This is a genomic window from Pseudomonas sp. GV105 (genome assembly GCF_003058185.1).
GTDB lineage: Bacteria > Pseudomonadota > Gammaproteobacteria > Pseudomonadales > Pseudomonadaceae > Aquipseudomonas > Aquipseudomonas veronii.
The window spans coordinates 55,715-263,767 of record NZ_QBUF01000010.1; the positions used below are offsets into that span (position 1 = coordinate 55,715).

184 protein-coding genes and 4 pseudogenes (1 of these 188 running past the window's edge) are annotated in these 208,053 nt (G+C 61.2%); 96 read left to right on the top strand and 92 right to left on the bottom strand.

Going from position 1 to position 208,053, the window contains the following annotated elements:
- The 4 genes in view from C8K66_RS20040 to coxB are tightly spaced (at most 58 nt apart) and all read right to left on the bottom strand, a layout consistent with a single transcriptional unit that may run on beyond the window.
- On the bottom strand, positions 1-508 hold the 5' portion of the coding sequence (locus tag C8K66_RS20040; protein WP_017849008.1) for a cytochrome c oxidase subunit 3. Its footprint begins 380 nt before the window's first position; the window shows 508 of its 888 coding nt (coding positions 1-508); its start codon is at positions 506-508; the stop codon falls past the left edge of the window.
- 35 nt (positions 509-543) lie between these two features.
- Positions 544-1,095, bottom strand: a complete 552-nt coding sequence (locus C8K66_RS20045; protein ID WP_026140285.1) for a cytochrome c oxidase assembly protein — start codon at positions 1,093-1,095, stop codon at positions 544-546.
- Between the two features lie 43 nt (positions 1,096-1,138).
- The gene (gene ctaD, locus C8K66_RS20050) at positions 1,139-2,728 is read right to left on the bottom strand and encodes a cytochrome c oxidase subunit I (RefSeq protein ID WP_017849006.1); all 1,590 of its coding nucleotides are present in this window, start codon (positions 2,726-2,728) and stop codon (positions 1,139-1,141) included.
- A 58-nt stretch (positions 2,729-2,786) separates the two neighbouring features.
- On the bottom strand, positions 2,787-3,914 hold the full coding sequence (coxB, locus tag C8K66_RS20055) for a cytochrome c oxidase subunit II (protein WP_057004943.1): 1,128 nt from the start codon (positions 3,912-3,914) through the stop codon (positions 2,787-2,789).
- 368 nt (positions 3,915-4,282) lie between these two features.
- On the opposite strand from coxB, the gene C8K66_RS20060 reads away from it, so the two are divergent.
- Positions 4,283-4,930, top strand: a complete 648-nt coding sequence (locus tag C8K66_RS20060; RefSeq protein ID WP_057004942.1) for a hypothetical protein — start codon at positions 4,283-4,285, stop codon at positions 4,928-4,930.
- Positions 4,931-4,999: 69 nt separating this feature from the next.
- Here the strand turns inward: C8K66_RS20060 and C8K66_RS20065 are convergent, their stop codons facing one another.
- The 6 genes from C8K66_RS20065 to C8K66_RS20090 all read right to left on the bottom strand — a co-directional run bounded on the left by C8K66_RS20065 (position 5,000) and on the right by C8K66_RS20090 (position 12,583).
- Entirely contained in the window at positions 5,000-6,547 is a 1,548-nt protein-coding gene (locus C8K66_RS20065; protein WP_057004941.1) for a SulP family inorganic anion transporter, read from the bottom strand.
- Positions 6,548-6,632: 85 nt separating this feature from the next.
- Complete coding sequence (locus tag C8K66_RS20070; protein ID WP_017849002.1) at positions 6,633-7,364, bottom strand: carbonic anhydrase; 732 nt, start codon at positions 7,362-7,364, stop codon at positions 6,633-6,635.
- A 227-nt stretch (positions 7,365-7,591) separates the two neighbouring features.
- A complete protein-coding gene (locus C8K66_RS20075; protein ID WP_017849001.1) occupies positions 7,592-8,650 on the bottom strand; it encodes a PA0069 family radical SAM protein in 1,059 nt (352 codons plus the stop codon).
- A 70-nt stretch (positions 8,651-8,720) separates the two neighbouring features.
- Positions 8,721-10,031, bottom strand: a complete 1,311-nt coding sequence (locus C8K66_RS20080; protein WP_046381545.1) for a cytochrome c — start codon at positions 10,029-10,031, stop codon at positions 8,721-8,723.
- Positions 10,032-10,043: 12 nt separating this feature from the next.
- Positions 10,044-11,828: a GMC family oxidoreductase gene (locus tag C8K66_RS20085; protein WP_026140283.1), complete on the bottom strand. Its 1,785-nt coding sequence runs from the start codon at positions 11,826-11,828 to the stop codon at positions 10,044-10,046.
- A 2-nt stretch (positions 11,829-11,830) separates the two neighbouring features.
- Positions 11,831-12,583 carry a gluconate 2-dehydrogenase subunit 3 family protein gene (locus tag C8K66_RS20090; protein WP_046381546.1) on the bottom strand — a complete coding sequence of 251 codons (753 nt, stop codon included), beginning with the start codon at positions 12,581-12,583 and terminating at the stop codon, positions 11,831-11,833.
- 281 nt (positions 12,584-12,864) lie between these two features.
- Here C8K66_RS20090 and C8K66_RS20095 point away from each other — a divergent pair, with 281 nt between their 5' ends.
- Positions 12,865-13,551 carry a tyrosine-protein phosphatase gene (locus C8K66_RS20095; RefSeq protein WP_046381547.1) on the top strand — a complete coding sequence of 229 codons (687 nt, stop codon included), beginning with the start codon at positions 12,865-12,867 and terminating at the stop codon, positions 13,549-13,551.
- 7 nt (positions 13,552-13,558) lie between these two features.
- Here C8K66_RS20095 and C8K66_RS20100 read toward each other — a convergent pair whose 3' ends face one another.
- Both C8K66_RS20100 and prlC read right to left on the bottom strand, forming a co-directional pair.
- Positions 13,559-13,831, bottom strand: coding sequence for a YheV family putative zinc ribbon protein (locus C8K66_RS20100; protein ID WP_046381548.1), 273 nt, complete (start codon positions 13,829-13,831; stop codon positions 13,559-13,561).
- On the bottom strand, positions 13,828-15,879 hold the full coding sequence (gene prlC, locus C8K66_RS20105) for an oligopeptidase A (RefSeq protein ID WP_108525752.1): 2,052 nt from the start codon (positions 15,877-15,879) through the stop codon (positions 13,828-13,830). The genes C8K66_RS20100 and prlC overlap by 4 nt, the downstream gene beginning before the upstream one ends.
- A 102-nt stretch (positions 15,880-15,981) precedes the next feature.
- Between prlC and C8K66_RS20110 the strand changes: the two genes are divergently transcribed.
- Together C8K66_RS20110 and C8K66_RS20115 are read left to right on the top strand one after the other, a co-directional pair.
- Positions 15,982-16,524 (top strand): gamma carbonic anhydrase family protein, encoded by a 543-nt coding sequence (locus C8K66_RS20110; protein ID WP_017848994.1) that lies wholly within the window; start codon positions 15,982-15,984, stop codon positions 16,522-16,524.
- On the top strand, positions 16,521-17,180 hold the full coding sequence (locus tag C8K66_RS20115; protein WP_079442550.1) for an HAD family hydrolase: 660 nt from the start codon (positions 16,521-16,523) through the stop codon (positions 17,178-17,180). Before C8K66_RS20110 ends, C8K66_RS20115 begins: the two co-directional genes overlap by 4 nt.
- Positions 17,181-17,266: 86 nt before the next feature.
- Here the strand turns inward: C8K66_RS20115 and C8K66_RS20120 are convergent, their stop codons facing one another.
- On the bottom strand, positions 17,267-18,310 hold the full coding sequence (locus C8K66_RS20120; protein ID WP_057004936.1) for an aminopeptidase: 1,044 nt from the start codon (positions 18,308-18,310) through the stop codon (positions 17,267-17,269).
- Positions 18,311-18,420: 110 nt separating this feature from the next.
- Here C8K66_RS20120 and C8K66_RS20125 point away from each other — a divergent pair, with 110 nt between their 5' ends.
- Positions 18,421-18,843 carry a hypothetical protein gene (locus C8K66_RS20125; RefSeq protein ID WP_108525754.1) on the top strand — a complete coding sequence of 141 codons (423 nt, stop codon included), beginning with the start codon at positions 18,421-18,423 and terminating at the stop codon, positions 18,841-18,843.
- Here C8K66_RS20125 and C8K66_RS20130 read toward each other — a convergent pair whose 3' ends face one another.
- Complete coding sequence (locus C8K66_RS20130; RefSeq protein ID WP_017848990.1) at positions 18,844-19,083, bottom strand: DUF1161 domain-containing protein; 240 nt, start codon at positions 19,081-19,083, stop codon at positions 18,844-18,846. It abuts the gene before it with no gap.
- Positions 19,084-19,225: 142 nt separating this feature from the next.
- Positions 19,226-19,657 (bottom strand): OsmC family protein, encoded by a 432-nt coding sequence (locus tag C8K66_RS20135; protein ID WP_017848989.1) that lies wholly within the window; start codon positions 19,655-19,657, stop codon positions 19,226-19,228.
- A 216-nt stretch (positions 19,658-19,873) separates the two neighbouring features.
- Here C8K66_RS20135 and C8K66_RS20140 point away from each other — a divergent pair, with 216 nt between their 5' ends.
- A complete protein-coding gene (locus C8K66_RS20140; RefSeq protein ID WP_017848988.1) occupies positions 19,874-20,875 on the top strand; it encodes an LLM class flavin-dependent oxidoreductase in 1,002 nt (333 codons plus the stop codon).
- A gap of 61 nt (positions 20,876-20,936) precedes the next feature.
- Here the strand turns inward: C8K66_RS20140 and C8K66_RS20145 are convergent, their stop codons facing one another.
- Complete coding sequence (locus C8K66_RS20145) at positions 20,937-21,161, bottom strand: DUF1161 domain-containing protein (protein WP_017848987.1); 225 nt, start codon at positions 21,159-21,161, stop codon at positions 20,937-20,939.
- A 115-nt stretch (positions 21,162-21,276) separates the two neighbouring features.
- Complete coding sequence (locus C8K66_RS20150) at positions 21,277-21,492, bottom strand: dodecin (protein ID WP_017848986.1); 216 nt, start codon at positions 21,490-21,492, stop codon at positions 21,277-21,279.
- A gap of 156 nt (positions 21,493-21,648) precedes the next feature.
- On the opposite strand from C8K66_RS20150, the gene C8K66_RS20155 reads away from it, so the two are divergent.
- On the top strand, positions 21,649-21,975 hold the full coding sequence (locus C8K66_RS20155; RefSeq protein ID WP_102618190.1) for a YqjD family protein: 327 nt from the start codon (positions 21,649-21,651) through the stop codon (positions 21,973-21,975).
- A gap of 8 nt (positions 21,976-21,983) precedes the next feature.
- On the opposite strand, the gene C8K66_RS20160 is transcribed toward C8K66_RS20155, so the two are convergent.
- A complete protein-coding gene (locus C8K66_RS20160) occupies positions 21,984-22,880 on the bottom strand; it encodes a LysR family transcriptional regulator (protein ID WP_108525756.1) in 897 nt (298 codons plus the stop codon).
- A gap of 111 nt (positions 22,881-22,991) precedes the next feature.
- On the opposite strand from C8K66_RS20160, the gene trpB reads away from it, so the two are divergent.
- From trpB to C8K66_RS20180, 4 genes are all read left to right on the top strand, one after another.
- The gene (gene trpB / locus C8K66_RS20165; protein ID WP_017848984.1) at positions 22,992-24,218 is read left to right on the top strand and encodes a tryptophan synthase subunit beta; all 1,227 of its coding nucleotides are present in this window, start codon (positions 22,992-22,994) and stop codon (positions 24,216-24,218) included.
- The gene (gene trpA / locus C8K66_RS20170; RefSeq protein ID WP_046381551.1) at positions 24,219-25,028 is read left to right on the top strand and encodes a tryptophan synthase subunit alpha; all 810 of its coding nucleotides are present in this window, start codon (positions 24,219-24,221) and stop codon (positions 25,026-25,028) included. It abuts the gene before it with no gap.
- 137 nt (positions 25,029-25,165) lie between these two features.
- Positions 25,166-25,606 carry an anti-virulence regulator CigR family protein gene (locus C8K66_RS20175; RefSeq protein ID WP_057004935.1) on the top strand — a complete coding sequence of 147 codons (441 nt, stop codon included), beginning with the start codon at positions 25,166-25,168 and terminating at the stop codon, positions 25,604-25,606.
- Positions 25,607-25,780: 174 nt separating this feature from the next.
- Positions 25,781-27,439 (top strand): BBE domain-containing protein, encoded by a 1,659-nt coding sequence (locus tag C8K66_RS20180; RefSeq protein ID WP_108525758.1) that lies wholly within the window; start codon positions 25,781-25,783, stop codon positions 27,437-27,439.
- A 41-nt stretch (positions 27,440-27,480) separates the two neighbouring features.
- Here C8K66_RS20180 and C8K66_RS20185 read toward each other — a convergent pair whose 3' ends face one another.
- From C8K66_RS20185 to C8K66_RS20210, 6 genes and pseudogenes are all read right to left on the bottom strand, one after another.
- Complete coding sequence (locus tag C8K66_RS20185) at positions 27,481-28,785, bottom strand: MFS transporter (protein ID WP_046484398.1); 1,305 nt, start codon at positions 28,783-28,785, stop codon at positions 27,481-27,483.
- Between the two features lie 175 nt (positions 28,786-28,960).
- On the bottom strand, positions 28,961-30,109 hold the full coding sequence (dgoD, locus tag C8K66_RS20190; protein WP_003170741.1) for a galactonate dehydratase: 1,149 nt from the start codon (positions 30,107-30,109) through the stop codon (positions 28,961-28,963).
- Positions 30,110-30,157: 48 nt separating this feature from the next.
- Complete coding sequence (locus C8K66_RS20195) at positions 30,158-30,778, bottom strand: 2-dehydro-3-deoxy-6-phosphogalactonate aldolase (RefSeq protein WP_057004933.1); 621 nt, start codon at positions 30,776-30,778, stop codon at positions 30,158-30,160.
- A 1-nt stretch (position 30,779) separates the two neighbouring features.
- Positions 30,780-31,739 (bottom strand): 2-dehydro-3-deoxygalactonokinase, encoded by a 960-nt coding sequence (locus C8K66_RS20200; RefSeq protein WP_046381555.1) that lies wholly within the window; start codon positions 31,737-31,739, stop codon positions 30,780-30,782.
- A 176-nt stretch (positions 31,740-31,915) separates the two neighbouring features.
- A pseudogene (locus C8K66_RS20205) lies at positions 31,916-31,993 on the bottom strand (4,5-dioxygenase); the annotation flags it as partial.
- Between the two features lie 3 nt (positions 31,994-31,996).
- Complete coding sequence (locus tag C8K66_RS20210; protein WP_108525760.1) at positions 31,997-32,947, bottom strand: LysR family transcriptional regulator; 951 nt, start codon at positions 32,945-32,947, stop codon at positions 31,997-31,999.
- Between the two features lie 103 nt (positions 32,948-33,050).
- Between C8K66_RS20210 and betC the strand changes: the two genes are divergently transcribed.
- From betC to C8K66_RS20225, 3 genes are all read left to right on the top strand, one after another.
- Positions 33,051-34,565, top strand: coding sequence for a choline-sulfatase (betC, locus tag C8K66_RS20215; RefSeq protein WP_108525762.1), 1,515 nt, complete (start codon positions 33,051-33,053; stop codon positions 34,563-34,565).
- 15 nt (positions 34,566-34,580) lie between these two features.
- On the top strand, positions 34,581-35,504 hold the full coding sequence (gene choX, locus C8K66_RS20220; RefSeq protein WP_046381557.1) for a choline ABC transporter substrate-binding protein: 924 nt from the start codon (positions 34,581-34,583) through the stop codon (positions 35,502-35,504).
- Positions 35,505-35,665: 161 nt separating this feature from the next.
- Complete coding sequence (locus tag C8K66_RS20225) at positions 35,666-37,234, top strand: SulP family inorganic anion transporter (RefSeq protein WP_057004929.1); 1,569 nt, start codon at positions 35,666-35,668, stop codon at positions 37,232-37,234.
- A 52-nt stretch (positions 37,235-37,286) separates the two neighbouring features.
- On the opposite strand, the gene aroE is transcribed toward C8K66_RS20225, so the two are convergent.
- Both aroE and hemF read right to left on the bottom strand, forming a co-directional pair.
- A complete protein-coding gene (aroE, locus tag C8K66_RS20230; RefSeq protein WP_017848973.1) occupies positions 37,287-38,105 on the bottom strand; it encodes a shikimate dehydrogenase in 819 nt (272 codons plus the stop codon).
- Positions 38,105-39,037: an oxygen-dependent coproporphyrinogen oxidase gene (hemF, locus tag C8K66_RS20235; RefSeq protein WP_017848972.1), complete on the bottom strand. Its 933-nt coding sequence runs from the start codon at positions 39,035-39,037 to the stop codon at positions 38,105-38,107. The genes aroE and hemF overlap by 1 nt, the downstream gene beginning before the upstream one ends.
- 160 nt (positions 39,038-39,197) lie before the next feature.
- On the opposite strand from hemF, the gene C8K66_RS20240 reads away from it, so the two are divergent.
- Positions 39,198-40,175, top strand: coding sequence for an NADPH:quinone reductase (locus C8K66_RS20240; protein ID WP_057004928.1), 978 nt, complete (start codon positions 39,198-39,200; stop codon positions 40,173-40,175).
- Between the two features lie 131 nt (positions 40,176-40,306).
- Here the strand turns inward: C8K66_RS20240 and C8K66_RS20245 are convergent, their stop codons facing one another.
- From C8K66_RS20245 to C8K66_RS20255, 3 genes are all read right to left on the bottom strand, one after another.
- On the bottom strand, positions 40,307-40,864 hold the full coding sequence (locus tag C8K66_RS20245; protein ID WP_017848970.1) for an L-threonylcarbamoyladenylate synthase: 558 nt from the start codon (positions 40,862-40,864) through the stop codon (positions 40,307-40,309).
- A gap of 54 nt (positions 40,865-40,918) precedes the next feature.
- Positions 40,919-42,013 (bottom strand): DNA-processing protein DprA, encoded by a 1,095-nt coding sequence (dprA, locus tag C8K66_RS20250; RefSeq protein ID WP_057004927.1) that lies wholly within the window; start codon positions 42,011-42,013, stop codon positions 40,919-40,921.
- A gap of 63 nt (positions 42,014-42,076) precedes the next feature.
- On the bottom strand, positions 42,077-42,853 hold the full coding sequence (locus C8K66_RS20255) for a hypothetical protein (RefSeq protein WP_057004926.1): 777 nt from the start codon (positions 42,851-42,853) through the stop codon (positions 42,077-42,079).
- Positions 42,854-42,988: 135 nt separating this feature from the next.
- On the opposite strand from C8K66_RS20255, the gene def reads away from it, so the two are divergent.
- The 5 genes from def (at position 42,989) to C8K66_RS20280 (ending at position 47,552) form a co-directional block, all read left to right on the top strand.
- Positions 42,989-43,495: a peptide deformylase gene (gene def, locus C8K66_RS20260; protein WP_017848967.1), complete on the top strand. Its 507-nt coding sequence runs from the start codon at positions 42,989-42,991 to the stop codon at positions 43,493-43,495.
- 69 nt (positions 43,496-43,564) lie between these two features.
- Positions 43,565-44,518: a methionyl-tRNA formyltransferase gene (fmt, locus tag C8K66_RS20265; RefSeq protein ID WP_108525764.1), complete on the top strand. Its 954-nt coding sequence runs from the start codon at positions 43,565-43,567 to the stop codon at positions 44,516-44,518.
- Entirely contained in the window at positions 44,515-45,825 is a 1,311-nt protein-coding gene (gene rsmB / locus C8K66_RS20270; RefSeq protein ID WP_046381562.1) for a 16S rRNA (cytosine(967)-C(5))-methyltransferase RsmB, read from the top strand. Before fmt ends, rsmB begins: the two co-directional genes overlap by 4 nt.
- A 22-nt stretch (positions 45,826-45,847) precedes the next feature.
- Positions 45,848-47,221 (top strand): Trk system potassium transporter TrkA, encoded by a 1,374-nt coding sequence (gene trkA, locus C8K66_RS20275; protein WP_046381563.1) that lies wholly within the window; start codon positions 45,848-45,850, stop codon positions 47,219-47,221.
- A gap of 19 nt (positions 47,222-47,240) precedes the next feature.
- Positions 47,241-47,552 carry a hypothetical protein gene (locus C8K66_RS20280; RefSeq protein ID WP_108525766.1) on the top strand — a complete coding sequence of 104 codons (312 nt, stop codon included), beginning with the start codon at positions 47,241-47,243 and terminating at the stop codon, positions 47,550-47,552.
- A gap of 123 nt (positions 47,553-47,675) precedes the next feature.
- On the opposite strand, the gene C8K66_RS20285 is transcribed toward C8K66_RS20280, so the two are convergent.
- Positions 47,676-48,563 (bottom strand): lysophospholipid acyltransferase, encoded by an 888-nt coding sequence (locus C8K66_RS20285; RefSeq protein ID WP_017848962.1) that lies wholly within the window; start codon positions 48,561-48,563, stop codon positions 47,676-47,678.
- 40 nt (positions 48,564-48,603) lie between these two features.
- Positions 48,604-49,161, bottom strand: a complete 558-nt coding sequence (locus C8K66_RS20290; protein ID WP_017848961.1) for a DNA-3-methyladenine glycosylase I — start codon at positions 49,159-49,161, stop codon at positions 48,604-48,606.
- An 81-nt stretch (positions 49,162-49,242) separates the two neighbouring features.
- Between C8K66_RS20290 and glyQ the strand changes: the two genes are divergently transcribed.
- The 4 genes from glyQ to C8K66_RS20310 all read left to right on the top strand — a co-directional run bounded on the left by glyQ (position 49,243) and on the right by C8K66_RS20310 (position 53,639).
- The gene (gene glyQ, locus C8K66_RS20295) at positions 49,243-50,196 is read left to right on the top strand and encodes a glycine--tRNA ligase subunit alpha (RefSeq protein ID WP_003213601.1); all 954 of its coding nucleotides are present in this window, start codon (positions 49,243-49,245) and stop codon (positions 50,194-50,196) included.
- On the top strand, positions 50,193-52,247 hold the full coding sequence (gene glyS, locus C8K66_RS20300) for a glycine--tRNA ligase subunit beta (protein ID WP_017848960.1): 2,055 nt from the start codon (positions 50,193-50,195) through the stop codon (positions 52,245-52,247). The genes glyQ and glyS overlap by 4 nt, the downstream gene beginning before the upstream one ends.
- Positions 52,247-52,786, top strand: coding sequence for a D-glycero-beta-D-manno-heptose 1,7-bisphosphate 7-phosphatase (gmhB, locus tag C8K66_RS20305; protein ID WP_169850580.1), 540 nt, complete (start codon positions 52,247-52,249; stop codon positions 52,784-52,786). The genes glyS and gmhB overlap by 1 nt, the downstream gene beginning before the upstream one ends.
- A gap of 82 nt (positions 52,787-52,868) precedes the next feature.
- Complete coding sequence (locus C8K66_RS20310; protein ID WP_046381565.1) at positions 52,869-53,639, top strand: 1-acyl-sn-glycerol-3-phosphate acyltransferase; 771 nt, start codon at positions 52,869-52,871, stop codon at positions 53,637-53,639.
- Between the two features lie 182 nt (positions 53,640-53,821).
- Here C8K66_RS20310 and C8K66_RS20315 read toward each other — a convergent pair whose 3' ends face one another.
- Positions 53,822-56,095: a CHASE2 domain-containing protein gene (locus C8K66_RS20315; RefSeq protein WP_108525768.1), complete on the bottom strand. Its 2,274-nt coding sequence runs from the start codon at positions 56,093-56,095 to the stop codon at positions 53,822-53,824.
- 437 nt (positions 56,096-56,532) lie between these two features.
- Between C8K66_RS20315 and C8K66_RS20320 the strand changes: the two genes are divergently transcribed.
- Positions 56,533-57,255 (top strand): response regulator transcription factor, encoded by a 723-nt coding sequence (locus tag C8K66_RS20320; RefSeq protein WP_017848955.1) that lies wholly within the window; start codon positions 56,533-56,535, stop codon positions 57,253-57,255.
- A 33-nt stretch (positions 57,256-57,288) separates the two neighbouring features.
- On the opposite strand, the gene C8K66_RS20325 is transcribed toward C8K66_RS20320, so the two are convergent.
- The 4 genes from C8K66_RS20325 to C8K66_RS20340 all read right to left on the bottom strand — a co-directional run bounded on the left by C8K66_RS20325 (position 57,289) and on the right by C8K66_RS20340 (position 60,503).
- On the bottom strand, positions 57,289-58,218 hold the full coding sequence (locus tag C8K66_RS20325) for a LysR family transcriptional regulator (protein WP_017848954.1): 930 nt from the start codon (positions 58,216-58,218) through the stop codon (positions 57,289-57,291).
- Between the two features lie 115 nt (positions 58,219-58,333).
- Positions 58,334-59,107, bottom strand: coding sequence for an SDR family oxidoreductase (locus C8K66_RS20330; RefSeq protein WP_108525771.1), 774 nt, complete (start codon positions 59,105-59,107; stop codon positions 58,334-58,336).
- 283 nt (positions 59,108-59,390) lie between these two features.
- The gene (locus C8K66_RS20335; protein WP_046381569.1) at positions 59,391-59,741 is read right to left on the bottom strand and encodes a hypothetical protein; all 351 of its coding nucleotides are present in this window, start codon (positions 59,739-59,741) and stop codon (positions 59,391-59,393) included.
- Positions 59,742-60,155: 414 nt separating this feature from the next.
- The gene (locus tag C8K66_RS20340) at positions 60,156-60,503 is read right to left on the bottom strand and encodes a hypothetical protein (protein WP_017848951.1); all 348 of its coding nucleotides are present in this window, start codon (positions 60,501-60,503) and stop codon (positions 60,156-60,158) included.
- A gap of 200 nt (positions 60,504-60,703) precedes the next feature.
- Here C8K66_RS20340 and C8K66_RS20345 point away from each other — a divergent pair, with 200 nt between their 5' ends.
- The gene (locus C8K66_RS20345; RefSeq protein ID WP_017848950.1) at positions 60,704-61,906 is read left to right on the top strand and encodes a cytochrome P450; all 1,203 of its coding nucleotides are present in this window, start codon (positions 60,704-60,706) and stop codon (positions 61,904-61,906) included.
- A gap of 85 nt (positions 61,907-61,991) precedes the next feature.
- Here C8K66_RS20345 and norR read toward each other — a convergent pair whose 3' ends face one another.
- Entirely contained in the window at positions 61,992-63,515 is a 1,524-nt protein-coding gene (gene norR / locus C8K66_RS20350) for a nitric oxide reductase transcriptional regulator NorR (protein WP_046381570.1), read from the bottom strand.
- 160 nt (positions 63,516-63,675) lie between these two features.
- On the opposite strand from norR, the gene norV reads away from it, so the two are divergent.
- Positions 63,676-65,118, top strand: a complete 1,443-nt coding sequence (gene norV / locus C8K66_RS20355; RefSeq protein ID WP_108525773.1) for an anaerobic nitric oxide reductase flavorubredoxin — start codon at positions 63,676-63,678, stop codon at positions 65,116-65,118.
- Positions 65,115-66,248: an NADH:flavorubredoxin reductase NorW gene (gene norW / locus C8K66_RS20360; RefSeq protein ID WP_108525775.1), complete on the top strand. Its 1,134-nt coding sequence runs from the start codon at positions 65,115-65,117 to the stop codon at positions 66,246-66,248. The genes norV and norW overlap by 4 nt, the downstream gene beginning before the upstream one ends.
- 139 nt (positions 66,249-66,387) lie before the next feature.
- On the opposite strand, the gene gyrB is transcribed toward norW, so the two are convergent.
- From gyrB to dnaA, 4 genes are read right to left on the bottom strand one after another with little or no spacing between them, the layout of a single operon-like run.
- Positions 66,388-68,805, bottom strand: coding sequence for a DNA topoisomerase (ATP-hydrolyzing) subunit B (gene gyrB / locus C8K66_RS20365; RefSeq protein WP_017848946.1), 2,418 nt, complete (start codon positions 68,803-68,805; stop codon positions 66,388-66,390).
- A gap of 4 nt (positions 68,806-68,809) precedes the next feature.
- On the bottom strand, positions 68,810-69,913 hold the full coding sequence (recF, locus tag C8K66_RS20370) for a DNA replication/repair protein RecF (RefSeq protein WP_010565854.1): 1,104 nt from the start codon (positions 69,911-69,913) through the stop codon (positions 68,810-68,812).
- Positions 69,914-69,933: 20 nt separating this feature from the next.
- Positions 69,934-71,037, bottom strand: a complete 1,104-nt coding sequence (gene dnaN, locus C8K66_RS20375) for a DNA polymerase III subunit beta (RefSeq protein ID WP_017848945.1) — start codon at positions 71,035-71,037, stop codon at positions 69,934-69,936.
- 38 nt (positions 71,038-71,075) lie between these two features.
- The gene (dnaA, locus tag C8K66_RS20380) at positions 71,076-72,593 is read right to left on the bottom strand and encodes a chromosomal replication initiator protein DnaA (RefSeq protein ID WP_026140277.1); all 1,518 of its coding nucleotides are present in this window, start codon (positions 72,591-72,593) and stop codon (positions 71,076-71,078) included.
- Between the two features lie 585 nt (positions 72,594-73,178).
- Here dnaA and rpmH point away from each other — a divergent pair.
- The 23 genes from rpmH to C8K66_RS20500 all read left to right on the top strand — a co-directional run bounded on the left by rpmH (position 73,179) and on the right by C8K66_RS20500 (position 96,037).
- Positions 73,179-73,313, top strand: coding sequence for a 50S ribosomal protein L34 (gene rpmH / locus C8K66_RS20385; RefSeq protein WP_003213577.1), 135 nt, complete (start codon positions 73,179-73,181; stop codon positions 73,311-73,313).
- A gap of 16 nt (positions 73,314-73,329) precedes the next feature.
- Positions 73,330-73,734, top strand: a complete 405-nt coding sequence (gene rnpA, locus C8K66_RS20390; RefSeq protein ID WP_010565857.1) for a ribonuclease P protein component — start codon at positions 73,330-73,332, stop codon at positions 73,732-73,734.
- Complete coding sequence (gene yidD, locus C8K66_RS20395) at positions 73,727-73,972, top strand: membrane protein insertion efficiency factor YidD (RefSeq protein WP_003213574.1); 246 nt, start codon at positions 73,727-73,729, stop codon at positions 73,970-73,972. Before rnpA ends, yidD begins: the two co-directional genes overlap by 8 nt.
- A gap of 2 nt (positions 73,973-73,974) precedes the next feature.
- The gene (gene yidC / locus C8K66_RS20400; RefSeq protein ID WP_046381578.1) at positions 73,975-75,657 is read left to right on the top strand and encodes a membrane protein insertase YidC; all 1,683 of its coding nucleotides are present in this window, start codon (positions 73,975-73,977) and stop codon (positions 75,655-75,657) included.
- A gap of 79 nt (positions 75,658-75,736) precedes the next feature.
- Positions 75,737-77,107: a tRNA uridine-5-carboxymethylaminomethyl(34) synthesis GTPase MnmE gene (gene mnmE, locus C8K66_RS20405; RefSeq protein WP_017848941.1), complete on the top strand. Its 1,371-nt coding sequence runs from the start codon at positions 75,737-75,739 to the stop codon at positions 77,105-77,107.
- A gap of 551 nt (positions 77,108-77,658) precedes the next feature.
- A complete protein-coding gene (gene mnmG, locus C8K66_RS20415) occupies positions 77,659-79,551 on the top strand; it encodes a tRNA uridine-5-carboxymethylaminomethyl(34) synthesis enzyme MnmG (protein WP_057004955.1) in 1,893 nt (630 codons plus the stop codon).
- Positions 79,548-80,192 (top strand): 16S rRNA (guanine(527)-N(7))-methyltransferase RsmG, encoded by a 645-nt coding sequence (gene rsmG, locus C8K66_RS20420; RefSeq protein ID WP_026140276.1) that lies wholly within the window; start codon positions 79,548-79,550, stop codon positions 80,190-80,192. Before mnmG ends, rsmG begins: the two co-directional genes overlap by 4 nt.
- An 18-nt stretch (positions 80,193-80,210) precedes the next feature.
- Positions 80,211-81,008, top strand: a complete 798-nt coding sequence (locus C8K66_RS20425; protein WP_016978715.1) for a ParA family protein — start codon at positions 80,211-80,213, stop codon at positions 81,006-81,008.
- A 9-nt stretch (positions 81,009-81,017) separates the two neighbouring features.
- Positions 81,018-81,890: a ParB/RepB/Spo0J family partition protein gene (locus C8K66_RS20430; RefSeq protein ID WP_017848938.1), complete on the top strand. Its 873-nt coding sequence runs from the start codon at positions 81,018-81,020 to the stop codon at positions 81,888-81,890.
- 148 nt (positions 81,891-82,038) lie between these two features.
- Complete coding sequence (locus C8K66_RS20435) at positions 82,039-82,446, top strand: F0F1 ATP synthase subunit I (RefSeq protein WP_026140275.1); 408 nt, start codon at positions 82,039-82,041, stop codon at positions 82,444-82,446.
- Between the two features lie 16 nt (positions 82,447-82,462).
- Complete coding sequence (gene atpB, locus C8K66_RS20440) at positions 82,463-83,332, top strand: F0F1 ATP synthase subunit A (protein WP_017848936.1); 870 nt, start codon at positions 82,463-82,465, stop codon at positions 83,330-83,332.
- A gap of 133 nt (positions 83,333-83,465) precedes the next feature.
- The gene (gene atpE / locus C8K66_RS20445) at positions 83,466-83,723 is read left to right on the top strand and encodes a F0F1 ATP synthase subunit C (protein ID WP_002555987.1); all 258 of its coding nucleotides are present in this window, start codon (positions 83,466-83,468) and stop codon (positions 83,721-83,723) included.
- Between the two features lie 57 nt (positions 83,724-83,780).
- Complete coding sequence (locus C8K66_RS20450) at positions 83,781-84,251, top strand: F0F1 ATP synthase subunit B (RefSeq protein ID WP_015886647.1); 471 nt, start codon at positions 83,781-83,783, stop codon at positions 84,249-84,251.
- Between the two features lie 12 nt (positions 84,252-84,263).
- Positions 84,264-84,800, top strand: a complete 537-nt coding sequence (locus C8K66_RS20455; RefSeq protein ID WP_017848934.1) for a F0F1 ATP synthase subunit delta — start codon at positions 84,264-84,266, stop codon at positions 84,798-84,800.
- A gap of 21 nt (positions 84,801-84,821) precedes the next feature.
- Positions 84,822-86,366, top strand: a complete 1,545-nt coding sequence (gene atpA / locus C8K66_RS20460) for a F0F1 ATP synthase subunit alpha (protein WP_017848933.1) — start codon at positions 84,822-84,824, stop codon at positions 86,364-86,366.
- Between the two features lie 50 nt (positions 86,367-86,416).
- Positions 86,417-87,277, top strand: a complete 861-nt coding sequence (atpG, locus tag C8K66_RS20465; RefSeq protein WP_017848932.1) for a F0F1 ATP synthase subunit gamma — start codon at positions 86,417-86,419, stop codon at positions 87,275-87,277.
- Between the two features lie 27 nt (positions 87,278-87,304).
- On the top strand, positions 87,305-88,684 hold the full coding sequence (gene atpD, locus C8K66_RS20470; RefSeq protein ID WP_010565871.1) for a F0F1 ATP synthase subunit beta: 1,380 nt from the start codon (positions 87,305-87,307) through the stop codon (positions 88,682-88,684).
- Positions 88,685-88,728: 44 nt separating this feature from the next.
- The gene (locus C8K66_RS20475; RefSeq protein ID WP_108525777.1) at positions 88,729-89,154 is read left to right on the top strand and encodes a F0F1 ATP synthase subunit epsilon; all 426 of its coding nucleotides are present in this window, start codon (positions 88,729-88,731) and stop codon (positions 89,152-89,154) included.
- Positions 89,155-89,269: 115 nt separating this feature from the next.
- Entirely contained in the window at positions 89,270-90,637 is a 1,368-nt protein-coding gene (gene glmU, locus C8K66_RS20480) for a bifunctional UDP-N-acetylglucosamine diphosphorylase/glucosamine-1-phosphate N-acetyltransferase GlmU (RefSeq protein WP_046381582.1), read from the top strand.
- Positions 90,638-90,867: 230 nt separating this feature from the next.
- The gene (locus tag C8K66_RS20485) at positions 90,868-91,635 is read left to right on the top strand and encodes a DeoR/GlpR family DNA-binding transcription regulator (RefSeq protein ID WP_026140274.1); all 768 of its coding nucleotides are present in this window, start codon (positions 90,868-90,870) and stop codon (positions 91,633-91,635) included.
- A gap of 10 nt (positions 91,636-91,645) precedes the next feature.
- Positions 91,646-93,478, top strand: a complete 1,833-nt coding sequence (glmS, locus tag C8K66_RS20490; RefSeq protein ID WP_057004918.1) for a glutamine--fructose-6-phosphate transaminase (isomerizing) — start codon at positions 91,646-91,648, stop codon at positions 93,476-93,478.
- A gap of 212 nt (positions 93,479-93,690) precedes the next feature.
- Positions 93,691-94,119 carry a hypothetical protein gene (locus C8K66_RS20495; protein ID WP_231589855.1) on the top strand — a complete coding sequence of 143 codons (429 nt, stop codon included), beginning with the start codon at positions 93,691-93,693 and terminating at the stop codon, positions 94,117-94,119.
- 55 nt (positions 94,120-94,174) lie between these two features.
- Complete coding sequence (locus tag C8K66_RS20500) at positions 94,175-96,037, top strand: DUF3857 and transglutaminase domain-containing protein (RefSeq protein ID WP_108525779.1); 1,863 nt, start codon at positions 94,175-94,177, stop codon at positions 96,035-96,037.
- 298 nt (positions 96,038-96,335) lie between these two features.
- Here the strand turns inward: C8K66_RS20500 and C8K66_RS20505 are convergent, their stop codons facing one another.
- Complete coding sequence (locus tag C8K66_RS20505) at positions 96,336-96,833, bottom strand: MarR family winged helix-turn-helix transcriptional regulator (protein WP_046381585.1); 498 nt, start codon at positions 96,831-96,833, stop codon at positions 96,336-96,338.
- 195 nt (positions 96,834-97,028) lie between these two features.
- Here C8K66_RS20505 and arsQ point away from each other — a divergent pair, with 195 nt between their 5' ends.
- The 3 genes from arsQ to C8K66_RS20520 all read left to right on the top strand — a co-directional run bounded on the left by arsQ (position 97,029) and on the right by C8K66_RS20520 (position 99,507).
- Complete coding sequence (gene arsQ, locus C8K66_RS20510; RefSeq protein WP_108525781.1) at positions 97,029-98,234, top strand: arsinothricin export permease ArsQ; 1,206 nt, start codon at positions 97,029-97,031, stop codon at positions 98,232-98,234.
- A gap of 91 nt (positions 98,235-98,325) precedes the next feature.
- Complete coding sequence (locus C8K66_RS20515) at positions 98,326-98,871, top strand: arsinothricin resistance N-acetyltransferase ArsN1 family B (protein ID WP_057005224.1); 546 nt, start codon at positions 98,326-98,328, stop codon at positions 98,869-98,871.
- A 270-nt stretch (positions 98,872-99,141) separates the two neighbouring features.
- The gene (locus C8K66_RS20520) at positions 99,142-99,507 is read left to right on the top strand and encodes a hypothetical protein (RefSeq protein ID WP_046381587.1); all 366 of its coding nucleotides are present in this window, start codon (positions 99,142-99,144) and stop codon (positions 99,505-99,507) included.
- 21 nt (positions 99,508-99,528) lie between these two features.
- Here the strand turns inward: C8K66_RS20520 and pbpC are convergent, their stop codons facing one another.
- The 8 genes from pbpC to C8K66_RS20560 all read right to left on the bottom strand — a co-directional run bounded on the left by pbpC (position 99,529) and on the right by C8K66_RS20560 (position 113,440).
- Entirely contained in the window at positions 99,529-101,826 is a 2,298-nt protein-coding gene (pbpC, locus tag C8K66_RS20525; RefSeq protein WP_108525783.1) for a penicillin-binding protein 1C, read from the bottom strand.
- Entirely contained in the window at positions 101,807-107,608 is a 5,802-nt protein-coding gene (locus tag C8K66_RS20530) for an MG2 domain-containing protein (RefSeq protein ID WP_108525837.1), read from the bottom strand. Before C8K66_RS20530 ends, pbpC begins: the two co-directional genes overlap by 20 nt.
- A 145-nt stretch (positions 107,609-107,753) precedes the next feature.
- A complete protein-coding gene (locus C8K66_RS20535; protein WP_108525785.1) occupies positions 107,754-108,686 on the bottom strand; it encodes a phosphatidate cytidylyltransferase in 933 nt (310 codons plus the stop codon).
- A 1-nt stretch (position 108,687) separates the two neighbouring features.
- Positions 108,688-109,308: a 1-acyl-sn-glycerol-3-phosphate acyltransferase gene (locus C8K66_RS20540; protein WP_017850066.1), complete on the bottom strand. Its 621-nt coding sequence runs from the start codon at positions 109,306-109,308 to the stop codon at positions 108,688-108,690.
- A gap of 9 nt (positions 109,309-109,317) precedes the next feature.
- Complete coding sequence (locus C8K66_RS20545) at positions 109,318-109,761, bottom strand: hypothetical protein (protein WP_017850065.1); 444 nt, start codon at positions 109,759-109,761, stop codon at positions 109,318-109,320.
- A complete protein-coding gene (locus tag C8K66_RS20550) occupies positions 109,751-111,049 on the bottom strand; it encodes a phosphatase PAP2/dual specificity phosphatase family protein (protein WP_108525787.1) in 1,299 nt (432 codons plus the stop codon). The genes C8K66_RS20545 and C8K66_RS20550 overlap by 11 nt, the downstream gene beginning before the upstream one ends.
- 2 nt (positions 111,050-111,051) lie before the next feature.
- Entirely contained in the window at positions 111,052-112,806 is a 1,755-nt protein-coding gene (locus C8K66_RS20555; RefSeq protein WP_108525789.1) for a bifunctional alpha/beta hydrolase/class I SAM-dependent methyltransferase, read from the bottom strand.
- Positions 112,807-112,816: 10 nt separating this feature from the next.
- Positions 112,817-113,440 (bottom strand): CDP-alcohol phosphatidyltransferase family protein, encoded by a 624-nt coding sequence (locus C8K66_RS20560; protein ID WP_046381592.1) that lies wholly within the window; start codon positions 113,438-113,440, stop codon positions 112,817-112,819.
- Positions 113,441-113,759: 319 nt separating this feature from the next.
- Here C8K66_RS20560 and hflK (C8K66_RS20565) point away from each other — a divergent pair, with 319 nt between their 5' ends.
- The 8 genes from hflK (C8K66_RS20565) (at position 113,760) to cfaB (ending at position 122,930) form a co-directional block, all read left to right on the top strand.
- On the top strand, positions 113,760-115,685 hold the full coding sequence (hflK, locus tag C8K66_RS20565; RefSeq protein ID WP_108525791.1) for a protease modulator HflK: 1,926 nt from the start codon (positions 113,760-113,762) through the stop codon (positions 115,683-115,685).
- A 12-nt stretch (positions 115,686-115,697) separates the two neighbouring features.
- Positions 115,698-116,687 carry a protease modulator HflC gene (gene hflC / locus C8K66_RS20570; protein WP_017850060.1) on the top strand — a complete coding sequence of 330 codons (990 nt, stop codon included), beginning with the start codon at positions 115,698-115,700 and terminating at the stop codon, positions 116,685-116,687.
- Positions 116,684-117,718 (top strand): protease modulator HflK, encoded by a 1,035-nt coding sequence (hflK, locus tag C8K66_RS20575; protein ID WP_046381594.1) that lies wholly within the window; start codon positions 116,684-116,686, stop codon positions 117,716-117,718. The genes hflC and hflK (C8K66_RS20575) overlap by 4 nt, the downstream gene beginning before the upstream one ends.
- Positions 117,715-119,601 (top strand): cation-translocating P-type ATPase, encoded by a 1,887-nt coding sequence (locus tag C8K66_RS20580; RefSeq protein WP_079444963.1) that lies wholly within the window; start codon positions 117,715-117,717, stop codon positions 119,599-119,601. Before hflK (C8K66_RS20575) ends, C8K66_RS20580 begins: the two co-directional genes overlap by 4 nt.
- Positions 119,602-119,716: 115 nt before the next feature.
- Positions 119,717-119,968, top strand: a complete 252-nt coding sequence (locus C8K66_RS20585) for a membrane protein (protein WP_046381596.1) — start codon at positions 119,717-119,719, stop codon at positions 119,966-119,968.
- Positions 119,969-120,033: 65 nt separating this feature from the next.
- Positions 120,034-120,879, top strand: coding sequence for a DUF692 domain-containing protein (locus tag C8K66_RS20590; protein WP_017850056.1), 846 nt, complete (start codon positions 120,034-120,036; stop codon positions 120,877-120,879).
- On the top strand, positions 120,870-121,658 hold the full coding sequence (locus C8K66_RS20595) for a DNA-binding domain-containing protein (protein ID WP_108525793.1): 789 nt from the start codon (positions 120,870-120,872) through the stop codon (positions 121,656-121,658). The genes C8K66_RS20590 and C8K66_RS20595 overlap by 10 nt, the downstream gene beginning before the upstream one ends.
- Before the next feature lie 87 nt (positions 121,659-121,745).
- Positions 121,746-122,930 (top strand): C17 cyclopropane fatty acid synthase CfaB, encoded by a 1,185-nt coding sequence (gene cfaB, locus C8K66_RS20600; protein ID WP_026140407.1) that lies wholly within the window; start codon positions 121,746-121,748, stop codon positions 122,928-122,930.
- Positions 122,931-123,430: 500 nt separating this feature from the next.
- Here cfaB and cls read toward each other — a convergent pair whose 3' ends face one another.
- The gene (gene cls / locus C8K66_RS20605) at positions 123,431-124,870 is read right to left on the bottom strand and encodes a cardiolipin synthase (RefSeq protein WP_017850053.1); all 1,440 of its coding nucleotides are present in this window, start codon (positions 124,868-124,870) and stop codon (positions 123,431-123,433) included.
- A gap of 130 nt (positions 124,871-125,000) precedes the next feature.
- Between cls and C8K66_RS20610 the strand changes: the two genes are divergently transcribed.
- Positions 125,001-125,522: a DUF3617 domain-containing protein gene (locus C8K66_RS20610; RefSeq protein ID WP_108525795.1), complete on the top strand. Its 522-nt coding sequence runs from the start codon at positions 125,001-125,003 to the stop codon at positions 125,520-125,522.
- On the opposite strand, the gene C8K66_RS20615 is transcribed toward C8K66_RS20610, so the two are convergent.
- The 6 genes from C8K66_RS20615 to folE2 are packed head-to-tail and all read right to left on the bottom strand — an operon-like array spanning position 125,519 to position 130,728.
- Positions 125,519-126,856, bottom strand: coding sequence for a dihydroorotase (locus tag C8K66_RS20615; protein WP_108525797.1), 1,338 nt, complete (start codon positions 126,854-126,856; stop codon positions 125,519-125,521). The two genes, C8K66_RS20610 and C8K66_RS20615, sit on opposite strands and share 4 nt — an antisense overlap.
- Before the next feature lie 3 nt (positions 126,857-126,859).
- Complete coding sequence (locus tag C8K66_RS20620; RefSeq protein WP_017850050.1) at positions 126,860-127,420, bottom strand: DapH/DapD/GlmU-related protein; 561 nt, start codon at positions 127,418-127,420, stop codon at positions 126,860-126,862.
- A complete protein-coding gene (locus tag C8K66_RS20625) occupies positions 127,417-128,295 on the bottom strand; it encodes a metal ABC transporter substrate-binding protein (protein WP_017850049.1) in 879 nt (292 codons plus the stop codon). Before C8K66_RS20625 ends, C8K66_RS20620 begins: the two co-directional genes overlap by 4 nt.
- Before the next feature lie 11 nt (positions 128,296-128,306).
- A complete protein-coding gene (locus tag C8K66_RS20630; RefSeq protein WP_017850048.1) occupies positions 128,307-129,173 on the bottom strand; it encodes a metal ABC transporter permease in 867 nt (288 codons plus the stop codon).
- Positions 129,173-129,841, bottom strand: coding sequence for a metal ABC transporter ATP-binding protein (locus C8K66_RS20635; RefSeq protein WP_017850047.1), 669 nt, complete (start codon positions 129,839-129,841; stop codon positions 129,173-129,175). The genes C8K66_RS20630 and C8K66_RS20635 overlap by 1 nt, the downstream gene beginning before the upstream one ends.
- Positions 129,838-130,728 carry a GTP cyclohydrolase FolE2 gene (folE2, locus tag C8K66_RS20640; RefSeq protein WP_017850046.1) on the bottom strand — a complete coding sequence of 297 codons (891 nt, stop codon included), beginning with the start codon at positions 130,726-130,728 and terminating at the stop codon, positions 129,838-129,840. Before folE2 ends, C8K66_RS20635 begins: the two co-directional genes overlap by 4 nt.
- Positions 130,729-130,857: 129 nt before the next feature.
- Between folE2 and C8K66_RS20645 the strand changes: the two genes are divergently transcribed.
- Positions 130,858-132,060 carry an N-acetylmuramoyl-L-alanine amidase gene (locus C8K66_RS20645; RefSeq protein WP_108525799.1) on the top strand — a complete coding sequence of 401 codons (1,203 nt, stop codon included), beginning with the start codon at positions 130,858-130,860 and terminating at the stop codon, positions 132,058-132,060.
- On the opposite strand, the gene C8K66_RS20650 is transcribed toward C8K66_RS20645, so the two are convergent.
- Positions 132,057-132,425 carry a glutamine synthetase gene (locus tag C8K66_RS20650; protein WP_108525801.1) on the bottom strand — a complete coding sequence of 123 codons (369 nt, stop codon included), beginning with the start codon at positions 132,423-132,425 and terminating at the stop codon, positions 132,057-132,059. The genes C8K66_RS20645 and C8K66_RS20650 overlap by 4 nt on opposite strands.
- A 139-nt stretch (positions 132,426-132,564) precedes the next feature.
- Here C8K66_RS20650 and zigA point away from each other — a divergent pair, with 139 nt between their 5' ends.
- From zigA to C8K66_RS20665, 3 genes are read left to right on the top strand one after another with little or no spacing between them, the layout of a single operon-like run.
- Positions 132,565-133,773: a zinc metallochaperone GTPase ZigA gene (zigA, locus tag C8K66_RS20655; protein WP_108525803.1), complete on the top strand. Its 1,209-nt coding sequence runs from the start codon at positions 132,565-132,567 to the stop codon at positions 133,771-133,773.
- The gene (locus C8K66_RS20660) at positions 133,773-134,417 is read left to right on the top strand and encodes a DUF1826 domain-containing protein (protein ID WP_057005203.1); all 645 of its coding nucleotides are present in this window, start codon (positions 133,773-133,775) and stop codon (positions 134,415-134,417) included. The genes zigA and C8K66_RS20660 overlap by 1 nt, the downstream gene beginning before the upstream one ends.
- Before the next feature lie 44 nt (positions 134,418-134,461).
- Complete coding sequence (locus C8K66_RS20665) at positions 134,462-135,424, top strand: CobW-like GTP-binding protein (RefSeq protein ID WP_108525805.1); 963 nt, start codon at positions 134,462-134,464, stop codon at positions 135,422-135,424.
- Here the strand turns inward: C8K66_RS20665 and C8K66_RS20670 are convergent.
- On the bottom strand, positions 135,418-135,810 hold the full coding sequence (locus C8K66_RS20670; RefSeq protein ID WP_017850040.1) for a DUF3301 domain-containing protein: 393 nt from the start codon (positions 135,808-135,810) through the stop codon (positions 135,418-135,420). The genes C8K66_RS20665 and C8K66_RS20670 overlap by 7 nt on opposite strands.
- Positions 135,811-135,929: 119 nt before the next feature.
- On the opposite strand from C8K66_RS20670, the gene pdxY reads away from it, so the two are divergent.
- A complete protein-coding gene (pdxY, locus tag C8K66_RS20675; protein WP_017850039.1) occupies positions 135,930-136,802 on the top strand; it encodes a pyridoxal kinase PdxY in 873 nt (290 codons plus the stop codon).
- A gap of 69 nt (positions 136,803-136,871) precedes the next feature.
- On the opposite strand, the gene C8K66_RS20680 is transcribed toward pdxY, so the two are convergent.
- The gene (locus tag C8K66_RS20680; protein WP_017850038.1) at positions 136,872-137,357 is read right to left on the bottom strand and encodes an acyl-CoA thioesterase; all 486 of its coding nucleotides are present in this window, start codon (positions 137,355-137,357) and stop codon (positions 136,872-136,874) included.
- A 288-nt stretch (positions 137,358-137,645) separates the two neighbouring features.
- On the opposite strand from C8K66_RS20680, the gene C8K66_RS20685 reads away from it, so the two are divergent.
- A complete protein-coding gene (locus C8K66_RS20685; protein ID WP_017850037.1) occupies positions 137,646-139,409 on the top strand; it encodes a cation:proton antiporter in 1,764 nt (587 codons plus the stop codon).
- Positions 139,410-139,444: 35 nt separating this feature from the next.
- On the opposite strand, the gene C8K66_RS20690 is transcribed toward C8K66_RS20685, so the two are convergent.
- From C8K66_RS20690 to uvrD, 3 genes are all read right to left on the bottom strand, one after another.
- The gene (locus tag C8K66_RS20690) at positions 139,445-139,852 is read right to left on the bottom strand and encodes an SMI1/KNR4 family protein (RefSeq protein ID WP_046381602.1); all 408 of its coding nucleotides are present in this window, start codon (positions 139,850-139,852) and stop codon (positions 139,445-139,447) included.
- 136 nt (positions 139,853-139,988) lie between these two features.
- On the bottom strand, positions 139,989-140,858 hold the full coding sequence (locus C8K66_RS20695; protein WP_017850035.1) for a Tim44 domain-containing protein: 870 nt from the start codon (positions 140,856-140,858) through the stop codon (positions 139,989-139,991).
- Between the two features lie 315 nt (positions 140,859-141,173).
- Entirely contained in the window at positions 141,174-143,357 is a 2,184-nt protein-coding gene (gene uvrD, locus C8K66_RS20700) for a DNA helicase II (RefSeq protein ID WP_057005204.1), read from the bottom strand.
- 279 nt (positions 143,358-143,636) lie between these two features.
- On the opposite strand from uvrD, the gene C8K66_RS20705 reads away from it, so the two are divergent.
- From C8K66_RS20705 to C8K66_RS31365, 3 genes are all read left to right on the top strand, one after another.
- Entirely contained in the window at positions 143,637-146,510 is a 2,874-nt protein-coding gene (locus C8K66_RS20705) for an EAL domain-containing protein (protein WP_017850033.1), read from the top strand.
- A gap of 162 nt (positions 146,511-146,672) precedes the next feature.
- Complete coding sequence (gene hexR / locus C8K66_RS20710) at positions 146,673-147,539, top strand: transcriptional regulator HexR (protein ID WP_017850032.1); 867 nt, start codon at positions 146,673-146,675, stop codon at positions 147,537-147,539.
- 221 nt (positions 147,540-147,760) lie between these two features.
- Positions 147,761-147,958, top strand: coding sequence for a PA3496 family putative envelope integrity protein (locus C8K66_RS31365; protein ID WP_079444958.1), 198 nt, complete (start codon positions 147,761-147,763; stop codon positions 147,956-147,958).
- Here C8K66_RS31365 and C8K66_RS20720 read toward each other — a convergent pair.
- The gene (locus C8K66_RS20720) at positions 147,888-148,862 is read right to left on the bottom strand and encodes a LysR family transcriptional regulator (RefSeq protein WP_017850031.1); all 975 of its coding nucleotides are present in this window, start codon (positions 148,860-148,862) and stop codon (positions 147,888-147,890) included. The genes C8K66_RS31365 and C8K66_RS20720 overlap by 71 nt on opposite strands.
- A 196-nt stretch (positions 148,863-149,058) precedes the next feature.
- Here C8K66_RS20720 and C8K66_RS20725 point away from each other — a divergent pair, with 196 nt between their 5' ends.
- Complete coding sequence (locus tag C8K66_RS20725; RefSeq protein ID WP_003213442.1) at positions 149,059-150,474, top strand: acetyl-CoA carboxylase biotin carboxylase subunit; 1,416 nt, start codon at positions 149,059-149,061, stop codon at positions 150,472-150,474.
- An 11-nt stretch (positions 150,475-150,485) separates the two neighbouring features.
- Positions 150,486-152,294 (top strand): sodium-extruding oxaloacetate decarboxylase subunit alpha, encoded by a 1,809-nt coding sequence (gene oadA, locus C8K66_RS20730; RefSeq protein WP_046381604.1) that lies wholly within the window; start codon positions 150,486-150,488, stop codon positions 152,292-152,294.
- Positions 152,295-152,385: 91 nt separating this feature from the next.
- Here oadA and C8K66_RS20735 read toward each other — a convergent pair whose 3' ends face one another.
- Positions 152,386-153,678 (bottom strand): autotransporter domain-containing protein, encoded by a 1,293-nt coding sequence (locus C8K66_RS20735; protein ID WP_108525807.1) that lies wholly within the window; start codon positions 153,676-153,678, stop codon positions 152,386-152,388.
- Between the two features lie 410 nt (positions 153,679-154,088).
- Here C8K66_RS20735 and C8K66_RS20740 point away from each other — a divergent pair.
- Together C8K66_RS20740 and C8K66_RS20745 are read left to right on the top strand one after the other, a co-directional pair.
- A pseudogene (locus tag C8K66_RS20740) lies at positions 154,089-154,301 on the top strand (type II toxin-antitoxin system HipA family toxin); the annotation flags it as partial.
- The gene (locus tag C8K66_RS20745; protein WP_017850027.1) at positions 154,298-154,579 is read left to right on the top strand and encodes a helix-turn-helix domain-containing protein; all 282 of its coding nucleotides are present in this window, start codon (positions 154,298-154,300) and stop codon (positions 154,577-154,579) included. The pseudogene C8K66_RS20740 and the gene C8K66_RS20745, both read left to right, overlap by 4 nt.
- 4 nt (positions 154,580-154,583) lie before the next feature.
- On the opposite strand, the gene C8K66_RS20750 is transcribed toward C8K66_RS20745, so the two are convergent.
- Positions 154,584-155,414 carry an amino acid ABC transporter permease gene (locus C8K66_RS20750; RefSeq protein ID WP_017850026.1) on the bottom strand — a complete coding sequence of 277 codons (831 nt, stop codon included), beginning with the start codon at positions 155,412-155,414 and terminating at the stop codon, positions 154,584-154,586.
- Positions 155,411-156,232 carry an ABC transporter substrate-binding protein gene (locus C8K66_RS20755; RefSeq protein WP_017850025.1) on the bottom strand — a complete coding sequence of 274 codons (822 nt, stop codon included), beginning with the start codon at positions 156,230-156,232 and terminating at the stop codon, positions 155,411-155,413. The genes C8K66_RS20750 and C8K66_RS20755 overlap by 4 nt, the downstream gene beginning before the upstream one ends.
- A 114-nt stretch (positions 156,233-156,346) precedes the next feature.
- Here C8K66_RS20755 and C8K66_RS20760 point away from each other — a divergent pair, with 114 nt between their 5' ends.
- On the top strand, positions 156,347-157,249 hold the full coding sequence (locus C8K66_RS20760; protein WP_026140405.1) for a homocysteine S-methyltransferase family protein: 903 nt from the start codon (positions 156,347-156,349) through the stop codon (positions 157,247-157,249).
- Positions 157,250-157,800: 551 nt separating this feature from the next.
- On the opposite strand, the gene C8K66_RS20765 is transcribed toward C8K66_RS20760, so the two are convergent.
- From C8K66_RS20765 to C8K66_RS20775, 3 genes are read right to left on the bottom strand one after another with little or no spacing between them, the layout of a single operon-like run.
- Entirely contained in the window at positions 157,801-158,472 is a 672-nt protein-coding gene (locus C8K66_RS20765; RefSeq protein WP_017850023.1) for a GNAT family N-acetyltransferase, read from the bottom strand.
- A 10-nt stretch (positions 158,473-158,482) separates the two neighbouring features.
- Positions 158,483-158,929, bottom strand: a complete 447-nt coding sequence (locus C8K66_RS20770) for a GNAT family N-acetyltransferase (protein ID WP_108525809.1) — start codon at positions 158,927-158,929, stop codon at positions 158,483-158,485.
- A complete protein-coding gene (locus C8K66_RS20775; RefSeq protein ID WP_108525811.1) occupies positions 158,926-159,564 on the bottom strand; it encodes an FMN-binding negative transcriptional regulator in 639 nt (212 codons plus the stop codon). The genes C8K66_RS20770 and C8K66_RS20775 overlap by 4 nt, the downstream gene beginning before the upstream one ends.
- A 102-nt stretch (positions 159,565-159,666) precedes the next feature.
- Between C8K66_RS20775 and C8K66_RS20780 the strand changes: the two genes are divergently transcribed.
- On the top strand, positions 159,667-161,217 hold the full coding sequence (locus tag C8K66_RS20780; RefSeq protein WP_108525813.1) for a PLP-dependent aminotransferase family protein: 1,551 nt from the start codon (positions 159,667-159,669) through the stop codon (positions 161,215-161,217).
- Here C8K66_RS20780 and C8K66_RS20785 read toward each other — a convergent pair.
- The 8 genes from C8K66_RS20785 to aspA all read right to left on the bottom strand — a co-directional run bounded on the left by C8K66_RS20785 (position 161,202) and on the right by aspA (position 178,221).
- Positions 161,202-165,770, bottom strand: coding sequence for a dermonecrotic toxin domain-containing protein (locus C8K66_RS20785; protein WP_108525815.1), 4,569 nt, complete (start codon positions 165,768-165,770; stop codon positions 161,202-161,204). The two genes, C8K66_RS20780 and C8K66_RS20785, sit on opposite strands and share 16 nt — an antisense overlap.
- Positions 165,771-165,881: 111 nt before the next feature.
- Entirely contained in the window at positions 165,882-166,973 is a 1,092-nt protein-coding gene (locus tag C8K66_RS20790) for a polyamine ABC transporter substrate-binding protein (protein ID WP_017850018.1), read from the bottom strand.
- Positions 166,970-168,004, bottom strand: a complete 1,035-nt coding sequence (locus tag C8K66_RS20795; protein ID WP_108525817.1) for a histone deacetylase family protein — start codon at positions 168,002-168,004, stop codon at positions 166,970-166,972. The genes C8K66_RS20790 and C8K66_RS20795 overlap by 4 nt, the downstream gene beginning before the upstream one ends.
- A 133-nt stretch (positions 168,005-168,137) precedes the next feature.
- Positions 168,138-169,130 carry an AraC family transcriptional regulator gene (locus C8K66_RS20800; protein WP_017850016.1) on the bottom strand — a complete coding sequence of 331 codons (993 nt, stop codon included), beginning with the start codon at positions 169,128-169,130 and terminating at the stop codon, positions 168,138-168,140.
- A 59-nt stretch (positions 169,131-169,189) separates the two neighbouring features.
- The gene (locus tag C8K66_RS20805; RefSeq protein ID WP_108525819.1) at positions 169,190-173,785 is read right to left on the bottom strand and encodes a hypothetical protein; all 4,596 of its coding nucleotides are present in this window, start codon (positions 173,783-173,785) and stop codon (positions 169,190-169,192) included.
- A 129-nt stretch (positions 173,786-173,914) separates the two neighbouring features.
- On the bottom strand, positions 173,915-174,892 hold the full coding sequence (locus tag C8K66_RS20810; RefSeq protein WP_108525821.1) for an asparaginase: 978 nt from the start codon (positions 174,890-174,892) through the stop codon (positions 173,915-173,917).
- A gap of 72 nt (positions 174,893-174,964) precedes the next feature.
- A complete protein-coding gene (locus C8K66_RS20815; RefSeq protein WP_046381614.1) occupies positions 174,965-176,416 on the bottom strand; it encodes a sodium:alanine symporter family protein in 1,452 nt (483 codons plus the stop codon).
- A gap of 380 nt (positions 176,417-176,796) precedes the next feature.
- Positions 176,797-178,221, bottom strand: a complete 1,425-nt coding sequence (aspA, locus tag C8K66_RS20820; protein ID WP_017850012.1) for an aspartate ammonia-lyase — start codon at positions 178,219-178,221, stop codon at positions 176,797-176,799.
- A gap of 182 nt (positions 178,222-178,403) precedes the next feature.
- Here aspA and C8K66_RS20825 point away from each other — a divergent pair, with 182 nt between their 5' ends.
- From C8K66_RS20825 to C8K66_RS20845, 5 genes are all read left to right on the top strand, one after another.
- Positions 178,404-179,312, top strand: coding sequence for a LysR substrate-binding domain-containing protein (locus C8K66_RS20825; RefSeq protein WP_017850011.1), 909 nt, complete (start codon positions 178,404-178,406; stop codon positions 179,310-179,312).
- A gap of 251 nt (positions 179,313-179,563) precedes the next feature.
- A complete protein-coding gene (gene purE, locus C8K66_RS20830) occupies positions 179,564-180,055 on the top strand; it encodes a 5-(carboxyamino)imidazole ribonucleotide mutase (RefSeq protein WP_017850010.1) in 492 nt (163 codons plus the stop codon).
- A gap of 11 nt (positions 180,056-180,066) precedes the next feature.
- Positions 180,067-181,152 (top strand): 5-(carboxyamino)imidazole ribonucleotide synthase, encoded by a 1,086-nt coding sequence (locus tag C8K66_RS20835; protein WP_108525823.1) that lies wholly within the window; start codon positions 180,067-180,069, stop codon positions 181,150-181,152.
- Between the two features lie 106 nt (positions 181,153-181,258).
- On the top strand, positions 181,259-181,504 hold the full coding sequence (locus C8K66_RS20840; protein WP_046381616.1) for a GlsB/YeaQ/YmgE family stress response membrane protein: 246 nt from the start codon (positions 181,259-181,261) through the stop codon (positions 181,502-181,504).
- Positions 181,505-181,582: 78 nt separating this feature from the next.
- On the top strand, positions 181,583-182,119 hold the full coding sequence (locus tag C8K66_RS20845) for a DUF3299 domain-containing protein (RefSeq protein WP_046381617.1): 537 nt from the start codon (positions 181,583-181,585) through the stop codon (positions 182,117-182,119).
- A gap of 58 nt (positions 182,120-182,177) precedes the next feature.
- Here C8K66_RS20845 and C8K66_RS20850 read toward each other — a convergent pair whose 3' ends face one another.
- Together C8K66_RS20850 and C8K66_RS20855 are read right to left on the bottom strand one after the other, a co-directional pair.
- Entirely contained in the window at positions 182,178-183,077 is a 900-nt protein-coding gene (locus C8K66_RS20850) for a D-hexose-6-phosphate mutarotase (RefSeq protein WP_108525825.1), read from the bottom strand.
- Between the two features lie 58 nt (positions 183,078-183,135).
- Positions 183,136-183,540 carry an acyl-CoA thioesterase gene (locus tag C8K66_RS20855; RefSeq protein WP_010566936.1) on the bottom strand — a complete coding sequence of 135 codons (405 nt, stop codon included), beginning with the start codon at positions 183,538-183,540 and terminating at the stop codon, positions 183,136-183,138.
- A gap of 468 nt (positions 183,541-184,008) precedes the next feature.
- Here C8K66_RS20855 and C8K66_RS20860 point away from each other — a divergent pair, with 468 nt between their 5' ends.
- The 8 genes from C8K66_RS20860 to C8K66_RS20895 all read left to right on the top strand — a co-directional run bounded on the left by C8K66_RS20860 (position 184,009) and on the right by C8K66_RS20895 (position 194,548).
- Complete coding sequence (locus C8K66_RS20860) at positions 184,009-185,298, top strand: MFS transporter (RefSeq protein WP_017850005.1); 1,290 nt, start codon at positions 184,009-184,011, stop codon at positions 185,296-185,298.
- 250 nt (positions 185,299-185,548) lie between these two features.
- Entirely contained in the window at positions 185,549-186,535 is a 987-nt protein-coding gene (locus C8K66_RS20865) for a phosphate ABC transporter substrate-binding protein PstS (protein WP_108525827.1), read from the top strand.
- A 484-nt stretch (positions 186,536-187,019) separates the two neighbouring features.
- A complete protein-coding gene (locus C8K66_RS20870; RefSeq protein ID WP_169850591.1) occupies positions 187,020-189,053 on the top strand; it encodes an ABC transporter permease subunit in 2,034 nt (677 codons plus the stop codon).
- 15 nt (positions 189,054-189,068) lie between these two features.
- Positions 189,069-190,739: a phosphate ABC transporter permease PstA gene (gene pstA, locus C8K66_RS20875; RefSeq protein WP_108525829.1), complete on the top strand. Its 1,671-nt coding sequence runs from the start codon at positions 189,069-189,071 to the stop codon at positions 190,737-190,739.
- Positions 190,740-190,930: 191 nt separating this feature from the next.
- The gene (gene pstB, locus C8K66_RS20880; protein WP_017850001.1) at positions 190,931-191,764 is read left to right on the top strand and encodes a phosphate ABC transporter ATP-binding protein PstB; all 834 of its coding nucleotides are present in this window, start codon (positions 190,931-190,933) and stop codon (positions 191,762-191,764) included.
- Between the two features lie 70 nt (positions 191,765-191,834).
- Positions 191,835-192,596 carry a phosphate signaling complex protein PhoU gene (gene phoU, locus C8K66_RS20885; RefSeq protein WP_017850000.1) on the top strand — a complete coding sequence of 254 codons (762 nt, stop codon included), beginning with the start codon at positions 191,835-191,837 and terminating at the stop codon, positions 192,594-192,596.
- Between the two features lie 167 nt (positions 192,597-192,763).
- The gene (locus C8K66_RS20890; RefSeq protein ID WP_046381620.1) at positions 192,764-193,669 is read left to right on the top strand and encodes a response regulator; all 906 of its coding nucleotides are present in this window, start codon (positions 192,764-192,766) and stop codon (positions 193,667-193,669) included.
- A gap of 207 nt (positions 193,670-193,876) precedes the next feature.
- The gene (locus C8K66_RS20895; RefSeq protein ID WP_017849998.1) at positions 193,877-194,548 is read left to right on the top strand and encodes a M23 family metallopeptidase; all 672 of its coding nucleotides are present in this window, start codon (positions 193,877-193,879) and stop codon (positions 194,546-194,548) included.
- A 3-nt stretch (positions 194,549-194,551) separates the two neighbouring features.
- On the opposite strand, the gene C8K66_RS20900 is transcribed toward C8K66_RS20895, so the two are convergent.
- The 3 genes from C8K66_RS20900 to phoB form a co-directional block, all read right to left on the bottom strand.
- Positions 194,552-195,892, bottom strand: coding sequence for a hemolysin family protein (locus C8K66_RS20900; protein ID WP_046381622.1), 1,341 nt, complete (start codon positions 195,890-195,892; stop codon positions 194,552-194,554).
- 204 nt (positions 195,893-196,096) lie between these two features.
- Entirely contained in the window at positions 196,097-197,419 is a 1,323-nt protein-coding gene (phoR, locus tag C8K66_RS20905; protein WP_017849996.1) for a phosphate regulon sensor histidine kinase PhoR, read from the bottom strand.
- Positions 197,420-197,478: 59 nt separating this feature from the next.
- Complete coding sequence (gene phoB / locus C8K66_RS20910) at positions 197,479-198,168, bottom strand: phosphate regulon transcriptional regulator PhoB (RefSeq protein WP_003176964.1); 690 nt, start codon at positions 198,166-198,168, stop codon at positions 197,479-197,481.
- A 154-nt stretch (positions 198,169-198,322) separates the two neighbouring features.
- Here phoB and C8K66_RS20915 point away from each other — a divergent pair, with 154 nt between their 5' ends.
- Positions 198,323-198,703, top strand: coding sequence for a hypothetical protein (locus C8K66_RS20915; RefSeq protein WP_046381623.1), 381 nt, complete (start codon positions 198,323-198,325; stop codon positions 198,701-198,703).
- A 30-nt stretch (positions 198,704-198,733) separates the two neighbouring features.
- Here the strand turns inward: C8K66_RS20915 and ubiA are convergent, their stop codons facing one another.
- Together ubiA and C8K66_RS20925 are read right to left on the bottom strand one after the other, a co-directional pair.
- Positions 198,734-199,624 carry a 4-hydroxybenzoate octaprenyltransferase gene (gene ubiA / locus C8K66_RS20920; RefSeq protein WP_046485965.1) on the bottom strand — a complete coding sequence of 297 codons (891 nt, stop codon included), beginning with the start codon at positions 199,622-199,624 and terminating at the stop codon, positions 198,734-198,736.
- The gene (locus C8K66_RS20925; protein ID WP_108525831.1) at positions 199,624-200,187 is read right to left on the bottom strand and encodes a chorismate lyase; all 564 of its coding nucleotides are present in this window, start codon (positions 200,185-200,187) and stop codon (positions 199,624-199,626) included. The genes ubiA and C8K66_RS20925 overlap by 1 nt, the downstream gene beginning before the upstream one ends.
- A gap of 197 nt (positions 200,188-200,384) precedes the next feature.
- Here C8K66_RS20925 and C8K66_RS20930 point away from each other — a divergent pair, with 197 nt between their 5' ends.
- The 3 genes from C8K66_RS20930 (at position 200,385) to C8K66_RS20940 (ending at position 202,204) form a co-directional block, all read left to right on the top strand.
- Positions 200,385-200,552 carry a rubredoxin gene (locus C8K66_RS20930; protein ID WP_079444948.1) on the top strand — a complete coding sequence of 56 codons (168 nt, stop codon included), beginning with the start codon at positions 200,385-200,387 and terminating at the stop codon, positions 200,550-200,552.
- 36 nt (positions 200,553-200,588) lie between these two features.
- Positions 200,589-201,737 carry an NAD(P)/FAD-dependent oxidoreductase gene (locus tag C8K66_RS20935; protein WP_017849991.1) on the top strand — a complete coding sequence of 383 codons (1,149 nt, stop codon included), beginning with the start codon at positions 200,589-200,591 and terminating at the stop codon, positions 201,735-201,737.
- Between the two features lie 191 nt (positions 201,738-201,928).
- Positions 201,929-202,204: an HU family DNA-binding protein gene (locus tag C8K66_RS20940; protein ID WP_003213368.1), complete on the top strand. Its 276-nt coding sequence runs from the start codon at positions 201,929-201,931 to the stop codon at positions 202,202-202,204.
- 481 nt (positions 202,205-202,685) lie between these two features.
- On the opposite strand, the gene C8K66_RS30905 is transcribed toward C8K66_RS20940, so the two are convergent.
- Positions 202,686-202,931, bottom strand: a complete 246-nt coding sequence (locus tag C8K66_RS30905; protein WP_158276052.1) for a hypothetical protein — start codon at positions 202,929-202,931, stop codon at positions 202,686-202,688.
- 242 nt (positions 202,932-203,173) lie between these two features.
- Between C8K66_RS30905 and C8K66_RS20945 the strand changes: the two genes are divergently transcribed.
- Positions 203,174-203,668: a type III secretion effector protein gene (locus tag C8K66_RS20945; protein WP_256591006.1), complete on the top strand. Its 495-nt coding sequence runs from the start codon at positions 203,174-203,176 to the stop codon at positions 203,666-203,668.
- Between the two features lie 18 nt (positions 203,669-203,686).
- On the opposite strand, the gene C8K66_RS31710 is transcribed toward C8K66_RS20945, so the two are convergent.
- The 6 genes and pseudogenes from C8K66_RS31710 to C8K66_RS20970 form a co-directional block, all read right to left on the bottom strand.
- Complete coding sequence (locus tag C8K66_RS31710) at positions 203,687-203,941, bottom strand: HNH endonuclease (protein WP_371928155.1); 255 nt, start codon at positions 203,939-203,941, stop codon at positions 203,687-203,689.
- A gap of 69 nt (positions 203,942-204,010) precedes the next feature.
- Positions 204,011-204,284: pseudogene (locus C8K66_RS31715) on the bottom strand (RHS repeat-associated core domain-containing protein); the annotation flags it as partial.
- 283 nt (positions 204,285-204,567) lie between these two features.
- Positions 204,568-205,014, bottom strand: a complete 447-nt coding sequence (locus tag C8K66_RS20955) for a hypothetical protein (RefSeq protein ID WP_057005220.1) — start codon at positions 205,012-205,014, stop codon at positions 204,568-204,570.
- A gap of 69 nt (positions 205,015-205,083) precedes the next feature.
- A pseudogene (locus C8K66_RS31720) lies at positions 205,084-205,842 on the bottom strand (RHS repeat domain-containing protein); the annotation flags it as partial.
- Between the two features lie 148 nt (positions 205,843-205,990).
- Positions 205,991-206,860, bottom strand: coding sequence for a tetratricopeptide repeat protein (locus tag C8K66_RS20965; RefSeq protein ID WP_108525835.1), 870 nt, complete (start codon positions 206,858-206,860; stop codon positions 205,991-205,993).
- 8 nt (positions 206,861-206,868) lie between these two features.
- Positions 206,869-208,053: RHS repeat-associated core domain-containing protein (locus C8K66_RS20970; RefSeq protein ID WP_146181399.1), on the bottom strand; the 1,185-nt coding region annotated here is incomplete at its 5' end.

A 208,053-nucleotide genomic window follows, 5' to 3' on the forward strand; every position in this document is an offset into this window, starting at 1 on the left:
CCAGCAGGATGGTGTTGACCAACGGCAGGCCCCACGGGCTGATGGTGCCTTCGGGCGCGGGAAACAGCGTGGGATCGGGGTTGTTGAGCAGCGGCCAGACAAACTCGAAATTCGGCCACAGCATATGCGCGATGCCTTTGGAGCCTTCGCCCGCCAACCACGGCGCCGACATATGCCGCACATAAAACAGCGCACCGAAGAACGCGATAAAGAACATCACTTCGGAAAAGATGAACCAGGTCATGCCCCAGCGGAACGAGCGGTCCATCTGCGCGCTGTACAACCCGGCACGGCTTTCCTTGATCACCGCGCCGAACCAGCCGAACAGCATGTAGGCCAGCAACAGGCCACCGACGAAAAAGATCCACGGCCCGTGGGATTCCGGGCGCGCAGCCTTCAGGTCGTTGAACCACACGCCCAGGCCATACACGGTGATCAGCAGGCCAACCGTGGCAATTATCGGCCATTTGCTTTGCGCTGGTACGTAGTACGTATCATGAGTCGACATGTATTCGCTCTCCTGATTGAGCGGGCAAACAGTAGCTAGCCGCCGCTATGGACAGCCACGGGCGGTTGGCGCGCGGTGATATCAAACAGCGTGTACGCCAGGGTCAAATGCTTCACATCCTTGGGCATGTCGCGATCGACAATGAAGCGCACCGGCATTTCGATGCGCTCACCGGGTTGCAGCACTTGCTGGGTGAAGCAAAAACACTCGGTCTTGTGGAAGTACATCGCCGCTTCAGCCGGGGAAATGCTCGGGATCGCCTGGGCGGTCATCGGCTTATCGCTGGGGTTGTAGGCCACAAAGAGCATCTCGTTGACCGCGCCGGGGTTGACCACGATCTCGTCGGCCTTGGAATGGAACTCCCAGACCATGTCGATGGCATTGGTGGACAGGAACTGCACCCGCACCTGCCGCGACGGATCGACGATCTGCTCGCCCTCATACTGCCCGGCCGTCTTGCCGTTGATGCCGAACGCCTTGCACATCACGTCGTAGATCGGCACCAGGGCAAAGCCGAAGGCGAACATCGCCAGCACCAGGATCAACAGGCGGGTGACCAGGCGCTTGAGTGGCACGGAGTCAGCCATGGCGATCACCCGACAGTGTGGGAGGGGATTTGTGGAAGCCGGTTCATTTGACCTCCGGTGGCGTGGTGAAGGTGTGGTACGGCGCGGGCGAGGGCACGCTCCACTCCAGGCCTTCAGCGCCGTCCCACGGCTTGGCCGGTGCTGGCGGGCCGCCGCGGATGCACTTGATCACGATAAACAGGAAGAAGATCTGCGTGGCACCGAACATGAACGCGCCGATGGACGAGACCATGTTGAAGTCGGCGAACTGCAGGTTGTAGTCCGGCACCCGACGCGGCATGCCGGCCAACCCGACGAAGTGCATCGGGAAGAACGCCATGTTCATGCCCACGAAAGACAGCCAGAAGTGCAGCTTGCCCAGGGTTTCGTCGTACATGTGACCGGTCCATTTCGGCAGCCAGTAGTAGGCCGAGGCGAAGATGCCGAAGATTGCGCCAGGCACCAGTACGTAATGGAAGTGCGCCACCACGAAGTAGGTGTCGTGGTACTGGAAGTCTGCCGGCGCGATGGCCAGCATCAAGCCGGAGAAACCGCCGATGGTGAACAGGATCACGAACGCCACCGCAAACAGCATCGGCGTCTCGAACGTCAGCGAGCCTTGCCACATGGTGCTGACCCAGTTGAACACCTTCACCCCCGTCGGGACGGCGATCAGCAGGGTGGCGTACATGAAGAACAACTCGCCCACCAGCGGAATGCCGACCACGAACATGTGGTGCGCCCACACGATGAACGACAGGAACGCGATACTCGCCGTGGCGTAGACCATCGAGGTGTAGCCAAACAGCGGTTTGCGCGAAAAGGTCGGGATGATCGAGCTGACGGCGCCGAAGGCCGGCAGGATCATGATGTACACCTCGGGATGGCCGAAGAACCAGAACACATGCTGGAACAACACCGGATCACCACCGCCGGCGGCACTGAAGAAGCTGGTGCCGAAGTGGATGTCCATCAGCATCATCGTCACGCAGCCGGCCAGCACCGGCATCACCGCGATCAGCAGGAAGGCGGTGATCAGCCAGGTCCACACGAACAGCGGCATTTTCATCAGGGTCATGCCCGGTGCGCGCAGGTTGAGAATGGTGGCGACCACGTTGATCGCGCCCATGATCGAACTGATGCCCATCAGGTGGATGGCGAAGATGAAGAACGTCACGCTTTCCGGGGCGTAGGTGGTGGAGAGCGGGGCGTAGAAGGTCCAGCCGAAATTCGGCCCGCCACCCGGGGTGAACAGGGTCGAGACCAGTAGCAGGAACGCCGCCGGCAGCAACCAGAAGCTGAAGTTGTTCATGCGCGGCAGGGCCATGTCCGGCGCGCCGATCATCAGCGGGATCATCCAGTTGGCCAGGCCGACGAACGCCGGCATCACCGCGCCGAACACCATGATCAAGCCGTGCATGGTGGTCATCTGATTGAAGAACGCCGGCTCGACGATCTGCAGGCCGGGCTGGAACAGCTCGGCGCGGATCACCATGGCGAACGAGCCGCCGAGCAGGAACATGGTGAAGGCGAACCACAGGTACATCGTGCCGATGTCTTTGTGGTTGGTGGTCAGCACCCAGCGCATCAAACCCTTGGCGGGGCCGTGGGCATGGTCACTGGCGTGGCCATGGTCATCGATCACAGCGCTCATGGCCGTTCTCCTGCAAACGAGTGGGCGGGGCGGTTCAGCGCATTCGCAATGAAGTGAGTCATTTGCTTTCCGCCTGTTTCAGAGCCAGCACGTCTTTGGGCGTGACCATGTCGCCTTTGTTGTTGCCCCAGGCGTTGCGCTCGTAGGTCACCACCGCGGCGATATCCACTTCCGAGAGTTGCTTGCCGAAGGCGGCCATGGCGGTGCCGGGCTTGCCGAAGTAGACGCGGTGCAGGTGGTCTTCCTTGCTTCCGGTGGCGATCGGCGAGCCTTTGAGTGCCGGGAACATCGGCGGCAGGCCCTGGCCTTCGGCCTGGTGACAGGCCACACAGGTGGTGTGGTAGACCTTGTCGCCACGGGCGACCAGTTCGTCCAGCGTCCACTCCTTGGAGGTCAGCTCCTTGAGCTGAGCGGCCTCGGCCTTGCGCTCGCCGAGCCAGGTGTCGTAGTCGGCCTTGGACTTGACCTCGACCACGATGGGCATGAAGCCGTGGTCCTTGCCGCACAGTTCGGCGCACTGGCCCCGGTAGATGCCGGGCTTCTCGATACGGGTCCAGGCCTCGTTGATGAAACCGGGGATGGCATCGCGCTTGACCGCAAAGGCCGGCACCCACCAGGAGTGGATCACGTCCGCGGCGGTCACCAGAAAACGCACCTTGGCGCCCACCGGCAGCACCAGCGGCTGGTCGACTTCCAGCAGGTAATGTTCGCCTTTGGTGGCCTTGTTGTGGATCTGCTCGGCGGGAGTAGCCAGGTTGCTGAAGAACTCCACATCCTGGCCGAGGTATTTGTAATGCCACTTCCACTGATAGCCGGTGATCTGGATATCGATGTCCGATTCCGTGCTGTCGTAGATGTTGATCAGAGTCTTGGTCGCCGGAATGGCCATCGCCACCAGGATCAGCAAGGGCACTACGGTCCAGAGGATTTCCACGGTGGTGCTTTCGTGGAACTTGGCGGCCACCTGGCCCGTAGACCGGCGGTGAAGGATCATCGACCAGAACATCGCGCCAAATACGACAATGCCGATCACTACACAGATCCAGAAAATGGTCATGTGCAGGTCGAACACGGCGTGACTGACTTCTGTCGCCCCTGGCGCCATATTCGTTGTCCAGGCGGCATGCGCCTGACCGAATACTGACCACAACAGGAGGCCCATCCAAACATGTGGATGTCGCGTCATTGCGGGTTCCCCTTATCGTTCTTGTTATCCCGCCGGTGTGCACCTGCGTCGAAGGGAGCGGCTTCCATACTGCTTACAACCGCTTAGCCTCACCTGCTTATGCAGTCTGGCGTCATCAGCTAATCGCGTACAAAACCGAGTATAGACAGCACCTGCCACCCCGCAATGTGCAGGGGCAAATGAGCTGAAACAGACGGACGGGGCCCATAAGACCGGGGGGCGGAATCGTTTATCCGACGAACGATGGCAATTCGATATAACAGCGGCGCATAACCATGAAATAATTATGACAAATGCGTCTTAGACGCTTGTATAAACGAACTACCTTGTCCTTTCCCTTTTCCTACGCCTGCTTCACTGGAGCTTTCATGAACACCGCCGCATTGCGCGAGCAGATTTCCCTTGCCCATCAACACGAAGCCAGCACCGGCCAACTGGCCCAGCAACTCGAGAAACAATTACCGCACCTGCATTCGGCCATTACCCTGGCGGAGGGTGATCGTAACCTCGTCATGACACGCTTTGTCACTGCCTACGTCGACCTCGTCCCAGACCTGCTGGACGCCGCCAACGACGTAGCCCGCGAGGCCGGTATCGAAAGCCAGGTCAAGCCGGTACTGAAGATTGCCGAGCAGTTTTTCCTGCAACCGCCAGCGATTCTGGCGGGCCATATCGGTCTCGACGGCCTGCTGGACGAGGCCTACCTGGCCCATCGCCTGGTCGAAGAGGTCAATGACCTGTATATCAAGCATTTCGGCCAACCGTTGATTCCAGCGGACACCACCGTGGCCAATCTGATTGCCCATCAACTGATCGGTGAAACCTTTGCCAACCAGTTGGACGAAGCCGTACACCATGCGGTAGATGAAATGCTCAGCGAAGACAGCTTTGCGCTGGAATCGGTCGAGGCCTACCGCGAGCAGCTCAAAAGCCTGGCAACGGAAGCAGCGTGGAAGCGCTGGCCGTGCCTGTCGCGCAAGTTGGGCATTGAGTTGGAACTGGATCAGCAGGCCTGAATCTTCGACCTGACGCTAAACACATGCGGGAGAGGGCAAGCCCCCTCCCGCATTTTTGATCCGGTTCCGTCAGTTGGTAAACGGTGCCGAACCGATCCCCGTCGTGGTCCGCACCCGACCTTCCAAGCGACGCTTCAACCCCCGCGCCTCGATCACCAGCTTCGCGCCCTTAGCCGCATTGGCCCGGCCCCACTCCTCCAGCAACTCCAGGCAAGAATGGTCGATGTAACTGAGGTTGTTCAGCGGTACATGCAGGGTGGTTCCCGCCGGCACCGTCGACAGCACGCGGGTTAATGCCGGCACTTTCAGAAAAGTCGCCGCGCCGCTCAAACGCAATTCCATTTCACCGTGGCCGGGCAAATCGATCAGGCTGATTTTCAGGCGCGAAGCCTTGAACGCCAGTTTCAGCAACGTCAGCCCGAAACCCACCAGCACGCCGGTCAGCAGGTCGGTAAAGACGATCGCCAGCGCCGTGGCCGCGTAGGTAAACATCGGCATCCGCCCGTAGCGGCCCAACGCGCGGAACGCCTTGACGTCCACCAACTTGATCCCGGTGTACACCAGCACGCCCGCCAGGCTCGCCACCGGAATGCTTTGCAGCACGCTCGACAGCAACAGCACGAACCCCAGCAGCCACACGCCATGGAACATCGCCGACAAGCGCGTGGTGGCGCCGGCCTGCACGTTGGCCGAGCTGCGCACGATCACACCCGTCATCGGCAAGGCGCCGACCAGGCCGCAGAGCATGTTGCCTACGCCTTGCGCGGACAATTCCTTATCGAAGTCAGAACGCTGACCACTGTGCATGCGGTCGACTGCGGCGGCCGAAAGCAGGGTTTCGGCACTGGCGATAAACGCCACGGCGAACGCGGCGATCAACAATTGGGGATCGGCCAGGTTCAGCAAGTCGCTGGGACGCAGCCAATCGATGGCGTCGGCGAGGTTTTCCGGCACCTCCACGCGCTTGACCTGCAACGCCAGTACCAGGCTGGCCAGCGTTGCCAGGCCCACACCCAACAAGGCGCCCGGCACAAACCGCAGCGGTTGCGGGCGGAACTTATCCCACAGGTACATCACCAACATGGTCGACAGCCCCAGCAAACCGGCCTGCCAGCCAAGGCCGCCGCCCAGGGTAGGCACCGCCGCTGCCAACGCGGCCGGGAAGCCCGCCAGGTTGTCCAGCCCTGATGGCTGGGGCGCACCGTCGAGCATCACATGGACCTGCGACAGCACAATCAGCACGCCGATCCCCGCCAGCATGCCGTAGACCACCGCCGGCGCCGTGACACGGAACCAGCAGCCCAGGCGCAAACGCCCGGCCAACAGCTGCAGCAAGCCGGCCAGCAGCAGGATCGGCCCGAGCATCGGCATGCCGTGCTGGCGCACCAGTTCGAACACCAACACCGCCAACCCCGCCGCCGGCCCGCTGACTTGCAACGGCGACCCCGCCATCCAGCCCACCACCAGGCCCCCGATGATCCCGGTGATCAGGCCCTTGGCCGGCGGCATGCCGGAAGCGATCGCGATCCCCATGCACAAGGGCAGGGCGACCAGAAACACTACCACGGAGGCCAGCAGCTCCCGAGGCAACACAGCTTTTAATTGAGCAGCACGCATGATGACTCTCCCGAGGCATTCGCCGGGCGCGGCAAAGCCTGGCTGCATCCATGGCAGCCACCGCTCTACCCGGCAGGGAAGTGTGTTAGAAGCGCGCTTTAGGCGTCGCGGAGGGGATTGGCTCGGTGCCGTTCAGCGGTCGAAACGCCGCCTTTTCCGCATCGTAGGCGCGGATTTCACTGGTCTCGATGTTGTAGATCCAGCCATGGATAAACAAATGACCATTGGCCATGCGCGAGGCCACGGACGGGTGGGTGCGCAAATGCTGCAACTGGGCGATGACGTTTTCTTCGGTCAGCATCTTCATGCTCTCGCCTTCATTGGCGCAGTCGCAGTTGTCGTGAACCATGGTCTTGGCGACTTCGGCGTGCCGCAGCCAGGCCTTGACCGTCGGCATCTTCTCCAGGCTCGCGGGGTTGAGCACCGCGCGCATCGCGCCGCAGTCGGAGTGCCCGCACACGATGATGTGCTGCACGCCCAGGGCAAGGACCGCGTATTCGATGGCCGTGGAAACGCCGCCGTTCATCTGCCCGTAGGGTGGCACCACGTTACCGACGTTACGGGTCACGAACAGGTCGCCGGGCGAGCTCTGGGTAATCAGCTCGGGCACGATGCGCGAGTCGGCGCAGGTGATGAACATCGCCCGAGGGTTCTGGGCCGTGGCGAGTTTCTTGAAGAGTTCTTCTTGCTGAGGGAAGACGTCGTGATGGAAATGCAAAAAGCCGTCAACGATGTGCTTTAGCGCTGCATCGGCGGACTCCGCCACTTGAGCGGCTGAAGCCGACGCAGCCAACGGCTGTTTATCCTTGTCACTCATGATTCATCCTCTTGATTAATGCAGGGGAGGGTTCAGGTCAATTCGACGCCGGGCCGATGGAATAGTTTTAGAACGCCGCAAAGCCGGGTGCCAACTCGTCAGTCACTCGCTGAACAAAGTAGCCGTCGAAACTTAACTCAAACTGAATCAACCGCTCTAGATCGCGGGTTTCAGTGATGTCAAAACGCGACCACCTCTACGATCACAGTGCGTATTTGCCCAATAGTCTACAACAACGCCATCTGCCTGCCCGGTGGGCAGAACGCCGTGCAATCCAGATTGAAGCCTTCCCGACGGTCGAGCCCAAGGCGCTTGATTGCCTTGCTGAAGCGCTGCGCCAGCAGGTCGGCAAACGGCCCCTCTCCGCGCATACGCACGCCGAAGCGACTGTCATACACGCCCCCACCCCGCACCTGGCGTACCAGGCTCATCACATGGGCCGCGCGCTGCGGGTAATGCGCCGCCAGCCACTCCTCGAACAGCGGCGCCACCTCCAGCGGCAGGCGCAGCATCATATACGCGGCACTTTGTGCACCGGCTGCATGGGCTTCGGTGAGCAGGCTCTCCAGCTCGCTGTCGTTGATCATCGGGATCATCGGCGAACACAGCACCCCCACCGGGATACCGGCCTCGCGCATCACCCGGATCGCCCGCAACCGCGCCTTGGGCGCCGCCGTGCGCGGCTCCAGGATGCGCTTGAGTTCGTCGTCGAGGCTGGTGAGGCTGATCATCACCGCCACCAGCCGCTGGCGCGCCAGTTCGGTGAGCAGGTCGAGATCGCGCAGGATCAGCGAGCCCTTGGTGATGATGGTCACCGGGTGCCGATAGCGCAGCAGCACTTCGAGGGTTTGCCGGGTGATCTTGTACTCGCGCTCGATCGGCTGGTACGGATCGGTGTTGGAACCCAGGTTGATCGGCGCACACACGTAGCCGGGCTTGGACAGCTGCTGTTCGAGCACGTCGGCGGCGTTGGTCTTGGCGATCAGCTTGGTTTCGAAATCCAGCCCCGGCGACAGGTCCCAATAGGCATGGCTGGGCCGCGCATAGCAGTAGATGCAGCCATGCTCACACCCGCGATAAGGATTGATCGAGCGATCGAACGGCAAGTCCGGCGAGTTGTTGCGCGTAATGATGGTCTTGGCCGTTTCGATACGCACTTCGGTGCCCTGGGTCGGCGGCACCTCCTGGTACCAGCCGTCGTCCTCGACCACGCTGACGGTGGGCGCGAAACGATTGTGCAGGTTGGTCGCCGTGCCCCGGCCACGGGGCGGCAGAGGTGCAGACATGAAAACGCCCCTATACTGTTTTTATATACAGTATAGGGGCGCAAGCTGGATGACCAGTGCCGTTTGGCGGTCAGTGCGGTTGCGTGACTTGCCCCAGGTCGTCGCCTGACGTCGTGTGCATGTCGTTCTTGCGCAGGTCGGCCACGTCACTGGCCTTCACCGCAGCACCTTTATTACCCCAGCTACCGCGCACAAAGCTGACGACATCCGCCACTTCCTGGTCCGACAGGCGCCAGGCAAACGCCGGCATGGTGAAGGTGGACGGCGCAGTGTGGGTGGCCGGCAAAGTGCCGCCGTTCAACACGATGTTGATCAGCGACGTGGCATCCGCCGTCTGCACCACCGGGTTGCCCGCCAGCGCCGGGAACACCCGCGTGTAGCCATGACCGTCGGTGCGATGGCAGGCGGCGCAGTTGTCGATATACACCGACGCGCCCGGCCGGCTGTCATCGCCTTTCCACAGCGCTTCGGCCACCTGCTTATCGTACTGGTGCGGCGGGTTTTGAGGGTCCATCGCCGGCAGGCTCTTGAGGTAGCGGGCGATCGCGGTCAGGTCGTCCTGGGACATGTACTGCATGCTGTGGACGACCACATCGCTCATGCCGCCGAACACCGCGCTGCGATCACTGCGGCCGGTCTTGAGGAATTGCACCAGTTGCTCTTCGCTCCAACTGCCGAGGCCGTCTTTGTGGTCGCCACGCAGGCTTTTCGCGATCCAACCTTCCAGCGGCGCACTGCCGGACAAAAAAGCGCTGCCGTCGGCCGCACTCAAGGCTTTTTCCTGCATGGTCAGCGCCCGCGGCGTATGGCACGCGCCACAGTGGCCGAGGCCCTCGACCAAGTAAGCGCCACGGCTGATCACCGGATCGGCGCCCGCCACTTCCGGGGTATCCGCCACGGGCGGGGCAAACATCCAGCGCCACGCCGCCAACGGCCAACGCATGCTCAAAGGCCAGGGAATGTCACTGGCCCGGTTTTCCTGGGCGACCGGTTCCACGCCCTTCATGAAGTACGCATACAGCGCCTGCATGTCGCTTTCACTGACGCGGGCGTAAGACGGATAGGGCATCGCTGGGTAAAGCGTACTGCCACTCTTGGCGACGCCATGGCGCACGGCCTTGTCGAAGTCCGCGAAGCTGTAGGCGCCCAGGCCGGTCTTGTCCGGGGTGATGTTGGTGGAATAGATCACGCCGATGGGGGTCTCCATCGGCAGGCCGCCGGCGAACGGCTTGCCGCCCTTGGCAGTGTGGCAGGCGACGCAGTCGCCGGCGCGGGCCAGGTATTCGCCTTGCTTGATCAGGTCGGCGTCGGCGGCGCTCACCGAGCAGTTGCCGAGCAACGCCAGGGACGCCGCGAAGGAGGCGATAACACGTGCTTTCATGGTCATCGTTCCTTATGCCTGAACCAGTGGGCCGGGATTTTTCAGGTACTGCTCGCGAATCGCTCGCGCCGACCAGTAGGTCAACGCCGCCACCAGGCCGGTAGGGTTGTAACCTAGACCTTGTGGGAAAGCGGACGCGCCGGGGACAAACACGTTGTGTACATCCCAGCACTGCAGGTAGCGGTTCAACGCACTGGTTTTCGGGTCGGTGCCCATGATCGCGCCGCCGTTGAGGTGGGTGGTCTGATAGGACGCGGTATTGAAATGCTCACCGACCTTCTTGCCCAGCACGGCAATGGCCTTGGGGTTCATCGCTTCGGCGATCTTGCCCATTTTCTCGACCATGAAGCGGTTCATCTTGATGTCGTTTTCCTGCCAGTCGAAGGTCATGCGCAGCAGCGGCAGGCCGTAGGCATCGTGGTACACCGGGTCCAGATCGAGGTAGTTACCGCGGTAGGATTGATGCGCGCCGTGGGCATCCATCGACACCTGATGGGTGTAGTAATCAGCGGTGGCACGCTTCCAGGCGCTGCCCCACGCCGGAGTACCGGGTGGGTTGGAGGTGCCGGCGATCGGCCGACTGCCGGCCTGGTTGACCCACATCGGCGAGCCCCCGACGAAGCCATGGGGCCCGTGGTCGAAGTTGTCGGCGTTGAAGTCATCGATGGCCACACCATTGCCGCCAGCACCGATAAAGTTGTTGGTGTGGGTGTCCTTGTCGAAGAAGGCCTTGATGGTCGCCATGTTCTGGTAGGCGAAGTTCTTGCCTACCACGCCTTCGCCGCTGATCGGGTCGTAGGGCTTGCCGATCCCCGACAGCAGCATCAAGCGCACGTTATGGAACTGGAACGCGCCGAGAATCACCAAATCGGCCGGCTGCTCGCATTCCCGCCCCTGGGCGTCGATATAGGTCACGCCGGTCGCCTTGCTCTTGGTGCTGTCGAGGTTGACCTTGAGTACGTGGGAATTCGGCCGCAGCTCGAAGTTCGGCACCTGGCGCAACGCTGGCAGGATGTTCACGTTCGGCGACGCCTTGGAGTACATGTAGCACACGTAGCCACTGCAAAAACCGCAGAAGTTGCACGGGCCCATCTGCGCGCCGTAGGGGTTGGTGTATGGCCCCGAGGTATTGGCTGATGGCAGGTTGTAGGGTTTGTAACCGACTGCCGTGGCTGCTTTCTGAAACAGCTGCGCCGACACCGTGTTCTTCTGCGCCTCCAACGGGAACGGGTTGGAACGATCCGGCGCATACGGGTTGCCGCCACGGCCTTCGCCGACCAACTGACCGTTGACGGTCCAGGCCTGGCCGGAGGTGCCGAAGACTTTTTCGGCGTAGTCGAAAAACGGCTCCAGCTCTTCATAGCTGACGCCGAAGTCCTGGATAGTCATGTCCTTGGGAATGAAATGTTTGCCGTAGCGCTCTTCGTAGTGGCTGCGCATGCGCAACTCGATAGGGTCGACGCGAAAATGCACACCCGACCAGTGCAGCCCCGCACCGCCGACGCCGTTGCCCGGCAAAAAGGCGCCGAGCTGACGGTTGGGCAGGGCGACGTCATTCACGCTATGGCGAATTGTCACCGTCTCCTTGGAGATGTCCTGGAAGAGTTTTTTACGCACGCTGTAGGTCAATTCGTCGATGACCTGGGGATAGTTGCCGTCCGGGTAAGTGTCCTGCATCGGGCCGCGCTCTAGCGCTACCACGTTGAGGCCCGCTTCCGTCAGTTCCTTGGCCATGATCGCGCCAGTCCAGCCGAAGCCGACGATCACCGCATCCACTTTTTTCATGATGGTCGCCACGTTTATGCCCTCTCGCCGCGAATGGAAACCGCCGGGAAGGGGTATTGCTCGTTGCGCTCCACCCAATCCATGAAGTCGGCGCGGGCGCCGGGGAAGCCGATCATGGTCCAGCCGACCAGGCCTTTATTGCCGCCGTGGATCGGATCGCAGAAGAAGCCTTCCTTGGTGTTTTGCAGCAGCAAATTGAAGAACATCTTCGGCGGCACCGCGTCGAAATGGGCACTCACCTCACTACCGCCAGCCTCCAGGCGGCGCAGCATGTCATCCTGGGTAGCGCTGTCTTGCGCAGCAAAAGCCTTGCCGTTGAACGCTTTCGACCAGGCATCCGTCGCGGCAATGCCCAGGCGATAGATGACCTTGGGTACCAACTTGCTCTGCCAGCCCATTTCCGGCGCGGCGTCGGCGTTGAACGGACCTTGCATGAACCACAGCGCGCCACTGGCGTAGGGCGTGTTCATCTGGCGGTCGATGTATTCCGCCGCACCGGCTTCCAGGGCGCCAGGGCCTTGGGCATCGGCGGGGATCAGGCGCGCCACGGCGGCGTTGATGAATGCCCATTCTTCGGCGCTGAAATAGCTCGGCTCATACGCCTTGTCGCTGACCGGCGGCGGAGCGGGGCTGGCTTGGGCCGGTGCGGGCGCGGCCATCAGCATCGAACCGCCAAGGCCGGTGCTGGCAACCGTGACCACCGGGATCAAGGTCAAGGATTTGCGCAAAAAGTCACGCCGGGGGTTGTCTTGATCTTGATCAGACATGGGTGTACCTCATCATGTGGTCACGGGTTTATCAGCCGCTTCTAGGAGCAGCTTGTGGTTTGGCAGCAGCAAGGTGGACCCCACCGATCCAAGCAGATAGAACGTAGCGGCAATCAATAGTTACAAATGATAGCAGGCTAAGTATAAAGAGAATCGATTCAGCGTCAAAACTGCACCATCGACGGTGATTCACATTTCTTTGACGCGCCCCTCACACCCCATTGACCGCGCCTGGCCGACTCTTGGCATCACCCGCCAACCCCCTATCGGTTACGTCGCCCATGTTCAATCATCAATGGCTACCGGCCCTCGGCCTTGCGTTCCTGGCACTGTTCACCAGCGCTCACACCTGGGCGGACGACAGCACATCCCTGCGTTCCCCCGAATGGGCGCAGCCGGTCGGCAATCAATACAACCTGCACCAGATGACGCCCACCCTCTACCGCAGCGCGCTGCCGGACAGCAATGCCGTGCCCCTGCTGGAAAAGCTCAAGGTCGGCACGGTGATCAACTTTCTGCCGGAGTCCGACGACAGCTGGCTAAAAAATTCTGATATCCGACAGATCCAGCTGATTTATCGCACAAATCATGTCGATGACGCTGACGTGCTGGCCGCACTGAGGGCGATCCGCGACTCCGAAGCCAACGGTGCAGTATTGATGCACTGCAAGCATGGCTCAGACCGCACCGGCCTGATGGCGGCGATGTATCGCGTGGTGGTTCAGGGGTGGAGCAAGGAAGAGGCGTTGAACGAAATGACCTTGGGCGGCTTCGGCAGCAGCAAGGGCTTCAAGGACGGCGTTCGCTACATGATGAAGGCCGATATCGACAAGTTGCGCACAGCCTTGGCCAATGGCGATTGCAGCACCAGCGCGTTTGCCCTGTGCTCGGTGAAAAGCTGGTTCAACACAGCCGGCAACAGCCATGTCGAACCTCAGAAAAGCACGCTGACGCTGACAACCCCCTGACAGGGTCTCAGTCTTTCTTCAGCTTGGGATTAGGAAAAAACTGCACCGACTGCACCGTCGGGTCCGGCGCTTTGAGCGCCGAGGTGTTGACCCGCGTGCCCAATTCCTTGGGCACTGACAAACCTTGATCATTCAAGGTGTCGGTATAGCCGCAGGCCACGCATTCGCGATGCGGCACGCTGTCCTCGGTCCACATCTTCAACTTGTCCGGCTCGCTGCACGCCGGGCAGACAGCCCCGGCGATGAATTGCTTTTTGGTAATCACTGGTACGTCACTCATGCTGCTGCGTCCTCACTCAGGCCGCTGTGGCGCAAGAGTGCGTCAATCGACGGCGCACGCCCGCGGAAATCGACAAACAACACCATCGGCGCCTGGGAACCGCCACGGGCCAGGATCGCCTCGCGGAAAGCACGTCCGGTTTCGGCATTGAGCACGCCGTCTTCTTCGAACTTGGAGAACGCATCGGCCGACAGCACTTCAGCCCACTTGTAGCTGTAGTAACCCGCGGCGTAACCACCGGCGAAGATATGCGCGAAGCTGTTGGGGAAGCGGTTATAGGCCGGCGGACGCATCACCGACACCTCGTCGCGCACGCTTTCGAGTACCTGCGCCACACTGCGGCCATCGCCATGGGTGGCATGCAATTCAAAGTCGAACAGCGAGAACTCCAACTGGCGCACCATCATCAGGCCGGACTGGAAGTTCTTCGCCGCGAGCATTTTTTCCAGCAGGTCCTGGGGCAGCGGCTCGCCGGTTTCATAATGGCCGGAGATCAGCGCCAGGCCTTCCGGCTCCCAGCACCAGTTCTCCATGAACTGGCTCGGCAATTCCACCGCATCCCAGGCCACGCCGTTGATGCCGGACACGCCGGCATGCTCGACACGGGTCAGCAGGTGATGCAGGCCGTGGCCGAATTCGTGGAACAGCGTCGTCACTTCGTCGTGGGTCAGCAGGGCAGGCTTGCCGCTGTCGGCCGGGGTGAAGTTGCACACCAGGTTGGCCACCGGGCTTTGCAGCACGCCGTCGATGGTGCGGCGACGGTCGCGGGCGCCGTCCATCCAGGCGCCGCCACGCTTGTTGGCGCGGGCGTACAGGTCGAAGAAGAAGCGGCCGACGTGCTGGCCGTTTTCCTTGATTTCGAACAGGCGCACGTCTGGGTGCCAGGTGTCGAAGCCCTTCTGCTCGGCGATCTCGATGCCATACAGACGCTGCACGATGGCGAACAGGCCACCAAGCACCTTGTCGATCGGGAAGTAGGCGCGCAAGGCTTCCTGGGACACGCTGTAGCGCTGCTCACGCAGTTTTTCACCGTAGAAACCGCTGTCCCAGCTTTGCAGGTCGGCGCAGCCTTGTTCGGCGGCGTAGGCTTTGAGCTGCTGCAGGTCCTGGGCGGCAAACGGCTTGCTGCGCTTGGCCAGGTCGCGCAGGAAGCTCAACACCTGGTCGCTGGAGTCGGCCATTTTCGTGGCCAGGCTCAATTCCGAGAAGGACGCATAGCCCAGCAGTTGGGCGAGTTCCTGACGCAGGTCGAGGATCTGTTCCATGACCGGGCCGTTATCGTTCTGACCGGCATTCGGGCCTTGGTCCGACGCTCGGGTGCAATAGGCTGCGTAGATTTCTTCGCGCAGGGCGCGGTCCTGGGCGTAGGTCATCACCGCGTAGTAGCTGGGGAATTCCAGGGTGATCAGCCAACCGTCGAGGCCTTTGGCCTGGGCCGCGGCGGCCATTTGCGCCTTGGCCGAGTCGGTCAGGCCGGCGAGGGTGGCTTCATCGGTGACGTGTTTGGTCCAGGCCTGGGTCGCGTCCAGCAACTGGTTGGAGAACTTGCTGCCCAGTTCGGAAAACTTGCTTTGCACTTCGGCGTAGCGTTTTTGCTGTTCGGGCGGCAGGTCGATACCCGACAGGCGGAAATCGCGCAGCGAGTGTTCCAGGATGGTTTTTTGCGCCACGTCGAAACCGCCGGCTTCCGGGCTGCTGGCCAGGGCTTCGAAGGCCTGGAACAGTTCGCGGTTCTGGCCCATCTCGGTGGAATAGGCGCTCAACGCCGGCAGACATGCCTCGTAGGCTTCGCGCAGTTCGGCACTGTTGCACACGGCATTGAGGTGGCTGACCGGGCTCCAGGCGGCACCCAGGCGATCATTCAGCTCATCCATGGCGAGGACCAGGCCGGCCCACGTCGGATTTTTCCCCTGGCTTTGCAGGATGCCTTCGATGGCAAGCCGGTTGTCGGCGAGGATCTGTTCGATGGCCGGCTGAACGTGCTCGGCACGGATCGCCGAGAACGGCGGCAGGTCGTAGGGCTGCAGAAGAGGGTTGTTCGCGCTCACGGTTGGCACCTTGGCTGAAGAAACATGTAAGAACAAAGATGGGGCCATCTTAATTACAATCAACGTCCACCGCAGCTATCAGCAGAAGAGAGAGAGGCTATCGTGACCCTTCGCACCTATCAGAACCACACGCCAACCCTGGGCGCCGGGGCTTTTGTCGATATTTCGGCGGTGGTGATCGGCGATGTCGAAATCGGCGACGACAGCTCGGTTTGGCCGCTGACGGTGATCCGCGGCGACATGCACCGCATCCGCATCGGCGCGCGCACCAGCGTGCAGGACGGTTGCGTGCTGCACATTACCCACGCCGGGCCGTTCAATCCCGATGGTTTTGCGCTGCTGATCGGCGACGACGTGACCATCGCCCACAAAGTCATGCTGCACGGCTGCACCGTCGGCAATCGCATCCTGATCGGCATGGGCAGCATCGTGATGGACGGCGCCGTGGTCGAAGACGACGTGATCATCGGCGCCGGCAGCCTGGTGCCGCCGGGCAAGAGACTTGAAAGCGGCTTCTTGTACGTCGGCAGCCCGGTTAAACAGATCCGCGAACTGACTGACAAGGAACGTGCGTTTTTCACCTACAGCGCAGCGAACTACGTGAAGCTCAAAGACCTGCACCTGGCCGAGGGATTCGATCAATGACTCTGCACCATCAAACCGTACTGTTCGATCTGGACGGCACCCTGACCGACCCGCGCGAGGGCATTACCCGTTCGATCCAGTACGCGCTGGGCAAACTCGGTATCGATGAGCCGGACATCACCCAACTGGAACATTTCATCGGCCCCCCGTTGCTGCAAGCCTTCATGCAGTTCTACGATTTCGACGAAGCCAAGGCCTGGGAAGCGGTGAATTTCTACCGTGAACGCTTCAAAGTCACCGGTTTGTATGAAAACCGCGTGTTCGACGGGGTGATGCCGCTGCTCGAAGCCCTCAACAGCCAGGGGCGCCAGCTGTACGTGGCCACCTCCAAGCCGTGGGAATTTGCCCGCGAGATCGCCCGTCATTTCGATTTTGCCAAGCACTTCAAGGTGATCTACGGCAGCGAACTGGACGGCACGCGCACCAACAAGGTCGAGCTGATCGCCCACTTGATGCGCGAAGAACGCCTGGACCCGGCCACCACCTTGATGATCGGCGACCGCAAGCATGACTTGATCGGGGCGCGCAGCAATGGGCTGGATTCGGCGGCGGTCGGGTATGGGTTCGGCAGTTTCGAAGAGCTGAGTGCCGAAGCGCCGACCTGGCATTTCGAGACGTTGGCGCAGATGCATCAGGCGTTTTTGCAGCGGCCTTGAGGGCGCTATCGGGAGCAAGCTCCCTCCCACATTTTGATCCGTGTACGCAGGCCAAATGTGGGAGGGGGCCTGCTCCCGATGAGGCCCTACCGGCCAACACCTTCCAACTGCCTCAACGCCGCCTTACGCTGTGCCACCGGCAGTTGGCCCATCCGCTCCACTGCCGCATAGAACTTCAGCCAATCCCCGCCTTCCTGCCGGAACAACGCCGCAAACGCCGGCACCCACTGGTCATACAGCCCAAACGGTAAAAGCCGCGCATTGTTCATCGGCAGGTTCATCCAGGCGTCATAACGCTTGTCGCCGCCCCACTGACTGTCCCGCACCCGCCGGTAGTCGCTGCGCAAACGCTCGAATTCAGCCGCCTTGGCCCGCCGCATCGCATCGGCCGCCAAGGGCTGGGCGTAGAGTGTTTCCAGACGTTTGCGAGTATCGAGGAGCAACTGGGTAAATTGGTCACGCTGCTGCAGCGCCGCGCTGCCGATCGGCGCCAGGCCACGGGCGGCGCGCCATTGGCGCGTGCCTTCCTGCTCGACGAAGGTGGCAAAGGACTCGTTGAACTCGGTGTCGTCCTTCACGTAAAAGCGTTGGTGCGCCAGCTCGTGAAAAATCAACGTGGCCAGCCGCTCGTCGCCCCAGCCCAGCATCGAACTCATGATCGGGTCATTGAACCAACCCAAGGTGGAATAGGCCTCGACGCCGCCAATCGACACGTCCATGCCTTGTTGCTTGAGCAACGCCGCCTCACCCCGCGCCGCGCCCTGGCTGTAATAACCGCGATAGGCGACACAGCCAGCGATGGGAAAGCAGTGATTTTGCGCCGACAAGGAAAATTCCTGCGTGGCAAAAACATTCCAGACCACATAAGGCCGGCCAATATCGGCGTACAGCCGGTAACTCTGATTGTCAGGCAGGTGCAACTGCTCGCTGGCGAACGTGCGCGCCTTTTGCGATTGCACCAAGTGCTCACGTAACTGTTGCGGCCGCGCCGGGTCGGCAATCACCTTGGCCACCGGCTCCCGAGCCTGCAGCAACTGCCACTGGCCGCTGGCCAATTGGCCGTAGTAATCGACGCTGGAACAACCGCTGAGCAGCACCCACCACAACCCTGGAAGAAAACGCCTGATCATGCCGCGACTGCTCCTGGGTAATTGGCTCGCCAGCCTATCGTGACTGCCCGGCGTTTTTCCATGGCGTAGCGCGTTTATACTCAAGGCTCTCCTTGTGTTGAGTGCCCGCCATGCGCCAGCTAGTGCTTTCCATCGCCGCCCTGTTGCTCAGCGCCTGTGCTTTACCACCCATCCCGCCGATGGACGCGCAACAGGCCTGGGTCGATTTCGCCACCCCGACACCCGGGGCCAAGCTGGTGATGGCCCAACGTCTGGATGGGAAAAACCTCAACGACGGGCGCTTCTTCCAGGTCCCGCCGGGCAGTCACGAGTTGATGGTGCGGTTTGATTTCGAAGTGCCGACCGGCGGCAGCTTTGGCGGGTTGTCGCAGACCCAGGACCGGACCTGTTTCATGACCTTGCAGTACGACCACTTCGAGGCAGGCCAGCGTTATCGCCTGGAGGGGCGCTCGTTGTCCTACACACCGAATATCCGGCTGTACAACGCCGCGCGTCAGTTATTGGCGCAGGAGCGCAGCGTGAACTGCATCTGATCAGTCATTGTTCTTCTGGTAGATGATTGCCTTGGTACCGTTCTCACACGTGCCTACGACCATGGCGACATCGTGCTTGTCGGCTTCTTCCTTGCTGACGATTTCCAGGGTGTAGGACGGAATCGCCTTGGCCTGGATCTTCACTTCGATCTCTTTCCTGAGTTCTTCGCAGTCTTTGGGCGCGGCCACAGCCGATGTGGCCAATACACCGCAGATGATCGCCAAGACAAAACGTTTCATGTGTGAAGCTCCCTGAATGCACGCGCACGAATGTGCGCCTATGGCTGCATAGGCTATAGGACCACATCGGGGAAACACGAGTTCTGATTTAACGCACAACTGAATGTGGGAGGGAGCAAGCCCCCTCTCACCTAAGGCTGTGTCAGTCGACGAGGGTGGCGTCCAGGCTGATTTTCGCGTTCAGCACCTTGGACACCGGGCACCCTTCCTTGGCCTTTTTGCTCAGCTCATCGAACTGCGCCTGGCTCGCGCCGGGAATCTTGGCGTTGAGGATCAGGTGTACAGCGGTGATCGCAAAACCACCGTCGACCTGGTCCAGGGTCACTTCGGCCTGGGTGTCGATGCTGTCAGCCTTGAGCCCGGCGTCGCCGAGAATCATGGAAAACGCCATGGAGAAACAGCCAGCGTGGGCCGCACCGATCAACTCTTCAGGGTTGGTGCCCTTGCCGCCCTCGAAACGGGCCTTGAAGCCGTAGGGCGCTTCGCGCAGCACGCCGGTTTCCGTGGAGATGGAACCCAGGCCTGTCTTCAGATCACCTTCCCAATGCGCGGATGCTTTTTTAACGATACTCATAGCAGTCTCCTCAAACGATGGTTTTGCGTCAGTAAGGGTTCTGAGGATAGATGCTTTGGCAAAGTTCACTTGTAAGAGAAACCTAGCAACAAAGTAGGAAATTTCGCACGACCTATTGAATCTCGGGTATATGCCCTCATTGCATAGAACATGCACATGAAGCGGCAGGTTTTGGTTCGTCTAAGAAACCTGCGCCCTTATTGGAGAAGCAGGCTTATGAAATCGCTGTCCGACGTGAAGTTCTCGACCCTCGACCTGGTGCCCGTGCGGGCCAACGGCAGCGCCGCGCAGTCGTTGCGCAATTCCCTGGACCTGGCCCAGCATGTGGAAAAGTTTGGCTACAACCGCTTCTGGGTGGCGGAACACCACAACATGGACGGCATCGCCAGCTCGGCCACCTCGGTATTGCTCGGTTACCTGGCCGGCGGCACTTCGACCATCCGCGTCGGCTCCGGCGGCGTGATGCTGCCCAACCATGCACCGCTGGTGATCGCCGAACAATTCGGCACCCTGGAAAGCCTGTACCCCGGCCGGATCGACCTGGGCCTGGGCCGTGCGCCCGGTTCCGACCAGATGACCGCCCGCGCCCTGCGCCGTGAGCGCTCCGGCAGCGCCGACGACTTCCCCGAAGACGTGGCCGAATTGATGGCCTACCTCGGCCCGCGCACGCCCGACCAGCGGGTGATCGCGGTTCCCGGCACCGGCACCAACGTCCCGGTGTGGCTGCTCGGGTCCAGCCTGTTCAGCGCACAGTTGGCGGGGGAGCGCGGCTTGCCCTACGCCTTTGCCTCGCATTTCGCACCGCGCTTGATGCATGAGGCGATTCGCGTGTACCGCAATCACTTCAAGCCTTCGGCCGTTCTGGACAAGCCTTACGTAATGCTCGGCCTTCCGTTGGTCGCGGCGGATACCGACGAACAGGCCGATTACCTGGCCACTTCCGTCTACCAACGCATCCTGGCGCTGATGCGCGGGCAGAGCCTGGTGCAGCGTCCGCCGGTGGAAAGCATGGACGGCCTGTGGCTGCCCCATGAAAAAGACGCGGTGGGCAGCTTCCTCGGCCTGGCGATGGTCGGCAGCCCGGCGAAGATCCGCGCCAAACTGGAAGTACTGGTCGAACAGACCGGCGCCGACGAGCTGATCTTTACCTGCGACCTGTACGAACACGCCGACCGGATTCATTCCTACGAACTGCTCGCGCAGTTGATGAAGGGCTAAATCTGGCAGGCGAAAAAAAACCGACGCGCGCGCGTCGGTTTTTTATGTCTGCAACGCGCGATTAACCGCGCTTGTAGACGATTTCCTTGGTGCCGCCTTCACAGGTGCCAACCACCTTGCCGTCAGCCGCAGCGCCTTTAGCCACCACTTCCAGCGAATAACCCGAAGCACCCTTGGCGTCGATTTTCGCGGCAATTTCGCTTTTCAGCTCTTCACACGGCTTGCCCGCCGCCAGCACGGTGCCCGCCATGCTCAACAAACCTACTGCTAACAAGAACTTCTTCATCCGTCACTTCCCTTGCGCTGATCGAAACGAGCGTGCCGACGCTGGTCGCATCGGCCCCCATTGGTTGTAGCGCAGGTTATGGCAATCGGCCAGCCGGCAAGTTCAACGGTTTCGATCAACTACTGGCAATTCGGAACCCCACCTTCAACGTAACCTGGAAGTGCGCAGCCTTGCCGTCCTTGATATGGCCACGGGTTTCGGTCACCTCGAACCACTCCAAATGCTTGATGCTCTTGCTGGCTTCAGCCAGGGCGTTGTTGATCGCCTCTTCGATGCTGGTGGTGGACGAACCCACCAATTCGACTTTCTTGTAAGTGTGATGATCAGACATGGCGTTTCTCCTGAGGGTCGTCAATAAAGCCTAGCAGTCAAAGCTCATACTGCTTCTGGCGACCGTTCCTACTCGAAAGTTCAGATTTACTGCACTTTCTGAAATGGCCGTAGTCGGTATCTACACACGCCACCTAATCACTTCAGGAGAGTCCACATGGCCAACACCTCTTTACGCAAAGCGTCGCTGGAAAGCATGGAAGCCGAGATTTCGAGCCTGCTCAAGTCTCTTGAGAGCCTCAAGGACGACGCATCCGATGAGTCGCGCAAGACTCTGAAGGCCCTGAAAAGCAATGCCGAGAACGCGCTCAAGCATTCTCGTCACCTGATCAGCGACGCCTACGAAGAAAGCAAAGTCAAAATCCGCGAAACCGGCGTGGCGACCCGGGACTACGCACAAGAACACCCATGGACTACCGCCGGCGTTGCCGTTGGCGCGCTGGGCCTGCTGGCGGCTTACCTTTTGTGCAAACGCGGTAACTGATCTGCCGGCTATACCGGCTGGCGCGACAGCTCAGCCTTGAGCCATTGCGCCAATTGCCGAGCGCGCCCGTCCGCGGCGCGCTTGGGTAGCCACAACGCCAGGTGCGCCGGGGTTTGCGTGAAACCCCACGGCGCCACCAGGCGACCGGCGCGCACGTCCTCCGCCACCAGCGTCTCCGGCGCGATCGCCACACCCAGCCCCGCAACCGCCGCTTCCAGCAAGTAATACAAATGCTCAAACCCCTGGCCGAGTTTTAACGCACCGGGTTCGATCCCGTGTTGCTGCGCCCAGCTGGGCCAGGCCTGCGGGCGAGACGTGGTGTGCAACAGCGCTTCGTCGCACAGCGCCGTGGCCGGGGCGTCGCGCAGACGTTCGTAACCGGCGAAACGCGGGCTCATGACCGGGCCGATGCGTTCGCTGGCCAGCTCGTACACCTGCATATCCGCCGGCCACGGCGGTTCGGCGAACAACAGCAGGGCATCCAGGCCGGGACGGCGCGGGTCCAGATCACCTTCACCCGCCGACAGGTGCAAGCGCAGATCGGGCAGGTCGGCATTCAAGCGGCCCAGGCGCGGAATGAACCAGCGCGCCAGCAAACTGCCCGAACAGCCGAGGACGAACGGTGCATCGGCGCTGCTTTGGGTAATTTGCGCGCACACCTCCCTTAACCGCTCGAACGCCTCGGCACTCGCATCGCGCAGACGCACGCCGGCATCTGTGAGTTTGAGGCCGCGCCCTTCCTTGACGAACAGGCTGACCCCCAAATGTTCTTCCAGCACTTTAAGCTGGCGGCTCACGGCGCCATGGGTGACGTGCAACTGCTCAGCCGCCTGGCTCACGCTGTTGAGGCGGGCCGTGGCTTCGAAGGCGCGCAGGGCGTTAAGGGGCGGGAGGTCTCGGCTCATCTGTGAGTTTTCCTGACAGGTTGTAGCGATCTTATCGGTTTTCAGCCCTGAGCGTCAGGGGTAGAGTGAGCGTCATTGCTTCCCACCCGAATTCTTTTCCTGGAGCGTCCCATGACTCAGTCCCAGACCGATCTACGCAACGGCCCTGACGCCAACGGCCTGTTCGGCGCATTCGGCGGCCGCTACGTCGCCGAAACCCTGATGCCGTTGATCCTCGACCTGGCCCGCGAGTACGAAGCGGCCAAGATTGATCCTGCGTTCAACGAGGAATTAGCCTACTTCCAGCGCGACTACGTCGGTCGACCAAGCCCGCTGTATTTCGCTGAGCGCCTGACGGAGTTCTGCGGCGGCGCCAAGATTTACCTCAAGCGCGAAGAGCTGAACCACACCGGCGCGCACAAGATCAACAACTGCATCGGCCAGATCCTGCTGGCGCGGCGCATGGGCAAGAAACGCATCATCGCCGAGACCGGCGCCGGCATGCACGGTGTGGCCACCGCCACCGTGGCCGCGCGTTTCGGCCTGCAATGCGTGATCTACATGGGCACCACTGACATCGAGCGCCAACAGGCCAACGTATTTCGCATGAAGCTGCTGGGCGCTGAAGTGATCCCGGTGGTCGCCGGCACCGGCACTCTGAAAGACGCGATGAACGAAGCCCTGCGCGACTGGGTGACCAACGTCGACGACACGTTCTACCTGATCGGCACCGTTGCCGGCCCGCACCCTTATCCTGCGATGGTGCGCGACTTCCAGTCCGTGATCGGCAAGGAAACCCGCACCCAGCTGCAAGCCCAGGAAGGCCGTCTGCCGGACAGCCTGGTGGCGTGCATCGGCGGAGGGTCCAACGCCATGGGCCTGTTCCACCCGTTCCTGGATGACAGCAGCGTCGAGATCATCGGCGTCGAAGCCGCAGGCTTTGGCATCGAAACCGGCAAGCACGCCGCCAGCCTCAACGGCGGCGTACCGGGCGTACTGCACGGCAACCGCACCTTCCTGCTGCAGGACGACGATGGCCAGATCATCGACGCCCACTCGATTTCCGCCGGCCTCGACTACCCCGGCATCGGCCCTGAGCACGCCTGGTTGCACGATATCGGCCGTGTCCAGTACACCTCGGTGACCGACCACGAAGCGCTCGACGCCTTTCACAAATGCTGCCGCCTGGAAGGGATTATTCCTGCACTGGAAAGCGCCCACGCCCTGGCCGAAGTGTTCAAACGCGCACCGACCCTGCCGAAGGAACACCTGATGGTGGTCAACCTGTCCGGCCGTGGCGACAAAGACATGCAGACCGTGATGCACCACATGGAACAGTCCCAGCAGGAGAAACACTAAATGAGCCGCCTGCAAACCCGCTTTGCGCAACTCAAGCAACAAAACCGCGCCGCCCTGGTGACCTTCGTCACCGCCGGCGACCCCGGTTACGACACCTCGCTGGCGATCCTCAAGGGCTTGCCCGCTGCCGGTGCCGACGTGATCGAGCTGGGCATGCCCTTCACCGACCCGATGGCCGACGGCCCGGCCATTCAACTGGCCAACATCCGCGCGCTGAGCGCCAAGCAAAACCTGGCGAAAACCCTGCAGATGGTGCGCGAGTTCCGCAAGGACAACAGCGACACCCCGCTGGTGCTGATGGGTTACTTCAACCCGATCCACAAATACGGCGTGCCGGCCTTTATTGCCGACGCCAAGCAAGCCGGGGTCGACGGCCTGATCGTGGTCGACCTGCCGCCCGAACATAACGGCGAGCTGTGCGACCCGGCCCAGGCGGCAGGCATCGACTTTATCCGCCTGACCACGCCGACCACCGACGACGTGCGCCTGCCGACCGTGCTCAACGGCAGCTCGGGCTTTGTGTACTACGTGTCGGTAGCCGGTGTGACTGGTGCCGGTGCCGCCACCCTGGAACACGTCGAAGAAGCCGTGGCCCGCCTGCGTCGCCATACCGACCTGCCGATCAGCATCGGTTTCGGTATCCGCACGCCGGAACAAGCGGCCGCCATCGCGCGCTTGGCCGATGGTGTGGTGGTGGGTTCGGCGCTGATCGATCACATCGCCAACGCCAGCAACGACCAGCAAGCCATCGACGGCGTGCTGAGCCTGTGCGCGGCGCTGTCGGAAGGTGTCCGTAACGCACGTAAGTAAGCGCCTCGTATGCGGTAGGTAAAGTTCCTGATACACAGGAATCAACCGGCAACACCGTGGCCTAAACAACAAGACCAAGGGATTTCGAACCGTGTTCGCAATCCCTTTTTTTGTATGTGTGCCCCGAGGAATTCCCGATGAAAATGCGCAAATCCGTGATTGCTGGTTGTGGCGTCCTGGTGCTTGCCGCCAGCGCCCTGGTGCAAGCCGCGCCGCCTGACCAGCGCGGTGACGACCGTGGCGGCCCACAAGACCAGCACGAGCAACGTGGCGACGACCATCGCGGCCCGCAGGACAACCATCGCGGCGGCCCGCCCCAGGACTTCGGCCCGGTGCGCCAGATCATCCACGACAACCACGGCCAATTCGGCCGTGGCGCGCCACCGCCGCCGAATGTGCGCCTGGTCCGTGGCCGGCCGCTGCCCCACGGCTACTACGGCGAACGCCTCGACAACCGCGCCCTGGCGCGCCTGCCGTACTACGAGGGTTACGAATGGCGCCGTTCGGGCCCGGACGTGGTGCTGATCGCAGTGGGCACCGGCATCGTCTATGAGATTCTGGAAGGCGTGTTGAACTGACGCCACGGTTCCGCGATTTCTTCCGCTAGGCTTAAGGGGCGAACCGTTCGTTCCCCCTTAACGCACTTCATGCCTATTGCCGTCTAACCACCTCAGCAAGCCCCGGTATTTCTTGCGCTCCCGGTCGTTAAGTTAGCCGCATCAGAAGTCATTCTTGGCTCTATGGAGTACATCATGGCATTTGATCTCATCACCGAATCGGACCGCCGTCACGCCACCTTGCAAAAAGGCTTCAACCTGCGCTGGCCGTTGGGCAACGTGCAGGGCCAATCCTCGCCCAACGGCGCCAACCTGATTTACCTCTGTTACAGCCCCCAGGACATCATCGACGCCGCGGCGCAGGCCCTGGCCGTTGCCAATGGCCGGATTACCGTGCGCAGCGGCGGCCACTGTTACGAAGGTTTCGTCGCCAACAAGATGCCCAACAACCCCAATGAGGTATTGGCGATTCTGGATATCGGGCAAATGAAGCAACTGGACTACGACGCCGACGGCCAACTGCACTCCCAGTTGATGCCGACCTTGCCCTATCGCTACCGCTTTCGCCTGGAGGCCGGCGGGCAGAACTGGGACGCCTACGTCGCACTGTACACGTTGGCCAACAAGACCCTGCCCGGGGGTTCGTGTTATTCGGTGGGCCTGGGCGGGCACATCTGCGGTGGCGGCTACGGCTTGCTCTCGCGCAAACACGGCCTGGTGTGCGACTGGCTGTCCGGTGTCGATATTCTGGTGCCCAACGCCCAGGGCAACGGCCTGACAGCGCGTCATGTCTGCCGGGAGAGCACCGACCCGGACGAACTGGACCTGTTTGCCGCGTGCTGCGGTGCCGGCGGCGGGCAGTTCGGGATCATCACCAGTTATTACTTCAAGGACCTGCCGGACGCCCCCAAGGAGGTGCTTTGGCTGGTACTGGAATGGGACTGGGCGATGCTGACCAAACCGGCGCTCGACCGATTGCTGGTGGCCTATCAAGCCTGGTTCGCCCGACATCAGGCCGACCCGGACACCTGGGGCCTGGCGACCAAGCTGGAAATGCGCCACCAGCACACCGGCAACGTCACGCTGGGCATTCACTACGTGGACAAAGACGGCGAGTTGAACGATCAGGCGCCCTTCAACGATTTTGTCACGACGATGCTGGACGCCATCGGCATTGCCGCCAGCGAATCGGTGACACCGTTTCACGTGATCCACCTGCCGCGAAGCAACCCCACCGGGCGTGTCATCAACTCCTTGAGCACGGCGCAGGCCGTCGTGCGCCGTCTCGACTGGCTGCCGTGCCAGCAAACCCTCAACGGCTCCGGCGACAACCAGCGCGGGCGCTATAAGTCGGCCTATCAGAAAGGCATTTTCACGCCGCAGGTGTTATCCGCGATCTGGACCACGCTGACCTGGCCCGACCCGGCGAACGTGTTGACCCAAAGTCTCATACAGATCCAGTCGTTCGGCGGGCGCATCAACCAGCCAGATCCGGCGGTGCGGCGCGAATCGTCTGCGGCCCAGCGCGGCTCTTTCCTCAAGTGGCAACCGCAGTGTTATTGGCGCGATGCCAGTGCCGCCACCGACCAGGCACATGCCGATTGGATTCAGGGGCTGTTTTTCAACGCCTTCGCCAACGATCAAGGCGTGCCGCTCAACGCGGAGTTCGAGGGCTGCTACATCAATTACCCCGACCTCGACATGACGCACCTCGGCGGCAACCCGGCGAACGCCAAGAACCCCCAGTGGTACACGGTTTTCTTCCCCGACCTGATCATCGAAAGCCGGCTGCGGCGTACCAAGCAGCGCTGGGACCCGCTGAATATATTCCACAACGAAATGTCGGTGCCGTAAGCCGCAAATAAAAACGGGCGACCCCAAGGTCGCCCGTTTTTTTACAACTCGATCCGTTCGACCTTGCCCACCAACAAGATGTAGGAAAGCGCCCCGAGCAACGCCAGCACTGCGATATAGGTGATTGCCGGTGCGAACGAATCGCCGCTGGCCAGGAAGCCAATCACGATCGGCGTGGCAATCGCCGCCAGGTTGCCGATGAAGTTGAACACGCCACCGGTCAAGCCGAGCAAGCGAGCGGGTGCCAAGGTCGACACCAGCGACCAGGTGATCGACGCCAGGCCATTGCCGAAGAACGCCACTGCCAGGAACGCAATCACCCAGGCCGTCGAATCCACGTAGTTGGCGCCAATGATCGCGGTGGAAATCAACAGCCCGCCGATGATCGGCAACTTGCGCGCAAAGCCCACTGATGCGCCGCGGCGAATCAACCAGTCGGAAAAAATCCCGGAGCACAGCACGCCGACAAACGCCGCGAGGAAGGGCAGGGAAGCGAGCAGGCCGGATTTGATGAAGTCCATCCCGCGATATTTCACCAGATAGGTCGGGAACCACGTCAGGAAGAACCACAGCGTGGAATTCAGGCAGAACTGCCCCAGGTAGATGCCCCAGAGTTTGCGCTTGCTCAGCACGATGCCCAGGTCGACCCAACTGAACGGTGCCTTGGCGGTTTGCGCCTGCATGTCCACCAGCCCGCCGCCGGCACGGATCAGTTCGATTTCAGCGGCGTTGGCGCCTTTGAAGTCCTTCGGCTCGCGGTACACCGCGTACCAGATCAGCGCCCAGAGGATGCCGACGCCGCCGGTGGTGACAAACACCATGTGCCAGCCGTAGTGGTGCTGTAACCAGGCCAGCACCGGGGTGAGAAACGCCAGCCCGACGAACTGGCCGGAGGTGTAGAAGCCAATCGCCGTGGCGCGCTCACGCTCGGGGAACCACGTGGTGACCACGCGGCTGTTGATCGGATAGGCCGGCGCTTCCAGGGCGCCCACCGCCATGCGCAGGACAAACAGCGCGATGAAGCTGGCCGCAAAGCCGAGCATTACAGTGGCGATGGACCACAGCAGCAGGGCCACGGTGTAGAGGATGCGCGGCGGCACCCGGTCGACCAGCCAGCCGCCGGGGATTTGCATGGCGGCGTAGGTCCAGCCGAACGCCGAGAAAATCAGCCCGACATGCACCGGATCGATGCCCAGGTCGCTGGTCAGGGCCGGGGCCGCGATCGACAGGTTGCTGCGGTCGAGGTAGTTGATCACCACGGTGATAAACAGCAGCACCATGATGAAGTAGCGCTTTCTGCTAGGCGTGACTAAAGAAGCCTGCCCGGTGAGGGATTCAGGGTGCATGGGGTTGTCTCTTCTTATGTTTATTGAGGACGGACTTACTGACCAAACCAGCTCAAATGTGGGAGGGGGCTTGCCCCCGATAGCGGTGAACCAGCCGCCGAAGATGTCGACTGACACTCAGCTATCGGGGGCAAGCCCCCTCCCACATTTTTTGCCACATTTTTTCAGGCAGACATCACCACTCGGCAAAACTGCCGTCGGCATGGCGCCAGATCGGGTTGCGCCAGCGATGGCCGATGGCCGCGCGTTCGATCACGTATTCCTCGTTGATCTCGATGCCCAGGCCCGGCCCGTTGGGGATCTTCACGAAGCCCTGGTCATAGTCGAACACGCCCGGGTCGCGCACGTAGTCGAGCAGGTCGTTGCTCTCGTTGTAGTGAATGCCCAGGCTTTGCTCCTGGATAAACGCGTTGTAGCAGACCGCGTCCAGCTGCAGGCAGGCGGCCAGCGCGATCGGACCCAGCGGGCAGTGCAGCGCCAGGGCCACGTCGTAGGCTTCGGCCATGTTGGCGATCTTGCGGGTTTCGGTGATACCGCCAGCGTGGGAAGCGTCCGGCTGGATGATGTCGACGTAGCCTTCGCTGAGCACGCGTTTGAAGTCCCAGCGCGAGAACAGGCGCTCGCCCAGGGCAATCGGGGTGCTGGTCAGCGGTGCGAGTTCTTTCAGCGCTTCGTAGTTTTCGCTGAGTACCGGCTCTTCGATGAACATCAGTTTGTACGGGTCCAGCTCTTTCATCAGCACCTTGGCCATGGGCTTGTGTACGCGGCCATGGAAGTCGACGCCAATGCCCACGTTGGGGCCGACGGCATCGCGCACGGCGGCGACGTTGGCCAGCGCCAGGTCGACTTTTTCGAAGCTGTCGACGAACTGCAATTCTTCCGTGCCGTTCATTTTCACCGCAGTGAAGCCACGGGCCACGGCCTCTTTGGCGGCGCGGGCGGTGTCGGCGGGGCGATCGCCGCCGATCCACGAATACACGCGAATCTTGTCACGCACCTGGCCGCCCAGCAGGTCGCTGACCGACACGCCCAGGGCCTTGCCCTTGATGTCCCACAGCGCCTGGTCGATGCCGGCCAGCGCGCTCATGTGCACGGCGCCGCCGCGATAGAAACCGCCGCGATAGAGCACAGTCCAGATGTCTTCGATATTGCGTGGGTCTTTGCCGATCAGGTAATCGGACAGTTCCTCGACCGCAGCCGCCACCGTGTGGGCGCGGCCTTCGACCACGGGTTCGCCCCAGCCGGTGACGCCCTGGTCGGTCTCCACTTTGAGGAAGCACCAGCGCGGTGGGACGATGAAGGTAGTCAGTTTGGTGATTTTCATCTTCTTATCTCTCTTGTCGATGCAGCGCCCAAGGCGCCAAGCTTGCGATCAGTTCAAGGCGTTCCAGGCCGCGACATACGCCTGGGCACTGCTCGCCACCTCGGCCACGGACATGCCCGGCTTGAACAATCCGGACCCCAGGCCGAAGCCCCTGGCGCCGGCGTCGAAATACACCTGCATGTTGGCCGGGCTCACGCCGCCGACCGGCAGCAACAGCGTGCCCGCCGGCAACACCGCCAGCCACGCCTTGATCACCGCCGGGCCCATTTGCTCGGCGGGGAACAGTTTCAATACGTCGGCGCCTTCGGCCAGCGCGGCGAACGCCTCGGTCGGGGTGGCCACACCTGGCGACAGGTACAGGCCGGCGGCTTTCGCGGCACGCAAGACCTTGGCGTCGCTGTGGGGCATCACGATCACCTGGCCACCGGCGGCCTTGACCTGCTCGACCTGCGCCGGCGTCAACACCGTGCCGGCGCCGATCAGGCAATCGGCGGGCAGGCTGTCACGCAGGGTGCGGATGCTGGTGTAAGGGTCCGGCGAATTGAGCGGGACTTCGATCACGCGAAAACCGGCGCGGTACAGCACCTGGCCAACCGCCTCGGCTTCGTCCGGGCGCACGCCGCGCAGGATCGCGATCAAACCGTTTTGCGTGAGTGCTTGCTTGAGCATGTCAGGCCTCCATTGCTGGTTGAATGAGCCCGGCGGCCAGGGCCAACTGCCAGAGACCGCGTTCGCTGGCCTCTTGCGCCAGGCTGACGTGGGCGAAGCCGCAGAGGCCGAGGGCACGCTGGTAACGTGTACAGAGCGGTGCGGCGCCGACCAGGATGATCGGCTTATGTTGGGCGGCACCGGGCAAGCCGGCGAGTTCATGGCCGATCAACAGACCGGAAAGGTAGTCGGGCTGCTGGTCCGGGGCGAGTTCGCCGGTCAAGCCCAGGGTGCGTGCGCTGAACAGCGTCGACAGCACGCCGCGCTGGCCGTCTGCCGACAGCGCCACGCGCACGCCGCGGTCGAAAGCCGCCGCCTGGAAGTGTTCGGCGGGTTGTTGGGTGCGCCCGAGCAGGCTGTGCTTGCTCAGCACCGCGAACAGCTCGCCGGTCATGAAGGTGTCGAAATGGGTGATACAGCCATCGACCACCTCGACCCATTTGGAATGGCTGCCGGGCAGGCCGATCAAGACCTCGGCGCCAAGGCCTTGCAGCACGCCGAGTACCTGGGTTTCTTCGCCGCGCATCACGTTGGGCAAGCCGACCTGCTCGATCACGCCGGGCACGATATGCACATCGACGCCGCGCACACTGCGCACGCGGTGCAACGCTTGGCCGAGGCTGGCGACGTCGACCGGGGTGTTGCGGTAGGCCGCTTCGCTCCAGCCCTGGGCGCTGCCGACCATGCCGCAGGCGATCACCGGCAAGCCCGGTTGCGCGTCGAGCCAATCGCCACAGGCCGCGTCGAACGCCAACTCGAAGCCATCGCTGCAGCAAACGCCGGCAATCTCCCGGGGCTGGCTGGGCAGGTGCATGATCCCCGACGCCAACGCACGTTGTTCCAGCACCACGCCTGCGGGGCCGAGTTTATAAGCACGAAGGGAACTGGTTCCCCAATCGAGCGCGATCAATTGCGCCGGCATCGCTTCACCTGAAATGAGTGGGTGCTGAAAAAAGCAGATGGGCGAATATAAACCTATGCTCGGCGATATCTCAATATATAAATATCAATCCCATATATTGGAATGAATCGAGATAAATCCTACAACCACTCCGCCTTTTACTGCGGGAACGGCCAGGCTTTATCTGATAAGAGAGGTTAAAAAACCGACAGATTCAGTTCGCGTATCGCACCCATCCAGATCGCGTACTCGGTGTGGTCCTTCAGGTCATCGCCCCCCTAGACCGCAATCGACGGCAGGGCCAGCCCGGTCAGCGACTGTGCACTGCGCGCCTGCTCCGCCACCAGCCAGTCGACGAACCGCTCGACCAACTGCCCCCGCCGTTTGCGCTGCGGCTGCACCACGTAGTAGCCGAAGCGTGAGATCACCGTGTCGCCGATCGGCCGGCACAGCCACTTCTGTTCCAGCAGGTTGTCCACCAAGTGGCGCCAGCCGATGGCCACGCCCTGGCCGGCAATCGCGGCCTGGATCAACAGAGTGTAGTTATCGAAGCGCAGTTGGCCGGGGGTCGGCGTGCTGGTAATGCCCAGTTCGCGGAACACGCCGCTCCAGTCGAACCACTGGCTGGTGTGTTCCTGGCGCAGGTGCAGCAAGGGGCAGTCGGGCAAGGTCTGCACGGTCAGCGGCGTGGCCTGGTCCTTGAGCCATTGCGGACTGCACACCGGGAACACTTCCTCATTGAACAGCCACAGGCTGTCGCCCTGCTTGAAACGGCCGTCGCCAAACAGCACCGCCACGTCGATATCGCTGCGCAACGTGGCGTGATTGCGCTCGCTGGTCACCAGGCTGACGTCGACCTGGGGGTTGGCCGCATGGAAGCGATGCAGGCGCGGCATCAGCCAGTAGGCGGCGAAGGCGAAGTCGGTGGCCACTTGCAGCACTTCGTGCTGGTCCTGTTGGGTGATCGCGCTCAGGCCCTGGTTGATGGTCTGCAAACCGCCCTGGACATGTTCGAACAGCAGCGCGCCGGCGTCGGTCAGCTCGATGCCACGGTAGATGCGATCAAACAGGCGGATCGCCAATTGCTCTTCGAGGCGCTTGATCTGCTGGCTGATGGCCGGTTGGGTGGTGCCCAGCTCCATCGCCGCAGCGGTAAAACTGCGGTGGCGCGCCGCCGCTTCGAACGCCCGGAGCAAATCGAGGGATACGTCGCCGAAGGCTTTATACATAAGCTGTACTTATCCTAGACATTGCCTTTCATGGGCTTTACCCCATTTTCCATGGGCTGCATGCTCATTCGCATAAACACCGCCTATGGAATGCCGAAGACCCATGAAGCGCAAGAACATTCTTTTCATCATGACCGATCAAATGGCCGCGCCGATGCTGCCGTTCTACGGACCTTCCCCGATCAAGTTGCCGAATCTCAGTCGCCTCGCCGCACAAGGCGTGGTGTTCGACGCCGCCTACTGCAACAGCCCGCTGTGCGCGCCGTCGCGCTTTACCCTGGTCAGCGGCCAGTTGCCGAGCAAGATCGGCGCCTACGACAACGCGGCAGATTTCCCCGCCGATGTGCCGACGTATGCCCACTACCTGCGTCGTCTCGGCTACCGCACCGCGCTGTCGGGCAAGATGCATTTCTGCGGGCCAGACCAGTTGCACGGTTACGAAGAGCGCCTGACCAGCGACATCTACCCCGCCGACTATGGCTGGGCGGTGAACTGGGATGAGCCGGACGTGCGCCCCACCTGGTACCACAACATGTCCTCGGTGCTGCAAGCCGGGCCGTGCGTGCGGACCAACCAACTGGATTTCGACGAAGAGGTGGTGTTCAAGGCCCAGCAGTACCTGTTCGACCACATTCGCGAGGGCGGCGACCAGCCGTTCTGCCTCACCGTGTCGATGACCCATCCCCACGACCCGTACACCATTCCCAAACCGTTCTGGGATCTGTACGACGACAGCGACATCCCGTTGCCCACAACCCCGGCCCAGGGCGATCTCGACCCGCACTCCCAGCGCCTGCTCAAGGTCTACGACCTGTGGGACAAGCCGCTGCCAGTGAACAAGATCCGCGATGCGCGCCGCGCCTACTTCGGTGCCTGCAGTTACATCGACAGCAATGTCGGCAAGCTGCTGCAGACCCTGGAAGACACCGGCCTGGCCGACGACACCCTGATCGTTTTCTCCGGCGACCATGGCGACATGCTCGGCGAGCGCGGCCTCTGGTACAAAATGCACTGGTTCGAAATGGCCGCCCGCGTGCCGCTGCTGATCAGCGCGCCGGGGCAGTTCGCGGCGGGCCGTGTGACCCAGGCGGTCTCCACCGCCGACCTGTTGCCGACCCTGGTGGAACTGGCCGGCGGCGAACTCGAACCGCACTTGCCCATGGACGGCCGCTCGCTGGTCCCGCACCTGCAAGGGCAGGGCGGGCACGACGAAGTGTTCGGCGAATACATGGCCGAAGGCACCCTCAGCCCGCTGATGATGATTCGCCGTGGCGCCTACAAATTCATCTACAGCGAAGACGACCCCTGCCTACTGTTCGACATACACAACGACCCGCGCGAGCAGGAAGAACTCAGCCAATCGCCGCAGCATCGGGCGCTGTTTGTCGCCTTTCTGCTTGAGGCGCGGGCCAAATGGGACATCCCGGCGATCCACCAGCAGGTGCTCGCCAGTCAACGCCGTCGCCGCCTGGTCTACCAAGCGCTGACCCAGGGCAAGCTGAAGAGCTGGGATCACCAGCCGCTGGTGGACGCCAGTCAGCAATACATGCGCAACCATATCGACCTCGACGACCTGGAGCGCAAGGCACGTTATCCACAACCCTGCCAAAACCAATAAAACAGAGGGAAGGCCATGCAAAAATTGACTGTGGTGCTGGGCGTAATGGGCATGGCGGCGTTGAGCAGCGCCACCGTGTACGCAGACGCCGGTTGTGAGACGGTGAGGATGGCCGATCCTGGCTGGAGTGATATTGCCGCCACCAATGCCGTCGCCGGTTTTCTGCTGACGGGCATGGGTTACAAGCCCAAGGTCGACACCCTTGCGGTGCCGATCACCTTCGGCGGGCTCAAGGACGGCCAGGTGGATGTGTTCCTGGGTAACTGGATGCCGGCGCAGCAAGGTTTCTACGACAAATTCGTGGCCAACGGCGATGTGGTGCAGTTGGCGAAAAACCTCGTCGGCACCGAATTCACCCTGGCTGTGCCGGACTATGTGTGGGACGCCGGGGTGCATGACTTTGCCGACCTCAACTCATTCGCCGACAAGTTCGACAAGAAGATCTACGGCATCGGCTCCGGCGCGCCAGCGAACCTCTCGCTGCAGGAGATCATCAAGAAGAACGACTTCGACCTGGGCCAATGGAAGCTGATCGAGTCCAGCGAACAGGCGATGCTCGCCGAAGTCTCACGGGCGGTGAAGAAACAGCGCTTCATCACCTTCCTCGGCTGGACCCCGCACCCGATGAATGTGCAGTTGAAAATGCATTACCTCAAGGGCGGCGAGAAGTACTTCGGCGACACCGGCAGCGTGTATACCCTGACGCGCAAGGGTTATGCACAAGCCTGCCCGAACGTAGGAAAACTGCTGACCAACCTGAGTTTCACCCAAGCGATGGAGAACAGCATCATGGCCGCGGTGGTCAACAACAAGGTCAGCAACGCGGATGCGGCGAAGGCGTGGATCAAGGCCAACCCGGCGGTACTGGAGCAGTGGCTCGACGGCGTGAAAACCGTGGACGGCCAGGATGCATTGGCGGCCGTAAAAGCCAAGCTCTAAAGCCCACCACTATCCAAATGTGGGAGGGAGCTTGCTCCCGATAGGTGAGTGTCAGTCGACATCTTCGGCGGCTGGTTCGCCGCTATCGGGGGCAAGCCCCCTCCCACAAAAAGCCGGTGTGTACTGATACCCTGAGCCAAACCTTTCAGCCCGAGTTTGCGATGCCCCGGCCCAACCGCCACACACTCTTCCCCTTCCTCAGTTGGCTGCCGCGCCAAACCCGCGCCAGCGTCGGCCGGGACGCGATCGTCGGCCTCAGCGGCGCGGTGCTGGCCTTGCCGCAGTCGATTGCCTACGCGCTCATCGCCGGTCTCCCACCGGAATACGGCCTGTACGCCGCGATCATCCCGGTGCTGATCGCGTGCCTCTGGGGTTCGTCCTGGCACCTGATCTGCGGCCCCACGGCGGCGATATCCATCGTGCTCTACGCCAGCGTCAGCCCCCTGGCCGTGCCGGGTTCACAGGACTACATCACCTTGATCCTGCTGCTGACCTTCCTCGCCGGGGTGTTCCAGTGGTTGCTCGGCCTGCTGCGCTTCGGCGCGCTGGTGAATTTCATCTCCCATTCGGTGGTGCTGGGGTTCACCCTCGGCGCCGCCGTGGTGATTGCCCTCGGCCAACTGCCCAACCTGTTGGGCCTGGATTTGCCGAGCCAGGCCACGGCGATCAACAGTCTGATGACACTGATCGAGCACGGCGGCGAGTGGGACCGCGCCTCACTCGCCCTGGGGCTCGGCACCTTGCTGGCGGGCGCGCTGCTCAAGTACCTGCTGCCGCGCTGGCCGACGCTGTTGATCACGCTGGCGCTGGGCAGCCTGGCCGCCTGGCTGTGGCCGGCGATATTCGGGCAGGTGGCGCTGGTCAGTGCGTTTATCGGCAAGCTGCCGCCATTCAGCCCGTTGCCGCTGGACCTGGACATGCTCTTGCGCCTGCTGCCCAGCGCCGTGGCGGTGGGTATGCTCGGGCTGGTGACCAGCCTGTCGATCGCGCGCTCGCTGGCGGCGCGCTCACAGCAATTGCTCGACGCCAACCAGGAAGTTCGAGCGCAGGGTTTGTCCAATATCGTCGGCGGATTTTTCTCCGGCTACCTGTCGGCCGGTTCCTTTACGCGCTCCGGCCTCAGCTACGAAGCAGGCGCCTGCTCGCCGCTGGCGGGGGTGTTTTCCGCCCTGTGGGTGGCATTGTTCGCACTGTTTGGTGCAGCGCTGATCGCACATATACCGATCCCGAGCATGGCCGCGAGCATCCTGCTGATCAGTTGGGGCCTGGTGGATCATCGGGGCATTCGTGCGTTGTTCCGGGTCAGTCGCGCCGAGTTTGTGGTGATGAGCCTGACCTGCATCGCCACGTTGCTGCTGGAGCTGCAAACCGCGATTTACGCCGGAGTGCTGGCCTCACTGTTTTTCTACCTCAAGCGCACCTCGCAGCCGCGGGTTCAGCAATGGCGCGACGGCGAGGAAGAGGTGTTGCGGGTCGGTGGCTCGATCTTTTTCGGCGCCAGCCATTACCTGCAGGTTCGCCTGCAAAGCCTGCAGAGTGAGCGGGTGGTAATCGAAGCGCAGCAGATCAACTTTATCGACTATTCCGGGGTGGAGATGCTGCACCAGGAAGCGCGTCGATTAAGGGCGATGGGCCGTAGCCTGACCTTGCGCCGGGCCAGGCCGCAGGTCGTCGAGGAGTTGAAAAAGCTAGAAGGCGCCGACAATTGCCCCATCCATTTCGAAGACTGAATGCGGTCAAACAGGTGGGAGGGGGCTTGCTCCTCCCACCTTTCGAGTTGCTTCAAGCCAATTGGCGGCGCAGTTCAGCCAACACCGGCGCCGAATCCGGACGCACGCCGCGCCACAGGAAGAACGCTTCCGCGGCCTGCTCCACCAGCATGCCCAGACCATCCATCGCCACCGCCGCGCCGTGTTCCGTGGCCCAGCGGCAGAATGCGGTCGGTTCCTTGGCATACATCATGTCGTAGCAAAACGTTTTGCCCGGCGCGATCAAGCTGCCTGCAATCGGCGGTACATCGCCTGACAGGCTGGCGGAGGTGGCATTGATGATCACGTCCACCGGCTCACACAGCCAGTCGAAACCACTGGCAGACACCGGGCCCAAATCGTCGAACAACTCGGCGAGCATTTCGGCTTTTTCCACGGTGCGGTTGGCGATGATCAGCGACGCCGGCCGCTCGGCCAGTAACGGCTCCAACGCCCCGCGCACTGCACCGCCAGCGCCGAGCAAGAGGATGCGTTGCCCTTGCAGGTGCAGCCCGGCATTCACCGTCAGGTCGCGCACCAGGCCGGCGCCGTCGGTGTTATCGCCCAGCAGGCTGCCATCGGCCAGCTTGCTCAGGGTGTTCACCGCCCCGGCGCGCTCGGCGCGTGCGGTGAGGGTATCGGCCAGGCGGTAGGCGTCTTCCTTGAACGGCACCGTGACGTTGGCGCCACGGCCTTGTTGAAAAAACTCACGGGCAAACCCGATGAAATCCTCGAGCGGCGCAAGCAGAGCGCTGTAGTCCAGTTGCTCGCCGGTCTGCTCGGCGAACATGCGGTGGATCAACGGCGACTTGCTGTGGCCGATGGGGTTGCCGAACACCACATAACGGTCCATCAGACCGCCGCCTTGGGCGCAGCCACGCCGAGCCAGTCGCGGTCTTGCAGGAAGTAGTCGGTGAGGCGCGCTTCTTCGCTGCCGGCCTCGGCTTTCCAGTCGTAGCTCCAGCGCACCTGGGGCGGCAGCGACATCAGGATCGACTCGGTACGCCCGCCCGACTGCAGGCCGAACAAGGTGCCACGGTCGTAGACCAGGTTGAATTCAACGTAGCGACCACGGCGGAATTCCTGGAATTCGCGCTGCTGTTCGGTATAGGCCTGGGCCTTGCGGCGCTGCACGATCGGCAGGTAGGCGTCGATGTACGCATCGCCGATGGCACGGATGAAGGCGAAGCAGGTGTCGAAGTCCCACTCGTTCAAGTCATCGAAGAACAGGCCGCCGATGCCGCGCGGTTCGTTGCGATGCTTGATGTAGAAGTAGGTGTCGCACCAGGCCTTGTAGCGCGCATAAACGTCGGCGCCGAACGGCGCACAGGCCTGTTCGGCCACGCGGTGCCAGTGGATGCAGTCTTCTTCGTTGGCGTAATAGGGCGTGAGGTCGAAGCCGCCGCCGAACCACCACACCGGCTCTTCACCTTCTTTTTCAGCGATGAAAAAGCGCACGTTGGCGTGGGAAGTCGGTACATGCGGGTTGTGCGGGTGAATCACCAGCGACACCCCCAGCGCTTCAAACCCACGCCCGGCCAGCTCGGGGCGATGCGCGCTGGCGGACGGCGGCAGGCCGCTGCCAAACACGTGGGAAAAGTTGACGCCGCCTTTTTCGATCACCGTACCGTTTTCAATCACACGGGTGCGACCGCCGCCGCCGGCTGGCCGGGTCCAGGCGTCTTCGATAAAGCGAGTGTCCGTCTCGAAGGTTTCCAGGGCGCTGCAAATACGGTCTTGCAGATCAAGCAGATAGGCTTTAACAGCCTCGGTGCGGGTAGTCATGGCATCACCTTGAATCGGGCAAAGCTACGCGAGGCCATTGGGCGTCGGCGGCAAATGGGCGCACAGGATACCACCGCACTCAACTCCGTCGCAGTTGACGAAGATCAAGCTTAGGAGTCCGATAGGGGGCTACCCAAATTCGAACCCAGGAGAAGTGCAGATGGCCAAACGTATCCAGTTCAGCGCCCATGGCGGCCCCGAGGTGCTTGAGTATGTGGACTACACGCCAGCAGAACCTGGCCCACAGCAGGTTCGGGTGCGCAACGCGGCCATCGGCCTGAACTTCATCGACACCTACTATCGCAGCGGCTTGTACGCGCCGCCGGCCTTGCCGTCGGGCCTGGGCGCCGAAGGTGCCGGTGTGGTCGACGCCGTGGGCAGCGAGGTCAGCCAATTCAAGGTCGGCGACCGCGTGGCCTACGGCAGTGGGCCGTTGGGTGCCTACAGCGAACTGCACGTGTTGCCCGCAGCCAACCTGGTTCACCTGCCGGACGACATCAGCTTCGAACAAGCCGCTGGCGCGATGCTCAAGGGCCTGACCGTGCAATACCTGCTGCGCCAGACCTATGAGTTGAAGGGCGGCGAAACCATCCTGTTCCACGCCGCAGCCGGTGGCGTGGGCTCCCTGGCCTGCCAGTGGGCCAAGGCCCTGGGCGTGAAGCTGATCGGCACGGTCAGTTCGCCGGAAAAAGCCGCTGTGGCCAAATCCCACGGCGCCTGGGCAACCATCGACTACAGCAAGGAAAACGTCGCACAGCGCGTGCTGGAATTGACCGACGGCAAGAAATGCCCGGTGGTGTACGACGGCGTCGGCAAGGACACCTGGCTGACCTCGCTGGACTGCGCAGCGCCCCGGGGGTTGGTGGTGAGTTTCGGTAACGCCTCGGGCGCGGTGGACGGGGTGAACCTGGGGATTCTGGCGGCCAAGGGCTCGCTGTACGTCACCCGGCCGACCCTGGCGACCTACGCCAGCAACCCCAAGGACTTGCAGGCCATGGCCGATGATCTGTTCTCGATGATCCAGAGTGGCAAGGTACGCATCGATATCAACCAGCGCTTCTCGCTGGCGGAAGCGGCCAAGGCGCAGACCGAGCTGTCGGCGCGGCGCACGACCGGGTCGACCATTCTGTTGCCGTAAGGCTTGGGGTTTCTGGCGTGGCTAAGGGTGCCATCGCGGGCAAGCCCGGCTCCTACATTTGACCGTGTTGTCATGACGGACACCGATCGAATGTGGGAGCCGGGCTTGCCCGCGATAGCCACGCCACGGTCTCAGGACGGCCGCACAACCTCACCCGTCACCAGATCGCGAATCAGGCTCGGGTTCTTGCGCCCACCGAGGGCGCCACCCAACACCAGATCGACCTGGCCACGGAAGTACTGCTCGACGCGAATCCGCGTGCGGGCGGCCGGGCGGCCCTGGGGGTTGGCCGAGGTGGAAATCAATGGCCCGACCAATGAGCACAAGTCGCGCACCAGCGGATGGTCGCTGACCCGCAGCGCCACGGTGTCATGCTCCCCCGTGACCCATTCCGGCAACAGGTCCTGATGAGGCACCAGCCAGGTGTTCGGCCCCGGCCAGGTGCTGGCCATGCGGTCGATCCAATCCTGCGGGAAGTCTTCGAAGAGAAAATCGAACTGGCGGATAGTATCCGCGACCAGGATCAGGCCCTTATCCACCGAGCGGTTCTTGATCGCCAGCAGCCGGTCCACCGCCGCTTCGTTCCACGGGTCACAGCCCAGGCCCCAGACCGCCTCGGTCGGATAGGCAATCACCGCGCCTGCGCGAATTTCTCGTGCGGCTTCCAGCACACGCCACCTGTTGACCATTACTCACTCTCCGGACTAAAGCTCTGCGCAGTTTACCGATCTTCCCTGCAAAACCTAGCAGCGCGCGAGCCAACGCCCGCTTTCGCAGATCACCTGGCCTTCCAGCTCCAACTCGGTGAGGCTCGCCAGCACCTGGGACAACGGCCGCCCGCTGGCAATCGCCAGGGCTTCGCTGGTGTGGGGCGCCGCATGCAGCAGTGCGACCAGCGGATGAGTCGCCGGCAGCGGCACCGGACACGGCAGCGCCTGCCAGCCGCGCAAGCCTTCAAGAATGTGCTCGATGGTTTCCACCAACACCGCGCCGTCGCGGATCAGCTGATGACAACCCTTGGCCGCGGGATGATGGATCGAGCCGGGAATCGCGTACACCTCGCGCCCTTGCTCGGCGGCGAGCCGCGCGGTGATCAGCGAACCGCTGGCGATGCCGGCTTCCACCACCAGCACGCCCAGCGACAGACCACTGATGATGCGGTTGCGCCGGGGGAAATTGCCGGCCTGGGGCGCGGCGTCCAGCGGAAACTCGGAAACCACCGCGCTGCCCTGGGCAATCATCGCGGCCGCGAGGCGTCGGTGGCGCTGTGGATAAAACTTTTCCAGGCCGGTGCCGAGTACGCCGATGGTCTGCCCGCCGACCTCCAGGGCCGCTTGATGCGCCGCGCCGTCAATGCCCAGGGCCAGGCCGCTGGTGATGACAAACCCAGCACTCGCCAGGCTGCGGGAAAAGGCGGCGGCGGTGTCCATGCCGGGGCGCGATGCGCGGCGGCTGCCGACCATGGCCAACTGGGGTTTTTCCAGGATCGCAGGGTCGCCGGCGACGAATAACAACGGCGGTGCGTCATCGATCTGGGCCAGCAGTGCGGGGTACTCAGGCTGGTCCCACATCAGCAAATGCTGGGCCGGACGCGCCAGCCAGGCCAATGCGACACTCGCGCCCTCGCGGACTTCATGGCTGCGCCGGGCCTCGGCGCTGACGGCGGGCAAGCCGAGCGAACGCCAAGCGCTGGCCGGCGCGCTGAGCGCTTTCGAGGCGCAGCCGAACGCGTCGATCAACCGGCGAAAACGCTTCGGGCCCAGTTCCGGCAGCCTGTGCAAGCGTAGCCGGGCTTCCAGTTCTGCCGGGGAAATTTCACTGCTGTTTATCGGATACATCTGATCATCCTTGACCGGAACAAGCTGTGGATAACTCTGTTGGTAACTTATTTAGCAGCCTATTTATTGCGTTTGACGGGCCGTCTCGAAACGGTCCATCACCGCCAGTGGCCGCGAGGCATTGAGGACCAGGCCGTAACTGAGTTTTTCGTAGGTGCGAAACACCAGCAGCATGCCGCCGTACTCATCGGCCAGCTTCACCGGAGCGCCGCTGAGAGCGTCGCGTACCGTGGCGCCGGTCTTGATCACATTCAGCCGTTGGCCGTCGACCAGGCCGTCGCGGCGGCCTTTATTCAGGGTCACGGCATCCAGCACGCCGATCTGCGTCACGCCCTTGGGCACGTCGATGATGCGCCCTTCGATAAACGGCGCGGCCTGCGGGCCTTCCAGGCTGGCCAGCGCAACCGGCGGTTCGGCACGCAGCAAGCGGTCGCCGGGGCGCACTTCCTGGGTAACCCGTTGTACGGCAAGGGTGGTCAGGTCGCCGGCCATCACCCAGTGCGCGGTGCCGATGTCGTCGGCGTGGATACCCAGTAACTCCTGGGTTTTGGGGTCGGTGTAGACCTTGCCTCGGCGGAAAATCCCATAGCTTGGCTGGGCCGGGTCCAGGACGCCGCGGGCATGCACGCGCTCGCCATTGGCCCCCAGCACGCGCCCGGCCTCTGCCGCGACAACGTAGGGCGCGTTATCGAGATCGAGGGGCGAATCGAGGATGCGATTGTGTAACAAAAATCGCTGGATGGCCTGTTGCGTCGGTTGATCCAGGCGCGGGCCGGGCGATGGAAGCAGGGCCTGGGCGAACGGCGCCCAGAGCAGCAAGACGAGTAGCGATTTCCTCATGGGGTGAATCTCCTTTATTATGTACGTTCGCGTGAAACGCCATAGCCTTCGCGGCTTCCGAGCGTTCCACACCGGCCGTGCGGGTCCATCCCTACGCCGATTTGCCTTTACCTCACATGTGCAGCAATTACGCTTATGGCTATTTTGAACATCCTCGAATTCCCCGACTCGCGCCTGCGCACGATCGCCAAACCGGTGGCCGTAGTGGACGATAAGGTTCGTCAGTTGGTCGATGACATGTTTGAAACAATGTATGAAGCCCCGGGCATCGGCCTCGCCGCGACCCAGGTCAACGTGCATCAGCGTGTCGTGGTGATGGACCTGTCCGAAGATCGCAGCGAGCCACGGGTGTTCATCAACCCCGAGTTCGAAGCGCTGACCGACGAAATGGGCGAATACCAGGAAGGCTGCCTGTCGGTGCCGGAGTTCTACGAGAACGTCGAGCGCCCGGTGCGCGTGAAGATCAGGGCCCTGGACCGCGACGGCAAGCCCTTCGAGCAGGTTGCCGAAGGCCTGCTGGCGGTGTGTATCCAGCACGAATGCGACCACCTCAACGGCAAGCTGTTTGTCGATTACCTGTCCACGCTCAAACGTGACCGGATCAAGAAGAAGCTGGAAAAAAAGCACCGCCAGCAAGCTTGATGCCCTTCTTCCAAAGGCTTGCTGCGGCAAGCCTTTTTCTTTTGTGACTGCTTTTAACCGAGAACGCCCATGACCGAGCCACTGCGCATTGTTTTTGCCGGCACACCCGAATTTGCCGCCGAACACCTCAAGGCCCTGCTCGCCAGCCCTTATGACATCGTCGCGGTGTACACCCAGCCGGATCGCCCGGCCGGTCGCGGGCAAAAACTGATGCCGAGCCCGGTCAAGCAACTGGCGCTGGAGCACCACATTCCCGTGCTGCAACCGCCGACCCTGCGCAACGCCGAGGCCCAGGCCGAGTTGGCCGCGCTGAAACCGGACCTGCTGGTGGTGGTGGCCTACGGCTTGATCCTGCCCCAAGTGGTCCTGGACATCCCGCGCCTGGGTTGCATCAACAGCCATGCCTCGCTGCTGCCACGCTGGCGCGGTGCGGCACCGATCCAACGCGCCGTGGAAGCGGGCGACAGCGAAAGCGGCGTGACCGTGATGCGTATGGAAGCGGGCCTGGATACCGGCCCGATGCTGTTGAAAGTCAGCACCCCGATCACCGCCGAAGACACCGGCGGCAGCCTGCACGATCGCTTGGCCGAGATGGGCCCGCCGGCCGTGATCCAGGCGATTGCCGGGCTCGCTGCCGGCACCCTCGAAGGCGAGGTGCAGGACGACAGCCTGGCGACCTACGCGCACAAACTGAACAAGGACGAAGCGCGCCTCGACTGGAGCCGCCCGGCCGTGGAACTGGAGCGCCTGGTGCGCGCGTTCAACCCGTGGCCGATCTGCCACAGCACCCTCAACGGCGAAGCCTTGAAGGTGTTGGCTGCCACCCTGGCCGACGGCAAGGGCGCCCCCGGTGAAATCATCGGTGCCAGCAAGGACGGCCTGCTGGTCGCCTGCGGTGAACAGACGCTGTGTCTGACGCGTCTGCAATTGCCCGGTGGCAAGGCGCTGAGTTTCAGCGATTTGTTCAACAGCCGTCGTGAGAAATTTGCCGTAGGCACGCTTCTCGGGGTGGCCGCCCAATGAACCCGCGTCTGGCCGCCGCCAAGGCCCTGGCCGCCGTGCTCAACGGCAAGGCTTCGCTGAACAGTTCGCTGCCGACCCAGTTGGATAAGGTCGAAGACCGTGATCGCGGTTTCACCCAGGACCTGGCCTTCGGCACCGCGCGCTGGCAGCCACGGCTGTCGGCGCTGGCAGCCAAGCTGCTGCAAAAGCCGTTCAAGGCGGCCGATGCCGATGTAGAAGCGCTGCTGCTGGTAGGCCTCTATCAATTGCTCTACACCCGCGTGCCGGCCCACGCCGCCATCGGTGAAACCGTCGGCTGCGCCGAAAAGCTGAAAAAACCCTGGGCCAAAGCCCTGCTCAACGCCGTGCTGCGCCGCGCCCAGCGCGAAAGCGAAGCGCTGCTGGCCGAGCTGGAACATGACCCGGTGGTGCGTACCGCTCACCCGCGCTGGCTGCAAAAATCCCTGAAAGCCTTCTGGCCCGAGCAATGGGAAGCCATCTGCGCGGCCAACAATGCACACCCGCCGATGATCCTGCGGGTCAACCGTCGCCATCACCGCCGCGATGCTTATCTGCAATTGCTGACCGATGCGGGCATCGCGGCCACGCCGTGCATGTACAGCACCGATGGCATCGTGCTCGAAGCCGCCACCGACGTGCGCAGCCTGCCGGGCTTCGCCGAGGGCTGGATCAGCGTGCAGGATGAAGCCGCGCAACTGGCGGCCGACCTGCTCGACCTGGCCCCAGGCCAGCGGGTGCTGGACGCCTGCTGCGCCCCCGGCGGTAAGACGTGTCACATCCTGGAGGTCGAAAAAGACCTGGCCGGCGTCGTCGCCGTCGACCTGGAAGCCAAGCGCCTGGTGCGCGTGCGGGAAAACCTCGCACGCCTGGGCCTGAGCGCCGAGCTGATCGCCGCCGATGGCCGCGACACCGCCACCTGGTGGGACGGCAAGCCGTTCCAGCGCATCCTGCTCGACGCGCCGTGCTCCGCCACCGGCGTGATCCGTCGCCACCCGGACATCAAGCTGACCCGCCAACCCGACGACATCGCCGCCCTGGCCGTGCTGCAAGGCGAACTGCTCGACGCGTTGTGGCCGACCCTGGAAGTCGGCGGCATCCTGCTCTACGCCACCTGTTCTACCTTGCCCACCGAGAACACCGAGGTCATCGAAGCCTTCCTCGCCCGTACCAGCGGCGCGCGCGAGCTGGACCTCGCCACCGCAGCCGGCATCAAGCAACCCCACGGGCGCCAATTGCTGGCACAGGAAGGCGGACACGATGGCTTCTACTACGCCAAACTGATCAAGATCGCCGCCGCACGCGGCTGAACGGTTCAAAGGGAGTGACCGGATGAAAATCATCATCCTCGGGGCAGGGCAGGTCGGTGGCACGCTGGCCGAGCATTTGGCCAGCGAATCCAACGACATCACCGTGGTCGACACCGATGCCGAGCGCCTGCGCAACCTGGGCGACCGCCTGGACATTCGTACCGTGCAGGGTCGTGCGTCGTTTCCTACGGTGCTGCGTCAGGCGGGTGCCGACGATGCCGATATGCTGGTGGCCGTGACCAACAGCGACGAGACCAATATGGTCGCGTGCCAGGTCGCCCACACGCTGTTCCACACCCCGACCAAGATCGCCCGGGTGCGTGAAGCCGCGTACCTGACCCGCGCCGGCCTGTTCGACAACGACGCGATCCCGGTGGACGTGCTGATCAGCCCGGAGCAGGTGGTCACCCACTACATCAAGCGCCTGATCGAGATTCCCGGCGCGTTGCAGGTGATCGACTTCGCCGACGGCAAAGCGCAACTGGTCGCCGTGAAGGCCTATTACGGCGGGCCGTTGGTCGGCCAGCAACTGCGCCAACTGCGCGAACACATGCCGAATGTGGAAACCCGCGTCGCGGCGATTTTCCGGCGTGACCGGCCGATCCTGCCCCAGGGCGACACGGTGATCGAGGCCGACGACGAAGTCTTCTTCATCGCCGCCAAAGCGAATATTCGTGCCGTGATGAGCGAAATGCGCCGTCTCGATGAGACGTATAAACGCATCGTCATCGCCGGTGGCGGGCAGATCGGCGAACGCTTGGCTGAGGCCATCGAAAGCCGCTACCAAGTGAAGATCATCGAGATGAGCCCGGCGCGCTGCCGGCATTTGTCCGACACCCTCGACAGCACTGTAGTCCTGCAAGGCAGCGCCTCGGACCGCGACCTGTTGATGGAAGAAAACATCGCCGACGCCGATATCTTCCTGGCCCTGACCAACGATGACGAAGCCAACATCATGTCATCGCTGCTGGCCAAGCGGCTGGGGGCGAAGAAGGTGATGACCATCATCAATAACCCGGCGTATGTCGACCTGATCCAGGGCGGCGATATCGACATCGCCATCAGCCCGCAGTTGGCGACTATCGGCACCTTGCTCACCCACGTGCGCCGTGGCGATATCGTCAGCGTCCACTCCCTGCGCCGCGGCGCGGCGGAAGCCATCGAGGCGATCGCCCATGGCGACTCGAAGTCGAGCAAGGTGATCGGCAAGGCCATCCGCGACATCGGCTTGCCGCCGGGTACCACCATCGGTGCGATCATTCGCGATGAAGAAGTGATCATTGCCCACGACGACACGGTAATTGCCACCGGTGACCATGTGATCCTGTTCCTGGTGGATAAAAAACATATCCGCGATGTGGAGAAGCTGTTCCACGTGGGGTTGAGCTTTTTCTGATCAAACGGAGTACACCGACATGCTCGAATCCCTGGAGAAAATGCTGGCCAAGGGTGTGGATAACGCCCTGCTGCGCTTTGGGCTGGGCAAGGGTTATCTGGACCTGAAGGACAACGCCAAGGCCGCCGAGCATCTGCACAAGTGTGTCGAGTTTGATCCGAAGTATTCGGCGGCGTGGAAGCTGTTGGGGAAGGCGCACGCCGGATTGGGCGATCGTCCTGCTGCGCGACAGGCCTGGGAGAAGGGGATTGCGGCGGCTCAGGCCCATGGCGACAAGCAGGCCGAAAAAGAAATGACGGTGTTCCTGAAAAAACTCGACCGCCAGGCTTGAGCGGAACTCAAATGTGGGAGGGGGCTTGCCCCCGATAGCGGTGGTTCAGTCCAATATGCATCGACTGATACACCGCTATCGGGGGCAAGCCCCCTCCCACATTGGTTTTGGGTTGCCTTTGAGTCAGTACCACCGCGCCTCACCCGGCGGGCGTTTCTTGAAGCGCTTCATGCTCCACATGTACTGGCTCGGGTAGGCGCCGACATAACGCTCCACCACCTTGCTCATCGCCGCGCAGGAGGTGGCGGTGTCGGTGCTGTACATGTCTTCCGGCGCTGCTTCCAGGATCACTTTGTAGCCTGAACCGTCCGGCAGGCGCAGGGCATGCAGGAATACGCCGACCGCCTTGTGGCCCGCGAGCATGTTCGGCACGAACTTGCTGGTCAGCGCCTGGGTGGCGAAGAACGGCACGAAGATCCCCGCCGATTCAGCCGGCTCCGGGTCGGCCGGAATGCCCACCTGGCCGCCCTTGCGCACTTCCTTGATGACACTGAGGATGCCTTCCTTGGTGGACGCCGCCACGCGGTTACCCAGTTGCACGCGTTGCTTGCGCAGCAGGTCATCCACCGCCTTGAGCTTCGGCGGGCGGTAGAAAATGATCGGTTTGCACTGGCTGCAATAGAAGTGGTTCAACACCTCCCAGTTGCCCAGGTGGCTGGTGATACCGACCACGCCTTTGCCCGAGGCCAGGGCTTCGTGGAGGACTTCCAGGCCTTCGACTTCGCGCACCAGGTCGATGGAGCGCTGGGCCGGCCAGATCCAGGCGCAGGCGCTTTCGGTCAGGGACTTGCCGATGTCCATCAGGCTGCGGCCCACCAGGCGCTCGCGCTCGGCCGGGTCCATGTCAGGGAAGCACTTTGAGAGGTTGATCCGCACCGTGTCGCGGGAGCGGTTGGGGGTTTTCCACATGATCCAGCCAATCGCCGAACCTACGGCTTGCACGGCGCGCCAGGGCAGCAGGGCAAACAACCGGAGAGCGCCTACCAGCAAGGCGCCTTTAAACTTTTCCACAGGTCACTCCTGATCGTGTGTGGTGCGCAAAGCGCGCATTCTAACCGGCGTTGGCCAAGTCCGCGTAACGGTCGCAGTCCTGAGTGTGGTCCATGACCATGCCCGAGGCCTGCATGAACGCGTAGCAAATGGTCGGCCCGACGAAGGTGAAACCGGCTTTTTTCAGCGCGCGGCTCATGGCCTCGGCTTCGGCGGTAATCGCCGGGACTTCGCTGCGGTCCTTGAAGTGATTGACCTTGGGCACGCCGCCGACAAACGACCACAGCAGCCCCACCGGGTCCTCCAGCGCCAACCAGGCCGCGGCGTTGCGGCGGGTGGCGTTGAGCTTCAGACGATTGCGCACGATGCCTGGGTCGAGCATCAACGCTTCGATCTCGGCATCGCTCAGCCGCGCCAGGCGCTGTGCATCAAAACCGAACAAGACCTTTCGATAATGCTCGCGTTTGCGTAAAACGGTGATCCAGGACAGGCCCGCCTGGAACCCTTCGAGCAAAAGTAACTCGAACAAACCCTGCGCGTCGCGCAGCGGCGTTCCCCACTCCTGATCGTGATAAGCCATGTACAGCGGATCTTCAGAACACCAAAAGCAGCGTGGCATAAGGCTCCAGGGGATGGTGGCGCGGCCGAATCGGGTATACTCCCGCTCTTTAAATCGCAGCCCAAGTAACAGGTGAATTTCGTGAGCCAGCCTACGCCAGCCGTGCGTACCTTCCAAGACTTGATCCTCGCCCTCCAGCAGTACTGGGCCGAGCAAGGTTGTGTGGTACTTCAGCCCTACGATATGGAAGTAGGCGCCGGCACTTTCCACACCGCTACATTCCTGCGGGCCATCGGCCCGGAAACCTGGAACGCCGCTTATGTGCAGCCCAGTCGGCGCCCGACTGACGGCCGCTACGGCGAAAACCCGAACCGTCTGCAGCATTACTACCAGTTCCAGGTGGTATTGAAGCCGAACCCGGACAACTTCCAGGAGCTGTACCTCGGCTCGCTGAAACATGTCGGCCTCGACCCGTTGGTCCACGACATCCGTTTCGTCGAAGACAACTGGGAATCGCCGACCCTGGGCGCCTGGGGCCTGGGCTGGGAAGTCTGGCTGAACGGCATGGAAGTCACGCAGTTCACCTACTTCCAGCAAGCGGGCGGCATCGAGTGCTACCCGGTGACCGGCGAGATCACCTACGGTCTCGAGCGCCTGGCCATGTACCTGCAAGGCGTGGATTCGGTCTACGACCTGGTGTGGGCAGACGGCCCGTTCGGCAAAGTGACCTACGGCGATGTGTTCCACCAGAACGAAGTGGAGCAGTCGACTTATAACTTCGAACACGCCAACGTCGAGAAGCTGTTCGAACTGTTCGACTTCTATGAAAGCGAAGCCAAGCGCCTGATCGAACTGGACCAGCCGCTGCCGTTGCCGAGCTATGAAATGGTGTTGAAGGCGTCCCATACCTTCAACCTGCTGGACGCCCGCCGCGCCATCTCGGTGACCGCGCGCCAGCAATATATTCTGCGTGTTCGCACCCTGGCGCGTTCCGTCGCCCAAGCCTACCTGCTGGCTCGCGCCAAGCTGGGCTTCCCGATGGCAACCCCGGACCTGCGTGATGAAGTGTTGGCTAAGCTGGAGGCTGCACAATGAGTGCTCAAGATTTTCTGGTTGAACTGGGCACCGAAGAGCTGCCACCCAAGGCACTGAACACCCTGGCCGATGCGTTCCTGGCCGGTATCGAAAAAGGCCTGCAAAGCGCCGGCCTGAAGTTCGAGGCGAAAAAAGTCTACGCCGCGCCGCGTCGCCTGGCGGTGTTGCTGACCGCGCTGGAAACCCAGCAGCCGGATCGCAGCATCAACCTCGACGGCCCGCCACGCCAGGCCGCCTTCGACGCCGAAGGCAACCCGACCCAAGCAGCGCTGGGCTTTGCCAAGAAGTGTGGCGTCGAGCTGAGCGAGATCGACCAGAGCGGCCCGAAACTGCGTTTCAGCCAGGTCATCAAAGGCAAGCCGACCGCCAGCCTGTTGCCGACCATCGTCGAAGACTCCCTGAACGACCTGCCGATCCCCAAGCGCATGCGCTGGGGTGCGCGCAAGGAAGAGTTCGTGCGTCCGACCCAGTGGCTGGTGATGCTGCTCGGTGACCAGGTCATCGATTGCACCATCCTTGCCCAGAAAGCCGGCCGCGATTCCCGTGGTCACCGCTTCCACCACCCGCAAAGCGTGCGTATCACCGCGCCGGCCAACTACCTCAACGACCTGCGCGCCGCCTATGTGCTGGCCGACGCCAACGAGCGTCGCGAGCTGATCAGCAAGCGCACCGAAGAGCTGGCCCGCCTGCAGGAAGGCACCGCCATCGTGCCGCCAAGCCTGTTGGACGAAGTGACCGCCCTGGTTGAATGGCCGGTGCCGCTGGTGTGCTCGTTCGAAGAACGCTTCCTCGATGTGCCGCAAGAAGCGCTGATCACCACGATGCAGGACAACCAGAAGTACTTCTGCCTGCTGGACGTGGACGGTAAGTTGCTGCCGCGCTTCATCACCGTGGCCAACATCGAAAGCAAGGACCCGCAGCAGATCATCGCCGGTAACGAAAAAGTCGTGCGCCCGCGCCTGACCGACGCCGAGTTCTTCTTCAAGCAAGACAAGAAGCAGAAGCTCGAAGACTTCAACCTGCGCCTGCAAAACGTGGTGTTCCAGGAAAAACTCGGCAGCGTCTACGACAAGGCTGTGCGCGTTTCCAAACTGGCCGCCTACATTGCCCCGCGCATTGGCGGTGACGCTGCCTGGGCTGCGCGCGCAGGCCTGCTGTCCAAGTGCGACCTGGCCACCGAGATGGTCGGCGAGTTCCCGGAAATGCAAGGCGTTGCCGGTTACTACTACGCCCTCAACGACGGCGAGCCGGACGATGTCGCCCTGGCCCTGAACGAGCAGTACATGCCGCGCGGTGCTGGCGCCGAATTGCCGACCACCCTGACCGGTGCGGCCGTGGCCATTGCCGACAAGCTGGATACCCTCGTCGGGATCTTCGGCATCGGCATGCTGCCTACCGGCAGTAAAGACCCGTATGCCCTGCGCCGGGCGGCCCTGGGCGTGCTGCGGATCCTGATCGACAAGAAGCTCGACCTCGACCTGACCCAGGCCGTGGTGTTCGCGGTCGGCCAGTTCGGCGGCAAGGTCAAGCAAACCGGCCTGGCCGAGCAAGTGCTGGAGTTCGTGTTCGACCGCCTGCGTGCGCGTTACGAAGACGAAGGCGTGGACGTTTCGGTGTACCTGTCGGTACGTGCGCTGCAACCGGGTTCGGCGCTGGACTTCGACCAACGCGTGCAAGCCGTGCAGGCCTTCCGCAAACTGCCGGAAGCCGACGCCCTGGCCGCCGTGAACAAGCGCGTGTCGAACCTGTTGAGCAAGGCCGACAACCTCGGCAATGCCGATGTCGACCCAGGCCTGTTCGCCGATGCCAAGGAGTTCTCGCTGAACTCGGCCATCGCCAAGGCGGAAAATGCGGTGAAACCGTTGATCGCCGAACGCAACTACGCCGAAGCACTGGCGCGCCTGGCTACCTTGCGCGAGCCGGTGGATGCGTTCTTCGAAGCGGTGATGATCAATGCCGAAGATGCCGGCGTGCGGAAAAACCGCTACGCCATGCTGGCGCGTCTGCGCGGTCTGTTCATCAACATCGCTGACATTTCCGTATTGGGCTGATCATGTTGAAACTGCTGATTCTCGATCGGGACGGGGTGATCAATTACGACTCCGACGCTTACATCAAGTCGGTGGAGGAATGGATCCCACTGCCCGGCGCGATCGAGGCCATCGCGCAGTTGAGCAAGGCCGGCTGGACGGTGGCCGTCGCCACCAACCAGTCCGGCATCGCCCGCGGCTACTACGACATCGCTACCCTGGACGCCATGCACGCGCGCTTGCGCACGTTGGTGGCGGAGCAGGGCGGTGAGGTGGGGCTGGTGGTGTACTGCCCCCACGGGCCGGATGAGGGCTGCGATTGCCGCAAACCCAAGCCTGGCATGTTGAAAACTATTTCAGAACATTACAACGTGCCCCTGGCTGGGCTATGGTTCGTCGGGGATAGCCTCGGTGACCTGGAGGCGGCCAAAGCCGTCGACTCTCAGCCAGTTTTGGTAAAGACCGGGAAAGGCGAAAAGACCCAGGCGAAAAACCTGCCGGTAGGCACCTTGATTTTTGACGATCTGGCGGCGGTTGCCGCAGAACTTATCAACAACTAGCCGCCCTCGACTGCCTGACCAAGGACTGTTCGGGAGTGCGCCTTCAACAGGCGGGCTGTGTCCCGCAACGGTAAATGCCGCCATGTCGATTTTGCAGGCCATCAGAACCTTCTTCTTTTACCTGCTGTTGGGCACCAGTTCGTTTCTCTGGTGCACCCTGAGCTTTTTTATCGCGCCTTTTCTGCCGTTCAAGGCGCGCTATCGCTTCATCAACGTCTATTGGTGCCGCTGCGCGCTGTGGCTGAGCAAGGTGTTCCTGAACATCCGCTTCGAGGTCAAGGGCGCGGAAAACGTCCCGGATCAGCCCTGCGTGATTCTTTCGAACCACCAGAGCACGTGGGAGACGTTCTTCCTCTCGGCGTACTTCTCGCCCCTGAGCCAAGTGCTCAAGCGCGAGCTGCTGTATGTGCCGTTCTTCGGCTGGGCGATGGCGATGCTGCGCCCGATCGCCATCGACCGCGACAACCCCAAGGCGGCGCTCAAGCATGTGGCCAAAAAGGGCGACGAGCTGCTCAAGGACGGCGTCTGGGTGCTGATCTTTCCGGAAGGTACGCGTGTGCCCTACGGCACCGTAGGCAAGTTCTCACGTGGCGGCACGGCATTGGCCGTCAACGCCCACCTGCCTGTGTTGCCGATTGCACATAATGCCGGCAAGTACTGGCCAAAAACCGGTTGGGCAAAACGTGCAGGCACCATCACCGTGGTGATCGGGGAACCGATGTACGCCGAAGGTGAAGGGCCGCGTGCAATTGCCGCACTGAATGACCGCGCCGCCGCCTGGAATGAAGCCCAGCAACGCGCCATGGGTTCGCTGCCGCCGGAGCCGGTGGCGGTGGACACGCCGGTGGCCTGATCATCTGTGGATAACCTGTGTACGGTTTGTTGGCAAAATGGCATTTTCTCTTCATAACAAGATGATTTTATTAGATATTTCCTGAACTCATAAAAATACTAAAAACGTGCATAAGTTTTTTTTGGATAAAAAAACCGGTCCTTGAGACCGGTTTTTTATACACAGCGCAAAAGCACGTGTTGTCAGTCTTCCAACTGGGGCAGCTGCAGGGTGAATGTGGTGCCTTTGCCCACCACGCTTTCGCAGCAGATACGGCCACCGTGCCGCTCCACAACGGCCTTGACCATGGTCAGGCCCAACCCAAGGCCTTCGCTGCCTTGGGCAGAATCGAAGCGGCGGTACTGGCTGAACAGTTCCGGCAAATCCTTTGCCGCAATGCCCGGGCCCTGGTCGCTGATGCGACACTCCAGCCAACCTTGCGCGCTGCCGTGGCTCAACCTCACGGTGGTGCCGGCCGGCGAGTATTTGATCGCGTTCTCCAGCACGTTGAACAACGCGCGGGTGAGCAGGGATTGATCGGCCGACACCATGCCTTCATCCGCTTCATCCAGGTCGTGGATCAACTGGATGCCCTTGAGCTGCGCAATCACCGCCACCTGATCGAACGCATCCATCACCAGCATGGCAAACAGGCTTGGCTGGAAGTGGTAGCCGTCAGCCTCGGCTTTCGCCAGTTGTACGAATGATTCGGTGAGGCTCAAGGCGCGTCGAACCTGCTGCTCGATCTGGGCAAACACCGGCGACTCCGCGTTATGCACATCCAGTAACGCGAGGATCGCCGAGTGCGGCGCGCGCAGGTCGTGGGACAGGAAGCGCAGCATGGTTTCGCGGTGTTGCTGGGCTTCGCGCTCCTTGCTCAAGTCGGTCAGGCTGAGCAGCCAGCCGAGGGCGACATCGCCTTCGGCGGGCAGCAAGGGTGCGATTTCCATGCGCAGGCTGCGTTGGTGGATGTCCCGGAACTCGACGATTTCCAGGGCGGACAAGGCAGGGCGCACGCCGTTATGCAGGGGTGGATAACCCAGGTCGGCGAGCTGTTCGAGCAGGTTTTGGTTGACCAGGTCATTGCCGAATACGTCGCGGGCAATGCGGTTGGCCAACAGGATGTTGCCACGCGGGTCGGTGATCAGGGTCGCCACCGGCAGGCATTCGAGGCCATCGGCCATGAAGCGTCGGGTGTCACGGGTGCGGCTGACGGCCTGCTCCAGGGCAAAGATGCGCCCTTGCAACACATCGCCTTTGTTCGCGGGCGCTCGGCGGCGTTCGGGCAGCACCTTGGGTTCGTTGTCCAGGCGCGCCAGTTCCCAGCCAAAGTAGGCAAGGATCACGCTCAGGCGGCGCCAGTTCCAGATCAGGTAGCTGAGCAACATACCGATCAGGCAGGCCGCGGGCGACCACCAATGGCCAAGGCGTAACAGCGCCCACGCGCCGAGCAACGCGCCGGCCATGCAACCCAAGGTCATCCACAGCGCGTAACGTGGGCGGTACAGCAAAAGGCCGAGCAACAACGCCACCCAGGCCGTGGCGATCAGTGCCGCGAGCCAGCCGGGGAGGTCGACAATGCTGCGCTCCTGCAGCAACCCGTTGAGCACATTGGCCTGGATTTCCACACCGGCGGTGGTATCCGGAGTGGAGGAGAGCGGCGTCACAAAACGGTCCCCCAGCCCATAGGCGCTGGCGCCCACCAGGATCAGGCGGTCGCGCAGCAATTCGGCCGGCACTTCGCCGTGCAATACGCTGGCGTAGGACACACTGGGAAACCCATGCGGCTCAGACGTGGACGGGACGCGAACTCTATATTCCCGATGCCAGCGCTGACTGTTGGGTTGTTCGCTGCGTCCCGGCATTTGCGCGGTTTGCCCGCTCAACGTATACGCCAGCCATGCCAACTGCGGCAGGGTGTTCCCAGGCGGGCCTTCACGCAGATACAGGCTGCGGACGGCACCGTCGCTGTCTGCTTCGACGTTGATATGGCCCAGCCCCTTGGCGCAATTGAGCAGCGGCAACAGCTGTTCGCCCGGCTGGCTCGCGCCGCCATCGCGTTCCAGGGGAAGCAAAACATTCCCAGCGTTGCACACGGCATTGGCCAGGCGCTGGTCATCGGTGGCGTTGCGCGGCTCACTGAAGATCACATCGAACAAGATACCCGCGGGTTGGGCAGCGCTCAGACGGTTGATGACGTCGGCATGCAGGCTGCGCGGCCATGGCCATTGGCCGAGCTTTTTCAGGCTCTGGTCATCGATGGTCACCAGCAAAATGCGCGGATCGACCGGCAGAGGGGTCAGGCGGCGCAGGCCGTCATACAGCGGATTATTGAAGGCCAGGCCCGCACTTGAGGACAAATATGCAGTAAAGGGCAGCAACACCAGGCCAATCCACAGCCACTCCCGAAACAGGCCATGGAACAACAACTGCGCCTGGGTGGGCTGGCGTTTTTCGGCCTTGCGCCACAGCATCACAGGGCGACCGCCAGGAACCCGCACCGCTGCTGAAAATGGACAGTTGAAGATGTCATAGACCCGGTTTCTCCCTCCAGGTGGTGCGCGGTGTGGTGCTGAACCCAGTGAAGCTCATTTTGATCGCCCCGGTTTTTTTCCTGAAAGCGTTCGTTGAAACATACCGTACATCGGGGCGCAGTATCAGCTACCCGCACGGCTATGCAATGCCAGCGGCACTGATCCTTTTCCTTACGCACGGGAGTCGGTATCTTTCCCCCTGAGCCGCATGGTTTTTCAAAGCGTTAACGGCCCTTTGATATCAGCGTACCGAGAGATCCAAAGGGTCGTTGAATCTGAGCACAATTCTTCAGATTCAATGACTGGCATCTGCGCAGCAAGGACGCCCGCTCTTCGACCGGCCGACAGCTGAAATATTTCCAAGTAGAAAGGACCCACCCATGCGTGTCGCAATACTGGATGACGAACCCGCTGAATTGCAGCGGGTGGAACAGACACTGCGACAGATCCCCAGCAACCTGGAACAGCCCTGGTCTGTGCATTGCTTCGAACGCGGTGAGGACCTGCTGCGCCAACTGCGCCGGGAAACCTTCGACCTGCTGATCCTCGACTGGCAGCTGCCCGACATCAGCGGCATCGCCTTGCTGCGCTGGACCCGTGAACACATGGAATCGCCCCCGGCGGTGATCATGCTCACCAGCCGCGATGCCGAGAGCGATATCGTCACCGCCCTGAACAGCGGCGCCGACGATTACGTCAGTAAACCCTTTCGCCCGAATGAACTCAAAGCCCGGGTCAACGCCGTCCTGCGCCGCCACGGTCTGCAAAAGTCGGCGACGTCTGAAGTGCAAAGTTTCAACGACCTGACCTTTGACGACGCCGAACTGACCGTCACCCGTGCGGGCAAACCGATCAACCTGACCGAACGCGAATACCGCCTGGCCAGCTGCCTGTTCGCCAACCTGGCGCGGCCGTTGTCTCGCGAGTATCTGTATGAGCGGTTCTGGAGCCATGAAGAAATGGTCTCGTCTCGGCCGCTGGACACACATATCTATCGGCTGCGGAACAAGCTGGGGTTAACCGCGGATCGGGGTTGGCAGTTGTTGACGATCTATGGATACGGCTACCGGTTGGAGAGTGTGGCGGCCGCTTCAGCGGGTTAAAAATGCCGATGTTCCACGTGGAGCATTTGGCTTTTATTGATGCAGAGGGACGTGGCGGCTATCCAAATACGGCCGCATCAATGCCTCGAACCACTCGTGGAACACATCCAGTCGCTGCGAACGCTGCCGGCGGTGCGGGTAGAGCAGGGATACCGGCATCGAAGCGGCACAGTAACTCGACATGACCTCCACCAGTTGTCGTGAGTCCAGCAGGTGTTGGACGTCGAAGCGCGGGATCTGGATCAACCCCAACCCTGCAAGGCAGCAAGCGATATAGCTTTCGGCATTGTTCACGATCACCCGGCTCGGCACGTCGAACCGCTGCACGCTGCCGTCGCCGGACAGGTATTCCCAAGGCAGTTCCTTGCCCGACTTCGGCGAGGCATAACCGATGGTCCAATGTCCATCGAGTAGCTGCGCAGGCTGCTGAGGCTCTCCATGCTCAAGCAGATAGGCCGGGCTCGCACAATTGATCAAGGCAATCTGACCCAGCGGCCGCACCACAAGACTGCTGTCATGCAGCGCGCCAACGCGCACCGCGCAGTCCACACCTTCCTGCACCAGATCGATGGCCCGGTCGGTCGAACCCAAAATCAATTGAAGCAGGGGATGACAACGCAACAGGCCGGGCAGCGCTGGCGCAATGACCCGGCGGGCAATGCGGCTGGGCACATCGATGATCAGCCGGCCGGAAACTTGCCGCTGGCTGGCCTGGAATAACTGGTCGATGTCTTCGACGTTGCACAACACCGGGCGCACACGGCTGAGCAATTGCTCCCCATCGGGTGTCAGCCGTACCTGCCGCGTCGTGCGATGCAGCAGGCGCACGCCCAGTTGAGCCTCTAACTGCTGGATGGCCGCAGACACCGACGCTCGTGGCATCTCCAGCGCGTTGGCAGCTTTGATGAAGCTGCCCATCTCGGCCACTTTGGCGAATACGCGGTACTGGTCGAATCTGTCCATGTATCTGCCCTGCCGATGGTCCCGACGTCAGCCTGCCCAGGGGCGCCTGCTTTGCGTCGATTGTACGGCGCCCCAGCAGCGGATGGCGACGAAGATCACACTGCGGATAATGGATTTACTTGGTGGTGTACCCGCCATTGATGAGAATGGTCTGGCCGGTGATCCACCAGCCGTCACTGACCAGATGGCGAATGAAAGGCACCACATCCTCGATGTCGGTCAGGCCTGTTTTGCTGAACGGCGAGAGCGCGGCGGCGGTCTTGTGATAGGCCACCGCGTCGGCGCCTTCGGCCGGGTAGAAGAACGGCGTATCCATCGGCCCCGGACCGACCGCTGTCACCGAAATACCGCGCGCGCCCAATTCCTTGGAGGCCGCTCGGGTGTAGTGTTCGACCGGCGCCTTGGTGCCGGCATAGGCGGCATAGAACGGCGTGAAGGCGCCCAGTAGCGACGTCACTATCGTGCAGATCTTGCCATGGTCGTTGAGGTGCTTGCCCGCCTCCTTGAGGAAGAAGAAAGCGGTCTTGGAATTGACCGCGCTCATCTCGTCGTATTCGGCTTCACTCACCTCGGCCATCGGCTTCTTGAGCACCTTGCCAACGGTGTTGATGGCGATGTCGGGTTTGCCGACCGCAGCGACGGTATCGGCGAACAACCTCTCGATGGCGCCGGCCGTCGTCAGATCCCCCTGCAGCGCGACGGCCTGTGCGCCGCTGGCCTGAACGGCGGCAACCGTGGCATCGGCATCAACCTTGGACGCGGCGCTGTTGTAATGGATCGCGACAGCCTTGGCACCCTGTGCGGCCAAATCACGGGCGATGAGACCGCCAAGGTTCTTCGCGCCACCCGCGATGAGAACGACTTTGCCTTTAATGGAATGGTCTGCCATGGGGAATCTCCTTCACGAATCGATGGAGAATCGAGATTAGGCCGCTTCAACGCGGCGATAAACCGTGGATGACTGGATGAATAATCCAGAAAAACACCCCAATCAGGCAGATTGGAGCGGGGAAGGTCACGTAATAAAAACCTGGATCGAATGCAAAAAAAGCCCGCGATTTGGCGGGCTCTTTTCGTGATGTTCAGCTAATCGGTGAGGATTAGCCGAACCATCTATGTGTGCAACTCCACGGAGGGCCTGGAATGCTTGGGAAGACGCAGACGGGAGCCTCTTACTCCTCAGATGCCACCAGTCGCACACCTTTACGGGTGACCTGTTGCCCGACTTCAAAACGCCCATTGGGTGAGCGCACCGTACTAATCTCGCCTTGCGCGTTTTTCACTTCATAAGCGGTTTCAGACTTGCCAATGCCTCCTTGCACCGCACTGCCGGCGAAAAATCCGCCAGCTGCGCCGACTAATGCTCCAATCGGGCCACCTACCGCGCCAACCATCATTCCGGTCAAAACGCCGACCCCCTTGCCGGCGGTTGTGTCGGGGACTACACGGATTATCTGGTCTGCCTGGCATAGCGGAGACAGCAGTGTACACAGGGTGAAACTGAGCGCGATGGTACGAGTCATGAGATTGTCCCTTTGGGGTTTGCGTTAAGTTCATTACCTAATACACAAACCGGGCCAACAATTTTATTGTTTAATATCAACTAGTTAAATAACAACACTGTCATTATGACCTAACTCGAAAAAGGTCATAATGACAAAGGAATAGTCAATATGACTTCCTATCGCCAGTTGAGGCAATTTGTTGAAGGGAGGGGTTGAACAGCGCTCAACGTTCTACAGAGCCGCTATGCGTCATGAGCGAAGATCGAGTTGTTGCACTTGAGATAGCGTTGAAACGGTGATGGCGATCGACAGAAATAATGGAATTGATATTGATCAACTATGCAGACAATCAATTGGCGCGATAATCGCAACGGCGCAATGACCTGGGCTCTAACGTTCAAACCCCACATTGAGGGCCCAGGTTATCTGGAATCAAAAAGGCAGCGGCAGGGGGAGGGCGACGGCATTCAGATGGCCCAGGAAGAGAAAGCCCGAAACCAATACCGCGTTGATCGACCAGGCCACCGTGAGGAAACGAGCGATCTGACCGTAGAGGGGGTCACTGACATTATCCGCATTGCGCCATACCGCATTGAGCATGCACGCGGTGTAGGCCACAAAACCCAGCAGCATTAGACCAAACAGGGAGGGTGCAACTTTGTTGAAGGCGACCAGAATCAGGCCAAACAGTACATTGCTGAGCACCACCCCGTAGAGCCAGAACACCACCCACAGCGCAGTGCTGCCCTGCGAGTTTACCCACTGCTGAAGCTTACTCATCACAACCCCCTGGCTAGCTAATAGCCGATTTTCCCTATAAGCCCGTACAGACTTCACCCAAGTGATGCCGACGTAGGGACGTCGTGCATGGTTTCAGTCTAGCGGGTATTTCCTACATGTCCCGACCGAGTACAAGTAGGCCGACAAACCTTGCTTCCTTGTTTCCGGATTCTCAGCGGGACGGGTTTATGGAGTAAACGATGGACAAGAAATCGCTACCGGATTGGGATCCCAGGTCTGAAGCCGTATTAAAGGATCAGACGACAGCCTATGACGACATGCGCCACCGTTGCCCGGTCGCACACAGTCAATATGGCTATACGTCGTTATTCAGGCATGCGGATGTGCTGCGCGTACTTAACGATCATGAAACCTTCAGTAATGCCGTCTCGCGTTTCCCCGCGGTCCCCAACGGAATGGATCCGCCCGAACATACGGCGTACCGGAACCTCATCGAGCGTTATTTCAGCCCGGAGCCTATGGATGCCTTTGCGCCGACGTGCCGTGATATAGCGGTTCGTCTGGTGCAGGCGTTACCGGATGAAGGCCGTGCAGAACTGATCGGCGAATTTGCCCAGATCTTTGCGTTGCAGATCCAGTGTGCCTGGCTGGGTTGGCCGGCGGATTTTCATGAACCGCTGCGCCTGTGGACGCTGAAGAATCACTCGGCCACGCTGTCCCGAGACGAGGCGGCCCTGAGTGCCGTGGCCCTTGAGTTTGACGGTTACATCAAGGATCTGCTGGACGTGCGCCGTACCGCTGGCGCTGCTGCATCGCATGACATCACGACCCTCTTGCTACGCGACCAGTCCTTGGGAAGGCCCCTGACGGACGACGAGATCGTCAGCATTCTACGTAACTGGACAGTCGGCGAACTCGGAACCATTTCCGCCTCGGTCGGCATTCTTGCGCACTATCTGGCGACCAACTTCGGGTGGCAGCAGCGATTGCGCGAACAACCCGCGCTGTTACCTGTCGCCATTGATGAAATACTGCGTATTCATGCACCACTGATCATGAACCGTCGGGTGACTACGAAAGAGGTCACGCTGGGCGGGCGCACGCTGGCGAAGGGTTCGCGTATTGCCCTCAACTGGGCGTCCGCCAATCGGGACGAAGCGGTCTTTGGAGATCCCGATGAATTGCGCCTCGATCGCGATCCCGAGCTGAACCTGCTCTATGGCGCCGGCATTCATGTCTGCCCCGGTGCGCCGCTTGCCAGACTGGAACTACGGATCGTGATGGAGGAACTGCTTGGACGCACCAGCCGGATTACGCTGGCGCCGGATAAAGAACCAGTGAACGCGTTTTTCCCTGCCGGCGGGTTTTCTTCTCTACACCTGCAGATTCAGAAACCGCCGTCTCAACCGCTGGGCGCCGGCCTTCCCCCCGAGATCCGATAGCGTTTTATGCTGGACAGCTTGGCGGCGAGGGCGACATGTGGGTCAGCATGACTGACCTGCATTGAGCCCTGATCGGCCGCGAGTGTTATTTCAAACCGAGCCGCTTCGCCAGTCGGTGCAGGTTGGCCACATCCATATCGAGCATTCGCGCACAGGCAGACCAGTTATCTGCGCAATTTTTCAGCGTGCTTTCAATCAGCTGACGCTGGAAGCTATCCGTCGCGTCCCGTAGGCATTGGCCAACGCTGCTGGAAGGAACATCCACAGCAACAGGCAGTATCGCCAGCTGTTCTGGGACTTGATTGAAATGCTGTGCTTCCAGCAGCAGCTCTTCACTTTGCTGGGTCGCACGAGCAAGGATTGTCGCTCGATAAACAGCATGTTCCAGTTCGCGAACGTTTCCTGGCCACGAATACTGCTTGAGCAACGACAGGCAACCGGCAGCCAACGCCACCCGTTGCAATCCCATGCGTACCCGGCTCTGCTCGCAGAAAAAACCCGCTAGCAATGTGATGTCCTGCCCACGCTCACGCAGTGGCGGCACATGCACAGGGAACACGCTTAACCGGTGGAACAGGTCGACCCGGAAGCGATTGTTCAGCACCTCCTGCTTCAGGTCACGATTGGTCGCGGCAAGCACCCTTACGTTGACCCGCAAGACGGTATCGTCACCGACCCGTTGCAGGTCGCCGTATTGCAATACCCGCAGCAGTTTTGCTTGCAGGCTCAGCGACAGTTCACCGATTTCGTCGAGGAACAGTGTGCCGTTATCGGCCATTTCGAACTTCCCGGTGCGATGATGGATCGCCCCGGTGAAGGCACCTTTGACATGGCCGAACAACTCACTCTCAGCCACTGACTCCGGCAGCGCAGCGCAGTTTAGATAGACCACAGGGTGACTGGCGCGTGATGAACCTTCATGTATCGCCTTGGCGACCAGTTCCTTGCCGACCCCGGTTTCTCCAGTGATCAAAACGTTCAGGTCGGAACCTGCCACCATTTCGATCTCTCTTTTCAACTGTTGCATGACCTCGCTGAGCCCGACCATTTCGGTGCCGGGTTTGCCCGCCGGGACATGACTGATGGAGAGAGGTGTAATGGTCTGACTCTCGAGTTGCTCGACCAGCAACGCATTGGTCAAGGCAGCAGAAGCGAGGGCGCCCACCAGTCGCAGCTCTTCGTCGCTGAAGTGATCAAACTGTGCCGGGTCCATGCCATCGATCGTCAGCGCGCCAATCAGTGTCTGGTCCGCGAACAACGGTAACCCGATGCAGGCATGTACTTTGAGGTCCTGCCGGCTCGGGATCAGGCCGTCATAGGGATCAGGCAAATGACTCTCTGCCGGAAAGCGCACCACGTCACCGGCGCGGGCGATGGCTTCCAGACGCGGATGGGCATCAAGGCTGAAGCGGCGCCCCAGAACATCCGGTGCCAGGCCATCGATCGCCAGCGGACGGAACAGTCGCTGTTCATAACGTAACAAGGCAGAGGCGTCGCAACCCAGCAATTGGCGCAGGGTATTGATCAGACGTTGAAAACGGTCCTGATGGGAAATGCCGCTTTGCAGCTCAATAGCGATGCGTGCCAGGGATTCAACGGAGAGACTCATGGTTTGTCACTTTGACAATGAATTAGTCATAAAGACAATAGTCGGGCAATGTCATATTGACAATCATTGTTTTATTTTTCATTTAAAATCAATGATTTATTATGTGGCACGAAGGTTGCCATCTTCGGTGTAGAACATCATTTCTATACCGAGGTAGGTCATGTCAATTCACGTCAAAAACAACATTCATTGGGTCGGTCAGCGCGATTGGGAAGTGCGAGACTTTCATGGCACAGAATACAAATGCCACAAAGGTAGCAGCTATAACAGCTACCTGATCCGTGAAGAAAAGACCGTACTGATTGATACGGTTGATCACAGGTTCAGTCGGGAGTTCATACAGAACCTGGCGATGGAAATCGACCTGAACACGCTGGACTGTATCGTCATCAACCATGCGGAAGAGGACCATGCAGGAGCGCTGACAGAGTTGATGTCGCTGATCCCGAATACGCCGATCTATTGCACCGCCAATGGCGTGGACTCGATCAACGGTCATCACCATCATCCCGAATGGAATTTCCACGTCGTCCATACCGGCGACACCCTGGATGTCGGCAATGGCAAACAGCTGGTTTTCGTGGAAACCCCGATGCTGCATTGGCCGGACAGCATGATGACGTACATGACCGGCGATGCCGTTCTGTTCAGTAACGACGCCTTTGGCCAGCATTACTGCGACGAACACCTGTTTAATGATGAAGTGGATCAAAACGAACTGTTCGAACAGTGCCAACGCTACTACGCCAATATCCTTACCCCATTCAGTCGCCTGGTCATTGCCAAGATTACCGAGATCCTCGGTTTCAACCTGCCGGTCGATATGATTGCCACCGCTCATGGCGTGGTGTGGCGTGATAATCCGACGCAGATCGTGCACCGCTATCTGGAATGGGCGGAGGACTATCAGGAGGATCGCATCACCCTGTTCTACGACACCATGTCGAACAACACCCGCATGATGGCCGATGCGATCGCGCAGGGTATTCACGAAGTCGATCCAGGTGTGGCGGTGAAGATTTTCAACGTCGCGCGCCACGACAAGAATGAGATTCTGACCAACGTGTTCCGCTCAAAAGGCGTTTTGGTGGGCTCGTCCACCATGAACAACGTGATGATGCCTAAAGTCGCCGCACTGCTGGAGGAGATAACCGGGCTGCGTTTTCGTGACAAAAAGGCTTCGGCGTTTGGCAGTTACGGCTGGAATGGCGGGGCGGTAGACCGTATCCAGACGCGCTTGATGGACGCTGGTTTTGAAACCACATTGGCGCTCAAAGCCAAGTGGCGGCCGGACGGCGAGGCGCTTGAGGTTTGCCGGGCTCATGGCCGCGAAATCGCTCGGCAATGGGCGCTGCATCCATCGACGGCTGCACATGTCGCACCCGCTGCAGCCACCGCAACTGCCCAGGCAGACCCCATCGCGGACAACGGCCTGCGCATGCGCTGCAGTGTTTGCCAATGGATTTACGACCCCGCGATCGGCGAGCCGATGCAGGATGTGCAGGCCGGTACGGCCTGGTGTGATGTGCCTGATTACTTCCTGTGCCCTGAATGTTCAATGGGTAAATCGGTATTCGATGAGCTGCCTTCGGAGGCGACATGAACCGGGAAATCGTCATTGTGGGCTCCGGCTTCGCGGCTCGTCAGGTGGTCAAGAACTTGCGCCGGCTGGATGCAGCGGTGCCCATTCGATTGATCGCTGCAGACAGTTGCGATGAGTACAACAAGCCCGACCTGAGTCACGTCGTCAGTCTCAATCAGACTGCCGATGACATGACTCGCCAGCCTGCGGCAGAGTTTGCCGAGATGTATCGGTTGACCCTGAACTCGTGCTGCCAGCTCACTGCGATTGATCGCGAAAACCAGTGTGTTAGCGCCGGGAATGAGGCATTCAGCTACGACCAACTGATTCTCGCCACGGGGGCGCAAGCCATGGTTCCGCCGATTCCCGGGCGGGAGTGGATGGTGACTCTGAACAGCCAGCAGGAATACCGTCATGCACAACATGCACTGCGGGCTGCACAGCGCGTACTGATCCTCGGGGCCGGCTTGATTGGCAGTGAACTGGCCATGGACATCAATCGTGCCGGAAAGCAGGTGGTGCTGATGGACAAGTCCTGCAGCCTGCTCGCATCGTTGCTTCCTGTTGAGGTGAGCAGCCGCCTGCAGCACCGGTTATGCCAGATGGGTGTGGAGATGCTGTTTAACCAGGCGTTGGTATCCATTGAAAAGAGAAACGATGGCCTGTTGGCGACGTTGTCCAACGGCCGACACATCAGCGCCGATGTGATCGTTGCCTCAATTGGGTTGAAACCCGATACGACGTTAGCCACACAGGCTGGCTTACGAGTGGACCGTGGCATTGAAGTTGATGAACGCATGTGCACCTCTGACCCACGCATATTCGCCGTTGGCGATTGCGCGCAAATCCAGGGCAAGCTACTGCCGTTTCTGCAACCTATTCAGGTAAGCGCCATGACCCTGGCGCGTAATGTGCTGGGTGGGAATGAGGAAGTTAAGTTCCCGGCGATGCTGGTGAAGGTCAAGACACCGGAAATGCCGCTGCACCTGGCCGGAGAAACCAGCCGCAAGGACTTGCAATGGCAGATCAGCCTTGAGGCACAGGGGCTGATAGCCAAAGGTCTGGACATGGCAGGGCAGCTACGTGCGTTCGTCGTCAGTGAAGACCAAATGAAGCAGGCCTTTACACTATTACGGCAACTCTCGCTGTGAATCCAATTGGCAGAGCTCTCGCGCGTTCCTGGACATACGGGCAAAAAAAAGGCCAACCCGCAGGGGTTGGCCTTTTTTGTAGCGCGGCGAAAGCAGCATAGTGTGAACGTCAGCTGCTTTTGTGAGTTCCTACACCCGATCAGAAATCCAGGTTAGACACCGCCAAAGCATTGCTCTCGATGAAGTCACGGCGAGGCTCGACCGCATCACCCATCAGCGTGTTGAAGATCTGGTCTGCGCCAATGGCGTCTTCGATGGTCACGCGCAGCATACGGCGCTGAGCGGGGTCCATGGTGGTTTCCCACAGTTGATCCGGGTTCATCTCGCCCAGACCTTTGTAGCGCTGGATGGTGTGACGCTTGGTGCTTTCGGCCATCAGCCAGTCAAGGGCTTCCTTGAATTCCCTGACCTGCTTCTTGCGTTCGCCACGTTGGATATAAGCGCCGTCGTCCAGCAGGGTGCTCAGTTGTGCGCCCAGGGTGACCACGGTTTTGTAGTCGTTGCTGCCGAAGAAGTCGCGGTTGAAGGTGACGTAGTTGGACAGGCCGTGGGAGATCAATTCGACCTCGGGCAGCCACACGTTACGTTCACGGTCTTCGCGCAGGCTGGCTTTGTACACCAGGCCGGATTTCTCGACGGTGCGCAGACGCACTTCGTACTGGGCCAGCCAATCCTGCATCGCTGCGTGATCGCCCAACTGCTCCAGGCTCACGGCCGGCAGGTAGATGAAGTGCTCGGTCAGTTCCTGAGGGTACAGGCGCGACAGACGCTTGAGCGTCTTCATGACCATGCGGAAGTCGTTGACCAGACGCTCCAGCGCCTCACCGGAAATGCCCGGCGCTTCTTCGTTCAAGTGCAGGCTGGCGTCTTCCAGGGCCGACTGCGTCATGTACTCTTCCATGGCGTCGTCGTCTTTGATGTATTGCTCTTGCTTGCCCTTTTTGACTTTGTACAACGGCGGCTGGGCGATGTAGATGTAGCCGCGCTCGATCAGCTCCGGCAACTGACGGAAGAAGAAGGTCAGCAGCAGGGTACGGATGTGCGAACCGTCGACGTCAGCATCGGTCATGATGATGATGTTGTGATAGCGCAGCTTGTCGATGTTGTATTCGTCGCGGCCGATACCGCAGCCCAACGCCGTGATCAAGGTGCCGACTTCCTGGGAGGAAATCATCTTGTCGAAGCGTGCTTTCTCGACGTTGAGGATCTTACCCTTCAGCGGCAGGATGGCCTGGGTGCGACGGTTACGGCCCTGCTTGGCGGAACCGCCAGCAGAGTCACCTTCCACCAGGTACAGCTCGGAGAGGGCAGGGTCCTTCTCCTGGCAGTCAGCCAGTTTGCCCGGCAGGCCGGCGATGTCCAGCGCGCCTTTGCGGCGGGTCATCTCACGGGCTTTACGCGCGGCTTCACGGGCACGCGCTGCGTCGATCATCTTGCCGACAACCAGCTTGGCTTCGTTCGGGTTTTCCAGCAGGAAGTCGGAGAAGTACTTGCCCATCTCCTGTTCCACGGCGGTCTTCACTTCGGAAGACACCAGCTTGTCTTTGGTCTGGGAGCTGAACTTAGGGTCCGGTACTTTCACCGAAATAATCGCAGTCAGACCTTCACGGGCATCGTCACCGGTGGTGGCAACTTTGTGCTTCTTGGCCAGGCCTTCGGCTTCGATGTAGGTGTTCAGGTTACGCGTCAGCGCGGAACGGAAACCCACCAGGTGAGTACCGCCGTCGCGCTGCGGAATGTTGTTGGTGAAGCACAACAGGTTCTCGTTGAAGCTGTCGTTCCACTGCAGGGCGATTTCCACGCCGATGCCGTCTTCACGCTGGACGTTGAAGTGGAACACCTGGTTGACCGGAGTCTTGTTGGTGTTCAGGTATTCAACGAACGCACGCAGGCCGCCTTCGTACTTGAACAGCTCTTCCTTGCCGCTGCGCTCATCCTTGAGGACGATGCCGACACCGGAGTTGAGGAAGGACAGTTCACGAATCCGCTTGGCCAGAATGTCCCAGCTGAAGTGGATGTTCTTGAAGGTTTCGTCAGAAGGACGGAAGTGAATCTGGGTACCGGTAGTTTCGCTTTCGCCAACAACCTTCATCGGTTCCTGCGGAACACCGTGAACGTAGGTCTGCTCCCAAATCTTGCCGCTGCGACGCACGGTCAGCACCAGCAATTCGGAGAGGGCGTTTACTACGGAAACACCTACGCCGTGCAAACCACCGGATACTTTGTACGAGTTGTCGTCGAACTTACCGCCAGCGTGGAGCACGGTCATGATGACCTCTGCCGCCGAAACGCCTTCTTCTTTATGCACGTCTACCGGAATGCCACGACCGTTGTCGCGCACGGTGATGGACTCATCCGGGTGAATGATAATGCTGATGTCGTCGCAGTGACCGGCGAGAGCTTCGTCGATGGAGTTGTCGACCACCTCGAACACCATGTGGTGCAGACCGCTACCATCATCGGTGTCGCCAATGTACATACCGGGACGTTTGCGTACGGCATCCAAACCTTTCAGCACTTTAATGCTGGTCGAGTCGTACGTGTTTTCTTCGCTCATGCCTTCACTCCCGATGGTCGTGGGTCTGGGTGATACGGCCTTGTTCCACGTGGAACAAAGCGACTGGCGTTTCCGTCTGCCAGCCTTCCCTCAATAATTCGTGGTCTACACAGGTGATAAACACCTGGCAGCGTAAGTCTTCCAACAAGCGGCATAACGCTCGGCGGTGTTGCTCGTCGAGTTCTGACGGCAAATCATCCACCAGATAAATACATTGACCGCGCCGGGCCTGGCTAACCAAATGCCCTTGGGCGATACGCAATGCACATACCACCAGCTTCTGCTGGCCGCGGGACAAGATATCCGCGGCATTATGTGCGCCTAACCTAAGACGCAAATCAGCGCGCTGGGGGCCGGCCTGGGTGTGGCCGATTTGCTGATCCCGCTGCAAGGACGTGGCGAGCACTGCACTCAGTTCACGCTCTTTGTCCCAACCGCGGTAGTAGCTCAGCGTCAGCCCTTCGAGGTCCAACAACTCACTCAAGGTCTGCTCAAAGACTGGTTTCAAGGCTTTGATATAGGCGCGGCGGTATTCATCTATTTCGTCGCTGGCCAGGCACAGTTCCCGGTCCCAGGCTGCTTGCGACGCGGCGTCAAGTGTACCATGCCGCAGCCATGAGTTCCGCTGCCGCAAGGCCTTCTGCAGGCGCTGCCAAGTGGCCATGAAGCGCGGTTCCACGTGGAACACTCCCCAATCGAGGAACTGCCGACGGATTTTCGGCGCGCCTTCGAGCAAACGGAAACTGTCGGGGTTGATCAGTTGCAGCGGCAGGATTTCCGCCAACTGCGCCGCGCTGCGAGCATTTTGCCCGTCGATGCGGATCTGAAACTCGCCCCCGCGATCACGGGATATCCCCAGGCTGCTATGGCCACCTTCAGCCAACTCGACCTGGCCAAACACCGTACACGCCAGTTGTTCGTACTGAATCACCGGCAACAGGCGGGCACTGCGGAAAGACCGGGCAAGCCCCAACAAATGGATGGCTTCCAGCACGCTGGTTTTGCCACTGCCGTTGGCGCCATGGAGGATATTGATGCGGGGGGAAGGGGAGAAGGTCACCGGGTGCAGATTGCGCACCGCGGTGACCGAGACGCGACTGAGGGACATCTAGCTTCTGCTGAGCATGATTACAGACGCATCGGCATAACAACGTAAGCCGAGTCATCGTTATCGGATTCTTGCACCAGCGCACTGCTGTTGGAGTCGGACAGAATCAGGCGAACCTGTTCGGTGGTCATCACACCCAGCACGTCGAGCAAGTAGCTCACGTTGAAGCCGATTTCCAGCGAACCGCCGTTGTAGTCGACGCCCACTTCTTCTTCCGCTTCTTCCTGTTCCGGGTTGTTGGCCTGGATTTTCAGTTGGCCGTTGGCCAATTGCAGGCGAATACCCCGGTACTTTTCGTTGGACAGAATCGCAGTACGGCTGAACGCCTCACGCAGAGCCTGGCGATCACCGACCACCAGCTTGTCGCCACCTTTAGGCAGTACACGCTCGTAATCCGGGAACTTGCCGTCAACCAGCTTGGAGGTGAAGGTGAACTCGCCGGTGGTGGCGCGGATGTGATGCTGGCCCAGGACGATGCTGACAATACCGTCCGGCTCGGTGAGCAGACGCGCCAGTTCAAGGATACCTTTGCGCGGCACGATCACCTGATGACGGTCCGGCTGACCGATATCGGCCTTCATCGAACACATGGCCAGGCGGTGACCGTCGGTGGCCACGGCGCGAATAATGCCTTCCGACACTTCCAGCAACATACCGTTGAGGTAATAGCGCACGTCCTGCTGGGCCATGGCGAAGCTGGTGCGCTCGATCAAACGACGCAGTTTGCTTTGCTCCAGGCTGCAGGTCAGCGAACCCGGGCCTTCTTCCACAGTCGGGAAGTCATTGGCCGGCAACGTCGACAAAGTGAAGCGACTGCGGCCGGCCTTGACCACCAGCTTCTGCTCATCGACCTTGATGTCGATCAGCGCGTCGTTGGGCAAGCTTTTGCAGATATCCATCAGCTTGCGCGCGGGCACGGTGATCTCGCCAGGTTCAGCGGGCTCTTCCAGCTGAACGCGACCCACCAGTTCGACTTCCAGGTCGGTGCCGGTCAAGGACAATTGCTGGCCCTCGACAACCAGCAATACGTTGGAAAGCACCGGCAAGGTCTGTCGGCGCTCGACGACGCCTGCGACCAGTTGCAGGGGTTTCAACAGGGCTTCGCGTTGAATGGTGAAGTGCATGGTCTAGTCCCTTGCCTTAATAAGCTGCGCTGGTGTCATCAAGTAGTCAGTGTACGCAGCAGGTTCTTGTAGTCCTCGCGAATATCCGCGTCGGATTCCTTAAGCTCGTTGATCTTGCGGCATGCGTGCAAGACCGTGGTGTGGTCGCGACCACCGAAGACATCGCCGATTTCCGGCAGGCTGTGGTTGGTCAACTCCTTGGAGAGTGCCATGGCCACCTGACGCGGACGTGCCACCGAGCGCGAACGGCGCTTGGACAGCAGATCGGAAATCTTGATCTTGTAGTACTCGGCCACGGTGCGTTGGATGTTATCCACACTCACCAGTTTGTCCTGCAGAGCCAGCAGGTCTTTCAGGGATTCGCGAATCAGCTCGATGGTGATGTCGCGGCCCATGAAGTGCGAGTGCGCGATGACCCGCTTGAGCGCGCCTTCCAGCTCACGCACGTTGGAGCGAATGCGTTGGGCGATGAAGAACGCGGCGTCGTGGGGCAGATCGACTTTGGCCTGATCGGCCTTTTTCATCAGGATCGCCACGCGGGTTTCCAGCTCCGGTGGCTCGACCGCCACGGTCAGGCCCCAGCCGAAGCGCGACTTCAAGCGTTCTTCCAGGCCTTCGATTTCCTTCGGGTAGCGGTCGCTGGTCAAGATGACCTGCTGGCCGCCTTCGAGCAGGGCGTTGAAGGTGTGGAAAAACTCTTCCTGGGAACGTTCCTTGCGCGCGAAGAATTGAATGTCATCGATCAGCAAGGCATCCACGGAACGGTAGAACCGCTTGAACTCGTTGATAGCGTTGAGCTGCAGGGCCTTGACCATGTCAGCCACGAAGCGCTCCGAGTGCAGGTACACGACCTTGGCATTCGGGTTCTTCTTTAATAGATGGTTACCCACCGCGTGCATCAAGTGCGTCTTACCCAGGCCAACGCCACCATAAAGGAACAGCGGGTTGTAACCGTGCTTGGGGTTGTCGGCGACTTGCCAGGCGGCCGCGCGGGCCAGCTGGTTGGATTTACCCTCGACGAAGTTCTCAAAGGTAAAGGTGCGGTTCAGGTAGCTGGTGTGCTTGAGCGCGCCTTCGACCTGCACGGTGCGCTGCTCGGCGCGAACCGGTGCTTGCTGGGAACTGGCACCCGCCATCGGATCGAAGCTGTCGCGGGACGGCTCTTCATTGGCCGGCGCGTTTTTCTGGGCCGATGATTTCGAAGGCGTCGGCGCGGGAGCCGGCGCGTGGTTGACCGGAGCCGTCACCGCCTGGGCTTGCGACGCGGCAGCCGCCAATGGCGCATTCGGCGCAGCGCGAGGCGCGGAGCTACGTTTGCTGCCTATTAATAAGGAGAGCACGGGCGCGAGGCCGTTGCCATGTTCATCGAGCAATTCGAGAACGCGGCTCAGGTACTTCTCGTTGACCCAGTCGAGAACAAAACGGTTGGGTGCGTAGACGCGCAACTCGTCGCCTTCGGCTTCGACCTGTAGCGGACGGATCCAGGTGTTGAATTGCTGGGCAGGCAGCTCATCGCGCAAAAGCTCTACGCACTGCTGCCAAAGTTCCACTGACACGGATATCCCCTAAGTTGAAAGCCGGTGAGGCAAAAACAGCCGCCATTGTAGCGGTCGGCCGCCCACTTATCCACATGTAGGTTGCGCACAGGCCAGCCAAAATCAACGCCTTAACGTGAATAAAGGCGACCAATGGTCTGTGCATAAGCTCTGTGGATAAGCGCCCCTGAGCTCGTTGCACAAGTGGGGTCGAAAGTCTGTGGGTAACTGGCCTGTGGATAACAACCCATTCCACCCACAGCTTATCCGACAGCGCAGCACAGGCAGAGCACCGTTTCTCCCCCGTGTTGTCATTCTCTGTACATCACGTGGAATAAGGCCTAAAGGCAGTTATCCACAGATGAATGCCTGCCTAGCTTTTATAAGCTTTACAGAAAAGCTTTAAATAACTTCCTTCTTTATTTTTATATCTATGGCATTGCCCTTGGAAGCTCGCTGGACAAAAAAGGGCGGATTGCCTGTAAAGATCTAATTGAAGGAAAAGCTGGTTGGAAATTGACCTAGAGGCTTGCTTTCTCTAGAATCGCCGGTCTCTTAAAACGGGGGCCATTCCGGCCCGTTGTGGACGAACCAGGTAACAACGCCATGAAACGTACTTTCCAACCAAGCACCATCAAACGCGCCCGTACCCACGGCTTCCGTGCTCGCATGGCTACCAAGAACGGCCGTGCTGTCCTGTCGCGTCGCCGCGCCAAAGGTCGTGCGCGTCTGGCAGTTTGATAATCCGGTACTGGTGGTGAGTCAGGACTTCAGTCGGGAAAAGCGTCTGCTTACCCCCCGGCACTTCAAGGCAGTCTTTGACTCCCCCACCGGCAAGGTTCCGGGGAAAAATCTCCTGCTCCTTGCGCGTAACAACGATCTGGATCACCCCCGTCTCGGGTTGGTGATCGGCAAGAAGAGCGTAAAGCTCTCCGTTGAGCGCAATCGCCTCAAGCGTCTGATGCGCGAATCGTTTCGCCTCCACCAGGACACTCTGGTTGGTTGGGATATTGTTATCGTCGCGCGCAAAGGCTTGGGGGACGTAGAAAACCCCGAATTGATTCAGCATTTCGGCAAGCTCTGGAAACGTCTGGCGCGTACCAACAAACCAGCACCAGCAGTCAGCACCGAAACTGTAGGGGTAGACAGCCTTGATGCGTAAACTGGCACTCGTTCCGATCCAGTTTTACCGCTATGCCATTAGTCCTCTGATGGCCAACCACTGTCGTTTCTACCCCAGTTGTTCCTGCTACGCGTTAGAGGCCATAGAAAATCATGGTCTTCTGCGCGGTGGCTGGCTGACCTTTCGTCGTTTAGGTCGCTGTCATCCGTGGAATCCCGGTGGTTATGACCCGGTTCCACCTATCCCTACCTCCCGTTCTTCTTCGATGGCCGAGTAATCATGGATATTAAACGCACGATCCTGATCGTCGCCCTGGCAATCGTGTCCTACGTCATGGTTCTTAAGTGGAACCAGGACTACGGTCAAGCTGCCCTGCCGACTCAGAATGTTGCTGCCAATCAGGCTGCGCCGGCTATTCCGGACACCCCGCTGGGTAACAATGCGTCCGCGAGTGCCGATGTTCCCAGCGCGAATGGCGAGACAAGCGCCCCTGTAGAAACGCCAGTTGTCACCAATAAAGACCTCATCCATGTGAAAACGGATGTGCTCGACCTGGCTATCGATCCACAAGGTGGTGATATCGCGCAGCTGAAACTGCCGCTGTATCCACGTCGCCAAGACCATCCGGATGTTCCGTTCCAGCTGTTCGATAACGGCGGCGAACGCGTTTATCTGGCACAAAGCGGCCTGACCGGCACCAACGGTCCGGATGCGCGTGCTACCGGTCGTCCGGTTTATTCGACCGAACAGAAGACTTATCAACTGGCTGACGGCCAGAACCAGTTGAACGTCGACCTGAAATTCAGCCTCGACGGCGTCAATTACATCAAACGCTTCAGCTTCACCCGCGGTTTGTACGACTTGAAGGTCACTTACCTGATCGACAACGAAAGCGACAAAGCGTGGAGCGGCAACCTGTTTGCCCAGCTCAAGCGTGATGGCAGCGCCGATCCTTCTTCCAGCACTGCCACCGGCACCGCGACTTACCTGGGCGCCGCCCTGTGGACAAGTAACGAGCCGTACAAAAAAGTGTCGATGAAAGATATCGACAAGGGCGCGCTGAAAGAAACCGTCCAAGGTGGTTGGGTTGCCTGGTTGCAACACTACTTCGTGACCGCGTGGATCCCGAACAAGGGTGAAGCCAACCTGGTGCAAACCCGCAAGGACAGCCAGGGCAACTACATCATCGGCTTTACTGGCCCGACGTTGACCGTTGCTCCAGGCGCCAAGGCTGAAACCACCGCGACCCTGTACGCCGGCCCGAAAAGCCAGGCAGTGCTCAAAGAGTTATCCCCAGGTCTGGAACTGACTGTGGATTACGGCATCCTGTGGTTCATTGCCCAGCCGATCTTCTGGCTGCTGCAACATATCCACAGCATCGTCGGCAACTGGGGCTTCTCGATCATCTTCCTGACGATGCTGATCAAGGGGATCTTCTTCCCACTGTCGGCCGCCAGCTACAAGTCGATGGCGCGCATGCGTGCCGTGGCCCCGAAACTGGCCGCGCTGAAAGAACAACATGGCGACGACCGGCAGAAAATGTCGCAGGCCATGATGGAGCTGTACAAGAAAGAGAAGATCAACCCGCTGGGTGGATGCTTGCCGATTCTGGTGCAGATGCCGGTATTCCTGTCGCTGTACTGGGTACTCCTGGAAAGCGTGGAAATGCGCCAGGCACCGTTCATGCTGTGGATAACTGACCTGTCGATCAAAGACCCGTTCTTTATCCTGCCGATCATCATGGGCGCGACCATGTTCATCCAGCAGCGCCTGAACCCGACTCCGCCGGATCCGATGCAGGCCAAGGTAATGAAAATGATGCCAATCATCTTCACCTTCTTCTTCCTGTGGTTCCCGGCTGGTCTGGTGCTGTACTGGGTGGTCAACAACGTGTTGTCGATCTCTCAACAGTGGTACATCACACGTAAGATCGAAGCGGCTACCAAAAAAGCCGCGGCGTAACTTACTCTGTGGATAACCACTCAAGACGCCCCCTAGTGGGGCGTTTTGCTTTCCGTCACTTTTGTTCTGGAACCTGCTGATGAGCGCTCCTCGTGAAACCATCGCTGCTGTCGCTACCGCCCAAGGTCGCGGCGGTGTCGGTATCGTTCGAATTTCCGGGCCGCTCGCCGGTATGGCCGCCAAGGCCATCAGCGGTCGTGAGTTGAAACCGCGCTACGCCCATTACGGCGCGTTTCTGGATGCGGATAACCAGGTGCTGGACGAAGGCCTGGCCCTCTATTTCCCGGGGCCGAATTCCTTTACCGGTGAAGACGTCCTTGAATTGCAGGGTCACGGCGGCCCCGTCGTGCTGGATATGCTGCTGCAGCGCTGCCTGCAACTGGGCTGTCGCCTGGCCCGGCCGGGAGAATTCAGCGAGCGTGCATTCCTCAACGACAAACTCGACCTGGCCCAGGCCGAAGCCATTGCCGATTTGATCGAGGCCAGTTCTGCACAGGCGGCGCGCAACGCCTTGCGCTCACTGCAGGGTGCGTTTTCCCTGCGCGTGCATAACTTGACCGAGCAACTGATCAGCCTGCGCATCTATGTGGAGGCGGCGATTGATTTTCCGGAAGAAGAAATCGACTTCCTCGCCGATGGCCATGTGTTGGCGATGCTGGATAAAGTCCGCGACGAGTTATCCACAGTACTGCGCGAAGCCGGGCAGGGCGCGTTGTTGCGCGACGGCATGACCGTGGTGATTGCCGGGCGCCCCAATGCGGGCAAATCCAGCCTGCTCAATGCCCTGGCCGGCCGTGAAGCGGCGATCGTCACCGAGATTGCCGGCACCACCCGGGATATCCTGCGCGAACATATCCACATCGACGGCATGCCGCTGCACGTCGTCGATACGGCCGGGCTGCGTGACACCGACGACCAGGTGGAAAAGATCGGCGTGGAACGCGCCCTCAAGGCCATCGGCGAAGCCGACCGCGTGCTGCTGGTGGTAGACGCCACTGCGCCGGAGGCGGTGGACCCTTTCGCCCTGTGGCCGGAATTCCTCGAGCAACGGCCCGACCCGGCCAAAGTCACCTTGATCCGCAACAAGGCCGACCTGACTGGCGAAGCCATTGCCATGGAAACCAGCGAGGATGGCCACGTCACGATCAGCCTGAGTGCCAAGTCGGCCGGGGATGGCCTGGAGTTGCTGCGCGAACACCTCAAAGCCTGCATGGGCTATGAGCAGACGTCGGAAAGCAGCTTCAGCGCCCGTCGCAGGCACCTGGAGGCGCTGCGCCATGCCAGCGCGGCCCTGGAGCATGGTCGGGCGCAGCTGACCTTGGCTGGCGCCGGTGAGCTGTTGGCTGAGGATTTACGCCAGGCGCAGCAGCTATTGGGCGAGATCACCGGGGCATTCAGCTCGGATGACCTGCTGGGGCGGATCTTTTCCAGCTTCTGTATCGGTAAATAGACCTTCGTTGTCCACAGACAGGCCATTCGTGCCTGTCTGTTTCTCTTGTTTCAGCCGATTTCCTCTCTTTCTGCACTCCTGAGCCAGCCATTGGTGGCCTCGCCGTGGGCGCGATTTGCGTTGGCGCAGCAATTTCTGTGGATTAAGCCCTGTGAATAACCGCGCCTGTGCCCGGTTGATAACAGGGCTTGAAACCTGAGCGAAAACCCCTCTGTGGATAACCGCCTGTTTAATCCACAGGCTTAAAGCACTTATCCACGCCGCTCATGGACACATGACCACAGACTTTTGAATCTCTGTACATTACGTAAATAAAGGGCTGTAGCAATCTATCCACAGAAATTAGGCTCAGTATAAATAAACATAAAAACAAAGATTTAATATCTTTCTCTCTTTTAATTTCTATTGTCTGTGATTCATCCACAGCTGGTTAAATTTTGTGCAAAGGGTTCTTTAGGAAGGGCTAAGTCCCTATACTGGCCGCCAAAGCTCTAAAACCAGCTCAATCAATCAATTCCTAATTACCTACATAAGCAGGCACGAGGTGCGTGGTGGATTTCCCTTCCCGTTTTGAAGTGATCGTCATCGGCGGCGGTCATGCCGGTACCGAGGCAGCACTGGCCTCAGCACGCATGGGTGCAAAAACCCTGTTGCTGACGCACAACGTGGAAACCCTTGGTGCCATGAGTTGCAACCCTGCCATTGGCGGCATCGGCAAAAGCCATCTGGTCAAGGAAATCGATGCCCTTGGCGGCGCGATGGCCATGGCCACCGACAAAGGGGGTATTCAATTTCGTGTGCTGAACAGCCGCAAAGGCCCAGCCGTGCGTGCGACCCGGGCACAAGCCGACCGCATCCTGTACAAGGCGGCGGTACGCGAAACCCTGGAAAACCAGGCGAACCTGTGGATATTTCAACAGGCAGCCGATGACCTGATCGTCGAACAAGACCAGGTCCGCGGTGTTGTTACCCAGATGGGCCTGCGTTTCTTCGCTGAATCCGTGGTGTTGACCACCGGCACGTTCCTCGGTGGACTTATCCACATCGGCATGCAGAACTATTCCGGTGGCCGCGCCGGCGATCCGCCGTCGATTGCCCTGGCACAACGCCTGCGCGAACTGCCGCTGCGGGTCGGTCGCCTGAAAACCGGTACGCCGCCGCGGATCGATGGGCGTTCGGTGGATTTCTCGGTGATGACCGAGCAGGCCGGTGATACGCCGATTCCGGTGATGTCGTTCATGGGTTCGAAAGAGCAGCACCCGAAACAGGTGAGCTGCTGGATTACCCACACCAATGCGCGTACCCACGAAATCATTGCCGCGAACCTCGACCGTTCGCCGATGTATTCCGGGGTGATCGAAGGCATCGGCCCGCGTTACTGCCCGTCGATCGAAGACAAGATCCACCGCTTTGCCGACAAGGAAAGCCACCAGGTCTTCATCGAGCCCGAAGGCTTGACCACTCACGAGCTGTACCCGAACGGGATTTCCACTTCCCTGCCGTTCGACGTGCAAATCCAGATCGTGCAATCGATTCGCGGCATGGAAAACGCGCACATCGTGCGTCCCGGCTACGCCATCGAGTACGACTATTTCGACCCGCGTGACCTGAAATACAGCCTGGAAACCAAAGTGATCGGTGGTCTGTTCTTCGCCGGGCAAATCAATGGCACCACCGGTTACGAAGAAGCCGGCGCCCAAGGTTTGCTGGCCGGGGCCAACGCCGCGTTGCGCGCGCAGGGCAAAGACAGCTGGTGCCCGCGTCGCGATGAAGCGTATATCGGCGTGTTGGTCGACGACCTGATCACCCTGGGTACCCAGGAACCGTACCGGATGTTCACTTCGCGGGCGGAGTACCGTCTGATCCTGCGCGAAGACAACGCCGACCTGCGCCTGACCGAAAAAGGCCGCGAGTTGGGCCTGGTGGATGACGCGCGTTGGGCGGCTTTCTGCAAGAAACGCGAAAGTATCGACCTGGAAGAGCAGCGCCTGAAAAGCACCTGGGTTCGCCCGGGTACCGAGCAGGGCGACGCGATCGCCGAAAAATTCGGCACGCCGCTGACCCACGAGTACAACCTGCTGAACCTGCTGTCCCGTCCGGAAATCGACTACGCTGGTCTGATTGAAGTGACCGGCGGCGGCGCAGACGATCCGCAGGTCGCCGAACAGGTCGAGATCAAAACCAAGTACGCCGGTTATATCGATCGCCAGCAGGACGAGATCGCTCGCCTGCGCGCCAGTGAAGACACCAAGCTGCCTGTGGATATCGATTACACCGGGATTTCCGGGCTGTCGAAAGAAATCCAAAGCAAGCTGGGGATAACTCGCCCGGAAACCCTGGGCCAGGCTTCACGGATCCCCGGTGTCACCCCGGCAGCCATTTCGCTGTTGATGATTCATTTGAAAAAACGCGGCGCGGGCCGTCAGTTGGAGCAAAGCGCTTGAGTTCGTTGGTCACCTCGCAACACGCCGAAGAGTTATCCACAGGAGCACGCCAGTTGGGTGTCGACCTGAGCCCCGCCCAGCACGAGTTGCTGCTCGGCTACCTGGCCCTGTTGATCAAATGGAACAAGGCTTACAACCTGACGGCGGTGCGCGACCCCGACGAAATGGTCTCGCGCCACTTGCTCGACAGCCTGAGCGTGATGCCGTTCATCGAAAACGGCCGCTGGCTCGACGTCGGCAGCGGCGGCGGGATGCCCGGCATTCCGCTCGCTATCCTGTTTCCCGAGTCGCAAGTGACCTGCCTGGACAGTAACGGCAAGAAGACCCGCTTCCTGACCCAGGTCAAACTCGAACTGAAGCTGGACAACCTGCAAGTTATCCACAGTCGCGTCGAAGCCTTCACGCCGCCGCAGCCTTTCAACGGAATTGTTTCCCGGGCTTTCAGCAGCATGGAGAATTTCAGCAACTGGACCCGCCACTTAGGCGACCGCGACACACGTTGGCTGGCAATGAAGGGCGTTCATCCAAGCGACGAGCTGTTAGCATTGCCGGCAGACTTCCACCTCGATAGCGAACACGCCTTGGCCGTACCCGGTTGCCAAGGCCAACGCCATCTGCTGATACTGCGCCGCACGGCATGATTGGGAACACAAGCAAGAATGGCTAAGGTATTCGCGATAGCGAACCAGAAAGGTGGCGTGGGTAAAACCACCACCTGCATCAACCTCGCAGCATCCCTGGTCGCGACCAAGCGCCGGGTGCTGTTGATCGATCTCGATCCACAGGGCAACGCCACCATGGGTAGCGGTGTGGATAAACACGGCCTGGAAAACTCGGTCTACGACTTGCTGATCGGCGAGTGCGACCTGGCCCAGGCCATGCACTATTCCGAACACGGCGGTTATCAACTGCTGCCTGCCAACCGCGACCTGACGGCGGCGGAAGTGGTGCTGCTGGAAATGCAGATGAAAGAAAGCCGTCTGCGCAGCGCCTTGGCGCCGATCCGCGAGAATTACGATTACATCTTGATCGACTGCCCGCCGTCGCTGTCGATGCTGACGCTCAATGCGCTGGTGGCCGCCGATGGCGTGATTATCCCCATGCAGTGCGAGTACTACGCACTGGAAGGCTTGAGCGACCTTGTGGATAACATCAAGCGTATCGCCGAACTGCTCAACCCGAACCTGCAGATCGAAGGCCTGCTGCGGACCATGTTCGATCCGCGCCTGAGCCTGATGAACGATGTGTCGGCGCAGCTCAAGGAACACTTCGGCGATCAGTTGTACGACACCGTGATCCCACGCAACATCCGCCTGGCCGAAGCGCCAAGCTATGGCATGCCCGCGCTGGCGTATGACAAGTCCTCGCGTGGCGCCATTGCCTACCTGGCATTGGCCGGCGAGATGGTTCGTCGTCAACGCCGCAACTCCCGTACCGCTGCAGCCCAGCCAACTTAAGGAAACCCCATGGCCGTCAAGAAACGAGGTCTCGGACGTGGACTGGATGCACTGCTGAGTGGTCCGACTGTCACGACCCTTGAAGAACAAGCGGTACAGGCCGACGAGCGCGAGCTGCAGCACCTGCCGCTGGACCTGATCCAGCGCGGCAAATACCAGCCGCGCCGGGACATGGACCCGCAGGCGCTGGAAGAACTGGCCAACTCGATCAAGGCCCAGGGCGTGATGCAGCCGATCGTGGTCCGCCCGATTGGCGCCGGCCGCTTTGAAATCATCGCTGGCGAACGCCGCTGGCGCGCGAGCCAACAGGCCGGCAAGGAAACCATCCCGGCGATGGTGCGCGATGTGCCGGATGAAACCGCCATCGCCATGGCGTTGATCGAGAACATCCAGCGCGAAGACCTCAATCCGATCGAAGAAGCGATCGCTTTGCAGCGTTTGCAGCAGGAATTCCAGCTGACCCAGCAACAAGTGGCCGATGCCGTGGGTAAATCCCGCGTGACCGTGTCCAACCTGCTGCGCCTGATCGCACTGCCGGAAGTCATCAAGACGATGCTTTCCCATGGCGACCTCGAAATGGGGCATGCGCGTGCTTTGCTCGGTTTACCGGAAAATCAACAGGTTGAAGGGGCGCGACACGTTGTCGCACGGGGCCTCACCGTTCGTCAGACCGAGGCCCTGGTTCGACAGTGGCTCAGTGGTAAACCTGCACCGGTCGAAGCGGTCAAAACTGATCCGGATATCGCGCGTCTCGAACAGCGCCTGGCCGAGCGCCTGGGCTCTGCGGTGCAAATTCGGCATGGCAAGAAGGGTAAAGGCCAACTGGTCATCGGCTATAACTCGCTAGATGAGCTTCAGGGTGTTCTTGCCCACATCCGCTGAAACAATTGCTTATGTAGCGTGTGATCGGAAATCACTACCTGACAGTTGAATAGGGGCAGAACCGCCCCTATACTCTGCGCGCATTTTGTCGGCACAAATTATGCCAAGTTATTGATTTCCGGCAGCCGACCATTGAGGAGCAAGAGTGGTGGAAACCCGCACGCCAAACACGTCGTCGTTCCATCGCTTGGCCGTTTTCCCGGTTCTATTGGCGCAATTTGTCATTTTGCTGATCGCCGCACTGGCGCTTTGGTACTGGCATGGAGTCGTAGCGGGATACTCGGGACTCTGCGGAGGCCTGATAGCCTTGCTGCCCAATATGTATTTTGCTCACAGGGCCTTTCGGTTTTCCGGCGCCCGAGCAGCCCAGGCCATCGTCCGGTCTTTTTATGCCGGCGAGGCGGGGAAATTGATTTTGACGGCAGTGCTGTTTGCACTGACCTTTGCAGGTGTGAAGCCATTGGCGCCGCTGGCTGTATTCAGCGTCTTCGTGTTGACCCAACTGGTCAGCTGGTTCGCTCCCCTGCTAATGAAAACAAGACTTTCGAAACCTTAGGGCGTTTGAGGCAACCATGGCAGAAACAACCGCTTCGGGCTATATCCAGCACCACTTGCAGAACCTGACCTTCGGTCAGCTTCCCAACGGCGGCTGGGGCTTCGCCCACACCGCAGCAGAAGCCAAAGAAATGGGCTTCTGGGCTTTCCACCTGGATACTCTGGGCTGGTCGGTCGCATTGGGTCTGATTTTCGTCCTGATTTTCCGCATGGCGGCAAAGAAGGCGACTTCCGGTCAACCGGGTGCCCTGCAGAACTTCGTTGAAGTATTGGTCGAATTCGTCGATGGCAGCGTGAAAGACAGCTTCCATGGCCGTAGCCCGGTGATTGCACCGCTGGCACTGACCATCTTCGTCTGGGTGTTCCTGATGAACGCCGTCGACCTGATTCCGGTCGACTGGATTCCTCAGTTGGCCATCCTGATCACTGGCGATCACCACATTCCATTCCGTGCGGTGTCCACCACTGACCCTAACGCCACCCTGGGCATGGCCCTGTCGGTGTTCGCGTTGATCATTTTCTACAGCATCAAGGTCAAGGGCATCGGCGGCTTCATCGGCGAACTGACCCTGCACCCGTTCGGCAGCAAGAACATCTTCGTTCAAGCCCTGCTGATCCCGGTGAACTTCCTGCTGGAATTCGTGACTCTGGTCGCCAAGCCGATCTCCCTGGCCTTGCGACTGTTCGGCAACATGTATGCCGGCGAGCTGGTGTTCATTCTGATCGCTGTGATGTTCGGCAGCGGTCTGCTCTGGCTTAGCGGCCTGGGCGTTGTTCTGCAGTGGGCGTGGGCTGTGTTCCACATCCTGATCATCACCCTGCAGGCGTTTATCTTCATGATGCTGACCATCGTCTACCTGTCGATGGCGCACGAAGAGAACCATTAAGGCCAGTCTCGACTAGTCTGATGTCCTTCCCGGTAAAACGGGAAGGTGGCCTGAAAGGGCTATGAAACGATTTGTTTTACCGCTTTAAAATCTAAAAAACCTAAACCATACGACGTAAAAGTCGGGAGGAAAGATGGAAACTGTAGTTGGTCTAACCGCTATCGCTGTTGCACTGTTGATCGGCCTGGGCGCCCTGGGTACTGCCATTGGTTTCGGCCTGCTTGGCGGCAAATTCCTGGAAGGCGCAGCGCGTCAGCCAGAAATGGTTCCAATGCTGCAAGTTAAAATGTTCATCGTCGCCGGCCTGCTCGACGCCGTGACCATGATCGGCGTTGGTATCGCTCTGTTCTTCACCTTCGCGAACCCCTTCGTTGGTCAACTCGCTGGCTAATCACTCGAATTTTCGAGTTGATTGGGGTGATGGACAACGAATGAGCGAGGTGTTGGCGTGAACATTAATGCAACCCTGATTGGCCAATCCGTTGCGTTCTTCATTTTTGTAGTGTTTTGCATGAAGTTCGTGTGGCCTCCGGTCATCGCGGCTTTGCACGAACGTCAGAAGAAGATCGCGGATGGTTTGGACGCTGCCAGCCGTGCAGCTCGCGACCTGGAGTTGGCCCAAGAGAAAGTGGGTCATCAACTGCGCGATGCTAAAGCACAGGCAGCTGAAATCATTGAGCAAGCCAAGAAGCGCGGCAACCAGATCGTCGAAGAGGCTGTTGAAAAAGCCCGCGTCGAAGCTGATCGTGTGAAGGCTTCGGCTCATGCCGAGATCGAACAGGAACTGAACGGCGTCAAAGACGCGCTGCGTGCCCAACTGGGTGCGCTGGCGGTCGGCGGTGCCGAGAAGATCCTCGGTGCCACAATCGATCAAAACGCGCACGCGGAGCTGGTTAATAAACTGGCTGCTGAAATTTAAGCGAGGGCGATCATGGCAGAACTGACCACGTTGGCCCGACCTTACGCTAAGGCAGCCTTCGAGCACGCCCAGGCCCACCAGCAGCTGGCCTCTTGGTCAGCCATGCTCGGCCTGGCTGCAGCAGTGTCGCAAGACGACACCATGCAGCGCGTGCTCAAGGCCCCGCGCCTGACGAGCGCAGACAAGGCCGCCACGTTTATTGACGTGTGCGGCGACAAGTTCGATGTGAAAGTGCAGAACTTCATTCACGTCGTTGCCGAAAACGACCGTCTCCCGCTTCTGCCGGAGATTGCCGCTCTGTTCGACCTGTTCAAGGCCGAGCAAGAGAAGTCGGTAGACGTTGAAGTGACCAGTGCTTTTGCATTGAACCAAGAACAGCAAGACAAACTCGCCAAGGTTCTCAGTGCACGACTCGACCGGGAAGTGCGCCTGCAAGTTGCGGAAGACAAATCCCTCATTGGGGGCATTGTCATTCGCGCCGGCGACCTGGTTATCGATGGCTCGGTTCGCGGCAAACTCGCGAGCCTTGCCGAAGCATTGAAATCTTGAGTTTGAAGGGGCAGCAGAGCAATGCAGCAACTCAATCCTTCCGAAATAAGTGAAATTATCAAGGGCCGCATCGACAAGCTCGATGTGACCTCCCAAGCCCGTAACGAAGGCACTGTCGTCAGCGTATCTGACGGCATCGTGCGGATTCACGGTCTGGCCGACGTCATGTACGGCGAGATGATCGAGTTTCCGGGCGGCGTCTACGGTATGGCCCTCAACCTGGAGCAAGACTCCGTAGGTGCCGTTGTATTGGGCGCGTACACCAGTCTGGCTGAAGGCATGAGCGCCAAGTGCACCGGCCGCATCCTGGAGGTTCCGGTTGGTAAGGAACTGCTGGGTCGCGTAGTCGACGCACTGGGTAACCCAGTTGACGGCAAAGGTCCGCTGAACAACACCGAGACCGATGCGGTCGAGAAAGTTGCTCCAGGCGTGATCTGGCGTAAGTCGGTAGACCAGCCTGTACAGACTGGCTACAAGGCTGTCGATGCCATGATCCCAGTCGGCCGTGGCCAGCGTGAGCTGATCATCGGTGACCGTCAGATCGGTAAAACCGCTCTGGCGATCGACGCGATCATCAACCAGAAGAACAGCGGCATTTTCTGCGTCTACGTAGCCATCGGTCAGAAACAATCGACCATCGCCAACGTGGTTCGCAAGCTGGAAGAAAACGGCGCCCTGGCCAACACGATCATCGTGGCTGCCAGTGCTTCGGAATCTCCTGCGCTGCAATTCCTGGCACCGTACTCCGGTTGCACCATGGGTGAATTCTTCCGCGACCGCGGTGAAGACGCGCTGATCGTTTATGACGATCTGTCCAAGCAAGCAGTGGCTTACCGCCAGATTTCCCTGCTGCTGCGCCGTCCACCAGGCCGTGAAGCCTACCCAGGCGACGTGTTCTATCTCCACTCCCGTCTGCTGGAGCGCGCATCCCGCGTTTCGGAAGAATACGTAGAGAAGTTCACCAACGGCGCAGTGACCGGCAAAACCGGTTCCCTGACCGCACTGCCGATCATCGAAACCCAGGCTGGCGACGTTTCCGCGTTCGTTCCGACCAACGTGATTTCCATCACCGACGGTCAGATCTTCCTGGAATCGGCCATGTTCAACTCGGGCATCCGCCCTGCAGTGAACGCCGGTGTTTCGGTATCCCGTGTGGGTGGTGCCGCTCAGACCAAGATCATCAAGAAGCTCTCCGGTGGTATCCGTACCGCTCTGGCTCAGTACCGTGAACTGGCGGCATTCGCCCAGTTCGCTTCTGACCTGGACGAAGCGACCCGTAAGCAACTTGAGCATGGTCAGCGCGTTACCGAGCTGATGAAGCAGAAGCAATACGCCCCGATGTCGATCGCTGACATGGCGTTGTCGCTGTATGCCGCTGAGCGTGGGTTCCTGACCGACGTTGAAATCGCCAAGGTCGGCAGCTTTGAACAAGCGCTGATTGCTTACTTCAACCGCGATCACGCCGAATTGATGGCGAAGATCAACGTGAAGGGTGACTTCAATGACGATATCGACGCTGGCATGAAAGCCGGTATCGAGAAGTTCAAGGCCACCCAAACCTGGTAAGCCGCAGCGGGAGCCGCAAGGCTCCCGCTTGCTAACCTGATAGGTGTTACATGGCAGGCGCAAAAGAGATTCGCAGTAAGATTGCGAGCATCAAAAGCACGCAAAAAATTACCAGCGCCATGGAAAAAGTGGCGGTCAGCAAAATGCGCAAGGCACAAATGCGTATGTCGGCTAGCCGTCCTTATGCGGAGCGTATCCGCCAGGTAATTGGGCATCTGGCCAACGCCAACCCGGAATACCGCCACCCGTTCATGATCGACCGCGAAGTTAAGCGTGTGGGTTATGTGGTAGTGAGCAGTGACCGTGGTTTGTGCGGTGGTTTGAATACCAACCTGTTCAAGGCCCTGGTCAAGGACATGGCGGTAAACCGCGAAAACGGCGTCGAGATCGATCTGTGTGTAGTTGGTAGCAAGGGTGCGGCCTTTTTCCGCAACTTCGGCGGTAACGTCGTTGCAGCTATCAGCCACCTGGGTGAAGAGCCGTCGATCAATGATTTGATCGGCAGTGTGAAGGTGATGCTGGATGCGTACCTGGAAGGCCGGATTGACCGCCTGTCCGTGGTATCCAACAAGTTCATCAACACCATGACCCAGCAGCCTACCGTGGAGCAATTGATTCCACTGGTGGCGACTCCGGATCAGGAACTCAAGCACCACTGGGACTACCTCTACGAACCAGACGCCAAAGAGCTGCTTGACGGCTTGATGGTGCGCTACGTGGAGTCGCAGGTGTACCAGGCGGTGGTCGAGAACAACGCAGCTGAACAAGCGGCGCGGATGATCGCGATGAAAAACGCTACCGATAACGCCGGTGATCTGATCAGCGATTTGCAGCTGATCTACAACAAGGCGCGTCAGGCTGCGATCACCCAAGAGATCTCGGAAATCGTCGGCGGCGCTGCCGCGGTTTAACGGTTCAAATATTCAGAGGATCCAGCTATGAGTAGCGGACGTATCGTTCAAATCATCGGCGCCGTTATCGACGTGGAATTTCCACGCGACAGCGTACCGAGCATCTACAACGCTTTGAAAGTACAAAGCGATGCAGGCACCACTCTGGAAGTTCAGCAGCAGCTGGGCGACGGCGTGGTTCGTACCATTGCAATGGGTTCCACCGAGGGCTTGAAGCGCGGTCTGGGTGTTCTGGACACTGGCGCTGCCATCTCCGTACCGGTCGGTAAAGCGACCCTGGGCCGGATCATGGACGTTCTGGGTAACCCGATTGACGAAGCTGGCCCGATCGACACCGAAGAGCGCTGGGGCATTCACCGTCCAGCACCTTCGTTCGCGGAACAAGCTGGCGGCAACGACCTGCTGGAAACCGGCATCAAGGTTATCGACCTGGTTTGCCCGTTCGCCAAGGGCGGTAAAGTCGGTCTGTTCGGTGGTGCCGGTGTAGGCAAGACCGTAAACATGATGGAACTGATCCGTAACATCGCCATCGAGCACAGCGGTTATTCCGTGTTCGCCGGTGTGGGTGAGCGTACTCGTGAGGGTAACGACTTCTACCACGAGATGAAGGACTCCAACGTTCTGGACAAAGTGGCACTGGTTTACGGTCAGATGAACGAGCCGCCGGGAAACCGTCTGCGCGTAGCACTGACCGGCCTGACCATGGCCGAGAAGTTCCGTGACGAAGGTAACGACGTTCTGCTGTTCGTCGACAACATCTATCGTTACACCCTGGCCGGTACTGAAGTATCCGCACTGCTGGGCCGTATGCCTTCGGCAGTAGGTTACCAGCCGACCCTGGCTGAAGAGATGGGCGTTCTGCAAGAACGTATCACTTCGACCAAGGAAGGTTCGATCACTTCGATCCAAGCGGTATACGTACCTGCGGATGACTTGACCGACCCGTCGCCAGCGACCACCTTCGCCCACTTGGACGCCACCGTCGTTCTGTCCCGTGACATCGCTTCCCTGGGTATCTACCCAGCGGTCGATCCACTCGACTCGACTTCGCGCCAGCTGGACCCGAACGTGATCGGCCAGGAGCACTACGACACCGCTCGCGGCGTTCAGTACGTGCTGCAGCGTTACAAAGAACTGAAGGACATCATTGCGATCCTGGGTATGGACGAGCTGTCGGAAACCGACAAGCAGTTGGTATCCCGCGCTCGTAAGATCCAGCGCTTCTTGTCGCAGCCGTTCTTCGTGGCTGAAGTCTTCACCGGTGCCTCGGGTAAATACGTTTCCCTGAAAGACACCATTGCTGGCTTCAAAGGCATCCTCAACGGTGACTACGACCACCTGCCAGAACAAGCGTTCTACATGGTCGGCGGCATCGAAGAAGCGATCGAGAAAGCCAAGAAACTGTAATCCCGGCGCCCGGCAACGGGCGCTCATCAGGTTGAGGCAATCAGATGGCTATGACAGTCCATTGCGATATCGTCAGCGCGGAAGGGCAAATCTTCTCCGGTCTGGTAGAAATGGTGATTGCACACGGCGAACTCGGTGACCTGGGTATTGCCATGGGCCACGCGCCATTGATCACCAGTTTGAAGCCAGGTCCGATCACTCTGACCAAGCAAGGCGGGGACCGGGAGGTGTTTTACATCTCCGGTGGTTACCTCGAGGTTCAGCCGAACATGGTCAAGGTACTTGCCGACACCGTGCAACGTGCTGCTGACCTGGATGAAGCCTCCGCTCAGGCAGCCGTCAAGGCTGCTGAGAAGGCCCTGAACGAAAGAGGCGCAGATTTCGACTACGGTTCTGCTGCCGCTCGTCTGGCCGAGGCCGCAGCTCAGCTGCGTACCGTCCAGCAAATCCGCAAGAAGTTTGGCGGCTAAGCCGTTACGCCTCATGCGTGATTGATTAAAAAGGGTAGCCTCGGCTACCCTTTTTCTTTTTTTGCAAAACACTTCTCTGGTCTGAAGCCGGACCGCCCAGGATTGGTAGCCATTCATGTCTCTAGAAATCGTCATTCTCGCCGCTGGCCAGGGCACCCGCATGCGGTCGGCCTTGCCCAAAGTGCTGCACCCGGTGGCCGGTAACTCCATGCTTGGCCATGTTATCCACAGCGCCCGGCAACTGGCCCCGCAACGCATCCACGTCGTCATCGGCCACGGTGCCGATGTGGTGCGTGAACGCCTGGCCGCGGATGACCTGAATTTCGTATTGCAAGACAAGCAACTGGGCACCGGCCACGCTACCGCCCAAGCCGTGCCGTTCATCAAAGCCGACACGGTGCTGATCCTCTACGGCGACGTGCCCCTGATCGAAGTGGAAACCCTGCAGCGCCTGCTCAAGCACGTCGTGCCCGGCCAGATGGGCCTGCTCACCGTCGAACTGGATGACCCTACCGGCTACGGCCGCATCGTGCGCAACGCCGACGGCAAGGTCGCCGCTATCGTCGAGCACAAGGACGCCAGCGACGCCCAACGCGCCATCACCGAAGGCAACACCGGGATTCTCGCAGTGCCGGCCAATCGCCTGGCGGACTGGATGAGCCGTTTGTCCAACAACAACGCCCAGGGCGAGTACTACCTGACCGACGTGATCGAAATGGCCGTCAACGATGGCTTGCTGGTCGCCACCGAACAGCCCCACGACCCGATGGAAGTGCAGGGCGCCAACGACCGCAAGCAACTCGCCGAACTGGAGCGTCACTACCAACTGCGCGAAGGCCGCCGCCTGATGGCCCAGGGCGTGACCCTGCGCGACCCGGCGCGCTTCGATGTGCGCGGTGAAGTCACCGTGGGCCGGGATGTGCTGATCGACATCAATGTGATCCTCGAGGGCCGCGTGATCATCGAAGACGACGTGGTGATCGGGCCGAACTGCGTGATCAAGGACAGCACCCTGCGCAAGGGCGTGGAGATCAAGGCTAACAGCCATCTCGACGGTGCGGTGATGGGCGAGGGCAGCGATGCCGGCCCGTTTGCGCGCCTGCGTCCCGGCAGCGTATTGGAAGCCAAGGCCCATGTGGGTAACTTTGTCGAACTGAAAAACGCCCATCTGGGCGAAGGCGCCAAGGCCGGCCACCTGACGTACCTGGGCGATGCGGTGATCGGCGCGCGGACCAACGTCGGCGCCGGCACCATCACCTGCAATTACGATGGTGCCAACAAGTATCAGACGACGATTGGTGAAGACGTATTCATCGGCTCCAATAACTCGCTGGTTGCACCTGTAACCATCGGTGATGGCTCAAACACCGCAGCGGGTTCAACCATCAATCAGGATGTGGATAAGTCCCAGCTTGCCGTGGCCCGCGCCCGTCAGCGCAACATCGACGGTTGGAAACGCCCGGTGAAAATCAAAAAGAGCTGAGTTATCCACAGTCTTATCAGCAACAAATAGCCAATGTGGGAGGGGGCTTGCCCCCGATGGCGACGGTCCAGTCAAAGCACTTAATGACTGACACACTGCTATCGGGGGCAAGCCCCCTCCCACATTAGCCCTTCGCCAGTTTCAAAAATTTGCGGCATGCTGCTTGACGATCTTTCGCCAATAGGTTTTTATTGCCTTCGTTATCTTTCGAAACGAAACATAAAGTCACCATGTCGAAACGAAATACACCCCAACGACGCCACAACATCCTGACCTTGCTCAATCAACTGGGCGAAGTCAGCGTGGATGAATTGGCCAAGCGTTTCGAAACCTCGGAAGTCACCATCCGCAAGGACCTGGCCGCCCTCGAAAGCAACGGCCTGCTGCTACGCCGTTACGGTGGTGCGATCACCATGCCCCAGGAGCTCGTCGGCGACCCTGCCCAGCCGATCTCGGTCTACAAGCGCGCCATCGCGCGTGCCGCCGTGATGCGCCTGCGCGAACACGCACGCATCATCATCGACAGCGGCAGCACCACCGCCGCCATGATCCCCGAACTGGGCCACCAGCCCGGCCTGGTGGTGATGACCAACTCCCTGCACGTGGCCCGCGCCTTGAGCGAGCTGGAACACGAGCCGGTGCTGTTGATGACCGGCGGCACCTGGGACCCGCATTCGGACTCGTTCCAGGGCCAGGTCGCCGAGCAGGTGCTGCGTTCCTACGACTTTGATCAACTGTTCATCGGCGCCGACGGCATCGATCTGCAGCGCGGCACCACCACGTTCAACGAACTGCTGGGCCTGAGCCGCGTGATGGCCGAGGTCGCCCGTGAAGTGGTGGTGATGGTCGAGTCCGACAAGATCGGCCGCAAGATTCCCAACCTGGAACTGCCCTGGAGCAGCGTCCATACCCTGATCACCGATGATCGCCTGCCGCATGAGGCCCGCGACCAGATCCAAGCCCGCGGCATTACGCTGATATGCGCGGCAATCATCTAGGAGAAACACCATGTGTGGCATTGTTGGCGCAGTCGCTGAACGTAACATCACCCCCATCCTGATCGAAGGCCTCAAACGCCTGGAATACCGCGGCTATGACAGCGCCGGTGTGGCGGTCTTCACCAACGCCGGCAAGCTGGAGCGCCTGCGTCGTCCGGGCAAGGTCAGCGAGTTGGACCAGGCCCTGGCCGGCGAACCGCTGGTCGGTCGCCTGGGCATCGCCCACACCCGTTGGGCCACCCACGGTGCGCCGTGCGAACGTAACGCCCACCCGCACTTCTCTGGCGACGTGGCCGTGGTACACAACGGCATCATCGAAAACCACGAAGCGCTGCGTGAACAGTTGAAGAGCCTGGGTTACGTGTTCACCTCGGACACCGACACCGAAGTCATCGCCCACCTGCTCAACCACAAGCTCAAGGACCACAACGACCTGACCGCCGCCCTCAAGGCCACGGTCAAGGAACTGCACGGCGCCTACGGCCTGGCCGTGATCTGCGCGAGCCAACCCGACCGCGTGGTTGCCGCACGCAGTGGCAGCCCGCTGGTGATCGGCCTGGGCCTGGGGGAAAACTTCCTCGCCTCCGACCAACTGGCCCTGCGCCAGGTCACCGACCGCTTCATGTACCTGGAAGAAGGCGATATTGCCGACATCCGCCGTGACAGCGTGGCGATCTGGGACGTAAACGGCAATTCCGTCGAGCGCGAAGCCGTGCAATACCGCGACGGCGCCGAAGCGGCCGACAAGGGCGCGTTCCGCCACTTCATGCTCAAGGAAATCCACGAGCAACCGGCCGTGGTGCAACGCACCCTGGAAGGTCGCCTTGGCGACAAGCAAGTGCTGGTCAACGCCTTCGGCCCGCAAGCCGCCGAGCTGTTCGCCAAGGTGCGCAATGTCCAGATCGTGGCCTGCGGCACCAGCTACCACGCCGGGATGGTTGCGCGTTACTGGCTGGAAGAACTGGCCGGCATCCCGTGCCAGGTCGAAGTCGCCAGCGAATTCCGCTACCGCAAGGTGGTGGTGCAGCCCGACAGCCTGTTCGTGACCATCTCGCAGTCCGGCGAAACCGCCGACACCCTGGCCGCCCTGCGTAACGCCAAAGAGCTGGGCTTCCTCGCCAGCCTGGCGATCTGCAACGTCAGCATCAGCTCCCTGGTGCGTGAGTCCGACCTGACCCTGCTGACCCAGGCCGGTCGCGAAATCGGCGTGGCCTCCACCAAAGCCTTCACCACCCAACTGGTCGGCCTGCTGCTGCTGACCCTGTCCCTGGGCCAAGTGCGCGGCACCCTGGCCCCCGGCGTCGAAGCCACCCTGGTGGAAGAACTGCGCCGCCTGCCGACCCGCCTCGGCGAAGCGCTGGCGATGGACAGCACCGTAGAAAAAGTCGCCGAGCTGTTCGCCGACAAGAACCACACCCTGTTCCTCGGCCGTGGCGCGCAATACCCGGTGGCGATGGAAGGCTCCCTGAAGCTCAAGGAAATTTCGTACATCCACGCCGAAGCCTACCCGGCCGGCGAACTGAAACACGGCCCATTGGCCCTGGTGGATGACGACATGCCGGTGGTCACCGTCGCGCCGAACAACGAACTGCTGGAGAAGCTCAAGTCCAACCTGCAGGAAGTGCGCGCCCGCGGCGGCCAACTGATCGTCTTCGCCGACGAGAAAGCCGGCATGGTCAATGGCGAAGGCACCCACGTCATCAACATGCCGCACATCCACGACACCCTGTCGCCGATCCTCTACACCATCCCGCTGCAATTGCTGTCGTACTACGTCGCCGTGCTCAAGGGCACCGACGTTGACCAGCCGCGCAACCTGGCGAAGTCGGTGACGGTGGAGTAATACGGCTGGCGCCGGAAGGCCCGTCTGGTTTCAGACAATCACTGCCAAAAGCCCCTGATCTCAGGGGCTTTTCTTTTTTATGTGTCTCCACCACATACCCTATTTTGGATTGTGATCCTGCTGAAGGTTTAGTCTGGTACCAGTGATTAGACTTATTCACAGGGCAGATAATTTCCTAGGACTTTTTTGTACACATTCCATTTTGAGGATATGTGGAGGCTGCAGAAGGCATGGGAGGTTGGCTTGCGTGGAAGATGCAGTCCGATATTGATCGGCATATCGAAAAAGGCTTTGGGCAAGGAAGTCAGGAGCTGTATGTGCCATGGCTGCGCGTGCAGGACGTTCCATCTCAGGGCCGCTCACGTAAGGTCCACGGAGTAAAAGTTGATAGGCTTCATCATCTGCTGTCAGATCTTGAATACGGGTATTTGCTCGTAGCCGAGTTTTCCCCAGAGGTGCTGGATATACGTGAGCAATTTCCTCTCCTGCCGGTACCAACCCTCCAGTCAATTGCCCATGCTTTGAGTATTCGTTATCCCGTTTATTGCAAGGTGTCTAGAGAATCCGGGGCAATTCACAACAAAAAATCAGCTAGCTCATTATCGGTTCTATATAATAACGCTTCGCATTTAGCGGTTTAACCAGAAGCGCGTACCGCCTTGAAGACGGCGCGCCTCATCGCTCAGAAGGATCTCTATGCAAAGCTTTATGCACCCCTCGACGCGCCTGTACGGTGCACTGGTTGTGATCATCGGCCTGCTGTTCATGACGCAGGCCCGCGCCGATTACACCGACCTTTCTCTGATTCACGAAAAAAACATCCGGTCGTACGCAGTGAATGCCGACGGCAGTTTCGTACTGGATGTCGAGCTGGTTTCGTTGATCAAAGAAGAGCGCGCGATCAAAACCAACGCCCAGCACTCAGTAAGCTACAACCGCACGCTGGAAACCTTGGATATCGTTGACGCCTACACCTTGAAACCGGATGGACGCAAAGTCGTCGTAGCCGCAGACCGGATCAAGGAGCAGCAGGAGCAGGCCTCCACTGAAGCGCCAATGTTCCAAGACTCACGGGTCAAGGTGGTGATATTCCCCGAGCTGCAGGTGGGTGATCGCATAGTTATGCACTATCAGCGTTATCGCAACACGCCGTTGTTCCCTGGGCAGTTCGAAGACCTGTTTTCACCGGACTTCTATCGCAACGAGCAGGTGAGTTTCACCTACGACATGCCCGCCGAGATGAAGTTGTACGCCGACTTCCGGGGGTTCAAAGCATCCGTCCCCACCACCGCTAACGGGCGGACCGTCTACCGTTGGGACTTGCAAGCTAGTGAAAAAAAACGCGTGGAAGAAGGCTCCGTGGCTTACACCGATTACGGACAATTGCTAGCCGTTTCCACCTTCACCGACTACAAACAATTTGCTCAAGCCTACGCCGCTAGGGCAAAGGTAGACGTGACTCCAGCCATCACGCAACTGGCAAGTGAGCTCACTGCCAACCTCGATACCCCGCGCGCCAAAGCCCTGGCGTTGAGCGATTGGGTGCGCAAGAATATCCGTTACGTGGCCGTTTACGTTGGAGCGGGCGGCGTAGTGCCGCATGCCGCACAGGCGGTGCTGGATAATCGCTACGGCGACTGCAAAGACCATGTCGTCTTGCTAGAAGCCTTGCTCAAGGCTGCCGCCATCGAAAGCTCGCCCGCGCTGATCAACCTCGGTAATGCCTACGTACTGCCGAAGGTGCCGACTCTGGGCCTGCTCAACCACGTGATTACCTACGTGCCCAGCCTCGACCTATATCTGGACTCGACTGCCACGCCTATCGCGGCGGGTTATTTGCCCATTCAGGAATTGGGCAAGCCGGTGCTGCAGACCCAGAGCGGTGAACGCGGCCATACCCCATACCATCAGCAAAGCAACGTGAACACAACGCTGTCTTTCAAGATCGACGGCAAAGGCGCTGCCGATTTTACCCATGCATCCACTGCGCAAGGTTGGGGGGCGGAATTCAGTCGCTTCATATTCAAGGCCATGCAGCCAGCCGACCGCGATCAGTTGGTGCAACAGATTTTGAGTATGTACGGGCAATCCGGCAGTGGTGTAATCGAAAACGATTCAATGGAAGGCAACGCCAATACTTTCACGTCGACGATGAGCGGCCATACCAAAAATCTGGTGAGCCTGCCCGGCCCTACCGGAGTTCGTACCCTCTCCAGCCTGGCCGGCGGCATCGCCCAGAACGTGTTTTCGTTCATTGCCGAAAACGAGCGCACGCAAACCTCTACCTGTATGTCGGGTGAAATCTCTGAGGAGGCGCGACTGGCGTTTCCCGGCAACGTGAAAATTCTGGCACTCCCCAAGGCGGTCACGATGAAACAAAACGGCTTCGACTACCGCTCAACCTATGTGAAGAAAGCCAATACGGTCCTGATCACGCGACACTATGCATTCTCCAAGCCGAACGTGTTGTGCACGCCCGAGGAGTTCGCGGCGATGAAGCCGACGATTGAAGGCATGGTCAATGACCTGAAAAGCCAGATCATTGTGCGGACGATGTAACCCCGATGCTCGCGTGACCGGCAGGTGTGCCATCACGCGAAGGGCATGACGAACCGGGTTCTAACGGTCCGTCATGTTCTGTAGTGAAACATTGAGGTTGAGGTCTTCCAGTAATGTGTAGCCGAGACACAGATCAATCAGGGTGTTGATGCTGACCCCGGATTGACCCAATTGCCGACGCAAGACTGTCCCATCTCTAAAACTGCAACAATCGAGCACAGACAATGATTCACGAGAAGTCAGACTGGGTCAGTGAAATCTCGGCAACTGGGTCAACTCGGCATCAGCGCCAACAGCCTCAGCAGCATTTGCGGGGCAGAGCCTCGTCAGCACTGAAGTCTTTGAGACCGCACCGTTGTTCGGTGGCGTTAGCGAAGCGACGTAGCATTTGGATTGCACCCTCACGGGCTTCTTTCGATAAGTCAGATGCGAGATTGCGAGCCTCTGCGACTAAATCCGATCGAATACTTTCATAAAGCGTCACGCCTTCGGGCGTCACGGTGATAGCCAGCGCGCGGCCGTCAGTGGCATCTGGTACGCGGCAAACCAGCCCCTGTTTTGCAAGCGAATCGACTAACCGGCTCGCGTTGCTCTTGTCGAGAAAAAGCTCACTGGCCAACGATTGAACGCGAACCGGCCCAGCCTTTATCACATGCTCAAGCGCATAGCATTGAGTGACGGACAGGCCTTCGCAGCAGCTGCGATCTCTGTCACGAAACTGGTAGACCCTAACCAAGTGACTCAGGGCTTCGTAAAGCTGTTCGGCATCCTGGTCGATCTGATCAATGTTTGGCATAGCACTCGGCTCGCAATTCAGGGAAAACGCTAATACCACCTTAGCAGGCGCAGCGACACATTTTTCTGGGCATAAGCGCCTGCGAAATTGTTCAATTATATTAGTTGCGGGTCGCAACGTATTTTGCGATTGTGAAGTGCAGGCACAACTTGCAGGCCTTTCAGAGGCGGTTCCGGTAACGCGGGAGGTACATGGATGTTGGTAGAAGCGCTTAGGACGAAAACACGCTCCCGGCTACGGAACCTGGGGAGCCGTGTCTCCATTCCTCTCCCTGTCGCGATGTTGCTGGGTGCGATTCTGATCCCTCTTCTTGCCGGCACCAACAGCAGTGACGTGTTCCAATCGCTGAGCAAAGGATTCGCAAACAACCTCGGCTATTTCGCCATCGTCATCCTGAGCGCGTTTTTCATTGCCGGCTGGATCTCGACGCAAGGAAGTGCGTCCTTCGGAAAATTCGGCATCTCTCTGTCACCCTTGCTGGGTGCTGGCATGGTTTGTCCCGATACAGCCTATGCGTCTCTTGCTCCCATTGCCGGGCAACACCGCAAGTACATTGCAATCGGATGCTACTCGGGATTCAAGCTGTTAATGCCCGCGGGCCCGCTGATCATTGGGATTGGGTTAGGGGCCAACACGCATGACCCAAAGTTTCTGTATCTAGGGTTGCTGCTGACAGTCGTCACCTGGGTTGTCGGGACGGTCTGGACGTACTGGACGACCCGCACAGATTGTTCATCACCCAACGATTCGACTGATCCCACCGTGCCTCACGACTCGGTTATCAAGGTGATCCTGCCTCTGGCTGTATTTTTCCTGCTCCTGATCACCGGCTACGCCATTCCAAAGAACCAGCACTCCATCATCGAGTTCTTCACTACTCCCGCCGGTGCGCTGGTCGCCACATCGTTGTTGATTGCGCTTAGCTGCAAACCTGGTGAGGTTCAAGATCTGCTGTCCAAAGCGATGCGTAGAACCAGCCCGTTATTGTTCACCATCGGTTGTGCGTCTGCTTTGGGCCAAGCCCTCGGTTTGGTGCTTCCCAAGGAACTGATTCAGCACGCATTCAGCGCGTCGGGCAGCACCGCGCATATTTTGGTGGGGGTGTTCCTGCTGGCTGCGGTATTCAAAACACTGAATGGCTCTTCCCTTGCGACCTTTGCCGCCATCCCTCCTGTTCTCTCTCCAATCCTTGCGTCTGGCGCGGTGGACTTGATGAGCGTCACATTCGCCGTCTGTCTGGGATCGTTCGTCGCCATTCTCCCTAACGACAGCTATTACTGGCTGGTCAAATCGGACGCCTTTCCCGAATACAGCACCGGCAGGTATATGCGTTTGATGACCGCCGGTTCAGTTCTACAAGCATTGATCGGTCTGGCGGTTCTTCTGCTGATATCGCCTTAACTTCGAACGCCTACAAAACCAACGGCGATCTCGAGCCACCGAATCGTCGTGCCTGAACTCAAAGAGAAAGAGAATGGAGTACTTGGTCGCCATGAATTACAACGTGAGGGTCGCTACACCCGCTGATGCCTCTGCCATTCAGGCTATCTATGCGCCGATGGTTTTGAACACAGCCATCTCGTTTGAGCTGACGCCACCAACTGTCGATGAAATGGCAGAGCGGATCGCCGCAACACTGCCGATGTATCCCTATCTGGTAGCCGAGATGAATGGCGATGTCGTTGGATACGCTTATGCAAGCCAGCATCGCGCTAGAGAAGCCTATCGCTGGTCGGTAGATGTCACCGTCTATGTCGACCCTGCCGTACACCGAAAAGGGGTTGGTCGTGCGCTTTATCAGCGGCTTCTACCGCTCCTCGAGAAACAGGGGTTTCATACGGCCTACGCCGGCATTGCCTTACCCAACGCGGGGAGCATCGGTATCCATGAAGCGCTCGGTTTTACCCATATCGGCACGTACCCTGAGGTTGGGTACAAGCACGGTCAATGGCATAGCGTTGGTTATTGGCGCAAACCACTTTGTGCAGTGACACCACCAATAGAAATCATCCCGTTCAGTGATGTAAAGGAAGAGTAGAGCAGCAAGAGAGGGCTGCCAGATGCTACTGCGCCAGCTTCGACATTGGTGTCTGCAGCCTCCAGGAGCTGATCGAGAATGCTGAAGCCTTCATGGTCGCGGATCATCAGGTGATTCACCAGGTCATTCGCATCTGACAAGCTGAAGACGGGCGTATTGGTTCCCAGCAAACAACCAAGTAGATTGCGAGTGTTTTAATTCTCTAGATCCACCGCCGGGTCTCCAGGCTCGACCCGGAACGGAAGCCCCCTACGAAAGGACGCGACATTCATGGACACTCCCTTCTGCCCAATCCACGCACGTTTGAACAATCGTCGCTTTACGGTCGCGAACAATGCCCACGGGCTATCCGGTGCCGGCACGGTGTTTCATTACCTTGTCGAAGGGGAGGCCATCTCCGGCTCTTACCAAGGCGGTCGAATCCGTGTGGGCACGCAGGTCGGGCGTGTGACAGGCGCTGATACCATCGAGTTGCTGTATCAATGCCTGACGCTTGAGGGCGAGCTGCTGGCCGGCTGGTCGCGTGGCACGGTGGGTGTGGATCAGGCCGGGCGTACCACCTTGAGCTTCGTTTGGGGATGGTTGTCGGGCGCGACGGGCGGTGGGGAGTCGAGTTACGTGGAGATCAGCGCCTAGCGGTCAGGCGCGTTCGCCCGCTCACGGCACAAACTCCACCCGCAGCGCCCGGCTCGCACTGCGGCCCTGATCGTCACTGACCCGCAATCGGTACTCCCCCGACTTGCCCGGTCGCCAATTCAGCGTGGATTGCGGCGGGCCTTGGCCGATCAGGGTCTGGTCGGCAAACCAGTACAACGTCGTCGCGTCGCTGGCCGCGTTGGCATTCAGTGCAATGCTTTCCTGCGGTTGGGACAGGCGCAATTGATAGCTCACCTGGGTCAGCGGCGAACGGATCTGCGGGGCTTCGCTCTGGTCGCCGATCTGGTTGGGCTGGCAGTTTTTCATCACCGTGGGCGGCGTGCGTCGCGCCAGGCCGGCGGCGCGGTACAGGCGTTGTACGTCGCTGGGCCAGAACTCGAAGACTTCTTCGCGGGTGTACTGCGGGTCGAACGGCGGGCAGGCGGCTTTGCCGGTGCGGGTGTCAATCAGCACCGGGCGGTGCAGGTTGGACACGCGAATCGGCGAGATGCCGGGGATGTACCAGGTTTTGCGGGTTTGCGGGCACCAGCGGTTGGGCAATTCGCCGGAGGCCGCGCAGACGTCGATACGGATCAGCCCGGGCGGCGGCTTGTCGGGTTTGATCTGCACGTTGGGCAAGGCCAGGGGCAGGGCGTCGGCGATGCGGAAGAACAGCGGCGCGGCGGTTTTGGCGCCGATGAACGCCGGGTTCGGTCGCCCATCGAAGTTACCGACCCACACCACCAGCACGTAGGGGCCGACCAGCCCGGCACTCCATGCGTCGTGGAAGCCCCAGGAGGTGCCGGTTTTCCAGGCGGTGCGCCAGTGCCGGCCGGGCAGGCCATCCGGGCGCGGGTTGCGGCGCAGCATGTCGCGCACTATGAAGGCGGCTTGAGGCGTCAGCAGCGCGGGGCCGCTGGCCTGGGGCTGTTCCTGTAAATAGCGCAACGGCCGCAGGTGCCCGTCGCCGGCCAGCATCAGGTACAGCCGCGCCAGCTCTTCGGGCGTCATCTCGCCGCCGCCGAGGGCCAGGGCCAGGCCGTAATGGCTTTCACCGCGCAGGCCCTTGATGCCGGCGCGTTGCAACAAGCCGTATAACGAAGGCGATTTCACCTGGCTGGCGAGCCACACGGCGGGGATATTGCGGCTACGGATCAACGCATCGCGCGCCGTCAGTGGCCCGACAAAACTGCCGTCGAAATTCTCCGGTTGGAAGTAGCCGAAGTTACTGGGTAAATCCTTGAGGATGCTCATGGGGTGGATCACCCCCTGGTCCAGCGCTAATCCATAGAGGAACGGTTTGAGCGTCGACCCCGGCGAACGCCGCGCCAGCACGCCATTGACCTGGCCATGGATGCCTGTGGATAAGTAATCTGCCGAGCCCACCAGTGCCTTGACGCTCTGGTCGCGGCTGTCGATCAGGATCGCCGTGGCGTTTTCCACCCCCGTGCCGCGTCGCTCGGCGATAAAGCCGCTGATCAGGCGTTCGAGCAATTGTTGCAAGGGCAGGTTGAGGGTGCTGTTCAACTCGTTGCCGGCCTGGGACGCGAGCAACTGTTCGCTCAAGTGCGGCGCCAGAAACGCGATCTGCTGGCGGTTGCGCGCTTCCAGGGGCACGTCCAGCAGGCTGTCGTTGCGCGGGTCCTGTGGATAAGTTGCGCGCCAGTCGTTCATCAAGCGCTGTCGCGCGTTTTGCAACGAGGGCCCGAAGCGCGCGCGTCGCCCCGGCTGCTGGGGGATCACCGCCAGTGCCAGCGCTTCGGACAATGACAACTGCGCCGCCGCCTTGCCGAAGTAAATGCGACTCGCCGCCTCGGCGCCTTCGATATTGCCGCCCATGGGCGCCAGGTTCAGGTAGGCCTCAAGGATGTCGTGCTTGCTGTAACGCGCTTCCAGCCACAAGGCCAAGGCCATCTGTTGCAGCTTGCCCGGCACCTGGCGGGTGTTCAGATCCCACAAGCGCCGCGCCAGTTGCATGCTCAACGTCGAGCCGCCCTGGCGCTGGCCGCCGCTGTAAGTGGCCATGGCCGCACGCAGCAACGCCGGGGGATTGATCCCCGGGTGCCAGTAGAAATTACGGTCTTCCTTGAGCAGCAAGGCCTCGATCAATGACGGAGAAAACCTCTCCAGCGGTAGCCATAAGCGGTATTGCCCGTCATCCGCCAAGGTCATGCGCAACAGCGAGCCGTCATCGGCCAGCACCACCCTTGAGGATGTCACCGCCTGTTCCAGCGGAGCATGTGGCCACAGCCGCAGCCCCGCCAGCAGTACCGCCGCTGCCAGCAGCGGCGTCAGGCGTTTAAGGCTTGGTAATTTCAAGCTGGCCTACTTTGCCGCGCCCTTGCAGGGTGGTTTCGTACATGCCTTCGGCGTAGGCCGGTGGCGTATTGAAGGTACCGGCGTTGGTGGCGCGCACGCGGTACACGAAAGTGCCTACGTCACGCAGTGCGGTGCCGTACAACACCACCCGATCATCGCGCACGTCCACGTAGTCTGGCTGCCAGTTGCTCAGCTCGGTTTCGCCGATCGGCGCTTGCCAGGCGTCAGGCGTTTCGCTGTCTTCTACGTATTCCGCTTCCTCGCCTTCACTGTCATCGGTGCTGGCGGCTTCCGGCTCCGGCGGCAAGTTATACACAGGCTCGACGCCACCGGGCAGCAGGTCGACCACCGCCACTTGCTGCACTTGATCGCGGTCGGTCGCCCTCAGGCGCAGGCGCACCAGGAACTCATCGCCCACCGCGACTGTGTTTACCGGCTCGCCGTTGAGGTCGAGGTACTCGTGGATAATCTCCAGGCCGTTGGTGATCGGCTTGAGCTTGGCACCTTTATCAAAGCCGGCTTCGCTGAGCATGTAGAACGCTGCCGGGCCGTCGGATTTTTCCATCAGCAATTTTTGCGTGGCGCTCGGCACTGCGGCGCGCGGCGGTTGGCCGGCCATCTCCAGCAATTGTTGCTGTTTGTCGCCCAACCACGCGCTGGCCTTGAGGGTCATGTCGCTTTGTGCGCGCTGGCCGTAGTTATCCAGGGCGCGCAGTAACAGCGCCGCCGACAGCGAGTTGTAACGTTGCTCGTTAAGGCGCTTGCCGAGTTTATCCAGCAGCGCCGCCGGCACCTCGTCCAGTAGCTCGGGGAAATGCCGTGCCAGCAAGTGCAGGTGTTCGGCGTCATGCACCAACGGGTCGTAATACAGACCGTCGCTGTTCCACTTATCCACAAGCGAACGCCATGGAATCTTACGGAACAGCGTATCCGCCTGGCGATCCTGCTTGAGCAGCTTGTAGCTGGCGGCCAGGTAGGCGGCGCCCAGGTCGTTCTGCCAGGTGTCCTTGAAGTAGCGCTCGTAGCGCTCACGGATATCGCTCAAGGCGCCGCTCACCAGAATCCCCTGACGGCTCAGCAGGTAACTGGCGTAGGCACGGTTGCGCAATTCCGACAGGCCTTCGCTGGGGCCGTTGGCCAGGTCTGTCAGATAGGTATTGGCCCGTACCAGCAGGTCTTCCGGCACCGGCAGCCCGCGTTCCTTGGCTTCGATCAGGAAGTCGGTGGCGTACAGGCTGGCATATGGCGCTACATCCGGATTGGCCGCCCACAAACCGAAACCGCCGGCCTGGTTCTGGCGCTGGCGCAACATCCGCACCGCGCTGGCGAAGGCCTGTTCGGCCTCGGGCGCATTACCACCCCAGATCAACGCCGGCATGGCTTTGGACACCAACTGTTCGGTGCAGGCGTAGCCGTAGTCATCCAGGTAATGCTTGAGACCGTTGGCCCACACCAGTGGCGACGCCGCCACACCCAGTTGCACGTCGCGCAGTTGGCTGAACAGTTCGCGGGTGGGCTTGAGCTCTTTGCTGGCGCTGTCGAAACGGCCCAGGCTCAGGGCCACGCGGTGTTCGCTCAGAGGGCGGATCGAGGTGGTTTCCGCCACCTGAATGCGCTTGCCATTCGGCAACACGGCGATAAAGCGCAGATCTGCCGAGCCGAGGGTGTCGCCGACTTTGATCTTGAACTCGGCGGTGCCTTCCTTGCGCGGTTGCAGCGACAAGGTGCTGCCTTTGTCGCCCTGCACGTTGAGGCCGTTGCTGGTCTGCACTTCAAACTTCACATCCGCCGCCGCGTCGAGGTTGCTGAACACCCCGGCGCTCACGTTGAACACATCCCCCGGCGCGACGAAAGCCGGTACGTTTGGCGTGATCACGAGCGGCCCGCGCACCTCGGTAGTGGCCTCGCTGACGCCCACGCTGTCGGCATCCACCGCCACCGCGAACAGGTGCAGCTTGCCGTTGAAACTGTCCGGCACCTGGTAATGCAGCACGCTTTCACCGGCTGGCAAGTCCACCAGCCCGGACCACCAGGCCACAGGCGGCTGGTGTTTACGCTTGAACGGGTTGAGGTGATTGGCCAACGCGCCTTCGGTATCGCCACCGGGCGCGGCCCCACTGAGCAGGCGGCTGAATTCCGGCAGGATCAGGTCAAGAATCTGACTGGTGCCGACTTCCAGCGCACGTTTCTGGAAGAAGAAGCCCAGCGGGTCCGGCGTCTGGTAGCGCGCCACCTGCAGGATGCCTTCGTCCACCGCATACACCACCGCACGGCCCGGGCGGTCGGCGTTGACCTTGATATCCAGAGTCTGCCCCGGTTCGATCTGCGCCGGGCCGTCAACCTTCAATGGCATGCGCCGCGCATCCAGGTTGATGCTGAACGGCACCACGCCGTAGGACAGCGGGCTCATGTAGACCTCGGACGAACCGATGTCGCGCACAAACTGCACGTTGACGTAGGCATTGCCCTCAAGCCCTGCGGGCACGCGGATATGCTGCACACTGTTGGTGCTGTCGGCCTTGAACCACTGCTGGGTGTAGACCTTGTCACGCTCGATGGTGATCAGGCCCGCCCCGGTGTACGGCGCGCGGACACTGATGGCAATCTCATCCCCCGTTGCGTAACTGCGTTTATCCAGGCGCAGTTGCAGCTCGGCGTTGCGCTCCAGGGAGCGCGAGGTGTTGCCGCGCCCGGCCACGCTGTAGTCGATCTGGTTCAGCAGCTTGCCGTTGGCGTCCTTGAGTTGCAGGGTGAAATCGCCAGGGGTGGCGGTGTTCAGGGTTTGCTTGGCGCCGTCCTTGGTCATCACCAGCGGCGAGGCGGGCTGGCTGATGTTCTTGATCCGCGATTCGTATTTGTAGGTGCCGTTGGACTGCTTCACCAGCACCGAGACGTAGCGGTGCTCGACCACTTCGCTGGTCAGCCCGTCCACCGCCAGCGGCGTGAGATCCGGCGCGACGGCCAACCATTGCACCTGGCGCGGGGCGTCCTTGGCGACATACGACAGCGAGTCCTGACTTTTCACACCCACCAGGTAGGGCGCAGACGACACCAGCAACGCACTTTGCGCCGCCACATTGCGCCCGCCTTCGGCCTCGAACACCTGAGTCATTACCTGCAGGCGGTAAGTGCTGTTGGCGAAGCGTTGCAGGTTGAGGTCGAGCACGGCCTGGCCGTTGTCATCGACGGTGGTCTCGGCCAGGTCTTCGGTGCTGGCCTCTTCCAGCGCATCGTTGAGGCGGAAGCGGTAATCGGGGTAACGCTCGAACGCCGCGAGCGTCGGGCTCAGGGACATCTTCGCGGTCACGCGACGGCCGGCCGCCGGGGCGCCGAACAGGTGCATTGCGCTGACTTTGGCCACCACCTGCTCCGGTGGAATCCAGCCCGGCACTGGCGTGTCGTGCAGGCTCAGGCTGACTTTCATACGGTCCGGCTCGAAGTCGCGGACCTTGAAGCTGACACTGCCCAGGTCGGTGCGGGTCTGTTTCGCGCCGATCAGTTGCAAGGTCGCGGTGTAATCCCCGGCCGGGGCCACTTCGCTGCTGGGGAAATCAAAGGTTTCAAAACCGCTGGCGGACAGCTTCAGCGGCTGGCGAATCACTTCCAGGCCGCGAGGGTCGGTGATTTGCAGCTCCACCGGCAAGCCTTGCAGGGCGCCTTTCCAGTTGCCGCTGCGCACGATCATGCCCAGGTGCGCGGTTTCGCCGGGCCGGTACAGGCCACGGTCGGTGAACAGGTAGGCGCTGAGGCGGTCGATCGCACCGTCTTCTTGCAAACCACCTACGTCGAAGCGCGACAGATCCAACTGCTGGGACTGACGGGCAATCGGCAGGAAGGATTGGTCATTACCGCGACTGACCACATACATCAGCGGCGTTTTCTCACGGCGCAGTTCATCGAGTTTGGCGAAATGCGCGTGGCCTTCGGCGTCGGTGTGGCCGCTGGCGACCGGCAGACCGTTACGGCCGATGATGTCGACTTGCGCGTCGGCCACCGGCGAACCGTTGCCGATGGACTGCACATACACGTCATGGCTGCCGTCGCTGGAGCGCTTGGCGATGATCCCGAGGTCTGTCACCACGATAAAGCGCAGGTCGCTGGTGCTGCTGCGGGAGTAGTCGAATGTGCGTTCGGCCGGGTCATCCTGTGGGCTGAGCTTGAGTACGAAAATACCGCGTCGGCCGCCGTTGGCGGTCAGGTAATGGCTGAGGTCGACGTTGTCGTAGACGGTTTTCGCCGGGTCGTTGGACGACAGCGGAATATCCAGCGACTGACGCTCGACCATGCGATCGAAGTACTCATTACCGAAGTTCGGCCGTGCAAAGCTGCCGCTGCTCTGGTCCACCAAATGCTGCAACTGGTTGGGCAGCAGGCGAGCGATTTCCACATGGGCACCGGGCACGCCACGGGCCATGAAACCCAGGCGTTTTTCGCCGGTGAGGCTGAGCAAGGCGCCGTCGGAGAGGAACTGCAACGTGCGCGGGTAGGCCGGCATGCTGATCAGCGACGCTGTGGGGTTTTTCGCCAGGTAGCCGCCGATGGCTTCCAGGTTGGCGGGCACGCGCACATACAGCGCACGACCGGCCGGGGCCTTGAACTTGAATGCGTGCAGGGTGTTGAGCGGTTCGACGCTGGGCACGTGGGTCAGGTTGACCTTGGTGCTGCGGGCCAGTAGGGCATCGTCGATGTCGTTGCTGTTATAGGGGCGCGTGTCGTCCTCGGCTTTTTCCGGTAGCAACCAGGCCTGGACCTTACCGGCGATGGTGTCATCGGCTACGGCGCTGGAACTGCTGAACATCAACACCGGCTCGGGTTCGCCGCGTTCGTTGTCGACAAAGCTCACTTCGGCAGCGGTAAACGTCAGGCGATAGCGACCGGGCACGGTGACTTCGGCCACCAATGGCGCGTTGCTGGCGTTGCCGCCGTCCCGGGCCTTGATGCCTTCGTCGAGCTTGGCGCTGACGGGCGTGCTTTCCAGCGGGGTGGCCAGGGCGGCGGAGCGTACATAGGCGTTGAGCTTGGTCTCGTCGAAGCTGATTTCCGGGCGATTGGGTAACTGGGCGTCGCGGTAGGCGAGGCCTTTGCCGAGAATGATCGAAACCCGCTTGCGTAGGCTTTCCTCGTCGACCGGGTGGGAAAAACGGAAAGTCGCCACCAGTTGTTTCAGCGTCGGGTTGGACGGGTCCTGATACAACTCGTTCTGCGAAAGGCTGGCGCGGAACGGTTGAGTGGAGAACTGGCCGCTGTACTGGCTGAGCAATACGCCGTCGGCGAGCAGGTTTTTCTTCGCCAGATCGAAGGTGTAATGGGTGTCGATGGGCCAGTCTTTTTCCGGCGTGAACAGCAATGTGCGGTCATCAGACCAGCGCCAGGCCCCGGCTACAGCGGGTTTAAGGGTAATGCCGGCGGTGACCGGCTTGCCGATCGCCGCCAGGGGCGCGACGGACTCGGCAAAACGCACCTGCAAGTTATCCACAACCGCGGGTTGCTGGGTGTAGTCGGTCAGGTTGGGTTTGTGCAGCGAATAACCCACGGTGTGCGGCTGCGGCAGGTTGGAGTACCACTGCCAGCCGTAGAACCCGGCGGCGGCCAGCAGCACCAGGCCCAACACTCCGCCCCCGGCCCGGCGCGGGTAAGCGCGGGCCTTGCTGCCCAGGTTCAGCACGCCCCGGCCGATGGCGCGTAGCCAGAACGGCGGCTGCCATTGGCCGAACAGGGCACCCACCACAGTTATTAACGCACCGAACAAACGGCGAAAGATCGTTTTTAACGTGTCGAACATGGTGAGCATCCCTGGCTAAGTGCGGCGTATCTTACACGCGTCTTTGCGACAAAAGATGAGGGCGATACGTCACATCAATGCCGAGCGTGCGGGAGCATGCCCGCCCTCATATGTTGATCTTCGTCGGGCTTGAGGGCGGTGTCGGTCAGGTCCACCAGTAGCGCACAAGGTGGAAGAAAATCGGCGCCGCAAAGCACACCGAATCCAGCCGATCGAGCATTCCGCCGTGCCCCTCGATCATATGCCCCCAGTCCTTCACGCCACGGTCGCGTTTGATCGCCGACATCACAATGCCGCCAGCAAACCCCAGCAAGTTGATCAGCAGCGCAATCAGGAACGACTGCCACGGGTTGAACGGCGTGGTCCACCACAGCGCCGCGCCGATCAGCGAGGAGAGCAGGATGCCGCCGACAAAGCCTTCGACGGTTTTCGACGGCGACAGGTTGGGCGCGATCTTGTGTTTGCCGAACAGCTTGCCGCACACGTACTGCAACACGTCCGACAGTTGCACCACGATCACCAGGTAGGCGATCAGCAGCAGGTTGCGGCCTTCATAGCCGGGGATGTCGAGGGTGAGCAGGGCGGGCACGAAGGACACGCAGAACACTGCGATCATCAAGCCCCATTGCACCTTCGAGGCGCGCTCCAGGAAGTGTGTGCTGTCGCCGCCGAGGGAGGCGAGGATCGGCAGCAGCAGGAACACGTACACCGGGATGAAGATCGAGAACAGCCCGTACCAGTCGGCATAGATCAGCAGGTATTGCAGCGGCAGCGCCAGGTAGAACGCGGCCACCAGCGCCGGGTAGTCGCTGCGCCGGGTCGGGGTGAGGGTGAGGAATTCACGCAGGGCATAGAACGACACGGCATAGAACAGCACGATCACCGCGCCGGTGCCGAGCCAGAAGGCGATGCCGATCATCACCACCATCACCCACCAGGCGTTGATGCGGGCGTTGAGGTTGTCGATCACCGCATTCGGCGTGCCACGGCTGCGCAGCTTGAGGATCAGGCCGATCAGCGAGGCGAGTACCAGGATCGCGCCGATTCCGCCGAACAGCATCAGGGTTTGGCTATCCATCTCAGGAATGCTCCGGGGCGAGGGCGAGCAGGGCGTCGCGGGTGCGGGCTAGGAAGGCGGCTTTGTCTTCGCCTTCTTCCAATTGCAGTGGCGCGCCGAAGCTGGTGGTACACAGCAGAGGCAGCGGCAGGACGCGCCCCTTGGGCATGACGCGGTTGAGGTTGGCAATCCACACGGGGATCAATTCGGCCTGTGGGTAACTTTTTGCCAGGTGATACAGGCCGCTTTTAAACGGCAGCAAGCCGTCTTCCAGATTGCGCGTGCCTTCGGGAAAGATGATCAGCGAGTCGCCGCCTTCCAGTGCGGCGAGCATGGGCTGCAAGGGGTTATCCACAGGGTCTTTGCGCTCGCGGTCGATCAACACGCCGTTGAACACGCGGTGGATGATGTAGCGGCGCAGCGCACTGTTGTTCCAGTAGTCGCTGCCGGCCACCGGGCGCGTGAATTTGCGCAGGTTCTGCGGCAGCGATGCCCACAGCAGCACGAAGTCGCCGTGGCTGCTGTGGTTGGCGAAGTAGATGCGTTGCACCGGCACCGGCGCGCAGCCCAGCCACAGGCTGCGGGCGCCGGTGACGGTGCGGGCCATCGAGGTAATCAGGGTGGCGACCACGGGTTCGAACATGGGAATTCCTTATCCGGCGAAAGGTAGCCAAGGGCTGGCGAGAATCACGCCCAGGGTCAACAGCACTTGCGCGCCCAGCAGCCAGGCTTGCTTGCGCAGCAGTTTGAGGGCGCCGCGACGGCGTTCGGTCCAGGGTCGGCCGGCGCGTTTGGGCGACTGCAGGCCGAGGGTTTGCAGGGCCTGGTCGAGGTCCGGGGTGCGTTCGGTGTTACGGGCGAGCAGGGCGAACAGGTCGGCATCGAAGGCCACGCGCAGCGCCCAGTACTTTTGCAGCAGGCCGAGGATAATCATCCACAGGCTGAGCAGCAGGCAGATCGGCGCGATGCTGGCCATCAGCAGTTGCGCCAGGCCGAACAACACGCCCAGCAGCGTCAGGCCTGTGGATAACTGATCCAGTGAGCGGCCGCGGCGCAGCAGGCTGGCGACGACCTGGAGTTCCATATCAGCAGGCATGGGGCAAGGCCTCCAAAGCATGGCGATGAGCGGGATGCAGGACCACCTGGGTCCGCGCTGTACGAATAATAGCCAGTGCCTGATCCACCGTGGCGGCGCGCCCGCTGTGCAGCAGCCAGGCCGCCACAGCGGTGGCGCTGCGCGAATAGCCAAGGGCGCAGCACACCAGCACCGGGCCGCTGGCGCGCAGGCGTTCGATGGCTTGCGCGGCTTGCAGGCATTCGGCGGGGGTCGGCGCGATCAGGTCGAGGACGGGGACGCTTTGATAGGCACGGCCCTGTGGATTAATCGGCAATTCTGCGCACAGATCGACGATGGCCTTGAATGAACCTTGCTCGCGCACGGTAGGAAGCCGACCGAGCGAGACGTTATCCACAATCAGGTCGGGCTGTGGATGCGTGCGCGTCCACAGCCGTGAATTGAGCCACGCCGCCGCCAGATACGGCGCATACAGCCAGCGCGCCGCGGGGGTCAGTCGACCGTCGGCACGCTTCTGGAAACCTGGCGCGCCGAGGACGACGTAATTCGCCATGATCAGCCCCAGGGACAGCGCCGGCCACAGCAGCCATAGCCACCACCCGCCGTAAGTCAGCGCGAGGATGAACAGCCCCAGCGCGCCCAGGCCGTAGCGCAACCCCAGGCGCCAGTGCGTGGAATCACGGGTCAGCCGCGCATTCAGCAGCGGGCTCGGATGTTCCAGCGGCCACAGCCACACGCACAGCCAACCCGCCAGGGCACCTGTGGGCAAGTCGATAAAGTGGTGTTGATAAGTGGTCAGCACTGAAACCCCGATCAACCCGAACCAGCCATGCACCAGCCAGCGCCAGGCGCCCTGGGTGTGGCGTTGGTACATGATCCACAGGATCACCAGCAGCGCGATATGCAGCGACGGCGCCTGGTTGAACGGTTTATCGAAACCGGCCAGCACGGCAAACAGCCAGCCGAACACGCCATCCAGCTCCGGCCGTTCGAAGGTGAAGCGCAGCGGCCAGATCAGGAAGCAACTCACGGCGATGAGCTGCGCACTCAGCAGGCGCAGCGCATGTTGCTTCAGTTCATGGCGGCTGTTGGGCAGCAGCAGGGAGAAACCGTAGAGCAGGTCGATGGTCCAGTAGGGCACGATGGTCCAGGCCCAGAACGGCATGTGGGTTTCCCAATCGAACACCAGTGTGCCGACGTCGCTGCGCTGGCTGGTGACCCATGTGGCAAAGCCGTAGGTGCTGAAAAACAGCGGCGCCAACAGCAACAGCCACAGGAACGCGGGCTTTAACAGGCCGGGTTCGCGCATGTTCAGATCTTCTGTGCCAGGGATACGGTAAAGATGCCCCACTCATCCACCCGCTGGGTGATCTTGCGGAAACCGGCGGCTTGCACCAGTTGATCCATTTCCGCCTGACTGCGCCGGCGCATCACCCAGGCCTGGCCCTGGCGATGGCTGGTCAATGCGCGGGCGATCAGTTCCAGCTGCGGGTGCCACGGCTGGCCGGTGTAGACCAGATAACCGCCGGGCTCCACGGCTTCGGCCAGGCCCGCCAGCGAACCGCCGACCATGGCGTTGTCGGCAAACAGTTCATATAACCCGGAGACCACCGCCAGCGTCGGCTTGGGCGCCAGCGCTGCCAGGTCCGCACGGTCGAACGCATCGGCTTTGATGAACTGCGCAATCTCGCCCAGGCCTTTCTCGCGGATCAACGCGCCACCGTCGCGCACGTTGATGTCGCTGTAGTCGCGCAGCAGGATCGATTCCGGCAGCGGCGAAACGCCCTGCAAGGCTTCGAGAATGTAGCGACCGTGGCCGGCGGCGATATCGACGATACGCACTTCGCGATCATCGGTGCGCAGCGTGGCCATGGCCAGGCGCAGCAGCTCTTCGACGTTCAGCTTGCGCTGGCGAATGCCGCGCCAGCCGATGGAGTTGAGGTAATGGGTGTCGATCATCCGCCCCAGCGCGCCTTTGCCGGTGGGCGTGTTGCGGTACACGTAGTCCAGGGTGCTACCGGAGTCGAAACCGGTGTCGAAGCCCAGCTTGACGCCGTCCGACAGGTTCTTGCCCAGGCCCATGCTGGCGCGGGTCAGGCGCCAGTACAGGTCGCGCAGGGAATTGCGCGGCAGCGGCGCGGCGAGGGCTTCGGATTCGGCACAGGTGGCGCCCAGTTTGTCGGCATCGAGCAGCGAGGCGCGGTCCAGCGGGTGCGCGAAATTCTGCAGGATAAAACGCCGGGCGCTGCTCACGGCCACCGCACGGTCGCGCTCGCCGAGGGTGTCGTGGAAGAAGCCGGGGAGGATATGCAGCTCTTTTTTCAGGCTGCCGAGGCGGTCGAAGAACTGTTGTTGGGGTTTGCGGTGGACCACGAAGTCGGAGCCGGAGATCAGCAGTTGGGTCGGCACCTGGATCGCCTGGGCATCGGCGACAACCCGGTCGGCCGCTTCGTACAGCCCGAGCAGCACATTCACCGAAATCGCCTTGGTGATCAGCGGGTCGCTGTCGTAGGACGCGACGCGCTCCGGGTCGTGGCTGAGGAACTTGGCCTTGACGTAACTGTTGACGAAAAAGTTGCCGCGAAACCTGCGCATCAGCGCCAGGCCCGGCCGGGCGAAGGGCACGTACAGTTTGACTTTGAACGCCGGGGAGGCGAGCACCAGGGCGCGGATTTTCGGTGCGTAGTCGTGAACCCAGGTGGCTGCGATCACCGCGCCGACGCTTTGGGCGATGACTGCAAGATTTTCCGCCTCGACGCCGTAAGTGGCGCCGATATGCTCGCAGAACGTCTGCACGTCGCGGGCGCTGGTGGCGAAGCTGGGGCTGTCGCCGCGCTCGCCGGGGGATTGGCCGTGGCCACGGGCGTCCCAGGCGAAGAAGTCGAAATGGGGCAGGTTCAGTTCATCGACCAGATGGGCAATGCGCCCCGAATGCTCATGGCCGCGATGGAACAGCAGGATCGCCTTGCGCGGCTCGCCGCCTGCCGGGGCGGTGGCGGGCCAGTGCCGGTAGAAAAGCTCGACGCCATCATGGGTACTGAAGGTGTGTTCTCGCTGTTCGCGCATCGCAAAATCCTTATGCAGAAGGGGAAATGTGTTGTTCTTCTTTGAGGCCCTGGCGCACCCGGTTGACCACGGTGTAGGCGAGCAGGGCGGCGACCAGCCACATCACCGTGTCGACCCAGCCGGCACCGAGCCAGCCCAGCGCCACGCCGCTGGCCAGCACGCCGAGGACGAAGGCCCGATCACTCTTGCCCATCGGCCCGTCGTAGCGCCGCGACGCGCCCACCATTGGCCCGAGCACCCCGGCGTATTCGCTGAACACTGCCAGCAAGGTCACCAGCAGCACCGGCGCCAGACTGACGCCGGGGATCAACGCAAAGGGCAGGATCAGCGCGCTGTCGGCGATCACGTCGCACAGTTCATTGAGGTAGGCGCCCAGGCGCGACTGCTGGCCGAATTCGCGGGCGAGCATGCCGTCGATGGCATTGAGGGCCATGCGCAGGATCATCCACAGCGGGATCAGCGCGAACAGCCAGAGGTGTTGGGCGAAGCCGGCGATCAGCAGGCCGACCAGCAGGGAGATGACCCCGGCCAGCACGGTGATCTGGTTGGCGGTGGTGCCGTTGTCGTAGAGGCGCTGCACGAGGGGGCGCAGCAGGTTTTGAAAACGCGGTTTGAGCTGATAGATCGAAATCATGGGAGTGACGTTTCCTTGTCCGTAAGCCCGCGAAAAACTGGCCTGAAGTGTGCCGATTAATCGTGGCCTGCACCAGTGATGGCACGTGTTTATGGGGGGTTAGTCACGTTCCGGAGCGCGATGCAGAACAAATGTGGGAGGGGGCTTGCCCGCGATGGCGGCGGCCCCGCCAACCCATGTATCACCTGACCCACCGCCATCGCGAGCAAGCCCGCTCCCACAGTGGGTCTGTGTTGCAGGTGAATACGGTGTTTAACGAACAAAAATTTCACGCCATGTGTTATATCGTAACGAATTATGTGTGAACGGGCATGAGTGGATGCAAGTGGATCTAGAAGCTGACGGCGCTTCGGTTGAAGGACTGCCGCGTTTTCAGCAAGGGCTGTTCCATGCCCGTCGATTGAGGCAAGCCGGTATCAGCCTGACTGCGGTGGCTATCAGCGGCTGGGTGCTGGCGTTGTTCGTCGCGCTGTTCGCCCCGTTGTCGATCTGGCCGGTGGTGTTGATCAATTGTGCGTCTGCGTTGCTGGTGCTGGTGGCGGGGTTGCAGTCGGCGTGGTGGGTGGCCGATTGGCGTGCCCAGGCGCTGGAAGCGTCGGCACCTGAGTTACTCGAAGCAGAGGGTGAACCCACTGGCTGGCAGGCGCGCCTGGTAGGGCGTTTCGGCAGAGGGTTGCTGGCCCAGATCGGCGCGCCGGTGTTGTGGCTCGGCGGTTGGTCGTTGTTCGCGCTGGTCAGCATCATCGAGTTCTGGAACCTGGGCTTGCCCGCGGCAGCGGTCGGCCAAGGCGCAAGTATCGGCGCTGCACTGGCCTTGGCATTGGCCTTTGGCCTGCTGGTGTTCGAGCGGCGCCTGGCCCAGGAAACCGCCGCGCAATGGCCGGAAGCCGCGCAGTTGGCGCAACTGAGCCGGGTGGCGATTGCGTGCCTGGTGATCAGCGCGATTTGCCTGCTGTTTGCCAGTGCCGGGTCGGTGTGGCCGCTGCGCCTGGCGACACTGGTCGGGCTATTGCCGGCGCTGGTCGCGCTGGAGTTTCTGTTACGGGCCGCGCTGTCACTGTTCAGCCCGCGCCAACCGCGCCTCGAACCACGCCTGATGGCGCAGAGTTTTGTCGCCGGGCTGCTGCGCTGGCCGCCGCAACCGCTGCAGGCCTTGCAGCACGAATTGCACAACCGCTTCGGCATCGACCTGCGCCAGATCTGGGCGTTTACCTACATGCGTCGGGCATTCCTGCCGGTGCTGCTGGTGGTACTGGCCGTCGGCTGGGCGCTGACGGGGGTGCATGAAGTGCCCCTGCAAGGCCGTGGGATCTATGAGCGCTTTGGCAAACCGGTGCAAGTCTTCGGCCCAGGCCTGCATGCCGGGTTGCCGTGGCCGCTGGGCCGCGTGCTGAACGTGGAAAACGGCGTGGTGCATGAGCTGGCGACCAGCGTCAGCGAAGCCGCCAGCCCGGAACTCGCGGCGGCCGAAGGCCCGGCGCCGCTGATCGCCAACCGGTTGTGGGACGCCAGCCATGTGAATGACAAGTCCCAGGTGATCGCCAGCAGCCGTGGCGACAAGCAGAGCTTCCAGATCGTCAATATGGATGTGCGCTTCGTCTACCGTATCGGCCTGACCGACCAGGCTGCACTGGCCGCCACCTATAACAGCGCGGATGTGCCGACCCTGATCCGCAGCACCGCTAGCCGCATCCTCGTGCATGACTTTGCCTCGCGTACCCTCGACGAGTTGCTCGGCGAACAACGCACCGGCCTGGCCGACGAGATCGGTCGCGCCGTGCAAGCGGACCTGCATACACTCGACAGCGGTGTGGAGATTCTCGCCACGGTGGTCGAAGCCATCCACCCGCCGTCCGGTGCCGCCAACGCCTACCACGGCGTGCAAGCGGCGCAGATCGGCGCTCAGGCGCTGATCTCCCGCGAACGCGGCGCCGCCAGCGAACAAACCAACCAGGCCCTGCTGCAAGCCAGCACCGTCCGCGACCAGGCCCAGGCCACCGCGCACGAGGTCAATGCCGGGGCCCGGGCGGCGGATCTGCGTTTTGCCGCCGAACAAAAAGCCTACGCCAGCGCGGGCAAAGCCTTCGTGCTGGAGCAGTACCTCGGCCAGCTGACCCAGGGCCTGGCTCACGCCAAGCTGTTGATTCTGGATCATCGCCTGGGCGCCGACAGTGCGCCGACGATCGATCTGCGTTCTTTTACCTTGCCGGCCGATCCTTCGGTGCCGCGTAAAGCCGTTCAATAAGGAGTCTGTCTGTTGAGCGCTCATTCTCACGATCATGGTCACCACCACCACGGCCACCATCATCACCACCATGGTGACGAACAGCCCGCCGGCCCATTCCCTTGGCGGCGCATGGCCTGGGCTGTGTTGCTGGTGTTGTTTGCGGTAGCGGCCGCCAGCCTGGTGCAAGTGCGCTCCGGCGAAGCCACGGTGATTACCCGTTTCGGCAACCCGTCGCGGGTGCTGCTGGAACCGGGCCTGGGCTGGCGCTGGCCGGCGCCGTTCGAAGCGGCGATCCCGGTGGACCTGCGCCTGCGCACCACCTCCAGCGGTTTGCAGGATGTCGGTACCCGCGATGGCCTGCGCATCATCGTGCAGGCTTATGTGGCGTGGCAGGTGCAGGGCGATGCCGACAATGTGCAGCGCTTCATGCGTGCGGTGCAGAACCAGCCGGATGAAGCGGCGCGGCAGATTCGGACGTTTGTCGGTTCGGCGCTGGAAACCACGGCGGCCAGCTTCGACCTGTCCAGCCTGATCAATACCGACGCCAGCCAGGTACGCATCAGCGATTTCGAAGCGCAGTTGCGCCAGCAGATCGATCAACAATTGCTCACCACCTATGGCGTGCGCGTGGCGCAGGTGGGCATCGAGCGGCTGACCTTGCCGTCGGTGACGCTCACCGCCACCGTCGACCGCATGCGCGCCGAGCGCGAAACCATCGCCACCGAACGCACCGCCGTGGGCAAGCGTGAGGCGGCGCAGATCCGTTCCGCCGCCGAGCGCGATGCGCGCATCGTGCAGGCCGATGCCACGGTGAAAGCCGCCGACATCGAAGCGCAATCGCGGGTCGAAGCGGCGCAGATCTATGGTCGCGCCTACGCCGGCAATCCCCAGCTGTACAACCTGCTGCGTTCCCTGGATACCCTGGGCACCGTGGTCACCCCGGGCACCAAGATCATCCTGCGCACCGACGCCGCGCCGTTCCGCGCGCTGGTGGACGGGCCGAAGGACGTCCAGCCATGATCGAGCGTGACAGCCCGGACAGCCCGTGGATTCAGGCCGGGCGCCTGACGTTCATGGCGCTGTACGCGGTGACGGTGTTGGCCGCCCTGGCCTGGGCGTTTTCCAATGTGCGGCAGATCGACCCGCAGAATCGCGCCGTGGTGCTGCACTTCGGCGCACTCGATCGGGTTCAGAATGCTGGGCTGTTGCTGGCGTGGCCGCAGCCGTTCGAGCAAGTCGTGCTGTTGCCGGCGGCAGACCGGGTGATCGAGCGGCGGGTCGGCAACCTGCTGCGTTCCGATGCCGCGGTGCAGGCCGACCGCGTGGCCAGCTTCGCCACGCCGTTGAGCGATGCCCTGGCCGGGTCCGGCTACCTGCTGACCGGCGATGCCGGCGTGGTGCAGCTGGATGTGCGGGTGTTCTACAAAGTCACCGAGCCTTATGCGTTTGTGCTGCAGGGCGAGCACGTGCTGCCGGCGCTGGATCGCCTGGTGACGCGCAGCGCCGTGGCCCTGACGGCGGCGCGGGATCTGGACACCATCCTGGTGGCGCGCCCCGAATTGATCGGCAGCGACAACGGCGCCGCCGAGCGCCGTGAACGACTGCGCGGCGACCTGGTGCAAGGCATCAACAAGCGCCTGGCGGAGTTGACCGCCAGCGGCTTGGGGGTGGGCATCGAAGTCACCCGCGTCGATGTGCAATCGAGCCTGCCGAGCCCGGCGGTGAATGCCTTCAATGCGGTGCTCACCGCCAGCCAGCAAGCCGACAAAGCGGTGGCGAATGCGCGCACCGACGCGGAAAAGCTCACCCAGACCGCCAACCAGCAGGCTGACCGCCTGGTGCAAGTCGCCCACGCCCAGGCCAGCGAACGCCTGGCCAACGCGCAGGCGCAAACCGCCACCGTCGCCAGCCTGGCCCAGGTCAAAGACCCCGGCTTGCTGTTGCGCCTGTACCGCGAGCGCTTGCCGAAGATTCTCGGCCAGGCCGGTTCCGTGACCACGGTCGATCCCAAAGACGACTCCCGCTTGATCATTCAGGGAGCCGAACAATGAGCGCACCCATGCTGACATCCGCCGAGCAGCGCAGCGCCGCCCGGCAATTGACCCTGGCCATGCTCGCCCTCGGCTTGCTGGTGCTGGGCCTGGTGTGGCGCTGGCTGGCGCCGGACCAGAGCGGCGTCAGCCAGTTGCTGCTCGGCGTGGCCTCGCTGCTGGTGGCCGTGCCGGTGATGCGCTCGGCCTGGTACAGCCTGCGTTTTCCCAGCCTGCATGGCATCACCGACCAGCTCATCGCCCTGGCGATGCTCGGCGCGTGGGCCACGGGTGATCTGCTGACCGCCGCGTTGCTGCCGATCATCATGATCTTCGGCCATGTGCTCGAAGAGCGCAGCGTGATCGGCTCCCAGGAAGCGATCCACGCCCTCGGCAAACTGACCCGCAGCCACGCACGCCTGGTGCAGGCGGACGGCAGCATCAGCGAAGTCGACAACGGCACGCTGAACAGCGGCGACATCGTCGAAGTGCGCGCCGGTGACCGCGTGCCTGCCGATGGTGTGGTGCTGTCCGGCCAGGCCAGCCTCGACACGGCGCCGATCACCGGCGAGTCGGTGCCGCTGGAAGCCAGTGTCGGCGTGCAAGTGTTCGGCGGTGCGATCAACCTCGACGGGTTGTTGCGCCTGGAAGTGACGCGTACCGGCAACGAGTCGACCCTGGGCAAGGTCATCGCCCTGATGCAGAACGCTGAGCGCTCCAAGCCGCCGATCACGCGGCTGCTGGAGCGTTACGCCGGCAGCTATATGGTGTTGGTGCTGTTGCTGGCGGCGGTGACCTGGTTTGTCACCAATGACGCCCAGGCGATGCTCGCGGTGCTGGTCGCAGCGTGCCCATGCGCCCTGGTGCTGTCGGCCCCGGCCACGGCGATTGCCGGGATTGCCGTGGCGGCGCGGCATGGGATTCTGATCCGCAGCTCGGCGTTCCTCGAAGAGTTGGCGGACCTGACCTCGCTGGTGGTCGACAAGACCGGCACCCTGACCTTCGGCACTCTGCGCCTGCAGTCCATCCAAACCACCGCGCCGGACCGCCAAGGGTTGTTGAACCTGGCGGCCAGCCTCGGTTCGGCCAGCAGCCACCCGGTCAGCCGCGCGTTGGCCGGGTTGGCGAGCCAGGAACAGCTGTTGGTGCTCACCGACATCCGCGAACGCCAAGGCCTCGGCGTGGTGGCCCAGACCGCGCAGGGCGAAGCGGCCTTGGGCCGGCCGGAGTTGTTCGAGCAGTTGGGCATCGTCACTACCGGCGTCCCCGACCATGATGGCCCGATTGCCGGGCTGGCGTTGAACGGTGCGTTCCTCGCCTGGCTGTTGCTGGCCGACAGCGTCAAACCGGAAGCCCGCCAGGCCCTGCAAGAGCTGCGTGACCTGGGCCTGGGGCGGCAACTGCTGCTGACCGGCGACCGCCAAAGCGTGGCCGACAGCCTGGCCCTCGACGTGGGCATCAGCGATGTCGAAGCCCAGGCATTGCCGGAAGACAAGCTCAACCGCGTGTTGGGCGAAATCAGCAGCGGTTTCCGGCCGATGGTGGTGGGCGACGGCATCAACGACTCCCTGGCGCTCAAAGCCGGCGTGGTCGGCGTGGCCATGGGCGCGGGCGGTGCGGACATTGCGCTGGCCTCGGCGGATGTGGTGTTGATTGGCAGCGACTTGCGCCGCCTGGGCACCTGTGTGCGCTTGAGCCGACGGTGCCGGCAGACGTTGCAGGTCAACGTGATCATCGGCTTGGGCTGGACGCTGGCGATCGTGGTGTTCGCTGCGTTTGGCTGGTTGGGCGCCGCCGGCGCAATGATCGCGGCGGTGTTGCACAACCTCAGCACCTTGCTGGTGCTGGGCAATGCCGGGCGGTTGCTGCGGTTTCAGGAGCCGCTGTCGAAGCTGGAGGAATAAATTCCAGGTTTTTTTCGATGGCGCTGTAACGGCAAGGGGGCACCTCACTCTAGTGCTATGTCGCGACTGAGCATTCCGCTCAGCCGACCTAACCACGATTTATGAGGATGACCCCATGACCATCAAAAACGTCGTTTCCGGTGCTGCCCTGGCTTTCGCTGCCGCCGCCTTGTTTGCCGGTGTCACCACCCAGGTCCAGGCCGCCGACGCTCCGGTTCATTGCTACGGCGTAACCTCCTGCAAAGGCATGAATGACTGCAAGACCGCTGAAAACGCCTGCAAGGGCCAGGCGGTCTGCAAGGGTCATGGCTTCAAGGCCATGACCAAGGCCGCGTGCGACGCGGCCGGTGGCAAAGTCGGCGCGTAATCGGCCCCGCGTACCCCGCAGCGGTCGCCGTCACCGCTGCGGACACTTTTGCCCAGGAGTGCCTGATGTCTACATCCCTTCCGAGCCTGGGTTACGGCCTGGGTCTACGCAGTGAGTACTACCAGCAGATCCTTGAACAATCGCCGGCCGTGGATTGGTTCGAAGTGATCTCCGAGAATTACCTGGTGCAGGGCGGTAAAGCCTTGTACTACCTGGACGCGATCGCCGAGCGCTACCCGTTGGTGATGCACGGCGTGTCCCTGTCCATCGGCGGGCCCCATCCGCTCGATACCGATTACCTCAAGCAGCTCCAGCAACTCGCTGCGCGCATCCAGCCGGCGTGGATCTCCGATCACCTGTGCTGGAGCCGCGGCAGCGCGCATCAATTGCATGACTTGCTGCCCCTGCCGTACACCGAAGAAAGTTTGTATCACGTGGCCAGTCGTGTGCTTCAGGTACAGGATGTGTTGCAGCGCCCGCTGGTGCTGGAAAACGTTTCCAGCTATGTGCGCGCCAAGGCGGATGAATTCACCGAGTGGGAATTCCTCAACGCGCTGACCCACTTGACCGGGTGCCAGTTGCTGCTGGACGTCAACAATGTGTACGTCAGCTCGCGCAATCATGGCTTCGATGCCTGGACGTTCATTCACAACCTACCGCCGCAGAGCATCCGCCAGCTGCATCTGGCGGGGCATATGGACTACGGCGATTACGTGGTCGATACCCATGACCACCCGGTGTGTGATCCGGTGTGGGCGCTGTATCAACAGACCCTGGAGCACCTGGGCCCGGTCTCGACGTTGCTCGAGCGCGACGACCATTTCCCGCCGTTCGAAGATTTGCTCAGCGAGTTGGACAAGGCCCGGTCGCTGGGGGCGAGCGCCTTGCTCAGGAGAACGCTATGCGCCTGACGGATTGGCAACGGGCTTTCGAAGAGCATTTATTGGCCGAAACGCCCGTGGCCGACATTGGCTTTGCCGCCACCTTGCTGGGTGGTCCTACGCTGGATGTGGAAACCGGCCTGGCGATTTATCACAACGCCTACCTGTCGCGCTTGCAGGACGTATTACGGCAGGACTTCGGCGCCCTCTGGTATTGGCTGGGCGATGACGAATTCGCCTCGCTGACTGAGGCCTACGTGCGTCGCTATCCGTCCGCCCATTACAGCCTGCGCTGGCTGGGCGAGCGGTTTGCGGGGTTTATCCAGGAGCACCTGGTGGCTGAACAAAGCGCGCCGTTGGCCGAGCTGGCACGGCTGGAGTGGGCGTTTACCCTGGCGTTCGATGCGCCGCCGGGCACGCCGCTGACCCTGGACGACATGGCGCGACTGCCGCCGCCCGACTGGCCGGGCTTGCAGGTCAACCTGGCGCCGACCGTTCAGCAGATATTCTGCCGCTTCAATACCGTCGAAACCTGGCGTGCCGCCAAGGCTAAATCGGCCTTGCACGCCGGCCAGCCTCTGGACGCGCCGCAGATCTGCCTGGTGTGGCGCGATCAGCAGATATGCCGCTACCGCAGCCTGGAACCCGCGCAAACCTGCGCCCTGGCGGGCATGGTGAGCACCGGCTGGTGTTTTTCAGAACTGTGCGAACGCTTGGCGGTCAGTCATGGAGAGGGTGCGCCCCTGCAAGCAGTCTCATGGCTGAAACAGTGGGTTCAGGACGGTTTGCTCGAACGCCGGATTCCATAAGCGCAGGTTATCAGATCGATAGCTTCCTACCCGGTCGTCGGATGGTCTACCCTCTTTCCAGACGTCTGAAACAAGGGGGGACTACTCATGCTCGCGCAACTTCCACCGGCCTTACAGAATCTTCAGCTACCGCTGCGTCTTCGACTCTGGGACGGCCATGAATTCAACTTGGGCCCTGAGCCCAGTGTGACCATCGTGGTGAAGGACCCCACGATTGTGTCCAAGCTTTCCCATCCCACGCTCGATTCATTGGGCGAAGCCTTCGTCGAGGGCAAACTGGAGCTGGAAGGCTCCATCTCCGAGGTGATCCGGGTGTGTGACGAGTTGAGTCACGCCCTGGTCGATGACGATGGGGGCAATCGTCCGGTGCGCTCGTTCCACGACAAGGCCACTGACGCAGCGGCGATTTCCTACCATTACGACCTGTCCAACGAGTTCTACCAGCTGTGGCTCGACCAGGACATGGCGTATTCCTGCGGTTATTTCGAAACCGGCAGCGAATCCATCGATCAGGCCCAACAAGACAAATTCCGCCACCTGTGCCGCAAGTTGCGCTTGCAGCCGGGGGAGTATTTGCTCGATGTCGGCTGTGGTTGGGGCGGGCTGGCGCGGTATGCGGCGCGGGAGTTCGGGGTAAAGGTGTTCGGCATCACCCTGAGCAAGGAGCAACTGGCCCTGGCCAAGGCACGCGTGAAAGCCGAGGGCCTGGACGATCAGGTGGACCTGCAACTGCTCGATTACCGTGACCTGCCCCAGGACGGTCGTTTCGACAAAGTGGTGAGCGTGGGCATGTTCGAACACGTCGGCCACGCCAACCTGGCGCAATACTGCAAAACCCTGTTTGGCGCGGTGCGCGAAGGCGGACTGGTGATGAACCATGGCATCACCGCCAAGCACACCGACGGACGCCCCGTGGGCCGCGGCGCCGGGGATTTCATCGAGCGCTACGTTTTCCCCAACGGCGAACTGCCGCACCTGGCGATGATGACCGCCGAACTCAGCGAAGCCGGGCTCGAAGTGGTCGACGTGGAAAGCCTGCGCCTGCACTACGCACGCACCCTGGACCACTGGAGCGAACGCCTGGAAGACAACCTGGAAGCGGCGGCGAAGATGGTGCCGGCGCAGGCGTTGCGCATCTGGCGGTTGTACCTGGCCGGTTGCGCCTACGCGTTTGCGCGGGGCTGGATCAACCTGCACCAGATCCTGGCGGTAAAACCCCACGCCGATGGCAGCCACGAACTGCCGTGGACGCGGGAAGATATCTACCGCTGAAGCATTTTCACACAGCCCTGCAGATCCAAATGTGGGAGGGGGCTTGCCCCCTCCCACATTTTTACCGCAGCGTCTGTTGGTGAAGCGGTGAAACACGCCGTGCGATCCGCATACTGGCGGTAAAACCCTTCGCCGATGGCAGCCATGAACTGCCGTGGACGCGGGAAGATATCTACCGCTGAAGCATTTCCCCACAGCCCCGCAGATCCAAATGTGGGAGGGGGCAAGCCCCCTCCCACATTTTTACCGCAGCGTCTGTTGGTGAAGCGGTGAAACACGCCGTGCGATCCGCATACTGGCGGTAAAACCCTTCGCCGATGGCAGCCACGAACTGCCGTGGACGCGGGAAGATATCTACCGCTGAAGCATTTTCCCACAGCCCCGCAGATCCAAATGTGGGAGGGGGCTTGCCCCCGATTGCGGTGTGTCAGCTAGCGGATTGGGCACTGATTCACCGCTATCGGGGGCAAGCCCACTCCCACTTTTTACAGCAGTGTCTGTTAGAGAATCGGTGAGATAAGCCGCGCGACCCGCATGCCCAGTTGTTGCAGGCGGCGGGTTTCGCGGCTTTCTTCCTGGCTGACTTCATGGGCCTGGGCGAAGTCATCGAGCAGCATGTGTTCCACTTGCTGGGCGAAGGCTTCATCGACGGTCAGCAACATCACCTCGAAATTCAGGCGGAACGAACGGTTGTCCATGTTCGCACTGCCGATCGCGCTGATTTCGCTGTCGACCAACACCACTTTCTGGTGCAGAAACCCCGGCGTATAGCGGAACACCCGCACCCCGGCGCGCACCGCTTCGATCGCGTAAAGGCTGGAGGCGGCATACACGATGCGGTGGTCGGGCCGCGACGGCAGTAGCAGGCGCACGTCGACCCCGCGCAGCACCGCCAGGCGCAGGGCGGCAAACACCGCTTCATCCGGGATGAAATACGGGCTGGTGATCCACACCCGCTCGGTCGCGGCGTGGATCGCTTCGACAAAAAACAGCGAGCAGGTTTCATAAGGGTCGGCCGGGCCGCTGGCGAGCAATTGGCAGAGCACGCCGTTTTCGGGGTAGGTGTCCGGCAGGATCAGCGGCGGCAGTTCCCGCGCCGCCCAGAACCAGTCTTCGGCAAACGATTCCTGCAGGCACGCCACCACCGGGCCGGTGACCTGCACATGGGTATCGCGCCACGGTGCCAGCGGCGGCTTTTTGCCCAAGTATTCATCGCCGACGTTATGCCCGCCGACAAACCCGGTGATGCCATCCACCACCACGATCTTGCGGTGGTTGCGGAAGTTGACCTGGAAGCGATTGAGCCAGCCGCTGCGGGTGGCGAACGCCTTGACCTGCACCCCGGCGTCGCGCAGCGTTTGTGCATAGTGAGAGGGCAGGGCGTGGCTGCCGATGCGGTCGTAGAGCACGTAGACGGCGACGCCTTGGGCGGCTTTTTCCTTCAGCAAGGCATGCAACTGCCGACCGAGCTCGTCGTCATGAATGATGAAGAACTGGAACAGCACGGCGGTTTTGGCGCGGCGAATCGCCTCGAAGATCGCGCTGAAGGTGGCGTCACCATTGATCAGCAAACGCACTTCATTATTCGCCAGGCACGGCATGCGGCCCAGCTTCGGCATCGCCCGCAAGGAGGCGTAGGCGCTGGAGTTGCGGGCGGCCAGGGCTTCCTCGACCCACGGGCGCCAGTTCAGCTCGTTGATCGCAGTGTGCATTTCCTGGTTGGCCTGGCGCCGCGCCTGGATGTACGCATCGAAGGTGCTGCGGCCGAAGATCAGGTACGGGATCAGCGTGAGGTAGGGTATGAACATCAGCGACAACGCCCAGGCAATCGAGCCTTGGGCGGTCCTGACGGTCAGCACTGCATGGATCGCGGCGAGCGTCCCGAGAAAATGCAGCGTGGCGATGAAGTAGGCGAGCAGGTGCGGGCCAAAAAAATCCATGGACGATGGTACTCCAGGCAATCCAGTGCCTAACAGACCATGTTCGGTCAGGAATGTCGCTATTTTATTTGCCGTGCAACACTGGCGCTTTTGTGGCGTCTAATGCCCACAATTATCCAGGAGTTACCCGATGAATGCTCGTCTGCTAGGTTTGGCCATGGTTATTGGTTTGTCGCTGCCCGTGGCGGCCCAGGCGCAGATGCTGGCGCCTGGTTTGTGGGAATTGACCACGAGCAACATGAAAGTGGATAACCAGGACCTGCCGGATTTGTCATTGATCCTCGGTCAGCTCAAGCAACAAATGACCCCCGAACAGCGCGCCATGCTGGAGAAACAAGGCATCACCATGGCCGGTAAAGGCGTGCAGGTGTGCCTCACCCCCGCCCAGGTCGCCTCCGACGCGATCCCGCTGACCGATCCGCAGTCGGGCTGCAAACAGCAAGTGACCGACAAGAACGGCAACCAGTGGAAATTCCGTTTCAGCTGCCCGAAAGCCCAGGGCACCGGCGTGGCCACCTTCCAGAGCCAGAAGGAATTCACCACCACGGTCAACGGCACCTTCAATGCCACCGGCATTCAGCAGAAGGGCAGCCTGGACAGTCACGCCCAGTGGCTGGGGGAAAACTGCGGCAGCGTCAAACCGCGCGCTTAACGCTGAAAGTGCAGGGGCAGGCCCTGGCAGCTGTCGACCACCTGGCCGGTGTGCCAGGCCAACTGGCCCGACACCAGAGTGGTGCTGACGCTGTGGCGAAAGCGGCGCTCGGCGAACGGTGTCCAGCCGCAGCGCGCCAGGATCGGCTGGCTGCGGACCGGCTTGCCTTCGGGTTCGGGTTTGATCAGCACCAGGTCGGCCCAATAGCCTTCACGCAGGTAGCCACGGTCCGGGATCGCGAACAGGTCGGCGACGCGATGACTGGTTTTCGCCACCAGGGTGGTCAGCGGCAGCAGCCCATCGGCCACCAACTCCAGTAACGCCGGCAACGCATGTTGCACCAGGGGCAAACCCGACGGCGCCTCACCATACGCCAACTGCTTTTGCGCCCAGGTATGCGGTGCATGGTCGGTGCCGATCACATCCAGCCGCTCGCCGAGCAGGGCCAGGCGCAAGGCGTCGCGGTCGGCGCGGGTCTTGATCGCCGGGTTGCATTTGATCTGGTGGCCCAGGCGGTGATAGTCGCGGTCGTCGAACAACAGGTGATGGACGCAGACCTCGGCGGTGATGCGTTTCTGCGCCAGCGGCCGGTCTTCGAACAACGCCAACTCGCGGGCGCTGCTCAGGTGCAACACATGCAGGCGCGTGCCGTGGCGCTTGGCCAGTTCCACCGCCAGTGAAGACGAGCGATAACAGGCTTCGGCATCGCGGATCAGCGGGTGGGCGGCGGCGGGGAGGTTGTCGCCGAAACGCTCGCGCAAGCGCTGTTCGTTGGCCTGGATACTCGGCGTGTGTTCGCAGTGGGCCAGCAGGATCGTCGGCACATCGGCGAACAGGCGCTCCAGAATCCGTGGATCGTCCACCAGCATGTTGCCGGTGGACGCGCCCATGAACACTTTGACCCCGGCCACTTGCCGCGGGTCGAGCGCGGCGACGGTGTCGAGGTTGTCATTGCTGACGCCGAAGTGAAAACCGTAGTTGGCCACCGAGTGCTGGACGGCGCGGCGTTTTTTGTCGGCCAGCGCTTCCAGGGTGAGGGTGGCCGGCCGGGTGTTGGGCATGTCCATGAAACTGGTGATGCCGCCGGCCACCGCTGCACGGGATTCGCTGTAGAAACCGCCTTTGTCCGGCGCGCCGGGTTCGCGAAAGTGAACCTGGTCATCGATCATCCCCGGCAGCAGCCATTGACCGTGGGCGTCGATTTCCACAGGCGCCGTGTGCCCCGTGATGCTGCTGGCGATCTTCTCGATACGGCCATGGGCGACCAGCACGTCGGCGTCGAATACCTGGCCTTCATTCACCAGTCGGGCGTTGCGGATCAACAGGCGGCTCATGCTTCAGAACTCGTTTTGCAGGGCTTTGTAACCCTGCACCAGATCGACGTTGGTACGCGCTACGTCCTCGGAAAACTCCGACGCGCTGACGCTCACCGGCGGGAATTGCGACAGGTCGGTGTTGGGCCCGATGCGGGTGGTCGAAGGCACGTAGAACGCGGCGGGCAAGTCGCGGCCGTCGACCACCGAGTTGTGGCGCACCACGCAGCCGTCGCCGACGGCGCAGTTGAACAACACGCTGTTGAAGCCGATGAACACGCGGTCGCCGACGCTGCAGGGGCCGTGGACGATGGAGCGGTGGGCGATGGAAGTGAACTCGCCGATGGTCACCGCCGCGCCGGATTTGGAGTGGATCACCACGCCGTCCTGGATATTGGAGTTGGCGCCGATGGTGATCGGGTCCATGTCGCCGCTGGCGTCGACTTCGTCCGCGCGGATCACGGCGTAGGGGCCGACGAATACGTTCTCACCGATGATGACCTTGCCGCAGATGATCGCGGTTTTATCGACGTAGGCCGATTCGGCAATCACCGGCAGATCACCGGATGGGTTCTTGCGGATCATGGTTTGCCCAACGCGGCGCACAGGGTGTTGAGGTTGTATTCGAACAGCCCGATAAAGGTGCTGGCCGGGCCTTCTGCGGCGAGGGCGTCGGAATACAGCGTGCCGCCGATCTGCGCGCCGCTTTCGCTGGCGATCTGTTTGAGCAGGCGCGAGTCCTTGATGTTTTCAATGAACACGGCTTTGACCTTGTCCTTGCGGATCTGAGTGATCAGCGCGGCGACTTCGGCGGCGGAAGGCTCACGCTCGGTGGACAAACCCTGAGGCGCGAGGAACTGGATGCCATAGGCCTGGCCCAGGTAGCCGAACGCGTCATGGGAGGTGACGATGCGGCGGTTGCCCGCTGGCAGTGCGCCGAACTTGGCCTTGGCCTCGGCGAGCAAACGGTAGATGTCTTTCAGGTACGCCTGGCTGTTGCGCAGGTAGTCGGCCTGGTTGGCTGGGTCGGCGGCCACCAGCGCCTTGGTGATGTTGTTCACATAGATTTCGGCGTTGGCCAGGTTATGCCAGGCGTGCGGGTCCGGGATGGTTTCGCCGTCTTCTTCCATGGTGTGGGAGATCACGCCTTTACTGGCGGTAACCACGGTGGCGCGGGTTTCGGTGCTGGTCACCAGGCGGTCCAGCCACGGCTCGAAGCCGAGGCCATTTTTGATGATCAGCTTGGCCTTGAGCAGCGCCTTGGCGTCGTCCGGGGTCGGCTCGTAGGTATGAGCGTCGGCGTCGGGGCCGACCATGTTGCTGATCTGGATGTGTTCGCCACCGATCTGGTGGGTAATGTCATCGAGAATACTGAAGCTGGTCACCACCTGGAGTTTGTCGGCGGCCTGGGCCATGGACAACGGCAGTAGCAGACTGAACAACACGAGTAGAGCACGCATCGGGAGACACCTCATTGGGATGACAGCAAGGGCGGGCGGCGCAGCAAGCCATGCACCGGACCGAAGATCACGGACAGCAGGTACCCGCCGCCAGCCACCAGCACAATCGCCGGGCCACTGGGCAGTGAGTAGTAGAACGAGAGCAACAAGCCAAGCCACACCGACAGGCATCCCAGCACTGCCGATACTGCGATCAGCACCGGCAAGCGCCGGCTCCAGAAGCGGGACGCGATGGCCGGCAACATCATCAAACCCACCACCATCAGCGCGCCGATGGCCTGGAAACCGATCACCAGGTTCAGCACCACCAGGGTCAAAAACAGCCCGTGGGCCAACGGGCCGAGGCGGCTGACGGTTTGCAGGAACAGCGGGTCGAGGGTGTCCAGCAGCAGCGGTTTGTAGATCAGCACCATGGCGACCAGGCTGAAACCGGAGACCCAGAGCATGCCGGTCAAGGTGGTTTCGTCGACGGCCAGGGCCGAGCCGAATAGCAGGTGCAGCAGGTCCAGGCGCTTGCCGGCAAGGCCGAGGATCAGCACACCGGCGGCGAGAGAGATGGGGTAGATGGCGGCCAGGCTGGCGTCTTCGCGCAGGCCGGTGCGACGGGTGATCCACGCGGCCAACCCCGCCATGCTCAGGCCGGCGCCGAGGCCGCCGATGGTCAGCGCGGGCAGGCTCAGGCCGGCGAACCAGAAACCCAGGGCGGCACCGGGCAGGATGCCGTGGGCGACGGCGTCACCGATCAGGCTCATGCGCCGCAGGATCAGGAACACCCCCAGCGGCGCGGTGCTGCAAGCGAGCACCAGGCCGCCGATCAAGGCGCGGCGCATGAACACGAAGTCGAGAAACGGCATCCACAGGTGGGCGGTGAAGTGCATCAGGCCACCTGCATGTGCGGTTGCGGGCGGATCAGTTCTTTGCTCGGCCCGAACCGGCAGCCCGTGCTTTTGATCTGCACCACTTGCTGGGTGTGTTGACGCACGGAGGCCAAGTCATGACAGACCACGACCACCGTGCGGCCCTCGTCATGCCAGGCGTGGATATGTTTCCAGCACAGGGCCTGGCCGTCTTCGTCGAGGGCGGCGTGGGGTTCGTCGAGCAGCAACACCGGCGCTTCGGCCAGGCTCATGCGGGCGAGCAGGGCGCGTTGCAGTTCGCCGCCGGACAAGGCCATCAACGGGCGCTGTTCCAGGCCGCTGAGGCACCAGTCTTCCAACACGGCGTGCAGGCGTTCGCTGCGTTGTTGCGGGGTGAGTCGGGTGCCCCAGAAACCGGCGGCGACCAGCTCTTGCAAGCTGATGGGGAACTGCCGATCGAGGTGTTGTTGCTGGGGCAGGAAGGACACGCCGCCGCGACGCGGCACATCCACGCGGATTTTGCCCGCCAGCGGTTTTTGCAGGCCGGCGATGACTTTGAGCAGGCTGCTTTTACCGCAGCCGTTGGGGCCGATCACGCCAGTAAGGCTGCCGGTTTCCAGGGTGAAGTCCACGGCGGGTGTCAGGGGTTGGCCGGGGGCACCCCAGCGCAAAGCGGTGCAGGTGATCATGCTGAGTGTCTCGTCCAACGGCTTTCAGCCACGGCATCGTGCGCGTGCAGGCTTTCGGCGTGGATCACTTTGAGGTGGAAGGCTTGGACGGCATCCGAGCGTTTCAAGGCGAGGTTCAGGCGGCGGGCGGCGTCTTCGCAGAACATCAGGTTCTGTCCGTTGGCCAGGGCGAAGGCTTGTTCGTCCGCACGTTTCACCGCGGTTTGCACGGCGGTGCCGAGGGCGGCTTCGGCGGTATTGATCAACTCGGTCAGCGCCAGCTGCTCGCCGCGCAACTGGACACGTAGTTGCGCGCTGCTGCGCTGGCTGTGGGGCGTGGCGACGATGCCGTTGGCGCTGCCGAGCCAGGTCAGCACATCGGCATGCTGCAACGGCGTGTTGCCGAAATCTTCGAGAAATTGCTGCTGAATCAACTGCCTGGCGAGGGCCGCCGAGCACGGGCAGGTTGAGGAATAAGTCACCTCAATGTTTAGTTCCACGTGGAACATCTGGTTTTCCACGCGCGCTTCGATACTCACCGGGTAGCCCTTCCAGCCAGCCAGTGGGCTGACCAATGCCGGGCGCTTGAGCAGCAGATCGGTGTGGATACGCAGGTAGGCGTTATTAGATAAACCTTCATGACTGTCGAGAAAACGCTGCAGTACCTTACGCAGAAGTGCCGGAGTCAGTGGCTGCTGGTCGAGCATCTCCAGCGCCAGGTACAGGCGCGACATATGAATGCCACGGGCGGCACCGTCGTCCAGGCTGACGCCGGCATCGGCCGTGGCGGCGAGGCGTTGGTCGTCGATCAAAATAGGCAAGGCGATGCCGCACATGCCCACCCAATCGAGCGGCAAGGCTTGGCGTGAAGCCTGCGCGGCGATATCCGGCAGAGTCAGCGCATTCATGAGCAGGTCCATCGTTGGCGATAAAAAAGACATGTTATATTATAACGATTGAGTCGACGATGAATTTTCTGCTCCGGCCTTTTTTCAGTCATGTCGAGTAAGGACGCTCCTTTATTTGCGGTATTTGTCATGCACAGACGTCAGCTCCTCAACCTGCTCCTGGTCAGCCCGCTGTTCACCTTGCCCTTCACCGCGTCGGCCACGCAGATTCGCAACGCCCGCCTGTGGCGCTCGGACGACAAGCTGCGGCTGGTGTTCGACCTCAGTGGCCCGGTGAACTACAAGACTTTTTCCCTGACCGCGCCGGAACGCCTGATCATCGACCTGAGCGGCGCCGGGCTCAGTGGCGACTTCTCTCAGTTGGTCTTGAAAAACAGCGGGATCACCTCGATTCGCTCTGGGCACTTCGGCAAGGCGGATACGCGCATCGTGCTGGACCTCGCCACACCGATGCAGCTCACCAGCTTTTTGTTGCCGCCCCAGGATGGGCAAGGGCACCGCCTGGTGCTTGATCTCACCAGCGCCACCCAGGTGCCTCACCCGATAGCGGCCGCACCCCGGCCGCTGGTCGACAGGGCGCACCCCAAGCGCGACATCATCGTGGTGGTCGACCCCGGCCACGGCGGCAAGGACCCCGGCGCTATTGGTTCCAAGGGCCAGCGCGAAAAAGACGTGGTGCTGTCCATTGCCCAATTGCTGGCCAAACGCTTGAAGCGCGAGAAAGGTTTCGATGTGAAGCTGGTGCGCAACGATGACTTCTTCGTGCCGCTGCGCAAGCGCGTGGAGATCGCCCACAAACACAACGCCGACATGTTTATCTCGGTGCATGCGGATGCGGCACCACGGATCAGCGCGTCGGGGGCTTCGGTGTATGCCTTGTCCGAAGGCGGTGCCACCTCGGCCACGGCGCGGTTCATGGCGCAACGGGAAAACGGCGCCGACCTGCTGGGCGCCACCAGTCTGCTGAACCTCAAGGACAAGGACCCGATGCTGGCCGGGGTAATTCTCGACATGTCGATGAACGCCACCATCGCTTCCAGCCTGCAACTGGGCAGCTCGATCCTGGGTAGCCTGGAAGGCATCACCTCGTTGCATCAGAAGCGTGTGGAACAGGCCGGGTTCGCGGTGCTCAAGTCACCGGATGTACCGTCGATCCTGGTGGAGACCGGGTTTATCTCCAATGCGCGGGACAGTGCGCGGCTGGTCACGGCGCGGCATCAACAGGCGGTGGCGGAGGGTTTGTTCCTCGGCCTGCAGCGCTATTTCCAGAAGAACCCGCCGGTGAACAGCTACATGGCTTGGGTCCAGGAACAGAAACACAACCAGGCCTAACAGCCGGTCACACGGCTGCAGGTGAACGTGGCGCTGGCGCCACCGGAGCTGGAAAACCGGTTGATTGTGGTCCAGCCCACACGCCGCGTGTAGCCGACCCACGCTTCACCGTCCGAGGCCAAGCCGGTGAAGAACGTCAGTTGCCCGTAGCGGCTGTTGGTTTGCGCCCAATAGCGCCTGCCGATCGCCTCGAAACCGCGCAGATACGTGGTGCTGCCAACCGTCGCCACGCTGTAGGCATTGCCCAGCGGATCGACGCAGGCCAGCAGGTTGGCGCTGCGCGTGCAATTGGCCGACAGACTCGGCACTTGGGCGCAGGCCTGGGTCGTGATGAGCAACAGCAGGCTGCACAGTAGATATTTCATAGGGTTTCTCGACGTAGACAGGCGCCAGCATTGCTCCGTTGGTCATGATGAGCAAGCGGGGGATTGGCTTATTTGTGTTGTTATAATATAACATTAAGTACAGCCCGGCTTGAACGGGCGGCCTGATGAGAATGACCTGATGCCCAATCGTCTCCCCGTTACCGTGTTGTCCGGCTTTCTCGGCGCCGGTAAAAGTACGCTGCTCAACTATGTCCTGCGCAACCGCGACAACCTGCGGGTGGCGGTGATCGTCAACGACATGAGCGAAATCAACATCGACGGCGGTGAGGTGCAGCGCGACGTCACCCTCAACCGCGCCGAAGAAAAACTGGTAGAGATGAGCAACGGCTGCATCTGCTGCACCTTGCGTGAAGACCTGCTCGAAGAGGTCGGAAAACTCGCCAGGGACGGTCGCTTCGATTACCTGTTGATCGAATCCACCGGCATCTCCGAGCCGTTGCCCGTGGCCGAAACCTTCACCTTTCGCGATGAAAACGAGCAGAGCCTGGCCGATATCGCGCGCCTGGACACCATGGTCACCGTGGTCGACGGCATGAACTTCCTGCTCGACTATCAGGCCGCCGAAAGCCTCGCGTCGCGGGGCGAAACCCTTGGCGAAGAAGACGAACGCTCGATCACCGACCTGTTGATCGAACAGATCGAATTTGCCGACGTCATCCTGATCAGCAAAATCGACCTGATCGGCCGCCACGAGCGTGAGGAACTGATGGCCATCCTCGAACGCCTGAATGCCCAGGCCGAGATCATTCCGATGGTCATGGGCGAAGTGCCGCTGAACAAAATCCTCAACACCGGCCGCTTCGACTTCGAACGCGCCGTCCAGGCCCCCGGCTGGCTGCAGGAATTGCGCGGCGAGCATGTGCCGGAAACCGAAGAGTACGGCATCGCCTCCACGGCTTACCGCGCGCGCCGTCCGTTCCATCCGCAGCGCTTTTTCGAGTTTATCGACCGCCCTTGGGTGAACGGCAAACTCCTGCGCTCCAAGGGCTTTTTCTGGCTGGCCAGCAAGCCGCAGGACGCCGGCAGTTGGTCCCAGGCCGGCGGCCTGATGCGCCATGGTTTTGCCGGACGTTGGTGGCGTTTTGTGCCGAAAAGCCAGTGGCCGCAGGACGAAGAAAGCGTCGCCGCGATCATGGGCCACTGGCAAGCAAGCACCGGCGATTGCCGTCAGGAACTGGTGTTCATCGGGCAGAACATCGACTTCGCGCAGATGCTTACCGAACTGGACGCCTGCCTGCTGACCGATGAAGAAATGGCCCTGGGCGTCGACGCATGGCGCTTGCTGGCCGATCCTTTTGGCCCTTGGTATGAAGAGGCGGCCGCCTGATGCTGGCACCGCTCATCCCCCTGCGCCCGGTGATCCGCCAGACCTGCGGCGACACCCCGCTGGCGCTGTCCGAGATTCTCGAAGACGGCGTCAACCTGGCGCTGTGGCAGCGCCAATTGCCGTTGCACATCGCCGAGTTCGGCGCCTTGCTGGTGGCGCTCGACGAGCCGTTGGCCGAGTCGCTGGTCATCGAGTTGGCCAGCGACGACGCGGTGCCGAACGTGCAGGGATTAGCCGCCTGCTGCCGCGATCTTGAGGGTTACGAAGGGTTTATCGCCGATGTGTCGTGGCTGATCGGCGCGTTTGCCTGCCTGCTCGGTGCCCGTCGGATCGGCGTGCGTTTGCGCCTGTTGGACAAAGCCATGTGCCCGCGCTTTCACGTCGACCATGTGCCCGTGCGCCTGATCACCACGTATGCCGGCATCGGCAGCCAATGGTTGCGCGAAGGTGTGATGGACCGCCGCCAGTTGGGCCAGGCGGATGCCGAGCCCAGCGAGCGTATCGAGCAGATTCACTGCGGCGAAGTGGCGTTGCTCAAAGGGACGAAGTGGCATGGCAACGAAGCTCACGGCCTGATTCACCGCTCGCCGCAGCTTAAAGCCGATGAGCGACGGTTAATTCTGACGCTGGATTGGCTGGCATAACCGCGTAGGATCAAACGCTCTACACGGCTTGAATGATGCCCTCTATGCTGCAGAACATTCCTACTCATGTGATTGCCGGGCCCCTGGGCGCCGGCAAGACCAGCCTGATCAAACACCTGCTCGCCCAACGCCCGGCCAACGAGCGCTGGGCGGTGTTGATCAACGAATTCGGGCAGATCGGTCTGGATGCGGCCTTGCTGACCCAGGCCGACGACGGCATTGCCCTGGGCGAAGTGGCGGGTGGCTGCTTGTGCTGTGTGAATGGTGCGCCGTTCCAGGTCGGACTGGGTCGCTTGCTGCGTAAGGCCAAGCCGGACCGCCTGTTTATCGAGCCTTCGGGGCTCGGGCACCCGGTGCAGGTGCTCAAGCAATTGCGCGAGGCGCCATGGCAGGATGTGCTCGCGGTTCAGCCCTGCGTGCTGGTGCTGGATGCGCAAGCCCTGGCGGCGGGCAAACCATTGCCGGAGGCGCAGCGCGAAGCACTCGCCAGCGCCGGCCTGTTGGTCCTGAACAAGGATGAGACGTTGGACGCCGCACAGCGCGAGGCGATCGAACGACAGTTAGTCGAGGTTCCGTTTTACTGGACGCGTCAGGCGCAATTGCCACTGCAGCTTTTGCCAGGCCTGAACGCACAGGCTGCAGCGGCTGTGGATAACTTCGTGGCGCCCAAGGGCGTGGCGCAAATGCCGGCGGTGTGGAGCGATCCTGCGTTGCCGATCTGCTTGAGCCAGGCCCAGGAGGGCGGCTGGAGCATCGGTTGGCGCTGGCATCCGAGCCAGTCATTCGATCACCAGCGCCTGGCGCAATGGCTGACACACCTGGATTGGCGCCGCGCCAAACTGGTTATCCACAGCACCGACGGCTGGATCTCCGGCAACGCTGTGGATAACAGCCCACTCGTCTGGCAACCCAGCGAATGGCGGCGTGATTCGCGTATCGAACTGATTTTCAGCGCGCCACAGGACGTGGCCGCGCTACAGCAGGCGCTGGCCGCCTGCCGTCATTGACGGTGCTTGGCGTGGTCCTGGCGCCACTGGCTGAGTTCGATCACGTCGGCGCTGGGTAGCGGCGTCTTGATTTCGAACGGGTAGGGCGCCAGTTCGATCTGCGCGCTGTGGGCGCCGAACTGGGTGATGGTCCCGGGGTGGCGGGTTTCGCCGGTCACGGTGAATTCGAAATTGTAGATGCGCGCCAGGCGTCGCCGTCCTTTGGCATCCTTCACAAAACCGATGCGCTTCAAGGCCACGGCACCGTCGAGCAACTCGATATCGAGCTTGGCGCAATGCTGCTTGACCCGCTCCAACGCGCGCTCGCGCAGGCCGTGGTTGTGCCATACCCAGGCGGCGCCGGTCGCCAGCAGCATCAACACGAAGATGTTTCCCAGGGTCAGCATGCGAAAAAAACTCCAACGAAGTGAGAGCAGCTTAACTGTGTCGTTAGCCTGTCGTACAGGCTGTGTTTGGTCGCATACTGCGCGACCAGAATTTCAATGGTTTTACGGAAATCCCCTGCATGAAACGCACACCTCATCTGCTTGCGATCCAGTCTCATGTGGTCTTTGGCCACGCCGGAAACAGCGCCGCCGTGTTCCCCATGCAGCGGGTCGGGGTGAACGTGTGGCCGCTCAACACGGTGCAATTCTCCAACCACACCCAGTATGGCCAGTGGACGGGCGAAGTGTTAGCGCCGCAGCAGATTCCAGCGCTGGTGGAGGGTATTGCGGCCATTGGTGAATTGGGCAACTGCGACGCCATTCTCTCTGGCTACCTCGGCAGCGCGGCCCAGGGCCGGGCGATCCTCACCGGCGTGGCGCGGATCAAGGCGATCAACCCCAAGGCCCTGTACCTGTGCGACCCGGTGATGGGCCACCCGGAAAAGGGCTGCATCGTGCCGCAGGAAGTCAGTGATTTTCTGTTGGACGAAGCCGCTGCCATGGCCGACTTCCTGTGCCCCAACCAGCTGGAACTGGACAGCTTTTCCGGGCGCAAGCCGCAATCGCTGTTCGACTGCCTGGGCATGGCCAAAGCCCTGCTGGCACGCGGGCCCAAGGCCGTGCTGGTCAAGCACCTGGATTACCCGGGCAAATTGCCGGAAGGCTTTGAGATGCTGCTGGTGACAGCCGAAGGCAGCTGGCACCTGCGTCGGCCGCTGCTGGCGTTTCCCCGCCAGCCGGTGGGCGTGGGCGACCTGACCTCAGGGTTGTTCCTGGCGCGGGTATTGTTGGGCGACAGCCTGGTGGCCGCTTTCGAGTTCACCGCGGCGGCGGTGCATGAAGTGCTGTTGGAAACCCAGGCCTGCGCCAGTTATGAACTGGAGCTGGTGCGTGCCCAGGATCGCATCGCCCATCCTCGCGTGCGTTTCGAGGCCACGCCGATCGGCCTGTAACTACACAAAACCCAACGTGGGAGGGAGCAAGCCCCCTCCCACATTTTGCTTGGGTATACAGCCTGGTGCTTACAGCGCGTCGGCTTTGATTTCCTGGTAGCGCTTTTCCAACTCCTGGCGGATCTGCCGGCGTTGCTGCGCCTGCGCAAACCGGCGGCGGTCTTCGCTGTTGTGCGGTTGCAGTTGCGGCACGGCGGCGGGTTTGCGCTGGTCGTCCACGGCGACCATGGTGAAGAAGCAACTGTTGGTATGGCGCACAGAGCGCTCGCGGATGTTTTCGGTCACCACCTTGATGCCCACCTCCATCGAGGTGTGGCCGGTGTAGTTGACCGATGCGAGGAAGGTCACCAACTCGCCGACGTGGATCGGTTCACGAAAAATCACTTGGTCCACCGACAAGGTCACGACATAACGCCCGGCATAACGGCTCGCGCAGGCGTAGGCCACTTCGTCGAGGTACTTGAGCAGGGTGCCGCCATGGACATTGCCTGAGAAGTTGGCCATATCAGGGGTCATCAGTACCGTCATCGACAGCTGGGCGTTTCCGGGTTCCATAGCACACTCACGGGTTAGGCATTGGTGGGGAGGCACCTCTGTGGATGCTCGAGTCATTGCAGCGCCATCTCTTACGGGACGCCGGCGGGCGGCTTGCCGTCACGCCTGCAGCGATCTGTTTCCATATATTGCACCGGCTTTTCGGCGGAAGTCGCGGTGTTAACCTTCAAAAGCCTTTCTAAGGGCATTTCTTACGATCAAGGCAGACTTTTCCTTCCGCTCTTTACGAAGTTTCAAAGGCGCGGTGGACGTGGGAAAAGCGCCAGTACCCTCAAGGAGCCCCTCGCCATGCACGCCATCAGCTTTATCCAGGATCTGGCCGTGATCATGTTGGTGGCTGGGGTCGTGACTATCCTGTTTCATCGCCTCAAGCAGCCGGTGGTGCTCGGTTACATCGTCGCCGGGTTCATCATCGGCCCCCACACGCCGCCGTTCGGCCTGATCCACGATGAAGACACCATCAAGACCCTCGCCGAACTGGGGGTGATCTTCCTGATGTTCTGCCTGGGCCTGGAGTTCAGCCTGCGCAAGCTGTTCAAGGTGGGAGCCACGGCGTTTATCGCGGCCTTCCTGGAAATCGTGCTGATGATCTGGATCGGCTACGAGATCGGCCGCTGGTTCGACTGGAACACCATGGACTCGCTGTTCCTCGGCGCGATCCTGGCGATTTCCTCGACCACCATCATCGTCAAGGCGCTCAACGACCTGAAGATGAAAGACCAGCGCTTCGCCCAACTGATTTTCGGCGTGCTGATCGTCGAGGACATCCTCGGCATCGGCATCATCGCCTTGCTGTCGAGCATCGCCGTCAGTGGCACGGTCAGCTCCGGCGAGGTGTTTTCCACGGTCGGCAAGCTCTCGCTGTTCATGATCGTCGCGCTGGTCATCGGGATTTTGCTGGTGCCGCGCTTGCTGGCCTACGTGGCCAGGTTCGACAGCAATGAAATGCTGCTGATCACCGTGCTGGGCCTGTGCTTCGGTTTTTGCCTGCTGGTGGTCAAGCTGGAATACAGCATGGTGCTGGGGGCGTTCCTGATCGGCGCGATCATGGCCGAATCCCGCCAGTTGATTAAGATCGAGCGCCTGATCGAGCCGGTTCGCGACATGTTCAGCGCAATCTTCTTTGTCGCCATTGGCTTGATGATCGACCCGCAGATCCTGCTGCAATATGCCTGGCCGATTGCCGTGATCAGCGTGGCCGTGGTGCTGGGCAAGATGTTGTCCTGCGGCATGGGCGCATTTATCGCCGGCAATGACGGCCGCACGTCGTTGCGCGTTGGGATGGGGCTGTCACAAATTGGTGAGTTTTCCTTCATCATCGCGGCGCTCGGCATGACCTTGCAGGTGACCAGTGACTTCCTCTACCCGGTGGCGGTCGCGGTGTCGGCGATCACCACATTGCTCACCCCATACCTGATTCGCGGCGCCGACCCATTGTCGCTGAAGATTGCCGCCGTGATGCCCAAGCGCATGAGCCGGGTATTTGGCCTCTATGGCGAATGGCTGCGCAGCATTCAGCCCCACGGCGAGGGGGCGCTGCTAGCGTCGATGATCCGCAAAATCGTGCTGCAAGTGGGGGTGAACCTGGCGCTGGTGGTGGCGATCTTCTTTACCGGCAGTTACTTCGCGCTGCGTATCGGCGGGTATCTGGAGGGCTGGATCAGTGATCCAAGCTGGCAGAAGGCGTTGATCTGGGGCGCGGCGTTGCTGTTGTCGCTGCCGTTCCTGATTGCGGCGTACCGCAAGCTCAAGGCGCTGTCGATGCTGCTGGCGGAGATGAGCGTCAAGCCGGAAATGGCCGGGCGGCATACCCAGCGCGTGCGTCGGGTGATCGCCGAGGTGATCCCGATTTTGTCGCTGCTGGTGATCTTCCTGCTATTGGCGGCGTTGTCGGCGAGTATTCTGCCGACCAACAAGTTGCTGGTGCTGATCGCCGTGGTCGCGGCGGCGGTGGCGGCCGTGCTCTGGCGGTGGTTCATCCGCGTGCATACGCGGATGCAGGTCGCTTTGCTGGAGACTCTGGATAACCACAAGGATACGCCGGAACACTGAGGAGGCTGGGCCGCCCCGCGCGCGAGCCGCAGGTGTCAGCTTTCCAGCCAGACGTCCCGTGCCCAGTGCCACACCGACTCCCAGGTTTCTTCGGTGACGAGTTCTTCTTCGGCGCACCACAGCACCACGGTGCCGTCTTCTTCGACGCAGTAGTAGTCGTCGCCGTCCTGGCAGATCGGGATCATGCTGCGGTCAACACCGGCATCCCAGGCGTTGGCTGCCACATCCGGCAGGTAGGTGTGGGACTGCGGGTCGGTGACGGTCACCGGTTCCAGGCTGCCGTACACCACATCGCTGACGGTTAGCAGGAATTCGCGGAAGACAAACGGGATGTCGATGAACAGCTGTTCCTCGATTTCCACCAGTTGGTCTTCATCAGGCAGTTCCAGAGGAACCGGAACCGGTTCGTTGGCTTCACGCAATTGTTCGATGACTTCTTCCACGGCCGGGATCCTCTTGCTAGATGGCGCGGTTTACAGGGGCGTTTTATACAGTAGCTCGCTATAAGTGCAACCGTGAAATAGAAAACCCCGGAACATGTCCGGGGTTTTGCTTACGGCTTGTTCAAGCGTGTGGCTATCAGCCGTTCTGGCGGATACCGGCGACCAGCCAAGGCTGGTTGTCGCCTTGGGCGCGTTCCATGTTCCAGCTTTCGCTGAACACTTCGCCCTGGTCGAAACGCGAGGTCTTCGACACACCGCTGAACGTCAGGGTGGCGATGGTCTTGTCGGCGCGATCGTCCACACCTTCGAGCTGCACGCGCAGGTCGTCGATGTAGGTCGACTGGAAGCCGTCGCCCAGATCGGCGCGTTCGCGCTTGAGGAACTCGAGCAGTTGCGGGGTCACGAACTCGGAGATTTTATCCATTTCGTTGGCGTCCCAGTGCTGCTGCAGGGACTGGAAGTGGCTGCGGGCCGCTTCGACGAAACGCTCTTCGTTGAACCAGGCTGGCGCATTGATCACCGGGCGGGCAGCAGCAGGCGCGGCCGAACCACCGAAGATCGAACCCATGGCTGGCTTCTGCTCGAACACTTCACGCTGCATCGGCGCGCCGGCTGGAGCCATGTGCTCCTGCTGCTTGCGACGACGGGCGGCGATGAAGCGGAAGATCAGGAAGGCGATGACCGCCATGATCAGAATGTCGAAGATCTGCATGCCCTGGAAGCCGCCGCCCATGAACATGGATGCGAGCAGGCCACCGGCGGCGATACCGGCCAGAGGGCCCAACCAGCGCGAAGCACCGCCGGCCTTGGCGGCTGCGCCTGCAGCACCGGCCGCGCCTGCAGTGGCGGCAGCACCGCCGACGCCAGCGGACGGAGCCATTTGGCTGGTCTGGTGAGTTGGTGCCGAGCCTATGCTTTTGCCGCCACCGAAGCGTTTGGCGTTGGCATCGAGGCTCATCGTCAGGCCAATGCACAGCGCCATGGCGATGCTAAGAAAACGTTTCATAAAGGGAATTCCCATTTGTGGATTGCACGCGCGCCATGTTGCACAGGTGTCGTGACAGTGGCTAGCGACATAATGTTTCGGGCTTTTGCGTAAGACAGAATCCGAAGAGTCTGTAGGACTAGTTACAGATATTGGCCCGCGCGCATCAAAAACAAGGGTGGACGCGAAACCTTCATGCTGAACCGTCCTTCTGTCTGTAGGAGCGAGCTTGCTCGCGAAGATCGCCAACGATAACGCGGGCATCCTGGATGAGACGCGTTGTCTGAGGGTTTTTCGCGAGCAAGCTCGCTCCTACAGGGGGAAGGGGTCAGCGTGTCAGACCGCTTCGAGCTTCGCGTAACCCATCATCAGCCACTTGCTGCCCTCGGCGAAGTTCACCTGCACCCGTGCCTGGGCGCCGGCGCCTTCGAAGTTGAGGATCACCCCTTCGCCGAAGATCGCATGCTTGACCTGCTGGCCAAGGCTGAACGGGGTTTCCGGGATCTCGGAACCGGCAAACAGGCTGCTGGAGTTCTGCTGCTGGCCGCCGCCGAACGGGCGACTGACGCTGTTGGACAGGCGCACTTCCTGGATCAGCCCCTTCGGCACTTCCCGCACGAAGCGCGACACCTTGTTGTAGGTCTCGCTGCCATACAAGCGACGGGTCTCGGCGTAGGTCATCACCAGGTTCTGCATCGCCCGGGTAATGCCCACATAGGCCAGGCGGCGTTCTTCCTCAAGGCGGCCGGGCTCTTCCAGGCTCATCTTGTGGGGGAACAGGCCTTCTTCCATGCCCACCAGGAACACATACGGGAACTCCAGGCCCTTGGCGCTGTGCAAGGTCATCAGCTGGATGCTGTCTTCATGCTCATCGGCCTGGGTATCACCGGCTTCCAGCGACGCATGGCCGAGGAACGCGGCGAGCGGGGTCAGTTCTTCATCGGCCTCGGTGTTTTCAAACGCGCGGGCGGCGCTGACCAGTTCCTCAAGGTTTTCCACCCGGGCCTGGCCTTTCTCGCCTTTTTCCGCTTCGTGGTAGGCAATCAGCCCGGACTGCTCGATCACGGTCTGGGTCATCAAATGCAGGGGCATGTCCGCGCACTTGGCCGTCAGGTTCTCGATCAGCTCGACAAACACACCCAACGCCCCGGCAGCACGGCCGGTCAGGCCTTTATTGGCGATCAGCAAGCGCATGGCTTCCCACATCGACACATCGGCGTGGCGCGCATGGTCGCGAATCGCTTCAACGGTTTTTTCGCCGATGCCGCGGGCCGGGATATTGATCACCCGCTCCAGCGCCGCGTCGTTGCCGCGACCTTCCAGCAAACGCAGGTAGGCCATGGCGTTCTTGATTTCGGCGCGCTCGAAGAAGCGCTGGCCGCCGTAAATACGGTACGGGATGCGCTCGCGCAGCAAGGCTTCTTCCAGCACCCGCGATTGGGCGTTGGAACGGTACAGAATCGCGATGTCGCTGCGCGCCAGGCCGGTTTTCAATGCGCTTTCGATGGTTTCCACCACGTAGCGCGCTTCGTCGTGCTCGTTGAACGCCGCGTACAGGTTGATCGCTTCGCCTTCGCCGCCGTCGGTCCACAGCTCTTTGCCCAGGCGCCCGGTGTTATTGGCGATCAAGGCGTTGGCGGCCTTGAGGATCCCGGCGGTGGAGCGGTAGTTCTGCTCCAGGCGGATGGTGACCGCGTCCGGGAAGTCTTCGGAATACTGGTAGATGTTCTCGATTTTCGCGCCGCGCCAGCCGTAGATCGACTGGTCGTCGTCGCCCACCACCATCAGGCTGTCGCCGCCCTTGGCCAGCAGGCGCAACCAGGCGTACTGCACGGCGTTGGTGTCCTGGAACTCATCGACCAGGATGTGCCGGAAGCGTTTCTGGTAATGGGCCAGCAGGCCGGGGTTATCGCGCCACAGGTCGAGGGCGCGCAGCAGCAGCTCGGAGAAGTCGATCACGCCGGCGCGCACACAGGCCGCTTCGTAGGCTTCATAAATGCTGCGCATGGTGGCCAGGAACAAATCGCCGCTGGCCTGGATATGTTGCGGGCGTAGGCCTTCGTCTTTCTGGCCATTGATGAACCATTGGGCCTGGCGCGCCGGCCAACGCTGTTCGTCGAGGCCCAGCTCGCGGATCACGCGCTTGACCAGGCGTTGCTGGTCATCGCTGTCGAGGATCTGGAAGGTCTGGGCCAGACCCGCTTCCTGCCAATGCGCCCGCAGCAGGCGGTGCGCCAGGCCGTGGAAGGTGCCCACCCACATGCCGGCCGGGCTGATGCCCATCAACTGCTCGATGCGGTGGCGCATCTCGGCAGCGGCCTTGTTGGTGAAGGTCACCGACAGGATCGAATGCGGGGACGCGTTCTCGACCTGGATCAACCAGGCGATACGGTGTACCAGCACTCGGGTTTTACCGGAGCCAGCACCGGCCAGGACCAACTGACGGCCAACGGGGGCCGCTACGGCCTGGCGTTGGGCATCGTTGAGGGAATTCAGCAAAAGGGAGAGATCATCGCGCATCGGCGCATTCTATGGCCCGCGGGGGAGTGGGGCAAATCCCATTGGCGGATGGCCGACGGAAAACCTGCGGCGCGTGCCGGGGCGGGCACGCGTTCCGGCGGGGCTGATGACTGGTTGGTCATGGGCCACAGGCCGCGCCGCGTCTCGCTCAAGCCGTCTGGCCCCGAGGTTTGCGCGGTACGCCTCGCTGGTTTTTATGACGCGCAGCAGTTTGGCCCGAGCGCTTGCTTGTGTATGCTCCGTCGACGTTTCGGGCTCACCATTATAAGAACACTGCCTATGACCCTCAGCACCGACCTGTTTAGCCCCATGGCGGCGCCCGCGCAGGTTATCCGAAAACACTACGCTACCGAGATGGCGGTCGAACGCACGCGTCTGCTCTACCAGGGTTCGCTGCTGCCGACCTTATTGATGCTGGTCAACGGCCTGGTCTGCGCCTGGTTGATCTGGAACCCCAAACATTACCTGCTCGACAGCATCTGGCTGGTCTGGCTGCTGGCGCTGGTCGCGCTGCGCGTGATCCAGGTGGCCGCCTTCGACTCGGCGATGCCCAGCCGCCAGGCCCAACCGATCTGGCGGCGCATGTTCATGCTCGGCTCGGCGGTCAGCGGCCTGACCCTGGCCATCGCCGCCATCGCCCTGGTGCCGGCAGACAGCTTTACGCAGCAAGCCTGGGTGTTCGGCCTGATCGGCGCGGCGACGTTGTCCGCCAGTGTTGCCTATGCGGTGAGCCTGCCGGCGTTCCTGTCATTCGCGCTGCCGTGCCTGGTGCCGGCCATTGTCTATCTCTTCTGGAACGGCGCCGCGCAGCAACAGGGTTGGGGTGTACTCGGCCTGATCCTGCTGGCGTCCTTGAGTGTGGTGGCGTGGCAGGTCAACCGCCTGATCCAGCACGGGCTGTTGCGGCGCTTTCAGAACCAGGCGCTGATCGAGCATCTGCAACAGGCACAGCAGCGCAGTGAACAGTTGAATCAGGAGCTGGTGCGCGAAGTCGAGCAACGCCGCCAGGTCGAGCAGGAACTGCGCGAAGCGCAAATCGGCCTGCAGGACCGCGTGGCGCAACGCAGCCAGGAACTGGACGCCGCCAGCCTGGCCCTGAATAAAAGCGAAGCGCGCCTGGCGATGGCTCTGCAAGCCAGCGAACTGGGCCTGTGGGACTGGAATCTGCAAACCGACGAAGTCCACCACACCCAGCTCAAGGAACTGTTCGGCCTGGAGCCCGAGTTCGTCACGGCGATGCTCAGCCACCTCAAGCCGCGCCTGCACCCCGACGACTTGCCGCTGCTCAAGCGTGCCCTGGTGGAGCATCTCAAGGGCCGTAGCGAGGACTATCTGGTGGAATACCGGGTGCGCCATGGCGATGGCCACTGGGTGTGGATCGAAGACCGCGGCCGCGCCGTGGAGCGTGCGCCCAGCGGTCGCGTGACGCGCATGCTCGGCACGCGCCGCGACATCAGCGCAAGCAAGGCGCTGGAGGAACAGCAACGCCTGGCCTCGACCGTATTCGAAGCGGCCAGCGAAGGTATTGTGATCCTGGACCCGGACTACGCGCTGCTCGCCGTCAACCAGGCCTTCAGTCGCGTCACCGGCTTTGATATCGACGACATGCTCGGGCGCAATGTGGTGGAGTTGCCGTGCAGCCGCGACGCTCGGCGGCACTTTCCGCTGATCCGCCAGGCGCTGCTCAGTCACGGTACCTGGCAGGGCGAGCTGGTGGAAACGCGCAAGAACGGCGAACTGTACCCGCAGTGGCTGCAACTGAACGTGGTGCGCGATATTCGAGGAAACGTCAGTCATATCGTAGGCTTCTTCGCCGATCTCTCGGCGCGGCGTGAATCCGAGGAGCGCATGCGCTACCTCACGCACTATGACGAATTGACCGGCCTGGCCAACCGCTCGCTGTTTCGCGAGCGGCTGCGCGAAGCGCATCAGCGGGTGCGCCAGGGCGGGCGCAGCCTGGCGTTGCTGCATATCAACCTGGACCGTTTCAAGTTGCTCAACGACAGCCTGGGCCATGATGTCGCCGACCAATTGCTGCAAAAAATGGCGCGACGTTTGATCAATGCCCTGCCCGAGGCCGACACCATCGCGCGTTTGTCCGGGGATGAGTTCGCCGTGCTTTTCGATGCCTACGGCAACCTCTCAAGCCTGGCGCGGGTGGCCACGCGCCTGCTGGCCAAGTTGCGCGTGCCGGTGACGGTGGAAGGGCATGAATTGGTGGTCAGCGCCTCGATGGGCGTCAGCCTGCTTCCGGATAATGCGCGGGAAATTTCGGCGTTGGTTAGCCAGGCGAACATGGCCATGCAACACGCCAAACACCTGGGTGGGAATAATTTCCAGTTCTACACCGACAGTCTGCAAGCCAGCACCCTGGAGCGTTTGCAGCTGGAAAACCAGCTGCGCAAGGCCATCGACGAGCGCCAGCTGTCGGTGTTCTACCAACCGAAATTGTGCCTGGCTAGCGGCAAACTGAACGCCGCCGAGGCGTTGATTCGTTGGGAGCATCCGCAGTGGGGCACGGTGCCGCCAAGCGACTTCATCGGCCTGGCCGAAGAAACCGGCCTGATCGTGCCGTTGGGTGAATTCGTCCTGCGCCAGGCCTGCTGGCAGGCTTGTGAGTGGCAGCGTCAGGGGCTGGCGCCGATACGCGTGTCGGTGAACCTGTCGGTGCATCAACTGCGTCAAGGCAAGCTGGTCAGCCTGGTGCGCCAGGTGCTGGAAGAAACCGGCCTGGACCCGCAATACCTGGAGCTGGAGCTGACCGAAAGCCAGCTGCTCGACAGTGTCGAGCACATCATCGCCACCTTCCAGCAACTGCGCGATCTGGGGGTGAAGTTGGCCATCGACGATTTTGGCACCGGCTATTCGTCTCTCAGTTACCTCAAGCGCATTCCCGTGGACTACGTGAAGATCGACCAGACCTTCATCCGCGGCCTCGGCCAGGGGCGGGAAGACGCGGCCATTACCCGTGCGATCATCGCCATGGCCCACGGTTTGGCGCTCAAGGTGGTGGCCGAAGGCGTGGAAGATCAGCAGCAGCTGGATTTCCTGCGCCGGGAGCGTTGCGATGAGGTGCAGGGCTACTTGATCAGCCGGCCGATGAAGGCCGAAGGGCTGGCAGATTTGTTACGGAAGAATGCGGATTTTTCCTAGAGACGTGCCTTCAGCCTTTGTGGCTACAACTTGGCTGCCCTTAGATTCAAAGGGCAGCAGGGCGATTTAGTGATGCATCGGACGGGCAAAACGGCAATTCTTGTAGTATAACTACAAGCTTGCTACATCCCTGGCGTCTGCCAATAACAAGAGTCCTGTCCTTTGAACCTGTTGCAACATATCGCCCAGTCGCGCCACCTGTTACGCAAATCGGAACTCAAGGTTGCCGACCACGTGCTGCTTGACCCTGCGGCCGTAATGCACAGTTCCATGGCCGACCTGGCCCACAGCGTGGGCATCAGTGAGCCGACCATCGTGCGCTTCTGTCGTGCCATCGGTTGTTCCGGCTTCCAGGACCTGAAACTCAAGCTGGCCCAAAGCCTGGCCGCCGGCGCGAGCTTCGGGCAGTTTGCGATTCACGAAGACGATTCCGTCGCCGACTACAGCCTCAAGATCTTCGACACCACGCTGCACACCCTGATGGAAGTGCGCGAGAAGCTCGACCCGGTGGCGCTGCAAAAGGCCGTGACGGCGATGTCCCAGGCCCAGCGTGTCGAGTTCTACGGGTTTGGCGCGTCGGGTGCGGTGGCGGCCGATGCCCAGCACAAATTCTTCCGACTGCTGCTTACGGCGGCGGCCTACAGCGACCCGCACATGCAGGCGATGTCGGCCGTGACGTTGAAACCGACCGACGTGGCCATCTGTATTTCCCAGTCCGGCCGCTCCAAGGACTTGCTGATCACCGCCAACCTGGTACGTGAAAGCGGCGCCACGCTGATCACCCTGTGCCCGAGCCAGACGCCGTTGGCGGAACTGTCCACGGTCAACCTGGCGATCGATGTCCACGAAGACACCGAAATCTACACCCCGTTGACCTCGCGCATCGCCCACCTGGTGGTGATCGACGTGCTGGCGATGGGCGTGGCCATGGCGCGCGGGCCGAGCCTGGTCAACCACCTCAAGAGCGTCAAGCGCAGCCTGCGCAGCCTTCGTCTGTCGCCCAAGTCCGTCAAAGCCCTCGACGACTGAGCGCGATACAGCGATCCAAATGTGGGAGGGGGCTTGCTCCCGATAGCGGTGGTTCAGTCGCAGATGCATCGACTGGCACTCTGCCATCGGGAGCAAGCCCCCTCCCACATGTGCATGTCTCACCTGTCCAGAAGATTCATCGTCCTGTCATCCCCGCGCCGCCAAACCGTCATCCCTCGCGCCCATCCTGAACTCCCCGCACTCGCATTGGGAGACTCCAAATGGCCCGGCCCTACGAAGATAGCAACAGCTCCGTCAAGACCCGTCGTCAGCAGGAAGACCAGCGCCGCATGGCGTTCCGTCGCGCAATCGAAGACCGCTGTGATCAACGCCAATTGCTGCAAAGCATCACGGACTACCCGGAACTGCACTGGCAGGCACCCGCGGCTGCCCAGCGAAGCGCTCAGCCAGCGCGCTGATCTGCACCCGCTCGCTGCGGATAAAGCCTAGGAACGCATGGGCCACCGGTGACAGGCGCTTGGCCTTGGCCTGCACCAGGCACCAACTGCGGTACAGCGGCAGCTCTTCCACCGGCAGCTCCTTGAGCCCGCCGGTGGCCAGTTCCAGGTTCAGGGCGTGGCGTGTCAACAAGGCCACGCCCAACCCGGCCAACACGCATTCACGCTGCGCCTCGGCCGAGGCGACTTCCACCGTCTGGCTGAAGTGAACGCGTTTTTCCTTGAAGTACTCTTCGCAAGCCAGCCGCGTGCCGGAACCCGGTTCGCGCAGTAACAGCGTGTAAGGCTCCAGGTCGCGCAGGCGCAGCGCTCCTTGCTGGCTCAAGGGGTGGTCGGGCAGCGCCACGGCGACAATCGGGTTGTTGAGGAACGGCAGGAATTCGAGGCCCATGTCTTGGGGCACCATGGACATGATCACCAAGTCGTCACGGTTGTCCGACAGCCGGCGGATCACCTGGGCGCGGTTGACCACCGTCAGATGCAATTGCACCTCCGGATGCTGGCGCTTGAACGCGGCAAACAGGTGCGGCACGAAGTACTTGGCGCTGGACTCCACCGCCAGTTTCAGTTGGCCTTGCAGCGAGCCCTGCATGTCCGACAGCTGCATATCGAGGTTTTCCAGGCGTCCGAAAATATCGCGGCTGGCCCGTTGCAGCGCTTCGGCCGCCTCGGTCATGTAAAGTTTCTTACCTACGTAGTCGAACAGCGGCTGGCCGATCAGCTCTTCCAGCTGACGAATTTGCAGGCTGACGGCCGGCTGGGTGAGGGACATTTCCTCGGCCGCCCGGCTGTAGGAGCGCAAATCACACACCTCATTGAAGATCTGCAGTTGACGTAATGTCAGCCTCATCAATGACTTACGCATTTTTTCAAGCCTCTTGGCGGCGTCCGGTCCGCCAACTATAAGTCTTTACTTATGCATGACCCAATAATTATTGATTTTTGTTAATCCCTCAGCAGGCTTAGTGTGTGCCTCGCGACTGGCTTGAAACATTTAGTCACGCGCCGACCCGAGTCTAGCGGGTCGAAGAACGCAGCAATCGGCTCAAGGGAATTTCCAAGTGATAAAAAAGATCCTGATCGCCAACCGTGGTGAAATTGCCGTGCGAATCGTGCGTGCCTGCGCCGAGATGGGCATTCGCTCGGTCGCGGTCTATTCCGACGCCGACCGCCACGCGTTGCACGTCAAGCGTGCCGACGAGGCCCACAGCATCGGGGCCGAGCCCCTTGCCGGTTACCTGAACCCGCGCAAGCTGGTGAACCTGGCCGTGGAAACCGGTTGCGATGCGTTGCATCCCGGTTACGGTTTCCTCTCGGAAAACGCGGAACTGGCGGACATTTGCGCCGAACGTGGGATTAAATTCATCGGTCCATCCGCGGAAGTGATTCGCCGCATGGGCGACAAGACCGAAGCGCGCCGCAGCATGATCAAGGCCGGCGTACCGGTCACCCCCGGCACCGAAGGCAACGTCGCCGACATCGCCGAAGCCCTCACCGAAGGCGACCGCATCGGTTACCCGGTGATGCTCAAGGCCACCTCCGGTGGCGGCGGTCGCGGCATTCGTCGTTGCAACAGCCGTGAAGAACTCGAACAAGCCTTCCCCCGCGTGATCTCCGAAGCCACCAAGGCCTTCGGTTCGGCGGAAGTGTTCCTGGAAAAATGCATCGTCAACCCCAAGCACATCGAAGCGCAGATCCTCGGTGACAGCTTTGGCAACGTGGTGCATCTGTTCGAGCGCGATTGCTCGATCCAGCGCCGTAACCAGAAGCTCATCGAAATCGCCCCGAGCCCGCAACTGACCCCTGAACAGCGCGCCTACATCGGCGACCTGTCGGTGCGCGCAGCCAAGGCCGTGGGTTACGAAAACGCTGGCACCGTGGAGTTCCTGCTCGCCGAGGGCGAGGTGTACTTCATGGAGATGAACACCCGGGTGCAGGTGGAACACACGATCACCGAAGAAATCACCGGGATCGACATCGTTCGCGAGCAGATCCGCATCGCCTCGGGCCTGCCGCTCTCGGTGAAGCAGGAAGACATCCAGCACCGTGGTTTTGCGTTGCAGTTCCGGATCAACGCTGAAGACCCGAAGAACAACTTCCTGCCCAGCTTCGGCAAGATCACCCGCTATTACGCGCCCGGCGGCCCCGGCGTGCGTACCGACACGGCGATCTACACCGGCTACACCATCCCGCCGTTCTACGATTCCATGTGCCTGAAACTGGTGGTGTGGGCGTTGACCTGGGAAGAAGCCATGGACCGCGGCCTGCGTGCCCTGGATGACATGCGCCTGCAAGGCGTGAAGACCACCGCCGCCTACTACCAGGAAATCCTGCGCAACCCGGAATTCCGCAGCGGCCAGTTCAACACCAGTTTCGTGGAAAGCCACCCTGAGCTGACCAACTACTCGATCAAGCGCAAACCCGAAGAGCTGGCCCTGGCCATCGCCGCCGCCATCGCCGCCCACGCAGGCCTGTGAGGAATATAACAATGAGCAAGAAGATCTTTGTCACCGACACCATCCTGCGCGACGCTCACCAATCGTTGCTGGCCACCCGCATGCGTACCGACGACATGCTGCCGATCTGCGACAAGCTCGACAAAGTCGGCTACTGGTCCCTGGAAGTCTGGGGCGGCGCGACCTTCGACGCCTGCGTGCGCTTTTTGAAAGAAGACCCGTGGGAGCGTCTGCGCAAATTGCGCGCTGCGTTGCCTAACACCCGCCTGCAAATGCTGCTGCGCGGCCAGAACCTGTTGGGCTATCGCCACTACAGCGACGACGTGGTCAAAGCCTTCGTCGCCAAGGCCGCCGTCAACGGTATTGACGTGTTCCGCATCTTCGACGCGATGAACGACGTGCGTAACCTGCGCGTGGCCATCGAAGCGGTCAAGGCCGCCGGCAAACACGCCCAGGGCACCATCGCCTACACCACCAGCCCGGTACACACCATCGACGCGTTTGTGGCCCAGGCCAAGCAAATGGAGTCCATGGGCTGCGACTCGGTGGCGATCAAGGACATGGCCGGCCTGCTCACGCCATACGCCACCGGCGAGCTGGTCAAGGCACTGAAAGCCGAGCAGAGCCTGCCGGTGTTCATCCACTCGCATGACACGGCGGGTTTGGCTGCGATGTGCCAACTCAAGGCCATCGAAAACGGTGCCGAGCACATCGATACCGCGATCTCCAGCTTCGCCTGGGGCACCAGCCACCCGGGCACCGAGTCGATGGTCGCCGCCCTTAAAGGCAGCGAATTCGACACCGGCCTCGACCTGGAACTGCTGCAGGAAATCGGCCTGTACTTCTACGCCGTGCGTAAGAAGTATCACCAGTTCGAAAGCGAATTCACCGCGGTCGACACGCGCGTGCAAGTCAACCAAGTGCCGGGCGGGATGATTTCCAACCTGGCCAACCAGCTCAAAGAGCAGGGCGCACTCAACCGCATGGGCGAAGTGCTGGCTGAAATTCCGCGGGTGCGTGAAGACTTGGGCTTCCCGCCGCTGGTCACCCCGACCTCGCAGATCGTCGGCACCCAGGCGTTCTTCAACGTGCTGGCCGGCGAGCGCTACAAGACCATCACCAACGAAGTGAAGCTCTACCTGCAAGGCGGCTACGGCAAAGCGCCGGGCACGGTGAACGGGCAACTGCGTCGCCAGGCCATCGGCAGCGAAGACGTGATCGACGTGCGCCCGGCCGACCTGCTCAAGCCGGAAATGAACAAGCTGCGCGGCGAAATCGGTGCGTTGGCCAAATCTGAAGAAGACGTGCTGACCTACGCCATGTTCCCGGACATTGGCCGCAAGTTCCTCGAAGAACGCGACGCCGGCACCCTGACTCCGGAAGTGTTGCTGCCGATCCCGGAAGCCGGCGGCGTGGCCCGTGCGGGTGGCGAAGGCGTACCGACCGAGTTCGTCATCGACGTCCACGGCGAAAGCTACCGCGTCGACATCACCGGTGTTGGCGTGAAAGCTGAAGGCAAGCGTCACTTCTACCTGTCCATCGACGGCATGCCCGAAGAAGTGGTGTTCGAACCGCTCAACGAGTTCGTCGGCGGTGGCGGCAGCAAGCGCAAGCAAGCCACCGAGCCAGGCCATGTGAGCACCACGATGCCGGGCAATATCGTCGACGTGCTGGTCAAGCCAGGCGACGTCGTCAAGGCCGGCCAGGCGGTGCTGATCACCGAAGCGATGAAGATGGAAACCGAAGTGCAGGCCGCGATTGCCGGCAAGGTGACCGCCGTTCATGTAGCCAAGGGCGACCGGGTGAACCCTGGCGAAATCCTGATTGAAATCGAAGGCTGATCCAGCCTTCGACACTACCGTTTAATCCTCGGGGGAGCAGGTGCTCCCCTTTTTTTTCGCCCGTAATTTGGCCGGCGCGCGCAGCGTGGGCTCAGAACCGCATTTGCCATTGGCCCATCAGGCCCTGGTTGCGGCTATGGTTGCCTGTTTCGCTGGCGTAGGTCAGGCCCACGGTGTGTTGCGGCGAGAGTGCGAGGTCCAGGCCGGCTCGGACGTTCAGGCTGTCGCGGTCCAGCGACGTGCCCTGGACAGTGAAGCTGTCAATCAGCCCCGGCGCAGCGCGAAAGGATTGACTGACCCGGCTGTCGACGTCGCCGTACAGGTGTTTCCAACTGGCGCTGAGGTGGGGGGCCAGACTCATCTGGTTATCGAACCGATACAGCGACGCCAGGCGAAGACCGAAGGTGCTGCTCAGGTTCTGTTGGTTTTGCGAGCCGACGTTCAGCGCGGTCAGGCCACCCCGCTCCTTGAAACCGTCGCGGTGATAGCGCTGGTAACCGAGGCCGGCGAAGGGTTCCACGCTCAAATCCGCAGTGCCCAATTGGTAGCCCATTTCGGAGAAGACGGTTTGGCTGTTGGCGTTGTAATTGGCCCTGAGCTGCTCGGTGTAATCGAGCAACTTGACGCTGCGCTTGTTCTGCCCGTCATGGCTGCTGTAGATCGCTCCCAGGCGCAGGGCCAACGGGCCGTCCTGCCGCACGGCATAGCTGCCCAGGTGCCAGCTGTCGAGGTCGGCGGAAAAACGCGCGGCGTCGAGGTGGCTGCTGGATTTGGCGCCCGTCACGCCGACACGCCAGGCATGGTCCAGCGCCCAGTCGGCCCCCAGCAACAGGCCTTGGGTGCCATGTTTCAGACCGGCACTGCCGCCTTTTTTGTCGAGCGTGCCGTCGTTGCCCAGGCTTTGCACCCAGAAGTGGCCAGCGTCGTCGGCGGGCAGGGTGCGCAGGATCGACAGCAGTTGGCTGCTCAGTTGCTGCGTGGTGTTCTGGGTCGCGGCGGCGAGGTTGGCGTTCTGGCTGGCGGCCAATTGCTCAAGGGCCGCGCCGATGCCGCCGGGCTGCTTGTCCAGCGCGTCGGCGAATTTTTCCAGGGCTTTGATCTGTTCGGAGGTCAGTTCGCCGGACTCCAGCAACTGAACCAGCGCAGGTTCCAGGGCCTTGGCGAGCTGCAGGCCATTGTGCGTGGTGGCGCGCTGAGTGAGGTAGCCGTCGATGGGTTCGGCTTTTTCAGACGCTGCGTCGGCCCACTCATTATCAAGCGCCTCATAGGGTTGGAAATGGTACGGCCGGTATTCGATATCGCCCCGCGCCTGGGCGTGTTGAAGGCTGGCGGCGCTGATCGCAAGCGCCATGACAAGTGCAAATCGTGGGGGTGTAAAGGGCATGTGATCCCAACCTCTGATGAATGAGGCCGGAAATTTAGCGAGATGGCGGGGCGATAACTGTCAGGCTATCGACCCCTGGTTTGCGGGAGTTGTCTGTAGTGCGGTGCGATTAAAAACGCATCGGGCTTTGTCCGCGACAGGATAAATGGCCATCTCATTTGCATTAAAATGCATTTTTAGATTAATTCTGGCGATACAAATGCATTTTAATGCGTAAATCTGGTCATCTGCTGAGCAGGAAATGCACTATATTGCAGTACGCGTCCCGAACATTGCTTGCCAGGTGCACTTAAATGCAGATGGAAACGACCTACTCTTTGATACTGCAGATTTTCACCGCTGGTCATTGGCGTGACGCTATGCGGTTGGAGTTCTCGGAGCCTGAAAAGGGTTTTGATGGACGTTGCAGGGCAGGTGATATCAATTGGCGAGGGGTCTGCGATGCACTGGCCGAGATTATTGACCCTGAGCAAAGTTTTGAGCGGCTGCGACAAGACGCCGAACACTTGCGAGCTCTGCCGGACATCTTGGCTGCAGGCGGTTTGCCAGCGGTCACCTTGAACCACCCCAGCGTCCCGTTGGGGAAACTGGACATGCGTCTGAAGCAATGGGGGCTGAAATGACCATTACCCTGGATGCCCGCGCCCTGTTAATCGAACGTGTCGAACAGGGGCTGGCTGATGGTTCCCTTGCAATTGGCGAAGCCGTGCGCCGCCTGCGCACCGAAGTCACTGGCCTGCACCAAAGCCAGTTCGCCAAGATGTGCAAGATTTCCGTGCGTACCCTGGTGCATATCGAACACGGCGAGGGCAATCAAACCCTGAAATCGCTGAACGCCGTGTTCCGCCCCTTTGGCTTACAGATGGGCGTGGTCAAGGTGCGTCGCGAGTGGGATGACTGAGTCCTCACCCCCGTCGCACATACCCCTTGCCGTAATGCCGCTCCATTCGCGCTTGGATCAGTTCCAGGCCGAGGGACATCACCCAGTAGATGATCGCCGCCGTGGTGAGCATTTCGATGTAGCGATAGCTGGAGCGGCCGTAGGATTGCGCGAGGAACATCACTTCCCACACGCCCATCACCGAGATCAGGGAGGAGTCCTTGAGCATCGAGATGAACTGGTTGGTGGCGGGCGGGACGATGGTACGCATGGCCTGGGGCAGGGTGACGTGCCAGAAGATCGCACTGTCGCGCATGCCCAGGGCCAGGGCGGCTTCCCGTTGGCCGTGGGGCACGCCGAGGATGCCGGCGCGGAAGATTTCGCTCAGGTAGGCGCCGTAGTTCAGCGACAGCGCGATGATCCCGGCGACGATGGCCCCCGGCACCAGGCCCAGTTGCGGCAGGCCCAGGTAGATCAGCAGGATCTGGATCAGCAGCGGTGTGCCACGGAAGAATGAGGCATAGAAACTCGCGACGCCAAAGGCCACCGCGCTTTTCGACAGGCGCCCCAGGGCGGTGATAAAGCCCAGTATCGATGACGCCACGATCGAGCACAGGCACAGGAACACCGTCAGCGCCGCGCCTTGCAGAAACCCGTTGGGCGCCAGATGCACGCCGACCAGATTGGGCAGCTTGTCGAGGATGATCGAGAACTTCAGGTCAAAGCTCAGGAAGAAGCTGGCGAACAGGCAGAACAGCGCGGCCCAGGTCAGGTACAGGCGCGTGCGAAAACCGAAGAATCGTTGTAGCCGCGACGCGCTGACCGGTGGTTTGGGTGGGGTGGGGAACGCGGTCATTGGCTGATGTCGGCGCCGATCCATTTTTGCGACAGCTTGCTCAAGGTGCCGTCCTGCTTCAACTGCGCGAAGACTTCACGCACTTTGCTGTCCCACTGCGGGTCGCCTTTTTCGATGGCCACCGAGTTGGGCTCGGCGTACAGCGCTTCGCCGGCCAGCTTGAAGCGCTTGTCCTGGCTCAGGCGCGGTTGGGCGGTGACCAGGTTGGTGAGGATCGCATCCAGGCGCACGCCGGCGCCCAGGCCCAGGTCCTGGAAGGCCACGTTGTCGGTGTCGTAGGGGGCAATCTGCACGTTCTCGAACGGGTACTGCAGTTGGGTGTCTTCGGCGCCTTCGATCACCAGGTTTTTGTTCAGGTAGCTCTCGTAGCTGGAGGCGCTGGTGAGGCCGACTTTCTTGCCGCTCAGGTCCTTGGCGCCGTGGATGCGCTCATCCTTGGCATTGACCACGATCACCGCAGGCGAGGCGTAGTACTCCACGGGGAAGTCGAACACTTCGGCGCGGGCCTTGCTTGGGGTCATCGAGCAGATGCAGATGTCGTAGCGCCCGCTCCAGCGGCCGGCGGCGATCACGTCCCAGGACGGGGTTTCCAGGCGCAGTTTGACCCCCAGTTTTTGCGCGACGGCCTTGGCCACGTCGACGTCGAAACCGTCGAGCTGGTTCTGCTCGTTGAGGAACGAGAAAGGCGGATAGCTCTCCATCAGCACGCCGACCAATTCGTGGTTTTGCTCAACCCGGTCCAGGGTTGCACCGCCGAAGGCTTGGGTGGAGGCAGCCAGCATGGTCAGGCCCAGGGCCAGTAGCGGTTTGAGTTTCAAGAGAGGCACCCGAATAAAAAAAGAAGTTGTTATGAAGCGAATTTACCGTATTAAATAGTTATAAGAGCGACTCTCATAGTGAGTTATTTTCATAAGCTTATGAGTAAAAAGCATATGGCCGCAGTACGCACAGTAATTCTCGATGGTGGCATGGGCCGCGAACTGCAACGTCGCGGCGCGCCGTTCCGACAGCCGGAGTGGTCGGCGCTGGCGTTGAGCGAAGCGCCGCAGGCGGTGGAAGCGGTACACGCGGCTTACATCCAGGCCGGTGCCGACGTGATCACCAGCAACAGCTATGCCGTCGTACCGTTTCATATCGGCGAAGCGCGGTTTGCCGCCGAGGGCCAGGCCCTGGCGGCGTTGGCCGGTGAATTGGCGCGGCGCGCGGTGGTGGCGTCCGGCCAAGCAGTGCGCGTGGCCGGTTCCCTGCCGCCGCTGTTCGGCTCGTATCGGCCTGACCTGTTCGAGGCCGACCGGGTCAGCGAACTGCTGACGCCCCTGGTGACCGGCCTGGCGCCTTATGTCGACCTATGGTTGGCAGAAACCCAGAGTTCGATCGTCGAGGCGCGGGCCATTCATGCCGGTCTGCCGGCGGACGGCAAACCGTTCTGGCTGTCGTTTACCCTGAAGGACGAAGACACCGACGAGGTGCCGCGCCTGCGTTCCGGCGAGCCGGTGGCCGAGGCGGCCGAAGCGGCTGCGCAACTGGGCGTGCAGGTGTTGTTGTTCAACTGCAGCCAGCCGGAGGTGATCGGCGCGGCGATTGATGCGGCCCGCCAGACCTTCGAGCGCCTGGGGGTGGCGATCCAGATCGGCGCCTATGCCAACGCCTTCCCGCCACAGCCCAAGGAGGCCACGGCCAACGACGGCCTCGACCCGTTGCGCGACGACCTCGACCCGCCGGGCTACCTGCAATGGGCTGCCGATTGGCAGAAGCGCGGCGCCAGCCATTTGGGCGGTTGCTGCGGGATCGGACCGGAGCATATTGCGGTGTTGGCCGAGCAGCTTGCCGACTGACACCCAGTGCGGATTGCACTGACGATCGAGTGTGGGAGGGAGCTTGCTCCCGTGGCGGCCTGTGGGCCGACCCTTCGCTCGGGTTGGAATGAGTACATATCCATTATTCAGGTGGCGGCCGCTATGGGTTCCGCCCTTACGGCGGCTCACTTTTGAAAAGCGCAAAAGTAAGCAAAACGCTCTTGCCCCACCACTCGGTGCCTCGCTTAGGCTCGGCATGCCCGAACGCAGGCTTGAATCCGTGGGCCGCCGTCATGGGCCATCCCTGGCCCAGGACGGCTAACCCGGCGTCCTGCCGGGTTGCCCACGGATTCAAGCCTGCGTTCGGCCAGCGTGGTTAACGGGGCGCCTAAGATCAAAATCAAAAACAGAGCAAAAGCAGAGCAACAGCAAAGCAACAGCTCGCGATACGACCGGGGTTTTCAGCGTCATCGGATGTGTAGATACCTACGCCGCGATAGCGGTAGACCAGTCGAAAATCAATCTCGACTGACCCACCGCCTCGCGGGCAAGCCCGCTCTCATATTCTGGTGCTGCGCTGTCTGTGGGATTTAGGCGCGGCACTCCGCCAGGCTTTTCAATTGGCCTGAACCTGCCTGATTGGCTTCCGACAGCCAGTGCTCAAACCCTGCCCCGATCGGCGGCCATTCCGAGTCCAGAATCGAATACCACGCCGTGTCCCGGTTCTGCCCCTTGACCACCATGTGCTGGCGGAACACCCCTTCAAAACTGAACCCCAGGCGCTCGGCGGCGTATTTGGAGCGGGCATTGCCGTTATTGCATTTCCACTCCAGGCGGCGGTAGCCCAGTTCGAAAGCATGCTTGGCCAACAGATACACGGCCTCGGTGCTTTTCGGCGAGCGCTGCATCGGCGCGCCGAAGGTGACGTGGCCGATTTCGATGCGCCCGTGGGCCGGGACGATGGACATCAGGCTGAGGATGCCCTGCACATCGCCGCTGGCGCGGTCGATCACGCTGAAGAAATACGGCTCGTTGTGCTGGGCATGGTTGTTCAGCCAGGCATCGAACGCGGTGCGGTCGCTGAACGGGCCATACGGCAAATAGTCCCACAGCTTGGGGTCGGCGCCGGGGCCTTCGAGGGCTTGCCACAGACCGTCGGCGTGGCGCGCCGGGTCGAGTTTTTCCAGGCGGATGAAACGCCCTTCGAGCAGTTGGACCGTGGGCGCCGGGGCACCTTGCCAGTCGGCGAGAGAGGTGGACATGCTGCGCTCCTTAAAGACCTTTGCAAAATTGGATGAAACCAGGGCGTTCGGCGATGCGTTCGTACAGTTGGATCGCGGTGGCATTGGTCTCGTGGGTCAGCCAATGGACCTCGCAGCAGCCGTCGGCTTTGGCCGTGGCATAGACGTGTTCGATCAATTTGCGGCCCACGCCGCCGCCGCGCTGGGCCGGCGCCACCAGCAGGTCTTGCAGGTAGCAGGAGTTTTCAATGCTCCAGTTGGAGCGATGGTAGATGAAGTTGACCATGCCTACCGCTTTGCCGTCCTGCCAGGCGAGCGCGGAGTGGGTCGGCTCATGGGCGTCGATCAGGCGTTGCCAGGTGCTCTGGCTGACGGCGTCTGGCAGTTCGGTGTTGTAGAACTGCAAGTACGCGTGCCACAGCGCCAGCCAGGCGGCGTGGTCTGCGGCGGTGACGGGGCGGATGTCGATCGGGCTCATTCTGGGGCTCCTTGGGGAATGAAACGGGCGAGGGTCTGGTCGCGCACGTCGAGGCTGGTGGCCAGCCCCTCGCGCACGCCCTGGATGTCGGCGGCACTGCGGTTCTGGCTGAGTTTGCGTTTGCCGATCAGACGTTCGATGGGCAAGGCGAAACCGACGATGGCCTTGAGCATGCCTTCAATGTAGTCGGCCGGGGCGTCGCTGACCTTCCAGGGCTGGGCGCGGCGGCCTTCGTGGCGGTCGGTGAGGGCGCTGACCACGCCGCGCAGGCGCTCGGCGTCGGTAAACACGTCGGCCGTGCCGTAGGCATGCACGGCCAGGTAGTTCCAGGTGGGCACCACTTTGCCGTGCTCGGCCTTGCTCGGGTAAAACGCCGGGCTGACATAGGCGTCGGCCCCGGCAAAGATCACCAGCGCTTCGCCGCCGTTCTGCAGGTCGTGCCACTGCGGGTTGGCCTTGGCCATGTGGCCGTAGAGCGTACCGTTCGGGCCTTCGTTGGGGTTGAGCAGCAGTGGCAGGTGGCTGGCTAGCAGGCCGTGTTCACCCACGGTCACCACCTGCGCCAGACGCGTGTGCTGGATCAGTTGCTGCAGTTCGGGCAAATCGTCGAGGGCAAAGGCGCGTGGTGTGTACATAAAAGTATTCCTTGGCGAATGCCTGCATCCTAGGCAGGCTAATGGTTCGTTGTAAGAGCCATCTATGACCCATTTCATGGGTCCAATTCCGGAGCCTGCCCAATGTCGTCCCTTGCGCCGCCGTTGTCGTTCAACCCTGCGGGAATCGAGCTGGATCGTCGTCAGGGGCTGACCCGCCAGCTGTACGAAGCCTTGCGCCAACGCGTGCTGGACGGGCGACTGGCCGGCGGCACGCGTTTGCCCGCCACGCGCGACCTGGCGGCGGCGTTGTCGATTTCGCGCAACAGCGTGGTGCGTGCCTACGATCAGCTGTATGCCGAGGGCTTTACGCAAAGCCGGGTCGGCGACGGGACGTATGTCGCCCAACTGCCCAGTTCAAAAAAACTATCCACAAAACTGTCCACAGGGTTTTCAACAGGCTTATCCCCAGCCTTATCCACAATCGAGCTGAAAAACGCCGATATTTCGAGCGAAAAAGTTATCCACAGCGCGGCGCTGGAGCGCCTCGAAAACAACCATTTGCCCTTGCCGCCCACGGGGCCTCCACGGGCATTTCGGGTGGGGGTTCCGGCCTTCGACCTGTTCCCTTTTGACGTCTGGGCCAAGCTGAATGCGGCTTTTTGGCGCAAGCCGGACCTCAAGCTACTGTGCTATGGCAACCCGGCCGGGGACGAGCGCTTGCGCAGCCTGATCGCCGCCTACCTGCGCAGCTCGCGGGGCATGCAGTGTACGGCTGAGCAAATTGTGATCACCAGTGGCGCGCAGCAGGCAATCAGCCTTTGTGCACAGTTGCTGGTGAGCCCAGGTGATGGCGTGGCGATTGAAAATCCCGGCTACCGCGCCGCCGGTCATGCCTTCGCCCTGGCCGGTGCGCAGTTGCAAGGTGTGGCGGTGGACAGCGAGGGGATCGACTGCAGCGTGTTGAACGGCCTCGACAACTGCCGCCTGGCCTATGTCACGCCGTCCCATCAGTACCCATTGGGAGTGGTCATGAGCCTGGCCCGGCGCCTGGAGTTGCTGGCCTGGGCCGAACGCAGCGGTGGCTGGGTCGTCGAGGATGACTACGACGGCGAGTACCGTTACAGCGGCGCGCCGCTGGCCCCGCTGGCGGCCCTGGATCGCAGCGGGCGGGTGTTGTATGTGGGGACGTTCGGCAAGGTCGCGTTCCCGGCGCTGCGCCTGGGTTACCTGGTGTTGCCGCCGACGCTGGTCGACGCATTCGCCCAGCGCCGCGCCGTGGACGTGCGGCACTCGGAGGTCAGCACCCAGGCGGTGATGGCGGAGTTCATGGCGGCGGGGCACTTTCAGCGGCATATCCGGCGCATGCGTCGCGCTGCGCTCAGTCGACGCAACGTCCTGTTGAACGGCTGGCCGGACGAGCTGCCGGGGGTCGGCAGCCTGCCGAACAGTGCGGCGGGCCTGCACCTCACTGTGCGGGTGGACAGCCTTGCCCGCGAACAACAACTGGTGGCGCAGGCCCGCGCAGTGGGCGTGGAGGTCAATGGCCTGAGCAGCTATTGGCTGGCGCAGGCCGGGCCCCCGGACGATCAACGCGCCGGCCTGGTGCTGGGCTTTGCCGCAGTGCCCGAGGCGGCGATCCGTCAGGCGCTCGCGCGGTTGCGCCAGGCCTGGACCGGTCAGGCTGAGGGCTGAGGCTTGGCTTTCAGGAACAGCGAGCGGGCCAGATGCAGACCGATTTCACTGCGGTACACGGCGATGTCGCTCAAGGGTTCGAACCGGCCGCCCATCAGGCGCTGTTGGCGGTTTTTCAGGTGGGCGGCGGTGTAGGCTTCTTCCGGCCCGGTGAGGGTGGGGTAGTGAAAGTGTGCGTACCACAACGGACGGTTCGTGTTGACGTCCACCACCGCATACTCCTGCAGGAAACCCTTGTCGCGCCCCCTGAGTCGGGTGCGGGCGCCGACAGGCGGGTCTACCGTGACGGCGCCCTCGCGCAACAGCAATTCGACGTGCGCCGCCTCCGGTGGTCGGCGCTTGAGCACCTCGAGCTTGATCCGTTTGCCTTCCCGGTAAAGCTGGGTGATCGCCTCATCAAGGCGGCGGTTAGTCAACGCAGCTGACGGCGAGGCGCTTTCGGTCTGGTTGCTGGAGGTCAACGCCTCTTCGATATCCTGGTTGGCCCGTTGCAGTTTTTTGGCGTGCTGGTGGAAGCGCTCTTCGATTTCCACCGGCAGTTGCCGGGTTTCCTTCGCCCAGGCTTCCTTGTTGGCGATAAAGGCTTCGACCCCATCGACCAGCGCCTGACCGTCGCTGATGCTGTTTGCCAGGTTACGCGCCTGGCTGCGGGAAGCGGGCTTGGGCGTCAGCTCGCGTTCGACCCAAACCCCCGGCTCCTTCTCATGGAAGGTTGCAATCACTTTGCCGGTCAGGGGTTCCTTTACGTCGACCAGCGTCTTGCCGTCTTCGTCGGGGCTTTCACGCTCTTCGCCGACCACCATCCCCTTGAAGCGCGTCTTGATGTATTTTTTCTTCGCCCTGGGGACGGTGCGCGACGGGCCCGCGGTGGGCTCCATGGCTCTGCGTTCGCGAAGCAGGGTTGTCAGTTGTTTCTCTGCGAGCCGAGCGAACTCGTCCACTTGCTTGCGCAGGTTTTCCAGGTCGGGCTTGTTGAGGTCATTGGGAAACTCGGCCGGCAGATCCACCAGGTTCTGGTCAACCCTGGAAAACTGATCCATCAGGCTGTCCAGGGTTTCGATCAACTGCTCCGGCGGCACCATGTTGCGCGGTTGTGCGGCCTCTCTGAAACTTTGGACCGCCAGCTCCGCCACATCGACGATACGGCGCAAGGCTTCCCTGGCGTCGGCGCGTGTGGCCGATGCGCCTTCGGCCACGCACAGGAAGTGGCCCAGGGTAATCTTGAACGCCTTGAGATCATCAAGGGCATAAGCGGGCAGGTGCGGCTCATGCTGCTGGATCAGCCTGACCCCGCGCGCACCCAGGGCACGAGCCTCCTTGAAGCGTGCCTGAAGGTAGCCCAGGCGCTCCGCCATGGCGTGTGTCGCGGTATACATGTTGCGGTAGTGAACGGTGGGCAAGGCTTCTTCTTCAACGCCCTCGATGTCGAGGTGGCCCTGTATGGCTTCCAGTCGTTCGCGAAACGGGATCTGTTGTTCGCTGATGGCGGAGCGCGCCAGAAACAGCTGATGTTCCAGGTAGCCGACCATGGCGTCCTGATAGTTGGGCACCGTGTCGAGAATATTCAGGGATTTGAGCTGGGAAATCGGTACGTCGATTTCTTTGAGACGCGTATCCACCTGTTCGAGAAAGGTGGTTCTGGCCGCGGCTTTGGCGTCACCCGCCGTGCGGTCGATGGCGCCTTGCAAGGCTTCAAGACCGTGCTGGCGCTGGGCTTGCTCGCTGTCGAAGGTTGCCAGTTGCCGGCGTAAATCGGTGATTTTCGGCGGCCTGAGGGCTTCGCCTTTTTTGCGCCGGCTGCGCAGGCCGCCTGCGCGTAGGCGCAAGCGCGTGTCGACGAACCATTGCCCCAGGCGATTGGCGATCAGCGGCGGGCCGCGCCGGCCTGGTTGGCGCGGATCGATGATCAACACGGTGTCGTTTTCGTCGACCGTCACTTCAAACCATCGTGTACCCACCGGGGCGTACCAGTGTGAGGCTTTGGCATAGAGATGCTGATGAGGGCCTTCCACGGTCTGTTGCGTACCCAATTGATCGGGCTTGGCCTGCGCAAAGCTGTCGAGAAACGTGCCCAGGTTCTGCGCGCTGCGGTTCAGGGCACCACTGATGTGCAGGGTGTGTTCGTGGTCGACGGGCAGCTCTGCCGTCGCGATATCCGGCTTTTGGACGACCTCTACCTTGACCTCCGGCGGCGGCAATGCGCGCGGCTTGGCGGGCTTCCCGATGGACGACTCGGGCCGATGCGCCGTGGCGACATGCGTCGTTAACACCATGCCGAGCGTCAGCAAGATATCCACCAGCGCCGAGAGCCCGGCGGAACGGTCACCGACCTCATTGGTGTCGACCATTTGTTGCAGGTCATCCATCAATTGCCAGATCCAGGTCGCGGCGCCCGCGGCGCGGCCCATGAACGGCAGCACGGTATTGAACATCAGCCACCCGGCGTGCTTGAAACTCTCCCAGCGCGCCTCGGCATTGGACACCGATTGGCGGTCGGCCAGGGTGACCAGCGCGTCGGCGTTGGCTCGGAACAGTGTGGCGAAGTCGTCGTTTGGCAGCACTTCCCGCCCCAGTTCGACGGGGCCGGTCATCACCAGTGCATTCAGCGGGTCGTTCAGCACACTGGTAAATACCCACGGCGAGGGCAGGCTGCCGGGAAACACAAATTGCGCGTAAGCCGTTCGCACCTTATCGGGCAGCCAAGCCAGGACCGATTGGCGCAATGGCGTGTCTTGTTTGATCGCGTACAGCAGGTTGGTCGGTGACGGGAACTGCATCAACGGTTGGTTGGACAGCGGGCGATAGAGCAGGCAAGGACCTTTTTTCGGGTCTTGAGGGCCAATGACGAACATGTTGCCGACGACGTCGACGGCCGAGCCCAGACGGCGTTTGGGGAGCAGGGACAAGCGGCGGATGACCACCGCCGCGCCGTCGACCACACGGGCTGCGCTGTCTGGATGCATCGCCGCGCAGACATAGCGATAGCCCTGTTCGCTCAGGTCGTGGACACCTCGTACTTTGTACTGCAACGCCAATAGCGGCAGTTGCAGGCGTAATTGAGCGGTGTAGAGACGTTGCCTTCGCAGGGACTCGGCAGCGTCGTCAAGCAGCGTGCGTTTGACCAGGGCCGGGTAGTGCATGCCGACGTTCGCCTGGGTAATCAAGTGCTCCAGGTAGGCCGCCGTCATCCAGGCGGGCACCGCGCTGCCGTTTTCATAACCGACGGTTTTGTTGCCCAAGGGCAGGGCTATCAGGTTTTCCAGGGCCAACTCGGCGAGGGTAAAGGTTTGGGTCTGGGTGTTTCCCGGCACGATCAGGGTGCCCCAGGCTTGCACGCTGGTGACGCTGATCCGCACGCTGTCCAGCGTCGTGCGGGCCACGTCGGGGTGGTCCTTGACCATCAGGGTGTGGATCGCATCCAGGGCAAAATCGCCGATGTGCTTGATCCCGTCATCAAAGGCTTTACCCGCGTGCCGCAGGTGCAGGGCCGCGAGGTCCATCATGTAGCGCCCGTAGGTGGCCTGATCCGACGAGGACGCGGTGAGTATCCAGTCGGGCAAGGCGCGATGTACCCAGCCGATTCTGTCTTGATTCAGCGGGGCGCGGGGGGCGATTTCGCTGCCTGGCTTGTCGTGCGCCATGGTCGGGATCAGCTCACCGCTGTTGAACGCGATTGCGCCGATTGCCTGAATCTGCAGGGAAATAAACGCACAGGCCTGCTGCTCGAAAAAGTCCCCTGAGGGTTGGAAGAGTCGCCAGTGGAGCTTGGTCGCCTGTGGAGTGGCCACTTGAATGCTCAGGGCGTCGCCAAGCGCTTGCAGGCTCTTGAAGGCGGCGTAACCGTCGGCGATCGAATAGCTGAGGATGATGTCGCGCTCGCCGAGGCGCCCGACCAGTACCGCCAATGCCGACAGGTTGAGGTGTTTGACCTGTGTGGCGTATTCCAGGTCGACGTCGATCAGATAAGCCTTGGTCGCGTATTTGTCCTGGGGCAAGCGCTGGGCGTAATCCGGCGTGTGAAAAACCGCCCTGGCAACGTTGCATTCATCCTCGTCCCAACCCTCCACGCTGTCGACATTCCAGATCGCGCGCAAGGCGTTGGCAAAGGTGCGCCAGCGTGGGCCGTTCGGGTGGTTGCTGGCATTCCAGAACGCGAGTTGCTGTTCTTGGTACGCGACGCACAGCAACGGTGCCAGCTCATTGATCAGGCGGCCGACGGAGTCCACCTTGACCGGCAGATGCACGTTCGGCCCGGTGGCGGATTGATAGATCAGGTAGTGCTCGCTGTCGAGCCAGGTGACAGGTGCGCCGGATGTTGCACTGCGGCACAACGCGCCGGTCAGTGTTTGAAATCGCGGGGCTCCGGGCAGGATCGCCTCGGCGGTGATCTGCCAGTGCGGTGTCACCAGAAGGGTCAGATCGGGGTCGATGTCGAGATCCGGGTACAGCTCGCGCAAGCTCGAGCGCAGGGTGACGGCCGCGACTTCGCGCAAGGAGGGGCCGGTGGTCAGTTGAGTCAACAGGTCGTTGGCACTGGGAGGCGATGAGGGCAAGGGCGGGCTCCTGACGGGCGAGGTGAGGCGGGTTGCCGACGGCAACCCAGGACCTCGACCACGTTAGGGCGCGTGCCCGTCCGGAGGTGGTAGTTAGATAGCGGGCGGCCTCTATGTCCCCGACTTGATCTTGGTCCACGCCCGCGTCCGGGCGCGCTCGGCGTCGCGGCCCAGGGGTTTGAGGGTATACAGCGTGGCCATCGCCGCCTCGGTGGGGTATAGGTTGGGGTTGTGGCGGATCGCTGGGTCAACCAGTTCCGTCGCGTCTTTGTTCGGGTTGGGGTAACCGACGAAGTCGCTGATCGGCGCGATCACCTGCGGTTGCAGCAGGTAGTTGATGAAGGTGTAGGCGTCCTGCGGGTTTTTCGCGCCTTTGGGCAGGGCGAGCATGTCGAACCAGATCGGCGCGCCTTCCTTGGGCAGGCGCATGTCCACGATCACGCCGTTCTTGGCTTCCTTGGCGCGGTTGGCGGCCTGGGAGAAGCTGCCGGAATAACCGACGGCCACGCAGATGTCACCGTTGGCGATATCGGCCATGTACTTGGAGGAGTGGAAGTAGGTGATGTACGGGCGGACTTTCATCAGCAGCGCTTCGGCTTTTTCATAGTCCTTGGGGTTGCTGCTGTTGGGGTCCAGGCCCAGGTGCTGCAGGGCCAGCGGCAGGATCTCGGACGGCGAATCGAGCAGCGCGACGCCACACTGCTTGAGCTTGCTGATGTTTTCTTCCTTGAAGATCAGGTCCCAACTGTCCACCGGCGCATCGGCACCCAGCGCGGCCTTGACCTTGTCGGGGTTGAAGCCGATCAGGATGGTGCCGTACATGTAGGGCACGGCGAACTTATTGCCGGGGTCGTTGGCCTCGAGCAGCTTCATCAGCTTGGGATCGAGGTGGTTCCAGTTCGGCAGTCGGCTGCGGTCCAGGGGCTGGAATACTCCGGCTTCGATCTGCTTGGCGAGGAACACGTTGGACGGCACCACCACGTCATACCCGGAGTTGCCGGTGAGCAGCTTGGCTTCCAGGGCTTCGTTGGTGTCGAAGATGTCGTACACCAGTTTGACGTCGGGGTTCTGCGCCTTGAAGTCTTCCAGCGCCTTGGGCGTGATGTAGTCGAACCAGTTGTAGACCCGCAGGGTTTTCTCTTCGGCATGGGCCGCGCCACCGAGAACGGCGGCGCAGAGGACGAGCGACTTGAGCATGTTCATTGGATGGACCCCTCAAAACCTTCTAGAACGTTGACGGCGTTGATGCCGATTTCTGCCACGGCGTAGCCGCCTTCCATCACAAACAGCGTGGGTTTGCCCAGGCGCGCGATGCGTGCGCCCATGGCCAGGTAGTCCGGGCTGTCGAGCTTGAACTGCGAGATCGGGTCGTCCTTGAACGTGTCCACACCCAGCGACACGACGATAATGTCGGCGTCATAGCGCTCGATTTCCCTGCACGCCTCGTCAAGCGCCGCGCTCCAGCGCGCCCACCCGGAACCGGCCGGCAACGGGTAGTTGAAGTTGAAGCCTTCCCCGGCGCCTTCTCCCTGCTCATCGGCGTAGCCCAGGAAAAACGGGAACTCCGCCTCCGGATGCCCATGGATCGAGGTAAAGAGCACGTCGTTGCGTGCGTAGAAGATCGATTGAGTGCCATTGCCGTGGTGGTAGTCCACGTCGAGGATCGCCACCTTGCGATGGCCCTGGTCGAGAAACGCCTGGGCGGCGATGGCGGCGTTGTTGAGGTAGCAATAACCGCCCATCAAGTCGCTGGCGGCGTGGTGCCCCGGCGGGCGACACAGCGCGAACGCACAGTGGGCGCCGCGCTGGATCGCTTGCTGTGCGGTCAACGCGACCTGGGCGGAGCTGTAGGCCGCTTGCCAGGTGCCGGCGGTAATCGGTGCGCCGCCGTCGAAGCTGTAGTAACCGAGCTGGCCGTGCAGGCTGGTGGGCAGCACGCGGCGCAAGGTGCGCGCGGGCCAGGTGTAGGGCAACAGGTCGCCGTCCTCGCCGAATGCGGTCCAGCGTTGCCAGGCACCTTTGAAGAAGTCCAGGTAGTCGCGGCTGTGGACACGTTGCAGCGGCGCGAGGCCAAAGTCCTGCGGGGCAAGGACCGGGCCCAGCCCACGGGCTTTGACCCGTTGCAGTACGTGGTCGGCGCGCGAGGGCATTTCGAAGCAGGGCATCAGTTGCCCGTCCATCAGTTCACAGCGGCCGTGGTGCAGGTGGTGATCGTCCGAGTAGATCGTCAGCATTTTGTTGTTCTCCGCAGGCGGTATCGGTGCCTGCAGTCTTGCGGGCGGGGCGCTTTATGAGAACGGCAGGAGCGGCCAAAAGGGGATAAATCGGGCCAAATTGTGTGTCCGCAATTCGCCCATCAATGGGGCGTCATGCACGAAATTGGCTCGGCGCCACGCCGCTCCAGCGCACAAAGGCATGCCGGAAGCTGGCGGTTTCGCTGAAACCCAGTTGCTCGGCGATGCGGTAGATCGGCAGTTCATCCGCCGCCAGCCATTGCTTGGCGCGCTCGAAGCGCAGTTCGTCGAGCAGTTCCTGATAACTGCACCCCAGGTCGTGCAAGTGGCGGCGCAGGGTGCGCGGCGAGCAGTTCATCTGTGCGGCCAGGCCTTCGATCCCCGGCGCGGCGCCGAGTTGGCTGGTGAGCAACTGGCGGATTCTGCCCAGCCACGCCTGGCGGCCGGTGAACTCCAGGTTCTGTTTGCGGCACCGCTCGGCCATGGCCTGGTGGGTCACGGCGTCGGCCAGGGGCAGGGGCTGGTCCAGCCAGCGCTTGTCGAAGGCGAAGGCGTTGGTGCCGGCGTCGAACTGCAGCGGGCAGGCGAAACACTCGCTGTAGCGCGCGCGATAATCCGGCGCGCTGTATTCAAAGCGTGCGCCAAGCAGCGCCAGCGGCTGGCCGAGCAGGTCGTCGCAGATCACCTTCAGCGAGGCCAGGCACAGTTCGACGTTGAACATCTGCATGGCCGGGGTTTCGCGATAGTCCGCGGCGGTAAACCAGATGCGCTCGCCGTCCGCCTCCAGGCTCAGCTTGAAAAGTGTTCCCAGCAGCGCCGGATAGCGCAGCGCCAGGCGCAAAGCGTCACCGAAGGTGGCACTCGTCAGCAGCGCGTAACCGAGCATGCCGTAGGCCGATACATGCATCTGGCGGCCCAGCGCCAGGCCGACATCCCGGCGCAAGGCCACGGCATTGGCGCATACGCGCATTTCCTGATTGGTGGTAATGCGCGTGTCGGCGCGGCTCAAGTCCGCCGCGCAGATGCCGCTGCCCGCGAGCAAGGCCTCGCTGGGCAGCCCTTGGGCCTTGAAGGTGTCGAGCACCAGCGACACCGCGTTGAGGGTGGTGAGATGAGCGTGCAGCATCGACGGCTCCAACGTGTCAGGTACGGTGAAAGAGCAAGTTGTGTGCCGTCGGCCGTGTGTCAGGCGAGGTTGAAAAACAGCGTACTGGCCTGACTCTCGTTGATCTCGCTGCGGTGGAATGCCACGCGTTGTGCGCTGCTCAGGCCTTTGGTGGTGTCGGCTGCCGCGCCCAGGCTGTGTTCCTGCGGTGTCTTGAGGCGCGCGCTGATAAACGCCCTGGGCGTGGTCCAGTCGGTCGAGTAGTGGAAGTGTGCATACCACAGCACCTTATGGGTGCTGCGGTCGGTGATGGTGTATTCGTCCAGGTAATCCGGCCGGGCGGATTTGATGCGTCGGCGGCTGATGGTTTTTTTGATGCTTATCGCGTTGCGGGCCTTCAACCATTGCACGCCGGAGGGTGTCGGTGGGTGCTGTTGGGTCATCCTCAGCACATTGTCTACGGATTGTTGATAGAGGACTGTGGTGGCGTCGCTGAGGGTCTTTTGGACGGTGCTGGCCAGGGCCACGTCGCCTTGCGCGAGGTTCTTCTGGCTCAGGGCTTGCTCGATACTGCGCGTGGCTTGCTCCAGACGCTGGGCGTGTTGATGGTACAAGTATTCGATGCCGATGGGCGTGCGTTGGGCTTGGCTGGCCAGGCCGGCGATCCGTTGTTTGAAGTCCGGTAGGCCGTCGAGCAGGTTCTGGCCGGCGTCCACGCTGGTTTGCAGGTCGATGGGCGTGTTCACCGTTTGTTCGCTCCTGGCCCGTTGCACCCAAAAGCCGTCCGGTTTCTCGTGAAACGTGGCCACCACGGTGTTGGACAGGGGCGAGCGAACATCCACCAGCCCGGTGTCCAGGCCTGTGGCGGACAATTGCGGCTCACCGACGACCATGCCGTGGTAACGGGTGCGGATGAATTTTTTCTGCGGGTGTGGCGGGACGGGCGGCGGGCTGGGGGTGGCTCTCAGCGCGGTGCGTCGGTCGGCCATTTGCGCAAGATGGGTGCTGGCGTGTTTGGTGTACTCGCCGAGTTGCTCGCGCAGGCGGGTCAACGGTTCCGTCAGGGAGACGCTGGGGAATTCCGTGGGAAAGTCCTGCAGGCGCTCGCCCAGCACCGTGAACTGTTCGATCAGGCTGCTCAGGGTTTCGATCTGTTCGTCGATGCGCTTGTCACTGCGCTCGCACAGGGTGTCGCGCAGGGCCTGGATGGCGATGTCGCAGGCGTCGACAATATGGTCGATGGCGGCCCATGCCAGTGGTGCGCTGAGGGTGGTGGTTTCGCGCAGGCACAGGTTGCGGGCCAAGGTGACTTGCAACGCCTTGAGGTCGCCGCTGCTGTAGGCAGGCAGCAGGCTTTTGGTGTTCTTGATCAGGCGCAGGCCTTCGCCGGGCAGGTCACGCAGTTCGTTGAACCGCGTTTCGAAGTAGTCCAGGCGTTCGATCATGCCGTGCAGTATTGCGTTCATTTGCAGTGCGTCGGGGATGTTGCGCACGCGTGCGTCGGCGGCCTGCTTCGCGATGTGGTCGAGGATTGTACGGAGTTTGGGTGTAAAGGCTTTGAGCACTTCGTTGAGCCCGGCCCAGCTCAGGCTCAACTGAGCCTTGAGATACCCCACGGCGCTGTGCAGGTAGTCCGGCGTTGGGGCAAGTACATTCAATTCTTTCAGGTTTTTCAGGGCGGTCTCGTAGTCTGTGCGTTGGGCCTCCAGTTGATCGAGGTAAGCCCTTTGCGCGGCCTCGGCCGAGGTGGGCGGCGCGTCAACCAGTGCCTGATAAGTCTTTTCCAGGGTGTCCTGGGCAGTCTTTTTCTGTTGCTCGAAGGCGGTGATCTGCCTGCGCAGTTGGCTGGCCTGACGTTCGGCTTGCGCCCGGGCTTTGCGCTCCCGGCTTCTTGAACCGCCGCCACGCAGGCGCAGCCGGGTGTCGATGAACCACTCGCCCTTGAGATTGCCGATCAGAAAGGGACCGTTGCGCGCGGGTTGTTGGGGATCGGTGATCTGCACTTCGTCATTCTCATCCACCGTCACTTCGAACCAGCGTTCGCCGACCTGTGCGTACCATTTATCGAGCAGCGGGTAGAGGTGGCGATGGGGGCCGATGCGCGATGAGGCTTTGTTGCGCACCTTCGGCTTTTCGACCTTGAAACTGTCCAGCAGGCTGCCCAGGTCGCTGGGGCTGCGGTTGATCGCGGCCAGGGTGTGCAGTGCATGCGGGTGATTGCCTGGCAGCTCAACTGCCGAAAGGTTGGCCAATTGTTTGACTGTCACGGGCTTGGCGATCACCTCGGGCCGGGCGGCAGGTTTCGGCGCCGGCTCGTCCTTGCTCAAGGCGGGGGCTGGCGGCGCGTCGCGGCTGGCGATGTGCAGGGTCAACACCATGCCCAGGTTGAGCAACAGCCCGGCCAGGGCGGACCATTCGGCCGGTTTGTCCTTTTGCTGTTGCGCGTCGACGACCGCTTGCACCTGATCCAGGATCTGCCAGATCCAGGCGGCGGTGTTCACGGTGCGGCCCAGGAACGGCAGGGCTGCGTTGAATATCAGCCAGCCCGCCTGCTTGAGCGAGGCCCAGCGACTTTCGGCATTCGACGCCGACTGACGGTCGGCCAGCGTGATCAGCGCGTTGGCATTGGCCTTGAACAGTTCGTCGGGCAGCTCGCCGCTGAGCGCTTGCATGCCCAGGTCCATGGGCCCGCTCATCATCACGAGTTTGACCGGGTCCACCAGCAGCGTCACGACTGCCCAGGGCGACGGCAGTTCGCCGGGGAATGCGTAGCGTGCGTAGTCGTCGCGCACGTTGTCCGGCAGCCAGGCCAGGACCGAGTCGCGCAGGTGGCGTGATTGGCGGATCGCATACAGCAGGTCGGCCGGTGACGGATATTGCAGCAGTTGTAATTCCGCCATCGGGCGATACAACAGGCAGGGCCCGGCGTTCGTGTCCTGGGGGCCAATCACAAACATGTTGCTCACCACGTCTTGCGTGTCGGCGCTGCGGTTTTTCGGCAGGAAGGCCAGGGGACGAAGAACGATGGTTTGCCCGTCGACCTGACGGTCCGCTGCCTCTGGCGCCAGCACGGCAGCGACGTAGCGATACCCCAGTTCGTCGATCCCGGCGTGTCGGCTCATCTTGTATTGCAAGGCTTGCAGCGGCAGTTGGATGCGCAAATGGCTGCTGTACAGGGCGCGTCGGCGGCTGGATTCGAGCGGGTTGTCGAGCAACTTGCTTTTGGCCAGGGCCGGGTAGTGTTGGCCGACGTCCACCTTGCGGATCAGCGTTTCGATGTATGCCACGGTCAGCCACGCCGGCACGGTGCTGCTGTTGCGCAAGCGCACGCTTTTGTCGCCGAGGGGCAGGCCGATCAGGTTTTGCAGGGCCAGGTCAGCCAGGCTGAAGGTGGTGGTGTCGACCTTGCCCGGCAGGGTGAAACTGCCCCACACAATCGGGCTGCGTACCTGAATCTCGATGTTCTCCAGGCGCAGGTTCGCCGCGTCGGTGTGGTCCTTGAGCATTTCGGCGCGCAGTCTGTCGAGCGCGTAGGTCTGGATGTGCGGGATGTCATCGTCGTAGGACTTGCCCGCGTTGAGGCTGTGCAGCGCGGCGAGGTCTTTCAGGTAGCGTGCGTAGAGACTCAGGTCGGTGGTGGAGGCGGACGTCAGCCAGGACGGGAGTGCGTCGAGGTAGGGTTTGAGGTCAGGTTGCTTTTCGCCGACCAGCTCTTGGGTGGCCGGTGGCAGGTTGAGTGAGGATTCGCTGGGGGCGGTGCGCCGCAGTTGCTGAGTGTCGAGCTGCCCGATGAACGCAAGCTGTTGGGCAATCAGCGTGCAAGCCTGGTGATCGAAAAAATGCCCGGTGGGTTCGAACAGTCGCCATTGGATGTCAGTGGGTGCATGGCGACCTACGTAGCCGGGCAAGCTCTGGCCCAGCTGCTCCAGCGTGGCGAATTTCTCGTAGCCGTTGAACAGGGAGTACGTGAGGATAAGCGTCTCGCCGTCGTGGTTGCCGATCAGCACGGCAATCGACAGCAGGCCCAGGTGGGTGACGGTTGCGCCATCGACCTGATCGACGTCCACCAGGTAGGCGCGGCAGGCGAACGCATCGTCGCTCTGGCGGCGTGTCAGTTCCGGCGCGGCGTACAGCGTGCGGGCCATGGCGCAGTCCTGCTCGTCCCAGCCGTCGACGCGGGTCACGTTCCACACCGAGCGCAGCGTGCTGGACAAGGCTTGCCAATGGGGGCCGGAGGTGCCGTTGCTGGAGTTCCAGAACGCCACTTGTTGTTCCTGGTAGGCGGTGAGCATCACTGGCGCCAGCAGGTTGATCAGGGTGGCGATCTGCGTGATGCGTACCGGCAGGTGCGCGGTGGGTTGCTGGTTTTTTGGCTGGATAAGGTAGTGCGCGCCTTCGATGTAGAGCGCGGGTTCACCTGAGATGGCCTGATTGGTGAGGATGTCGGTGAGGGTTTGGTGCGCGGTGGGGCCGGCGACGATTTCATCGTCGACAATGCCCCATGTCGGCGTGCCGACCATGGCGATGTCCGGGTCGATGCCCAGGTCCGGGTAGAGTTCTTGCAACGAGCGGCGTAACAGCGTGCTGGCGGCTTCCCGGAAGGCGGGGCCGACGCAGAGTTGGGTGACCAGCGTATCGGAGGGGGTGTAACGAAGGGTGGAGGTTTGTTGGCTCATGGGTTCCTGCCTTGCCATTTCATGGACGCTGCCGGAAGAACAGCTTCGGCATGCTAGAAAGCGGCAAGGCAGGGAGGAGGCTAACTATATAGTTGGCCGAGGGTTTTTACGCGGGTTCGGCTGTACGATTCAGGCCAGTTCACCGCACAGATCGAGTTCCACCAGGCGCCGGATGGTCTGGGTGTCGAGCCCGGCGCCGAGCAGCGCGTTGAGTTTGCCGAACGCCGCTTCACGGGTCATGCCACCACCGGACAGCACGCCCACTGCACGCAAACGGCTGCCGGCTTCGTACACGTCCAGTTCCACGCCGCCCTCATGGCATTGGGTGATCGCGACCACGACCACGCCTTGTGCCTGCGCGCGCTGGAGGCTGGCGAGGAACTCGGGGTCGTCGCTGGGCCCGGTGCCGCTGCCGAAGCATTCCAGGATCAGCGCCTGCAGGCCGCTGCCGATCAAACCGTCCAGTTGGGGCGCGCCGATACCCGGCACCAACGGCAGCACGCCGACATTGGCCAGGGCCTTGGGCTGACGGTAGTCCAGCGCTGCAGGAATCGACGCGGCGCGGGCCACGCCGCCCTGGCGTTGCAACGCGGCGAACGGGTGACGCCCGAAGCTGCGGACTTTCGCGCAGCGTGTCGGCGCCATCAGCGTGCCGTGGAAGTACAACTGCACACCCGGCGCCAGGCCTTGGCCCAGGGCCAGCAGCGCACCGCTGACGTTTTCCCAGGCATCGCTGTCGGGTACGCCGGCCGGGAGCATGGAACCGGTGAACAGCACCGGCGCCGGCAGGCCCAGCAGCTGGAAGCTCATGGCGGCCGCGCTGTAGGCCAAGGTGTCGGTGCCGTGCAGGATCAGCACCGCGTCGCAACCGTCGTCCACGGCTTCGACCACGGCAGTGCGCAGGCGCTGCCAGTAGGCCGGGGTCATGTTGGCGCTGTCGATCAGCGGCGACATTTCCCGGAAGCGCCATGTAGGCACCGGCTGGCTGGCGAGTTGTTCGCGCATGCGGGCTTCGAAACCGGATGCGGGGGTAAGGCCGTTGGCACTGGCTTGCATGCCGATGGTGCCGCCGGTGTAGAGCACCATGACGTTGTTAGCTGCTTGCATCGAAAATCTCCTGAACGAAAAACGCCGCCAAGCCCAGAGCATGCCCAAGGCCAGGCGGCGTGTCATCTGCGCTTAGCGTTGCGACAGTGCGATCGATTCAGCAGGCGCTTTAGCGGCAGGCTCCGGTTTCACCGGGTTGGCCGGCCAGGCCTTGTGGTCCAGGTCCAGGTCGGGGAACTGGCTGGAGTCGAACACCGGGGTCTTGATCCCCGCCGCGCGCTGGTTGTCGTAGTCATTCAGGATACGCATGGCGATCTTGAACAGGAACGCCAGGGCGAACAGGTTGACGAACGCGAGCATCGTCATGGTGATGTCGGCGAAGGCGAACACGGTGCTCAGGTTCTCGATCGAACCCCAGAAAATCAGCACCAGCACCAACGCGCGGTAGCCCATCAGCACCTTGCGGTTGTTGCCGACCAGGAAGCGCAGGTTGCTCTCGCCGAGGTAGTAGTTGTACATGATCGAGGTGAACACGAACAACGCCAGGGCCACCGAGATGAACATCCGGCCCCAGTCGCCGACCACGGCTGCCAGGGAGTTCTGGGTCAGGGCAATGCCGTCGCCTTCAAAGCCCGGGGTGTAGAAACCGGAGAGCAGGATCAGCAAGGCGGTGCAGGTGCAGATCACGAAAGTATCGAGGAACACGCTGAACGCTTGCACCACGCCTTGGGCGATCGGATGTTCCACCGACGCGACCGCCGCCACGTTAGGCGCACTGCCCAAACCGGCTTCGTTGGCGAATACGCCGCGCTTCACACCCATGATGATCGCACTGCCCACCAGGCCGCCGAAGGCCTGGTCGAGGCCGAACGCGCTCTTGACGATGGTCGCGAGCATGGCCGGCACGTGGTCGAATTGCAGCACGATCACGTAGAGGGTCACGGCGATGTAGACCAGGGTCTTGACCGGCACCAGCAGGTCGGCGATCGAGGCGATCCGCTTGATCCCGCCGATGAACACCAGGCCCAGCAATGCCGCCAGGGCCAGGCCGGTGTAGGTGGTGTCGAGGCCGAAGGCGTTGTTCAGCGAATGCGTCACGGCATGGGCTTGCAGGCCGTTGAAGGCAAAACCGAAAGTCACCAGCAGCAGGAACGCCATCACCATGCCCAGCCAGCGCTTGTGCAGGCCGTGCTGGATGTAATAAGCCGGGCCGCCGCGGAAGGTGCCTTCGGCGTCGGTGCGCTTGTACAACTGGCCGAGGGAGCACTCGATAAAGCTCGAGGACATGCCCACCAACGCGGTGACCCACATCCAGAACACGGCACCGGGGCCGCCCAGGGTCACGGCAATGCCGACACCGGCGATGTTACCGGCACCGACGCGGCCGGCCAGGCTGAGCATCAGCGCCTGGAACGAACTGAGCTGGTCGGAGCTGTTTTTCAGGCTGTCGCGAAACACCGAAAACATGTGGAAAAAGTGACGCAACTGAACGAAACGCGAGCGGATCGTGAAATAACCGCCGAGCCCGACAATGAGCACGATCAGTACTTTCCCTGAGAGGAAGTCGTTGATGACTTCGAGCATGGAGTGTTCCTCGCTGATTTTTCTAATGGCAAACGCAGGACGGTTCGACGCTGTCACTTGGCACCAGGCAGTGCGCGACGGTTCGACCCGATCCTTTTGCGGGTGTTGTTATTCATGCGTTTTCGCGTGTGTCCGGGCCTCGTTACCGATGGCCGCTGGCGCGAAGAGGGGCGGCACTATACCTAGGCGAACGTGATCCGTCTGCCTGGGCTGATTAAAGGTTTCAGCCAGGGCGTGGCGGGCAGGGGCGATATTGGAATTTTTATGGGCGTCATTTCACAACCTTGAGGCAAAAAAAAGGGCCTGAAGAACGAGCCTTCAGGCCCTCAAAAGGTGAGAGGTGTCTAGTCCCTCAACCTGGTGAGCGGTGCAACAAACGCTTAGGCCTTCAGCGGGACCAAACGTGGAGCAATCATGTTTTCGGGGCGCAGGATGTCGTCGAGCATGGCGTCGTCGAGCAAGCCTTCTTCGCGCACCAGTTCCAGCACGCCGCGGCCGCTTTCGAGGGCGATACGCGCGATGCGGGTGGCGTTTTCATAGCCGATGTACGGGTTCAGCGCGGTGACCAGGCCGATGGAGTGCTCCACCAACTCGCGGCAGCGGGCTTCGTTGGCGGTGATGCCGACGATGCAGTGCTCGCGCAGCATGTCCATGGCCCGTTGCAGCAGGCGGATCGAGTCGAAGATCTTGAAGGCGATCAACGGTTCCATCACGTTCAACTGCAGTTGGCCGCCTTCGGCTGCCATGGTCAGGGCCAGGTCGTTGCCGATCACTTGGAAGGCCACTTGGTTGACGGCTTCCGGGATCACCGGGTTGACCTTGCCAGGCATGATCGAGCTGCCAGGCTGGCGGGCCGGCAGGTTGATCTCGTTGATGCCGGTACGTGGGCCGCTGGACAGCAGGCGCAGGTCGTTGCAGATCTTCGACAGCTTCACCGCGGTACGCTTGAGCATGCCGGAGAACAATACGAAGGCGCCCATGTCGGAGGTGGCTTCGATCAAGTCCGCCGCCGGCACCAGTGGCTGGCCGCTGATGGTGGCCAGGCGTTGTACGGCCAGGGCCTGGTAGCGCGGGTCGGCGTTGATGCCGGTGCCGATGGCGGTGCCGCCCAGGTTCACTTCGGTCAACAGCTCCGGCGCCAGGGTTTTCAGGCGGGCCAGGTCTTCGTTGAGGGTGGTGGCAAAGGCGCGGAATTCCTGGCCGAGGGTCATCGGCACGGCGTCTTGCAACTGGGTGCGGCCCATTTTCAGTACATGGTTGAACTCGACACCTTTAGCGGCGAACGCCTGGATCAGGCTGTCGAGGCTGGCCAGCAGCGCGTCATGGCCCAACAGCAGACCCAGGCGGATCGCGGTCGGGTAGGCGTCGTTGGTCGACTGCGCCATGTTCACGTCGTTGTTCGGGTGCAGGTACTGGTACTCGCCCTTGTTGTGGCCCATGGCCTCCAACGCGATGTTGGCGATGACTTCGTTGGCATTCATGTTGGTTGAAGTGCCAGCGCCGCCTTGAATCATGTCCACCACGAACTCTTCGTGGAAGTCGCCGCGGATCAGGCGGGCACAGGCTTCGCTGATCGCAGCGTGCTTGGCTTCGCTGAGCTGGCCCAACTCGCGGTTGGCGTCAGCGGCGGCTTGCTTGACCATTGCCAGGCCGACCACCAATTTCGGGTAATGCGAAATCGGAACGCCCGATAGGCGGAAGTTATTCACCGCTCGCAGGGTCTGGATGCCGTAATACGCTTGAGCAGGTACTTCGAGTACGCCAAGCAGGTCTTTTTCTGTGCGGAATGATGCAGCGGAGGACATGACGGAAATCATCTCGATATGGACCCGGAACTGGCCGGAACGCTGTGAATGCTAGGCTTGTGGAAGTTTTTGGGCCAATGCTGTTAAACACTGGCCTATGCACAAACGGCATAATAGGCGTGTGACCCGGCTATCATGGCGGGCGTGTGTGCCAAAATGGTGCATACCCGTGGGAGGAACTGATGAACCTTGAGAGCAAATGGCTGGAAGACTTCAGCGCCCTGGCGGCGACGCGCAGCTTTTCCCAGGCTGCTGAGCGGCGCTTTGTCACCCAGCCGGCGTTCAGTCGACGTATCCGCAGCCTCGAAGCCGCGCTGGGCCTGACCCTGGTCAACCGCTCGCGCACGCCGGTGGAATTGACGGCCGCGGGGCAGTTGTTCCTGGTGACCGCGCGCACGGTGGTCGAGCAGCTCGGTGAAGTACTGCGCCATTTGCACCATCTGGAAGGCGGGCAGGGCGAAGTCATGCAAGTGGCGGCGGCCCACTCCCTGGCGCTGGGCTTCTTCCCGCGCTGGATCGCGCAGTTGCGCAACGAAGGCCTGAACATTGCCACCCGGCTGGTCGCCACCAACGTCGGTGATGCCGTGCATGCCCTGCGCGAAGGCGGCTGCGATTTGATGCTGGCGTTCTACGACCCCGACGCGGCAATGCAGATGGACCCGGAGATCTTCCCGTCACTGCACCTGGGCAATACCGAAATGCTCCCGGTGTGCGCCGCCGATGCCGAGGGCAAGCCACTGTTCGACCTGGAAGGTGAAGGCAGTGTGCCGCTGCTGGCCTACAGCGCCGGGGCATTTCTGGGGCGTTCGGTGAACCTGCTGTTGCGCCAACGTGCCCTGCGCTTCACCACGGTTTACGAAACCGCGATGGCCGACAGCCTCAAAAGCATGGCCCTGGAAGGCCTGGGCATCGCCTGGGTGCCGCAACTGAGCGTGCGTGCCGAGTTGGCCCGGGGTGAGCTGGTGGTCTGCGGCGGTCCGCAGTGGCATGTGCCGTTGGAGATTCGTTTGTACCGCTGTGCCTTGGTGCGTAAGGCAAACGTGCGGTTGTTGTGGCGCAAGCTGGAAGGTGGAGCCGCGCAGAATACGTGAGTCCAGCACCGCTTAACTGTGGAAGGGGTTTTGTGGGGTTTTCGCTGACTCTTAAGTCAATAAAACCGCCGGTTTGCGCCGCTAGACAGATGGTCATTCCAGGGGCTGTTTATCTGCGTTATTACGGTATACTGCGCGGCCTTCGGCCGGTCCAACCGGCCAAATTTCGTACACCAAGCCACGCCGGATTTCCCGCGTGGCTTGTTGTTTTTTGACGCGCCTGCGGGCGCCCAGAGAGAAGAGGCACGACGATGAGTGCATTGGTTGGCGTGATCATGGGCTCCAAGTCCGATTGGTCCACCCTTAGCCACACCGCCGATATGCTGGAAAAACTCGGCATTCCGTATGAAGTGAAAGTGGTCTCTGCCCACCGCACCCCGGATTTGCTGTTCCAGTATGCCGATGAAGCAGAATCCCGTGGCATCGAGGTGATCATCGCCGGTGCCGGCGGTGCAGCGCACCTGCCAGGCATGTGTGCGGCCAAGACCCACCTGCCGGTACTCGGCGTGCCGGTGCAGTCGTCGATGCTCTCGGGCGTGGATTCGCTGTTGTCCATCGTGCAGATGCCGGCCGGTATCCCGGTGGCGACCCTGGCGATCGGCAAGGCCGGCGCAATCAACGCCGCCTTGCTGTCCGCCAGCATCCTGGGCGCCAAGCACCCGCAGTTCCACGCGATGCTGAAAAAATTCCGTGCTGAGCAGACAGACAGCGTGCTGGACAATCCAGACCCACGTATCGCCTGAGGTTGTTGACGATGAAAATCGGTGTAATCGGTGGCGGCCAACTGGGTCGCATGCTGGCCCTGGCGGGAACGCCGCTGGGGATGAACTTCGCTTTCCTGGACCCGGCGCCGGATGCCTGTGCGGCCGCGTTGGGTGAACACCTGCGCGCTGACTACAGCGACCCGGACCACCTGCGCCAACTGGCCGAAGAAGTCGACCTGGTGACCTTCGAGTTCGAAAGCGTCCCGGCCGAAACCGTGGCCTTCCTCTCGCAGTTCGTGCCGGTCTACCCGAGCGCCGAAGCCTTGCGCATCGCCCGTGACCGCTGGTTCGAGAAGAGCATGTTCAAGGACCTGGGCATTCCGACCCCGGCCTTCGCCGATATCCAGTCCCAGGCGGACCTGGACGCCGCCGTCGCCAGCATCGGCCTGCCGGCCGTGCTGAAAACCCGTACCCTGGGTTACGACGGCAAGGGCCAGAAAGTCCTGCGCACCGCCGCCGATGTGGTCGGCACCTTCGCCGAACTGGGCAGCGTGGCCTGCCTGTTGGAAGGCTTCGTGCCGTTCACCGGCGAAGTTTCGCTGATCGCCGTGCGTGCCCGCGATGGCGAGACCCGCTTCTACCCGTTGGTCCACAACACCCACGACAACGGCATTCTCAAACTGTCCGTGGCCAGCACCGACCATCCGTTGCAGGCCCTGGCCGAAGACTATTCCAGCCGTGTGCTCAAGCAGCTGGAATATGTCGGCGTGATGGCGTTCGAGTTCTTTGAAGTCGACGGTGGCCTGAAGGCCAACGAAATCGCCCCGCGTGTGCACAACTCCGGGCACTGGACCACCGAAGGCGCCGAGTGCAGCCAGTTCGAGAACCACCTGCGCGCGGTGGCGGGCTTGCCGCTGGGCTCCACAGCCAAGGTGGGCGAGAGCGCCATGCTCAACTTCATCGGCGTGGTACCGTCGGTTGAAAAAGTCATCGCCATCGACGACTGCCACCTGCATCACTACGGCAAGGCTTTCAAGACCGGGCGCAAGGTCGGCCACGCCAACCTGCGTTGCCAGGACCGCGCGACGCTGCAAGCGCAGATCCTCAAGGTCGAAGCGTTGATCGCCGAGCAATAATCCCGGGGGCGGCGGGAACCATTGGTGGCCGCCGTCTCTCTGATTGCAGGATGATAAAGCCTGGCTAGGCTTTTTCATGACTCACATTCAATCAGAGGGAAATGCCATGGGTATCATCGGAACCATCTTTATCGGCCTGATCGTCGGCCTGCTGGCGCGTTTCCTCAAGCCCGGCGACGACAGCATGGGCTGGATCATGACCATCCTGCTGGGTATCGCCGGCTCCCTTGCCGCCACCTACGGCGGTCAGGCACTGGGTATCTACCAGGCAGGCCAGGGCGCGGGTTTCATCGGCGCATTGGTGGGTGCCATTGTGCTGCTGGTGATCTACGGCCTGATCAAAAAGAACTAATCGAGCGACAAAGTCCTCTGCGCTGCGCAGGCGCAGAGGGCTAGAATGCCGGCACTGTTTACCTTGTCGAGCTCCTCCATGCGCCGTCTCCTCTTGATGTTTCTCCTGCTGGGCCCAGGCCTGGCTCATGCTGGCGAACTGCCGGAAACCGACTGGCTCGACCTGATGCCGCTGTCGGACCAGAAAGCCCTCGAACAAATGCCGGAAATCGACCACAACTCTCCCGAAGCCCAGGGCACCTTTACCGACAAAGGTGGCTTGAAGCAGAGCAAAGGGTTGCCGGCGGTGATGTATTCCACCAAGACCGTGGCCGCCATGAACGGCAAGAACATCCGCATCGGCGGTTACCCGGTGCCCTTGGAAACCGACGCCAAGGGCCGCAGCACCCTGTTTTTCCTGGTGCCGTACCCAGGCGCGTGCATCCACGTGCCGCCACCGCCGCCGAACCAATTGGTGCTGGTGCGTTACCCCAAGGGGTTGAAGCTGGATGATATCTACACGCCGCTGTGGGTCACGGGCACGTTGAAGGTGGAGACGGTCAATAACGACCTGGCCGATGCGGCGTATGCGCTGGATGCGGGGAAGGTGCGGGCGGTGAAGGAGTCGGATCTCTAAACCACAACACCGACCAATGTGGGAGGGAGCAACACCCCCTCCCACATTTTGATTGGGTTTACAAAGCGCTACTGGTGATGCTCACGCCCAAGGTGTGGCTTTCGCCCGGCGCCAACGCCACCACATCATCCAGCACGTTCGCCGTCTCGATGCACAGCATGCCCTGCCAGCCGTCGTCGGCCATGTCGTCGAAGGCCTTGGCACGTTCGGTCCAGGGGTTCCAGATCACGGTCGAGTGGGAGCCTTCGCTGCTGAGCCGGACGCGCCGCTGCCAGTCGTTATCGACGATGTGCAACTGCGCGGGGGTGTCGAGGTAGATGCGGTCGGTCTCGGCGCCGAAGTGCAGCGGCCCAGCCTGTTGCCGGGTGGCCCAGCCGTCGGCGGTATCGATATACGCAAGCCCGTCCAGGCCCTCGACCTGCACGTTGCGCACATCGCTCACGGCGAAGTAGGTGTGCAACGCCTGGCTGAGGGTCACGGTGTCGGTGCCACGGTTATGACTGGTCAGGCCGATGTGCAGGTGATCGTCCAGGCGCAGGCTCAGCTTCAGGTCGACCTGATGCGGCCAGCCGGGGAAGCCGCCCGCGGGCACGGGGAGCACCAGGTCGACGCGCAGGGTGTCACCTTCGAGTTCGGTGGCGGCCAATTCCCAGAGTGCAGTACGCACGAAACCGTGGGCGCCCGCGGGCTGGTCGCTCTGGCGCATGGCCTGCACGCTGTGCGGGTTGCGATCGAACACGCCGAACCACGGCCAGCACACCGGTACGCCGGTGCGGATGCCTTTGCCAGCCTTGAAGACGGCTGCCTTGTTCGGCCAGATCAGCGGCTGTTCGCCTGCGCGTTGGTAACTGAAGAGGTGCGCGCCCTGTTGGGCCACCATCAGCTCGGCGCCGTTGTGGCGGATGCGCCAGCAGTCCAGCTCGTCGATTTTCACGGATTCAACGCGGGGCGTCGGCATAAAAAAGCACTCTTAATAGCAGGCAATGGGGCAATTGACCGTCAAAACCCGGCGAGGTTTAACGCGCTCGCGACGGTACCGAACGGGTGCGGCCGCTGCCATCGATGGCGACGAACACGAACACCGCCTCGGTGACCTTGCGCCATTCGCTGGACAGCGGGTCGTCGCTCCACACTTCGACCATCATCTGGATCGAGCTGCGGCCGATTTCCAGGGCCTGGGTATAGAAGGACAATTGCGCGCCCACGGCCACCGGCACCAGGAACGCCATGCGATCAATGGCCACGGTGGCGACACGCCCGCCTGCGACCTTGCTGGCCATGGCCGTACCGGCCAGGTCCATCTGCGAGACCAGCCAGCCGCCGAAGATATCGCCGAAACCGTTGGTTTCACGCGGAAGCGCGGTGATTTGCAGGGCGAGATCGCCTTGTGGGATGGGATCTTCTTGTTCGAGTTCGATCATGCCGAGGGTGCCTCTGAGCCGTGACGCTTCATGGGTGTTTCAAATGGATAGCCGTCTTGTAGAAAAACATTTCAGCACCAACGCACGACGCGAGCTGTGTTTCTCGTAAGGCGTACTAAAGGGAAACTCTGCCAAACCGGCTGGATGGCACCCAACGGCGTTTTGGCACAGCAGCCCCTCAAGACTGCGGGTCTGGCGCTTGCAAGGGCCGAGTATATCGAGACGCTGGCGTCGCGACGACCTCTCGGCGCTCATTTGGTCGGTAAATAGACGCTGTAACGGAGCTTTTTCCGGCAACTGTTCTCCTGCCCTGGTTGACCGACTCCCTGCGCCGTGAATAGTTCACCGCGCTGCGCTATCAACCGTTCGACGCTGTGCTTTTTCCGGCGATTTGCTATCTTGCCAGACCGCCGCAAGTCCAGGGCGTGCCGTCTTTATTACGCTGATTACTATAAGAGAAGCCTTGCCATGTCCTCCGTGCCCGCAAGCAGTGCGCAACCGTCGCGCCCGCTGACCCGCAACGACTACAAAACCCTGTCGCTGTCTGCCTTGGGCGGGGCGCTGGAGTTCTACGACTTCATCATCTTCGTGTTTTTCGCCACCGTGGTCGGAAAACTGTTCTTCCCCGCCGACATGCCCGAGTGGCTGCGCATGATGCAGACCTTCGGCATCTTCGCCGCCGGTTACCTGGCGCGGCCCCTGGGCGGCATCATCATGGCGCACTTCGGTGACCTGCTGGGGCGCAAGAAAATGTTCACCCTGAGCATCTTCATGATGGCCGTGCCGACCCTGATCATGGGCCTGCTGCCGACCTACGCGCAGATCGGCCTGTGGGCGCCGATCCTGTTGCTGTTGATGCGCGTGATCCAGGGCGCGGCGATCGGCGGCGAAGTCCCGGGCGCCTGGGTGTTCGTCTCCGAACACGTGCCGCCACGCCACATCGGCTACGCCTGCGGCACCCTGACCAGCGGCCTCACCGCCGGCATCCTGTTGGGTTCGCTGGTGGCCACCGCCATCAACACGCTCTACAGCCCGGAGCAGGTCTCCGATTACGCCTGGCGTATCCCGTTCCTGCTCGGCGGTGTGTTCGGCTTGCTGTCGGTGTACTTGCGCCGCTGGCTGCATGAAACGCCGATCTTCGCCGAGATGCAGCAACGCAAGGCTCTGGCCGCCGAACTGCCGCTGCGCGCGGTGCTGCGCGACCACCGTGGCGCCATCGTGCTGTCGATGCTGCTGACCTGGCTGCTGTCGGCCGGCGTGGTAGTCGTCATCCTGATGACCCCGACCGTGCTGCAGACCCTCTACCACTTCAGCCCGACCGTTGCGCTGCAAGCCAACAGCCTGGCCATCGTGACCCTGAGCCTGGGCTGCATTGCCTCCGGCGCCCTGGCCGACCGCTTCGGTGCCGGCCGCATACTGGTGGTCGGTTGCGCACTGTTGCTGGCGACCTCCTGGACGCTGTATCACAGCCTGCTGGACCACCCTGACTGGCTGTTCCCGCTGTACGCCCTGACCGGCCTGTTTGTCGGCACCATCGGCGTGGTGCCCTACGTGATGGTGAAAGCCTTCCCACCGGTGGTGCGCTTCAGCGGGTTGTCGTTCTCCTACAACGTGGCCTACGCCGTGTTCGGCGGGCTGACGCCGTTGGCGGTGTCGCTGCTGATGAAAGAAAGCCCGATGGGCCCGGCCTACTACGTTGCCGTCCTGTGCGTGATGGGGATGGGGGTGGGTGGGTATCTGTGGAAGCGCGGCAGGTAATCAGCTATCTGAAGATCGTTCCTACGCAGTTGCGTAGGAGCGATCATAAATTACAGAGTGTTTCCGAATCATCGTTTCAACCGCCTCGACGTCCTCGCCACCCCCGTTTTTTCGGCACTTGCCGCTTCTGGCCGCTTTTTCCCCCAATACTGGCCTTTCATCTAATTGTCATATTCCAGACATAGAGTGTTCACACGGCCTATCAATACTTGGCCCCGATCCAACTATCCCTATCTGCTAGGAGTAAGGCATGAAACTGAAGCGTTTGATGGCGGCAATGACTTTTGTCGCTGCTGGCGTTGCGACTGCCCACGCGGTGGCCGCTGGTGTTGACCCGGCTATTCCGGCTTACGTGAAGACCACTGGTGTGTCGGGCAACTTGTCCAGCGTCGGTTCCGATACCCTGGCTAACCTGATGACCCTGTGGGCCGAGGGTTACAAAAAGGAATACCCGAACGTCAACATCCAGATTCAAGCTGCTGGTTCTGCCACTGCGCCACCTGCGCTGACTGAAGGCACCTCCAACCTGGGCCCGATGAGCCGCAAGATGAAGGACACCGAACTGGCGGCCTTCGAGCAGAAGTACGGCTACAAGCCAACCGCTATCCCGGTTGCCGTGGATGCCCTGGCCGTGTTCGTGCACAAGGACAACCCGATCAAGCACCTGACCATGGAACAAGTCGACGCGATCTTCTCCTCGACTCGCCTGTGCGGTGCCAAAGCCGACGTCAAAACCTGGGGCGACCTGGGTGTGACCGGCGACCTGGCCAACAAGCCAGTGCAACTGTTCGGTCGTAACTCGGTATCCGGCACCTACGGCTACTTCAAAGAAGAAGCCCTGTGCAAAGGCGACTACAAGCCTAACGTGAACGAACAACCAGGCTCGGCTTCGGTCGTGCAGTCGATCAGCTCCTCGCTGAACGGCATCGGTTACTCGGGCATCGGCTACAAGACCGCCAGCGTGAAGACCGTGGCCCTGGCCAAGAAAGGCAGCACTGACTTCATCGAAGACAGCGAAGAAAACGCCCTGAACGGCAAATACCCGCTGTCGCGTTTCCTCTACGTTTACGTCAACAAAGCCCCGAACAAGCCGCTGGCGCCGCTGGAAGCCGAGTTCGTGAAGCTGGTTCTGTCCAAGCAGGGCCAGGAAGTTGTGGTCAAGGACGGCTACATCCCACTGCCAGCCAAAGTTGCCGCCAAGGCACTGGCTGACCTGGGTCTGAAAGAAGGCAACTAAGTTGCTGGGCCGGGTAAAACCGGCCGTTCTGTAGGAGCGGGCTTGCTCGCGAAAGATGATAGAGCACTGCGTTTATTCAGAAGCAGCGCGTTATCGTTAACGCTCTTCGCGAGCAAGCTCGCTCCTACAGAAACTCCTAATTTTTAGTCCGCTGCCGGCTCTGCCATGCGGCGGATTTCTTGCGTCACTGCATTGTCATCTTTCTGTCATACAGGACCGCTAGGGTGTGCGCATGAATGATCTGGCCAATTCCACTATGACGACGACTTCTCCCCCCAAGCGTATTGACTTCAATACGCCTGAGTTGCAACGCAAGCGCCGCATTCGCGCGCTCAAGGATCGCCTGACCCGTTGGTACGTGCTGATCGGCGGCCTCGCCGTCCTCGGCGCTATCACTCTGATCTTCTTCTTCCTGGCCTACGTGGTCGCGCCCTTGTTCCAGGGCGCCTCGTTGACCAAGGAAGCCGCGCTGACACCGGCGTGGATACAAGACGCGGGCAAGCCGTTGATGATCTCGCTGGAAGAACAGAACCAAGTCGCCATGCGGGTTTCCGACAAAGGCCAGGCGCTGTTCTTCGACGTGAGCACCGGCGCCGAACTCAAGCGCATCGACCTGCCGCTGGCGGCCGGCGTCAGCGTCGTGTCGATTGGTAAAGACCAGCCGGGCAGCCCGCTGGTGATCCTCGGTTTGTCCAATGGCCAGTCCCTGGTGTTCCGCCACACCTACAAGGTGTCCTACCCGGACGGCAAGAAGACCATCAGCCCGGCCATCGAATACCCTTACGGCGAAACGCCGATCGTGCTGGATGACGCCGGTCGCCCGCTGGAACATGTCGCGCTGAACGTCACCGACACCTCGTTGGTGGTGGCCGGTTCGGCCGGTTCGCACTTGAACGTGCTGTCCCTGAGCCGTGAAGAAAACATGATGACCGGCGAAGTCACCAGCGAGCAGAAGCGTATCGAGCTGCCGCAGATGACCGAGCCGGTGAAGGCGATCTTCATCGACCCACGCCAGCAATGGCTGTACGTGATCAACGGCCGTGCCCTGGCCGATGTGTTCAGCCTGCGCGACAAGAGCCTCAACGGTCGCTATAAACTGCTGGAAGACGGCGACGCCGAAATCACCGCCAGCACCCAACTGGTGGGTGGTATCTCGCTGATCGTCGGTAACTCCAAGGGCGGCCTGGCCCAGTGGTTCATGGCCCGTGACCCGGATGGCGAACAGCGCCTGAAGCAGATCCGCACCTTCGAGATGGGCACTGCGCCCATCGTTGAAATCACCGCCGAAGAACGTCGCAAAGGCTTCACCGCCCTCGACGCTTCCGGCAAGTTCGGCGTGTTCCACAGCACCGCCCACCGCACCCTGCTGGTGGACCCGGTGGTCGATGGCCAGGGCGTGTTCGGCCTGTCGCCACGGGCCAACCGTGTGATCGTCGAAGCCGGCGGCAAGCTGCAACCGTTGCTGCTGGACAACCCGCACCCGGAAGTGTCGTGGAGCGCGCTGTGGAGCAAGGTCTGGTACGAAAACTACGACGAGCCTAAATACGTCTGGCAATCGACCGCCGCCAACACCGATTTCGAACCCAAGATGAGCCTCGCGCCGCTGACCTTCGGTACGCTGAAGGCCGCGTTCTACGCCATGTTGCTGGCCGCGCCGCTGGCTGTTGCCGCAGCGATCTACACTGCGTACTTCATGGCGCCGGGCCTGCGCCGCAAGGTCAAGCCGGTGATCGAGCTGATGGAAGCGATGCCGACGGTGATCCTCGGCTTCTTCGCCGGCCTGTTCCTCGCGCCGTATGTCGAAGGGCATCTACCGGGGATTTTCAGCCTGTTGATGCTGGTGCCGATTGGCATCCTGGTGGCCGGTTTTATCTTCAGCCGCCTGCCTGAGTCCATTCGCCTGCGGGTTCCCGATGGCTGGGAAAGCGCGATCCTGATCCCGGTGATCCTGTTTGTGGGCTGGCTCTCGCTGTACATGAGCCCGTACCTGGAAACCTGGTTCTTCGGCGGCGACATGCGGATGTGGATCTCCCATGACCTGGGCATCACCTATGACCAGCGCAACGCCCTGGTCGTCGGCCTGGCGATGGGGTTCGCGGTGATCCCGAACATCTACTCCATCGCCGAAGACGCCGTGTTCAGCGTGCCGCGCGGCCTGACCCTGGGCTCTTTGGCCCTGGGCGCCACGCCGTGGCAGACCATGACCCGCGTGGTCATCCTGACCGCCAGCCCGGGGATTTTCTCGGCGCTGATGATCGGCATGGGGCGCGCCGTGGGCGAGACCATGATCGTGCTGATGGCCACCGGTAACACCCCGGTGATGGAGATGAACCTGTTCGAAGGCCTGCGCACCCTGGCGGCCAACGTCGCGGTGGAAATGCCCGAGTCGGAAGTGGGCGGCAGTCACTACCGCGTGCTGTTCCTCTCGGCGCTGGTGCTGCTGTTGTTCACCTTCATCATGAACACCCTCGCCGAGCTGATTCGTCAGCGTCTGCGCAAGAAATACTCGTCGCTTTAAGAAAGGTAGAAGTCTGTGAAACAGAACTCCCTGAATGGATGGTTCAAGAGCGGCGCCCCCGGCGTCTGGATCAGCGGTGGCGCGGTGTCCATCGCGGTCATCATGACCCTTGGTTTGCTGGCTGTGATTGCGGTGCGTGGTTTGGGCCACTTCTGGCCGGCTGACCTGATCCAGGCCAACTACGATGTCCCGGGCCAAGAAAACCATATCGTCATCGGCGAAGTGGTACAGAAAGAAGAAGTGCCGCGCGAGCGCCTGAAAAGCGCTGGCCTGCCCGTGCCCGACGTGGGCCCGGAATTCATGACCCGCGAGTTGATCAAAGTCGGTAACCGCGATCTGAACGGCAACGACTTCACATGGATCGTCGGCGAATGGCTGAAGAACCAGACCAAACCGCTGGAATTGATGACCATCGAGCGCCGTGAGTGGGGCAACTTCTACGGCACCCTGGTCAACGTCAAGCAGGATGGCAAGGTCATCGCCGAAGGCCAGGCCGCGTGGCCGGAGCTGCAGGCTCGGGTCGACCGCGTGAACAAGCTGGCGACCCAGCTCAAGACCCTTGAGAAGTCCGACATCGGCGCGATCAACGCCGGTCTTGAACGTATCCGTCTGCACGGTCGCAAGCTGGAACTGGAAGGCAAGCTCGACGCCGCCGCCCAGGCCGACATGGACTCGGGCCGCGCCGAACTGAATGCCCGTTACCAGGACATCGAAGCGCGCCTGGCCGACCTGCACGCCCAATTCAACCGCGACGCCTTGACTGCCCGCGATGCGAACGGCAAGGAAGTCGAAATCGGCATCGGCAAAGTGGTCCACGCCTATCAGCCGAACGCCATGGGCACGATGACCAAGATCGGCTTCTACTTCAGTAAGGTCTGGGAATTCCTCAGCGACGACCCACGGGAAGCCAACACCGAAGGCGGGATCTTCCCGGCCATCTTCGGCACCGTGATGATGACCCTGATCATGGCGATGATCGTGACCCCGTTCGGCGTGCTGGCGGCGGTGTACCTGCGTGAATACGCCAAGCAGAACGCCCTGACGCGGATCATCCGCATTGCCGTGAACAACCTGGCGGGCGTACCGGCCATCGTTTACGGCGTGTTCGGCCTGGGCTTCTTCGTGTATGTATTGGGTGGCTCGGTTGACCGCCTGTTCTTCGCCGAAGCCCTGCCGGCCCCGACCTTCGGTACGCCGGGCCTGTTGTGGGCGTCGCTGACCCTGGCGCTGCTGGCGGTGCCGGTGGTGATCGTGGCTACCGAGGAAGGCCTGGCGCGGATTCCTCGCACTGTGCGCGAAGGCTCGCTGGCACTCGGCGCGACCAAGGCGGAAACGCTGTGGAAGATCGTGCTGCCGATGGCCAGCCCGGCGATGATGACCGGCATGATCCTCGCCGTGGCGCGTGCCGCCGGTGAAGTAGCGCCGCTGATGCTGGTGGGCGTGGTCAAGCTGGCCCCGTCGCTGCCGCTGGACGGCAACTACCCTTACTTGCACCTTGACCAGAAGATCATGCACCTGGGCTTCCATATTTATGACGTCGGCTTCCAGAGCCCCAACGTCGAGGCCGCAAGGCCGCTGGTATATGCCACCGCGCTGTTGCTGGTGCTGGTGATCGCCACGCTCAACTTGTCGGCGGTGTGGATCCGTAACCACCTGCGCGAGAAGTACAAGGCGCTGGACAGTTAATTGAAGTAAACGCGGACTAAATGTGGGAGGGGGCTTGCCCCCGATAGCGGCGTATCAGAAACACATATGCTGGCTGACACACTGCTATCGGGGGCAAGCCCCCTCCCACACTAGACCACGATATACGCAGAATTTGAGTAAACCGTCCCCGGCGGTTCAACAACACGAATTGGTAGCACAGGGAGCATCCCATGCAACAAGAAACCCATTCCCATGGCATCAACATGTCTGCCCTGGGTCGTGACAAGCAGAGCCTGAGCCTGGCCCAGGAAACCGTGGCCATCGAAGTGCCGGGCCTGAGCCTGTACTACGGCGACAAACAGGCGCTGTTCGACGTCAGCATGAACATCCCCAAGCAGCGCGTGACCGCCTTCATCGGCCCGTCGGGCTGCGGCAAGTCCACGCTGCTGCGCACCTTCAACCGCATGAACGACCTGGTCGACGGTTGCCGCGTGGACGGTGCGATCAACCTCTACGGCAGCAACATCTACCGCAAGGGTGAAGACGTGGCCGAGCTGCGTCGCCGGGTGGGCATGGTGTTCCAGAAGCCCAACCCGTTCCCCAAGACCATCTACGAAAACGTGGTCTACGGCTTGCGCATCCAGGGCATCAACAAGAAGCGCATCCTCGACGAAGCGGTCGAATGGGCGCTTAAAGGCGCCGCGCTGTGGGACGAGGTCAAGGACCGCCTGCACGACTCCGCACTCGGCCTGTCCGGCGGCCAGCAACAACGCCTGGTGATCGCGCGTACCATCGCCGTGGAACCGGAAGTGCTGCTGCTCGATGAACCTTGCTCGGCACTCGACCCGATCTCGACGTTGAAAGTCGAAGAACTGATCTACGAGCTCAAGTCCAAGTTCACCATCGTTATCGTGACTCACAACATGCAACAGGCGGCGCGGGTTTCCGACTACACCGCGTTCATGTACATGGGCAAGCTGGTGGAGTTCGGCGATACCGATACCCTGTTCACCAATCCGGCGAAGAAACAGACCGAAGACTACATCACCGGTCGCTACGGCTAGGAAGCTGTGGTTCAGATTGCATTGACGCTGCGGTTCTCCGCACCTTTCCGGACGCTCCAAGGACGCCAACATGATTAGCAAAGAAGGCCTTACCCACCACATCTCCGCGCAGTTCAACGCCGAGCTTGAGGAAGTGCGCAGCCACCTCCTGGCGATGGGCGGGCTGGTGGAGAAGCAAGTCAACGATGCGGTCACCGCGCTGATCGAGGCCGACTCGGGCCTGGCCCAGCAAGTGCGCGAGATCGATGACCAGATCAACCAGATGGAACGCAATATCGACGAAGAATGCCTGCGCATTCTCGCCCGTCGCCAGCCGGCGGCTTCCGACCTGCGCTTGATCATCAGTATTTCCAAGTCGGTGATCGACCTTGAGCGTATCGGCGATGAATCCACCAAGATCGCCCGCCGCGCCATCCAACTGTGCGAAGAAGGCGAAGCGCCGCGCGGTTATGTGGAAGTGCGGCATATCGGTGACCAGGTGCGCAACATGGTGCGCGATGCCCTGGACGCGTTTGCCCGTTTCGACGCCGAACTGGCGTTGTCGGTGGCCCAGTACGACAAGATCATCGACCGTGAGTACAAGACCGCCCTGCGCGAGCTGGCCACCTACATGATGGAAGACCCGCGCTCTATCACGCGGGTCTTGAGCATTATCTGGGTGCTGCGTTCGCTGGAGCGGATCGGCGACCACGCGCGCAATATCTCGGAGTTGGTGATCTATCTGGTGCGTGGCACCGACGTGCGGCACATGGGCCTCAAGCGCATGAAAGCCGAAGTTGAAGGATCTACCGATCAAATCCCTAATGTTCCGGGCGAATCTGACGATAAGTAAGGTTGCCCGAGATATTAACGCCCGGCCTTTGGTCGGGCGTTTTCGTTTGTGGGCGCTGATTTTTTTGTGCGTGGGGTGAAAGAAAGTCCCAACACAACTACAGAGTTTTGGCAAAATGCCATCAGTCAGGCGTTCTGCGTGCCGCGTTTTTATAGGATAAAGGGTCGATGAGTAAAGTCAGTGTATTGGTGGTGGATGACGCCTCGTTTATTCGCGACCTGGTGAAGAAGTGCCTGCGCAATTACTTCCCCGGGATCAAGATTGAAGATGCGGTGAACGGCAAAAAGGCCCAGGCCATCCTGATGCGCGAAACCTTCGATCTGGTGTTGTGCGACTGGGAAATGCCCGAGATGTCCGGCCTGGAGCTGTTGACCTGGTGCCGTGAGCAACCGCAGCTCAAAGCCATGCCGTTCGTGATGGTGACCAGCCGCGGCGACAAAGAGAACGTGGTGCAGGCGATCCAGGCCGGGGTTTCCGGCTACGTCAGCAAACCGTTCACCAACGAACAGCTGTTGACCAAGGTCAAGCACGCTCTGCACAAGGTCGGGCGCCTCGACGCCCTGGTCGCCAGCGCACCGACCAAGATGAACTCAGCGTTCGGCAACGACTCCCTGAGCGCCCTGACCGGTGGCAAGCCCGAAGCGGTCAAGGTCGCTCCTGTCGCGGCGGCTGCACCGAGCAAAGGCCTGCTCAACAGCCCGCCCGTGAAGGCGGCTGCCGCCGCTGCGCCCGCCAGTGGTCGCGGGCAGGGTCAGTTGCGGCTGTCCAGCGGCACCCAGCAATGCGTGATCAAGGGCCTGAGCATCAAGGAAGCGTTGCTGGTGGTCCGTCGCGGTGAGGTCCTGCCTCAGGTACTGGAAAGCGCGGTGCTCGACCTTGAGCAAGGCGACAACGCCGAAGTCGCACGCCTCAACGGCTACCTGCACGCCGTCGTCGCCTTCGAGCCCAAGCCCGACAGCGACTGGCTGCAACTGACCTTCCGCTTTATCGACCAGGATGCGCAGAAACTGGACTACATCTCGCGGCTGATCGCGCGGGGTACGGCGCAGAAGCATTTTGTGCCGGGTGCCTGATTCACAGAACGCCACCTGTCCCCTGTGGAAGGGGGCGTGCTCCCGATGGTCTTTCATTCAACATCTTCGTTGGCTGAACTACCGCAATCGCGAGCAAGCCCGCTCCTACATGTGAAGTTCGTTGTTTTCAGTATCGGGTAAATCTCACACGGTCTTGTCATCAAGCCTTGCTAGCCTGCCATTCAGTCCCCCCGGCAGGTTCGCGTCATGCTCATTCGCCTACTGCTGCTCTGCGTATTGGCCACGGTCGCCACGTCGACCCCGGCCATGACCCTCTACAAATCCACCGACGCCAATGGCGAGGTGTTTTTCAGCGACCGGCAAACCCCCGGCGCCCAGGCGTTTGTGATCCGGGAGCGGGGGGCCGTGCGCGTGCAACGGCCGGTGCTCGACCGGCCAAGGCCCGGTTATCCCCAGCAGGCTTACCGCTATCCCTTGCCCTGGCGCGGCGGGCCGTTTCGCCTGAGCCAAGGCCCCAACGGCAGCTTCAGCCATACCGACGCCAAAAGCCGCTACGCCATGGACATTGCCATGCCCGAAGGCACGCCGATCATTGCGGCGCGCAGCGGCAGGGTGGTGAAGATCGAGAATGACCAGGCCGGGCGCGGCAACGATGCGTCAGGGAATTTCGTGCGGGTGCTGCACGATGACGGCACCCAGGGCGTGTACCTGCACCTCAAGCAAGGGTCGGTCAGCGTCAGGCCGGGGCAGCGAGTGGCGGTGGGCAGTGCGCTGGGGTTGTCGGGCAACACCGGCAACAGCAGCGGGCCGCACCTGCACTTTGTGGTGCAGCAGCGGACCGAGGCGGGGCTGGTATCGATCCCGTATGAGTTCAACCAGCCCGTGGGGGTATTGCCCAATTTTGCCTTGGGCAATTGACGGTCAGTCCAGCAGCAGGACCTTGGCCAGCACGATTTTCGGCCCTTTCATCTTCTTGATGATGATCCGCAGGCCTTCAACCTCGAGAACTTCTTCCTCTTCCGGCACCCGCTTGAGGGTGTCGTAGACCAGCCCGGCCAGGGTTTCCGCTTCGATGTGGTCGAGGTCGACGCCAAGCAGGCGTTCCACCTTGAACAGCGGCGTATCGCCGCGTACCAGCAGTTTGCCCGGCTGGTAGGCGAGGATGCCGCGCTCGGCCTTGCGGTGTTCGTCCTGGATATCGCCCACCAGCACTTCGAGCACGTCTTCCATGGTCAGGTAGCCGATGACCTTGCCGTCGGCCTCTTCCACCAGGGCGAAGTGCGCGCCGCCTTTGCGGAACTGCTCCAGCAACTGCGACAGCGGCATGTGCCGCGACACGCGCTCCAGCGGGCGGGTCAGTTCGGCCAGGTTGAACGACTCGGGGAGATGGTCCAGGTTCGCCAGTTCCAGCAGCAGGTCTTTGATGTGCAGCAGGCCGACAAACTCGTTGCGCTGCGCGTCATACACCGGGTAACGGCTGAATTTGTGGCGACGGAACAGCGCGAGGATTTCCTTGAGCGGGGCGTTGAAGTCCAGGGTCACCAGGTCTTCCCGCGAGTTGGCCCAGTCGACCACTTCCAGTTCGCCCATTTCCACGGCCGAGGCCAAGACGCGCATGCCTTGGTCGCTGGGGTCCTGGCCACGGCTGGAGTGCAGGATCAGCTTGAGTTCTTCGCGGCTGTACTGGTGCTCATGGTGCGGGCCGGGTTCGCCTTGCCCGGCGATCCGCAGGATGGCATTGGCGCTGGCGTTGAGCAGGTAGATTGCCGGGTACATGGCCCAGTAGAACAGGTACAGCGGCACGGCCGTCCACAGCGACAGCAGTTCCGGCTTGCGAATGGCCCAGGACTTGGGCGCCAGTTCACCGACCACGATGTGCAGGTAGGAAATCAGGAAGAAGGCGGAAAAGAACGACACGCCTTTGATCACTTCCGGCGACTCGACGCCAGCGGCGCCCAGCAGCGGCTCGAGGATATGCGCAAACGCCGGCTCGCCGACCCAGCCCAGGCCCAGGGAGGCGAGGGTGATACCCAGCTGGCAGGCCGACAGGTAGGCGTCGAGCTGGCGGTGGACGGTGCGCAGGATCTGCCCGCGCCAACCGTTGGTGTGGGCGATGGCCTCGACCCGCGTGGAGCGCAGTTTGACCATGGCAAACTCCGCCGCAACGAAGAACGCGTTGAGCAGTACCAGGATCAGTGCAAAAAGAATCATGCCGAAATCGGCGAAGAGTGTGGCGAGGGTGATACCTGGGGAAGGGTCCATGATGGGGTTTTGCGGGTTCCGTATGTTCAATAGGGGTGACAGGAGCGCCTGAAAGGCAGACACAAGTCGGCCAATGTAGCGGCTGGCGCGGCGCTTGCCTAGTGGTTGCTGCCTGGTGGAGCCAGGAATACCTGCTTTGGAACAATGCAATTCCAAATGTGGGAGGGGGCTTGCTCCCACATTCAGGTTTGTATTGTGTCCGGGTTATTCATCATTCACGACCATCCGCGAACGGGTTACCTGGGGCGGCGGAAAATGGCAGGTAAAGGTGCTGCCGTGGCCGAGCACACTGCTGATTTCCAGGCGTGCGCGGTGGCGCAGCAGCACGTGCTTGACGATCGCCAGGCCCAGCCCGGTGCCGCCGGTGTTGGAGTTGCGGCTGGAGTCGACGCGGTAGAAGCGCTCGGTCAGGCGCGGCAGGTGCTTGGCGTCGATGCCGATGCCGGAGTCTTGCACGCTCAGGTGCGCGCCCTGGGCGTCGGCCCACCAGCGGATGCGGATATTGCCCTTGTCCGGTGTGTACTTCACGGCGTTGAACACCAGGTTGGAAAACGCGCTGCGCAATTCGCCTTCGCTGCCTTTGAGCAGTACCGACGGGTCGGCTTCCAGGGTGATCTGTTGCCCGCGTTGGCCGGAGAGGGCCTGGGCGTCGTTCTTGATGGTCTGCAACAGGCTTTGCACTGCCACCGGGTGGTTATCCGACGGGTAATCGGTCGCCTCCAGCTTGGCCAGCAACAGCAGGTCATTGAGCAGGGTTTGCATGCGCGAGCCTTGCTGCTGCATCTGCTGCAGGGCGCGGCTCCAGCGCGGGTTGATCTCGTCGACGTTGTCCAGCAGCGTCTCCAGGTAGCCGCAGATCACCGTTAACGGGGTGCGCAGCTCGTGGGAGACGTTGGCGACGAAGTCCTTGCGCATCTGTTCCAACTGGTGGATGCGGGTTACGTCGCGCACCAGCATCAAGTGTTCGTTGTTGCCGTAGCGCGTCAGGTACAGCTGGATGCGTACGCGGTCGTTGGTGGGCGAGGGAATTTCCAGGGCTTCTTCGTAGTTTTCCTGCTCGAAGTATTCCTTGAAGCGCGGGTGGCGGACCAGGTTGGTCACCGGTTGGCCGCTGTCCTGGGGCGTCTTGAGGCCCAGCAGGGTTTCGGCGGCGCGGTTCCACCATTCGAGGTTGCCGTCGCTGTCGAGCATGATCACTGCGTCTTTCAGCGCGGCGGTGGACTCCTGCACCCGGTCGATCACCGCTTGCAGGCGCCCGCGTACCCGTTGGTCGCGGCGTTGCAGGTGGTAGATGCTGTCGAACACCTCGCCCCACAGGCCGTAGCCGTCGGGTGGCGCTTCATCGGGTTTGTGTTGGCGCAGCCATTCATGCAGGCGCAGCAATTGCTTGAGGGTCCAGCCCAGGTACAGACCAATGCCGACGGCCAGGCTCCAGCCGTATTGGCCGCTGATCAGGCCTACCAGCAAGCAGCCGGTGATCAACAGCAGCAGGTGGCGGATCAGCGTGCCATGCCAGTTTTGGTTCACTTGAACATGCGTCCTTGTCAGCTGTTAAGTCAGGCTCTTGCGTTCAGAAACCGGCTGGCTCAGCCCTTGGTGGAAAACCGATAGCCGGTGCCGCGCACGGTTTGTACCAGATTCTCGTAGGCATCGCCCAGGGCTTTGCGCAGGCGACGGATATGCACGTCCACGGTGCGCTCTTCCACATACACATTGCCGCCCCACACTTGGTCCAGCAACTGGCCGCGGGTGTAGGCGCGTTCCTGGTGGGTCATGAAGAACTGCAGCAGACGGTATTCGGTCGGGCCCATCTCGGCGGGCTTGCCGTCGATGGTCACGCGGTGGCTGATCGGGTCCAGCAACAGGCCGCCGACTTCGATCGGTGCTTCGCCATCGGTCGGGCCGGCGCGGCGCAGTACGGCTTTCAGGCGTGCGACCAGTTCCCGTGGGGAAAACGGCTTGGTGATGTAGTCATCGGCGCCGACTTCCAGGCCCTGGATCTTGTTGTCTTCTTCGCCCTTGGCCGTGAGCATGATGATCGGGATGTCGCCGGTCAGCTCGTCACGCTTGAGGCGCCGCGCCAGTTCGATGCCGGAGGTGCCGGGCAGCATCCAGTCGAGCAGAATCAGGTCCGGTTTGCGGTCGACGATAATGGCATGGGCCTGCTGCGAGTTCTCCGCTTCCAGGCAGTCATAGCCGGCCATTTCCAACGCGACGGCGATCATCTCGCGAATGGGCGCTTCGTCGTCGACGATCAGAATGCTCCTGCCAACCATGCCTAAAATCCTCTTGTCATTTAACTGTCTTGCGCCGCATTAGATAACGGAATTATTGCAGTCGTGTGACAGTAATTTAGCTGCTCGCGCAATTCCCGCCTGCGTGGACTACGCTTTGGGTCCGAATCCTGACAACCACAAAAGGAAGGTTCCGATGACTTACAGTACTTTTTCCTGGAAAGCCCTGCTGGTCACGGCGGCGTTGACGCTGCCGACCCTGGCATTCGCGGCGGACCCCGCGACGACCAAAGACGGGATACTGGTCGATCACAACGGCATGACGCTCTATACCTTCGCCAAGGACGCCAATGGCAAATCCATGTGCAACGATAAGTGCGCCGCCAACTGGCCGCCATTGACGGCGGCGTCCACCGACAAGCCCATGGGCAAATGGACCGTGATCACCCGTGACGACCAGAAGAGTCAGTGGGCCTACAGCGGCAAGCCGCTCTACACCTTCGTCATGGACAAGAAGGCCGGCGACATGACCGGTGAAGGCAAGATGGACGGGGCCTGGAAAGTCGCCAAGCCTTAGTTGGGCCCTCGCGATGAGGGGCCTGGCCCCTCATCGAAACCCGTAATCCGCGACAATCCCGACAAAGATCGCCAACCCGGCCCAGTGGTTGTGCAAAAACGCCTTGAAGCACTTCATCCGGTCCCTGTCCCGGGTGTACCAGAATTCCCAGGCAAAACAGCCCGCCGCCGCCAGCAACCCCAGGTGGAACCAGCCGCCCAGCTCGAACCGCGCGCCGGCCAGCAACAGGCACGCCAGCGCCAGGCCTTGCAGGGTCAGAATGATCGCCCGGTCGGCGTCGCCAAACAGGATGGCGGTGGACTTCACGCCGATCTTCAAATCGTCGTCGCGGTCGGTCATGGCGTAATAGGTGTCGTAGCCCACCGTCCACAGCACATTGGCGATGTACAGCAGCCACGCGGCGGCAGGCAGGTTGCCGGTTTCGGCGGTGAACGCCATCGGCATGCCCCAGGAAAACGCCGCGCCCAGCACCACTTGCGGGTAATAGGTGTAGCGCTTCATGAACGGATAGCTCGCCGCCAGCGCCAGGCCGCCGAGGGACAGCAGGATGGTCGTCGCGTTGGTCAGCAGCACCAGCAGGAAGCTGATGCCCATCAGCAGCGCGAAAAACACCAGCGCCTCTTTCGAGCTGATCTTGCCGCTGACCAGTGGGCGTTGCTCGGTGCGCTTCACGTGGCCGTCGACCTTGCGGTCGGCCCAGTCGTTGATCACGCAGCCGCCGGCGCGAGTGAGCACCACGCCGAGCACGAAAATCAGGATATTGATCAAGGACGGCGAGCCCTTGCCGGCGATCCACAGCGCCCACAGCGTCGGCCACAGCAGCAGGTAGATGCCGATGGGTTTGTCCATGCGCGTCAACTGAATGAAATCCCAGGCCCTGGGGTTCAGACGGTTCAAGGATTTGAGCAGGCGTTGATACATCAGCGGTTCTCCGGGTGGTCATGCACCGCGTGCCACAGGCTCGGCAGGAAGATTTCGGCGACCAGCACGCTCAGCGCCCCGCGATCGAACCGCGAGCGGCGCGCCCACAGCCCGTCGAGCTGATCCGCGGGGGGCAGCCATGGGCGCGGGTAATGGCAGACCTCGATCGCCCGGCGCGTGAAGGCGCGGTCGCAGAACAGCAGCTCGCCCAGGGAGCGGCTCCCCAGCTCGTCCATATGCAACCCGTCGCCTTGCAACGCACTGCGCGACGCCACGCTGCGGGCAAACACCCACGGCTGGTCATGCCCGCGCAAATACACCTCGCGCACCCAACCGATGCTGGCCTGGGGCAGGTCAAGCGCCGCGCACTCATCGTCGCGCAACGGCTGCCAGCCTTCGCACAGCGGCGTCACGCTGAAACTGTCGCTGGACAGCCCCGTCAGGCGCCGCGTCAGCGAGCCCTCGTCGAACAGCCAGTCAAGGGTCAACGGCGCGGGCAGGGGGCTCAGAAGGCTCTGGGTCAGCCATTGGCAAGCATCGGGAAGGGCGATTGAGTGCGGCACGGTGCGTCAATATTGGCAGCAAAAGAGGCGGCGAGCTTACCATGGCGTCCGGCTCTTTTGCCGGGCTGAACCGGTGCCTTGTGTCGATCGTACTTGCATCTGCAGGCCCCGATCAGTACAAAACGCGCTGAGCCGCACGGCAACGCGGGATCTATCGACCGTCGGCCAACCTGCCTGGACCCTGAGGAAGCAAGTAAATGAAGAAGTGGCAATGCATAGTCTGCGGCCTGATCTATGACGAGAAAGACGGCTGGCCGGACGACGGAATCGCTCCGGGTACCCTGTGGCAGGACGTTCCGGAAGACTGGCTGTGCCCGGACTGCGGCGTGGGCAAAGTGGATTTCGAAATGATTGAAATCGCGTAATCGCGAATTTAAGAAACGTACTACAAGGAGAAAGGAATGAACGCACCTGTCGTGATCATCGGCACAGGGCTCGCCGGTTACAACGTGGCCCGCGAGTTTCGCAAGCTCGACAGCGATACCCCGTTGTTGCTGATCACCGCGGATGATGGGCGCTCCTACTCCAAGCCCATGCTCTCCACCGGCTTTGCCAAGAACAAGGAAGCCGATGGCCTGAGCATGGCTGAACCCGGTGCCATGGCCGAGCAACTCAAGGCCGAGGTACGCACTCATACCCGTATCACCGGTATTGACCCGGGCCACAAGCGCTTGTGGATCGGCGAAGAAGCGGTGACTTACCGTGACCTGGTCCTGGCCTGGGGCGCGGAAACCGTGCGCGTGCCGGTCGAAGGCGACGCCGCGGAGCTGATTTTCCCGATCAACGATCTTGAAGACTACGCCCGCTTTCGCGCGGCAGCCGTCGGTAAACGCCGCGTGCTGCTGCTTGGCGCCGGCCTGATCGGCTGCGAATTCGCCAACGACCTGATCCTCGGCGGCTACGAAATCGACCTGGTGGCACCGTGCGAGCAAGTCATGCCGACCCTGCTGCACCCAGCGGCGGCCGCAGCGGTACAAGCCGGGCTGGAAGGCCTTGGGGCGCGCTTCCACCTGGGCCCGGTGCTCAACCGCCTGCAACGCAGCGCCGAAGGTCTGGAAGCGCACCTGTCGGACGGTGAAGTGATCCAGTGCGACCTGGTGGTCTCGGCCATCGGCCTGCGCCCGCGTGTCGACCTGGCCGCGGCTGCCGGCTTGCAGGTCAACCGTGGGATCGTGGTCGACCGCCACCTCAAGACCTCCCACGCCAACATCTATGCCCTGGGCGACTGCGCCGAGGTCGATGGCCTGAACCTGCTGTACGTCATGCCGCTGATGAGCTGCGCCCGCGCCTTGGCCCAGACGCTGGCGGGCAACGCCACGGCCGTCAGCTACGGGCCGATGCCGGTCACCGTGAAAACCCCGGTCTGCCCGCTGGTGGTTTCGCCACCGCCACGGGGCACCGAAGGCGTATGGAGCGTCGAAGGGCAGGGCGCCGACATCAAGGCCCTGTGCCGCGATGCCAGCGGCCGCCTGCTGGGCTACGCGCTGACCGGCAGCGCCGTGATGGAAAAACTGGCGTTGAACAAAGAACTTCCGCCGCTGCTGGCGTAAATACCGGTCGTTCTGTCGGAATAACCCTATTTTTCACCCTAGAAAGGTCGCCACGAGACTGGCGCGGCGTCCGAGGGCATGCCATCCTCACTCCCGTCTGCCGCAGAGTAGAGCCTGCGGCGCCTTGGGCGCTGCTCCATTAGAGAGCAGCACGGACATAACAACAAAAAACCGTCAAAGAGGCTTCACTTATGCGTAAACCAGAACTCGCAGCCGCCATCGCTGAAAAAGCGGACCTCACCAAAGAACAGGCGAATCGCGTCCTCAACGCCGTTCTCGAAGAAATCACCGGCGCCCTGCACCGCAAGGACAGCGTCACCCTGGTTGGCTTCGGCACCTTCCTGCAACGCCACCGCGGCGCCCGCACCGGCAAAAACCCGCAAACCGGTGAGCCTGTGAAAATCAAGGCCAGCAATACCGTTGCGTTCAAGCCGGGCAAGTCGCTCAAAGACAGCGTCAACCCGTAATAGCGGTATCGTCTCGAAGGGGGCGGGGAGGTAGAAAAAGTGGGCACGCCGACTGGGTCGGGTGCCCATTTTTTGTGCGTGTGGAAAAGCAATCGAGGCGCAAGGAGGGGGCTCACGGCTTATACAGTTATTAATATTAGCGGGGCAGAGTTTTTTATTGTTTGTAAAGGACGATTACTTACGCACTGGAACTTAATGGGTACGAGGCGCCACCTATTAGTCGAGATTGCAGGGACGCGCTCAAGACTATTTTAAAGAGGTGTCTCAATGAAACTCACTGATCTAACTTATATTCCTCCAATTACTCCATCACCTCAGCCAACTGTGCCAGGAAACTCAGTTCCGTTGACGTCGGGTAATGGGCAGCAAACGGCTGACTCCTCGAAGATTGTATATGGTTCGAATGCGGGTAACGGAGGGGGTATTGAATATCCCACGGCGAGTAATGAGAAAATAGGTGCTTCTGAGTTAAGTGGCGCTACTAAGGCTGGCGGAGGACGCAGGGGGGGAGGGTCAAGTGGACATGGAGGTTCCGGAAGTGGATCGAATCCAGGTTCGAATCCAGGATCGAATCCAGGATCGAATCCAGGATCGAATCCAGGTTCGAATCCAGGATCGAATCCAGGATCGAATCCAGGATCGAATCCAGGTTCGAATCCAGGATCGAATCCAGGTTCGAATCCAGGATCGAATCCAGGTTCGAATCCAGGTTCGAATCCTCTGCCAAATGGGCAAGGAGGTCCGAATCCTCAGGCAAATGGATCAGGGGGCTCCAATCCTCGGTCAAATAAACAAGGAGGCTCCCATCCTCTGCCAAACCCCAAAGCCGCGTCACCTGGTATTAAGGATTCTTTAAAGACCACGCAAAATATTAACGATCTACACGATAAAAATGGGTTCTCGCCGCTCTCTTCTGAACTGGCGTCCAGCGCGCGCAACTCACTTATCAGTGGGGGGGTAAATTCACTGGTGAATATCCCCTTGAATGTGGGGGAACATTTGGCTTCCAAAGCCATCATCGATAGAATCGAAGCGCAAGCTGCAATGCCAGGCGCGGCAAAAAAGAACGCGGACGGCACGACCACGACCGTAGACCCGGCAGCAACAGAAAAGCAAAAAATAGACGCGCGCCTCGAAGACAGTGAAATAAAAACAGAGTTGATGGTCAACCAGATCCTTTCCATTAACGAAGGATCTGAGGCTAATGCGGTTAGTAAAAAATCGGATGCACCAAAAGACACAGCCGGGCGCTTGACCAATCAAGAAAAAACCATGGATGGCATAGAAGCCCAGTTGCAAGACCTGGGTACACGATACGACCTTGTTTATAAACCGTATGAAGCGCCGAAGTCGTCGGATGCACCGACTGACAAGTCTCGTATGGATGCGATTGAGCTGCGCCACAGGCACATGAACAGAATGATTAAAAGATTGATAACGCTTGTAGAATCGGATGTAACGTAGTTTTGATAGAATCTTGATTCAAGAGTGGAGAGTGGCGGATTTGTTTAGGCAAGTCCGCCCTTTAACTTTGAAGTGTTTTTCATACTGTGCAACTGAACCGCCATGTGGGTACGTAGCCTCATGGGCAGATTTTCTGACAAGCTGCATTGTTGTATTGCCGGATTTTGCGTCGAAGTCATCAACCTGGTGCCAGGTATAGTGTTTCTTGGCGCTTCTAGGAATACCTGCTTTTTTGTAGGCTTGAGTAAAGTCGCGCGATCTAGAGCCTTGCATCTTGATCGTCACGATATTTCTGTGTGAGCCTTTTATCGGATACAGGTCACTGCTGCCAGTAAAGTCCACCCCTGCATACGCCCAGCCCCATGGATCGGCCCATCCAATTGGGTTTGGCGCGTATTGGTAAAGATTGAGGCCACCTTCCAACCCAATCGGATCCGGCGTAGTAAACCACCCCACATCCGGATCATAAAACCTAAACGTATTGAAATGCAGCCCCGTCTCCCGGTCCAGATACTGCCCCTGAAACCGCAAATTCTGCTCTTCAATGTAATAAGGCTCGCGCACCTCTATCTAGCGTGTTACCCAATATCTGATATGTTACCTGCCAGGCCCTGTGTCTGGGGTCAACTTCCCAGCACCGCGCTTCACTTCAAATATATGTGGTTTGCCGTGGCTGTCTTTGGCAACAAACGGAAAATTTCCGCTGCTGCGCCTCCAATTCAAAAGTCTCATCGTAGATCTGGCGACGTGCGATTTTAATTGAGCCAATAGGATGGGTTCCTGCCATATATCAATATAGAACCTTGCTGTTAGTCCTGGGTTTATTAAACGGGGTATTTATTTGATCTGTGATTTTAAATAAGTTTGCCTCATGTGATATAGTTGAAGTTCGTCGATGTTTATTCCGGATTCTTAAGTTTGTCCGGAGGCAATTTTCGCACTTCCTTACGTATAGCGTTATAAATGCTATCGATTGGCTCCGACATCTGGATTTTTAATGCATCAAAGACCTCTTTTACACCTTTTTCGTGGTACTCAAGGTATTTTTCATAGCCTGTAGGGTCTTTGTTGATAGGTTGGCTGGGCATTCTCAAGGAGTAGCTCACTGCTTTATTTCTCTTAGATACCTCAGGGCCTGTAACATTTAGGTCCAGTAGCCCAGACACGCTTGAGTCCCTCAGGCTCAGCCAATAATTGTCACCATATTTTTTATCGAACACTTCGGTGTTTATTATCTGGCGTTCGAGTTGTTCTCGAATAATTCGGCTAACATGGTGCGATACATAAAAAACAGCAGCGGGATCTGGGAAAAGTCCGCTTATGGCGATAGGGTATGGGTTGCGCATTATTTATCCTCTCTTATTTGCCACATAGCGATTTAGGGCCTTTATAGCTCTTTTTGTTTCCTTCAGGAATCAGTCCGCCAGTTTTTTGTAATGTGCATCCAATTTGGCAGTTTCGATGGTCTTGGCCGCCTGGGTCGTGCTTATGCCGCTTTCTAGAACGGTACCCTTAATCGTTTTACCAGGATTCAGCCGTTCTAATTTTTCTACTTGTTGGTGAAGTCTGGTCGGGTTGCCGCTGGATTCTGTTACACGGTTCATATCGGCCTTGCCGTACTTGTACAGCTCACCGTCTATTCGAATTTCGTACACACCGAAATTACCTGCAGCGCCGTTGGTGTTGAGATTAAGAAGTCCCCATGGGTCAATCCAAGAGATGGGATTTTGTGCGTATTTGTAGAGGTTGATTCCCCCCGTCAACCCAATCGGATCCGGCGTAGTAAACCGCCCCACATCCGGATCATAAAACCTAAACGTATTGAAATGCAGCCCCGTCTCCCGGTCCATATGCTCCTGCAACAACCGCAGGCCATCCCACATGAACCGGGTCTCGCCCAGCGGATAGCCGTCGCGGCCATGCTCGGTTTTTTCAATGCGCCGGCCCAGCGGGTCATAGGTCATCCTGAGCACGCTGCCGTTTTCATTGCGTACTTCAATCAGCCGGCTTTCGGCGTCGTAGGCAAAGCGCTGCACGCCGCGTTTGGCGCTGCGTTTTTCGATCATGCGGCCAAAGGCGTCGTAGCGGTAACGCTTGTCCTGGTAGGTCAGCAGTTTGTTATGCACCACCAGCCCGGCGCCGGGTTGCGGGCCGTCGAGCAGGTTGGCGGCGGCATGCTCGAACTGCTTTTGTGCCGGTGTAGGCAACGGTGGCGTGAGCGCAGGTACACGCGCGGTTAGTCGTAACAATATTGCTCTGTCAGGTCGCAGAGTGTATGAGGAGCAGCCAGTAATCGGGATGCAAGAGGAATATACCCCGGAATCATTTTTTGCTGTTCATCACCGGATCCGCGAGGTTTGTGTCGCCGTCATTCATGCGCTGCAAAAGTTTGACTGCTCGAGAGAAACCTTGAGCAGCAGAGCGCTCCAACCACTGCCGGGCTTGTTCAAAATTCTGTTCGACTATCCATCCATCAACGTACATTTTACCCAGATCAAACTCTCCATGGGCATCACCGGACTCAGCTCTGGGGAAGTGGAATTTCACCTCTTTAGAGATCGTATCAATTTCCCAATAGTCGCGCTTGTTTGCTTGGAAAAGGCGAATGGTTTGATCGTCCACCCATTCAACAGCGCCTAGCAGTGATTCGAAAAGTCCCAGCGATATGCCAATTCGTGTGGCAGTAAAAAACTCGGTTGGTGTGTTTTTGGGGCCTTGCACCAAGACGCCGATATTAATGTATCGATCCGTGCGCCAGGCGGCTGACGCCGTGAGCGTTTTAGCTGGGTTTTTCAGTGAGCGGCCTGAAGTACCGGAAAACTGATAGCCACGTTTGACAATCGCTGCATGAAGTTTATGTATTGGGTCGGTATCCCAACCTTTGAGAGTTGCTAATGATAGGAGCGCCTCATTGATATCGTCGATAAAGCACTGGCGAATAACGGCGTCTGTAGCTTCCGTCGGCAGGTCCTGTAAGTGCTTGAAAGGATGAGAGTAGGTGCAAACATTTGTAAGTGTCAGCTCTGCTTCCTCTGGCGCTTGCTGAAGAACCACTTTGGCAACTCCACCAGTAGAAAGCTTGCAAGTGGTCGTTAGAAGATAAATATAGAGTACGGCGGCCTCTCGAACGCTGTGAGCCTGCAGGCGGTCTGTAGTTGGAATAATTTCGAGTGTTGATAAATATTTGCTCATTAGAGTTTCTATCTCGTCGCATTTGGCAGTGAGTTGCCCACAGGATTAATCCCGACTTTTGGAAATGAAGGTGTTTGACCTGCTCGCTGAGCGGCTACTGAGTAGCCATTGACTCTACCTTGTTCAACTTTAAGAGCCTTGGTGCGTGTTACATTTTTTCTGATTATGGCGGACTCGTATTTATCAGAACTCCCCCTGTTAAGTCTGCGTACCTGCGACTGCGCTCGGTAAGATTTCCCATTTTTGGAAATTTTCCCACCGCTGATACCATATTTGTACACCTGCCCAGTCGTTTTGTTACGAATGACGTATACATGATTTACCTTGTTATTTTGTCTGGAATTTCCGTTTGCAGCGCCGCAAGTTTTCCATCCCCATGGATCGATCCATGCAATCGGATTTGATGCGTATTGGTAGAGATTAAGCTCTCCGTCCAACCCAATCGGATCCGGCGTAGTAAACCGCCCCACATCCGGATCATAAAACCTAAACGTATTGAAATGCAGCCCCGTCTCCCGGTCCAGATACTGCCCCTGAAACCGCAAATTCTGCTCTTCAATGTAATAAGGCTCGCGCACCTCCTCCAGTGTGTTGCCCCACACCCGATACGTCGCGCGCCACACCGTTTCTCCATCTGCTTCGGTCAGTTGCTCCGGCAACCCGTTCAGATCGTTGTGGTAGTAGCGGATTTTCTGCAGCGGGCCGATGCCGTCGACTCGGGCCAAGGGTTCGTAGCCTTCGTCTTCATAGACATACAGGCTCGTCTGACTGTGTTTATGCTCCTGCAACAACCGCAGGCCATCCCACATGAACCGGGTTTCGCCCAGCGGATAGCCGTCGCGGCCATGCTCGGTTTTTTCAATACGCCGGCCCAGCGGGTCATAGGTCATCCTGAGCACGCTGCCGTTTTCATTGCGTACTTCAATCAGCCGGCTTTCGGCGTCGTAGGCAAAGCGCTGCACGCCGCGTTTGGCGCTGCGTTTTTCGATCATTCGGCCAAAGCCGTCGTAGCGGTAACGCTTGTCCTGATAGGTCAGCAATCGGTTATGGCGCACCAAGCCGCCAGAGGTTTGCGGGCCGTCGAGCAGGTTGGCGGCGGCGTCGTAGGCGAAGGTTTCGCGCTGGCCGCGCAGGTTGTCCTGGCTGGCGATGATGCGGCCGGTGGCGTCGTAGTGCAGCAGTTGGCGATGTTG

Coding starts and splice junctions, on each gene's coding strand:
- C8K66_RS20045 (WP_026140285.1), bottom strand. CDS start 1,095: ATGGCTGACTCCGTGCCACTCAAGCGCCTGGTCACCCGCCTGTTGATC.
- ctaD (WP_017849006.1), bottom strand. CDS start 2,728: ATGAGCGCTGTGATCGATGACCATGGCCACGCCAGTGACCATGCCCAC.
- coxB (WP_057004943.1), bottom strand. CDS start 3,914: ATGACGCGACATCCACATGTTTGGATGGGCCTCCTGTTGTGGTCAGTA.
- C8K66_RS20060 (WP_057004942.1), top strand. CDS start 4,283: ATGAACACCGCCGCATTGCGCGAGCAGATTTCCCTTGCCCATCAACAC.
- C8K66_RS20065 (WP_057004941.1), bottom strand. CDS start 6,547: ATGCGTGCTGCTCAATTAAAAGCTGTGTTGCCTCGGGAGCTGCTGGCC.
- C8K66_RS20070 (WP_017849002.1), bottom strand. CDS start 7,364: ATGAGTGACAAGGATAAACAGCCGTTGGCTGCGTCGGCTTCAGCCGCT.
- C8K66_RS20075 (WP_017849001.1), bottom strand. CDS start 8,650: ATGTCTGCACCTCTGCCGCCCCGTGGCCGGGGCACGGCGACCAACCTG.
- C8K66_RS20080 (WP_046381545.1), bottom strand. CDS start 10,031: ATGAAAGCACGTGTTATCGCCTCCTTCGCGGCGTCCCTGGCGTTGCTC.
- C8K66_RS20090 (WP_046381546.1), bottom strand. CDS start 12,583: ATGTCTGATCAAGATCAAGACAACCCCCGGCGTGACTTTTTGCGCAAA.
- C8K66_RS20095 (WP_046381547.1), top strand. CDS start 12,865: ATGTTCAATCATCAATGGCTACCGGCCCTCGGCCTTGCGTTCCTGGCA.
- C8K66_RS20100 (WP_046381548.1), bottom strand. CDS start 13,831: ATGAGTGACGTACCAGTGATTACCAAAAAGCAATTCATCGCCGGGGCT.
- C8K66_RS20115 (WP_079442550.1), top strand. CDS start 16,521: ATGACTCTGCACCATCAAACCGTACTGTTCGATCTGGACGGCACCCTG.
- C8K66_RS20120 (WP_057004936.1), bottom strand. CDS start 18,310: ATGATCAGGCGTTTTCTTCCAGGGTTGTGGTGGGTGCTGCTCAGCGGT.
- C8K66_RS20125 (WP_108525754.1), top strand. CDS start 18,421: ATGCGCCAGCTAGTGCTTTCCATCGCCGCCCTGTTGCTCAGCGCCTGT.
- C8K66_RS20130 (WP_017848990.1), bottom strand. CDS start 19,083: ATGAAACGTTTTGTCTTGGCGATCATCTGCGGTGTATTGGCCACATCG.
- C8K66_RS20135 (WP_017848989.1), bottom strand. CDS start 19,657: ATGAGTATCGTTAAAAAAGCATCCGCGCATTGGGAAGGTGATCTGAAG.
- C8K66_RS20140 (WP_017848988.1), top strand. CDS start 19,874: ATGAAATCGCTGTCCGACGTGAAGTTCTCGACCCTCGACCTGGTGCCC.
- C8K66_RS20145 (WP_017848987.1), bottom strand. CDS start 21,161: ATGAAGAAGTTCTTGTTAGCAGTAGGTTTGTTGAGCATGGCGGGCACC.
- C8K66_RS20150 (WP_017848986.1), bottom strand. CDS start 21,492: ATGTCTGATCATCACACTTACAAGAAAGTCGAATTGGTGGGTTCGTCC.
- C8K66_RS20155 (WP_102618190.1), top strand. CDS start 21,649: ATGGCCAACACCTCTTTACGCAAAGCGTCGCTGGAAAGCATGGAAGCC.
- C8K66_RS20160 (WP_108525756.1), bottom strand. CDS start 22,880: ATGAGCCGAGACCTCCCGCCCCTTAACGCCCTGCGCGCCTTCGAAGCC.
- trpB (WP_017848984.1), top strand. CDS start 22,992: ATGACTCAGTCCCAGACCGATCTACGCAACGGCCCTGACGCCAACGGC.
- trpA (WP_046381551.1), top strand. CDS start 24,219: ATGAGCCGCCTGCAAACCCGCTTTGCGCAACTCAAGCAACAAAACCGC.
- C8K66_RS20175 (WP_057004935.1), top strand. CDS start 25,166: ATGAAAATGCGCAAATCCGTGATTGCTGGTTGTGGCGTCCTGGTGCTT.
- C8K66_RS20180 (WP_108525758.1), top strand. CDS start 25,781: ATGGCATTTGATCTCATCACCGAATCGGACCGCCGTCACGCCACCTTG.
- C8K66_RS20185 (WP_046484398.1), bottom strand. CDS start 28,785: ATGCACCCTGAATCCCTCACCGGGCAGGCTTCTTTAGTCACGCCTAGC.
- dgoD (WP_003170741.1), bottom strand. CDS start 30,109: ATGAAAATCACCAAACTGACTACCTTCATCGTCCCACCGCGCTGGTGC.
- C8K66_RS20195 (WP_057004933.1), bottom strand. CDS start 30,778: ATGCTCAAGCAAGCACTCACGCAAAACGGTTTGATCGCGATCCTGCGC.
- C8K66_RS20200 (WP_046381555.1), bottom strand. CDS start 31,739: ATGCCGGCGCAATTGATCGCGCTCGATTGGGGAACCAGTTCCCTTCGT.
- C8K66_RS20210 (WP_108525760.1), bottom strand. CDS start 32,947: ATGTATAAAGCCTTCGGCGACGTATCCCTCGATTTGCTCCGGGCGTTC.
- betC (WP_108525762.1), top strand. CDS start 33,051: ATGAAGCGCAAGAACATTCTTTTCATCATGACCGATCAAATGGCCGCG.
- choX (WP_046381557.1), top strand. CDS start 34,581: ATGCAAAAATTGACTGTGGTGCTGGGCGTAATGGGCATGGCGGCGTTG.
- C8K66_RS20225 (WP_057004929.1), top strand. CDS start 35,666: ATGCCCCGGCCCAACCGCCACACACTCTTCCCCTTCCTCAGTTGGCTG.
- aroE (WP_017848973.1), bottom strand. CDS start 38,105: ATGGACCGTTATGTGGTGTTCGGCAACCCCATCGGCCACAGCAAGTCG.
- hemF (WP_017848972.1), bottom strand. CDS start 39,037: ATGACTACCCGCACCGAGGCTGTTAAAGCCTATCTGCTTGATCTGCAA.
- C8K66_RS20240 (WP_057004928.1), top strand. CDS start 39,198: ATGGCCAAACGTATCCAGTTCAGCGCCCATGGCGGCCCCGAGGTGCTT.
- C8K66_RS20245 (WP_017848970.1), bottom strand. CDS start 40,864: ATGGTCAACAGGTGGCGTGTGCTGGAAGCCGCACGAGAAATTCGCGCA.
- dprA (WP_057004927.1), bottom strand. CDS start 42,013: ATGTATCCGATAAACAGCAGTGAAATTTCCCCGGCAGAACTGGAAGCC.
- C8K66_RS20255 (WP_057004926.1), bottom strand. CDS start 42,853: ATGAGGAAATCGCTACTCGTCTTGCTGCTCTGGGCGCCGTTCGCCCAG.
- def (WP_017848967.1), top strand. CDS start 42,989: ATGGCTATTTTGAACATCCTCGAATTCCCCGACTCGCGCCTGCGCACG.
- fmt (WP_108525764.1), top strand. CDS start 43,565: ATGACCGAGCCACTGCGCATTGTTTTTGCCGGCACACCCGAATTTGCC.
- rsmB (WP_046381562.1), top strand. CDS start 44,515: ATGAACCCGCGTCTGGCCGCCGCCAAGGCCCTGGCCGCCGTGCTCAAC.
- trkA (WP_046381563.1), top strand. CDS start 45,848: ATGAAAATCATCATCCTCGGGGCAGGGCAGGTCGGTGGCACGCTGGCC.
- C8K66_RS20280 (WP_108525766.1), top strand. CDS start 47,241: ATGCTCGAATCCCTGGAGAAAATGCTGGCCAAGGGTGTGGATAACGCC.
- C8K66_RS20290 (WP_017848961.1), bottom strand. CDS start 49,161: ATGCCACGCTGCTTTTGGTGTTCTGAAGATCCGCTGTACATGGCTTAT.
- glyS (WP_017848960.1), top strand. CDS start 50,193: ATGAGTGCTCAAGATTTTCTGGTTGAACTGGGCACCGAAGAGCTGCCA.
- C8K66_RS20310 (WP_046381565.1), top strand. CDS start 52,869: ATGTCGATTTTGCAGGCCATCAGAACCTTCTTCTTTTACCTGCTGTTG.
- C8K66_RS20320 (WP_017848955.1), top strand. CDS start 56,533: ATGCGTGTCGCAATACTGGATGACGAACCCGCTGAATTGCAGCGGGTG.
- C8K66_RS20325 (WP_017848954.1), bottom strand. CDS start 58,218: ATGGACAGATTCGACCAGTACCGCGTATTCGCCAAAGTGGCCGAGATG.
- C8K66_RS20330 (WP_108525771.1), bottom strand. CDS start 59,107: ATGGCAGACCATTCCATTAAAGGCAAAGTCGTTCTCATCGCGGGTGGC.
- C8K66_RS20335 (WP_046381569.1), bottom strand. CDS start 59,741: ATGACTCGTACCATCGCGCTCAGTTTCACCCTGTGTACACTGCTGTCT.
- C8K66_RS20340 (WP_017848951.1), bottom strand. CDS start 60,503: ATGAGTAAGCTTCAGCAGTGGGTAAACTCGCAGGGCAGCACTGCGCTG.
- C8K66_RS20345 (WP_017848950.1), top strand. CDS start 60,704: ATGGACAAGAAATCGCTACCGGATTGGGATCCCAGGTCTGAAGCCGTA.
- norR (WP_046381570.1), bottom strand. CDS start 63,515: ATGAGTCTCTCCGTTGAATCCCTGGCACGCATCGCTATTGAGCTGCAA.
- norV (WP_108525773.1), top strand. CDS start 63,676: ATGTCAATTCACGTCAAAAACAACATTCATTGGGTCGGTCAGCGCGAT.
- norW (WP_108525775.1), top strand. CDS start 65,115: ATGAACCGGGAAATCGTCATTGTGGGCTCCGGCTTCGCGGCTCGTCAG.
- gyrB (WP_017848946.1), bottom strand. CDS start 68,805: ATGAGCGAAGAAAACACGTACGACTCGACCAGCATTAAAGTGCTGAAA.
- recF (WP_010565854.1), bottom strand. CDS start 69,913: ATGTCCCTCAGTCGCGTCTCGGTCACCGCGGTGCGCAATCTGCACCCG.
- dnaN (WP_017848945.1), bottom strand. CDS start 71,037: ATGCACTTCACCATTCAACGCGAAGCCCTGTTGAAACCCCTGCAACTG.
- rpmH (WP_003213577.1), top strand. CDS start 73,179: ATGAAACGTACTTTCCAACCAAGCACCATCAAACGCGCCCGTACCCAC.
- yidD (WP_003213574.1), top strand. CDS start 73,727: ATGCGTAAACTGGCACTCGTTCCGATCCAGTTTTACCGCTATGCCATT.
- yidC (WP_046381578.1), top strand. CDS start 73,975: ATGGATATTAAACGCACGATCCTGATCGTCGCCCTGGCAATCGTGTCC.
- mnmE (WP_017848941.1), top strand. CDS start 75,737: ATGAGCGCTCCTCGTGAAACCATCGCTGCTGTCGCTACCGCCCAAGGT.
- C8K66_RS20425 (WP_016978715.1), top strand. CDS start 80,211: ATGGCTAAGGTATTCGCGATAGCGAACCAGAAAGGTGGCGTGGGTAAA.
- C8K66_RS20430 (WP_017848938.1), top strand. CDS start 81,018: ATGGCCGTCAAGAAACGAGGTCTCGGACGTGGACTGGATGCACTGCTG.
- atpB (WP_017848936.1), top strand. CDS start 82,463: ATGGCAGAAACAACCGCTTCGGGCTATATCCAGCACCACTTGCAGAAC.
- atpE (WP_002555987.1), top strand. CDS start 83,466: ATGGAAACTGTAGTTGGTCTAACCGCTATCGCTGTTGCACTGTTGATC.
- C8K66_RS20455 (WP_017848934.1), top strand. CDS start 84,264: ATGGCAGAACTGACCACGTTGGCCCGACCTTACGCTAAGGCAGCCTTC.
- atpA (WP_017848933.1), top strand. CDS start 84,822: ATGCAGCAACTCAATCCTTCCGAAATAAGTGAAATTATCAAGGGCCGC.
- atpG (WP_017848932.1), top strand. CDS start 86,417: ATGGCAGGCGCAAAAGAGATTCGCAGTAAGATTGCGAGCATCAAAAGC.
- atpD (WP_010565871.1), top strand. CDS start 87,305: ATGAGTAGCGGACGTATCGTTCAAATCATCGGCGCCGTTATCGACGTG.
- C8K66_RS20475 (WP_108525777.1), top strand. CDS start 88,729: ATGGCTATGACAGTCCATTGCGATATCGTCAGCGCGGAAGGGCAAATC.
- glmU (WP_046381582.1), top strand. CDS start 89,270: ATGTCTCTAGAAATCGTCATTCTCGCCGCTGGCCAGGGCACCCGCATG.
- C8K66_RS20485 (WP_026140274.1), top strand. CDS start 90,868: ATGTCGAAACGAAATACACCCCAACGACGCCACAACATCCTGACCTTG.
- glmS (WP_057004918.1), top strand. CDS start 91,646: ATGTGTGGCATTGTTGGCGCAGTCGCTGAACGTAACATCACCCCCATC.
- C8K66_RS20500 (WP_108525779.1), top strand. CDS start 94,175: ATGCAAAGCTTTATGCACCCCTCGACGCGCCTGTACGGTGCACTGGTT.
- C8K66_RS20505 (WP_046381585.1), bottom strand. CDS start 96,833: ATGCCAAACATTGATCAGATCGACCAGGATGCCGAACAGCTTTACGAA.
- arsQ (WP_108525781.1), top strand. CDS start 97,029: ATGTTGGTAGAAGCGCTTAGGACGAAAACACGCTCCCGGCTACGGAAC.
- C8K66_RS20515 (WP_057005224.1), top strand. CDS start 98,326: ATGAATTACAACGTGAGGGTCGCTACACCCGCTGATGCCTCTGCCATT.
- C8K66_RS20520 (WP_046381587.1), top strand. CDS start 99,142: ATGGACACTCCCTTCTGCCCAATCCACGCACGTTTGAACAATCGTCGC.
- C8K66_RS20530 (WP_108525837.1), bottom strand. CDS start 107,608: ATGTTCGACACGTTAAAAACGATCTTTCGCCGTTTGTTCGGTGCGTTA.
- C8K66_RS20535 (WP_108525785.1), bottom strand. CDS start 108,686: ATGGATAGCCAAACCCTGATGCTGTTCGGCGGAATCGGCGCGATCCTG.
- C8K66_RS20540 (WP_017850066.1), bottom strand. CDS start 109,308: ATGTTCGAACCCGTGGTCGCCACCCTGATTACCTCGATGGCCCGCACC.
- C8K66_RS20545 (WP_017850065.1), bottom strand. CDS start 109,761: ATGCCTGCTGATATGGAACTCCAGGTCGTCGCCAGCCTGCTGCGCCGC.
- C8K66_RS20550 (WP_108525787.1), bottom strand. CDS start 111,049: ATGCGCGAACCCGGCCTGTTAAAGCCCGCGTTCCTGTGGCTGTTGCTG.
- C8K66_RS20555 (WP_108525789.1), bottom strand. CDS start 112,806: ATGCGCGAACAGCGAGAACACACCTTCAGTACCCATGATGGCGTCGAG.
- C8K66_RS20560 (WP_046381592.1), bottom strand. CDS start 113,440: ATGATTTCGATCTATCAGCTCAAACCGCGTTTTCAAAACCTGCTGCGC.
- hflK (WP_108525791.1), top strand. CDS start 113,760: ATGCAAGTGGATCTAGAAGCTGACGGCGCTTCGGTTGAAGGACTGCCG.
- hflK (WP_046381594.1), top strand. CDS start 116,684: ATGATCGAGCGTGACAGCCCGGACAGCCCGTGGATTCAGGCCGGGCGC.
- C8K66_RS20580 (WP_079444963.1), top strand. CDS start 117,715: ATGAGCGCACCCATGCTGACATCCGCCGAGCAGCGCAGCGCCGCCCGG.
- C8K66_RS20585 (WP_046381596.1), top strand. CDS start 119,717: ATGACCATCAAAAACGTCGTTTCCGGTGCTGCCCTGGCTTTCGCTGCC.
- C8K66_RS20590 (WP_017850056.1), top strand. CDS start 120,034: ATGTCTACATCCCTTCCGAGCCTGGGTTACGGCCTGGGTCTACGCAGT.
- C8K66_RS20595 (WP_108525793.1), top strand. CDS start 120,870: ATGCGCCTGACGGATTGGCAACGGGCTTTCGAAGAGCATTTATTGGCC.
- cfaB (WP_026140407.1), top strand. CDS start 121,746: ATGCTCGCGCAACTTCCACCGGCCTTACAGAATCTTCAGCTACCGCTG.
- cls (WP_017850053.1), bottom strand. CDS start 124,870: ATGGATTTTTTTGGCCCGCACCTGCTCGCCTACTTCATCGCCACGCTG.
- C8K66_RS20610 (WP_108525795.1), top strand. CDS start 125,001: ATGAATGCTCGTCTGCTAGGTTTGGCCATGGTTATTGGTTTGTCGCTG.
- C8K66_RS20615 (WP_108525797.1), bottom strand. CDS start 126,856: ATGAGCCGCCTGTTGATCCGCAACGCCCGACTGGTGAATGAAGGCCAG.
- C8K66_RS20620 (WP_017850050.1), bottom strand. CDS start 127,420: ATGATCCGCAAGAACCCATCCGGTGATCTGCCGGTGATTGCCGAATCG.
- C8K66_RS20625 (WP_017850049.1), bottom strand. CDS start 128,295: ATGCGTGCTCTACTCGTGTTGTTCAGTCTGCTACTGCCGTTGTCCATG.
- C8K66_RS20630 (WP_017850048.1), bottom strand. CDS start 129,173: ATGCACTTCACCGCCCACCTGTGGATGCCGTTTCTCGACTTCGTGTTC.
- C8K66_RS20635 (WP_017850047.1), bottom strand. CDS start 129,841: ATGATCACCTGCACCGCTTTGCGCTGGGGTGCCCCCGGCCAACCCCTG.
- folE2 (WP_017850046.1), bottom strand. CDS start 130,728: ATGAATGCGCTGACTCTGCCGGATATCGCCGCGCAGGCTTCACGCCAA.
- C8K66_RS20645 (WP_108525799.1), top strand. CDS start 130,858: ATGCACAGACGTCAGCTCCTCAACCTGCTCCTGGTCAGCCCGCTGTTC.
- C8K66_RS20650 (WP_108525801.1), bottom strand. CDS start 132,425: ATGAAATATCTACTGTGCAGCCTGCTGTTGCTCATCACGACCCAGGCC.
- zigA (WP_108525803.1), top strand. CDS start 132,565: ATGCCCAATCGTCTCCCCGTTACCGTGTTGTCCGGCTTTCTCGGCGCC.
- C8K66_RS20660 (WP_057005203.1), top strand. CDS start 133,773: ATGCTGGCACCGCTCATCCCCCTGCGCCCGGTGATCCGCCAGACCTGC.
- C8K66_RS20665 (WP_108525805.1), top strand. CDS start 134,462: ATGCTGCAGAACATTCCTACTCATGTGATTGCCGGGCCCCTGGGCGCC.
- C8K66_RS20670 (WP_017850040.1), bottom strand. CDS start 135,810: ATGCTGACCCTGGGAAACATCTTCGTGTTGATGCTGCTGGCGACCGGC.
- pdxY (WP_017850039.1), top strand. CDS start 135,930: ATGAAACGCACACCTCATCTGCTTGCGATCCAGTCTCATGTGGTCTTT.
- C8K66_RS20680 (WP_017850038.1), bottom strand. CDS start 137,357: ATGGAACCCGGAAACGCCCAGCTGTCGATGACGGTACTGATGACCCCT.
- C8K66_RS20685 (WP_017850037.1), top strand. CDS start 137,646: ATGCACGCCATCAGCTTTATCCAGGATCTGGCCGTGATCATGTTGGTG.
- C8K66_RS20695 (WP_017850035.1), bottom strand. CDS start 140,858: ATGAAACGTTTTCTTAGCATCGCCATGGCGCTGTGCATTGGCCTGACG.
- uvrD (WP_057005204.1), bottom strand. CDS start 143,357: ATGCGCGATGATCTCTCCCTTTTGCTGAATTCCCTCAACGATGCCCAA.
- C8K66_RS20705 (WP_017850033.1), top strand. CDS start 143,637: ATGACCCTCAGCACCGACCTGTTTAGCCCCATGGCGGCGCCCGCGCAG.
- C8K66_RS31365 (WP_079444958.1), top strand. CDS start 147,761: ATGGCCCGGCCCTACGAAGATAGCAACAGCTCCGTCAAGACCCGTCGT.
- C8K66_RS20720 (WP_017850031.1), bottom strand. CDS start 148,862: ATGCGTAAGTCATTGATGAGGCTGACATTACGTCAACTGCAGATCTTC.
- oadA (WP_046381604.1), top strand. CDS start 150,486: ATGAGCAAGAAGATCTTTGTCACCGACACCATCCTGCGCGACGCTCAC.
- C8K66_RS20735 (WP_108525807.1), bottom strand. CDS start 153,678: ATGCCCTTTACACCCCCACGATTTGCACTTGTCATGGCGCTTGCGATC.
- C8K66_RS20745 (WP_017850027.1), top strand. CDS start 154,298: ATGACCATTACCCTGGATGCCCGCGCCCTGTTAATCGAACGTGTCGAA.
- C8K66_RS20750 (WP_017850026.1), bottom strand. CDS start 155,414: ATGACCGCGTTCCCCACCCCACCCAAACCACCGGTCAGCGCGTCGCGG.
- C8K66_RS20760 (WP_026140405.1), top strand. CDS start 156,347: ATGGCCGCAGTACGCACAGTAATTCTCGATGGTGGCATGGGCCGCGAA.
- C8K66_RS20765 (WP_017850023.1), bottom strand. CDS start 158,472: ATGTCCACCTCTCTCGCCGACTGGCAAGGTGCCCCGGCGCCCACGGTC.
- C8K66_RS20770 (WP_108525809.1), bottom strand. CDS start 158,929: ATGAGCCCGATCGACATCCGCCCCGTCACCGCCGCAGACCACGCCGCC.
- C8K66_RS20775 (WP_108525811.1), bottom strand. CDS start 159,564: ATGTACACACCACGCGCCTTTGCCCTCGACGATTTGCCCGAACTGCAG.
- C8K66_RS20780 (WP_108525813.1), top strand. CDS start 159,667: ATGTCGTCCCTTGCGCCGCCGTTGTCGTTCAACCCTGCGGGAATCGAG.
- C8K66_RS20790 (WP_017850018.1), bottom strand. CDS start 166,973: ATGAACATGCTCAAGTCGCTCGTCCTCTGCGCCGCCGTTCTCGGTGGC.
- C8K66_RS20795 (WP_108525817.1), bottom strand. CDS start 168,004: ATGCTGACGATCTACTCGGACGATCACCACCTGCACCACGGCCGCTGT.
- C8K66_RS20800 (WP_017850016.1), bottom strand. CDS start 169,130: ATGCTGCACGCTCATCTCACCACCCTCAACGCGGTGTCGCTGGTGCTC.
- C8K66_RS20805 (WP_108525819.1), bottom strand. CDS start 173,785: ATGAGCCAACAAACCTCCACCCTTCGTTACACCCCCTCCGATACGCTG.
- C8K66_RS20810 (WP_108525821.1), bottom strand. CDS start 174,892: ATGCAAGCAGCTAACAACGTCATGGTGCTCTACACCGGCGGCACCATC.
- C8K66_RS20815 (WP_046381614.1), bottom strand. CDS start 176,416: ATGCTCGAAGTCATCAACGACTTCCTCTCAGGGAAAGTACTGATCGTG.
- aspA (WP_017850012.1), bottom strand. CDS start 178,221: ATGTCCTCCGCTGCATCATTCCGCACAGAAAAAGACCTGCTTGGCGTA.
- C8K66_RS20825 (WP_017850011.1), top strand. CDS start 178,404: ATGAACCTTGAGAGCAAATGGCTGGAAGACTTCAGCGCCCTGGCGGCG.
- purE (WP_017850010.1), top strand. CDS start 179,564: ATGAGTGCATTGGTTGGCGTGATCATGGGCTCCAAGTCCGATTGGTCC.
- C8K66_RS20835 (WP_108525823.1), top strand. CDS start 180,067: ATGAAAATCGGTGTAATCGGTGGCGGCCAACTGGGTCGCATGCTGGCC.
- C8K66_RS20840 (WP_046381616.1), top strand. CDS start 181,259: ATGGGTATCATCGGAACCATCTTTATCGGCCTGATCGTCGGCCTGCTG.
- C8K66_RS20845 (WP_046381617.1), top strand. CDS start 181,583: ATGCGCCGTCTCCTCTTGATGTTTCTCCTGCTGGGCCCAGGCCTGGCT.
- C8K66_RS20850 (WP_108525825.1), bottom strand. CDS start 183,077: ATGCCGACGCCCCGCGTTGAATCCGTGAAAATCGACGAGCTGGACTGC.
- C8K66_RS20855 (WP_010566936.1), bottom strand. CDS start 183,540: ATGATCGAACTCGAACAAGAAGATCCCATCCCACAAGGCGATCTCGCC.
- C8K66_RS20860 (WP_017850005.1), top strand. CDS start 184,009: ATGTCCTCCGTGCCCGCAAGCAGTGCGCAACCGTCGCGCCCGCTGACC.
- C8K66_RS20865 (WP_108525827.1), top strand. CDS start 185,549: ATGAAACTGAAGCGTTTGATGGCGGCAATGACTTTTGTCGCTGCTGGC.
- pstB (WP_017850001.1), top strand. CDS start 190,931: ATGCAACAAGAAACCCATTCCCATGGCATCAACATGTCTGCCCTGGGT.
- phoU (WP_017850000.1), top strand. CDS start 191,835: ATGATTAGCAAAGAAGGCCTTACCCACCACATCTCCGCGCAGTTCAAC.
- C8K66_RS20890 (WP_046381620.1), top strand. CDS start 192,764: ATGAGTAAAGTCAGTGTATTGGTGGTGGATGACGCCTCGTTTATTCGC.
- C8K66_RS20895 (WP_017849998.1), top strand. CDS start 193,877: ATGCTCATTCGCCTACTGCTGCTCTGCGTATTGGCCACGGTCGCCACG.
- C8K66_RS20900 (WP_046381622.1), bottom strand. CDS start 195,892: ATGGACCCTTCCCCAGGTATCACCCTCGCCACACTCTTCGCCGATTTC.
- phoB (WP_003176964.1), bottom strand. CDS start 198,168: ATGGTTGGCAGGAGCATTCTGATCGTCGACGACGAAGCGCCCATTCGC.
- C8K66_RS20915 (WP_046381623.1), top strand. CDS start 198,323: ATGACTTACAGTACTTTTTCCTGGAAAGCCCTGCTGGTCACGGCGGCG.
- ubiA (WP_046485965.1), bottom strand. CDS start 199,624: ATGTATCAACGCCTGCTCAAATCCTTGAACCGTCTGAACCCCAGGGCC.
- C8K66_RS20930 (WP_079444948.1), top strand. CDS start 200,385: ATGAAGAAGTGGCAATGCATAGTCTGCGGCCTGATCTATGACGAGAAA.
- C8K66_RS20935 (WP_017849991.1), top strand. CDS start 200,589: ATGAACGCACCTGTCGTGATCATCGGCACAGGGCTCGCCGGTTACAAC.
- C8K66_RS20940 (WP_003213368.1), top strand. CDS start 201,929: ATGCGTAAACCAGAACTCGCAGCCGCCATCGCTGAAAAAGCGGACCTC.
- C8K66_RS31710 (WP_371928155.1), bottom strand. CDS start 203,941: ATGCAAGGCTCTAGATCGCGCGACTTTACTCAAGCCTACAAAAAAGCA.
- C8K66_RS20955 (WP_057005220.1), bottom strand. CDS start 205,014: ATGCGCAACCCATACCCTATCGCCATAAGCGGACTTTTCCCAGATCCC.
- C8K66_RS20965 (WP_108525835.1), bottom strand. CDS start 206,860: ATGAGCAAATATTTATCAACACTCGAAATTATTCCAACTACAGACCGC.